Below are 230686 nucleotides of genomic sequence, written 5' to 3'. Positions count from 1 at the left end.
GTGAGCACTCACAATAGAGATTAGAATCTAAGAGCTTCGGCTCAATACGATATTTAAATCTCAATAGTTTTGTAGAGTGACTCAACAGTCAATATATACAGAATTCATTGAGCTGAAACTTCGGTTTCAACAAAACTTTTAATTGAAGAGTTTGATCATGGCTCAGATTGAACGCTGGCGGCAGGCCTAACACATGCAAGTCGAGCGGTAACATTTCTAGCTTGCTAGAAGATGACGAGCGGCGGACGGGTGAGTAATGCTTGGGTATATGCCTTAAGGTGGGGGACAACAGTTGGAAACGACTGCTAATACCGCATAATGTCTACGGACCAAAGTGGGGGACCTTCGGGCCTCACGCCTTAAGATTAGCCCAAGTGGGATTAGCTTGTTGGTGAGGTAATGGCTCACCAAGGCAACGATCCCTAGCTGGTCTGAGAGGATGATCAGCCACACTGGAACTGAGACACGGTCCAGACTCCTACGGGAGGCAGCAGTGGGGAATATTGGACAATGGGCGCAAGCCTGATCCAGCCATGCCGCGTGTGTGAAGAAGGCCTTCGGGTTGTAAAGCACTTTCAGCGAGGAGGAAAGGTTGTCAGTTAATAGCTGTCAGCTGTGACGTTACTCGCAGAAGAAGCACCGGCTAACTCCGTGCCAGCAGCCGCGGTAATACGGAGGGTGCGAGCGTTAATCGGAATTACTGGGCGTAAAGGGCACGCAGGCGGTTAATTAAGTCAGATGTGAAAGCCCCGGGCTCAACCCGGGAACTGCATTTGAAACTGGTTAACTAGAGTACGAGAGAGGAAAGTAGAATTTCAGGTGTAGCGGTGAAATGCGTAGAGATCTGAAGGAATACCGATGGCGAAGGCAGCTTTCTGGCTCGATACTGACGCTCATGTGCGAAAGCGTGGGGAGCAAACAGGATTAGATACCCTGGTAGTCCACGCCGTAAACGATGTCTACTAGCAGCTCGGTTCGTCAAGAACTGTTTTGCGCAGCTAACGCATTAAGTAGACCGCCTGGGGAGTACGGCCGCAAGGTTAAAACTCAAATGAATTGACGGGGGCCCGCACAAGCGGTGGAGCATGTGGTTTAATTCGATGCAACGCGAAGAACCTTACCATCCCTTGACATCCAGAGAACTTACTAGAGATAGTTTGGTGCCTTCGGGAACTCTGAGACAGGTGCTGCATGGCTGTCGTCAGCTCGTGTTGTGAGATGTTGGGTTAAGTCCCGCAACGAGCGCAACCCCTATCCTTAGTTGCTAGCAGGTAATGCTGAGAACTCTAAGGAGACTGCCGGTGATAAACCGGAGGAAGGTGGGGACGACGTCAAGTCATCATGGCCCTTACGGGATGGGCTACACACGTGCTACAATGGTAGATACAAAGGGCAGCAAGACCGCGAGGTGGAGCGAATCCCATAAAGTCTATCGTAGTCCGGATTGGAGTCTGCAACTCGACTCCATGAAGTCGGAATCGCTAGTAATCGTAGATCAGAATGCTACGGTGAATACGTTCCCGGGCCTTGTACACACCGCCCGTCACACCATGGGATGGGTTGCTCCAGAAGTGGTTAGCCTAACCTTCGGGAGGGCGATCACCACGGAGTGATTCATGACTGGGGTGAAGTCGTAACAAGGTAGCCCTAGGGGAACCTGGGGCTGGATCACCTCCTTACCAAAAGATTCGACGCTATTGTCGAGTGTTCACACAGATGATTAGATTACAAAGTCAGAGCAAAGAACAACACACCTAACGGTGCTTGTATATTGGGGCTATAGCTCAGCTGGGAGAGCGCCTGCCTTGCACGCAGGAGGTCAGCAGTTCGATCCTGCTTAGCTCCACCAATAACTCAAAACTAAATGTTCTTACCAAGAATCTTTACTTTTGAGCTTCTGCTCAAAACTGCTCTTTAACAATGTGGAAAAGCTGATAATTAAATCCAGCGTATGAATAACTGAGCAACAGGCAACTGTTGATTCATACGCTAATGACGTAAATGTCACTCTATTTGGTGGTGTCGCAATTGCGATTATCAATCAATTACTCATAGAGCGTCGTTATTAATCATAACGACATTGTCCATCTTTGGACAAAACTAGCGCATACTAACACAAAGTTGGTCAAACAATTTTGGGTTGTATGGTTAAGTGACTAAGCGTACACGGTGGATGCCTAGGCAATTGGAGGCGATGAAGGACGTGTTAATCTGCGATAAGCGTGGTTAAGGTGATAAAAACCGTTATAGACCACGATTTCCGAATGGGGAAACCCACCTGCTTGCAGGTATCTTATAGTGAATACATAGCTATAAGAGGCAAACCCGGAGAACTGAAACATCTAAGTACCCGGAGGAAAAGAAATCAACCGAGATTTCGCTAGTAGCGGCGAGCGAACGCGAATTAGCCCTTAAGCAGCTTACAAGTCAGTGGAATGTGCTGGAAAGCACAGCGATACAGGGTGATAGCCCCGTACACGAAGACGAATTTGTTGTGAAATCGAGTAGGTCGGGACACGTGATATCTTGACTGAATATGGGGGGACCATCCTCCAAGGCTAAATACTCCCAATTGACCGATAGTGAACCAGTACCGTGAGGGAAAGGCGAAAAGAACCCCTGTGAGGGGAGTGAAATAGAACCTGAAACCGTGTACGTACAAGCAGTGGGAGCCGACTTGTTCGGTGACTGCGTACCTTTTGTATAATGGGTCAGCGACTTATATTTTGTAGCAAGGTTAACCGATTAGGGGAGCCGTAGGGAAACCGAGTCTTAACTGGGCGTCGAGTTGCAAGGTATAGACCCGAAACCCGGTGATCTAGCCATGGGCAGGTTGAAGGTGCAGTAACATGCACTGGAGGACCGAACCCACTAACGTTGAAAAGTTAGGGGATGACCTGTGGCTAGGAGTGAAAGGCTAATCAAACCGGGAGATAGCTGGTTCTCCCCGAAAACTATTTAGGTAGTGCCTCGAGCGGACACTTACGGGGGTAGAGCACTGTTTGGGCTAGGGGGTCATCCCGACTTACCAACCCCATGCAAACTCCGAATACCGTAAAGTGATACTCGGGAGACACACGGCGGGTGCTAACGTCCGTCGTGAAGAGGGAAACAACCCAGACCGCCAGCTAAGGTCCCAAAGTGTATGTTAAGTGGGAAACGATGTGGAAAGGCTCAGACAGCCAGGAGGTTGGCTTAGAAGCAGCCATCCTTTAAAGAAAGCGTAATAGCTCACTGGTCGAGTCGGTCTGCGCGGAAGATGTAACGGGGCTAAACATGCCACCGAAGCTGCGGATTCACCTTTTAGGTGAGTGGTAGGGGAGCGTTCTGTAAGCGGTTGAAGGTGAGTCGTAAGGCTTGCTGGACGTATCAGAAGTGCGAATGCTGACATGAGTAACGATAATGGGGGTGAAAAACCCCCACGCCGGAAGACCAAGGGTTCCTATCCCATGTTAATCAGGGTAGGGTGAGTCGACCCCTAAGGCGAGGCCGAGAGGCGTAGTCGATGGGAAACAGGTTAATATTCCTGTACTTGTTATTATTGCGACGGAGGGACGGAGAAGTAGGTGAGCGTGGCGTTGGTTGTCCACGTGAAAGTGAGTAGGCTGTCGGTTTAGGTAAATCCGGACTGACACTAGGCTGAGACACGAGACGACACTCTACGGAGTGGAAGTCATTGATGCCCTGCTTCCAGGAAAAGCTTCTAAGCTTCAGATAATAACGAATCGTACCCCAAACCGACACAGGTGGTCAGGTAGAGAATACTCAGGCGCTTGAGAGAACTCGGGTGAAGGAACTAGGCAAAATGGTACCGTAACTTCGGGAGAAGGTACGCCGCTGTCGGTGATTGGACTTGCTCCATAAGCTGACGGCGGTCGCAGAAAATTGGTGGCTGCAACTGTTTATTAAAAACACAGCACTGTGCTAAATCGAAAGATGACGTATACGGTGTGACACCTGCCCGGTGCCGGAAGGTTAATTGATTGGGTTAGCGTAAGCGAAGCTCATGATCGAAGCCCCGGTAAACGGCGGCCGTAACTATAACGGTCCTAAGGTAGCGAAATTCCTTGTCGGGTAAGTTCCGACCTGCACGAATGGTGTAATGATGGCCACGCTGTCCACCCGAGACTCAGTGAAATTGAAATCGCTGTGAAGATGCAGTGTACCCGCGGCTAGACGGAAAGACCCCGTGAACCTTTACTACAGCTTGACACTGAACATTGAGCCTACATGTGTAGGATAGGTGGGAGGCTTTGAAACCATGTCGCCAGATATGGTGGAGCCAATCTTGAAATACCACCCTTGTATGTTTGATGTTCTAACATTGCTCCATTATCTGGAGTGTGGACAGTGTCTGGTGGGTAGTTTGACTGGGGCGGTCTCCTCCCAAAGAGTAACGGAGGAGCACGAAGGTTGGCTAAGTACGGTCGGACATCGTACGGTTAGTGTAATGGTAGAAGCCAGCTTAACTGCGAGACAGACACGTCGAGCAGGTACGAAAGTAGGTCATAGTGATCCGGTGGTTCTGAATGGAAGGGCCATCGCTCAACGGATAAAAGGTACTCCGGGGATAACAGGCTGATACCGCCCAAGAGTTCATATCGACGGCGGTGTTTGGCACCTCGATGTCGGCTCATCACATCCTGGGGCTGAAGTCGGTCCCAAGGGTATGGCTGTTCGCCATTTAAAGTGGTACGCGAGCTGGGTTTAGAACGTCGTGAGACAGTTCGGTCCCTATCTGCCGTGGGCGTTGGATGATTGAGAGGGGCTGCTCCTAGTACGAGAGGACCGGAGTGGACGAACCTCTGGTGTTCGGGTTGTCACGCCAGTGGCATTGCCCGGTAGCTATGTTCGGAATCGATAACCGCTGAAAGCATCTAAGCGGGAAGCGAGCCTCGAGATGAGTCATCCCTAGAACTTTAAGTTCTCTAAAGGGTTGTTGAAGACTACAACGTTGATAGGCAAGGTGTGGAAGCGCTGTGAGGCGTTAAGCTAACTTGTACTAATTGCCCGTGAGGCTTAACCATACAACACCAAAGTTGTGTGAAGCGCTAACGAGATTGATTGATAGACATCAATTGAGTGACACTGATTTAATTATCACTGGAATTGTTATAACAATTTCCAGTATGACCTCTATTCATTGAGGCCTTGCTTTTCCAGTATTGTGGGATGAATTTATCAACTACATCCATGTAGTTGACCCTAACGGGCCGCACTAAAGTGCGTTAAATTTTGTTCCAAACAAAATTTTGCCTGGTGACAATAGCGTTGTGGAACCACCTGACTCCATTTCGAACTCAGAAGTGAAACGCAACAGCGGCGATGGTAGTGTGGGAGATCCCATGTGAGAGTAGCACATCGCCAGGCTCCCTATTAAAGAAACCCGTTCACACTGTGAGCGGGTTTTTTGCTATGTGGGGTTTGTAATTTAGTATTTAGCATTCAGTAAGTGGCATGCCTCATTTAGCATTTAGCGTTAAAGACTCGCTATTTAGGCGCCAGTACTTAGCAAATATGTACTTATAAATGCGTATTGAGCGCTCAGTACTAAGCTGTATATATTTAGGAATAGGTATTTAGGAATAAATTGCTCAATGCGCTACAAGGTAGCTAGGATAGTGTGTATATCTAGGATAATTAACTATCGATAATATTAGCAGTTACTAAACAAGTGCTTACATTTGCATTGAATGATGGGGTTAATCGTTCAGATACAGTTAAGAGGCTGGGTGTAGTTCGGTACTGATCTAAGAATAGGCTAATGCTTACTAGTGCGCTTAGAGTGAAATTGGGCATCTGTATTAATAGGTAGGCATGCAATGACTTGCATCACTAAATAGCTCAAGAATACTTGCTAATATAAAGAGCCTAACTATCATCGATTAATTTTTTATTTCTCATCTTTTGAAGCCGCGGTACACTGCAAGTAATTATTTATACTATTTAAGAAGAATAACAATATGTTCAGTGAAATAATTCAACCTAGGTTCAGTGACACAGATGCACTAGGTCATATCAATAACACAATGTTACCTGTTTGGTTTGAAGGGGCTCGTGATGCAGTATTTAAACTGTTCACGCCTGATTTAGATCTTAACAAGTGGCAGTTAATTATCGCTAAGTATGATGTTACATTTCATGCTGAGCTGTTTTATGGGCAAGAAATTGAACTGAGAACATACATTTCACGTGTTGGCGGAGCTTCTTTTGATGTTTATCAAGAAGCTTGGCAGCATGGAGAAAAATGTGTTTCAGGTACAACCGTCATGGTGAATTTTAATTACTCTGATAAAAAGGCGATGCCTATTTCTGAGAGTATAAAAATTGAACTTAATAAACACATATATCAAGAGTAGTAGTAGATGTTTGATTGGTTAGAAATTGTAGGTTATGTAGGCTCAGTATTAATCGCTGTATCGTTAATGATGTCCAACATTAAGAAATTGCGTTGGATTAATTTATTTGGTGCTTCAATTTTTTCTGTATACGGCGGGTTAATTGAAGCGTATCCAGTGATGATTTTAAATGCTTGGATTGCCTTAACTAATGTTTATTTTTTACAGAAAATGTATCGCTTTAAAGATCAGTTCGACACTTTATATTACGCCTCAGGTAAAGGGCCACTTGTTGAAATTATGGTGGACTCACACTATGAAGATATAAAGTCTTTTTTTCCTAAGTTTGATAAGAGTTGGCTAGTTATGCCAACAATTGTCATCATGAGAAACTTAAAACCTGTAGGACTTTTTATGCTAACTGAAGCAAAAGATGGTCAAGCAGAGGTTTTAATTGATTATGCTACGCCTGATGTAAGAGATCGTAAAAATACTGAATTTTTATTTGAATCACGGTTAGATCTACTTAAAGGGTTAGGTATTACTAATTTGAAAGTTCAGTCGACTCATGGCGAACACAAGAAGTTTTTAAAGGCTGTAGGCTTTAGGCAGATTGATAACGAACATTTTGTTCGTGACTTGAATTAACATACTTTGATGAAAGGAGGCATTAAGCCTCCTTTTTACATTTTATATTAGGCCGTGAGTAACGGTTTTAAGTATTTTGCGGTGTGTGAACGTTGGTTTTTAACGATATCTTCTGGCTTACCTTCTACCAGTATTTCACCACCACCAGAACCGCCTTCTGGGCCAAGATCGACAATCCAATCCGCAGTTTTAATGACATCCAAGTTATGTTCGATAATGATAATAGTATTACCATGATCGCGTAGGCGATGAATAACATTAAGCAGCTGTTGAATATCGTAAAAATGAAGCCCTGTGGTTGGTTCATCTAAAATATAAAGTGTTTTACCTGTATCTCTTTTCGATAACTCTTTAGCGAGCTTTACACGCTGAGCCTCACCACCAGATAAGGTGGTAGCAGATTGTCCAAGTCGAATATAAGACAAGCCCACGTCCATTAATGTTTGAAGTTTTCTAGATATTGCAGGAATCGCTTCAAAGAACTCACGTGCATCTTCAACAGTCATGTCGAGTACTTGATGAATATTCTTTTGTTTATATTGTACTTCCAACGTTTCTCGATTATAGCGCTTTCCTTTACATACATCGCAAGGTACATACACGTCGGGTAAAAAGTGCATTTCAACCTTTATCATGCCATCACCTTGGCATGCTTCACATCGACCGCCTTTAACGTTAAAGCTGAATCGCCCTGGTTTGTAGCCACGTGAACGCGCTTCTTGTGTGCCTGCAAATAAGTCACGAATGGCAGTAAATATACCTGTGTAAGTTGCAGGGTTAGAGCGAGGCGTACGCCCAATTGGACTTTGGTCAATATCAATTACTTTATCTAGCTGATCCATGCCATCCACGCTTTCATATGGCGCTGGCTCTTCGCTCATAGCACCGTTTAGTTCTCTGTGGGCAACACGATATAAAGTGTCATTAATTAAGGTAGACTTGCCTGAACCTGATACACCCGTAATACAGGTAATTAGTCCTATAGGTAGTTTGATACTGACATTTTTGAGGTTATTTCCCGTTGCACCGTTTAGTGCTAACCACTTGTCATCTTGAGGTTCGTGGCGTATTTTTGGTACTGCAATTTCTTTGGTACCTGAAAGATACTGCCCCGTTAATGATTTTGGCTCTGCTTTTATGTCGTCAACCGTGCCTTGAGCAATAACATGGCCACCGTGTACGCCAGCACCTGGACCAATATCAATAACGTGGTCAGCCATTTTTATTGCATCTTCATCGTGCTCAACAACAATAACAGTATTCCCTAACTCTTTAAGGTGCGTTAATGTGCCAAGTAAGCGGTCATTGTCCCGTTGATGCAAGCCAATGGACGGTTCGTCTAGTACGTACATCACTCCTACAAGACCAGCACCAATTTGGCTAGCAAGTCGTATGCGTTGAGCTTCGCCACCTGATAAGGTATTTGCGTTGCGTGACAAGGTTAAGTAATTAAGCCCTACATTCACCAAAAAGGTAAGTCGATCTTGAATTTCTTTAAGAATTTTTTCAGCAATTTGAGCCTTTTGGCCTACTAAGTTTAATTGTTCAAAGAAACTTAACGAGTCGCCAATGGACATGTAGGTAATATCACTGATTTTACTGTTTTCTACAAATACATTTCTTGCTTCTTCACGCAGTCGACTACCGTCACAGCTTGGACATGATTGATGGCTAATATATTTTGATAACTCATCACGCACCGCGTTAGATTCTGTTTCTCGATAGCGACGCGACATATTAGGTAATATCCCTTCAAAAGGGTGTTTACGCTGTACCACGTCACCGCGATCATTCATATATTTGAATTCAATATCGGTTCGTCCACTTCCTTCTAGCACTACCTTTTGATGTTCTGCTGCTAATTCATTGAAAGGCGTATTTAGGTCGAAGCCATAATGTTCCGCTAATGCTGTGAGCATTTGAAAATAATAGAAATTGCGTTTATCCCATCCTCGAATGGCTCCGCCAGACAAACTTAATTCATGGTTACTAATAACTCTGTCAGGATCAAAAAACTGCTTTTCACCTAAGCCGTCACAACTTTGGCAGGCACCTGCTGGGTTGTTAAAGCTAAATAAACGCGGCTCTAGCTCTGTCATACTATAGCCACATAACGGACAAGCAAAATTAGCTGAAAATAGCATTTCAGACTTATCTTCTTCCATCCATGCAACTTTTGCCGTACCGCCTGACAACTCTAACGCGGTTTCAAATGATTCAGCCAAACGCTGCTGTATGTCATCTCTGACTTTTAAGCGATCCACAACAACTTCTATCGTGTGCTTTTTGTGTAGCTCAAGCTCAGGGGGATCAGACAAATCACATACATTGCCGTCAATCCTTGCGCGGATAAAACCTTGGGCAGCTAAGTTTTCTAGTGTTTTTAAATGCTCACCTTTACGTTCTTGCACAACCGGCGCTAGCACCATGATTTTGGCACCTTGTTCTTGCGCCAATACTTTATCTACCATTTGGCTAACGGTTTGTGCTGCCAGTGGTTCCTGATGAGTTGGACACCGAGGTTCGCCAACACGTGCAAAGAGGAGTCTTAAATAATCATAAATTTCGGTAATAGTGCCAACTGTTGAGCGTGGATTATGTGATGTTGATTTTTGCTCAATAGAGATTGCAGGGGATAAACCTTCAATATGATCAACGTCGGGTTTTTCCATTAATGATAAAAATTGACGAGCGTATGAAGAAAGCGATTCAACGTATCGGCGCTGGCCTTCAGCATATAAAGTATCGAACGCTAAAGAAGATTTGCCTGAACCGGAGAGTCCTGTAATAACAATGAGTTTGTCGCGAGGAATTTCTAAATTAATATTTTTGAGATTATGGGTTCTGGCGCCTCTAACTTCAATCTTATCCATTGTGCAACGATTACCTGAAAGTAAAAGAAGAATTATGGCACATAAGTCGCACAAAGGTCGACATAACTTAATGTTATACCTGTACTACTTTGATTATTCACTTAAACAAAGCTGTAAAACGTGCGAATAAAATAACAATTAGAAACAATACGCTGGTTACTTTATTTGCATAGCAACGTATATTTAAATATATCAGCGTAATTCAAACCATAATTGAAAAGGTGAATATGTGTTAAATGCACTTAAACAGTTATTAGTAGGCAAAGAAAACACCCAACCTGAACCTAAACATAGAAGAGAACTAGCAGCTGCGGCATTATTGTTTGAAGTTGCGAAAGCAGACGATGATAAGCAAGTAACAGAAGAGCGGGTACTTAAAGAGTTATTGCAAAAGCGATTCAACTTAAGTCACGAAGAGCTAAACATTATTTGTGAGCAGGCCGAAAATACCGCTGACACAGCGACAGATTATTATCAGTTTACACGTGAGATTAATGATCATTACAGTCATGCAGAAAAAGTCGAGCTCACAAAGCTTATGTGGCAAGTTGCTTACGCTGACGGGCATTTAGATCCACATGAAGAACATTTAATTCGTCGTGTAGCAGACTTATTACACGTTAGGCATAGTGAGTTTTTACAAACCAAACATCATGTTAGCGAGCAGTGTAATAAATAAGCTGAAATCATTTTTTCAGTTGTGGTACACTGCCGCAGTTTTTTATTGGTATTCACTTCTAACTATCTAATTATTTCATGTCTATATCTGGTTTAAACTCTTTAGAGAAAAGAACAGCGGTTTCGCTCGCATCTGTATTTACTATGCGGATGCTTGGGCTATTTATGTTAATGCCTGTAATTGCAATATATGGGCAAGAATTGGAAGGCTACTCGCCGTTGTGGATAGGGTTAGCAATAGGTGCTTATGGGCTAACTCAAGCCTTACTTCAAATTCCAATGGGCATGTTAAGTGATCGATTTGGCCGCCACCGCGTTATTATTGCTGGATTACTCATGTTTGCAGCAGGTAGTGTTATCGCGGCTTTGTCAGATTCAGTTTATGGCGTTACCGTTGGACGTATTATTCAAGGGATGGGAGCAATTGCAAGTGCCACACTAGCGTTAGCTGCTGATTTAACACGCGACGAGCAAAGACCAAAAGTCATGGCTGTAATAGGCATGAGTATCGGTATATCTTTTGCCATCGCCATGGTATTAGGGCCACTATTGGCTGATGCTTTTGGTTTGGCTGGATTATTTTGGCTTACTGCGGTATTTGCGTTATCGGGTATAGCTATCGTTACACTATTTGTACCAACTGCGGTTAATCGAGCCCCGAAAGGTGAAACCGTGGCTATCCCACACTTATTGTCTTCCTTAATAAAGCATCCGCAATTATTGCGGCTGGATCTCGGCGTGATGTTGTTACACCTCATGCTTACATGCATTTTTGTTGTACTGCCTACCATGCTCGTCAGTTTTGACTTTACGGTTACTAGCCATTGGAAAATGTACTTCCCCGTATTGTTAGGATCATTTTTGCTAATGGTGCCAATGATTATTTTTGCAGCAAAACGCAATAAAGAAAAACAAGTATTTAAACTCGCGATTATGATGATTATAGTCAGTTTATTAGGACTATACTTTGCGCATCAATCGCTTACAGTTGTTGTGCTGTGGGTACTGCTTTTCTTCGTCGGTTTTAATTATTTAGAGGCTTCCTTACCAGCTCTTATTTCACGTTTAGCGCCTGCGGGTCAGAAAGGCTCCGCAATGGGAATATTTTCATCAAGTCAGTTCTTCGGTGCATTTTTAGGTGGCTTATTAGGTGGTATGATAGCGCAAACAAATCAGCTAGAAATTGTCTTTGCGGTGGCAGCTGTAATTGGTTTATTATGGTTATTCATTACAAATGGAATGCAAATTCCGCAGCGTTCTAAATTAGTCTCTATCGCAACACAACTTAACGACAACCCAACCGCAGAAGTACTGGCGAGCCGTCTTACCGAATTAGCTGGCGTAATAGAAGCTACAGTGGTCGTTGAAGAAAATAGAACGTATTTAAAAGTAATTGATAAAGAATTTGATATTGAAGCGGCTAGAAGTTTAGTCGCGTCAGTAAGTTAAAGTTATTGGAGAAAGAAAATGGCACGTGGTGTAAATAAAGTAATCTTAATTGGTACGTTAGGCCAAGATCCTGAAGTAAGGTATATGCCTAATGGTAATGCCGTTGCAAATATCAGTTTAGCAACAAACGAAAGCTGGAAAGATAAAAACACAGGACAAATGCAAGAGAAAACAGAATGGCACCGCATTGTTATTTTTGGCAAGCTGGCTGAAATTGCAGGTGAATACCTAAAGAAAGGTTCTCAAGCATATTTTGAAGGCAAATTACAAACCCGTAAGTGGCAAGACCAACAAGGTCAAGATAAGTACACAACAGAAGTGGTTGTTGATATGGGCGGCCAAATGCAAATGTTAGGTGGTCGTGGCGATAATGCTGGTCAATCTGGTGGTTATACGCAACAGCCTCAACAAGGTGGTTTTAAACCACAGCAACAACAAGCAGCTGCGCCAATGAATCAGGGTTTTCAGCCTCAACAACAAAACCAAGGCTTCCAGCCACAACAGCAAAATCAAGGTGGCTTTCAGCAACAGCCTGCCCAGCAACACAATTCTGGTGGATTCCAGCCACAACAACAAAGTCAAGGTGGCTTTCAGCAACAGCCTGCACAACAACAGCAGCCAGCGGTGAAGCAAGCTGAGCCTAAGATTGACTTTGATGATGATATTCCGTTTTGACCTAAGACAAAAATAAAAATGTTGAAAAAAAATTTCGAAAGCCGCTGTTAAGCGGCTTTTTTAGTTTTATTAGAAAATGAATGTTGACTTGTTCTACGAGACTAAATCAGGACACTTTTCTTAAGGAACTTTGCTCACATTCTACTGGCTCCAGATTGCTCGGCTTCAACTTGGCTTTCCAGTTATAAAGTAACTTATCTGTGATACCCAAAGGTGTTGCTGCCTTGGTGCGCTGTAACCTTGTACAGTTACCGATACTACGGCTTCAAGTGTAAATTCAGGCGTATAAACTCAGTTTGTTCGTTTTGATGTTTAACACTTTAATAATTGGATTATATTCCATTATTAAAGTGTTCTACTTGATTAAAGCAGTTCAATTGAATGGCTTAACTGTCAATTCATTACAGAAAAGTGATAAAGGGCGTTGGTACTTGATGTGGAATCCAGCAAAAGGAGGAGATCCCGTCAAAAAATGGGTTCCTAAGCTTTTAGAAGATGTAGTTAAACAAGCTTTTGATCGACTTATTGATATTTCAGCACCAGCCAGAGCTGCTGCGAAATTTGCTCATGAAAACCCAGATATATTCTTAGCACATGACAAGTGCATTACACCTACTGACTTTCCACACGATAAGCCGTTGACATACGACCAGTTCGCAAGTGCTATTGGTTTAAAAATAGGAAAAGATGCAAAAGGGAAAGAGGTTAACTGGACGCATCAAAATTCTCTCTGGATAAGTGATTTAATTAATGATTTAAATGGTGTGACCGATTGGAAAAAGGAGTTGTTGAAAGGTAATATTCTAAGCACCAGAAATGAAGTTTTAGATAAATATACCAATGTGCCAATAGATACTACTATCCGGTTCCCCTCATATGGTGATCTCCGTAGTGTTGTTGATAATCAATATAAAACGAGTGACTTTCCAAGTTATGGTGACGTAAAGCTCTGGGATTGCATTACATTAGTTAGAGACAATGAATTTCATAAAGATTTTGCTGTTAAGCCCTTTTCATGGGTAATAGTAAGTCACGGAGCTGTGAGTGACGCTATAGGTTCAGAGCGTCCATCAGGTAAAGGGCATATTGAATCAGTTTTTGATGAGTTAACTGTTACTGATGAAGATGGTTCTCGATTGAAGTTGAATACTCACCAACCTCGACATTGGCTAAATACCAAGTTGAAATTAGCTGGTGAAGAAGATTGGTTGATTGCCAAGTGGTCAGGTAGAGCTGATGTAGAGCAAAACAAAGCTTACGATGGTAGAACCCAAGAACAGAAGTCACGGCTAACCAAGCGTATAGGCCATGTTGTAAATGGTGAAGGTGTCATGACGGTTGCTCAAGCCAATCAGTTTTTATCGCCATATACATCTGAGTCTCCACCTCCTGCAATCGTGTTACATGATTTGGGCTTACCAGTTTCTCTCAAGTCTCTGGGGTTAATCTCTCAGGTGTCGCTCAGTTCACTGGATTAGGTTACTGCGTTCACAACTATGCTGAAAGTCCTTGTGTGAAAAATGGCGACTGTGCTGTCTGTAGTGACCATGAGTGTCTTAAAGGTCTACCTCACACCATAGATGAGCTGAGAAACCTTGAGAAGCTTTATGAGGAGCAATTAGAGGGTGCAAAATTAAAAGCTGGTGATAATGTTTTCGGTGCAGACCGTTGGGTGACAGCTTTAGGCTTCAGGTTATCCAAGATTAAAACCATTATTGCCATGCTGGAAGATCCAAAAAGGCCAGATGGTACACCTGTCCGAGTTCCTGATGAATTAGATCCACCACCTGTTAAACGTTCATTAAATATTGATGAACAAAATGTTATTCCCACTTTTGATTTAACAGCCTTAGCACTATCAGATATGGAGGAATTCTAATGGCTTTTGTAACAGACAATAAGAAACGACTCTAGCGATCATTGATGGTTGGAGCGGTAAGCTTACATATGATCTTCTTTCTGAAAGGCTTCAATCAGAATTGGGCCTAAAGCGTCCCCCGTCGAGACACACTTATACAAAGCATGATGAAATCAAACATGCATTTGACTTAAAGAAAGAAGAGCTTAGATTTAAAAAATCTGCTGCAATCGAAGAAGCCAAGTCGCTATTTGATAGCTCTGATAAATTAAGCCAACTTTTGGAAAATTTGGACAATGATGATGCGACTATCGCTGAACTAATTAAACAAGTTGAAAAACTCGAAAACGAGAATGAAAGACTTTACACTGAAAACGCAAGATTGAATAATCAAAATAACCTTTTGCTGGAAAGGTTTGCCCGATGGCAGCATAATTTGCAAAAAATGGATGGGGTAAATTTGAATAAACTGTCTGACATTATTGATATTGGGCTACCAGCAAAGAACCGAAGCTAAATTGATGGGCTTAGATTTCACCTGACAGCAAGCGGAGAGTAAACAGAGGTCTCACTATTATTTCGTGACAAAAGGTCAAATATTTTATCTGACCTTCTACTGTTTGACTAGTTAAGTTTTGCATATGCTGATATAAAATATGTTTAAGTTGCAATATTGGTTACTGCTAGACCAACACCGAAAATCAAAAAAGTTATACCACTTAACCTATCAAATACTCTCCTCCCGATGTCACTGCTCGATATTTGCGCAACATTTTCGGCAAGAAGAGCATAACTAAAATAAATCATAAAATGAATCGAAGCACTAACAATGCATAGTATTGTAATTTGTGGTGTAAGTCTTTCTGAATCCGTTATAAATTGAGGCAATAATGCAATAATAAAGACAAGTGCTTTAGGGTTTAATGATGTGACTAGAAAAGCTTGTCTAAATATTTTCCAAGGAGAGGGCTTAAAAGACGATTTAACCTCTTTCGCACCAAGCTTGGCTACAGGAGATGAGAGTATTTTCAACCCCAAATAACAAAGATAGCCAGCTCCAATTAACTGAAGCACTATCAATATATCTTTGAATGTTATTAGGACAACTCCTATGCCGCTGGCACTAATTAAGGTTAATAACTGAAAAGCAAATACGTTCCCTAAAACGCCAATGGCAGCGATTTTCCTTCCATAGTTAACACCATTGTTAATTGATAAAAGTACTGATGGGCCGGGAGTGATCAGTAATATAGTAATGATCGCACAATAGCCAAGAACAAGTTCAATATTCATTTTTTATTTTCACCACTGTGTAGTTAATTTAGGTTCCATAATCCCTGAGGATGTTACCAACGCGAATTCTGTATTCATTGAACAGTTCTTGCTTACCTTTATTTTGTGCCAACTGGTGCTCGGTATTCATTTTCCATTGTGAAACTGCGGCTTCATCCTCCCAAAATGAAAGCGATAAATATTTATCCTTATTAGATAAACTTTGAAATCTCTCTACTGAAATAAACCCTTCAATCTTAGCAAGCGATGGTTTTAGTATCTCGGCAATCTCAAAGTAGCTATTTTTACCTTCTGAATTTGGTATGACTTCAAAAATGACTGCTATCATTTATTCTCCTTAGATTTCTTCATATATGTAGAGGGAATAGCTCGTAAGAATGTACGTTTTTCTTTTAAAATAAACTGTTCTTGTTGAGCATATTCAAAGTTAGTTTTGCCAAGGTCAGACTGGCGCAATCTCGCTCTATATTCCTCATATCGAGCTAAGGAATCGAAGCTAATTAATCCATAGGCTGTATCGTTAGTCCCTTCGTGGGGCAAAAAATAACCCAAGAGTTCACCGCCACATTCAGGGATGATCGTCCCCCAATTATCAGCGTACTCTTCAAACTTATCTGAGTTAAATGGGTCGATCTGGTATTCAATAAAACAAGTAATTTTCAATGTTATTCTCCAATGTTTTTGACAGCCTATATCTTCTTAGAAGACAATACTTCGATAGTTGTCGTACTGTGAAAGTAAAATGGAACCGAACATTGCTTATATAGGAAGTTTAATTGGAGATGCAGCCCGCTCTAAAATGTTAATTGCTTTAATGAGTGGGAAAGCCCTTACTGCAACTGAACTCTCAGTTGTGGCAGATATCACTCCCCAGACCGCTAGCAGTCACCTAACAAAATTACTTGAAGGTGAATTGCTACAGGTTAGAAAGCAAGGCAGACATAAATATTTTCAGTTGAAGAGTAAGCAAGTAGCAGAACTAATTGAGCAGTTACTGAACCTTAGTGTCCCTGTTTCTGATGGTAGCGTTTTTACAGGCCCGCCTAATGACAGATTGAGAAAATCTAGAATATGTTACGATCATCTGGCTGGTGAGCTTGGTGTAGAGCTATTTGACGCTCTAATTAACAATGGCTGGATGATAGAAATTAACGAATATGTTAAGTTAACGGAAAAAGGACAAGTCAAATTCAATAATTTAGGCGTGGATATTAGTATATTCGGCAAAGGTAAAAGACCTTTGTGTAAGTCTTGTTTAGATTGGAGCGAAAGAAGGAGTCACTTAGCTGGACATTTGGGGCAATGGGTTTTGAATAATGCGATAAAGCGAGAATGGGCTAAACAGGACTTAGATTCCAGAGCTATTCATTTTACGCCACAAGGACTAAAAAAGTTTAGAAAACAATATGAGTTTTGATTCTATGCATTTACGCGGCTTAAAACTCGGACCAAAGTCATTTTAAAAGAATACATAATCAAGCAATCTACCTCTGAAACAAGTTCAAAATTTTCCCTGTATAGCCAGAATGAAGAAAAGTATACTTGCTATATTTTAATTATAATTGCCTATCACTAAATTAGAATTATATGTTTAGTTCATGAACTAAAACTAGAGCGTGTTGATCTTTCGAGTACATTTTCTAATCAACCCACATCGGTAGCCACATGAGTGAAAAAGCAAGGGCTACCACGCTCATGTAATTTCTAGCCAATTTGTCATATCGAGTTGCTACTGCTCGATGTTTCTTTATCTTCAAAAACGCATTTTCAACTAAGTGACGATATCTGTACATAGACCAATCAATGTCGTCATTTCCTTGCTTACTATTACCTTTTCTCGGTATCACATGCTTAGCATTGCGACTTTTTATTAGCTCTCTAAGCGATTGACTATCATAATCTTTATCTGCAACTACCACTTCGGCATCTGGTGATGAAACCACTAAGCTTTTGCCATAACATACGTCATGAACCTGCCCGCCTGATAGTTCAAAGTGAACTGGCAAACCACAACTATCAACCGCCAAGTGTATTTTAGTTGATTTACCACCACGGCTTTTACCTATAGCTTGCTCTGCTTGTGAGCCAATATTCGTACAGTCTTGATGAGCTTTGACAATACTGCCATCAAGAAACAGCCATTGAGCGTCATTTTCCTGAGAAAGAAATTGAAATATCTCTGTTATCACACCTTTTTTAGACCACAAGTTAAACCGTCTAAATACAGCACTCCAGCCGCCGAATTCGCTTGGTAAATCTCGCCATGGAATACCAGTGCGCATACGGTATAAAATACCTTCGAGTGTCATTCTGTGTTCAGGTTTATTATAAATACGACCTGTTAAATACATGATTCTTGATAGCAATTTCCAACTATCATCTGTTAGCATTAGTCTCGGCATCTGGGAAAGTTAAACTGATTTTTGGCGAAACCATTATAACCAACCCATTTGCCGTTTACTTTTCATACCACAAAGATCAACACGCTCTAGTTAAAATTATTAAATGTGACTCCCAGCTATTAATAACAGATGGGAGTTCGACCTTAAAAAAGATCTCTCAAACATAGAAAGTCCACTTAGAAAAGAAGCTGAACGCTATTGATAACGTACGAAAATATTTTTAGCACACTTGGCTAGAAGGGGGTTACTTATATTAACCCCTTGGCAGCATGTCGGAAAGCAGCATAGCAATACCTAAAAATGACATAAAGCCTGCAATGTCTGTAATGGTGGTTAGCACTATTGAAGATGACTGTGCGGGGTCCATACCAAATTTTTTAAGGGCTATAGGTACAATTGCACCTGCGGTACATGCAATGGATAATGAACAGACCATGGCAATGGCCATGACTAATGCTAAGCCAAACGACTGGCTCCAAAAATAAATAGCGATAGAGCAGGTGGTTGCGACGGCGACGCCATTCATGGCGCCCACTAAAAACTCTTTACTCATTACTCGCATCCATTGACGTGTGGTAATTTCACGTAATGTTAACCCGCGCATGGTGACGGCTAGGGCTTGTGCCCCTGCGTTGCCAGATTGACCTGCGGCCACGGGCAGTAAAATTGCGAGGGCGGTTATTTCAGAAATTAAACCTTCAAACGCACCAACTACAGAGGCGGCTGCAAATGCGGTAAGTAAATTGATTTGTAGCCAAGGTAGCCGTTTTGTAACCGCAAACCAGCTTGATGATAATGCTTTTTCTTCTTTACTGGCACCTACCATGGTTTGCATGTCGCTGACTAAGTCTTCTTTGGTGGACTGATAAATATCAGAAAAACGAATAACACCAATAAGTTGCTGGTGGCTGTCCAGTACTGGCATGCAGCTACTGCGATACCCTTCAAATTTTTCTATAACTTCATCTTTACTATCTAGTGCACTAAAAGTTGCTTTAATTGGCTGAGCCAGTGTAAGTAATTTATCTTCAGCATTGGCAATGATTAATTTGGCTAAACTAATTTGTCCAACTAGCTGCTGCGACTTATTTAGTATGTAGATAACGTCTTCAGTAATATCTTTGCGTTGTTTAAGCTTACGTAATACATCGGACGCACTCATTTCGTCATAAAAAGCAGTTACTTTTGCGCTCATTAGGCGCGCAGCGGTATCTTCGGGGTAGCTTAACAGTTCGGTAAGTTCGCTCGCTAATGCACCATCACTGGTAGCTAACTCTTTCATTAATTGCTGCTGTAATTCTGGCTCTAGTCGGCTTAACAAAGTAACGGCAATATGGCTGTCTAGGCTTTGCAGTAACTTAATAGCAAAATGACTTGATAGCTTCGCAAAAATATTCTCAGCGGTGCCCGCAGGTAAAAATTTCCATAATGCGAGTACCGAGGTCATGGATTGCATTTCAAGCAGTTTTGCCGCTTCATGTGCTTCGATAGCTTCCATATGCCGGGCGCTTTTATACGGAAAGTGTTGCAAGAATTCTCGGTTTAATTGTTGTGATGCTTCACTTAAAATTTGTTGCTGAGATGGCATTATATTCTCCGCTGAAAGTTAAGTTCATATAATTATTAGCCTGTTATCGAATGATTATTCTCAACATGATTAACTTATATATTAATGCTTACTTTGATTGTTGGTACTTACTAACTCGATCATCGACATGATGGTGTCGCCGTACACTTCGATCAGCTCACCTGATAGGGTGTTTGGCGATGCATTGGCTCTTTCTAACCGAGTGATAGAGCGACGTAATTTATGGTAATGCACAATCCCAATAAACTCGTTTCTTCTATTAATTACAGGAGCCACATCCTGTTGCTGCCAAATATTTAATTCACTTGCTGTGGTTAAGTCGTGTGTTGCGCTAAGCGTTCTGGGACGTTTATGAATGAGCGAAGCAATTAACGCTTTAGGCGATGCATGTAATAAGTCGCCAAGAAAAATTTTCCCTTCGAGGTTGCGTTGTTTATTCACCACGAAAACATCCTGTAAGTAAGCAACTGTTTTTTTCTTAATGCGAATCAGTACATCATCAACGGTCATGCTGCTGCCAGCAATTAAAACATCGGTATCAACAACAGCACCTAAGGCATGCTCAGGGTAGCTGATGAGCATTTTGCATAATGCCTGTTTTCTTATAGGCAGCGCAGCTAAATGAGCTTTGCCTTCTTCTGTTGGCATATATCGCAAAATGGCGGCTACGTCGGCGAGGTTCATTTGTTCGAAAATCTTATAGCTTTTTTCTGCTGGAAATAACAACAGCAATTTAGCTGCAATACTCGGTTGCATTAATTTCAGTATGTTGGCCGCAGTTGAAGAAGGCGCCTCTTTTAATAAACTTAATACATGCTCGGTGGGCATTAATTCTAATTGGCTTGCAGCTGCTTCAGGCTCTGCGGTTAAAAAGTGGAGTGAAAGCTTAAGCTGAGAGGCGATCATGGTAACTCCGTTATTATTATTAGTAAGCGCAGACGATTAGCATGGGTTAATGACTAATTGGTGCATTGTCATCGCCACCGTCACGTTCAATCACTTTACTGATCTTTTCCATGCAGCTTCGGGCTGGGATCAGTGTTTTTCCTTTGTCAGTTTCGACTATGATCATACTGGATGATATTTCCATCAATTTACCTTCTATCTCGCCTATTTTGATGCGATCGCCAACTTGAAAATGCTTATTCGCTTGTTTAGCGCCGACAAGATTTTTGATTAACTCACTGCTGCCTAACCCGTAAGCTAACGCGAACCCTAAACTAAGCACACCAAGCTGAACAATAATTAAGGTAGTTACAAATTGAATATTAATACCAAGCTGCTCAATACCAATAACGATAGCGATAAATATCACAATCCACTTTACAAGCGCGCCAAGCCGGTGACTATGTTCAAATCCAGTAGTTTCAGCGGCTGCTACCGTCATGGTGTAGGCAATACTGCCAAGAAAGTAACCCGCTAGAATGATAATGGCGCCTGCTAATATTTGCGGTAAGTAGCTTAAAAACTCTTTCAACCATGTAGCAATAAATTCCATTCCTAAACTGGATGTGGCAGCCGCGAAGAAAAATAGCATTACTACCCAGAAAACAGTTTTACCCGCTATGCGAGCATGTTTGGGTTGTATGTCTACTGTTTTGTCGGGTAAAAACGAAGCGATAATTTTATTTAAAAAATTACTGACGAACTCAACTAAGCTGGTGGTCATTTTGGATAAGAGCCAAGCGATAATCCAGCCTATAAATATTAAGAGTATGGCGCCAAATAGCTGTGGCACATAAGCAACTAAGTAACTGATTAACTGCTCGTAACTGGAGCTTAATGAATGTTGCCAGCTATTATTCATAATAATTCCTGTGAAAACAGATATATCGTATAAGATTAGTAGACTATTGATGAAATACTATGTGTTCTTGCAAATAGTATTACTTTATTTTTTAAGTGACTTAACGTGACGATTGAGCCTTTATATTATGACGATTGATTTATTTATTTGGATGGGAATTGCCGTTTGTATCACCCAGTCGGCGATTTTTTCAGGGCTTAATTTAGCTTATTTTAGTATGAGCCGATTACAGCTTGAAGTTGAAATGATGCACAAAAATAAGAGTGCAGAAAAAATTCTAGTATTGCGAGAGGATTCTAATTTTTTACTGGCAACAATTTTATGGGGCAATGTGTCAATTAATGTATTACTAACGCTATTGTCTGACTCTGTATTAGTAGGAATATATTCGTTTTTATTTTCCGCAGTTGCGATCACATTTTTAGGCGAAATTTTTCCTCAAGCTTACTTCTCACGTAATGCCTTAAAAATGGCATCCCTGCTAACACCAGTGATAAAATTCTATCAATTTTTGCTGTATCCTGTGGCAAAACCTACAGCAATCATGCTAGATGGTTGGCTTGGGCGCGAAGGCATTACTTATTTTCGTGAAGAGGAATTAAAGTCCATTATTACTGCGCATGCTCAAGCGAATGAAGCGGATGTTGAGCATGTGGAAGGTGTTGGCGCTTTAAACTTTTTAGAAATTGATAAAGTGTCTGTGCAAGAAGAAGGTGAGCTGCTTGATCCTAGTAGCGTGCTCACATTACCGTGCACACTCGATTTACCCATTATTCCCGCATTATCAAGTGATGAATCTTCCGACTTCATTAAAAAGGTTAATCTGTCAGGGCATAAATGGGTGGTACTCGTAAACTCAGATAATCACCCATTATTGGTGCTTGACGCTGATGGCTACCTTAGAGCCACTTTAATGAGAACCGAAAAGTCAGAGCCTGATCCTTATCAGTTTTGTCACCGTCCTGTAGTGGTAACAAGTGAAGATTGTACGTTAGGCGCGGCCTTACAATTATTAAAAGATGGACCGATTGAAGAACAGCATTCAACAGATGTGTTGAATCATGATGTGATTTTGGTGTGGACAATGCAGGACCCAAGAGTGATTACTGGCGCTGATATTTTAGGCCGGCTATTAAAGGGAATTGGACAAACTGAAGGTTGAGTGAAATTTATACAAAAAAATTGATATTTAGTATTGCAATGAAAATTTAGCTCTGTACAATAGACAACCAGTAAGAAACGGCAAGGTGCTTGAAAAGGCACTCGCGCAAAACCACCGGTCTACGGGTTTATACCTACGACAGCGGGGCTACCTAACACTAATGTTAAAGTCCTTGTGGTTTAATTAATAAGTTAATAAACAAGGTGCCCTCATGAAAAATTTATTACTTCCTTTAATTTTACTATCTCCATTTGCTGTTGTACCAACTACTGCAAGCGCGTCTGACTTGGCTGTAAGTGTTTGTGAATACGTATCTGCTGATGATAAGAAACGTCTTCGTAAATTCTTAAAATCGAATAACCTGAAAATCAGAAACATCTTCGACGGCGTAAAATGTAACGGTTCTGACTTATTAAGCTTTGCCTCTGCGCAAAACGCAGTAAACACGGGCACACTAATCATCAAAAAATTACCAAAAAACACGGTAGCATCATTAATGGGTAACATTGCAAACGCTGACCTGTTATCTGCTGCACAAAAACGTGCAGGGTAATTAATCCCTGTATGTAGGCTCTCCTTAGCCTTACAATTAGTTCTACCGCTGCAAAACCTCGTGTAAACGGGGTTTTTGCATTTCTGGTGGCTGAAAAATCAAATGGAATATTCGAAATTACTTGTAAGCAATACGTTAAATTGATATAAACGCCGCCGATTATCTTTAATTCTGTTTATGGCTAATTAATAACAATTATGCGGTAAAGGGATAAAGCAAATGAATATGGTGGATGTAGGTTTCTCTGGACAACGCTAAGCACGTTCACCGCAGTTTTTCACTCAATATGCAAGGAACAAGCATGTCTTTAAAAACGATTATTGGTAGCTCACTGGGTTTAGTTGTTCTATCTGGTGGCCTTACTTACTACACAAATCATCAGTACAAAACAGAAGTTGGAGATAAAATAGCAGAGGCAAATGTGGCCTTGTCTCCAATGATGTCACTTTCATATAACGTTACTTCGTCCGGTGTGTTTAGCGTTGACGATGAAATTACCGTGACATTAAATGAAAAAGAAATGAATGGTAACGCAAGCGACAGCGAGCAAGCGGTGGTGAAGATTACCAATGCCTGCACAATTTTACCTTTAATTGTTAACTGTGATTCAAAGCTAGTACTACCTTCTGAAGCAACTGCAAAGCTTGCAGAACACGACGTGGCTGAAATTGATTATGATATGGGTTGGTCAATGAATTATTGGGCCGACACGATAGCGGGTCACTTTGTTATGCAGCCATTTGATATTAATGCCAATACCAATGCCGGGGAAGCCTTTGCATTGAACGTACGTGGCATTGACATCAAGTTTGAAGGTGAAGCTGGTGGTGAAGCATTAGCAAGTGTTGGCAAAATCAACGGGATGAAATTTACAGCGGAAAATCGCAATTTCGATATTGGACTAATTAGTTTTGACAGTGACGCGAAGCGCCTAGGTGATCAGTACTTATTAGGCACTAGTGACATGACGTTTCATAAATTGCGCATTAATACTCCTGAAGAAGTGGTGGCATTAGATAATTATACAATTAATACCAATACTACGCTTTCGGATGACGAGCAAAAGCTCAACGTTTCAGCGGTTATGGCATTGGAAGCGCTGAATATAGATGCTGAAACTAATCCTCTTAAAACTGAATTAAAAGATGCGAAGTTAGCAATTGAACTAAATAACTTAAATAAAGATATTTTTGCTCAACCAATGTATCACGACGAACCTCTGAAACAAATGGAGCATGTCGTTCAATTGTTAGGTGAAGACGGGCTAACGGTAAAACTGAATCAATTATCAGGTGTATTTAACGAAGTGAAGTTAGATTCTAATGCACAAATCGATGTTGCGCCTTTTACTTTTGCAGATACGCAAACACCATACGGGTTGCTTGAGCGCGTTACATTTAGTTTAGACGCACTAGCGTCACAAAACTTAGTCACAGTGTTCGCAAATATAAAGCCGATGATTGACCAATTTCAACAACAGCAAATGGTTATTCAAAATAAAGAAGGTAACTTTACTACCACAGTAAAATTTGCGGACGGTGCGTTAACGGCAAATGATAAGTTACTAAGACAGGTGTTTTAATCTTACACGCGTATTAGTGTGTAATTTGCAATATTAGTTATTTACGGCAGGTTTGTTTTCAACACTCCTGCCGTTTTTATTTGTCTCTATTATTCAAGTTCAGTGATTAACACAGGTACTTTAAATTTTTTGCCGTCTCGTGCGATTGTAAAATTTAGTGTGGTACCGGGCAGCGTGTCAGCAACAATATCAAGCGCCTCTTGAATATTAGTCAGTCTTGTCTCCTCGATAGCAAGTAACACATCACCGCGTTTTAACCCTGCATTCCAAGCTGGGCCTAATGGGTCAAGGCTACCCACTAAAATACCTGCAACAAGTTCTGCTGTGCTACTTACTTCTGCGCCAGCACTGTTTATTGAAACGCCTGTAATACCTAAGTAACCTCTGATCACTCTGCCATGTTCAATAATTTTATTCATCACTTTTATCGCCACATGATAAGGCACAGCAAAGAAAATGCCTTGAACGTCGATATTAAAGCGTGCTTGAAAATTATTGGTATTGGCTGCGTTAATGCCAACAAGTAACCCATTAGAATTAACTAACGCCCCACCTGAGCTACCGGGGTTAATTGCGGCATCCATTTGTAAAAAGTCGGCGTGGCTTGAACCTGTAATCCCTTTTTTGCCTGTTGCGCTAATAATCCCTTGGGTAATCGTTTGTCCTAAGTTTAATGGGGTGCCGATCGCTAGTACCACGTCACCAACTTGAGGGTTAATTTTAGGATCTTGTGGGATAACAGGCAGGTTGTCGGTGTCAATTTTTAACAGCGCCAGATCGGTTAACTTGTCACTACCCACTAATTCTGCTTCTAAGCGTCTACCATCTTGTAGCGCCACTGCAATTTGGTCTGCGTTGTCAATCACATGATAAGCGGTAAGAATATAACCGTCGCTATTCATTAATACGCCTGAGCCTAACTCAACAGAGCGCGATTGTTGACTTAAATATCTTGGATCTTTGGTAAATGACTCGGAATAAATATACACCACCGCAGGTGAGGCACTGCGTACCGCAGCAGAATACGATACCGCGGGCGGATGTTGAGTAGACGATTTGAAAATGACACTGTTTAAGTTCAGATCACCGCGCAACGAGGGAAAAAAGATAATCACCAAAAAGGCGATAGCCAACCCGTAGCTTATCGATTGCAATAAAAATAAAAGAGTTTTTCGCACAATTGTTAAATTCTATGAATAATAAAGTGTTAAGCATAACACTTGAATAATAAACTGAAAACAAACAAAAAAGCGGCTTTACGCCGCTTTTGAATAAATACACACTAAATGTATGAAAATATAATGTTAACGAATAAGTATGTAGCTACGAGAGTTACCACGTTGGATATTTAAGGCTATTACGCCAGATGCATTGTTTAGTGCTTTTCTAAGCTCAGCAAGGTTCTCAATTCTTCGACGGTTAATGCCTAAAATAACATCGCCTTCCTCTAAGCCAATTTGTGCAGCAGGTGAGTTTGCATCTATTGAGGTAACTTTTACTCCTTCAATGTTATTAACTGTTTCACCGTTAATTAGTGTTGCCCCTTCAAGGGCTTGGTGTAACGCTTTTGCCGCAAGGGTTGCGCCGTCGGTTTCTTTTAAGGTTACGGTTACGGTCAGTTCATCGTCGCCATCACGAATGATGCCTAGCTTCACTTTTTTACCAGCACCTTGTGTGGCTATTTTACTTCTTAATTCGCTGAAGTTTTTAATTTTAATTCCGTTTACAGAAGTAATCACGTCACCTGCTTTTAATCCTGCTTCTGATGCGCCAGAGTCAGGTGTTACTTCACTAATAAATGCACCTTGTGCAACAGACAAATTCATCGCATCTGCAAGCTCGGATGTTACAGGGCCACCTTTAATGCCTAGCACGCCGCGTTTTACTTCACCGTATTCAATTATTTGTTCAACAAGGTTGCTCATCATATTTGACGGAATAGCAAAGCCTATACCTACGTTGCCGCCATTAGGGCCATAAATGGCAGTGTTAATACCAATCAGTTCGCCATTTAAATTAACGAGTGCGCCACCCGAGTTCCCGCTATTAATAGCAGCGTCGGTTTGAATAAAATCTTCATAGCCTTCTATATTTAAGCCACTGCGGCCAAGTGCGCTAATAATGCCGGAAGTCACAGTTTGGGTTAATCCAAACGGATTGCCAATCGCAATGGCAAAGTCACCAACACGAATTTTGTCTGAGTTTGCTAGTTTTATTTCGGTCAGCTTTTCTGGTTTTATTTTTAATAAGGCAATATCACTGGCTTTGTCGCCGCCAATTTTTTTAGCGTCTAACTGTCGGCCATCTTTTAATGTGACAACGATATCGTCTGCGCCATCAATAACATGGTAGTTTGTGACGACGTAGCCTTCATCGGCATCAATAATGACGCCAGAACCTAATCCTTGAAATGGACGGTTTTCGGCATACTCACTTGGCGCTCTAGGGCCGAAAAAATAGCGGAATGCTTCAGGAATACGCTGTTTAACTTGTTTATTGCCTTCAACTGAAATACGAACAACCGAAGGGGTGGTTTGCTCTAACATTGGCGCCAAACTTGGCATTTCTTGTTGCCCGAATGAGAAAGGAATTTTCGCTGTCGCGTAGTTCGGGGCGAGTAATAGTGATGTACTAAGTACTAGTGAGGCAATAACTTTATTAGGTCTAGATAGGGATAGTGATTTGTAATACATGTAACTACTCCGTTTGGTCTTCTAAATTCATAAATGTTAGTTAATAACGATATATGAATGCTGTTTTTTAATTTCAATATGTTCAAATTAATACAATGAAACTAAAGACCAACGGAGCAGTGATAAAGTTCAAAAAACTCAATAAATAGTTTTAATTAGCCCACGCTTTTTTCTTTGTCAGCGTTTAGCAAGCCACTTGAACCTTGAGAGTAATCTTGTGGCTGACTATCGGGTGTATGTTTATTGCGTTTTTCTTCTTGTAATTGATCAAGTGACGCTTGAAGTTGCTCGGTGGTTTCTTTTGAAAAGAAAGGGAATAAGTCGCCTTTGGCTTCTGAACGCTGCAACATTTTAGATGTTTGATCAACATGAGTAACGATTTCTTCGTAGTTGTGCTTTAGCTGACTCATTAGTGCATTGGTTGTCGCAAAATGTGACGCAATGTCTTGTTTGTACTGTGTTAGCTCATTTTGCGTTTGCTCAACCTGTTGTTGTAGCTCGCTGGTTGAAATTTGTCGCTTGGTCCATACGCGGCCGATAATTAAACCGACTAAAAAAGTAACGATGGCAATTAATGTGGTAGAAAGAAATGACATCTACATGCTCCTAAAAAATACATTGCGTAATATTAACTCAAATCTATGCCTATACTGGTAAGGCATGTTAAGATTCACGTCGTTTTGTGCCTCTATAGATAACAGTATAACCTTAAAAATGAGTGATTTGACGCCTTTAAAAAAATATCAGCAAGATTTATTACGTGATGATTTTCAATATGACGCAGCTCAAGAAAATGCGGTTAAGCATTTAGAGCGGTTATATCAGGATTTTGTTGCGCGTCAAAGCACTGAACCTAAATCATCGGGTTTACTGGCTAAAGTATTGAATTATTTTTCAACTGAGCCATCAACAGGCACGCCATTAAAAGGTATTTATTTTTGGGGGGGAGTTGGTCGTGGTAAAACGTATTTGGTAGATACCTTTTATGATTGTTTACCAACCGAACGGAAATTAAGGATCCATTTTCACCGTTTTATGCATAAAGTGCATGACGAGCTAAAATTGCTACCCAATACGGCGAATCCGCTCAATATTATTGCGGATAACTTTAAAAAGCAGTTTGATATTATTTGTTTTGATGAGTTTTTTGTCTCGGATATTACGGATGCTATGTTGCTAGGTACATTAATAGAGGGACTTTTTCAGCGTGGCATTACCTTAGTGGCAACATCGAATATTGTCCCTGACGACTTATACCGTAATGGTTTACAGCGTAGCCGATTTTTACCTGCCATAGCGTCGATTAAACAGCATACTGAAACGGTGAATGTAGATAGTGGCATTGACTATCGTTTACGCACTTTAGAGCAGGCAGAAATTTATCATCATCCGCTTGATGAACAAGCTGACTTAAATTTGAACACGTATTTTGAACAATTAGCGCCTGAGCTTGGCTCGCGTGATGCGCAAATTGAAATTGAAGGGCGGATGCTTAAGACCCGCTATTTAGCCGATGGTGTCGTTATGTTCGAGTTTACAGAGCTATGCGAGACTGCCAGAAGCCAAGTTGACTACATGGAGCTAAGTAGGGAGTTTCATACGGTACTGCTAGCTAATGTTAAATCGATGAGCGCTAAAAATGATGATGCAGCGCGACGCTTTATCGCGTTGGTCGACGAGTTTTATGAGCGCAATGTGAAACTGATCATATCTGCTGAAGTTGCGTTAGAAGCGCTTTATACACAAGGTAATTTAGCATTTGAATTTAGACGTTGTGTTAGTCGTTTACAAGAAATGCAGTCATTAGAATATTTAGCAAGACCTCATATTCCTTAGTAGACCTTAATAGATAAATTCTCTGGGTGTTGAATCACCGACTCACTTTAATTCTAACGAAGTCATGAGCGTTATTTGTACAAAGTATATCTTGTGTTACACGGTTATATTCTGTATAATCCCGCGCCTGCCTACGTTACCCGCTGGTTAACCTTTTAGCCGGGGTTGGTCAGCCGCACTCGAAGGGGTGCAATAGTATGCGTCCTCATAATAATGTAGGTCGTATTGGTGTAACTTTTTATAAATTAGGTTTTTATTCAATGAAAACGTTTGTAGCAAAACCAGAATCTGTAACGCGTGACTGGTTCGTTATTGATGCTGAAGGTAAAACTTTAGGTCGTATGGCGACAGAAATCGCACGTCGTTTACGTGGTAAGCATAAAGCTGAGTATACTCCTCATGTTGATACTGGCGACTATATTGTTGTTATCAATGCAGAGAAAGTAACTGTAACTGGTGCTAAAGCACAAAACAAAATGTATTATTCACACTCTGGTTACCCAGGCGGCATTAAAGAGATCAACTTTGAAAAGCTTCAAGCTAAAAAGCCAGAGATGATCATCGAAAAAGCTGTTAAAGGTATGTTGCCACGTGGTCCGCTAGGTCGTGCAATGTTCCGTAAACTAAAAGTGTACGCAGGTGCTGAGCACAATCACGCTGCTCAACAACCTCAAGTGTTAGACATTTAATTCGGAGCAAAATAGACATGGCAGATAATCAATACTACGGTACTGGCCGTCGCAAGAGCTCAACAGCTCGCGTATTCCTTAAGTCAGGTACAGGTAACATCGTTGTTAACAATCGTCCTCTTGACGAATTTTTTGGTCGTGAAACTTCTCGCATGGTTGTTCGTCAGCCGTTAGAGCTAGTTGAAATGCTTGAAAAATTTGACGCGTACATCACTGTTGCTGGTGGTGGTACTACTGGTCAAGCTGGTGCGATCCGTCACGGTATCACACGCGCTCTTATGGAGTTTGACGAGTCAATGCGTCCTGCATTACGTAAAGCAGGTTTCGTTACTCGTGATGCTCGTAAAGTTGAGCGTAAGAAAGTGGGTCTACATAAAGCACGTAAGCGTCCACAATTCTCAAAACGTTAATCGTTTTTTGCTTTCAAAAACCCAGCTTATGCTGGGTTTTTTTATGCCTGAAATTCACGGTTGTGACATTATTCAGATATTTACAAATACCTTGTAACGGCTATAGTGTGAATCAGGTGGTGTATAGTTGTGCTTGTTTTCTGTCATCAATCGGTACTAATTTAAGATCTTAAGGTGTAGAAGCATATGAGCTTTTCTTTGCGTTCAATTGTTAGTGTGGTTTTAAAAATATTTATCGCATTGTGCGTTGGTTATATTATCAGCGACATGGAAATAAAGGCGTTTTCAAAGCAACAGCAATTACAAGTAGAAGAAACCGCTCAAGCAGTACAAAGTGAATTAGAAACGTATATTAAATCCTTAAGGCACAAGTCTGATGTTTTTCAGATTAATCAAGAGCCAATGCTAAGTGCGATGGTCCAAAAATCCTACCAAGTCAATAAAGACGAATATTTTGTCATTCTAAATCGTTTAAAAATGCAATTAGATAATAGTCGGTTGTATACAGTTGTAGACACAGAAGGCGAGGGCGTATTTAGTCACATTACAGGAGATTTTCTCGAGTCGTGTGAAGAAGAGGTGAAGCTATTTATTCGCAATCACGAGCAAAAATCTATGTTTTTACATCGTTCGGGAAAGCATCAGCATTTTGATGTAATTATTAAACGGCCGAGCACTGCAGATGGCGAATTATTTTTTGTCGCATTTAATACCGATAAATTAACTGAAATATTAAATAAGTACCAAATTAGTGCGGTTAAAAATTGGTTAGTAAGCTATCAAGATGATGTCCAAGTTGAACTGACACCAGATTACAAACAATTGGAAGATATTCCCAAAGAAGTCATCAACCAATTTAAGTCAGAGCATTTCTTATTACCTATCCATAATACACAGTGGTATGTTGCCAGTTTCCCAAGCGCTGAGAGTTTAGCCAAATATTCTAAATCTGTGTGGTTGCGTAATTTATTAATTTTGTTAGGTGCCACCATTTTGCTTTGGTTAGCCGAAATAATAACGAGGAAAAAATAGGCGGTATTCATAATTGTGCTGATTAATAACCTAAATGGCTTTAGTTTGCTGTTTTAATGTGAAAAAACTAGGTATTTTCTTGTTTTAGTCTAGGCTTTTATTTATCATCTGAGCATTTGAATATTACAATAATAAGCAGCTGATCATCAGCGGCATCTTTGTGTAAAAATCAAGCACTAAGACATCAATGTGGAGATAAGTGGATGAGCAACACGCCTGTAGATAGCAGTCGTCGTCGATTTCTAACCGTAGCAACCTCTGTGGTTGGCGGTGTAGGGGTTGTGGCGGCAGCTGTCCCGTTTATAGCGTCATGGAATCCGAGCGCCAGAGCTAAATCTGCGGGGGCACCTGTAGAGGTGGACATCGCAAAGATTGAGCCGGGGCAAATGATTCGTATCGAGTGGCAAGGTAAACCTGTTTGGGTTATTTCGCGCACACCTGAAATGATAAAAACGTTAGATAGCATTGGGGACCAGCTACGTGATCCATCGTCAGATGAAGATCAACAGCCTGAATTTGCTAAAAATGCGTACCGCTCAAAGCGACCAGAGATTTTTGTTGCTGTAGGTATTTGTACTCACCTAGGTTGTTCTCCAACATATTTACCGAATAGCTTTTCTGAGCAAGTTGAAGGTGTACCGTCAGGCTTTTTCTGCCCTTGTCACGGCTCAAAATTTGATATGGCTGGCCGAGTATTCCAAGGTGTTCCAGCGCCTCTTAACTTAGTTATTCCTCCATATTCATATTTAAACGACACTACAGTGCTTGTTGGTGTTGAAGAGGGAGCAGCGTAACATGTTCAAAAATATTGTAGATTGGATTGACGCGCGTATTCCAATGACCCGTGTATACGAAATGCACATGTCAAAATACCCAGCGCCAAAAAATATGAACTTTTGGTATGTATTCGGCTTTTTAGCGACCATCGTTCTGATTAACCAAATAGTTACAGGTATTTGGTTAACCATGAGCTATGAACCTAGTGGTGATGGCGCATTTGCATCTATCGAATATATTATGCGTGATGTTGAGTATGGTTGGCTGTTGCGTTATATGCACTCCACAGGCGCATCAGCATTCTTCGTTGTTATTTATCTTCATATGTTCCGTGGCATGATTTACGGCTCATATCAAAAGCCGCGTGAATTATTATGGCTATTTGGTATGTTCATTTACCTTGCGTTAATGGCTGAAGCATTCATGGGTTACTTATTACCTTGGGGGCAAATGTCATACTGGGGCGCACAGGTTATTATCTCGTTATTCGGTGCTATTCCAGTTATCGGTGACGACTTAACCTTATGGATCCGTGGTGACTACGTCATCTCAGGTGCAACGCTAAACCGCTTCTTTGCATTACATGTAATAGCATTGCCTCTTGTTATTGTTATTCTTGTATTCTTACACATTGTGGCGTTACATGAGGTAGGTTCTAACAACCCTGATGGTATAGAAGTTAAACGTAAGAAAGGCTCGCTTTCAGAAGAAGAAAAAACAAAATGGGACATTCACGAGTACTACACGTCTAAAAAAGACATTATTAATGATGTTGTACCATTTTTCCCGCATATGGTTTTAAAAGACTTAATGGCGTTTGCAGTGTTCTTGGCGCTGTGTTCGTATGTTATTTTCTTTAATCCAGCTATGGGTGGTTACTTCTTAGAAGCGCCAAACTTTGAGCCTGCGAACCCGTTAAAAACGCCTGAGCATATTTTCCCTGTATGGTACTTCACGCCTTTCTACGCCATCTTGAAAGCTGTACCGCATAAGTTGGGTGGTGTTATTGCGATGTTTGCAGCGATAATTATGTTAGCGTTATTACCGTGGATTGATCGTGGTAAGGTTCGTTCGATACGTTACCGTTGTGGTTTCCACAAGTTAAACTTAGCGATGTTTGCAGTAGTGTTTATTATTCTTGGTTATGCTGGTGGTACACCTGCTACATCACTAACAGAAATTTTAGCGCCAATTTGTACGCTACTTTATTTCGCATTTTTTGGGTTCTTATGGCTGTACAGTGGCAATGAGAAAACTAAACCACTACCAAATAGGGTAACAAAGTAATGAAAAAGATATTAATTGCCTTAACATTATTAGTACCATCTTTGGTAAGTGCAGCTGGTGGAAGTAATGTTCCATTAGAGTCTGCGAATATCGACTTAACTGATCAAGCGTCGTTGCAACGTGGCGCTAAATTGTTTATGAACTACTGTCTTGGTTGTCACCAAATGCAGTATCAGCGTTATGAAAGAACGTTTAACGACATCGGTATTCCAGTAGAGTTAGGTAAAGAAAACCTAATCTTTACTGGTGCGAAAGTGGGTGAGCATATTAAAAATGGTATGCCTGCTGAAGATGCTAAAAAGTGGTTTGGTGCTGCGCCACCAGACTTAACGCTTGAAAGCCGTTTACGTACACCAGATTGGATTTACACGTATCTTAAGTCTTTTTACGCTGATCCAAGTAGACCGTTTGGTGTAAATAACACTGTGTTTCCACAGGTAGGTATGCCACATGTACTACAAGAGCTACAAGGCGTTCGTTATAAAGCTAAAGAGTCACGCTTAGTTGACGGCGAAGTAGTAGAAGACGAAGTCTTTAAGGTAGACGGTAGTGGTGAATTAAGTGAAGAAGAATATGATCAAGTAGCACGCGACTTGACCAACTTCCTAGCCTACGTTGGTGAACCAATGCAGCTTGAAAGAAAGAGCATGGGCTGGAAGGTTTTGCTATACTGTCTCGTTTTCTTTATTTTAGCAGTCTTACTGAAGAAAGAATTTTGGAAAGACGTAGACTAACTACTAGATTTTAATACATAAAATTTACTATGGGGGCAATTGCCCCCATAGCTGTTTTATCAACATAACCGGAGGAATCCATGGCAGTTACTGCAAATAAGCGTCCAGTCATGACACTTTTTTCAAACAGTAATGATATATATAGCCACCAAGTTCGCATTGTACTAGCGGAAAAAGGCGTAAGCGTAGACATCCATAAAGTTGAAATGGATAACCTGCCTGAAGATCTATACGAAGTGAACCCTTATGGAACTGTACCAACCTTAGTTGACCGTGAGTTAGGCTTGTTCGTTGCAAAAATCATAATGGAATACCTTGATGAGCGTTTTCCTCACCCTCCATTAATGCCTGTATACCCTGTAGCTCGTGGTCGCAGCCGTTTAATGATGCACCGCATTGAATCGGACTGGTACACGTTAGCTGAAAACATTTTAAACGAAAAAGATGTTGAAGCTTCACGTCAACAACTTAAAGAAAGCTTGTTGAGCTTAGCGCCTATTTTTGGTGAAACACCGTTTTTCATGAGTGAAGAATTTAGTTTGATCGATTGTTACTTAGCACCGTTGTTATGGCGCTTACCATTACTTGGTATTGAGCTTGATGGCACAGGTTCTAAAGAGATCAAAGCTTATATGATTAAAGTATTTGAACGTGAATCATTTCAAGCATCATTGACAGATGAAGAGCGAGAAATTCGCAATAACCGTTTAGGTTAATCGTCGAATGATGACTTCAAATCGCCCTTATTTATTAAGGGCATTTTACGATTGGATCGTTGATAATCAGCTGACACCGTATATTGTGGTGAACGCGATGCATCCGGCTGCGAAAGTGCCCATGCAGTTTGTTAAAGACGGCCAAATTGTATTAAACGTCAACCCTGCTGCGGTAGGCAATCTGTTAATGAATAACGATTGTGTTGCTTTTGATGCCAGATTTGGTGGTAAGCCAATGAATGTAATGGTGCCAATTAATGCCGTGTTAGCTATCTACGCTAAAGAAAATGGTGCAGGTACAGTATTTCCTGAAGAAGAGGAAGTACAGCAAGAAGACGAGTTACACTTCGAGCCTAAATTACAAGCTACGCCAAAAGTGGAAGAGTCAGATACAAGCAGTGAAAGTGACAGTAAGGCTACAGAAAAAAAATCAAAGTCTCGCTCTCATTTGAAAGTAATTAAGTAATATTGTTGATGTTATTACGCTTTTACTTTTACGTTAAGTAAGCATTACGATAAAAGCCCACAAGTTGTGGGCTTTTTACTGATGAGTAGTTGAGTAATAAAATGGCTAAAGAAGCCGTTAACTAGGCCAGTTATAAATATTCAAATACTTTTACTACTTTGCCTACACCGCTAATATTACGCGCAATATCCACTGCTTTATCAGCTTCGTGCATGGTTGCTAGCCCCATCAAAAATACTTCTGCATTTTCTGTTACGACTTTAATGTTTAATCCTGCGACTTGTTCGTCACTTAATAGTTGGGTTTTTACTTTAGACGTAAGCCATGCGTCGTTAGTTTTAGTTGTGATAGACGTGCTACTACCAATACGGATCTGGTTATGGATTTTTTTCACACCAATAATATCGGCAACGGTTTTCGCTGCAAGATCTCTTAGCTGATCATTAGGTGCTTGACCTACCAATAAAACAACGCCATTGAACGACACAATGCTAATGTTGCTATGTTCTCGCAAGCTAGCGTGTTCAGAAAAAAGCAGTTCTGCTTTTACTTCAATATTGTTATCGTCAATTTGAGCGCCAATACTTCTGCGATCATTTGCAGCAGATGCTGCGCCCGCTGCACCTGCAACAACAGCCACCGCACAACCTTCAAGAATAAGAACAGAGGCTAATAAAAGGGGTAAGGAAAATTTTCTCATAATTATGCTTCCTGTTGCGGGAATAATGTTTCGTCAATAAGCTCAGCCAGTAAATGAATATGGAATAAATGTCCTTCCATAATGCGTGCAGGACGCTTAGAAGGCACCTTAACTTCAATATCATTATTACCAAGCAGTCCTGATATGTCATGCCCTTCTTCACCATTAAACGCAATAATAGCCAAATCTTTTGTCAGGGCCGACTCTATCGCGGCAACAACGGGCGCTTCATTACCTGTTAATGAGAAGGCTAAGAGTAAGTCTCCTGGGTTCGCTAATGCTCTAACTTGACGTGAAAAGTGCTCTGCATGGTTCACGTCTCTTGCTACCGTCGACATCGAATTTAAATCACTGTTTAGTGTGATGGCGGGCAAACAAGGGCGTTCAGTTTCAAAGTGGTTGATGAGAAGGTTGGCAAAGTGCGTGGATAAAGTGAAACAGCTTTGATAACCACAACAAATTACTTTGTTACCCGTTAGGAGTGTTTGTACGATCATCAATGCAGATTGTTCTAATACACCCGCAAGCGTGTCGCCTGCAGCAATTTGAGTTTGTATACTCTCTGTAAATAATTGTCTTACTTTATCTTGCATATATTTTTCTTAAATAATTAGAATGCATTTTGGTGCCATTGCAATGGTTGGCTATTGTCACCTGAAAACGCGATAACATCAAATCGACATGCAGTATCAGTGAGATTAAATTGAGTAAGAAAATGTTGTGCAGTTTTGATTATTTTCTTTTGTTTGCTTGGTGTGACCGATTCAGCTGCTGAGCCGTGGTGATCATTTTTACGATATCTCACTTCAACAAATACGAGGCTATCGTCGTTTTTTACAATAAGATCGATTTCTCCGAAGCGCGTATTGTAATTTGCTTCAATGAGTCGATAGCCATGCTTTTTTAGGTGATTAAGTGCAAGGCTTTCATAGTAATCACCTTTATGCTTAGTTGATGCGCTAAACAGTTTAGTAAGGGGTTTCAATCCGTGTCACCTTTCCTTTATTGAATCTTGCCCACATCAGTTTCCTTTCAACATTACCTGTGTGAGTAACAGAGAGTTGCCCTGTTAAGCCTGAAATGCTTTGCCCAGGTAGTACTCGCATTTGAGCAAGTTGATTGATAAGTTGGTAGCTGTCATATCCTAAAGCAAATAAACGAAGTTGCTGAATATTGCGCTCCGGCCAAAGTTGCTGGCTTTGCGAGCGTAATGATTTTATTTTGCTTTGAGAGCCAATAATCCATGGCATGTCGGTAAATTTGATATTAGTTAACTCTTTTTTGGCTGTTTTATAGTTGCCATAGCTTTTAGAAGAGGCAAAAACAGGTACTGCCGTGGCAAAAGGGCTGATGCTCACATCTATAAACGGTTTTAAAAGGTGGGTTTGAATTGGATTGGCGATGATGTAAAACGCGTCAATGTCTCTACGGTTGCGTGTATCACTCTTAATGCGTTTATTAGTAAAGCGCTTAATACGGCTAATGCGTTTTTTACTCTCATCCACGTCAAGGGTGCTGCTAATCGCTTTGCTCATATCATGAGTGCCATTAAAGTAAATGATATCAATTGCGGCATTTTTTTCTATTTTGGCCGCTTGTTCTTGCCAATTTCGCGCTAAAAATTCGGCTTCGCGCTGCCCACTGCTATTATTTTCCGCCACAATAACAGGATGCTTGAAGTTGAGTTTTATTAAGTCTGTTGCAGCTTGTTTTAATTCATCACTACGTGAGAGAGTCAGGTTGTACAGGTGTGGTGCTGCGTCATTAATAGGTTGGCTAGGACTATTTAATAACAAGGTAGGAACAGTTTGGTACAACTCGGTAGCTATGAATTTATCGACATTACTTTTTAATAATGGGCCGATAATAAAGTCGGGGTTTAGTTCTGTTATGGTTGCAACTATCGCTTCTTGGGGCTGGTTGCTGTCAACAATGTGTAACTGTGTGTCAGTATGTTCGATGGCAGTGAGTAGGCCATCTCTAACGGCTAACGCTTCTTGCTTAAAGCGGCCTGAGAATTGTAACAGAAGCACGATTGTGCCTTTGTTGTATGGTGAAACTTCAAGCACTTGCTGAAACGCGTCTGGTAACTGGTTAATTGATGGGTGATTTGAATAGCGTTGTTGCCACAATTGCAACGCTTGATGAAGCGCGGTTGGATTACCAAGGTGACGCCTAACTGTTAGTGATAAATCAACCCATCCTTGACTTGATTGGCTTAAATTAAACTGATTTTTACCAAACGTTGTCAGTGCATATTCAGGTAGCTGGCTTAATGAGTGCCAGATCCGCTGGTGCAATAACTGGGTTTCTTCATCGCTAATCGTATTTTGAAATGCGCTTTCAATGTGTAATTCAATTTCTAATGCGTTTACAAATTGCTGCTGCTCAAAGTAGGCTTGCTCTAAAGCTTGATAAAATTGGAGCTGCTCTTCACTTGATAGGGCACTAATTACACTTCGGTTAATTGACTTTAACATCATGCTAGCTTGGCTAGGCTGCTGCTCGGCAAGTAATTGCTGGCTTTGTAGTATGTGTAACTGTGCTGTTTGTGTCTCAGATAAATTGGCAAAGGTAAGTAGCTGCAATACGATGACTTTACTTTGCATGTACTGCTCGTTTGCCAGTGCAGTGCGTGCAGCATGAATGTAATGAGCCCATCGTTGTTGAGGGACGTTAGTTGCTTCAGCCAACGCTACCCACTCTTTTACTGTATTAGGTTGCTGAGTAACAGGTTCAACAATGGGTGTTGCGACAGGCTCTGTTTTTACTTTTTTAGGTGCGCTACCGCAACTTGCCAACACAAGTGCAAGGATAAAAGCAAAGGCGACTGTTATATATCTGTAAACTTCCACGTAAACTCATTAGAATAACCAAAGTTTTATTATATTACTGCTGCCGAACAATAAGCACAATGCAACTGGAGTTAAAATGTCGGGAATTCTATATATAGTCGCCACACCCATTGGAAATTTAGCCGATATTACGTTACGTGCCCTAGATGTACTTAAAGAGGTTAACGTGATAGCAGCAGAAGATACCCGTCATACCATGAAGTTGCTTAATCATTATCAAATTTCAACCAAAACGATGGCACTTCATGATCATAATGAAAAACAAATTGCAGCTAAAGTGGTTGAACGCTTACAGCAAGGCCAAACTATTGCGCTAGTATCAGATGCGGGAACACCACTTATTAGCGACCCTGGATATGCGTTGGTGAACGCGTGTCGCGAAGCGGGGGTGACTGTTATGCCGATACCAGGACCAAGTGCAACCATTGCGGCATTGTGCTGTGCAGGCCTGCCTACCAATGAATTTTCTTTTCGTGGCTTTACGCCACCTAAGTCTCACGCACGACAAGCGTTTTATCAAAAATTAGCTGGACTGTCTGAAACCATGGTGTGTTACGAAAGTCCGCGCCGATTGTTGGCCAGTATTGAAGACTTAATTGTGATCATGGGCGAACAACAACAAATTGTTATGGCAAAAGAGTTGACTAAAACGTATGAAACTTTTTTTTACGGCACAGCCATCCAGTTGAAGGAATGGTTAGTCGAGGATGAAAATCGCCAGAAAGGGGAAATTGTTTTAATTATTAAAGGCAAAGAAAAAGCTGCAACAGCCATCCCTGAAGAAGCCATGACATTAATGACCTTGCTACAAGAAGAGTTGCCACTTAAAAAAGCTGCGGCCATTACGGCAAAGCACTTTGATTTAAAGAAAAATGACTTATACAAGGCTGGCTTAGCCGAGCAAGCATAAATTGCACGAGTCATTTGTTGTTGTGTGTTGTTGCGTGACGGGTTTGTCTGTATAATCGCTCGCGCTGAGCAGACCAGACAATCGCTGCTTCACTGTTGTATTTTTCGTAAGAAAAGTAAACGGGTGGAGGGGAGGAAAGTCCGGGCTCCATAGAGCGGGGTGCCAGGTAACGCCTGGGCGGCGCAAGCCGACGACAAGTGCAGCAGAGAGTATACCGCCGATGGCTAAGCAATTAGCACAGGTAAGGGTGAAAGGGTGCGGTAAGAGCGCACCGCGCGATTGGTAACAATTCGTGGCACGGTAAACTCCACCCGGAGCAAGACCAAATAGGGTTCCATTGGCGTGGCTCGCGTTGGAACCGGGTAGGTTGCTTGAGGCTAACGGCGACGTTAGCCCTAGACGAATGATTGTCGCTTTATTTACTAGTTTACTGGTAATGCGAGAACAAAACCCGGCTTATGTGTCTGCTCAGCAAGCTTCTTTTATTAGTTATCTTTCCTTGGCGTAGAGTCCTCATAATTAACTACCTTTTCAATATACTGTTGAGTATAGTTCTTGATGTAATCACTCATCCAAAAATTTAAATGCATAATATACTCTGGATCGTTTAATACGTGCTCTTCTAGCGCCTGATTAATATTAGCAAGCGCATCGTTAGCAAAGTTATTCGGTGCCGTTGTAGAGCAACCTACCGCGCCTAGCGTGTACGTATTTTCTAGTTCTTTTATGGGTAAAACCTGCATTTTATAATTGAATTCTGCTTCGTGATATTTATGTGAAGTGGGGTAATCAATAACGTAATCAGCACGTCGCTTAGAAAGTAAATTTAACGTTGTTAATGTTGATTTTTCAAAACTATAGGTCACTACGCCATGATTGTATGCCCAGCTATCGTCAAGAATTGGCTGTAAGATTGGGCCATAGCGTCGTGCTGAAGAGCGTCCTAGAGTAAATCTTCGGTCATTAAGTAATTTAGCAATAGAAATGCTTGCGCCATACCGCTGTGTAAATGCTGCCAAGCGATCTTTAGCTACTATCACGCTAAAAGCTGGATATAACGTAGTAGGAATAGAGTAATCAGCTACCGCAGTCGCTTTTTTACGATGAATCATGCAGGGAAAGCACACAGGTTCGCCACTGGCTAATTTTTTGTGAATACGATTCTGAGGTAATACAACGCGTTTATGCTTAAGGTAGGGGCTGGCAGCAATCAACTTTTCAACTAAGAGATCGCAAATGCCATGGCTAAAAGGCGGCTTTGGCTGAGTAATATGAAAAGGCGGAGAGTCACTAATCATCCATGTGATCTTTAACGAGTTAGTGTTTGCTTGTTTGTTTGCTTGGGTATTTTCTTGAGGACTTGTCTGGGTGATTGCCTGTGCATAGGTTGGTTGGGTTAGTGCGATTAGCACTAGGTAGAAATGCACGCAGGCACCCATCACCGCTAATAGCCTGTTGAGTTTAGTGTTATTCTTTTTTACTACTAGCTGCATAGTCACTGCCTACATCTTACGTTCAGGACACGTATTTAAAAGGATCCTTACTGTGAGTATAGTTCAAAATCAGCTATGGCTTGTTTTTTAGTTAATCATGAAATAGAGCGCTACTTTGAGCGCCCTTTTTACAGTGAGTTGATGGTGGTGTTTAACCTCTAACGGTTACATGCTTCAGCAAGACTATTTTTTTATCTTTTCTTTGACGCGATTTATTTCTTTCTTCGTTTCATCATTGGGTTGTTTAATTTTCTCAAGCACTCGCTCTGCTTGATAAATATCATTATTTTCAATGAGTGCTTCCGCATAGTGCACCGCAATATCGTGATTTTTCGGCGAAAGCTTGTACGCTTTAGCGAGTAATTTACGTGCTCTTCTAAATTCTTCTTTGCGCAGTAAAATTAAGCCGTTGGTGTCAAGCACTGCACTATTTTCAGGTGCAACATCAAGTGCTTTACTGGCGTATTTTTCCGCTTGATCTAATTCACCTTTTTCATAATACAGCCATGCCGTGTTGTTTAAGGCAATTAAATTATTTGGTGAATACGCTAATGAGGCTAAATACAATTTATGAGCCTGTTCTTTATTCTCATGCAGATACTGATTCGCTAAAATCAACCGAAGAGGATTATCTTGCGGGAATTGCTCTAAGTGCTGCTCAATAAAAGCCTTGGCTTTTTCAGGTTTTTCTTGTTTTTGATATAAGGTATAGAGTAATCCCGCGGTTCTAGCAGAGGGAATTTTATTGTAGTGCGCTTCCACTTTTGGCAACGCTAAAACATGATCCCCTTTAAAGGCCAATAATCGCCCTTCTAAACCTTCAACAATGACTTGGTCAATATCTTGATTCTTTAATTTATCAAGAGCTTGCTGTGCTTTACTGTAAGACTTTTGCTCGATTAAAATATGCGCATTCATTAGGCGCAGCGCACTGTCTTCTGGAAAGCGCGCTAGGCCATCTTGCACTGTTTGATAGGCTTTTGCCAAGTTATTTTGTTTTTCATATAAGTTCGCTAGTCGCGTATAAGGTTCAGCCACTGAGGTGTGTCGTTCCCACATCATTAGTGCGTTTTCAAACTTATCTGTTTCTTTAGTCACGGCTAAGGCTCGTATAAGAAGCTGCCAATATTGAGGGGGCAATGTGCTGTCTTGCTTGTCTACTTTATTTAAAATGGTTAAGGCTTTTTCAGCTTCGTTATTGTTAAGCTCAAGTTCGGCATTAAATAATGCTAAACGTAAACTGACTCTATCTTGAATCAGTGGGTTTTGCTTCTTACTGTTTGCTTTGCGTTGATTATCGTCAAAAGAGAAGCCTTCACGGACTTTATCCAGTGCTAATTCTGGTTGCCCTAATTGTTGCTGAGCTTCACGGTAATATAGCAACGCGGTAAAGTGATCTGGTTGCTCGTTAAGCAAGTTAGTAAGGTAAGGCAGCGCTTCATTAGCTTGTTTACGCTTGAGTGCTTGTTTCGCGAAGTATAAATTAGCAGTCGCATTGCTTTTGTTTATTGCTAGTACTTGTTTAAGGTTGGATTCTGCTTTGTCAATATTGTTTTCTTTTAATAAAATAGCAGCATGCAAATTACGAGACTGTTCAAGTAGCTGCTCAGCTTCGATAAGTTCCTCTGTGAATACTTTTGCTTCCTTTATATTATTCGCGCGATATAACGCCGCCGCATAGGTTAATTTACTCGGCGCGTGATTAGGATCTTTTTTAAGCGCTTGTTTTAATAATTCGATACCCGACTCGTCGTCGATAGACAGCTTCAAAATACCTTGTTGATGCAGTTGCTGCGTATCAAGTTGTTGGCCTTGGGTGTGATCTAGCAATTGCGCAGCTTTTTCATTTTCGCCACTGTTGATTAAGGCGTAACTGGTTGCATTAATTAATGAAATATCCTCTTCTGACATTTCTTCTAAATTAACGAGATTATCAAACGCTTCATCATGTTTATTAAGGATCACTTGGGTTGCTAATAACACACGTTTGGCAACATGATTGGGCTTTAACATATTGCTTAATGGCTCAAGGTGGTAATACGCTTTTTCAAAATTTTTGTTCTTGTAGGCCGAAAGTCCGGCAAGCAAGTGGTTTTGAGGTGTATCAGCGCCATTTTGAATTGCTTTCTCAATAAACTGACTGGCTTTCTCGTAATTTTCTTTTTCAAACTCAATACCTGCTGCTAGCTCATTTGCTTGTGGGCTTTCAGGTACATTGGCGATAAGTTTATTAATATATACTTCAGCTTGCTCGGTTTCATTGGCATTCATGAGCGTTTTAGCTAATGCGAAATGTGTCGACAAATGCTGCGGGCGTTTAGCTTCGTAAAGCTTTAGGTGTTCTATTGCACTATCGTAATCGGCTTTTACGTAACTGAGTTGGCCGATTAATAAATGGGCGTCAGCAAATAATGAAGGGTTACTCAAGAGCTGCTTTTTTGCTTGGTCATAGGCTTCAGTATCATCTGATACGGCTGTGCGCAGTAATATTCCTGCATGTGCATACGGTGACACATGGTCGGGCGTGTGTGTTACTAATAAGGCTTTTGTGTGCTCTCTATCATTGAGGTGGTAATAGCTCCATGCTTCATAAAACGTAAAGAGTGGCGTACTGCGTTTAATTTTGTCTGGCAGCTCTTCCAAGTAGTCAATGGTACTTTGGTAGTCTTGACTTTGAAATAGTGCTTCTGTCATAAAGCGGGCAACTTTGGCGTGGGTTAAGCCATTCTTTTGCGCTTTGGTAAATTCTTTTATGGCGAATGCCGATGCGCCATTTTCTAAATGCGCTTGGCCCAATAACAAACGCGCTTCAGTATTTTGTGGCTGTTTTGCTACCACGTTTTTTAATTCAATAATAGCTGCATGGGTTTGCTGTTTCGCTAAGTGCTCTTTGGCAAGCTGAATATGCTCTTCGGGGGTTCTTTCGCTGCAACCTATTAGGGAAGAGGCGGCAAGGGTGGCAATAAAAATGGAACGAATAGCCAAACTAGGCATGTATTTTCTCCTTTGTTTTATGTCGCTTCTAATGGCTACAGTAAAACATTAATCGATAACTATGAAGTTACTTTGATTTATTACATTGACAACAACGCGTACAATTACGAAGGCTCGCGCAATGAAAACAAGCCGCATATATTGCGGCCTAGACGCACTTAAATCAAATTAAAGTGACTGGTACTTTTACTATTTAAATTATAGTGGTTATGGTTTCTTTATCCACTTCCCATCTAGAGATTTTATATAGTTGCCCGATTTTGTTTTCTCAATCGCTTTTTTACCTGCCAGCTTTGCAACCACATCAAGTGTTAGATTATTTTTTGCCGCTAATTCTTGGTACTTTTCACGGCGTTTAATATTAACTTTTTCTACTATTAATTTGGCGGCAGGGGTGTTCGTTACCGCTGCTAAATAACCGTTTGTTTGTTCGCCTACTAAGCCTTTCGCTTTGGCTTCACTCAGTGTTAAAGCGTATGCGTTAATACTTACCGATAACATGAAGATGCAAGAAAAGAAAAGAGTCGTCATTGTTTTCATAAAAAAGGTCCTTAAAAAGAAAAGTTAAAAAATTTCGCTGTCTTCGCTAAAAAGCTCATCAAGCTCTTTGTCCACTTTTACACGAATTTCATGATCAATTTTAACGTTAAGGTTAATGGTAATCGGTTCTTTAGCTGCCACTTCAACTCGGTGGCTGCATGCACAAAGCAATATTGTGCTGCATATGATGAATAGTAATGAATAATGTTTCACAATAATTACGCCTACTGGTTTAGTTTCTGCTCAATGGACTGACTGAGTGAGTCACCCAATTGTAATGCTTTTAGTAACATATATAAGTTTTCTTCGTGTCGATAATTAAAATCGACGGGTTGCTCTTGTTCAGGATTAATCCCTTGAATGTTTATTTTTATGTCCATATTGCCTTGTTCGTCCATATTAATATTGGCATTAAAGTCGTTATAATGCAGTTCCTGAAGCAACTCTAAAACTGGCTGTAAACTCGCTTGTTGTTGCTTAATGGCATTAAACGTTGGGTTGTCTTTAATAATAATTTGACCGTTAGATACATTATTGAGTGTAGCATGGCTGATGCTGGCTGAACCTTCCCTGAATAATACCGGCACACGGCCACTCATCAGTCCTGTTACCGTTACGCCTTCTTGTGGATGTAACGCGAGTAACTCTTCTAACGACAGCTGCTGTAAGTGAAGTACTATTGTTTGTGCTTCAGCTTCTGCAACTTCGGCTGGTGGATTTAAGTTAATTTGAGTTGGTGCTACTGAAAACTGGCCATGTAAAACGCTACCGTTTAACTGTGAAATTGTGAATGTTGGCGCAGCTAATGGGCCCTTAATATCTATTGCCCCTTGAATATCCTGCAAGTTAACCCCTAAATTTAACTGATCTATGGTGAAATGACTTGGCGTTACCAATAAAGTTGTGGGCATGAACTCTGCTGAAACATGCGTGTTAAAGCCGCTAATATCAATGTTTCCTATCTTCATTGCTAGATTTTGAATATCGCTGACTAGTTTTATTGTCCAAGTGTGTGGATGATAAGTTCCGGTTAACTTAGTTGAATGTGTGCCTGCTTTTAACGTAATGGCCTGTTTGGGTTTTAATAATGCCGTTACTAAATTTAATGTGGGGGTAATATGCTTTATATCTTGCTTGGGAAACGTCATGTCGAACTTAAAGCGAGATGGAGCATCGACAATGTTGCTGATATGTAAGGTGTGCGCAATGGGTAAATCGCCAAGTTGCGAGTTACCGGAGAGCTCATAAAGAGTCGGTTCGTTAGCTTTTACGTTAATATTCGCCCTGTTATTTCCCTTATTTTCTGTAGAAGCATTACGCAGTGTTGTATCACTGGCGAACGCACCTAAGTCAACGCCTAATACAGTAACAGAGTCGATGGTCGATTTAAGGTTTAAATCGAGGTCGGGTAACGTATTTTGCTGTTGATATGCGAAAGTGCCAGATGTTTGTACTTTTAGCTTTTGTAACTTAACAGAGAAAGGTTGCGCAGGACTAGGTGTAACACTTTTCGGTTTGCTGTTGAATGGCATTAAGTCGGCTTGTTGGTATGCAATACTATCCAGTGCCAACACTGCATTGTTAATATCCGCGCTTATACCTGAAGTTGAAGAGTAGCTCACCTTAGCGTTTAAAAATATTTGCGGCGTTACTTTACTAAGCAACTGGTTATTTAGATTGAACGTTGACAACGTCAACCACGTTGATGGTATTAAATTCACCATCAATGAGGCGTTAGCGTCATTTTGCGCATTCAGGGGTAAGTGTAAATCAGACACGCTAATACTAACAGAGGGGCTGCGCAGCGTAATGGTGTCACTAACGGTTAAGGTTTGTTGTTTCGTTTGATAGGTAATTTGTTCAGGTAGCGTTACGTTAATGCTGGTTAATTCATTCAAGTCTGTTTCAATGTGAACGTTTTTTTGGATTGAGTGAGCCAGTTTCTTATTGGCGAGTTGACTTAGGAGAGTGTTAAGCGTGTCATCGGCTATTTTTCCTTTCAGTACTTGAGTTAGTGCTGTCTGAAAAGTGGGGTTGCTTAAGGCTTTATTGATGCCATCAATCTTGAGCTCTTCACCATGCGTATTAAGCAACCATAGCGCTTGCTGCTTGTTTAATTGAGCCTGTATGTCTGTAGACAATTGCACCGACGGTAATGCACTAAAAACACTACTGTTATTGAGTTTAATGTGGTGCTTACTTGTGAGTGCAAGCTCATTATACAAATCTACATAGGTTGATTTATTAAGTGGCACTTGTACATTCGCATGGCCTTGCCACCTATCTGCTGGATTAAATTGACTACGTAACAGCGGTAAGCGTGAAGCTGAAGTAATATGACCAACAAAATTGATTAACCGTTGCAAATTATTCAGTGACACTTGCCAATTAAGACCGACCGAGAGTATTTCTTGCGATACAGGCACTTGTTCTTGGTGTAACGTTCGCGGCTGCCACTTATCCATCACTAGGTGAATGGACTCAGCACCGGAATGCTCACTTGGTTCAAATGCATCGTTTTCATCTTTGTTATTGTTACTTTGCAAAGGCTGTAACGAAGTATCGGAAAATCCAATATTGGTTATTGCTATGTCGAATTGTTCGCTACCTAACAACGTACTCTCGTTAACCCGACTTTTATTTTCACTAACAGATAAAGAAAAATGCAGTGGCGTATAAGGCGAAGGTAGGTTATCGGTTTTTATCGTAACCTGATTAAGTACTGTATTTGGAGAAATAGTCACGAGTTTTTGTAAATTAGTAATAATGTCAATTAATTGTGCAGGAGTGTTCGCGCTGCTTTGTAAATCATTATTGCTGTTGGCGTTATTACTGTCAGTATTTAAGGCTAAGCTTAAATGAACATCTTCTGCTGTTAATTGGCTAAGCGTATGGGTGTGCCAGTTATAATGCAGAGTCAAATGATGTACTTCAACGTTTACCGTGTCAGCATTAAAGCACAGGTGTGTGATATTAAGTTGCTGAATAGAGGGCGCGTGCCATTTCAAGCAGTCTACGTTGACGCCATATTGCTTAAGCGCCATGTTTAATAGCTGCGGATAATAATAGAGGCTAGTAATGCTAACGGTTACCAGTAACAGTATTACTGTGACTGTAAGTAATATCACTTTCAAAAGTAAAGACAAAAAACGCGGCAAGAAAATATCCTGTAACTGTTGCATTAGACTGGTCGGGTGTCACTCGCATTTTAATCTAGTTAGAATGCCGCCAGCTTTGTGTTGAAATATAGACTAGCAATAGTGTAGCAAAGCCAGCAAACGATTGTTATATTTAGGTAAATATGCGAAGGAGTGCGCAAGTATATCCCGCTTAGTTGAATATCAGTGTTCAATTAAGCAGGTATATATTTTTAAAGTTATTATATTAAACGCTGCTATAGCGTGCATTCTGGAGATGTTATATGTGTGAATTAGATCAACTTATTCAAAATAATGAAAAATGGATAGATAAATGCACACACGACGACCCCGACTTTTTTAAACGTTTAGCTGGACAGCAAAACCCAGATTACTTATGGATTGGGTGTTCAGATTCTCGTGTACCCGCTAACACCATTGTGGGTTTAGAGCCAGGCGAGCTTTTTGTTCACCGAAATATTGCCAACATGGTTCAACAAACAGATTTTAACTGCTTATCGGTTTTACAATACGCTGTTGAAGTGCTCAAAGTAGAGCACATTATTGTGTGCGGCCATTATGGCTGTGGTGGCGTGCAAGCCGCAATTGGCAATGATGAGCACGGGCTGGTGGATAATTGGTTACGCCAAATCAAAGATACTTATCATGCTAATCAAAGTGAAGTTGACGCCATGCCAACGCCGGAAGAAAAAGTAAACCGAATGTGTGAGCTTAACGTGATGGAGCAAGTGCAAAATTTGGCTAAAACGAAAGTGTTGCAACTGGCTTGGCAGCGTGGCCAAAAAGTGTCGATACACGGTTTAATATATTCAATTAGAAACGGAAAACTAAACGACTTAAATGTAACCATAAAAGGCATAGAGCAGGTTGACCCTGTTTATCGCGTTAAAGAAACCACTCGTTTAACTCGTCCTACCGTTACCCCATCGGAAAACAATTAATTCCTTTTTATTTATTCTTAAATCTCTTTCAGCATAAGCGTTAATTAGCCACGCTTATGCTGGCACTAAGGTATGCTTAACTCTTTTGCGCTTCGTTTAATTGGTAATGTATTCTGCCTTGAAGGTAAGCGTTAACTAACGCTGATAACCCTTGTCCAACGTCACTGTTACCTTGCTCTATGCCTGAAGGATGCTGCGCTGGAGCCCCTTCGCATAAATGTAAATAAGTGGCTTCTGGAAGACATGCTAGCGAGTACACATATTGCTCAGCGTGCGCAATAGTAACACCACAGTTTGAGTAAGCGCTTACGGGCATAAATGCAATGCTGTCGATGTCTACTTCAATCCCCAATGGCAGAATATCTTTTAAAAGATAGTCTGTTGCCTCGTCGATAGCTTGGGTAAAGGTTTTTTCTTGGCGCAGCCAAAGTGATTGGTAGCTGTCGTATTTAAACCCTTTATCTTTAAGTGCCGAAAAACATGCTTGAGAATTTTTTAATTCATGTAATCCTAATACATAGTAAGCACTGAGATAGCCTTGTTGCTGCGCATAGTGAAAGCCATTTCCGCTGTGGCGACCCTCTAAAGGCCTGAAGTCTGAATGCGGATCTAAATTGGCGGCGGCTAGTGGCGTATCTAATGCCTGTGATGCCCCTTTCAAAATTGGATAGGCATTATTGTGTCCGCCACCAATAACGATAGGCTCTAAGCCAGCCTTAACAATTTGCTCAATAATGGGGTGAACGTAACCATCAAGTGCAGCACATAAATTGCGTAATCCTTCAATATCATCAACATTATCATTTGATAATGCATTCGCTTTTGCTGTGAGTGCGTGGCAGTCAACTTCTCCCAGTAAAACGATGTCATCGCCTCTTAAAAACTCATTGCTTTGTAAATTTAGAAACCGCGATAGAAAAGCTGGCCATGCTTGGTGCGCACCGCCACGCCCCAAGTTTGCTTTAGGGCCAATATCTTCTGGAATACCTAATAACGCATACTTTGCACCTTGTTGCGCGCATTGTTGTAAACCGCTGAGTAACGTTGATGCGTCGAGTGCTTGAGATAACAGCTTGGCTTCGTTTAATGCATCTGGCAGTGAAAGGCTGTTAGCGCTGTGTAATTCGTTGGCTATGTTGTTAGGCGTTGTATCAAGTGGAAGGTGTTGCATAACTTCACCTAAGTGTACTTCATGCGGGCGTTGATTAACGTAACAATGGGTAACAGAAGGAGTGTAGCTAATAAGTTTAAGAGTCATGATATTGATGCCATATAATTGATTAGACGCGTTAAATATTATAATGACGCAAGTGTGAAAATTTAGGTAAAGTCAGGCGGCTATTTTTGTTGTTATTATAGGTGATTAAAATTTACAGTGGCGTCAGCAGGAAGCCTTAACTATATCGCCAGCTGTAAACTTTAATTTTTTATAAAAAATGATAAGTTGAAAAACGCACTATCTATTCAAAATCTAACGCTTCTGGTGATAAAATCACGCCGGTGCTGTCGGCATAAATGTGATCTTCTGGTAAGAAAGTAACGCCACCAAAATTAACAGGAATATCAGCTTCGCCTGTGCCCGCTTCATCAGCGCCTACCGGAATAGAAGCCATCGCTTGAATCCCTAATTCAATATCTTCAAGCGCATCTACATCGCGTACGCTGCCATAACAAATAATGCCTTCCCAGCCATTCTCTGCTGCCAGCTCAGCTGTTTCTGCATCAATTAATGCACGTCTGGTTGAGCCACCACCGTCAATAAGTAATACTTTACCAACACCAGAGTTGGCTAAGTGCTGCTTAATTAATCCACAATCTTCAAAGCATTTGATTGTATGAATGCTACCACCAAATGAATTACGTCCACCAAAGTTTAAAAACATAGGCTCGACGACGTCGACAGAATCGGCATATAAATCACAAAGTTCAGACGTGTTGTATTCCATCGTTTTCCCCAATTAAATAACGTTTTCAATATAAAGCTGCAACGAACAAGTATATGTGCTGCACATCGCTTTGTACACTTTAGTGCTAATAAACCTGCTTGAAATTCAAAATAGCGCAATTTGATGACTTTTTAATTACCACTAACGTAGTAAAGTATAATATTTCCCCATAAAATCAGAAGCTAACATTCTTAATGGCCTTTTCTTCAATGCATCAGCATAGGAAGAAATAAGTCTGCTACGCTTGTGATACTAATTGCACTTTGGTGCGTATCAAATGCTAATTTCCTTTCAACGATCTAGGAGCGCGTCATGTCGTTAAATTTGTCTGATAATTCTTTGTTAAACGATAAGTTGTATATCAATGGTGAGTGGCAAAATACGTCGTTAACGCCATTCAACGTACTGAATCCAGCAACAGGCGATGTTATTGCAACCGTTGCCAATGCCGGTGAAGAACACGCTAAACAGGCCATCGCCGCGGCAACTGACGCATTACCAGCATGGCAACATAAAACGGCAAAAGAGCGAAGCAGTATATTACGAAAATGGTTTGAATTAATTATGGAAAACCAAGAAGACTTAGCGCGTATTATGACCGCGGAGCAGGGCAAGCCCTTGGAAGAGGCACGAGGAGAAATTGCATATGGGGCAAGTTTTATAGAGTGGTTTGCCGAAGAGGGAAAGCGTGTTTATGGCGACATTACTCCCACCAATAGCCCATCCCATCGCCTAGTCACCATCAAGCAAGCTGTTGGGGTAGTGGCTGCCATAACGCCGTGGAATTTTCCTTCAGCCATGCTAACTAGAAAAGCAGGCCCTGCGTTAGCTGCCGGTTGTACCTTTGTTATGAAGCCAGCGTCAGAAACGCCACTGTCGGCCATTGCCCTTGCTGTACTGGCTGAACGCGCAGGCATACCTAAAGGCGTACTTAATTTAATTATTAGTGACGACTCAAAAACCATCGGTGACGTGTTTACTTCAGACACCCGAGTTAAAAAAATCACCTTTACGGGCTCAACTGCAATAGGTAAAACCCTACTAAAACAGTCGGCTGACACGGTCAAAAAAGCATCGATGGAGTTAGGCGGTAATGCACCACTGGTTGTATTTGCGGATGCTGATCTAGATAGTGCAGTAGAGGGCGCAGTTGCCTCACGCTATCGCAATGCAGGACAAACCTGCATTTGCGTAAACCGCATGCTGGTACAAGACGAAATTTATGATGAATTTACTAAAAAACTAACTGAAAAAGTCGCCAGCATGAAGGTAGATAATGGCTTTGCAGATAATGTTGATATCGGCCCGCTAATAAACATCGATGCCGTACTAAAAGTAGAAAAACTGGTTAATGAAGCTGTTGAAGAGGGGGCGCAAGTGTTAGCGGGAGGTGAGCGCTCAAATCAAGGAGAATGTTACTTTCAACCTACAGTGCTAGGAAACGTAACTAAAAACATGAACATTTTAAGTGAAGAAATATTTGGTCCTGTATCCCCCGTCGTAAAGTTTTCAACAGAAGAAGAAGCAATCGAAATGGCAAACGATACCAACTACGGCCTTGCCGCATATATTTACACCCAAAACTTAGGCAGAGCATGGCGCGTGAGCGAAGCCATTGAATACGGCATGGTCGGCGTTAATGAAGTTTCAATTACCAGCGAGTTGATTCCGTTTGGCGGCGTAAAAGAGTCAGGCCTAGGCCGCGAAGGCTCTAAATACGGTATTGATGAATATGTCGATATTAAATATATCTGTATGGGTGGGGTTTAAAGTTGGAACGCGGGTACTTGGTAATTAAAGCGTAGGACGGCGCTGCGCTTGTCCGGCCTACACCTAACTTTAAATCTGTTGTAGGTTGGAAAAGCCGTAGGCGCCTTTCGACGTTAAGATTACGGGCAGTTAACCAATTTGGTTTATGCGAACCAAGCTATGATTTTAAACGCTTCACTTAGGTGAGGCGTTTTTGTGTTTAACATTGAGGGATTGAAATCCAACTGTTGTATTCGGATTAATGTCGGGTAGTGCTTCGTTTAACTGACTTACAGTGCTAGGTTAAATAGCATATTAAAATAAAAGTCGATGGGTCAGTCAGCTTAGGTTGGGTTTTAGTTGCTTTTCATCGGATTGATTTGTCGGATGACGATGCTTTATTCGAGCCAGTTTTGCTGGCTGGAGAGAGTCCTTAAAGAAGTGAGTGATTATGGACGCATTCACTTTACCAGTGTGATATGAAAAAATTGACTCTAAAATTTCATTAGTAATAAACATAGGGGTAAGTATTTTTTTAAAATCCTCGTACGTTAAATTTGGATGTTAACAATATGAGATTAAAGGCAGTTTTTATTATTTTCTTAATAAGTTATCTAGTATTCAATATTATTGGAAATAGATTTTGGTTCATTACAAATAGTATCGGAGAAAATGTACATCAGGTTCACTCTGTTCACTTTGAAGCTATGCCAGATGTTTTGAGTATCAAGGAAATGGAAGAAATGAGTACTCGAACTAGTGCTCAACTGGATAGAAAAATACGTAAAATGATCGAGGAAAGAAGTAGTAAAGGGAGATTTTTGAATGGCGCTTTACTATTATCAATGTTTTTATATTTATACACAGCTATCTTACTTCCGAAAAGATTTAAATATATAGCTTTGTATTCCAGTATCAGTATGGCAATAGTGGCTTTTGAGCTATATGTTGAGTCTAATTATTTGGTTATATCCATATTGGTTATTACACCAGTTATTTTATTTTACAATTATCTAAGAAGACTGAGAATGCTTTAGGTAAAGTACAGTCACAGCCATACGTTAGGTTGACTTATCGGGTGACGCTGCGCTTAACCGAACTGCGCAAAAGTGGTTGTAGGTTGGAAAAGCAGCAGGCGCCTTCCGACGTTAAGGTTACGGGCAGTTAAGCAATTTGGGTTGAACAAATAAAACTCTGATTTTAAACGCTTCACTTCGGTGAGGCGTTTTTTATGTTTAACTTTGGGGAATTGAAGCTCAGCTGTTGGATTCGGATTAATGTCGGGTAATGCTTCGTTTAACTGACTTACAGCGCTAATACACCAACAGGTAATTAAAGAAATGAACAAAAAACACGTGCTCTTACTAATTAGTATCTCGCTTTTATTCTTAATTTTTGATTTAGGAAAGGGGCTCTTTTATGGCCATATTGGTGTAGGTAGTTCTAGAAGCTACCTCAACACTTTTCAATATTGGTCGAGCTATACAAAGGCTAATGAAGGAAATGTAGAATCTATCAAAAAGCTCAGAATGTACTATGAATTTTGGAAAAATGATATTCAAGAGAGAAATAAATGGCTTGCTTTATGTGCTGAATTAGGCGACCCCGATTGCCTATATTCATTGGGTGCGTATCATGTTAGATTTGAAGATAATTGGCAGAAAGGGGCTCCCCTAATTAGGGAGGCAGCAAATCTAAATTATCTACCAGCTCAAAAGTTTATTAAACATCACCCTGAGAAATTCAATAACTACGATCATAAGTCGGATTAATTTGTCGGGTGGCGCTTCGCTTAACCGACCTACGCCACTACAGAAAGTACAGAAAAATGAGCGATTAGTACGGGAATTTGTAAACGCCTGAAATATTAACAAAAAAATTTAACAAAATACGACTCTTTAGCTCTTCACTTCATCATGTTAAACCGCATAATAGTAGCTACCTTTTGTGTTTAACAAAAAATATTAAATTTATATTAGGTATAAACAAGGAGAGTTAAGTGCTTATCAGCGTTTTAAAATATTTATTTTTATTAGCTGTTACATCCATCTTGTTGATCATTTTCTACGTACTTGTTTCTCACGGCCGTACATCGGATTAATTTGCCGGGTGGCGCTTCACTTAACAGACTTACGCCACTACAGAAGGTACAGAAAAATGAGCGATTATTATGGGAATTTGTAAACGCCTGAAATATTATCAAAAAAATTTAACAAAATACTAATCTTTAGCTCTTCACTTCATCATGTTAAACCGCATAATAGTAGCTACCTTTTGTGTTCAACAAAAAAATATTAAATTTATATTAGGTATAAACAAGGAGAGTTAAGTGCTTATCAACGTTTTAAAATATTTATTTTTATTAGCTGTTACATCCATCTTGTTAATCATTTTCTACGTACTTGTTTCTCAGAAAATGTTTGATCCAGATATTGTGCCCGAGCATTACGGTAAAGTGCATGCTGAGCTTTTTACTGAAAAAGGTAAAAAGCAACCTTTATTGGTTTACTTTGGTGGGAGTGAGGGCGGTAACAGTATGACTAAAGAGCATAATATTGCCGAGCGGGAACAATACATTAACAGTGGATATGCAATGCTTGCAATCGGCTATTTTGGAATGAAAGGTATCCCTAAAGACTTAGATAGGATTTCGCTTAACGCAATTCATGACGAAATAAAACGTGCACAAAACGATGATAGTATTGATGCTAGTTGTGTGGCGGTAATTGGTGGCTCTAAAGGTGCCGAGCTAGCACTTGTGCTTGCATCTAAATATTCAGACATTAATGCAGTAGTATCTTTAGCTGGAAGTCATGTTTCATTTAATGCTATTTCGATTGCCTCTGACGGCAGAACGGCCTCTTTTCAATATAATGATTCACCCATTCCGTTTATCACCATTCCTTATAAGGCGCTGCCTCATTTCTTCACTGGTAATTTTAGAAAAGGATTTGAAATAGCAATGGAAGATAAGAAGGCGTTAAAAGCAGCTGAAATAGCGGTAGAAAATATTAATGGTCCGATATTACTCATTTCTGGCGAAAAAGATCATGTTTGGCCTTCTGCTGAAATGTCTAATGAAGTAACGCGTCGACTTAAAAATAAAGAGTTTCAACATCCTTATCAACACATAATAGTGCCAAATGGTAATCACTTTCAGCCTCAAAGCGACTATCACGCACAAGTTATTGAGTTTTTAGATAAAAACTTTAAGCCAACCTGTGAAAATGTTCCCTCGACATTTATTTAACACATCACTGTAAGGCTGTAGACCGATTGATTTGTTGAGTGGTGTGTCACTTCCCCTAACTGCATCGATATTTGTATGCGGTTTAGGGAGAAGCCGTGGGGCTTCCACTCATAATCTATCTTAATGTCGTAATAATCCCCTAGTTATGAAAATTAAAATGCTGTACCTAATATTAGGTAACTCTCTGAAATGTTTTGTATATTTCTTGCGCAAATAAACTTTATATACCACGCTTATTTTCGTGTCATAAGTTTGTCATAGTTTGAATTCATTTGTTGCTCAATTGGTGTGCATGTTGTACGTGACAACAGGCAGGGAAATTTATGTCACTAATTTCATACAAAAAACAAAACCAAAAAACATAACAATAAAATAAATGAAGCGAAGGAAGTTCGATGAAAATAATAAAAACACTCGCCCTGTTTGGGGTTGCAGTATCACTTCTATTATCTACAAGCGTGTTTGCTAAAGTTCATTCAGGTATTGAAGTTACGCTTAAACCACACCATCAAACATTAGGCAATGATCAAAATATCTATGTTGATGTGAAAGTTAAAAACCGTACAGGCGGCAGCGTAAAAGTACTTAAATGGTTTTTGCCGGATGACATGGGCGAAATTGAAGATGACTTATTCAAAGTGACTTTAAATGGCAAGCCTGTTGATTATCTTGGTCGTCATTATAAGCGCCCAGCGCCTACTGATGGTGATTATGTGATCTTCAAAAAGAATGAAATGCGCCATTACCGTGTGGAGCTTTCAGGCGTGTATGATTTTACTGAGCAAGGGCAGTACGAAGTGGTATTAAATGTACGCAGCTATAACTTGTTTTCGCCTTCTATGGCTATTCAAAAAGCTGATTCAAACACTGCATTTACACAGCTAAAATCAAATAGTGCGGTAACAATTTATGTTGATAAAATGCGCACTGCAAAACGTTGCAACCCTAGAAAAGAAGATTGTAGCGGTGGTGGCGGTACAGATGATGTATCGTTTACTGGTGCATGTAGTAACTCTGAGCAAAACTCAATTATGAGCGCACTTTCTAGCGCGAAAACGATGGCGAACGATTCGGTTAGTTATTTAAATGGTTCGGCAGGACCACGTTATGATACTTGGTTTGGCAGCTACTCATCATCACGCTGGAACACAGTAGCAAGTAATTTTGATGCGGTTAAAGACGCGTTAGACAATAAACCTAAAACATTTGATTGCAGCTGTAATCAAAGCTACTACGCATACGTTTATCCTAGCCAGCCGTACAAAGTGTACCTTTGTCGTGCATTTTGGAATGCGCCAACCACGGGCACAGACTCAAAGGCAGGCACTATTATTCACGAGCTCAGCCACTTTAACGTAGTTGCGGGTACGGATGATATTGTTTACGGTCAAACAGGAGCGCAAAATTTAGCGAACTCAAACCCTAACCAAGCAGTTCAAAACGCAGATAGCCACGAATATTTTGCTGAGAACACGCCTTATCAGAATTAATGTAGGTAACTTAGAATGATATATGAGCCATTAACTGAATGGCTCATATTTTTGAGAGTAGTAGTTTGGAGAATAATTACATCGTAACAAACTCTTCTGCTGACGTAGGATGGATCGCAACGGTGCTATCTAAGTCTGCTTTTGTCGCTCCCATTTTTAGTGCTACTGAAAATCCTTGAATAATCTCGTCCATGGTAAAACCGATGCCGTGAATACCCACAACTTTTTCTTCTTCTCCAATGCAAACTAACTTCATTCGGGTTGGTTGGCGGTGTTGAGTCATGGCTTGGTACATAGCAGTAAATTGCGACTTGTAGACTTTTACGTTTTCTTCGCCGTATTCCTGCTTGGCTTCTTCTTCAGTTAAACCCACTGTGCCAATAGGCGGGTGGCTGAATACCACGGTAGCAATGTTGTTATAGTCTAAATGCTCATCAGGTTTATTATTAAATAATCGTTCTGATAATCTGCGGCCAGCTGCTACAGCTACAGGAGTAAGTTGTGCACGGCCTGTGTTGTCGCCAACTGCGTAAACATTATCCACGCGGGTGTTTTGGTACTTATCGGTAGGAATGTAGCCATCGTCATCTAATTTAATGCCTACATTTTCTAGTTGAAGATTGTCGGTGGCTGGTTCGCGGCCTATTGCCCATACTACGCAGTCTACCGGGCCAATGCTTTTACCTTCTTCAAGGTGAATAGTAATTGAACCGTCTGGATGTTTTTCAAGTGATTGTGGTGTGCTGTGTGTATGAAGTGTAGGGCCGTCTTGCTCCATAACTTCAACTAAGGTGTCAGACAGCATGTCATCAAAGCCGCGTAATGGCTTGTGTTTGCGCACCGCGAGATGGGTTTCTGTGCCTAGGGCATGAAATACTCCCGCAAGTTCAACCGCAATATAGCCTGCGCCAATCACCGCTGTACGTTTCGGCTGCTCTTCTAATTCAAAAAAGCCGTCTGAATCGATACCATGTTCCGCGCCTGGAATGTTGGGGATAATAGGCCTGCCACCGGTTGCAATTAAAATGTGATCCGCTGTGTAGGTCTTACCATCAACATCAATGGTGTTTTTATCAATAAATTTGGCGAAACCGTTAATGACATCGACGCCGTTTTTATCTAATACATTGTCGTAGGATTTATGAATTCGATCAATGTATGCTTCACGGCTTTCTACTAAAGTCCGCCAGTTAAAGTTGTTTTGGGTTAAGTCAAAGCCATAATCAGGCGCATATTTCACCGCGTCGGCTATTTGCCCTGCAAACCACATGGCCTTTTTAGGCACGCAACCAACGTTTACGCAGGTGCCACCTAAATGGCGAGCTTCAACAATAGCGCATTTTTTGCCATAGCGGCTTGCGCGATTTGCAGAGGCAATTCCTCCGCTTCCTCCACCAATGGCGATGTAATCGTAATGTGTTGTCATTAAAAGCTCCTGCAACGAATAGTTGGTTTAATCATCGGCCATGTTTTAGCGGTAACTTCGCCAAACACTTAGATTCAATATATTGGTAAATAGGTAAGGGCAGTACGCCCTAAATTAAAGGTTAACATGGTACTTGCGTTAAAAAGATTAACGTCCTTCTATTGATTCTGCTAATAATGACCCTTATCTAACCTTTAAACTTGCAAAAATAATGAGTAAATAACGCAATGAATAATCCTTTATTGGCTTTGGCCGCTGATCCTCATGCACTTCCCGACTTTTCAAACATTCAACCCGCGCACGTAAAACCGGCGGTAGAAAGCGCAATTCAAGGATGTAAAGACACCATCAAGCACATACTGACGAGTAATACACAGTTTACGTGGCAAAATCTTGTGCTTGCATTAGAAGAAAAAGATGATGAGCTAGAGCGATTATGGGCACCGGTATCGCATTTAAACTCGGTTATGAACAGCCAAGAGTTACGTGATGCGTATGAGTCGTGCCTGCCGCTAATCTCTGAATATGGTACCTTTGTTGGTCAACATGAAGGGTTATGTAACGCATACCAGCAATTAAAAGACAGCGCGGAATATACAACGCTTGCAGACGAGCAAAAGAAAGTAATTGATGATGCATTGCGTGATTTTCGTTTATCGGGTATTGATTTACCTGATGACAAAAAACAGCGCTATGGCGAAATTGTAATGAAGTTGTCTGAGCTTGGCTCAACCTTCAGTAACAATGTGCTAGATGCAACCTTAGGTTGGACAAAGCATATTACTGACGAAGCTGCGTTATCTGGTTTACCTGATTCCGCTATTGCCGCAGCAAAGCACGCAGCAGAAGCAAAAGAATTAGATGGCTGGTTATTTACGCTGGAGTTTCCAAGCTATTTGCCAGTGATGAGCTACAGTGACAACCGTGAACTACGTGAAGAAATGTACCGCGCGTTTTGTACGCGTGCTTCTGATCAAGGGCCTAACGCGGGTAAGTGGGACAACAGCGCGATTATGCAAGAAACCATGGCGCTGCGTCACGAGCTTGCTAATTTATTGGGCTTCAGTGACTACAGCGAACAGTCGCTGGCAACGAAAATGGCTGAATCACCAGAACAAGTACTTCAGTTTTTGAATGACTTAGCAACAAAATCTAAAGCACAAGGTGAAGCGGAATTAAAAGAAATTCACGATTTTGCTAAACAAAATCATGATATGAGCGACTTAAAAGCGTGGGATTTAGGTTATTACGCTGAAAAACTAAAGCAAGATAAATACGCTATTTCAGATGAAGAGTTACGCCCTTATTTTCCAGAGCAACGAGTAATAAGTGGCTTATTTGAAACGGTACAACGCTTATTTGGTATTACCATTAAGCAAAGAAGCGGCGTAGATGTTTGGCATGAGTCAGTGCGTTTTTACGATATTTTTGACGAGTCAAACGAATTGCGCGGTAGCTTTTATTTTGACTTATATGCGCGTGAAAACAAACGCGGTGGTGCATGGATGGACGACTGTGTGAGCCGTCGTCGTAACTTACATGGCGATTTACAAAAGCCCGTCGCATTTTTAACCTGTAACTTTAATAAGCCAATTGGTGGCAAACCTGCGTTATTCACCCACGATGAAGTGATCACGCTATTTCACGAGTTTGGTCATGGTATTCATCACATGCTAACTAAAGTTGAAGCGGGGGCTGTATCTGGGATTAATGGTGTACCGTGGGACGCGGTAGAGTTACCAAGTCAATTCTTAGAAAATTGGTGCTGGGAACCTGAAGCACTTGCTTTTATTTCAGGCCATTATGAAACCAACGAACCACTACCAGAAGAAATGCTCAATAAAATGTTGGCGGCGAAAAACTTTCAAGCAGCAATGGGCATGTTGAGACAGTTAGAATTCTCTATTTTTGATTTTAGAATTCATCGTGAATACAACGCAGAAAAAGGCATAGACATTCAAGCCACGCTTGATGATGTTAGGGCTGACGTAGCAGTGATAAAAGTGCCTGACTTTAATCGTTTTCAGCATAGCTTTGGCCATATTTTTGCTGGTGGTTATAGCGCAGGTTATTACAGCTACAAGTGGGCGGAAGTGTTATCAGCAGACGCATACTCTAAGTTTGAAGAAGACGGTATCTTTAATAAAGAAACGGGCAGAGCTTTTTTACACAACATTTTAGAAAAAGGCGGTGCCTACGAGCCAATGGAACTATTCACTGCATTTAGGGGTCGTGAACCGCAAATTGATGCGCTGTTACGCCATAGTGGGATTGAAGCCGCGTAACGTTAAAGTTAATAGGCATTAATGAAAGTCGCTATTAATTAGCGACTTTCAGTTTTACATCTTAAATAGGGTAGATGGGTAAGTGTGCTTACTTTGATATATGCCATTAAAGATGAAAAACAGGCTTAAGTAACTGAATCTGCATTTACACTTGCTTCGTATATAAGCTCAAGTTTAATAAACTAAAACTCAATAAAGTTTACGGCTAAACCAGAATGAAAACAGAATCCTTTGACGCAATTTATCATCGTGCTTTAGAGCGAAAGGGCTCTGATAAAATGTTGATGACGCTTATCGGCCCAACTAAAGATCAAAAAAGCTATTTAAATAAAACTGATAGTCAGTTTTTAGAAGAGTTTACTAAAAAAGTATTTCAATCAGGCTTTGTGTGGCGAGTGGTGGAACAAAAATGGGACGGCTTCCGAGAAGTATTTTTTGACTTTGATATTGAAAAAGTATTGCTCATGCCACCCGATATGGTTGAGCGTAAAGCGCAAGACGAACGTATTATTCGTAACTATAAAAAAGTACAAACCATTCAAGAAAACGCATTAATGATCAATAGCGCAAAACAAACTCATGGTGGTTTTGCGCAATTAGTTGAAGCGCTCGCCAATGAAAATGTAATAACGCTATGGCAATATTTAAAAAAGCATGGCGCAAGGTTAGGTGGAAACACAGGCCCATACGCACTTCGCGCATTAGGTGTAGATACCTTTTTGCTTACCAGAGATATTGAAGGTTACATGCGCGCACAACAAGTGATTGATGGTGGGTTAACTTCGAAAAAAAGTCTTCAAGCCATCCAAGCCTATTACGACCGACTTCAGGCAGAAAGCGGCTGGAGTTACCAAGCATTAAACAGACTCATTGCCTATAGCTTTGGTGATAATGTGGTTGGGATACAGTAAGCTTTTGACCACACTTTTTTCAACTCACTCAGTTTTTAACAATAGGCTTTAATAATGCCCCTTAAAATTCGTACTGCATTTCCTGAATTGCAAACTCAAGCTGCACTGATTATAAAAAAGTGGGGGCTGGATGAGTTAGAAGTGGGGCCATTTGAGTTGTATTTAGGGGAACAAGGCTTACAGTTATTAAAGACAGATGAGCCCAAACTTGGTCCTGTATATGTTGACTTTGTTACTGGTGCAGCGGCGCATCGCCGCAAATATGGTGGCGGTAAAGGCCAAGCCATTGCAAAAGCAGTAGGATTAAATAAAGGGGTTACCCCAAGTATTTTAGATGGCACCGCAGGCTTAGGAAGAGACGCATTTGTATTTGCCAGTTTAGGTTGCAAAGTTACCATGATTGAACGAAATCCGATAGTTGCAGCGCTACTAGATGATGGTTTAAATAGAGCCTATATGGATGCAGAAATTGGTGAGTGGATGCAGCAGAATATGACGCTAATATCCGCATCTAGCATTGAGTTATTACAGGAAATACATGAGCAGCCTGATGTAGTGTACCTCGACCCTATGTATCCGCATCCTGAAAAAGCCAACAAAAAAAGTGCAGTTAAATCGGCGTTAATCAAAAAAGAAATGCGCGTATTTCAATCACTGGTTGGTTCGGATTTAGACGCTGACGCATTGTTAGCGCCAGCGTTAAAATTAGCGAAAAAGCGTGTAGTAGTAAAACGGCCAGACTATGCAGACTGGCTAGATAATCAAAAGCCAACAATGGCGATTGAAACCAAGAAAAACCGTTTTGACGTATATGTTAATGCGGCAATGACAGACTAATATGTAATAAACACTCTAACCAAGGGAACATCATGATATATAAAGGCGACAAACTTCCAAGCGTAACCTTTCAGCATAAAAACGGCAGCGACATGAATAACCTAACCACTGAGGATGTATTTGCAGGTAAAAAAGTAGTGTTATTTGCTGTTCCGGGCGCATTCACACCAACGTGCTCTGAGTCTCACTTACCTGGCTTTGTAGCAAGCGCAGATAAAATTAAAGAAAAAGGCATTGATGAAATTATATGTACATCAGTTAACGACGCGTTTGTGTTAGACGCGTGGGGAAAAGCGTTAAACGCAGAGCATATAATGATGATAGCTGATGGTGCTGCAGACTTTGCAAAAGCATTAGGGTTAGACGCAGACACCGGCAGTTTTGGTGGCATTCGCTCTCGCCGCTACTCTATGCTAGTTGATGATGGCATTGTTAAAGAGTTAAATATTGAAGAGCCTAAGCAATTTGAAGTAAGCGATGCTGAGACTATGCTCAAGCAAATAGGTTAATTAACTAATCCCTATCTTCCAACCTAGTATAAAGATGAGTCGCGTAAAAGCGGCTCATTTTTTAAATGATTGATTCATAGACTTAAAATCAGCCTAGCCATTTTTAGCTGCTTCTCGCCTTATCCAACTAATCACTAATACATGGTAACGCTTTTCACTCGACCTATAAAAGCGTGTACAATGCCGCCAGTTTAGCCTGAGCACAGGCTGATTATTTGATTAAATAAATGCATAGATTTAGGTAATAAGCGCATGGCAAACAAAAAAGTGGATGTATTAGTAATTGGCGCTGGCGCAGCAGGGTTAATGTGTGGTGCTGTAGCAGCTGCAAGAGGCCGCCAAGTTGAAGTTATCGACCATGCCAAAAAAGTAGGGCGTAAAATACTGATGTCTGGTGGCGGTCGTTGTAACTTCACCAATATGTACGCAGGCCCAGAAAACTTCTTATCAAATAATCCGCATTTTTGTAAATCTGCCCTAAGCCGCTATACACAGTGGGACTTTATTGCACTGGTCGACAAATATCAAATTCCTTACCACGAAAAAACACTTGGCCAGTTATTTTGCGACGATTCCGCTAAAGACATTGTTAACTTATTAGTCAGTGAATGCGAACAAGCAGGCGCCACCATCACGTTGCGCACAGAGGTTATTTCAATAGAACAAACTGAGCAAGACGGGGCGCGTTACCTAGTAAAAACAGATAACCACGATTACGAATGCGAAAGTTTAGTGATCGCAACCGGTGGCCTTTCAATGCCAAAAATTGGCGCGTCACCATTTGGTTATAAAGTCGCACAACAGTTTGGTCTTGAAGTACTGCCAACACGCGCCGCACTGGTGCCATTAACGTTGCACGATAAAGACAAAGAGCAATTAGCCGCATTATCTGGCATCGCTGTAGACATCACCGCAGAAGCAAACGACACCAGCTTTAAAGAAGCCATGTTATTTACCCACCGCGGCATCAGCGGCCCTGCAATCCTCCAGATTTCTAGCTATTGGCAACCCGGCGACGACTTAACCATCAACTTAAGTCCAGAGCAAGACGTATTAGCCTTATTGACCCAAGTAAGAGAGAAGCACCCCGAACAAGAACTAAAAACTTGCTTGGCAAAGCGTTTTCCAAAACGATTTGTAGAAACATTTCTTGCATATCAACAAATACCAAACGCGCCGCTAAAAGTGTTAAACGAAAAGCAATTATCAACCATCGCTGAACAGCTGCATCAGTGGCAATTAAAGCCAAACGGAACGGAAGGGTACCGAACGGCGGAAGTAACCATTGGCGGCGTTAATACCGATCAACTCTCGTCAAAAACCATGGAAGCCAAACAAGCTAAAGGCTTGTACTTTATTGGTGAAGTAGTAGATGTAACCGGTTGGCTAGGAGGCTTCAATTTTCAATGGGCCTGGAGCAGCGGCTGGGCAGCAGGGCAGGTGGTTTGATTATTGAATAATAGCCAGCCTGCCCAATTTTATACCAACGGAATGAACAGCCTCAAGGTGTAAGCCTTTTTACATCAACAATCCATGGCTCTAAACGCTTGCCCCAGTGAACATCGGCGGTATAGCGGGGAGCCGTGCTATTGGTGCTATGTTTACTTTTAAGGCGATCAAAGTGGCTAGCAAATTTTGATGGCACCATAATTTTTCTTACTGATAAGTGTTTGAGTTGTAACTGATAGTGTTTATCTCTTTCATCAAAGTGAGGTTGAGCTAAGCCTTTTACGATGACTATATTGTTTTTATTAGCGTACTTGGAAGATAGCGCCTCATAATGTGCCGCGGCTTCAATAAAAAATAGCCGACTATTCATTGTTTTTTCATTATTTAATGCTTTGCGTGAACGTTGCTTTTGGTTGTTATTTTCTTTATTTGGTAGTTTTTCGTAGTTGCTCAAAGCACGTTGATAGCTTGCTTCAGCTTTTTTTATTTCAGCTTGATGTAACGCACCATCAAACTCAAAAGCCCAATATAGTTCCTTTGATTCAATCCAGTTATTGTTGAGCACGTCTTCAGGGGTGAACCCCAGCGCTAGTAGTACATCTTTCGATATCTTTATATCTCTTGAGTTGTAAGTGTAATAAGGGTTATGACCGTCATACTGACTCGTTTTACTAGGCGCTCGCCAATGAATAGAGAGAGACAAACCTGAATTCTCTTTTTGGCTGCCAATGTTATAAGGTAAAGCTAGCTCTCGTTCAGTTAGTGTTAATTGTGCTGTTGGTTCATCCATTCGATTATAGGCAACACCGCTTAGCACCGCTAAATTGGTGCCAATAAGAATGGTTAAACCAATGAATAAATACTTTTTCATTGTGCGACTCCCTCGCTGACATTGCTTTGGCGAATGCGTTTAAAGATGGTTAAGGCTAACAGTGCAGATAAGCCTAAGAGGAAAAAGAAAATGTATTTAGGCATCCATTCCCACCACCAGTCAAAGAGTTTTGTGTAAAGAAACAGAACGAAAAAAACATTGCCAGTGTTAACCACCTCGTTCCAGTGGCGCTTTATTCCTAGCCAAATGGCAGAGGCAGAAAGAGCAAAACCAATAACTTGGTAAGCGCCCTCAATCATGTGCGTAGGCCAACTTAAGTAACTTATTTTGCCCCAATTAGCGAGTATCAAGATCGGTAGGAATAGCATTATCATTGCTGTTACTCGATAAATAACGTCAAAACCAGTAAAACGCTTATGATTAATAAATTGAGGTAATAAGAAGATGATAAGACCTGGTATAAAAAAGTGTTCAGGCTTTTCACCAAAGCTTATCCAATAAATACCGCTCCATGTGCCAATTTTCATTGCAATAAAGCTACTTATGCAGGCAATGGCAAAAAAGAGTAATAACCGTGCATTACACGCATAAGCAAGTAAGAATCCAAAAGCAGCCCACACTGCAAAAGCATTGGGTGATGGAGTTATGTTGAATACTTGCCCTAACATGGAAAGGTTTAACACAAAGCAAGACAAGCTTACCAATGCGGCTATTTTTGAGAAGTAGGCGCTATGCTGTTTTTGTGCAAGATAAAAAGATAAAACAAATAATAAGACAGGTGCAAGCACCAAAATAGTAACTTGAACAGGAGTATTTAGGTAACCCCAAAATTGGTAAAACAAGAAAAAGATGCTGGCGGCCATTGCCAATGCGCCAAATAAAGAGGCAATCTTCATCCCTAAGGTTAGTTGTTTGGACTTAGCATTCGTATCAACGTCGTAGTTAGCTGATAGCGTTTGTAATAACCGAGCGTGATAACCTTGAACCTTGTTTGTTTGCTCGGTGGAAATGGTTAGCACCCCTTCATTTTCAAGTGTTGTCATTTCTTGCTGAAAGGCATGAATTTGATCAACGCGGCGTTGCGCATCTGCTTGAGATAACGATCTTTCTTCCATGTGAATGTTCTTCTTGGTGAGCTTCATTGGCTTGTATATTAATAAAAACACGTAAAATTTAATATCAACTATTTGCTTTATCTCATTAAACTGATTATCATGCGCCCGCTTAATTAACCATCAACTAACTGTAAAGGAGTAAAAATCATGACATATACATCAAAATCCTTTGCAGGTCTTGTCCGCTAAGTAGCAGAAAGCTATCAATAATCTTTAGCTTTCTAGTAAAGCTACGCCCTGGTCACCACGCGTGTAAAAAGACCTGCCAATACGTATTACGTTTTAAATCCTCATTTTCTAACAAGAAAAAGGAATTGGTATTATGGGCAAATCCGTCCAAAAAATTACTGAAAACGTTAGCCTAATTGCATCTGCAAATACGTGGATTGAAGGGCTAGCAATTCAACAATTGATAAAAACATCAACATTAACTGGTATGCACCGTGTTGCCGGCATGCCAGATCTGCATCCAGGAAGAGGCTATCCAATTGGAGCGGCATTTTTCACAACGAATAAGATCTATCCTGCTTTGGTAGGTAATGATATTGGCTGTGGTATGGCGTTATGGCAAACCTCAAAGGCTGTGTCCAAGGTAAATATAGATAAATTAGCTAAAAAGTTTGAGCATATAGAACACCCTTTAGATGAAAGCTGGTCACCGATTATTAATACGCGCAAAGCTGAGAAAGGCATAACCATCAATGCCTTTGATCATGCTTTAGGCACTATTGGTGGAGGGAATCATTTTGCCGAGTTTCAGGCCATTGAACATGTTTATGATCAAACCGCTCTAACGGAGCTCGGCTTAAATGAAAAACATTTACAGTTGCTAGTACACTCTGGCTCTAGAGGCTTGGGGCAATCAATTTTGGTTAATCATATTACGGCGCATAATCATGACGGTTTAACCGAGATGGACGAAGACTTTCTTGATTACATGAATAAGCATAATGAAGCTGTTCGTTGGGCAGAGCTTAATCGCGAATTAATTGCCAAACGTTTTTTAGAAGCGATAAGAACTAATGGTTACTGCACTCTAGATGTAAATCACAATTTGGTTTCACCTAAAGTAATTGATGAACAAGCCGGCTGGTTACATAGAAAAGGTGCAACACCAAGTGACAACGGCTATGTAGTGATTCCTGGTTCGCGCGGTGACTATAGCTATTTGGTAAAGCCATTGATCAATAAGCATGAAAACATGTCGACAAGTTTATTTTCTTTAGCACACGGTGCAGGAAGGAAATGGAAGCGTGGTGAGTGCCATAGTCGGTTAGGTCATAAGTACAAGCGTGAAGACTTATATCGAACGGCGTTGGGTAGCCGGGTGGTATGTGGTAATAAAGCGCTTTTATACGATGAAGCACCACAAGCCTATAAAAAATGTGAAACAGTGATTAGCGATATGGTTGATGCTGGTCTTATTGACGTGGTGGCAAAATTGCGCCCGGTTTTAACCTTTAAAACAAATGGAAATTGTTCATCATGATATTACTTCAATTATCCGCAGGCCAAGGGCCTGTTGAATGTGGAAACGCAGTAGGGTTAGCGCTAAAAGCAATTGAAAAACAATGTAAAGCACAAGGTATAAAACTAGAAACTATTGAAGCCATTGAAATGAGCACGCCGGCTTGTTTTAAATCTGTATTAATGCAGCTTGATTCTGGCAAAACACCAGATGCCAAGCGGTTAGCTGCATCTTGGCAGGGAACCATGTTATGGGTATGCCAAAGTCAGTTTAGATCAAAGCATAAGCGTAAAAACTGGTTTTTTAGCGGACACATGTACGAAATAAATGATATTCAGTTTGATCGAAGCATTACTTTTCAAACGTGTAGGGCGTCGGGAGCTGGCGGACAACACGTTAATAAAACGGACTCTGCGGTTAGGGCTGTACACACCGAGACGGGAGTGGCAGTAAGAGTTGAAAGTGAAAGAAGTCAGCATGCTAATAAGCGTTTAGCTAGGGCATTATTATTTCAAAAACTAGAAGCGACCAAGCATGCACAATTGTCGTTGCAAGAAAAAGCACGCTGGCAACAACATTGGGAGTTGGAGCGCGGCAACCCAGTAAAAACATTTAAAGACGAAAAATTCGCTCTAGTTGACTAGGGCGAGATAGGTACCCAAGGGTATTTAAACTCTTCGTATTATCGCGGCTGCAAAATCCGATAATTAATAGAGTATTTAATATGTTCAGTACTAGAAACAAGCTTTGGAGACGGTCAAAGCAAAAGAAAAATAAAGCAGCACTACTCACAGAGAAAAGACATACTCCAGAGAAAAACTGGAAGTTAACGTATCGTCGTTCAGAGAAGTTGCATAGAGCCAAACAGCTGGGTATCGAGTACCCAAGAAAGACACTTAGGCAAACATTAGATGATGAAATGCCTATTAAGGATGAATAAGTGAAAAACCTTTTATTTATATGTAGTAGAAACCAGTGGCGTAGCCCAACGGGCGAGCAAGTCTGGAAAAATCATCCAGAGGTTGCAGCAAGATCGGCTGGAACAAGCCCAAAAGCCAAACGCACGGTAAATGTAAAAGACATTGAGTGGGCAGATGTGATTTTCGTTATGGAAGAAAAACACAAAAGTAGGCTAAAAGCACAGTTTACTCGGCTTCTAGATTATAAAGATTTACAAGTACTTGATATTCCAGATGAGTATCAATACATGGATGAAGAGTTAGTCTCAATTATCAAACAAACTGTGAGTAGCTATTTAAGGTTAACGTAGCGAGTACACAATACATCAAATAAAGTACATCAAATAAAGCACAAAAAACAAAGTAACAAGTACAGAGGACAGAACCATGTAATTCCATCTCAGCACAGCAATGCAGACATCTCGTAATACTATTTCACGGGAACGTTTTGCTGTGCTTTTTTATTTAAAAGTCGAGCGATTGCTCGACACTTAACGAAGTAAAAATGGAGTTATATGATGAGATTTAAATATCCGCGCACCCCGCATTTACCTTGGTCACCGGGTGCTACAAGCGACGATATCCACCAAGGTAATTTAAGTTATTTTACTGGCAAGCAAGTTGTTGTAACTGAGAAAATGGATGGTGAAAACACCACCATATATCCTAACTATGTGCATGCCCGCTCGCTAGATAGTCGCTTTCATCCATCACGAGCTTGGGTTAAGGCGCTACAAGCGAAAATTGGTTATAAAATCCCTCAAGGCTGGCGAATTTGTGGTGAAAACCTGTACGCCAAACATTCTATTGAATACCGCGCTTTGAGCAGTTATTTCATGGCTTTTTCAGTATGGAATGAGCGCAATGAATGTTTAAGCTGGGATTACAGTAAAGCGTTTTTTAATCAGCTTGGTTTAGTTACACCAAAAGAGCTATATATCGGTTTATGGTGTGAAAAAACAATTAAAAATATGGTGTTAGATACCAAGCATCAGGAAGGTTACGTTGTGCGAGTGGCTGAAGGTTTTCACTTTAAAAACTTTGCTCAAAACGTTTCAAAATGGGTAAGAACCAATCACGTGGTTACCGATAAGCACTGGATGCATGCTGAAGTTGTACCGAATCGCTTAGCGAGCAATATACCGTTAAAAAATAAGGGAGAAGAAGATGAATAAGCTAACATCATGGTTAGACAGCTTAGCTTTAGATCACACCCCCGATTTTGATGAATGTGTCTCTTTTTTAGGGAGTTACTTCCCACTATTACACGAATTTGAAGGCACTGAGCAAGATAAGGTATGGCATGCTGAAGGAAATGTAGCTATTCATACCAACATGGTTTTAGGTGAGCTGTATAAGTTATTAAGCTCGGAAGCTAGTCATATCCAAGGTGTGCAACGGCAAATATTAATTTTGGCTGCCTTACTGCATGATATTGCAAAGCCGATAACCACCCGACGGAAAGACATTTCAGGTATCGAGCGAGTAGTGGCACCAAAGCATGAAGAAGTGGGGGCTGGCTATTTAGCAACACGATTAATTGCACTGCCATTGGCGCATAAATCAATAATAACTATCATAGGGCTGGTTGGCTTTCATCAAGTACCTAAGCTTTTAGTGGTAAGAAATAAGGATTATAACGACTACTTTAATTTGTCTTTAAATGCGGATCTAGCGCTGTTGTATTGGCTAGAAATGGCTGATATGAAAGGACGATATTGCGATGACTTGGATGCCCAGCTTGATTTACTCGCGCAGTTTAAGCTGTTTGCTGAAGATTATGATCTTTGGCAAGTTAACGATCCAACTGAAAGCCAATTGAAGAGAATTCAAGTTAAGCCCTCTCATTATGAGCAAACATTCTTAAATGGTTATGCCATTAAGCAACTGGCAAGTGGCCAAATCAGTACCATTGAAGAGGCGACAGCTAAAAACTATGAACTCAGTCAGCATTACTGCCATCTGTTCATTATGTGCGGTATTAGCGGTAGCGGGAAATCGACTTGGATTGAGAATAACCTCGACGGTTTTGAAGTTATTTCGTTAGATGAAATTCGTAAGGCGTTAAATGGTAAACGTGAGTGCCAAAAAAATCGCGGACAAGTATTACAACTCGCTAAATCTCGGTTAAAAAGTGCATTAGCAAATAAACGGAATGTAGTTTGGGATGCGACGAATATCCGTAAAGATTTTAGAAGTGTTATTTGCCAATTAGGCGAAAACTATGGTGCATTAATCACTATAGTTGCTTTTCAGCTAACCGAGAAATACCTTAGAGCCAATAATCAACATCGCAAATTTGCGGTAAGTGACTCAGTTATTTCTGATCAGATTAACAAGTTAGAATGGCCTTGGGTTACTGAAGCACATCGAATGCTGATTATTGGAGAAAAGGGCAAGGAGCTTTATAAATACGGTGATTTTGACTAGTAGCTGAACTTTTACAGCTTTATTCACGCCGTTGAAAATAAAAGTTACCTAGCAGGGTTTAGGTAACTTTTATTTAAAATGTTGTATCGCCGGCTAATTTTTTTAAAGCAAACTTTCCTCGTTCAGCAACAGCTGAGGAGCTATCTTGAGCAAACTTTTCAGCTAGAACCAGTGATTCACTTCCAAGGTTGTTTAGCTCCTTGATTAGAATTTCTGCTGCTACCCTTCGAGCTTGAGAGGAGCGATCATTCGCTGCTAAATGCAGTGTGGGCAAAAGCGGTACTTTTGTTGCCAAAGGGCGCTCAGCGACCAGTGTTTTCATTCTGCCTTCGTTGTATCGCTTATCTGTCCATTCCCATTCTCGTCCAGCAAACCAACTTACTTTACCTTCAAGTAGGCTTCTATATGCCTTAGCGCGCAAAGCTGGCTGAACTGCATTGGCTGCAATTTCCTCTAAGCTATTATCCAAAACATCAATTTGACCTATCTCTGACAAGATTGATGCTAAAGGTCCAGCTGATGAGTGTATTAATTTCAACTTTATATGTTTAGCTATTTCTTTATTCGATAATGTATTAAGTAAGGCCATCCTATTTAAGGGGGCGATTCTTTTCCATGAAGACCAGTGGCTCAGTGTAAAGCAAATAACGTCGGCTACATAAGGTGGCTCTGAGTTAATGAGTACATTAGCAAGTATGTCTTGTGCTGCTTTTCTTACCTGTGGAACCCAATCGTTAAGTCTTCTAACTACAAGCGCGAGGAATAGCCTGTTAGGAAGTTTGTCGTTGATGGTTCTTAGTGCTTTTTCTCTTCGGTAGCCATCCCAACTACATAAATCAAGCAGTGTGATCCGGGGAGAGTTGTCTTCCCAAAACTTCCACTTATTAGTGCTCTCTGAAGATAAGGCTTGATCATATTGATCTCGAATAAATGTTTCCCAGTATTCTAAATTGGACAAAGGTAATTCAGATGTTGCCTCAATGACTGGAGATAAGTCAGCCACTATTTTACTCGTTGGCTTTTTTGAGGCGACAAATTCACTTATTGCAGCAGATATCTGGTATTCAAACTTATTTTGTTCAACCATAGCTATGTTCCTGTTATCTATTAGTAAGTTAGCCAAGTTCCCTTGGCTAACAATTACCCCTTTCCAAAACCGACTTAAATAGCTGATTAAGCGAGGCAAAGTCACTATCTTTCTTTGTTGCCTTGGCGGTGTAGTTTTCAAGGCGAGTTAATTCATCTTCAATAAATTGATTTATTATCGGCACAGCTACGCCGTATTCTTTTTCTTGGCTTGCACGCTTTCGCACTAGTAGCTCTGATATTGCATCATTAAGTGGCAGATTATCTGCTATTAATGTTCGCAAAACTTCAAACGCTATTGGTGCTGGTTCGTCATACTTTTCTAACCATCGAATTGCTAACAGCGGCCTTAGTACATAAAAGTATTTTTTTAGTGGCACACGGTCTTTTTTAAGGTATTCGCGAAAGTTGCCTTTTGCCATGTGCAAATAGTGGTAAATCCCCCTATGCGATGAAGCGATAGTCGGCAATAGGTCACGTGCTTTTGTCGCAAAGTGATTATCATCTACATATACGATGGGGGACTGTAACCATTCGATGAACGCAGGATTTGATTTTTTGAACAGCTTAAGTGCTTTTCTAACGTCCCAGCCGTTTATGTCGATTTCATCAACAATAGGGTATTCGATAACGTCACGCTTATCTTCAAGATCGACGGCTAAATACCAGTCTTTTGGGTGTGCGTAAATAAAACGTACGTCGTAATCACTGTTTGCACTCGCAAAGCCCCAAGCGCGACTGCCAGATTCTATTGCGTAAATCACTTTAACATTGTGCTCTTGTTCAGCAGCGTTGATCCTGTGTAGTATTTCTTTTTTTACTTCAGGAGCGATAACCTCCTTATTAAATGTATTACTCATATTTTCCTCTTACTGCTTCTAGTTCATCTAAACGTTTAGATTGAACAAGGTTCGGTATTGAATGGCCTACTCGTCCTAATATCTATTTGCCAAAGTTGATCAGACTCTTGTTGAGTAGTGATTTCTAGGTTTAGAAAGCACTGAATTACGTTAATATTAGTGGTTGTATGCAAACTTGGTTTGGTGGTGGTGAAGCTACCATGCCCAGCCAATGCAAATGGCAATAACAGTTGATCTGCTAAGTACTCTTCAACAGCAGCATTCGCACTGATGAACTTTTTAACTCGATTAGCGCAGCGTTTCGCTACGTTTTCAGCCGATACGCCATGCTCGCCAATTGTTTCAAACACGTGAGTATGTGTATTGCTGTTAATATGCAATTGAAAGCTATTGCCTGTTCCTGCGGTTGTTACTTTTGAAACGGTTGCAGCTGCATCCTTCCATTCAAGAAGTTGTTTAGCAGTTGCGATCTCGCGCTGACCAATGCTTTTGGGAAGTAGGCTGACAAATGCATTTAGTTTACAGTTCTGAATATTTGAGGCTGCTTCACTACCTGCATTTAACAAATTTATAGGCGTTAGGCTTTCTGTTGGCTTAATGTTAAGTTGCCACTTGCCGCCACCAGCCGGATAAAAGCCAAGCCGTTCGGTATTAATCTCACAGTGTATCCCCATACTTTGCAAAATAGGCAAGTATGACTGCTTTAGAAAGCAAAGAGAGGGCGACATACCATTATGAGTGCCACCTTCAAATGTTATGTTTGACGCGGTTTGTGCTAACCCTAATACGGGTAAAATTGTTTGGCATACTAATACTGTGCTACCCGCTGTGCCAATTGAAAAGTGGTAATCTCCAGCTTTTACTTTGTTGGGTGCAAAACGAATACGGCTTGCACCAAGTTCAACACCAGCTACACTGGCATCACATATTTGTTGTGCTGCCAGTACGCAAGTTAAATGCTGGCGTAATAAACCGGGCTTATTTCTATTCGCTCGAATATTTATTAGTTCTATTGGCTGTTTGGTTAGCATAGATAGAGTTAGCGCTGTGCGTAACACCTGTCCACCACCTTCTCCTTGTGCACCGTCAATAACTAAATAAGACATACTGCTCCTTTAACCTTTTACACACACTATTTGTTTTAGGGTATAAACCACTTCAACAAGATCTTTTTGCGCTTCCATGACTTTTTCAATGTCTTTATATGCGTGTGGAATTTCATCAATGACAGATGCATCTTTACGGCACTCAACCCCTTGTGTTGCATCAATTTGATCTTGCACGCTGTAAATCTTTTTCGCCTTTGTTCGAGACATGACACGCCCTGCACCATGGCTACAGCTGTTAAAGCTTTCAGGGTTACCAAGCCCTCTTACAATGAACGAACGTGCGCCCATGCTGCCAGGAATGATCCCCATTTCGCCTTTTTCAGCGCGAACCGCCCCTTTACGGGTTACAAAGCAGTATTTACCAAAATGTCGCTCTCTTGAGATGTAGTTATGATGACAATTAACGGCTAACTCAGCAGTTGAAAAGTCAACGGGTAACTGCTTTTTTAGGGCTGCGATAGCATTGAACATCATTATCTCGCGATTTTTTGCCGCAAAGTCTTGTGCCCATTCAACGGCTTCAACGTAGTCATTAAAGTATTTGCTTCCTTCTTCTAGGTAAGCCAAATCCATATCGGGTAAATTAACTTGATGTTGCTGCATTTCTTTTTTAGCTAATTCAATAAAGTAATTGCCAATTCTATTCCCTACGCCTCGGCTGCCAGAGTGCAACATTATCCAAACCGTATTATTTTCGTCTAAACACAGCTCTAAAAAGTGATTGCCTGTTCCCATTGTTCCCAAGTGATTTACGTGATTACTTTTACTAATCGCTGGGTGCTTATGGCAAATTGCATCAAATCGCGCTTCAAGCTTTTTCCACTCTGTGGCTACTACATCAGGAATGTTATGCCAAGCACCTCTATCTCTTCGCCCTCGTTTACCACCCGTTCTACCATGCGGCACAGCCGCTTCGAACGCGTGCCTTATTGCAGAAAGGTTATCTGGTAATTGGCTAGCAGTTAATGTTGTTTTTGTGGCTACCATGCCGCAGCCAATGTCTACTCCAACAGCCGCAGGGATTACCGCGTCAACCGACGGGATCACGCTGCCAATGGTTGCGCCTTTTCCTAAATGTACGTCGGGCATGACGGCAATATGCGAATGAACCAATGGCATTTGAGCAATGTTTTTTAGCTGTTGTTGCGCTTCTTCTTCAAAAGGCACGCCTTTGGTCCACGCTTTAATGGTTGCTCGTCCTTCATTTTCTATAACGTTATAATTTTTACACATGTTGTTTTACTTATTTCTCTGTTCGTTTGTAAGCAAGATGACATTGCACCTTGTTTTCATATTCATATTTATACCCGTTCCACTTGAGCTTGCAGTGTTGTTGGCTGCGTGTTTTCACCTCGCCTAGCTGCACCTCCAATTGCTTTGGGTGTATACTTTTTGGTGGCTAAGTTATTTTCACTACGCCATTCATTAAGCCTTCCAAACCACCGTAAACGGTTAAACTGTCAATTTTATCTGCCACTTTTTCTAGGGCTTCAAGCTCTTTAAGCCGCATTAGTGTAGGATTGTTTTCCATGACTTTTGCGGTATTGTGCAAGCTTCTAGTTGCAGATGTTTCTTCTCTTCTTTTGATAACATTCGCTTCCGCTGCTTTTTGTGCCTCTACTACTTGGTTAAGTATGGCTTTCATCTCTCCTGGCAAGATAATATCTTTTACACCCACACTTAACAGTGTGATCCCCATGTCAGACAGCTGTGCGGTTACTAGGCCTTTTACGGTCTCATTGACATATAGCTTATCTAGTAAAATATCGTCTAATGTTTTGGTACCAACCGCTTCGCGCAACGCTAATTGCAATGCTTTGTAAACGTAATCGTTCACGTTATCCACGCTACTGGCCGCTAGTTCCGCATTGTGCACTTTGATACTGGCACTTAGGTTGATGCGAAGGCTTACTCGGTCTTTACTTAAAATCTCTTGTCCTGAGACCTCTAACATTTGTGCTCTGCAATCATAAGACTTTAGCTCAATTGTGTGATTAAACTGCCAAAAGCCATGCTGCCCAGCGGCTAACTTTTTGAATAATTGACCATTTAGATACAGCAAACCCACATGATCTTTTTCAACATTTACATTCGCGATTGGCTTCACTGCTATTGTGCGTTCACTTTTTATTAAGCGTGTTGCTGAGTTGGCTCCTGCGCGATTTATTAAGGATAATGTTTTACTATCGACTTCAATATGTTCTTCTATGGATATTCTTTCGAGTCGAATGTCGCCAGCATCTTTCCACAGATACAAGTGCTCGCTAGGTGCTACGATACCTGTTAGTAAATCATTCACATTCAATAAGCCTACTTCGTTATTTGCTAGCTTCCAGTGTGCAATATGCTCACTCAGCGTTGGATTATTCTTGTATAGCCGCTTTGCATTTTTTTCTGAAAAATACAGGTTGTTGATATCGTAAGAAACAAACGTCAGTTCGCCTTTAAAGTCCCAAATTTTGTGTTTACCCGGAATTAGCACACGCGCCAATTGTTCGTTTTTAAATACTAAAACTCTTTGATTTTCTGCTACTGTGATTACTTTTCTAAATACTAATTTTTTAAACATCTTTAATTTCCTTTTTACTCCGCAAATATTTTTTTGGGAGAGTAGGTTAGTAAGGAGCAGGCACATACTTAAAAAAGGCGGAAAGGTGTATTGCAGTGGGGAGCGTCCTGCTTGCCACTACAAAGCTTGCTTTCGCGTATATTAAGCATTGGTACTTACTGCTTACCAACAGCATGCCTATTTCACTAAATCAAGGTGCCGCGTTGTTGACTGCGCGCTTCCCCCAGCTACTTAGTTTATCTAAGTGCATGGAAGTCAGTTGCTTGTCGCTTAGCGGACTTTCACTAGTGTTGGGCATATATTGTTCATTTATTAAGGTGGGACTTGAACCCACAACAATCGAATGAAAGTTCGATGCTCTGCCAATTGAGCTACTTAAATGGTTACTTGATTAGGCATACACATTCGCATTGCTTAGTGCACCAGCGTGATATTTTAATCACAGCTAAATAATCAAGTACCTATGTAATTACAAGTCACGTGCCAAAGGTGTTTAAGTAGTTAAAAATAATTCATAACTAATTGTTTTATTGATTTATATTTTTATTTGTGCTGTTTTTAGTGCAGGCCGTGTTGTAATGTGTAACTAACGTATATATTATTTTGGATATTAAATGTATCTATTTGGATATTGAATTTGAAAAAGAAAACGGTTGCTGTCAGTTTAATTGGAACACAATTAGATTATGTTGGGAAAAGAGTGGATAGATGGGCGAGGTGGCGGCCCAATGTCAGTTTATGTAGTCAGGAAGATTTAATTATCGATCAACTTCACATGCTGCATGACAATCACAGCAACCGCCTTGCGAACAATGTTGCCGTAGATATTGAATCGGTATCTCCTGAAACTAACGTAGTACTTCATTTGGTTAACTTTAATGATCCATGGGATTTTGAGGAAGTATACGCCAAGCTATTTGATTGGTGTCAGCAGCAAACGTTTGATACAGATAAATATGATTATTTGTTTCATATCACCACAGGTACTCATGTTGTTCAAATATGTAGTTATCTACTCACTGAAAGCCGCCATTTTCCGGGGCGACTCATTCAAACGTCGCCCGACAAAGATAGTAAAAATAAGTCAATTGGCCGTATTCAAATTATTGATTTGGATTTGTCTAAATATGATCAGCTCGCCACCCGGTTTGATCGGGAGCATCTTGAAGGCAAAGCGTTTTTAAAAGGTGGGATTAAAACCAAGAATGTAGCGTTTAATCGTTTAATTACTCAAATAGAAAAAGTGGCTATTCGCTCTCATGATCCTATGTTACTAACAGGGCCTACAGGAGCTGGAAAAAGCCAACTTGCTACGCGTATTTTTCAACTTAAGAAAAAGCGTGCAATGCTTAAAGGCGATTTGGTGTCGGTAAACTGCGCCACGTTAAAGGGCGAAAATGCGATGGCGGCATTATTTGGTCACACTAAAGGTGCCTTTACTGGCGCTCAAAGTGCGCGAGAAGGCTTTTTACTCACCGCGAATAATGGCGTGTTATTTCTAGATGAAATTGGTGAGCTAGGTTTGGAAGAGCAAGCGATGCTTCTGCATGCTATTGAAAATAAAACATTTCATCCCGTTGGCAGTGATACACCAGTAAAGAGCAATTTTCAGTTAATTGCAGGTACGAATCGTAATTTAAAACAAGAAGTTAAGAAGGGCGCCTTTCGGGAAGACTTACTCGCCAGAATAAATTTATGGGCGTATGACTTACCAGCACTAAAAGACAGAAAAGAAGATATTCCTGCCAACATTGATTATGAGCTGGATCGTTATGCCCAAATCACAGGGCAGCGAGTGCAATTTAACAAAGAAGCAAAGCTAGCCTTTGTAGATTTTGCAACGTCTAATAAGGCGTTATGGACCAGTAATTTTCGTGATTTAAGTTCAGCCATTACGCGCCTTTGCACCCTGGCTGACTCTTCTAGAATTACAGCGGTTGATGTAACAGATGAAATTGAGCGGCTGAATGTAGCTTGGTTTGACACAGAGCAGCCATCAACAGCAACGAGCTTAGCTAACTACCTATCGCCAGAAGCGATTGCTCAGTTAGATCACTTTGACGCGAACCAGCTTAGTTTTGTACTCGGGGTATGTGAACACCATAACAGTATGGCATCGGCGGGCAGGGAGCTATTCAATGTGAGTAGAACGATGAAGTCGCAACCTAATGACTCAAGCAGACTACAGAAATACTTAGGTAAATTTGGGCTTAAATGGCGTGATTTATCTTCCTAATACTCGTCTTTCATGTCTAACACGCCGGTTTAGCTGCAAACATTGCAAGCAGGATGCTTTGTAATGGCAAATTGATTAAATTGCATTGTTGCGGCATCGATCACAAGTATTTTACCGCTGAGTGTATCGCCGATCTGTGTAATGAACTTAATCGCTTCAGTCGCTTGTATGCAGCCAACCAAGCCAACAACCGGAGACAGTATGCCAGCTTCTGAACAAGTAAGCGTTTGTTCGCCAAACAGATGGCTTAAGCAGTGGTAGCAGGGGTGATTATGTTGCATGGTAAAGGTGGCTACTTGCCCTTCCATACGAATGGCGGCACCTGAAACTAACGGCACGTTTGTTTGATGGCAAAGGCGGTTGATTTGGTTACGAGAGGTGAGATTATCGGTGCAGTCTAACACCAGTGTGTGTGCTTTAATGGCTTTTTCAAGCTCTGTATCGTTTAAGCGTTTGTTGATGCAGTGAATAGAAACCTCGCTGTTAATTGTAGCCAGCGTTAATTTTGCCGACTCGGTTTTACTTAAGCCGACACTCTGCTCAACGTGTAAAACTTGTCGTTGTAAATTGCTATGCTCAACTTCATCGTCATCAACTAACGTTAGTTTGCCGACACCTGAAGCGGCAAGATATTGTGCAGCTGCACAGCCTAGGCCACCCATACCAATAATTAATATATTGCTATTCCATAACGCCTCTTGGCCATCAATATCGATACTTGGCATCATAATGTGGCGGCTATAGCGCATTAATTGGGCATCGGTTAGTGCTTTTTTTTCTGCTTTTGCTGTTGTCATTTGGGTTAACCAGTTACTCACATAAGAATGCGATTCGTAAAGTTATCTTAATACGCCATCATCCGCTAACAGTAATTATTTTCGAATCTTTTTTCTAACTAAGTGTTTGTTTGCTTAAAAACGCTAATTAAGTACGAAAGACTAGCAGGTTAGCGCTAAGCACTTTATTATCTTGAATAATAAAAATAAATTGATTTGAAAATACGATATTAACTAAACAGTAGGTAGGTATTATGGCGCACACCCACACGCAATCGTTTACCTCGTTACACGTAGCGGTTTTAACAGTGTCAGACACGCGGGATGAAGCAACTGACACATCGGGGGCATTTTTAGTGAAAGCGGTTGAGCAGGCAGGCCACGTCTTGGCTGAAAAGCTGATTATAAAAGATGATCTTTATCAAATGCGCGCGGTGGTATCTAATTGGATTGCCTCTAAAAATATACATGCTGTTTTGATCACAGGCGGAACGGGGTTTACTCAGCGCGATATTACGCCTGAAGCCATCACTCCGTTGTTAGATAGAAAAGTAGACGGCTTTGGCGAATTATTTAGGCATATTTCTTACACTGAAATTGGTGCGTCTACCGTTCAGTCAAGAGCGCTTGCAGGATTAGCCAATGGCACGATTATTTTTTGTATGCCTGGTTCTACAGGTGCCTGTAAAACGGCATGGTCCATTATTGAATCGCAAATTGACTCGTCTCATCGTCCTTGTAACTTTGTTCCCCACTTAAAAATAGACACCAGTAACGAGGCATAAAAGGTTAATTTAATGACAACATTAACGCACGTTGATCAATCTGGCGCAGCCAATATGGTCGATGTAACAGACAAAGCAGTGACAATTAGAACCGCAATCGCAGAAGGTTATATTTCAATGTCGCCCGCAACCATTGAAGAAGTGATTAACCATAAAAATAAGAAAGGTGATGTGATCACCACTGCGAAAATTGCTGGTATTCAAGCGGCAAAAAAATGTGCCGACTTAATACCGTTGTGCCATCCCTTAGCATTGTCTAAAGTGGATGTGGACTTTGATGTTCAGCCAAATGCTCAGCAAATAAGAGTACAAGCACTATGTAAGTTAGCAGGCAAAACTGGGGTAGAAATGGAAGCCCTTACCGCAGTAAGCGTTGCACTACTTACCTTATTTGACATGTGTAAAGCTTCTGATCCAGAAATGTGCATTCATGGCATCCGCGTAATTGAAAAAACCGGTGGAAAAACAGGCCACTGGCGTCATTCTGTGTAATTTAAAGAGTTGGTATTTAGCAGCAAGCGCTGAGAAGGAATAGGTAAATATGATTTCAGTACAGCAGCAAGACTTTAATTTTTCTGACGAATATCACAAGCTAATGCAAAACAATACAACTGACGGCGCGGTAGTGTGTTTTGTTGGCTTGGTAAGAGATTTTAATCAAGGAAATAGAGTAGAAAGCTTGCTGATAGAGCATTACCCCGCAATGACAGAAAAAGCGTTATCTGAAATTGTATTAACCGCTAAAAAAAAGTGGTCGTTGGGTAAAGTAAAGGTAATTCATCGTTTTGGCGAATTAGCACTAGGTGAACAAATAGTATTTGTGGGTGTGACGAGCCAGCATCGTGAGTCAGCGTTTGAAGCAAATCAATTTATTATGGACTACCTTAAAAATAGGGCGCCATTTTGGAAAAAAGAATTAACCAGCCATGGCGAGCGCTGGGTAGACGCAGAAGCTAAAGACAAACAAGCTGAATTAAAGTGGGAATAATTCCGCTTGTTTCCGACCCTGCAATGTTTAACCGATAATATGATCAAATAATTGAACCTGTACTACATCGCCTTTTTCATGTCCTGCATTTTCTTGTGCTAACACAATGTAACAGTTGGCGTATGACAGTGATGATAATATTCCCGAACCTTGTCCTGCGAGCGGCGTAACTTGTAGCTGACCTTGGCTATTTACCGACGCAATACCGCGCTGAAAGTCCATCCTGCCTGGTCTTTTTTTAATTTTATCTAACGTAATGGCGCTGATCGTTATTTTTACTGGTTGAGCAGTGCCCGACATGGCGTGAATGGCTGGAATAGCAAGTTGATGCAAGGTAACCGCCGCAGACACAGGATTGCCCGGTAAACCAAAAAATACACTATTTGGTAGTTCGCCAAATGCAAAGGGGTTGCCCGGTTTCATGGCGACTTTCCAAAAGTTAATATTGCCTAACTCGCTTAACACGTCTTTAATGTAATCAGCATCGCCAACTGACACACCACCCGAACTGATTACTACGTCGGCTTGTTCATTTGCGGTTAAAAAGGCGTTTTTAATCGCTGTTTTATCGTCGGCAATTATTCCCATAGGGATTACGTCAGCTCCCATACGGGTTAGCATTGCCATAATCACTTGGCTATTACTTTCGTAAATATCACCTTGTTGTAGTGGTTCGCCAGCTAGCCTTAACTCGTCACCAGTAGAAAATACAGCAACTTTCACTTTTCGATAAACCGTTACGTGGGCTAAACCCAATGAAGCCAATAAACCAATATCAACCGCTTTTAATTGGTGGCCTTGTTCAAACACCACCTGATTACGTTTAATATTTTCCCCTGCAAAGCGAATGTTATTATTTAGCTTAGCGGCGTGAGTAAGCGTAATGGTTGAGCCAATCGTATTACTTATGTTGGCTACGTTTTCTTGCATTACTACGGTATTTGCCGTTTCTGGTACTACGGCGCCAGTCATAATACGAATACACTCTCCGTGCTTTAATTCGCCTGTAAATGGTTGACCCGCTAAAGCCACGCCTGCTAGCTTAAAATCAGTCAATTGCCGTTCGTTAGAATGTAAGTGGTCATCGCGAAGTGCGTACCCGTCCATACTTGCATTATTAAAAGCAGGTACATTAATGGGCGAGTAAATTGCATCTGATAATACCCGCTTATCTGCTTCTTCAACGGTAATTAATTCGGTATCCGTTATTCTAGGAACAGCATTTAATAACTTTGTTAATGCTTGATTGAACGGCATTAAATCAGAACCTGTAAAGCAATCTGCCATGTTTATTCCTTCTAAATAAGCTTGCCATAAATAAAGTCTTTTAAAGTAAATTAGAGTAAAGTGTTCAGCAGCTTAGCATCGTACTTTTAGGAAAAACATGACAATCAGCTTTTATAATAATCATTTTTATAATAGCAATGCCAGTACATTAGCAGAGCAATACCTTGCCCTGTCTTTTGAAGAAGTACACCAAGACTGGTTTCAATTCTTAGCCGTCATCCTAGAAAAGCCTGATGCCCACATTCTTGATATTGGCGCAGGCGCAGGTCGAGATTCAAAATTTTTGGCCAAGCTAGCAGCTAAAACACACAGTGTTAATAATAATGTTCAAATATTAGCTGTAGAACCAGCGCAAAAATTATTAGACATAGGCCAAAAAAAGACAAAAAATTTAAGCGTTACATGGCTAAACGACGCTTTGCCAACACTTAATAAAATATCTGAGTTGGATACAAAGTTTGACTTGATTTTGCTTAGCGCAGTATGGATGCACCTTCCGCCCGAAGAGCGTTTACATGCAATTAATACACTTTCTCACCTTCTTAACGATGGTGGCATATTAGTAATTTCACTACGTCACGGCCAAACAGAAGAAGACTTAACTAAACGCGGCATGCATACCGTATGCGCTAACGAGCTTAAAAAGTTAGCAAATAGTATGGGCCTAAATTGCATACATGAGACGCCGTTTAAGCCAGATAAATTGGGAAGAGAGCACTTGTCGTGGCAAACACTGGTATTGCAAGCAAGGCGGATATAATGACGCGAGCATTGCAGGATAATTTTACCGATGCGCATGAAGCCTGTCGTTAAATTTGTAGGCGTTCCATTTTCAGGTTGAAAGCCTGTTACATTCATATTGAGCTTATCGAATAACCTTAATTTCAAGAGCTCGTGGAAATCTTGACCTATTACAACGGCGACTATTCATCGTGTTCGTAGCGCTCATGAAAAGGTATATGCTTTAACGCGGAAATGGTTGTATTGACGGTTCCCTGCAAGTCAACGCCGACTTCTTTTAATAAATCAATGAACGCTTTTTCCGCACCCTCACAATATTTATCGAGCTTTAATGCTTGCTCTAGTCCTTTTTGTGAAAGACGGTATAGTATTTTTCGTTTATCCTGATTCGAAGGTTGCTTTTCAATTAGCTTAAGCTTCAACAAACTCTTTAGGCGCTGAGCAATGAGCTGGTGGGATAACCCCAACGCTTTGGCGATGTCAGTTACTGTACTATTTTCCTTTACTGACAGAGATAACACGGTCGGCGAACATGAAACCGGAAAATCAATCCCCAGCTTCTTATAAATTACGTCTGCTTGCTCATTGATAAGCAGAAATAAATCAAAAAGACGTTTGTCGGTAAAAGCTACATTACTGTTAATGTAATTTTCAAAGTCTGTCAAAAGTTCACTCTTTCGTAGAGTGAAAGTAGCTAAATTCTTAAACCAGCTAATATTGTGTAAACTATGACCTATAGACAATCAATATCTTATCTATATTCAATATTTATTTGTCTTTATACTTTATCAAGAAGTAATTTCATTCCATTAAATCGCCAAGAACAGATTCCACAGTGTGGACTGAGTAAACCGTAAAAACCGATTTAATTAGGGTGTGTTGACCTTTCGAGTTCACTTTTGCAGCAGTTTGTTTGTCATTAAGACAAGGCAGAGCATGTAAAGTGTGGTTATTCCACACGCACATGCGATAACGCAGTATAAATGACAAACAAGCGCTGCCTTTGGGTTCATCTAAACGTTTCTTGCTCTTTGTTGTGACGCGCTCACTTGGAATAACCAAGCTACACTTGTCACGCCGCGATCAAAAAACGTTTAGATTGAACAAAATTCGACCTCGAAAGGTCAACACGCCCTAAGTGAAATGATTAATTAATTTTGTATCTATATTTCTATATAAGGTAATTCAACTGCTTGAGCTTTTAAGTGCTCAGTTCTTGTTAATATGTTGTCATTCAGTTGCTTAAAATGACCAACATCGGCATCAGAAAAGCGAGATTGAGTTTTCAAACTTTCAATCAAGGCTCCTGTTGAAAGTTGTTTTATCACTATATTTGCCATGTCAGTTAACAACCTAGATAATAGTTTTTTATCTATGCCACAGGTTTCTGCGAAATCAGCTAGTTGATAAGCGTGAATATCATTGGGTTCAAACTCATCTCCCATAGCCATCGCTAGTACATGCTTAAATTGAGGGAACATGGCGATGTTTACTAAATCATAGGCGGGAGTGAATCGTGCGTTAATTCTATCAAAGAATAGTGAAACGTTTTTGCCGTGGCTGTCATAATTGCTGATCATTAAATTAAAGAGTTGCCAGTTTATAAGCCATTGCTTACTTTCAATTGGCGAAGACATATGTTCAGTGAATTCAAATAGCTTTACTAAGCTAGCTCCATCTCTAATATGTTGAACATCTCTTCCGTCACCTAAGTTTCTCTCGTATTTATAGTCCCTTGGTAAATTCAACGCTTGGCAGCCATCGATAACATGGCGTCTCATTACTTTGTTGGAGTCGGCAACATATTTGCGATCAAATCGTTTTACGATGAGCGATGGATGTGGTCCAAATTGTCTATACTCAACATCAGCAGTTGGCAATCCAATCGCACTAGAGAGCTTCATACAAAAGAATTCGTTCAAGACGAGGTTAGGGCAGTTTTTCTTTTCAAATTTTAAAATATGGGTAGAGCAGAGAGAGCCATCACCAAAGCCGATATTTCCTTGTTCATTAATAAAGACATTTAATTTATCTTGAACTCCGGCCACGCTGAGACGTGGCTTATCGTCCCATGTGAGTAGGCCAAACTGTTCTTTATTGTCGAGCCTTGTAATTAACTCTTCTTCTTCAAGTATTCTAAAAGATGGCTGGTTTTGATCTTCTTCTGATGACGGTAAAAATGTCATAGCCCCGGCTAAGTCATTTCCAATGGCACGGACTTGTGAATAAACATTTTTCTCCGAGACTCCCAGATTTTCAGCTAATAACTTTCTCGCTTCACCCTCAGGTAAGGCATTATCCAGAAAGTTATATGCGACTTCTGGCGAGTGTTGATTATCCAGTGATAAATGGGGTGAGATAGCAAAACCTTCGTTTTGCCACTGCGGTGAATAACTAAGTTTTAATAAGTTGGTCGTACTATCTAAAGATAAATTTCCGATCACTTGATCAGCGTATTTTATGTCTAGCCTGTATGCGTCAGCTTTTATCATATCTAAACCCACTCATCGTGAGGTGATGATACCTTTTCTAAAGGGGTTAATTCTTTAGAGGTTAGCTTAATACCTAATCCGTTTAAAACAGAAAATACCGCTGATAAAGTGCAGTTTGAATTTCCGTTTTCTATACGTGACAAAGTATTGATGCCGATCCCGCATAGCGCGGCACAATCTGCTAATTTTATGCCGAGTTCCGTTCTCTTTGCCTTGATAAGTTGGCCTAAAACTTCTGCACTCTCTATATGTGCGGAGCTAGGCATTTTTGAAGCAGTTACTTTCTTAGCCATTAATCGCACCTTATTAAAATTAATCACCAATTTTAGTGATTATAGATGGATTTGAGTAACATTCAAATATATTCACCGATAAAGGTGATTATACTTCTCTCGTAAAAAGTGCTCTAAATAAATAACCGATAATGATGATTATTTGTCTGGTCAACATACAGTCACCACTGTGGCAATATGTTTCAATATAGATTTTTGTTGGGCTGCTTTTATATGTCTCTCATCTCAATAATACGCTGTGGCGTGGAGGCTCCCTTTCTCATCACAGCAAATTTAGCAAGTGTTAATTCGAAAAACTCTGGATTATGCTCAATAACGTAACAACTGCCACTATGCGTAATTACCTCACATTGCTCGCTTTTAAGTTTTTTATTAACTATTTTGGAGGTGACAATTTGCTGAAATGCTCGAAAGCGAAATATTTCATCTTATAATACGCTTCTGCTTAACACATCAGCTAAGTGTCTTTTTTCAAAATCTTTGTAATCAAACACTGAGACGATACTTACGTTTTTAAGTAAATCTTATGCATTGATTAGCCAAAATTAAGCAAAGAAAAGCTGTCGAATGTCATAGTTTGCTTATTTAGTTCATCTATTGAACATTCATCGCTATGGCTGCATCTTTATGTTTATAGCCGTGAACAATGACTAACTCTGCACACTCACGTTTAAATTCTACTGTTAATGTTTTCTTTGGCATTTTAACCTCGTTAGTTTGTTAAATTTTACCTCTAACAAAGTCTCTAGTTAAATCATACCGTTACAATATTAAATAGCCCTTTATCTTCAAAGGGCTTAGTTGAAATTGAATAGCATTGAAATTCTATTCAATATTCTGGATCTGCTCCCTCATTTGCTCTATTAACACTTTTAGCTCTACTGCTGCTTTGGTGATGTCGGCGTTGATGGATTTAGAGGCTAGGGTGTTGGACTCGCGGTTGAATTCTTGCATCATAAAATCTAAACGTCGGCCGCAGGCGCCGCCTTTTTTCATGATTTTTTGTGTTTCGTTTACGTGTGAGGTTAGGCGGTCTAGCTCTTCGGCTACGTCGGTTTTTTGTGCTAGGTAGATCATCTCTTGTTCTAAGCGGCCTTCATCTAGCTCAAGGTTTATTTCTTCAAAGCGGTTGACGATGCGCTCTTTTTGCCATGCCATAATTTCTGGTAGGTGTTGTTCAATAATGGCTTTTTGCTCTAGTACGCCAGTAAGGCGTTGCTCAATCATTTCTTTTAAGTTTTCGCCTTCGCTTCCGCGTGCGTCTTTAAAGTCGCTTAGTACTTTGTCAAAACCATTTAAAATGTCGGTTTGAATGGTATCGATGTCGGCTTCTTCTACTTCCATTACGCCCGGCCAGCGCATAATCTCAATAGGATTAATGTTGCTTTCTGCGCCGTGAGTTCTTATCCAGTTTGCTTTTTCAATTAATTGTTTTGCTAAAGTTTCGTTGATTTGTAGCTGACCAACAGCGGCGGGGTTGGCGTTATATTTTAAGAATACTTCTACTTTACCGCGTTGCAGTTGTTTACGAAGGCGTTCACGGATAACGGTTTCAATGGCGCGAAATTGTTCAGGTAGGCGAATAAAGGTTTCTAAATAACGTTGGTTAACGCTGCGAATTTCCCAAATTGCGTTGCCCCAATCATTTTTAACTTCGTGGCGTGCGTAGGCGGTCATGCTGTGGATCATGAGTATGTCCTTGAATATAAATGATGAGAGCCTGTTTCTTACTCGTTATTCAAACAGGCGGCTTGATGTAGATTATAAAAGCTATTAAGTATAGAAGGCTAGAACATTATGACCCATTACACGTGAAGATATGGCGCTGCTGAGTGCGTGCCTTTAACGTTATGAGTGAGTTTATCGATACGAGTAGGGAAGTTATTGTATACCATGAAGCGATATCGTCAATTACGGCTAGAAATTGAGAAAAGAATTAGTGCGCGATTAATCATGGTCTGATGTGTTGTTATTTATTTAGTAACAAGCTGACTTTACTCATGTTTTGATTCACAATGTGAGTAACAACGCAAAGGTGTTTTAATGACTCTAATATCCCTCATCATTATTCTAACTATTGAGCGGCTTGCGCTGCGCGGCCGAGCGTGGCAGGCGCATCGATACTTTACCCGATATGTAAATTTAACGAAGCGCTATAGCGGACACCAATTTAGTTTGTGGGGTGTTTTACTGTGGCTGTTTACCCCCGTTATTTTGCTGGCATGCGCCATGATGTTATTCGACAGCCAGTTACTAGAAGCATTGATTGCATTTTTTGTGTTGGCAATTTGTGTGGGCTGTCGCAATTTAAGAAAAGTGTATAAAGAATATTTAAATGCGGCGAACAGAAACGATATGCAAGCCTGCTTACGTTACGCGGCAGCATTGGGGCAGCGCACAAATGCAGAAGGCGAAGCCACTGAAACCCTAGGCCAAACATTAGTTTGGCTAAACTTTAAATACTATTGCGGTGTTATGTTTTGGTTTGTAGTGCTGGGCGCGCCAGGGGCGGTATTATATGTGATGGTGCGCGAAGCACATGATATGAGCAAAGCCAACTCTGAAGAGGTGATTGCCTGCGCATCGCTAAGCGATAAACATAAGCTAGACCGGCAGGCTGCATTGGATGATATTGACGATGAGGCGTTAGAGCACATTGAAAAGTCGCCCAAGGCCTATTTATGTTACAACTTTCTTTCCCCTTACACTGCTAAATTAGGGATGTTTATTCATATTCTTGATTGGCTTCCTGCCCGCTTATTTAGCTTTGGATACCTGATTATTGGCAACTTTAGTCGTGGTACGGGGCGTTGGCTTGATATTGCATTAGACATGAAGGTATCGGCAAGAACCGTAGTGGCAGATATTGCAATAGAAGCTGAAAAAGTAGAAGCAGAGCAAATACACTGTACCTTAGAGCCTGTATGTATGGTGAAGTTAGTAAAACGCAATTTATTGTTCTTTTTAGCGGTAGTGGCATTAGCCACGCTATTCGGTGAATTAAGTTAGGCACTACATTAGTCAGTCATCTTTTAATATAGTTGGAAGGCTGTGTTAAGACAGTTTTAGCACAGCCCAAGACAAGCCTAAATGTATTGAAGCTTTGCTCACAAGCTTATGTCGTTGCAATTAACGATATGCTTTAGGTGTTTCATTCGAATTATCTTTGCATATTCAGCTCAACTTTAACTCTCTTCAGTGCAACTCTCTTCAGCTCAACTTTCTCAATACTTTAGTTTGGAAATTAGAGTTGCCTCGTTAATTGGTATGACCACTAACTTACCTGTGTGATGTTTTTGGTTTACTTACGAATAAATAGAGTAATTATTCTATTTATTTTTGGCGGATTATTCATCTATTACTTAATATTGGTTTACTGTAAACAGGGATTTTGATAGTTTATCGGGCGAATTTTAAAAATGGTATTACCAATTTACCTTTTTGGTCTAAAGTTTATACTTTAAATCATTTTCCACACTGTTAACGTGTATAACGAGACTAGCTGATTAAATGACGTCATTAAAAATTAAAACGCCAAAATTGTCTGACATTATATTGCAGCAGTTAGAAAATATGATCCTTGAAGGTACGTTTTCGCCGGGGCAAAAGCTGCCCGCTGAGCGTGAATTGGCAAAGCAGTTTGAAGTGTCGCGCCCCTCATTACGTGAAGCAATACAAAAGCTAGAAGCAAAAGGTTTAGTCACGCGCAAACAAGGCGGTGGCACATATGTCAGCGAGCAGTTAGAAGGTGGCCTTACCGATCCCTTGTTTGAGCTTATTAGCAAGCATCCCGAGTCTCAATTTGATTTATTAGAGTTTCGTCATGCGCTTGAAGGTATTTCTGCTTATTATGCAGCCTTAAGAGGCACCGAATCAGACTTTAATGTTATTCAGCAGCGTTACCAAGCCATTGAGCAGTTGCCCGCTAATGCGGATGTAGCAACTGAATCGCAGCGTGTTTTTTCATTTTATTTAGCCATTGCTGAGGCTTCTCATAACGTGGTTCTTTTGCACTTAGTACGCGGTATGACAGGATTGTTAGAGAAAAACATCGAACAAAATTTAGCGGCCTTGCGTCAAAAGCAGGGGATCAGCGCACAAGTAAATCAACACAGAAAAACACTATTAGATGCCATTGTGGCAGGTGAGCCTGAGCTTGCCCGACATGCCTGCAATGAGCACTTAGCATTTATTGAAGAAACATTACTAAATATAGGTCGTGAAAATAGCCGTATTGAACGCTCGTTAAGAAGAGTAAGAAAAGGATAACTTACTTTAATCCTGCGTTACGGCAAATAATACTTATTAACCTAGTGAATTATTAGAAGTTTATACACTTGTTGACTATGGTTTAACACGGCAGAGCAAGAATACTAAAACATAGAAAAGGTAGATCACATGTCAGATAATTTTTCAAACGACATCGATCCGCAAGAAACGCAAGACTGGCTCGATGCGTTAGAAGCGATTATTGAAGAAGATGGAAAAGAGCGCGGTCATTATGTATTGGAAGCGTTAATTGATAAAGCGCGCCGCAGTGGTGCGCATTTGCCATATAAAGCCACCACCGCTTACTTGAACACTATTCCTGCTGGGCAAGAACCACCAATGCCGGGCGATCAGTCAATCGAAGCAAAAATTCGTGCGGCTATTCGTTGGAATGCATTAGCCATGGTTATTCGTGGCTCTAAAAAAGACTTAGAGTTAGGTGGTCATATTTCATCGTTCGCATCGTCTGCCATGCTGTACGATGTAGGTTTCAACCACTTCTTCAAAGCGGCTAACGGCGACTTTGATGGCGACTACTTGTATATTCAAGGGCATGTTTCTCCGGGGATTTACTCTCGTGCCTTCTTAGAAGGACGTTTATCGGAAGAGCAGTTAGACAGCTTCCGTCAAGAAGCGAACGGAGATGGACTATCATCTTATCCGCACCCTAAACTGATGCCTGATTTCTGGCAGTTTCCTACCGTTTCAATGGGCTTAGGTCCAATTAAAGCCATTTACCAAGCACGTTTTTTAAAGTACTTAACAGACCGTGGTATTAAAGACTGTTCAGAGCAACGTGTTTATTGCTTCATGGGCGATGGTGAATGTGATGAACCAGAATCATTAGGTGCAATTGGCTTAGCGGCACGTGAAGGCCTAGATAATTTAACCTTTGTGATTAACTGTAATTTACAACGTTTAGACGGTCCTGTGCGTGGTAACGGCAAAATCATTCAGGAGTTAGAAGGCACATTCCGTGGTGCTGGTTGGGAAGTTATTAAAGTTATTTGGGGTTCATACTGGGATCCGTTAATTGCTCGTGATACTTCAGGCAAGTTGCTACAAGTAATGGAAGAAACCGTAGACGGTGAATACCAAAATTATAAAGCCAAAGGCGGTAAGTTTACGCGTGATAACTTCTTTGCGAAGTATCCAGAAACTAAAGCCATGGTTGCAAACATGTCTGATGAAGACATTTGGCGCTTAAATCGTGGTGGTCACGACCCTGTAAAAGTATACGCAGCATACGATAAAGCCTGTAAAACAAAAGGCCGCCCACAAGTTATTTTAGCTAAAACGGTAAAAGGCTATGGCATGGGCGCAGCAGGTGAAGGTAAGAACATTGCGCACCAAGTTAAGAAAATGGACATTGATGCCATTAAACACTTCCGCGACCGCTTTAATATTCCAATTAAAGATGAAGATTTGGCGGATATGCCTTATTACCAGTTCCCTGAAGACAGCGAAGAAGCAAAATACATGCATGCGCGCCGTAACGAATTAGGTGGTTATTTACCTAAGCGACGCCGCAACACAGATATTGAGCTAGACATTCCAAGCTTAAAAGCATTGGAAGCCGTAACGAAAGGGTCGGGCGAGCGTGAAATATCAACCACCATGGCATTTGGTCGTGTATTAACCGCTTTGATTAAAGACAAGCAAATTGGCAAACGCATTGTGCCAATTATTCCTGATGAAGCGCGTACTTTTGGTTTAGAAGGCTTATTCCGTCAAGTTGGTATTTATGCACATGAAGGGCAAAAATACACACCACAAGATGCCGACCAAGTAGCTTACTACCGTGAAGATAAAACGGGGCAAGTATTACAAGAAGGTATCAATGAGTTAGGCGCAATGGCTGATTGGGTAGCAGCGGCAACGTCATACTCAAATACTAACCAGCCGATGATCCCATTCTACATTTATTACTCAATGTTTGGCTTCCAACGTGTGGGTGATTTGGTATGGGCTGCTGGTGATAGCCAAGCAAGAGGTTTCTTAATTGGTGGTACTGCTGGTAGAACGACACTAAATGGTGAAGGATTGCAGCATCAGGATGGCCACAGCCATTCTCATTTTGGCACAGTACCAAATTGCTTAACTTACGATCCTACTTACGGCTATGAAGTGGCAGTGATTGTGCAAGATGGTTTGCGCCGTATGTATGGCGATCAAGAGAATATCTTCTACTACCTAACTATTATGAACGAAAACTACGTACAGCCTGCTATGCCAGAAGGTGTTGAAGAAGGTATTTTACGTGGTATGTACTTGTTAGATACTGTGAAAGCGAAAAAAGCGAAAGCAGAAGTGCAGTTAATGGGCTCTGGCACTATCTTATTACAAGTTAGAGAAGCGGCTCGAATACTAGCAGAAGACTATAACGTTTCATCTAATGTATACAGCGTAACCTCGTTTAATGAATTAATGCGCGATGGTTATGATGTAGACCGCCACAATATGCTTAATCCAGAGCAAGATCGCAAAGAAGCGTACGTGACTGAAGTACTGAATGGTACTAAAGGCCCTGCGATTGCAGCGACAGACTACATTAAGTCATATGCTGATCAAATTCGTGCTTGGGTACCTACCGATTATAAAGTGTTAGGTACTGACGGTTTCGGCCGCTCTGACAGCCGCAGTAATTTACGTCACCATTTTGAAGTTGATCACAAGTACATTGTGGTTGCAGCCCTTAGCGAATTAGCAAAACGTGGTGAAGTAGACGCTAAAGTAGTAACGCAAGCAATAGACGCGTTTTCGATTGACCCTGACAAGCTAAACCCACTGTACGCGTAATAGGAGCAAAAATGGCAAATTTAAATGAAATTTTAGTTCCTGACGTAGGCGGCGATGAAGTTGAAGTCATTGAGCTTTGTGTGAATGTTGGGGATAAAGTCGCAGCGGAAGACTCGTTAATTACGGTTGAAAGCGATAAAGCGTCAATGGACATTCCTGCTCCACAGGCGGGAACAGTAAAAGAAATTAAAGTCGCGGTTGGCGATAAAGTGTCTGAAGGATCGCTAATTGTGATGCTTGAGGCGTCTGCTGATGACTCTGCTAGTGAAAAGTCGGCAACCGAGAGTGACAGTGCGAAAGAGGCTCAGGCTAGCAATCAAGCAGCTGCTGAATCGGCAAACACTTCATCGACTCAATCTTCGTCGAACACAAGCACCACAATTGAAGTAACAGTGCCAGACATAGGCACCGACGGTGAAGTTGATGTGATTGACGTACTGGTAAGCGAAGGCGATAGCGTTAATAAAGAAGACGGCCTAATCACATTAGAAACCGACAAAGCAACAATGGATGTGCCTTGCCCTGAAAGTGGCGTGGTTAAATCATTAAAAGTGGCAGCAGGTGATAAAGTAAGCCAAGGCTCATTAGTACTTATTTTGGCGACTGAAGGTGGTGTAGGCGAACAATCTGCTGAATCTTCTCAGTCTGCGGCTGCAACAAATGGTCAACAAGAATCGTCAACAAGCGGTCAAGAGCAAGTTGACCAAGAACCCAGTGGTGAAGCGCAAGTACAAGCGGTAGAAGTACCAGACATTGGTACAGAAGGCGAAGTTGATATTATTGACGTTTTAGTCGCTGTGGGTGATACGGTTGAAGCTGAGCAAGGGTTAATTACCCTTGAAACCGATAAAGCGACTATGGACGTGCCGTCTCCGTTTGCTGGAAAAGTAACGGAGGTTAAGGTTTCTACAGGCGGTAAAGTTGCCATGGGCGATGTTATCGTAATGATTGAATCTGCAAGCCAAAGTGGTGGAGCTAAAGCAAGTCAGCAAAATGCTGAGCAAAGCACAGGAAAAAGCACCGAGCAAGCTAGCAGCCAGCCGCAAGCATCAAAAGCGCAACCGTCAGCACAAAAAGCGCCACCTGTTCCGCATCACCCTTCAGCGGGCGAGCGTCAAGCGGGTGGCTTAGTGAATGCTACACCATCAGTACGCAGAATTGCCCGCGAATTCGGGGTAGATCTTACTAAAGTTAAAGGCACAGGCCGCAAAGGACGTATTCTTAAGGAAGACGTGCAAGCTTATGTTAAGTACGAATTATCAAGACCTAAAGCAACGGCTGCGTCAAATGTCAGCGCAAGTGGCGGTGGCCTTCAGGTTATTGCTCAGCCAAAAGTCGATTTTGCAAAGTTTGGTGAAGTTGAAAAGGTTGCATTAACGCGCATTCAGAAAATATCTGGTCCTAACTTACATCGCAACTGGGTTACTATCCCACATGTAACGCAATTTGATGAAGCAGATATCACAGATGTTGAAGCATTCCGTAAAGAGCAAAATGCGTTACTGGCCAAACAAAAAGCCGACTTAAAAATTACGCCACTTGTTTTCATTATGAAAGCCTGTGCAAATGCGCTACTGACTTATCCTGTGTTTAACTCTTCACTGGATGAAGATGGTGAACACTTAATTATGAAAAAATACGTTCACATTGGTATTGCAGTAGACACTCCAAATGGCTTGGTTGTGCCAGTGGTGCGTGATGTAGACAAGAAAGGCGTTAATGAAATTTCAAAAGAACTCATGGAAATTTCGAAAAAAGCACGTGATGGAAAACTAAAAGCAGCCGATATGCAAGGTAGCTGTTTTACCATTTCAAGCTTAGGTGGTATTGGTGGAACTGCATTTACACCTATTGTGAATGCGCCAGATGTCGCGATTTTAGGTGTTTCTAAATCAGAAATGAAACCTAAATGGGATGGTGCTGAATTTGTGCCAAGACTGATGTTGCCACTTTCCTTGTCTTACGACCATCGGGTTATTGATGGTGCTGTAGCGGCAAGGTTTGCAGTGCACGTGAGCAGTGTTTTGTCAGATATTCGTAAGTTAGTCCTTTAATTTAAATTCGATAACGGTAAACCAAATGTTTACCGTTATTAATTGGTTAGATTGGGCGACATACCAACAACACAATGATAAACTTGCCATCGCTTTGTCGCATAAGACATGATGGTTAATAAAATAATTCAAAGAGATGTTAGAAATTTGCTATGGGCATCTCGCATTAAGAACAACAGAGGTTAGCAATGAGCAACGATATCAAAACGCAAGTAGTCGTTATTGGTGCAGGTCCTGGCGGTTATTCAGCAGCATTTCGTGCAGCCGATTTAGGTTTAGATGTAACATTAGTTGAAGCGCGCGACACCTTAGGTGGCGTATGTTTGAATGTTGGCTGTATTCCTTCAAAAGCGTTATTACACGTGGCTAAAGTGATTGATGATGCAAAAGATATGGCATCTCATGGTGTTACATTTGGTGAGCCACAAATTGATCTTGATAAAATTCGCGACTGGAAAGACAGCGTAGTAAGCCAACTTACTAAAGGCTTAGACGGCATGTCTAAAATGCGTAAAGTGAAAGTAGTAAACGGCTACGGTAAATTCACCGGCTCAAATACGCTTAAGGTTGAAGGTAAAGACGGTAGCACTACTATCACATTCGACAATGCAATCATTGCTGCGGGCTCAGAGCCAGTAGCGTTGCCGTTCATTCCTGAAGATGATCGTGTTATTGATTCAACCGGTGCACTTGAGCTTAAAAATATTCCTGAAGAAATGCTGGTACTGGGTGGCGGTATTATCGGTCTTGAAATGGGTACGGTATACAGCGCGCTAGGTTCAAAAGTCAGTGTTGTTGAATTTGCTGACCAACTAGTTCCTGCGGCGGATAAAGACGTAGTAAAAACGTATACCAAATATAATAAAGACCGTTTCAACGTTATGTTGTCAACTAAGGTTGTAGCAGTAGACGCGAAAGATGACGGTTTATATGTAACATTTGAAGGCAAAAAAGCGCCTGCAGAGCCAGTGCGTTATGATTCGATTTTAGTTGCTGTGGGCCGTCGTCCAAATGGTAACTTAATGGATGCTGCTAAAGCAGGTGTTAATGTTGATGAGCGTGGCTTTATTAATGTTGATAACCAATTACGCACGAATGTGAACCATATTTTTGCAATTGGTGATGTTGTTGGTCAACCAATGTTAGCGCATAAAGCTGTTCATGAAGCACACGTAGCGGCTGAAGTAATTGCGGGTCAAAAGCACTTCTTTGAACCAAAATGTATTCCTTCAATTGCTTACACTGATCCAGAAATGGCTTGGGTAGGGGTTACGGAAAAAGAAGCAAAAGAACAAGGTATGAATGTTGAATCAGCAACGTTCCCTTGGGCAGCGTCAGGCCGTGCAATTGCATCGGCAAGAACAGAAGGTTTCACTAAGCTAATCTTCGACAAAGATACCCATCGCGTAGTGGGTGGTGCAATTGTAGGTATTAACGCCGGTGAAATGTTAGGTGAAATTGGCTTAGCCATTGAAATGGGCGCAGATGCGGAAGATATCGCATTAACCATTCATGCTCACCCTACACTAAATGAGTCTATTGGCTTAGCGGCGGAAATTTACGAAGGTACAATTACCGACTTACCAAACGCAAAAGCGAAAAAGAAAAAATAGGTTTTATTAGGCTAATACGTCCTAATGGCCTAAATAAGAGTAATACTAAAGCCGCTATCTATTATTAGAAAGCGGCTTTTTGTTTAGCAGAACAAGAGTGCTCATCCATTGGCCTCCCATCAATTTTTAAAGTTAAGCTCATGCCAATAAATGCTGTCAGTCAATTAAGACAAGTGCTTAAAGCAAATTCAACAAAACCATTTAATGCGCGAGGCTCTAAAACCGTACGTTGTGAAGAATGCTTATTGCAACATACGATGTGTATATGTGCAGATGTTAAACAGGTGAAGCTAGATGCTGCGTTTTGCTTAATTATGTATAAAACTGAGCCATTAAAGCCGTCTAATACAGGTAAGTTAATTGCGGATGTTGTTGCAGATACCTTTGCGTTTCTGTGGTCTAGAACCGAACCAAGCGAAGAAATGCTGGCACTATTAAATGATCCGCAGTGGCAACCATATGTGATTTTTCCTGAAGAAGGTGTCGCACCAGAGCGTGTGACTCAGCAGGTAAGCTTAACCGATACAACGAAGCGCCCTTTATTTATTCTTTTAGATGGGACATGGCGTGAAGCCAAAAAAATGTTTCGCAAAAGCCCATGGCTTAATCAGTTTCCTGTATTAAGTTTTGCGCCTGAAACAGTATCAAATTATCAAATGCGTAGCAGCTACCATGATCACCATATCTGTACGGCAGAGGTGGCGGTAATGACGCTAGAGTTAATAAAAGCGCAATCAGCGGCTGATGCATTAGAAGCACATTTTATTGCCTTTAGAAAACGCTACATGGCAAATAAAACCAATCATTTTGGCGATTTTGAAAAGTTGTAGTTAAACAGGTAATATCGGTCGTCGAATAACATAATAATAACTACATTGTGCAAGGAAAAAATTTCACACTTGCGCTACTGATAATAATTACGGGAACTTTCATGAAAAAAGTAACAGCAATTGCTGCTGGTGTTGCGCTAGCGTTAGGCTTAGCTGCATGCTCACCGCAAAACTCAGAAACTGCGAGTAGCACAAAAAGCGAAGTGGCAGAGTCAAAACAACAACTTATCTCAGGTGTTGAATTAGAAAATTTTGATAAGTCAGTTAATCCAGCTGACGACTTTTATACTTACGTAAATGGTAAGTGGCTTGAAAGAACAGAAATTCCTGCTGATCGTTCAAACTATGGCTCTTTTAGTAAGCTATACGATGATTCGCAAAATGCGATGAAAAAGCTGATTGAAGAAGCTGCAGCAAATAAAAATGCAACGCCAGGCTCTAACGAGCAGAAGTTAGGCGACTTTTATAAGGCTTACATGGACACAGAGCTTGCTGAAGAATTAAAGCTTGCACCAATTAAGCCTGATCTTACACTGATTAAGTCAATTAATACGCGTGACGATTACGTTGCGGCAATGGCATATTTACAGAAAAAAGGCGTTACCACTCCGTTTGGCTGGTACGTAAACAATGATGCTAAGAATTCTAAAGAATACGCGGTATACACTTATCAAAGTGGTACAGCCTTACCAGACCGCGATTACTACTTAGAAAACGCAGAAAAATTTGAAAAAATTCGCAAAGAATACATCATATACGTGACAGATATGCTAAAAGCAGCGGGTCACGAACATGCCGAAAAAGCGGCTCAGAGTGTGTTTGAATTTGAAAAGAAACTGGCTGAAAATCACTGGACGCGTGTGCAGTCGCGTGATGCAACTAAGCGTTACAACAAATACAGTGCGGCTGATTTGAACAAAGCCATGGGCGAGTTTCCTTGGGACAAATACGCTGAACAAGTTGGTTTAGCATCAGCTGAGTCTATTATTGTTAGCCAGCCTTCTTACTTTGAAGCATTTGGTGAGCTATTCGCGAACACAGATATTCAAACACTTAAAGACTATATGATGTTCCATACTATTGATGGTGCAGCTAGCCTATTACATAAAGAACTAGTAGACCGTCATTTTGCATTCCATAGCACAGTGTTAAGTGGTGTGGCAGAGCAAAAGCCGCGCTGGAAAAAAGCGGTAGATAGTGCCAATGGCGTGATTGGTGAAATCTTAGGTCAGTTGTATGTGAAAGAGTACTTCAAGCCTGAAGCAAAAGAACGTATGGAAGAGATGGTGGATAACCTGATTAAAGCATACGGTATTGCGATTGATGAGTTGGAGTGGATGTCTGAAGAAACGAAGAAAGCCGCTAAAGTTAAGTTAAGTAAGTTCACACCTAAAATTGGTTATCCTGATAAGTGGAAAGACTATTCAGATCTTGACATTAAAGCAGACGATTTAGTAGGCAATTTTACCCGCTTTAGCGAGTGGACATATCAAGACATGGCAAGCAAAATTGGCAAGCCAGTTGACCGTTCAGAGTGGCATATGACACCGCAAACGGTGAATGCATACTTCAACCCAGTTAATAACGAAATCGTATTCCCTGCGGCAATTTTACAACCACCTTTCTTTAACCTAGAAGCGGATGACGCGGTAAACTATGGTGGTATTGGTGCCGTTATCGGTCACGAATTAGGCCATGGCTTTGACGACCAAGGCGCAAAATATAATGGTGACGGGAACCTAGTTAACTGGTGGACCGAGCAAGATTTAAAAGAGTTTCAAACTCGTGGCGCTAAATTAGCTAGCCAATATGCTGCTTATGCACCATTTGAAGATGCATCAGTAAATGGTGAGCTAACACTAGGTGAGAACATTGGTGATCTTGGTGGCTTAACGGTTGCACTTAAAGCTTATGAATTATCACTAGATGGCAAAAAAGCACCAGTAATGGATGGCTTCACAGGTACACAACGCTTCTTCATTGGTTGGTCGCAAGTATGGCGTCGTAAATATCGTGATGAAGAGTTACGTCGTCGTCTAATGACAGATCCGCACTCACCAAGCCAATACCGTGTAATTGGTATTGTGGCAAGCATGCCTGAGTTTTATCAAGCATTTGACGTGAAGGAAGGTGATGCAATGTATATTGCGCCTGAAGATCGCGTAAAAATTTGGTAATTAATTCCTGTTATGAACAAGCCAGCAATTTTTTGCTGGCTTGATATAAATCACTATTATGCTAACTATATTTTTTATTTATAGTTATCCAATTTTAATTTCCCCTTATTCCTATTATACTTTACGTCCACGTAAACCATATCAATCAAAGATTTAAAGTGGGTAGTGACAGATGTACTACACTTTCTAAACCCGTTATAGGATGTGGTTATTGTCGAATGACAAAAACTCAACGTTCGTGAGTGTAAACTAAGCAGTCAACTAACCACGCACATTTAAGATAAAGAGGACACAGTCGTGCTTCAAGAATATCGTAAACACGTAGAAGAGCGTGCAGCAGAAGGCATTGTACCTAAGCCGTTAAATGCCAAGCAAACAGCAGAACTTGTAGAACTAATTAAAAATCCACCTGCTGGTGAAGAAACCTTTTTACTAGAACTATTATCTGATCGCGTACCTCCTGGGGTAGATGATGCAGCGTATGTTAAAGCTGGCTTTTTAGCTGCTATCGCAAAAGGCGAAGCAACATCACCAATTTTGGACGCTGAACAAGCAACGAAATTATTGGGCACTATGTTAGGTGGTTATAACATTCAGCCAATGATTGAGTTACTTGATAACGACCAGCTTGCGCCAATTGCCGTTGAAGGCTTAAGTAAAACATTATTGATGTTTGATGCTTTCTTTGATGTTAAAGAAAAAGCAGACGCTGGCAATAAATATGCTAAGCAAGTAATGGAATCATGGGCAAATGCAGAGTGGTTCTTAAACAAGCCGGCAGTACCTGAAAAAATTACTGTTAAAGTATTTAAAGTCACTGGTGAAACCAACACTGATGACTTGTCACCTGCACCAGATGCATGGTCTCGTCCAGATATTCCATTACACGCGTTAGCGATGCTAAAAATGGAACGTGATGGTATTAACCCTGACGAGCCGGGCTCAATTGGCCCAATTAAGCAAATTAAAGCACTTCAAGAAGATAATATTCCATTAGCGTATGTTGGTGATGTAGTTGGTACGGGCTCGTCTCGTAAATCAGCAACTAACTCGGTACTGTGGTTTATGGGTCATGATATCCCTCATGTTCCAAACAAGCGCAGCGGCGGTGTATGTTTAGGCGGTAAAATCGCTCCTATCTTCTTCAACACAATGGAAGATTCAGGCGCATTACCAATAGAGCTTGATGTACAAAAAATGAATATGGGCGATGTTATTGATATTTTCCCATACGAAGGCGTTGTTAAGCGTTCAGGTACTGATGAAGTAATTTCTGAGTTTGAGCTAAGCTCAAACGTATTACTTGACGAAGTACGTGCTGGTGGTCGTATTCCACTTATCATTGGTCGTGGTCTAACAGACCGTGCTCGTGAAGCACTAGGTTTAGGCTCTACTGATATCTTCAAAAAGCCTGTTGATCCAATAGATTCTGGCAAAGGCTTCACGCTAGCACAGAAAATGGTTGGTAAAGCGTGTGGTGTTGCTGGTATTCGTCCTGGTCAATACTGTGAACCGAAAATGACAACGGTTGGTTCGCAAGACACTACAGGTCCTATGACGCGTGACGAACTAAAAGATTTAGCATGTTTAGGCTTCACAGCTGACTTAACAATGCAATCATTCTGTCACACTTCAGCGTATCCGAAGCCAGTTGATGTTGAAACGCATCACACATTACCAGACTTCATTATGAATCGTGGCGGTGTTTCTCTACGTCCTGGTGACGGTATTATCCACTCGTGGTTAAACCGCATGTTGTTACCAGATACAGTTGGTACTGGTGGTGACTCGCATACACGTTTCCCAATGGGTATTTCATTCCCAGCTGGTTCTGGTCTTGTTGCATTCGCAGCAGCGACAGGTGTAATGCCGCTTGATATGCCAGAGTCTGTATTAGTTCGCTTTAAAGGCGAAATGCAACCGGGTATTACATTACGTGATTTAGTGCACGCAATTCCGTTATATGGCATTAAAAATGGCCTATTAACTGTAGAGAAAGCAGGTAAAATCAACGAATTCTCAGGTCGTGTACTAGAGATTGAAGGGCTTGAAAACTTAACTGTTGAGCAAGCATTCGAACTTTCAGATGCATCAGCAGAGCGTAGTGCAGCAGGTTGTACGATTAAGCTTTCTGAAGAGTCAGTTAAAGAGTACTTAGAATCTAACATTGTAATGCTTAAGTGGATGATCGCTGAAGGTTACGGTGATGTTCGTACTATTGAGCGTCGTATTCAAGCGATGGAAAGCTGGTTAGCTAATCCTGAGTTAATGGAAGCAGATAAAGATGCTGAATATAAGCATGTAATCGAAATTGATCTTGCTGACATTAAAGAGCCAATTGTATGTTGTCCAAACGACCCTGATGATGCAAAAGTATTATCAGAAGTAGCGGGCGAGAAGCTTGATGAAGTATTTATCGGCTCATGTATGACGAACATCGGTCACTTCCGTGCTGCTGGTAAATTACTAGATAAGCACAAAGGCGAATTACCGACACGTTTATGGATTGCACCGCCAACTAAAATGGATCGTGATCAATTAACGGAAGAAGGGTATTACGGCATATACGGCCGCGCAGGTGTGCGTATTGAAACACCGGGCTGTTCACTATGTATGGGTAACCAAGCACGTGTTGCAGACAAAGCAACGGTATTGTCTACCTCTACGCGTAACTTCCCTAACCGTTTAGGTAATGGTGCGAATGTATATCTAACGTCAGCTGAATTAGCGGCGGTAGGTGCAATTGTTGGTCGTTTACCAACGGTTGAAGAATACATGGAATATGCGAAGCAAATCGATGCGACAGCAGCGGATACATTCCGTTACTTAAATTTCCATAAGATGCCGCATTACACTAAAAAAGCGGAAACAGTGATTATTCAACAAGCGGTTTAATGCTGAGGAATAAATTGTTTTAACACACCGTTTTAACAATACACTTTAATAAAAACGCACCTTATTGTAAGGTGCGTTTTTTTATGTCTGGCAACATGCGCCCAGTGTGGCGATAAGAAACAAGTAGTGAATAATATGACCATGAACGTATTGATAATTGGCTATGTGTGGCCAGAGCCGAAGTCATCAGCTGCGGGCAGTAATATGCTTTCTTTGATAAAGTTATTTCGTCAACAAGATTGGCAAGTAACCTTCGCCAGCCCTGCTGAGTTAAGTATGCACATGGCAGACTTGGCTATGTTGAATGTGCCAACGCAAAGTATTGCACTGAACGACAGTAGCTTTGATCAATATATTTCTGAATTAGCACCAGATATTGTGGTGTTTGACCGCTACATGATGGAAGAGCAGTTTGCATGGCGGGTTGAGAAAAACTGTCCTTCGGCACTTAGGATCTTACAAAGCGAAGATTTACACTTCTTACGCCAAGCTCGACACAAAGCATTAAAACAGCATCGAGATATTCAACAAGAAGATTGGCATTCAGATTATGCGAAAAGAGAGATTGCAGCAATTTTGCGTTGTGATCTTACTTTCATTATTTCGAGTGCTGAAATGAAGTTGTTACAAGAGCAATTTAACATTGATCCTGCATTGTTACAGCATGCGCCATTCATGGTTGAAAATATTTCATCAAATGAAATTGACACGCTGCCGACGTTTGAGCAACGTACGGATTTCATTTCAATTGGCAGTTTTCGTCATGAGCCGAATTGGGATGCCGTATTGTGGCTTTATAAAGAAATTTGGCCAAAAATTAGAAAGCGTTTACCGCAAGCAAGTATTCGGGTTTGCGGTTCATACCCTCCTAAAAAAGCAACGCAGTTACATAATCCGAAAATTGGGTTTTATGTGAAAGGGTGGGTTGAAGATGCACAACATGAAATGCAACAAGCAAGGGTGTGTTTAGCACCACTGCGTTTTGGGGCAGGCCTTAAAGGTAAGTTAATTGATGCGATGCAGGCTGGTACGCCTAATGTCACATCAACTATTGGCGTTGAGGCAATGAGTTGTATACCAAGGCTTGAATATTCCTCTGAATCACGTGTTAGTGTTGATGGGGGCGAAGCAACTCTTACAGATGAAGCTAAGAACACTTTACCATGGTCTGGTTATATTGAAGATGATGTTGATTCATTTGTAGAGCAGGCGGTTGCGCTGTATTCAGACTCAACTGCTTGGCAACAGGCGCAGCAAAATGGTTTTCAGATAATTAATCAAATTTATGATGCTGAAGTGATCGGTAAGGCGCTTATTGACAGAATCAATAATGTGTTACAACACCTTGGTCAGCATAGATTAAATAATTTTACAGGTGCTATGCTTCGCCACCACTCATTGAAAAGTACTCAATACATGTCTCAATGGATTGAAGAAAAAAATAAGCATAAAGTTGAGCCTGAATCATAACAAACGCCCGTAATCGGGCGCTACTGGGCTGTGTTTAGTAGGGCGTATTTAGAAGGCACTGTTTATAAGTTAATGCTTACAACCAGTGCTTAAAAATCCGTACTTAAAAATCCGTACTTAAAAATTAGTGACACTATTTTTTATTGGCCGCAACTTATGCGGCGTCTTCTTTTTCAATAATAAAGTCGTTATTTTTCTCAAGCTCGGTGTCGGCATTTGCAGTATCTGTATCTGGTAAGGTTGTTATATCGGCTTGCAGAACGTTTTTTGTGTCAGCGTCTTCATCACTGCTAGTTGCCTCGGTAGATTTATTAGACTTAGTGTCTGCTTTTTTTGACGACTTTTCAGCTGCTTTTTTCTTAGCTTGCAGGGCGATAAGCACGTCTTCTCTGTTCTTTGCTAAAAATACGCTTAATTCTTCTTTCATTGCTTCATCAAGGGCGAGTGGTGCCTCATCTAACAATACTGTTAAATGCTCTGCCATGTCTAACATACGATCGTATTCATCAGCAGATTTTTTATCAGTAAAGGTCATCACTTCTTTTCCTTTATTGTTTACAGTTCTAATTATTACGTAACGAGTTTCAACAGCCATAACTTGCCCCTAATCATTTATCTTTTACTTTGATACAACGATGTATAGTTTACTGTTTAAATATACAGTAGTATTTTATTATGTAAAGAAAGAATGCAAATATTTCTCAAATAGTAATAATTATCATTTGCAAATGGGTTTTGTTCATGCATAATAGATTTCGAAAGTTGCTTACACTTAGTTAAAAATTATTTTTTAACTTATTGTTTAACGGTCGATAAGTTGCTGCTGTATTTGTCTTTTAATATAGGTGTGGTTTAACTTTCAGAGTCCCTCCACGGGTCTTAAATGTGCTGGTTTGCCAGAGAGGCTATTTACTTCTCTGGCTTTTTTTTTATATGATTGCAGTTGTAAAAAAATGAGCAAATAATAGAGACGAAAATGAAAGGTCAACAGACCCTTACAATGCACAAGCGCAGCAGTAAATTTAACCATTGGTTATCTTGCACTTTAATGCTTGCGATCATTGCTTTCGTTAACCATGATCTCACGCATTATTCGCTTACTTCCTTTAACCACTCGGTAATACAAACCCAGCATGGCCTTCACTCAACTGGTAATAGCATAGTAGCTAGTGCCATTACAGATGTAGAAGGCACTGAAAAGGTAAAGCAAGCCGTTCACGCAACTGACATTGGTAATGAAGAGTCAACGCCAATATCCTATGCAGACTGCTTACTGTGTTTGTATTCTCATCTTTTGGACACTGGAATTAACAGTGTCGGTTTATTCAATTTTGAAATAAGCCAAATGAGTGACGTGCTGAATAATCGGCTCGATACTGACTTTCCATCGCTATTAATCACGCTTTACTACCTTCGCGGCCCACCTCGTTCATTCTTATAAGCCGTAAGGCTTTATAACGCTATTCACTATTTTTGATGTTTATGAAGGGCATATGTTCGTCATATTTATTCATGTGATCTTTGCCAACTATGCTTCAAATGCAGTTGATATAGCGTGTTACCTATATTTGTCATAGTGAAACGATAACATCGCACTTTTATTTTTCCATACTAATACTGGCTACACTTGCTGGTGTTTTTTGATGCGATGTTAACCAGTAGCTATAGTTAATAAAATTTGATGCTGTATGGCTAGCTAATACTTATTTTCTATAGGTGTATTGTTGGCGGTGCAGTGCTTTACAAGTGAATGAACAAAATGAAAACACAATTAAATACAATACTTTTGGGTTTAGCCGCGGCTTCTGTGTCTGCTTATGCTGATAACGCTGCAACAGGGCACTTAATCAAGGGCACAATAATTGACCCTACGGGTAAACCGATTTCGTCCGCACAAGTTGATCTTCATGGCACAAGACTGACGACTCAAACGGATGAAAACGGACAGTTTGAATTAACACTTCCTCCGTTGAAAAAAACCAACAAGGCTGCACTTAATCAACATGCTGATGAATTGCATGTGAAAGCAGATGGCTTTGGTTTTAAAACGGTTAAGATCATGCACCAAGATGGGGTGCATCAAATAACGCTGTCTCCATCGGTTATGGAGCATTACGATGTGTACGCAACCCCATTTCATGCCTCTACTTTAGAATCGTCTGCGCCAGTTAGCGTGTTGGCAGGTGACTCCTTAAAAAACAAACATGCTTCAACGTTAGGCGACACATTAAAAACAGAACTTGGTGTGCATTCTTCTTATTTTGGGCCAGTCAGTAGTAGCCCTATCATTCGTGGGTTAGATGGCCCGCGCGTAATGATCGCGCAAAATGGTTTAGACGTGAGTGACGTTTCACGTGGCAGCCCAGATCACGTTGTTGCCACTGAAACCGCAACAGTGACACAAGTTGAAGTATTAAGAGGGCCTGCAACATTATTCTATGGCAGCGGAGCCATTGGTGGTGTTGTGAACATTGTTGATAACCGAGTACCAACAAATACTGACACTATTGCTGAATGGCAAGCTAGCCATAATACGGTTGCGAATGAAAATGAAGCTGCGTTTATGTTTGGTACTGGCAAGGACGACGTTGCGGTACATCTTGATGGTTTTTGGCGCAAAGGTGATGACTATAACATTCCCATCCAGTCAGAAATGCATGATGATCACGACGAAGAAGCGCATGAACATGATGAAGAGCACCATGATACAGCAACGGATAAGCTTGAAAATAGCAATGCCAAAGCGTTAGGCGGTACTGTCGGCGTAAGTTATTTAATGGATGATGGCTTTGTAGGATTTTCATTTGGTCGGCTTGAACGTAATTACGGTATTCCTTTTCATGCTCACGAAGAACACGAAGAACATGAAGAACATGAAGAACATGAAGCGCATGAAGCGCATGAAGCGCATGAAGAGTCTGTTGAAGGTCAAATGCAGCAGAATAGGTGGCAACTGTTAAGCGAAAAAGCATTGGATAGTAATGTACTAACAGCTATAAACACTAAAGTCGGTTACACAGATTACCAACATGCAGAAGTAGAAAACGGTATTGTTGGCACAGTGTTTAATACTGAAGCATGGCAACTACGCAGTGATTTAATATTAAAAGAACATGCGGGCTGGCACGGCGCAGTCACGTTTGACTACAAAAACAACGACTTTAACGTAGTCGGCGCAGAAGCATTTTCACCACCTTCAACAACTCGCTCTTACGCGCTTGCATGGCTGGAAGAAAAGCACTTTGGTGATGTACTGGTTCAGTTGGGCGCTAGAATTGAGCGGGTTAAGCTAACTACAGATGTCGCTGAACACCATGATGATGAAGAGCATGAAGAAGACGAGCATCATGATGAACTAGAGTTAAATACATCAAGCTTTCCTGCACAAACGTTTACACCAAAGAGTATTTCAGCAGGAATTGTTTGGGACTTCACCCCAGGCTACAACATCGCGTTATCCTACACACACGCAGAACGTGCTCCATCTGCATCTGAATTATTTTCATTTGGGCCACACATAGGCACCAATACATTTGAAGTAGGCGCACTTTATCAGTTAGATGCAGAGGCCGACCATGCCGATGAATTTATTGCCACTAATAACACCGCTAAGCTAGAAAAGTCTAATAACATAGAGTTAAGTTTTAGAAAATTTGAAGGTGATGTAGGGTTTGTCGCAAACGTTTTTTATAACCAAATAGATGACTATTACTTCCAAGCTGATACTGGGCTCACTTTTAGTGCTGAGCATCATGACCACGAAGAAACAGAAGAAGAGCATGCTGCGCATGAGGATGAGGCAGGCTTACCTATCTTTAACTACCAAGTACGAGACGCTGAGTTTTATGGACTGGAAGCACAACTGATGTGGCAATACACACCAGCCTTAAAGTTTACACTGCAAGCAGACACAATTCGTGGCAAATTAGCGTCTGGCGAATACTTACCACGTATTCCACCAGCAAGGTTAGGCTTAATGGCTAACTATGAAATCGGTAATTGGAGCTTACAGTTAGACGCAATGCATCACTTTGAACAAAGCCGTATTGCAGCTAATGAAACAGAAACAGATAACTACACCATGACTAATGCAATCCTAAGCTATCATTTTGATTATGCTAAACAATACTTTAGCACTTATATTAAAGTGAATAACTTATTTGACCAAGTGGGCCGTGTGCATAGCTCATTTTTAAAAGATGAAGTCGTGCTGCCTAGCAGAGGGATTGTACTGGGTATTCGTAGTCAGTTTTAATTAATGTGTTTTAATCATTATCATTGAGGGGAGCAGAAGCTCCCCTTAAGTGCATTAAATTAGCTACTTATGTTTTTGTTAGATGGTTAATGGCTGCTTGTCCGTTTTGGTGCTTGTTGTTAATAAAGTGAGCCATTTTGTCAGCAACCTTATGATTAGTGAGCTGATCTGCGATTTTTAATAATGTCGTTTGATTAGCCTCTTCACCACTTTCTACAGCCTTTTGAAAACGATTCCATAAACTAAATAGACTTTGCGGCTTTTGGCTTAATAACTCGATGGCGTGATAAATCGTTATTCCGCAGGTGTAGTAATATCGAAATTTTCCATTATCAGCAGCTTTAGATAGAGGAAACTGCTCAATACCTTCAGCACAGTGATTTTTCATATTCTCAATTTTTTTGGTTACATAGTTTGTGGTGTCAGGGAATAAGTGGGTGAGGGCATGTGCTGCCAACATATCTGCATGGCCTTCGTGGATCCATGATTGACTGTCATCAGCGGGATGAACGTGCTGAAATAAGTGTGCTGCTTCATGTGCAAAAAACCATAATGTTTTATGCAGAAAGTGGTCGTCGGAAACCTTTTTCTCGAGGTTACTCATATTCCAGTGCATAAAAATCTGATTAGGCAATGTACCGCCTTCAGATGAGCCGCCTTTAGCATTGGCGTAAGAAGCAAAAAGGGTTGGCTTACTGTTAGATTGCAGCTTCCCTAAATGCTTTTCAAAGTAATTCATGAATGTGGGGATGTCTGAATTAAGTGATGTCGTTATTTTTTCAGGTAAACCACTATCAATTAAAGCAATAAAACTATCAGTCACTATAGGCTGCTGCTTACCAACATAAATATTCATACCGTTGTTACTATCAGTCCAGCTTACTGCTTTGGTAACGAGTTCACCGTTCACAATAGCATGTTCATTATCAGGAATGGTTAAGGTTAAATGCCATTGATTTACCGAGTCATCACAGCTATTAATGCACGCAAACAAGCGGCCACTATGAAATAACATTCCGCCGTCAGAAAAAGGTGAAAAAGGTGCGTAATCTTTGGGTAAGTGCTTGTACGTTGGGGTTAATGTAAACGCTGCGTGTGTAAAAGCCGAGCCATCCTTTGTAACAACATACTCTTTGTTATTCTGATAAATAATTTTGAAGTTATCAGAAACAGGTGTCCATCGTTTAACCCTTGAATTATCTGGATTTCTAATAAACTCTAACTGCTTAGCAGGCTGATGTAGTTTGTAATCAAGTGTCCAAATGTTGTCACTTGATCTTAAAATCAGAATATCTACATTTGAAGTTGAAGTTGAAGTTGAAGTCGCGTGAGCATTAAGAGAAACGGCTAGAGAAATGGATAAAGTCATAAAAAGTAGAATGTATCGCATATAATTCCTTATAAACCAGATGAATCGATTAAAAAAGAATTATCACTTTTATCAACATGTTTCGCAATTGCTGCCAGAGGAAGACATGAATAATTATAATCATCTTAAAGCGTACTTTTTATCTAAGCCAGAATCGACATTAGACTTTCCGTTCGGAGACGATGTATCGGTGTTTAAAGTTAAGAATAAAATGTTTGGTTTAATTGGCTTTGGCGAAAATGAAATGAGCATGAACTTAAAGTGCGATCCCGATGAAGCTAATGCTTTACGCGATATTTATTCTTCTATTACGCCTGGCTACCATATGAATAAAAAGCATTGGATCACCATCACATTTACTGAAACTCATGAAGATGATAATAAGAACGTGAATTATCAGTGTAATGTCCCAAGCGGCGAAATCTTTCGTTTAATAGATGCGTCATTTATGCTGGTGGTGAACAAAATGCCAAAGAAAGATCAAACTTCTATTCTTACTCATATGTAATAGCCAAATATGTCGGAGATGCCTGCATATTGATAAGGAACCTCGTTATTATACATTGGCAAAATAACGAGGCGTTAATAGAGGTGACAGTGAGCCCTAATCAGGTATTTATGGCGTGGTCTTTGTTACTCAGCTGCGGCAGAGGTGTAAATGCACCAAATTCAGTAACGCCTTTTCGCCAAAAATAGATGGCCACACAACCAGCTACAATTGATAACGCTGCACCAAATTCATCCAGATACCAAACTGATTGCTCATTTCGTATGGTAATTGGCGTAAATACTTTTTGAATAAAAATATTCGCGCTTGCGTGGTAAATAACAGCGGTCCACAAACTGCCCGTTTTTAAGCGAAGATAGGTCATAATAACGCTGTTCGCGAGAATGAAGAGGGTAAAAAAGCATAACTGATAATACAGTGGTGTAACATTGTTACCGTACAGCCCTTTAATAATCAACGGCCAGTGCCAAATAGACCAGATAATGCCACTGATAAGAGCAATACCAGCAAATGACATCAGTTTTGATAGTTCTGAAACTAAAAGACCACGCCATCCGATTTCTTCTCCTAAGATTGAAGGCAAGGACACAACAAAGCTAACACTAGCTACTAAAGCAATATGAAATAGAAAGGTGCTGAAATTGCTCCAATCGTTTAAACGGTATTTTTCTTTTTGATCCAGTAAGAACTCTGTATTGTAAAAATCGCCAAATCCTAGTAGCCAAATGAACAAATACGCTATTAAGGCGATGAAGCAAGGGATTAAGTAGCTCATCCACTGATACTTCCACTCTCCCCAGTGCCAGCCAAGGCTTGCCAAGCTGCGCTTTCGAACGATACAGGTGGCAATGGTTGCGGCCCCCACAGACAACATTAATGGGGTAGCTTGGCCCATGCGATAGATCAGCCAATATCCAAGTAAGTAAAATACGGTTACGAAAAAGAAGAAAGTAGACAGAGTTAATACGGTATCTTTAGACGTTTTCAATACAACCTCCATGGTGCTTAAAGATAATAGATCGACCTTGTCTGGGGCAGCAATGCGCTACCCCAGCTTAAATAGATGAAAGGCTAGTTAATGTAAGCTCTCAGTTGTCCATTTATTATTTGAAAAGTGCATGATTTCATCAGATGAGGTTACGCAAAACCTTGGTACATGAAGTTGATCATTTATTAAGTACTGACACTTGTCAGGCGCTTGCGTTAGATTTTGCCAGCTATTTTTGGCTGTATTGTATGTTTGTATAACATGATTGACTGAGAAGGTATTTTGTTCCAGTCGATATGCATATGCGTTTGACTCATCTTCAAAGTTCACGTCAACAATAGTGTAAGAAGGCGCTTTAACTTCTTTCCACGTTTTGCCTGCATTTTTTGAAATAAACACATCTGAAAATGCTCCCTGCGCATTAATTAAGGTAACTACTCCGTTTTCGGATACATTGAAACTGGAAAAGTCTTGAGGCAATTTCGCATCAAGCCATGTCATATTTTTGATATCTAATACACTAAAAATATTAGGCATCAAGCCAACGTAATAATGCTGGTTAGCTATTGCGGCTTTTGGGAGCGTTTGCGCGTCACCTTTGTGCTGAAAGCTTTTTATAAGCTTCAAACTAGTGCTGTTATTTAGCTTAGAAAGATAAACGGATAAATGAAAATCATGACCAACGAACCACATTTTTTTAGGTGGTGTTTTTTTAGCTGACAGTATCAAAAGCTCATTATTTACACCATCCATGTCGTATATTAATTCGTTTTTAGGCAATTGAAGATATGCTTTCCAGTTAGCTCCAGAATCATTACTTATTAAAATATTATTATCAGCGGTAGCTGCGTATAAATAGCCTTTAAACCAAAGTACCTTAGTTATTTTGCTAACAGTGCCTGTATCAAGCGTTGTCCAAGTTCCGTTTGCAGTTCTTTTTTTAACTTGTCCTAAATCAGCAGAAAAATATAAATTTCCTTTATCGTCTGAACTAGGCGTTTGCGTTTTACTGGGTGGGATTGTTTCGATGATTGAGCTATAAAAAGCGTTAATATCTGACACTTCTGATAACTGCTTTTTTAGTGATCCTTGCTTTAGGCTATCGGTATAGTGCATGCCTAAATCTGCAATAGCTCCAAGGCCAGAGCCAGCTCGTTTAACCTGATTAATATTAGGGATACTTTTTGGCTCCCAGCGATTGACGTTAGTTGTCTTTAAATAAGTTGCGTATTGACTTTGTTTTTCTATTAATAGGTTGGATGACGTTTCAGTGTGCTTTGGTAGCCATACTTCTTTACCGTCTCCAATAGTAAAGTTAATTAACGATCCTAAATTGGTTAACTCGCCAGCTTGAACCTTTAATGTAGGGTATCCAGATAGTTTAATACTTTTGGCACTGACAGGATCTACGTAATAACTCGCACTTTTTAATTCATATTCTCCAGCAGGTAACCATAATCCAGACGTATTGTTTTGACTGTTTTTCTTTAATAAGAAATGTTGTTCACTATTTTCTAATTGCAGTGTTAGGTTGGGGTGGAGTCTCGGAAAGTGAACAAAGATATAGCCATGAGTTGCGGACAAAGTTTGGGGGTTTTGTGGTTTATTTGTTGCCTGGCATCCTGCAAGCAGTAGCAATATGGCAAAAAAGTGTAAATATTTAACCTTCATATTAAACCTAATTTCTTATTTTTGTTAACTTCAAAGAGAATAATGTCAAAAGGTTCATTAAATAACAATCATAAGATGAATGAGAAAAAACCCCTGTTTAATACTCGGTGTCTATACTTGATGAACAAATTACCTAGTGTATGAATAGTTGAGTGCATAACAATAAGGCAAACATAATGAGTAAACCTTACCCTCGAACCTTTTCCCACATTGGTATTTCGGTGCCTAATGTGGAAGCCGCAGTAAAGTTTTATACCGAAGTATTAGGTTGGTATGAAATCATGAAACCGACAGAGATTTTGGAAGATGACAGTCCCATAGGAAAAATGTGTTCAGATGTGTTTGGAGCAAATTGGGAAAAGTTTAAGATTGCCCATTTATCAACGGGTGATCGAATTGGCGTGGAGATTTTTCAATTTAAGAATCAAACGAACCCAGAAGATAATTTTGAATATTGGAAAACAGGCATTTTTCATTTTTGTGTTCAAGATCCAAACCTTGAAGAATTGGTGGAAAAGGTTGTGGCGGCGGGCGGCAAAAAAAGGATGGAGCAGCCGCGTTACTATTATCCGGGTGAAAAGCCGTACCGAATGATTTATATGGAAGACCCTTTCGGAAATATTTTAGAGATATATAGTCATAGCTATGAGTTAACTTATGCGGCGGGTGCTTATTAGTAATCGAATTATCGTGTGCTTTTGGTAAGGGCGCTGGCTTATAACAAGGGGCTTGTAATGAATTTCAAGATGCAGCTATATTCACTAACTGCATCTTTACATGCTTAAAATATTACGTTAGCGTTTAATTAAGCGCTTTTTTTGCCAAGTAACTGGTCAATAATATTGCCCATTTCTACTGGCATTTGGCCTAAAATAGCTTGGTGGTCGTTTGCTAAAATCATGTCTTGTTCAATATAAGAAACAATTTCTGATGTTTCTACATCAATGATGCCACCAAACGCAGTCACACTTCTAACGCCTGGAACTTGAATACCGCCTGACGAGTCAACGTGTAATACGATCACATGCTTAAAGTTGAACGATTTATCTTTTACGACACCTGCACTTTTCAGCGCGTTAGTTAGCTTACCCATTGATTCTGCTAACTCTTCAGCCGAACCGCTTAACTTAAATTCGCCTTTATTTGCTTGACGACGCATGTTTTCACCTAGCGTCCAAGACATATTACCAACCATGCTATACATCTGTTGTGCAGAAATAACAGAAGCGCCATTTTGCGCTACTGCGCCAGCGGTAATTGATAAACCTACTTCTGCCGAGTTACCTGGCACGCCATGTAAAGACACAGGGAAGATAAGTGCAGGGTTGGCTGCTGATACTTGAATAGGGAATTCGTATGCGTCATTTTTCTTAAGTGCAGTAGAGTTACAAGCTGTTAATGTAGTGGCCGCCATAGCTGTTACTAAAAGTGCTTTTAACATGTTTTTCATTTTTTATTCCTTATAGTTTATATAACGCAATCCATGCTTATTGCTCATGCTTAACGCACTGTCTTGCGCGGGAGGCAGGATTATACAAAATTTTAAGCGTATGTAAATCTAATGGTTTGAAAAGTTAAAATTTAGTTTTTTGTTTGAGGGGGATAGTGCTCAGTATATTATGCAGGGTATAGCCTTTGAGTTTAGTGAATATCAGAATTAATGCTGCTTAGCGTATTTAACATGGCACTTGTCACGACATATTGTCATCAAAGTCAGTGATATACGACAGAGCATAGACGGTGATTACCCTCAAGACTCCCTTCTTTTATGGAGACTATTCTGAAATAATATTCATTCAAACAGATACCATTTGTAAAATAGCAAGGAACAATATGCCTAAGCGCAATCGAGCATGGATTCAGTCTTTATATGAGCGAAGCTGGGAAATGGAGTTACTTATTTCTGGTTTCGTACTTGTTTTTCTTCTTCAATCTTTTAACAGCTTTAATTACTTAAGTTCATGGACCAGATATCACATTGCTGATAACGGCAGCATTGCCACTTTTTTAAGTATGTTTGTTGTTGCACTTTTCGTGATGAGTTGTTTTATTTTAACGGCTTTTTTAGTAATGAATTTAGCATTTAGGGCCTATTGGGTAGCGTTGATTGGCTTAATGTCGAGCATAGATAAAAGTCATGGAAGCGTTTCATTTAGCCGTTATCGCAAACAAAATATTCAGCAAGTAGTGCATTTTAGGCAAGCCAGCCAACACATTAATACTGTAGACCACATAGGTAGCCAACTATTTTCAATTGCCTTGGTATTTGTGTTTTATATTTTCAGCGCTACCGCATTATTTTTATGGGTGTCTCTATTTAATGCGGCTTTGGCAAGTTTGACTGAAAATAGTATTGTAAACATGATAACTAGCTGGCTGGAGTGGCTATATTTTGTCGCGATGATTTGGTTTTTGTTCGATATATACAGTGGAGGGGCGATTAGTCGAGGTTGTCACTCCCGACTACAGCCGATTAATTATTATATTTACCGCGTGTTTAGAATGTTATCAGGTTATTTTTTATATGAAAAAGTTGCTTTAAGTGGTCGTCAAGCTGGGTTAACTAAAGCAATTAATATTACTTTGTTGGTGTGCTTGGTCGGCAGTGTTTTTCGTGGAGCACAGGATGAGCGAGGTGAGTACTTTGCATTTACAAATTGGGCATCTAGTAAGGCTGGTGTTCACGGTTTGAAAATAAATTACCTATCTGACTATGTAAAGAAAGGCTACTTGAATGACATTATGTTAGACAAGCGTGTGTACCGTAAATTGCCTGTAAAAGTATTCGTGCCTTTAACTGCAACGTTATTACATCACTTAGACCAAGCGTGTGATATGACAGACAGTAATGAAAAAAACATTGCGTGTTTTAGCCAGTTTATTCAGGTGAGTGTTGATGGTGAGCTTCAATCTTTAACTTGGCACCCTGAAACTAATACCAAATATGCCACTAAAGGGTTGAGTGCTTATATTGATTTGCCTTCGTTAGCGCGGGGTGAGCATCAGTTAATGTTTCGTGTGCCTTATCTTGACCAGCCTCTTACCGCGCCATTTTGGTTCTATCCTTAAGCGAGTATTTACTCGCTTTTTACTGCTCTTTGCATTTATCTCAGAAAATATGTCTACACTATTTCTACCGTTTAGAATTTATCAAGTTAGGCATTAAATGCAGTCTTTACATGTTCATGTTATTCAGCCAGTAAAAAAGAGTGGGTTAGGTCACATAGAAAGCTGGTTAGCACAACAACAAGCAACAGTCAGTGTTACTCGACTTTATAACGGTGAAGCTCCACCTAAACACGCCAACTTTGATTGGTTAATTCTGTTAGGTGGACCTATGAATGTGTATCAAGAAGAGGAATATCCTTGGTTAATATCGGTTAAGCAATTAATTAAACACTCAATCGAGCAGGATAAAATAATTTTTGGTATTTGCTTAGGGGCGCAACTTGCTGCTGTTGTACTTGGGGCTAACGTTACCGAAAACCCTCATGAAGAAGTGGGTTGGTTTGATATAAACTTTAATGAGAGTGCGCAACAACATCCGTTATTCTCACATTTTGGCAAAAAGATAAATGTGCTGCAGTGGCACGGTGATACATTTGCCACTCCAGAAAATGCCATGCACGTTGCTTCATCTGCCGCGTGTTTGAATCAGGGGTTTGTATTCCCTCAACAAGGCAAGCCACAAATTGTAGGGCTGCAATGCCACATGGAATGGACGCCTGATATTATTGACAGTTTGCTGGAAAATTTACCGAGAAATCCCAACTTACCGTTTGTACAAACTGAACAGCAAATGAAACATGGCGATTTTATTACGGCAAAACAAGCACTGTGCAAGTTGCTTGAAAAGCTCTACCAATCTACTTTAAAAGTGTAAGTCCATGCAGCCACAACTTTATATTGCCTATTTCAATCGGTCTTAATAGCTTTTACCTGTTTTTCTATATAAATCCCTAACCTTTTAGCCAGCCTTGTAAGGTTTGCACGGTCGGTGGATAGGCGTTTAGCGGTGACGCTCCAGTTACCTTTTTCGTCATTGAGAATATGGCTGATGAGTTCGCGTTGGTAGTTATCGACTTCCGTTCTTAAGTTTATTTGCTTCGTTCGAGTGGAAAGCAGTGTAGTTTGTAACGGGGTAGTTTGTTGCGTTGTTAACGAATCTTCAGGTAGCTTGGTTGAAGCCGCTGTAGGTGTTAGCTTATCGCAATCAGCAAGGGTAATGCGCACGGGATTAATGCTATGTGGGCGTTGCACTTTAGTGGGTTGCATCGTGCTGTTTGCACCTGCTTTTAACGCCGCTCGATTAATAAAATGCTCTAATTCACGCACATTACCCGGCCAGTCATATTGGGTTAAGTAAGGTAATACATCAGGTGCTAGGGTAAGTTGCGAAAAGCCAAGCTTGCGTTTGATTTTTTCTACAAAAAAACCACAAAGTAGCTCTATATCTCCATGTCGCTCTCGTAATGGTGGAACAGTTATCGGGTAAACATGTAATCGATGAAATAAATCTGCTCTAAAACGGCCAGCTTCTACTTCCTGTTCAAGTTGTCGGTTAGTTGCTGCAATAATGCGCACGTCAACATGGGTTGTTTTATCTTGTCCAACTGCTTGAATTTCATTGCTTTGAATCGCACGCAGCAATTTACTTTGTGCTGTTAACGGTAATTCGCCTACTTCATCTAAAAATAAAGTACTGCCATCGGCAATGACAAACTTACCTAAGCGGGTTGAATCGGCACCAGTAAAGGCACCTTTAACGTGTCCAAATAACTCACTTTCAATTAAGTTATCGGGTAATGCGGCGCAGTTTACGTAAACCATGGGAGTTAGACGTCTTGCTGAATGCTGGTGAATAGCATGAGCAATAAGCTCTTTGCCAGCGCCACTTTCACCTTCAATGAGTACGTTAAAATGTGAGGCCCCCACCAGTGCAATTTCTTGCTTTAATTTTTGCATTGCACTGCTATGGCCAATTAACTCATTCTGCTCAACAACCGCATTGGGCTGACTAAGGGCAGACACCACTTGCTGCGAATGTTGTATATTATTTTCTAATAACTCAAGGGTCATTGCGGTGTGTAAGCTAACCGACGCCATTGCAGCAATCACTTCCAGTGTTCGCTCGGGGATCTCGTCAAATGTGCCGGGCGATAAACTATCTAACGTTAATATGCCTAGCAATTGATGATCAAAGTACAGCGGTAGTCCCATACATGCGTGTACGGGTAAGGCTTCTTCGCTATTAATTAACATGCCATCATAGGGATCCGGTAATGTGCTATCGCTAGTAAAGCGAACGGCGTTGGACGACTGACAAATTTCGGTAAAACGAGGGTGTTCTGCAATAGCAAATCGCCGCCCCAATGTATCTTTGCTCAATCCTTGGCACGCTAGTGGAATAAGGTGATCATCTTTAAATGATAATAATGCAACTGCGTCACAGTTAATGGTTTGGCGTATGGTAGATAATAGACGATCAAAGCGATCGTTTTTGGTTAGGCTTTGAGCCAGCTTTAAAGACAGTTCAATGAGGGTAGTCGCAGTGATCGCATTCATAGTTAAAGTGGTGTTGTGTAAAAGTATCATTGTAGTCAATATGACTTGATTTTGCTATGTGTCGAAATGACTCCTTAATTATGAAAGTGGATTTGGTTTAAGTGTAACTGATTGATAATTATAAGTTTAAATTAATTTTCATTGTTGGTCATAGTTTTGCAATGCAGTAGACAACTTAATCGCGAACAACTATCTACTGGAGTCAATATGTTAACTACTCACGACATAAAAATTGTAAAAAGCACTGTGCCATTACTGGAAGCGGGCGGTGTAGCAATTACGCGTCACTTTTATCAACGCTTGTTTAAACATCACCCAGAATTAAAAAACATTTTTAATATGAGTAATCAGCATACTGATAGCCAGCGAATTGCGCTATTTGAAGCCATATTAGCGTATGCAAAAAATATCGATAACTTGGCCGTGTTAAAACATGCCGTTGAACGAATCGCACAAAAACACACAAGCTTTCATATTCAACCGTTTCATTATCAGTATGTAGGTGATCATTTAATTGAAACATTACGCGAGTTATTGCCTGAGCAATTCACGCCTGAAGTTGAAGCCGCATGGACAAAAGCCTATAGCGCGTTAGCACAAATTTTGATTGGCAGAGAAGAAGAGCTATATACAACTAAGGAAGAGAGTGAGGGAGGCTGGCGTGGCAAACGAGCCTTTAGCTTGGTTGAAAAGAGAGTGGAATCTGAGTTAGTCACCAGTTTTATATTTGAGCCGCTAGATAGACAGCCCGTCATGGATTATCACGTAGGTCAATACATTGGTATTGAGCTAACAACGGAGCAGTTTGAAAATACTGAAATTCGTCAATACTCGTTATCTCAAAAGCCAAATGGTACTAGTTATCGCATTTCAGTCAAACGAGAGCCAAGTACTATTGATGGTAACGCAGCAGGAATGGTATCGAACTATTTGCACGATTACTTAGCCGTGGGCGATATGGTCGACTTGCATGCTCCTGCAGGTGATTTTTATTTTGTTGATCGACAAGCCCCCGTTGTATTGATCTCAGCTGGCGTAGGTATAACGCCAATGCAAGCAATGTTGGAAGCCCTAGCCGAGAAGCAGTATAACCAAGCTGTGCATTTTGTTCATGCTTGTGAAAGGGCTAACCAACATTCATTTGCTGATCGTACACAGTCATTATGCGAGGCGCACAAGTGGCAACACCATGTATGGTATCGGACTGAAAAATTGGCTACACCATTATCATCAACTCACCATGGCTTGATTAACTTTAGTCAGATTGAATTACCGATTGATAACGGAGACTTTTATGTTTGCGGCCCGGTGGCATTTATGCAATATACTAAAAATGCATTGCTTGCATTAGGCGTGGCAAACGAGCGTATTCATTATGAAGTATTTGGCCCGCATGCAACGCTTTGATGTGTTTACTATCAGGGCTTGGTGCGAGTAATTATCAGGCCTAATAATCCAAATATTATCAATGCCCACGTTGCTGGCTCAGGAATCGGGTTACCAGCTTTTATGCTTGCACCGACGGTATCTTGATAGGCACCTTTGATAAATGAAAGTGTGCCTACATCATTTTGATCTTTATAGCTCCAGCTTACTTCTATGTAACCATATTTTCCAGAACGCGTTAAAAATCCAAGGTATTTTGAACTGAATGACTGCCTGAAATGCGGCGTTGTTTTATTAAATATCATTGCGTAGTTGTAAGCATTACGTCCGCCAGAGAAAAAGTGAGTGGCGTCAATGGTGTCGTTATAATTAAGTACGTTAAGTGAGTTGTCAGATCCTGGGATGATCCAAAACTCTCCTTGTGTAAGTTGCACATCGAGTGCAATTTTGCTGCATCCTGGGTCGAGTATTAAACTTTCACCATCAATCACAGCGCCAATATGGCCTGGATGGCAATTAGCGCCAATATGAGTTGTATTACCTTCTTCGCCAAGGGTAATACTACGGTTAATATCAAAATGAATTAGCCCAGCATATGCTAAATTTACATTGCCTGTTAGTAGGATAATTAAGCTGACTATAAGTTTGGGTATACTGCTTAGTTGGGATGTTATTTTCTTATTCATAAGTTCACCTTCCTTCTTATTATCGGTATTGTTAATGTGTCCATAAAATAGGGATTTAATAATGGCGATAAGCATAATTAGTACCATTAATTTAACATGATGATTTTTATTGTTATTTTTTTAATATTAAATATATGATTAACATTATGTAAAAAATGTAGACGGTTTTAATAAATTTAACGGAGAAGCTTAATGAAGTTATTGATGTTGTTTGGCTCTATTTTGGTTTCAGCGTGCGCATCAACTACAAGTTCAACGGTAGCGCAGTCTGAATATATTCCACCTGCTAAAAGGCAGTTAGTCGATCCTGACTTTAAAAATGGTAAATTGTATATGAAGCGTGAAGATTGGTTTCATAATTTTAAGGTTGGTGCAATTCCTGACTTTTGTTCAAACCCAAATGCGGGGTTTTTAGCGAGTTATCAGGGAATCCCGAGTGATTGCGAAAAAACAGTTGAGCAATATATGGATTATTGCGTAGACAAGGTAATTAATAAAAAGCTACCGCAAGTATTTACCAGTGTGCCGCAAGCTACCATTGCTGGTGAAAATGTTGGTTTATGCACTTTTTCTGCTTATCGCGCATCGTTAAAAAAAGCGAACAGCTAGCAACTCAAACAAGTAAGAGCTACTTTCACTCATGCGGTAAAGTAGCGCCTTCTAACACCGAATATTTATTTAGTGTAAAATTTTTGTATCGATTGTCAGTTTTTTTTACTTACCCCAATGTTACTTCAAATATATTCTTTTATATCAAATGTATAGGTGATGGCTTATTACTTGCTTTATATCAAGTTGAAAAGATTAGAAATATAAAGCTCGCGCTTATTTTTAACTAAATGGTAGCGAGCATTTGCTAGTGGCGTTGTAGGGCGCTGATGTGCAGAGCGCTAGCAGTAAGTGAAATGTAACTAGCACAAATACTAACTGTTGTACTTGATTGATGAGAAGGACGTCGATTATGAAAATACTAATACGTGTATTGGGTGTTGCTGTTGCGCTGTTAGGCACACTCCAAACTTTTGCCACAGAAATATATTTTACTGGAACACAATCTCCCGCGATTTGGAAGGGGGACGCCGATGGGGCGATGCCTATGAGCATGCTGTATTTAGGCAGCGACGCTTCAAGTGGACCAAGCGGACCAATTGGTATTGCCGAAGCAAATGGTGAGTTATTTTGGGGAACAGGTAATAACGAGGAAGTACGGAAAGGCAAAGCTGATGGCTCTGGTACGCCTGTAGTGTTGGCAAATAGTGGACCTACGCCGCCAAATTCACCATTTGATGTAGATGAACGTCATGATGTGGCAATTGATATTGCCAATAACCGTTATTTTTTTACCGATGCCGAAGATGGCATATACATGGCCGCGATGGATGGTTCTGGCGTGCCAATGTTGGTTACTAATGATGTGTTTTCTAAAATTACCTCTATCACTTACGACAGCGCCAGCGACTTTATTTATTACAGTGATATTGGCGGCGAAGTAAATAGAGTTAAGCCTGATGGTTCTGCAAAAGAAACGCTACACTCTGGCTTAAACGGCATTCGTGATATCACTATCGACTTTAGCAATGGTGCCATTTATTTTGTAAACAACGATATTGTTGGCCGATTAAATTTAGATGGCACTGGCGTGAGCACGACTCTTTATGACCCTTTTAACTTTGTAAGAAGCATTGATATCGATGTAACGACCAACGAGTTATTTTGGATTACATTTGACGGTCCGGGTTCGACAACAAACGATAGCGTGCAAAAAGCCAGCGCAGATGGGTTAGGTACAATTAATACGCTTTATAGCGGAAGTTTTGGCGGCTTAAGAGGTATTGCGGTACAGCGACCAGCTGTTGTCGTTTCAGAGCCGAGCATCATCATGTTGATGATATTAAGCATACTAGGATTACTTAATAGACGCAGTTATAAACAGAGAATCTTGTAGCTGGAAAGTTTAAGCAAGGTCTGAGTGTATTTTGCATAGAGCACGACATTTATGTTGATGCTCTTGTTTCATTTTGTTGGGGCTAACTTTTGTACAATTGTGGTGCGACCAGCAACGAAATTTATCGCAAAATTGCAGATAGCACTTGAGAATTAATCCTATTTATCGTCAAATACTCCAATTAACAAGAAAGAGAAATCACAGTGTTAATACCTCAAGAAATTATTCGTACAATTAGAGACAAAAAACCGCTATTAGAGGCGGATATTCAAGCTTTTGTTGGTGGTATTACCGACAACTCCGTAAGCGATGCGCAAATCGCAGCATTCACAATGGCGACCTTTTTAAACGGTATGAGCGATGATGAAATCGTATACCTAACTAATGCCATGAAAAATTCAGGTAAAGTATTAAGTTGGCCAGAGTTAGACGGCTACGTGGTAGATAAGCATTCTACTGGTGGCGTTGGTGACTTAGTAAGCTTAGTGCTTGGTCCATTGGTCGCTGCGGCAGACGTTTATGTGCCTATGATTGCAGGAAAAGGGTTAGGTCACACAGGTGGCACTATCGACAAACTGCATTCAATTCCAGGATACAATACATACCCTGACGAAGCTGAATTTAGAAAAGTAGTTAAAGATTTAGGTATTGCGATCATCGGTCAAACTAGCGAGTTCGCTCCTGCTGACCGTCGTGTTTACAGCGTTCGTGATATTAGTGCAACGGTAGAATCCATTCCTTTGGTTACTGCTTCAATTCTTTCTAAGAAGTTAGCAGAAGGATTAGACGGCTTAGTCATGGATGTAAAAGTGGGCAGTGGTGCAATCATGCCGACTTTTGATCAATCTAAGGCGTTAGCGCAATCAATTGCTAGAGTGGCGAACTTAGCGGGCGTTAATACGCGCGTATTACTTACTGATATGAGTCAGCCATTGTCTAACAGTGCGGGTAACGCGCTAGAAATGATTGAAACGATTAAAATATTAACGGGTAAATCGACAGATACTCGTTTAATTGAGCTTATTTTACAACAAGCCGCTAGTATGATTTCAATTGCTAAAGATATGTCTTTAGATGATGCTTATACCTTATCTACAGAGTTATTAAGTTCAGGCAAAGCTGCCGAGAAGTTCGCAAAAATGGTAGCGAGCATGGGTGGCCCAGCTGACTTATTAGAGCATTACACTAGCATCTTTGCACCGGCACCTATTATTAAGCCAGTACTGGCAACGCACACAGGTATTGTACAAGCAATTGATGCGCGTGAAGTAGGCATGTCTGTGGTTGCATTAGGTGGTGGTCGTCGTCACCCTGAAGATGCACTAGATTACCGTGTTGGTATTACTGAAATGTTACCAGTTGGCACAAAAGTAGAAGCAGGCCAACCAATCGCGATGGTGCACGCTAACAGTGAAGAAAGCTTAATTGTTGCGTCGCAGCGCTTAGTTGGCTCTTACCAAGTGGGTGATAGTGCACTGGCGGAGATCCCGTTAATTCTAGAAAGCTTCTAAGCAAACCGTTACTTTTTGCATATATTAATGCATGCCTAATAGCCGCTTTTATTCAAAGCGGCTATTAATTTCTTAAGTACATTCAATTCATTTATTCTTATAAAATTAGGGATCTAAGATCCAAGAAAAATACCGAATTTTTGAGATTTCACCCTTATTCCACTAGATTAATAGATTAGGGTTTGTTGATCTTTTGAGATTGAACAACATTTAACATCAAAAAATCAACACGCCTTATTACATAAATAAAAATTCAGTGCTTAATTAGGTGCTCATGCACACGTTAAAGTACATGAAAAAACTGCAGGTAGGACACTAAAATAATGACATCGAACAAATCACGTAGCCCGTTATACATTCCATACGCTGGCCCATCGCTACTAGAAACGCCATTATTAAATAAAGGGTGTGCATTTACCGCTGAAGAACGTGCAGCATTTAACCTTACCGGCTTATTACCACCGCGCTATGAAACTATTGAAGAGCAAGTTGAGCGCGCCTATATGCAGTACTCAAGCTTTCAGCATCCAATCAATAAGCACATTTACTTGCGCTCAATTCAAGATACCAATGAAACACTGTATTACCGATTGGTTAAGCAGCACATTGAAGAAATGATGCCTATTATATACACGCCAACCGTTGGTGATGCCTGCGAACAGTTCTCAGATATTTACCGCAGTTCTCGCGGGCTATTTATTTCTTATGAAGACCGTCACAATATTGATGATTTACTGCGTAATGCAACCAAACAAAAAGTAAAAATTATTGTGGTGACAGACGGAGAGCGCATTTTAGGTTTAGGTGACCAAGGTATAGGCGGAATGGGTATTCCAATTGGTAAGCTAGCGTTATATACCGTGTGTGGTGGTATTAGCCCAGCTTACACCATGCCTATTATGCTTGATGTAGGAACTAACAATGAGAAGTTATTAAACGACCCTATGTATATGGGATCTCGCCATAAGCGAATTGGACAAGCGGAGTATGACGAGTTTGTAGACTTATTTATGCATGCAGTGAAACGTCGCTGGCCTGATGCAATGGTGCAATTTGAAGATTTCGCACAGCCCAATGCAATGCCGATTCTAGAGCGTTACCGTGAGAAAGTCTGTTGTTTTAATGATGACATTCAAGGTACTGCTGCGGTCACCGTCGGTACGCTATTAGCTGCATGTAAAACAAAACAAGAAGTGTTATCACAACAGCGAGTTGTTTTTGTAGGTGCGGGTTCAGCAGGCTGTGGTATTGCCGAACAAGTCATTAGTCAAATGGTGGCAGAGGGCATTTCTGAAGAGCAAGCGCGTAGCCAAATTTATATGGTTGACCGTTATGGTTTGGTGACTGAAGGCATGGAAGGGTTAATGGACTTCCAGCAAAAGCTAGCTCAGCCTCAATCTGCGCTTAGTGAATGGACTTATAGTGGTGAATACGCCAGTTTATTAGATGTTATCCATTCAATTAACCCTACGGTATTAATAGGGGTGTCTGGTCAAGCAGGCTTATTTACAGAGCAGGTGATTACCAGCATGTATAAAGGGTGCGCGCGCCCAATAGTGTTCCCACTGAGTAACCCAATTAGACAAGTTGAAGCGCTACCTGAAAACGTTATTAAATGGACCGAAGGACAAGCCATTGTTGCAACTGGTAGTCCATTTAGCCCTGTTGAATATAATGGCTCTGTATTTCCAATCACACAATGTAATAACAGCTATATATTCCCTGGTATTGGTTTAGGGGTACTTGCCGTGAAAGCGAGTTTAATTTCAGATGCAATGCTATTAGCAACCAGTGACGCACTTGCTGAAGAGTCGCCACTTGCCGCAACTGGGCAAGGTGAGTTACTGCCTCCACTGACTGATATTGCGAAATTAAGTAAGAAAATTGCATTTAGAGTTGCCAAGGTTGCGCAGCAGCAAGGGCTAGCCTTAGAGATTTCTGATGAAGTGTTACATCAGCGTATTGAAAAAATATTCTGGCAACCAGAATATCGCGAATACCGTAGAGTAAGTATTTAAAGCTCAATGAAGTATATTGAAGTACTGCTGCGTAAATCTGATGTTGCTGAGTTAATTACTACTGCTCAGCAGCATGATTTAACAGATATCCGTTTACTCATAGTGTCAGATAGTGAGTTAGAGCAGCAATTGCAAATGGCTCGGTTATTAGTTGCTGATGATAAGCTTCAACCTGTTATAGATACGCTTCAGCCTATTATTAAGCAAGAATATGGCACACGATTAACGGTATTGCCTGTTGAGGTCGCATTACCCACTGCGTCAGCTAAGGACAGAGCGGTTGAAGACTCTGCGATGTCTGCACGCGAAGCGCTGTTTGATAGTGTAGAAAAAAGTACAAGATTAGATATTAACTTCTTAACCTTAGTGATTCTGTCAACCATAGTGGCAGCAATAGGTTTAATAGAAAGCAATGTTGCAGTTGTGATTGGTGCCATGGTAATAGCGCCATTTTTAGGGCCTAATTTGGCGTTCGGACTGGGTACGGCATTAGCCGATTTAGTGTTGATGAGAAAAGCTATCATCACCTTATTTGTTGGAATGTTACTTGTTGTAATTATGTCGATTGGGGTCGGGGTGTTTGCAAACATCGACCTGTCTAGTCCTGAACTAATTGCTCGTACTCAAGTTGGTATGGACTCTGTGGTGCTTGCGCTTGCTTCTGGTGCTGCGGCGGCGCTGTCTTTAACCACAGGCTTATCAAGTGTTTTGGTTGGAGTGATGGTGGCTGTAGCGTTATTACCACCGGCAGCAACAATTGGCATCATGCTTGGTCAGTCTCAGTTCGATTTAGCACTTGGTGCAGCACTCTTATTAGCAATTAATATTGTGTGCGTAAACTTATCCTGCAAACTGGTGTTTTTTGCTAAGGGCATCAGGCCTGTTGGTTGGCGCAAAAAGGCGGAATCAAATAAAGGCATGTTCAAGTACATTGTCATTTGGTTGATGACTTTAATGATTTTAGTGATATTTATCACGAAGCCTTTTTAAATATTCTAACTGTTATCTTTGTGGGAGGCATTTATCCATTTAGTTTTGCATTTTGTGGTGCCGTTGCTAGTTGCACTTATTATCTTTAGAAAGCAATGGCGTTATGCGTTTATCATTATGATCTTAACCATGGTGGTAGATGTAGATCATTTACTTGCAACACCTATTTATGATCCGCTGCGTTGTAGTATTGGCTTTCATCCATTGCATCAATGGCCATTTATTCTACTTTACGCAGTCATGAGCATAGCGCCGCGCTTTATTCCAAAATTTAATCTTATTCGTTTGATGGGGACGGGTTTAATCATTCACATGATCTTAGACTCGATTGATTGCCAAATGACAAACGGAATTTGGTACATGACGTAACCCTTAAGCTATGTCGCTACCTTGAGGGTTACCACAATGCTCACCAGAAAGATCACCACCGTTGACGTTCACTGTACTGAAGATCGGGCTTTTTAGTTTGCTTTGAAACGGCTTGGCGTTGATTTTTGCCCATCAATACTTTGATTTGATAAAGCGTTTCTTTTGATAAAAAGTGCTTATCAGGCTTTGACCACGTTGAATGATAAAGCTTTTTAATTGCCGCGATGGCATCGGGTGAGCGGCTGCTAATTTGTGCGATTAACTGCTCGGCATCTTGGAGTGGATTATCACTTACCTGACTGATTAACTGCATTTCAAGCGCTTGTGCTGCGGTGACCTCTTGGCCGGTCATAGCCAACTTCATTGCCTGATCTTTAGTTAATAATTCCCGTAATACTAAGTTTCCACCCATATCAGGAATAAGTCCCCAGCGCGTTTCTAAAATGGCAAGTTGTGCGTTTGGTGTCGCTATTCTGAAATCTGCACCTAACGCAATTTGCAAAGCGCCTCCCCAACATCGTCCTTGTATTAATGCGATGACTGGTACAGGAATGTCACGCCAACCTACACATACACGTTGCGCTAAATTGGCTTGCCAAGGTAACCATTTATAAAGCAGTTTAATGGCATTTTTTGCACTGCCCATAATAGACTTAACATCTATTCCTGTTGAGAAATCCTCTCCTTCAGCGCATAAAATAACCGCTCGTAAGCTGCGGTCTGTTTTTAATTGCTTAATGGTGCGGTCAATTTCAGTAAACATTGCCATGTCTAACGCATTTTTTGCTTCTGGCCTTGTTAAGGTTACCGTCGCAACGCCTTGGTTGATGTTAAGTTTGACTCTCGTATTCATGCTTTTAACCGTTTGTTTTTATTGAACCAAGCTTCTAACGATGCTGAAGTTTTGTCAATTATCTTATTGTACCTAGCGAAAAGATGGCTCGTACAGTGAGCGTTAAAAGGCTAATGCTGTGGAAGTTGGCAGGATTATTTTTTTCAATAAGAGTTGCGCGGCAAGCTAAGTATCTATAGTATTCTTCGTCCATAGAACTATAAAAAATATAGTATGAAAAACAGTACAACGCAGTTACTTGATGCTGCACAAAAAATCCAACAAAACGCCTACGCACCCTATTCAAAATTTAAAGTAGGGGCTGCCATTTTAGCCAATGACAACCAAGTCTATACAGGCTGTAATATTGAAAATGCATCTTATCCCTTAGGTCAATGCGCTGAAGCTGGTGCAATTGCTGCCATGATTGCCGCAGGTACTACACATATTGATGAAGTGTTGGTTATTAGCCCGAACGATGATATTTGTCCGCCTTGTGGTGGTTGTCGCCAGAAGCTTCGCGAATTTGGTGACAGTAATACCATTATTCATATGGCAACGGCAAAAGGCGAAATTCAATCCATTAATTTGGCTGAATTACTGCCTTTGGCATTTGAAAAAAGTAACTTGTTAGACGAATAAGCAGACGATAACAGCGCTTAATTATGTTGTCTGGGTAATATTATTTTGGCTGGATAATATAACGGTATCGCCTATTCGAATGCGGTTATTTTGTCGCTTGCTTGTGTCATTTAAATGGGTAGTTAAAATGGCGTTTTGACCAAAAAAAGCGCCTTTTTTGTCAATATGATCCATCGCCAATAGTGTTTTTAATGGCTGTTGCGGTGCAGGTGAGATACCTGTTAGTTGATCTATTGAAGTTACTTTACAGCGTTCGCAAGGTTTGCATAAATCAAAGTGTAATAGCTCTGTGTTATCGCTAACGCGGTTAATACGCATATTGGTATGGCTATGCTCACAAAAGGCGAATTGGCTGTCTAAGACAATGTTGCTGCGAAAGCGTGACATCGGCACCGGGCTTTCATTGCGACTAATTAACTGTTGATTAAGTGAGATTAGCGATGCAGTATTTGTTATTAAAAATGGATAGCCATCAGCAAAGTAGGTTGTTGCCTGTTTTCCTTTTAAATGCTTTTCACTAACCGCACGATTAAAGTTAGGCGCCATTCTTACAAGGCTAAGTGATTGATTGCGCCACTTACCAATGACGTTTGTTAGCCATTCAGAACTATGTCGTTCTTCAATAGCTTCGCAATCACTTTTCCACACCTTAACGGAGCGTTTGGTTACGCTATTGCTTTTAAGCTTGAGCGGAATTGCTAAAGGCGCGATCCCTTCGGCGCTGAGTATTAAGTGCTCTTCAGTAATGTCGGTGCTAATTCTTGCCAAATTAGGTAAATGGCGCTGAGTAGCAAACATGCCATCTTCATTTACAATCATCCAGTGACGATCCCAGCGTAACCCTTGTGGTGTTACTTCTACGCTTGGCAACGAAATACCCTGTAGTGATTTAACAGGATAGATATTCAGTTGGCTGACAGTCGCGCGCAGTTCAGAAGGCACGGTGTTATGAATTACTGTGGTAGGCGTTGGGCTAGCTTGCATATTCTGTCCTTATCTCTGCTAGCCTGAATAGCTAGTCTTTTTTAATTTGCGAATAAACGTTGTGCGTTATTAAATATTCCGCAACGCTGGGTGTTAGGTACTGTTGTAACTTGACCAACAGCGCTTCCCTATCATTATCTAGGCTATTTTCTAGTGCTTCGCGTGCGTAAGTGGAGCGTATATCTTGTTGTTGTGGTACTGCGACAAGTTGCCAACGCTGCTTGATTTCTTGCGCTTTATAAAATTTATCCCAATTAGCTAAATTGTCTGGGCCAATAATAAAGTGCATCTCGTATTGTTGATGATCATTCAATGCTTGATAGCGCTGCTCTAAAAAAGTGAGCACGTCATAAGTATAGATCGCTGCACCTTGCTCTTTTTCAATAAGGTGTTCAACAAAGCAAGGGGTTACTTTTGTAGGTGTTAATGCCGAAGGGGCTTGAGTAATATCTTCAATAAATAACTGTAATAACTCGCAGCGCGTTTGATAGTCAGCCATTTTTTTACCAAAAGCATGTTGATAACTTGGTATCAACAAAATTTCATCAAAGCGTATTGCATGTTGCTGTAATTGTGTAATGACGTCGGCATGTCCACGTGTTGGCGGATTAAATGCCGAGCCAAATACGGCAATTTTTTTGATAGCGGACTTGGTCATTATGCTAATGCCTTTAACTTGTATATTAACGCTAAGGCATCCCGTGGCGTTAAGCTGTCGGGATCAATACGCTCTAGTTCATCAGCCAGTGGGTTTTCAGGCTCAATTAAATTAAGCTGCTGTGTAGCAAAAGCAGTGGTACTGGCTGGATGCTCTGTGTTTTGAGGCTCTGTTGTAGCCGCTTGCCCTTGTTGTTCCAGTAGCGATAATTTATTTTTTGCTTTTTTGATCACGTTTTTAGGAACGCCAGCCAATTGCGCTACTTGCAAGCCAAAGCTTTTGCTAGCCGCGCCTTCTTGAACCGCATGCATAAAGGCAATGGTGTCGTCGTGTTCTATCGCATCTAAGTGAACATTAGCCACGCTCGGTAATTGCTCAGCTAATTGAGTAAGCTCAAAGTAGTGGGTTGCAAAAAGCGTATAGGCATTTAATTTTAACGCTAAATATTCGGCGCACGCCCACGCTAAACTCATACCGTCGTAGGTGCTGGTGCCTCGGCCTATTTCATCCATCAGCACTAAGCTGTGCTCTGTTGCGTTATTTAAAATATTTGCTGTTTCAGTCATTTCAACCATAAAGGTTGAGCGGCCAGACGCTAAATCATCAGATGCGCCAATTCGGGTAAAAATACGATCTACAATGCCTATCGTGGCCGATTCAGCTGGCACAAAGCAGCCAATATGCGCCATTAAGGTAATTAGCGCGGTTTGACGCATATAGGTAGATTTACCGCCCATATTTGGCCCAGTGATAATGAGCATTTTTCTTGAGCTATTTAGTTGTATTGGGTTCGCGATAAATGGTTCTTTCATTACCTGCTCGACGACAGGATGACGCCCTGCATCAATATGAATGCCAGAGCGTGCGGCTAGAGTTGGTTTACAGTAATTAAGGGTGTCTGCGCGCTCTGCGAAATTAGTTAATACGTCTAACTCGGATAATGCCACAGAAGCCGATTGTAATTGCGATAAGTAAGGCAGAATAGCATCGAATAACTCTTCGTATAAACGCTTTTCTAGCGCGAGCGCCTTGCTTTGGCTGCCTAATACTTTGTCTTCATGTTCTTTTAGTTCTGGAATAATAAAGCGCTCGTTATTTTTAAGCGTTTGACGCCTAACATATTCAACAGGCACTTTGTCAGAGTAGGCACGGCTAACTTCAATATAGTAACCATGCACTTTGTTATACCCAATTTTTAAAGTTGGAATATTAGTGCGTTCGCGTTCACGCAATTCAAGAGCTTCAAGCGTGTTAGTTGCACCTGTACTAAGTTCTCGCCATTCATCTAACTCTGCATTATATCCTGGTGCAATGACGCCGCCGTCGCGAATAAGTACAGGTGGATTATCAATAATTGCTTGCGTTAATAGCGATTGTAGTTCTGGAAAAGTAGGGGCGTGTTCTTTAATTTGATTAAGTTTACGGGTTTTAAAGTCGCTTAAAATATTATGCAATTCAGGTAACTGAGCAAATGCATTGCGTAATCGCGCTAAATCGCGTGGTCTTGCAGTGCGCAATGCTAGTCGCGCAATAATGCGTTCTATATCGCCAATTTGCTTTAATGTGTCTTGGATATCAAGACCATAAGCTAATTGTTGTATTTCAGTAACGGCATCTAAACGTTGATTAAGTACGGTTTGATCTGTCAGCGGGGAATGTATCCAGCGTTTTAATAAACGACTACCCATTGCGGTAGCGGTTTGATCAAGTACTGCGGCTAAGGTATTTTCAAAACCGCCAGCTAGATTCTGCGTTAGCTCTAAGTTTTTGCGCGTTGCTGCGTCCATAATTACCGACGCATCGTTTTGCTCTAAGGCAATGCTTTTAATATGCGGTAATGCTGTGCGCTGTGTGTCTTTAACGTATTGCATTAAACAACCCGCAGCCACAATGCCGTTATTAGCTTGATGCACACCAAAGCCGATTAAATCTTTTACTTCAAACTGCTGCGTTAGCAAGCGCTGTGCAGTATCTAATTCAAACTCCCATTCGGGACGGCGGCGTAAGCCTTTTCTGTCTTCAATAATATCGAGCAGAGCCATCCCTTCTGAATAGAGTAACTCAGCAGGGTTAGTGCGTTGTAATACCGCTTGTAAGTCTTCAGCGTTTTCAGGCTCGCAAATAAAAAATCGCCCTGAATTTATATCTAAATAAGCATAGCCAAAAGATTGTTTGGCTGTCATATAGACAGCAGCCAGCAGGTTGTCTTGCCGTTCATTAAGCAGTGCTTCATCGCTGACCGTGCCAGGCGTAACAATACGTACTACTTTGCGCTCTACAGGTCCTTTACTGGTTGCAGGATCGCCTACTTGTTCGCATATCGCCACCGATTCGCCTAAATTAACTAGCTTAGAAAGGTAATTTTCCAGTGCGTGATATGGCACACCCGCCATAGGGATAGGGGAACCCGCAGAACTGCCTCGTTTAGTTAATGAAATATCAAGCAAGGCGGCTGCACGTTTCGCGTCATCATAAAATAACTCATAAAAATCGCCCATACGATAAAAAAGCAAAATGTCGGGATGTTGCGACTTTAATCGTAGATACTGCTGCATCATAGGGGTATGATTTTGAAATTGTTGCTCTGATGAAACGTCTGAAGGCATAATTTTTAATCTAGTGTTATTTATTGGGTATACATTTTATGAGCGCTATAAACGCCATGGATTTAAGCGAAAACATTGTAAAAATGTCAGCTGATTTAGGCCAGCTATTATCAACTAAAAAGTTAAAAATCACCACTGCTGAATCATGTACAGGTGGTGGGATTGCCTATGCGCTTACAGAAATTGCAGGTAGCTCTGCTTATTTAGATCAGAGTTTTGTTACTTATAGCAATCACGCTAAACAAACATTGGTTAATGTGCAAGAAAGTACATTAATCAAATATGGGGCAGTAAGTGAACTGACGGTAAGTGAAATGGCGCAAGGCGCGCTAACTGCTGCTAATGCAAATATTGCCATTGCTGTTAGTGGTGTTGCGGGGCCAGATGGTGGTAGTGACGAAAAACCCGTTGGAACAGTATGGTTTGCTTGGGCGCATACGTTAGCAGGTCGACTCGTAGTTAAGACAGAAAGGCATGTGTTTGACGGCGATCGCAGTACTGTAAGACAGCAAACTATTTATAAAGCATTAGCCTGTGCTTATGAACTAGCAGATAGTTTTTAAAACAATAAGATAGCATCGCTATTAAGAAAAAATTTTAAAATTTTATTATACAGGGGTTGATACTGTACGAGTATACAGTATACTTCTTGGCATTAAATTGAATACAAATAATACGATCATTAGATCAGTTGGGGTATAAAATGGACAACAATAAAGAAAAAGCGTTAGGCGCAGCACTTTCACAAATTGAACGCCAATTCGGTAAAGGTTCAATTATGCGTTTAGGTGACTCACAAGCGTTAGATATTGAGTCTGTATCTACTGGCTCACTTGGACTAGACATTGCCTTAGGTATAGGCGGTTTACCAACGGGTCGTATTATTGAAATTTATGGTCCAGAGTCATCAGGTAAAACAACCCTTACGTTACAAACCATCGCTGAAGCACAGAAGAAAGGCAAAACTTGTGCGTTTATTGATGCTGAGCATGCATTAGATCCTGTTTATGCAGAAAACCTAGGCGTAAACGTGGCTGAGTTACTGGTATCTCAACCTGATACAGGTGAGCAAGCGTTAGAGATTGCCGACATGCTAGTACGTTCAAACGCGGTTGACATGATTGTTGTTGACTCAGTAGCTGCACTAACACCAAAAGCCGAAATTGAAGGCGATATGGGTGACACTCATGTTGGCTTGCAAGCGCGTTTAATGTCGCAAGCATTACGTAAATTAACAGGTAACATTAAGCGTTCAAATACGCTATGTATTTTCATTAACCAAATTCGTATGAAAATTGGTGTAATGTTCGGTAACCCTGAAACAACGACAGGTGGTAACGCACTTAAATTTTACGCATCGGTACGTTTAGATATTCGTCGTACAGGTTCAGTAAAAGAGGGTGATGAAGTCATTGGTAACGAGACTCGCGTTAAAGTGGTGAAGAACAAAGTAGCACCGCCATTTAAACAAGCAGAGTTTATTATTATGTACGGTAAAGGTATCTCGAAAGAAGGCGAGTTACTAGATTTAGGTGTTAAGCACGATGTTGTTGATAAGTCGGGTGCTTGGTACGCGTACAATGGTGAGAAAGTAGGCCAAGGTAAAGCGAACAGCATTAAGTTTTTACAAGAAAATACGCATATTGCGAATGAAATTGAAACGAAATTACGCGACATGCTGCTACTTAAAGCAACGATTAAGCCTGAAGAAGGCGAGGAAGTTGTATTAGGAGAGTAAACCTTATTCGATAGTTTATTCCATTAAGCATTAAAAAAGATGGTCGCATTAGCGGCCATTTTTTTTGTGCAATATTGCCGTTAACTCTCTACATAATGCCCAACTATCTTTTCTAAGCACAAATAAATCATTAGTCGGTATATTAGCTAAACCGTTATTTTTTACTTTTAGCCATCCAGATGTTGACATGTCTAAAAAATAATTCAACACTGTTTATATCAACTCAAAGAGACATGTTGAGTGATCAGCCTGCTTTTATAAAAACGCACTTGATTAAAGATATAGAGTGAGATGTGAATTATGCCGATACGAGTACAAGATGACTTGCCCGCTATTAATGCATTACAGCGCGAAAATGTATTTGTTATGCCTAATAGCCGTGCATCCCAGCAAGACATTCGGCCTATAAAGTTAGCGATATTAAATTTGATGCCTAATAAAGAAGTAACAGAAATACAGTTATTAAGGTTGCTTGCAAACTCGGCGTTACAAGTAGAAGTAGACTTTATTCGTTTAGATCAGCATAAAAGTAAACATACCAGTCATCAGCATTTAGATAGCTTCTATCAATATTTTTCTGCGATAAAGTCGACTTGTTATGACGGCTTAATCATTACAGGTGCTCCGCTAGGTTTAGTATCGTATACAGAGGTCACCTATTGGGATCAGTTACAGGAAGTGTTTCGTTGGGCTGAAAAGAATGTAACCAGCAGTTTATTTTTATGCTGGGCTGCGCATGCGGCGCTGTATTATTTTTATGGTATAGAGCGCTGTTTACGAGAAAAAAAGCTCAGCGGGATATATTTACATCAACAATATTGTCAGCATGAACCAATTATGCAGGGTTTTGATGACGAATTCTGGGTGCCACACTCACGCTATGTACAAGCGCCAGTCGAGCAGATAATGCAGTGTCATGCACTAGACATTTTAGCGGGTTCAGAAGAGGTGGGAGCGTATTTAATAAAAAGTATTAAACAGCCGTTTGTTTTTGTAACGGGTCATCCAGAATATGATGCATTAACGCTTCACCAAGAATATGTACGCGATCTTGCTAATAATGAAAAAAATCGTGAAAAAAATGATGAATTAACAGCACCTGAAAATTATTATCCTGAACACGTTAATGTAACTGAAGCGAGCTTACTTGATTGTGAGTGTAGTGAGTTAAGTGAGTGCAGTGAGTTAAGTGAGTTTTCAACACAGGCCAGCGGGCTAGCACATAGTAAGTCGTTAAATAAGCCGCGTAATAAATGGCAAAGTCATGGTCATTTATTATTTAATAATTGGCTAAATTATTGTGTCTATCAAACAACGCCGTACGATTTAACTAAAGTTAGAACACACAGCATTGAATCCATTCAACCTATTCAACCTATTCAATCTATTCAACATTCTACTCAGCAAAACGGAGCTGCATTGTGAGTAATCAAATAACACCATTAGATATCAGCTCAATTGAACTAGACGTTACACCTTTATATCACCGTATCACAGCACTTAAAGCGCGTTTAGCAACAGATATTTTAATTCTTGATGGAGCCATGGGAACAATGATCCAAGCAAGAAAGCTGGATGAGAATGGTTTTCGTGGCAAGCGTTTTGCAAAATGGCCCTGCTTATTAAAAGGCAATAATGACCTATTGTCACTTACTCAGCCCAGCATCATTACTGATATTCACTTAGCGTATTTAGATGCCGGCGCAGATATTATTGAAACAAATACCTTTAATTCTACGGCGGTTGCCATGGCTGATTATGAAATGGCAGAGCTTTCTGCCGAGATTAATTACGCGTCAGCACGGTTGGCGCGCGATGCTGCAGACAGAATGACAGCAAGTAACCCAAGCAAGCCACGGTTTGTTGCTGGGGTGTTGGGGCCGACAAATCGCACTTGTTCAATTTCGCCGGATGTGAATGATCCCGGCTTTAGAAATATTGGCTTTGATGAGTTAGTTAATGCCTATGTTGAATCGACTGAAGCGTTAATAAAAGGCGGCGCAGATATCATTATGATTGAAACGGTCTTTGATACATTAAACGCAAAAGCGGCAGTATTTGCAGTGTTTGAAGTCTTTGAAAAGTGGCAAATAGAGTTGCCGATTATGATTTCAGGCACGATAACCGATGCCTCTGGTAGAACGCTTACAGGACAAACAACGGAAGCATTTTATAATTCGCTCAGCCATGCGTCGCCGTTAGCAGTGGGGTTAAACTGCGCGTTAGGGCCAGACATGCTCCGCCAGTATGTACAAGAATTGTCTCGTATCAGTGAAAGTTATATATCGGTTCATCCCAATGCGGGGCTGCCGAATGAGTTTGGTGAATATGACCTGTCTCCGCAACAAATGGCCGAACAATTAAAAGAGTGGGCTGAGTCTGGTTTTGTAAATATTCTTGGCGGCTGTTGCGGTACTCGTCCTGATCATATTTCTGCTATTGCGCATGCAGTCAAAGACATTAAGCCTAGAACATTACCTGAATCAAACCATGCTTTTCGACTCTCTGGACTTGAAGCATTTACAGTTCAAGCTGATGCTAATAAAGCAGGAGCGGAGCATGCATAATCAGTTACGCACTAAACAGGCAGTGTTTATTAACGTTGGTGAAAGAACCAATGTAACGGGATCAGCAAAATTTAAGCGTCTTATTTTAGCTGGAGAATATGAACCTGCGTTAGAGGTTGCCCGGCAACAAGTTGAGAATGGTGCACAAATTATAGATATCAACATGGATGAAGCCATGTTGGACTCTAAAGCTGCTATGGTTAAGTTTTTAAATTTAGTTGCCGCTGAACCCGATATTTCGCGCGTGCCTATTATGATTGACTCGTCCAAATGGGAAGTTATTGAAGCAGGCTTAAAATGCATTCAAGGTAAGCCCATTGTTAATTCTATTTCTCTAAAAGAAGGTGAAGCGGCTTTTATAGAACATGCGACTAAGGTTAAACGTTATGGTGCAGCCGTCGTCGTGATGGCATTTGATGAAGAAGGGCAAGCCGATACGCAGCAAAGAAAGTTTGAAATATGCCAGCGTTCATATCAAATTTTAGTTGAAAAAGTGAAGCTGCCACCGCAAGACATTATTTTTGATCCAAATATTTTTGCGATTGGCACAGGTATAGAAGAACACAATAATTATGCGGTCGATTTTATAGAAGCGACTCGGCAAATTAAGCAACAGCTGCCTTACGCTAAAGTGTCGGGCGGTGTATCTAACGTATCATTCTCGTTTCGCGGTAATAATCCAGTACGTGAAGCTATTCACTCTGTATTTCTTTATCATGCGGTAGACGCCGGCATGGATATGGGAATTGTGAATGCGGGACAGTTAACTGTTTATGACGATATTCCCGAAGAATTAAAAGAAGCGGTTGAGGATGTAGTGCTAAATCGCCACCCCAATGCTACTGATAAACTGTTAGCGATTGCACCAAAATATAATAAAGGTGGCACGTCAGATGTGACCGAAGATTTGGAGTGGCGCACTTGGCCTGTAGCCAAACGATTAGAGCATGCATTAGTAAAAGGCATTACCGAGTATATTGAGCAAGATACAGAGGAAGTAAGGCAGCAAGTAGCGCGGCCGCTGCATGTTATTGAAGGTCCGTTGATGGACGGCATGAACGTGGTTGGAGATCTATTTGGCGATGGCAAAATGTTTCTACCGCAAGTCGTTAAATCAGCAAGGGTAATGAAAAAAGCAGTTGCTTATTTACAACCCTATTTAGAAGCAGACAAAGCACAAGGTGAAACCAACGGCAAAATATTAATGGCCACTGTAAAAGGCGATGTGCACGACATAGGCAAGAATATTGTGGGCGTGGTACTGCAATGTAACAATTACGAAGTTATTGATTTAGGCGTAATGGTTCCGTGTGAAACCATTCTACAGGAAGCCAAGCAACATAATGTAGACATGATAGGTCTGTCAGGCTTAATTACTCCGTCATTGGATGAAATGGTATACATTGCGCAAGAAATGGAACGCCAGCAATTCTCTATTCCGTTGTTAATTGGTGGTGCAACCACTTCAAAGGCGCATACAGCAGTGAAAATTAATGAGCACTATCAACAGCCTGTGGTGTATGTCGCAAATGCATCTCGTAGTGTTTCAGTCGCGAGCCAATTACTTAGTGAGCAACATAAACAAGATTTTGTTGCGCAGCTGGATAAAGATTATGAGCGTGTAATCACTCAACATGAACGCAAATACAGCCAGCAGCAATTGATTGATCTTGCTACTGCGCGGGAAAATAAACTGGCGATTGAGTGGCACTCATACACACCACCTATACCTAAAAAATTGGGAGTACAAGTTTTACGAAACGTTGATTTAACTACGGTTAGGCAATATATCGACTGGACACCTTTCTTTTTAACGTGGCAATTATCGGGTAAATATCCAGCAATTTTACAGCATGAATTAATTGGGGAAGAGGCGAAGAAACTGTTTGCTGATGCAAACGCTTTAATTGACAAAATTATTGCAGAAAACTTGATCCAAGCGCATGCAGTGTTTGGTTTATTTGCAGCTAATACCACCAACCATGACGATATTGAAGTTTATCAAGACGAGGCCAGACACACTCCTATTGCTACTTTACATCATCTAAGACAGCAAGCTAAGAAAAAAGACGGGCAGTTTAATCGCTGCTTAGCAGACTATATTGCGCCTGTGGATACGCACATATCCGACTATATAGGCGCGTTTGCCGTATGCGCAGGGTTTGGTGCTGAAGAGCTAGCTCAGCAGTATGCAGATGAGCATGACGACTATCAAAATATTTTAGTAAAAGCAGTTGCTGATAGGTTAGCCGAAGCACTTGCAGAATATCTTCATGCTCAAATTCGCAAAGAATACTGGGGCTATGCTGAAAATGAAATGCTGGATAACGAAGCATTAATTAAAGAGCAATATCAAGGTATTCGTCCCGCTCCTGGTTATCCAGCATGCCCAGAGCACACGGAAAAAGCGACATTGTGGCAGCTACTTGAGGTAGAAAAAAATATTGGGCTTGCACTCACGGAAAGCTACGCCATGTGGCCAGGTGCGGCCGTGTCTGGTTGGTACTTTTCACACCCAGATGCAAAATATTTTGCAGTGGCAAAAATAAAGCATGACCAAATGCTCGATTATGCAAAACGTAAACATTGGTCACAGCAAGACGCTGAGAAATGGTTAGCACCCAATCTAAATATGTAACATTTTTAATAAGTTAAATCGTAATTTGATTATATTCCTTTATACTGTATCTACCTAGCTACATCTTCAATAGCTTTGAGTATAAATTAATAAATAAAAAGGGGATGACATGAAGCAACGAAAAATAATAACGGGGTTAATGCTAGCCACTTTATCTTCTGCAACGCTACACGCTGCACCAGTAGATTTATCAAAACAAATAGCTAATCAATGGAATGTAGGGTTAGGCTTTGGTCTATTTAATCCTGATGATGACCGCACTTTTGCACAACCAGATGTTGGATTTGAAAGCGGAAATCTATGGCAGCTTTCAACGGGGTATCGTTACTCTCAGCCTTGGGAAGTGCGCTTTTCAATTCAAGACATGGAGTTAGATGTTAAAGGCACTGACAACGCTCAAGATGCCGGAATGTATGGCATTGATGCATTACGATTTTTAAATAACGGCCCTCTCTATTTAGTTGGTGGCCTACATCATATAGATGTTGATTACGCAACAAGAAATGTAAGCGACACGGCGGCAAAACTTGGTGCGGGAATGCGCGCAAAATTAAATGATCATTTTTCATATCAATTAGAAGCGGGTCTACTAAAAGAAATTGGTGGCGGCAGTAGTGATGTGCAGCTAGTTGCCAGCGTACTTTATCACTTTGGTGGTAACGCTAAAAAACCAATCATAAGGCCAACTAAGCCTGATCACCGTAACGAAATAGTAAAGAAAGCGGATTCGGATCGCGATGGTGTGTTAGACGAAAACGATAAGTGTCCAGACACTCCGTGGGGCGAAACAGTAAACTCATTTGGTTGTAAATTAAGAGGCGCTGCTAATCAGCCGTTAGATACAGATAGAGACGGCGTGGCAGATCAGGACGATCAATGTCCAGACACACCGAAAACTGAGTTAGTAGATGGTAAAGGCTGTACGGTTTATCAAGATGTACCAGTACGTTTTAAAGTAAAAGTATTATTTGAAACTGAAAGTGATGTAGTACGTCCGCAATTTCGAGATGAAGTTGCAGAAGTTGCAGCATTTATGAAGAAATTTCCTGAAGAAAAAGTGGAAATTGAAGGGCATGCATCAGCCCCTGGAAAAGAAGACTATAACCAAAATCTATCTGAACGCCGTGCCAAGAACGTAGCACAAATTTTGATTGAAGATTATCAAATTGATGCTTCGCGAGTAACATGGAAAGGGTATGGCGAAACGCAACTGCTTAAAGAGGGTAATACAGAAGCAGCGCACCGTGCTAATCGCCGGATTGAAGCACGCATGACGGCAACCAAGCGCGAAAAAGTACTTAGACCTAATAAATAATTTAGGTTATTAAACGCACCTGCTACAACCTTACCTTAAAGAGCTAAATACGAGTATTTAGCTCTTTTTATAACGTCATTTTATTAATAGTTAATTGTTAAAAAATCATAAAAGTGACAGTGCTGTATTGATTGCACAGGATTAACCACACTCCTAATAAATTTTAGGTTATCGCACTAGAGCATCTATCTACTACTCGCTTTATTTAGTATGTTTTATCTGCTATATCATTTTAAAAAGTGGGTACTATCTAATAACTTCTCAGTAAATGTAGTAAATACACTTTTTATAACCTTTCACTGTCAAACGTTTTATGTACGCCAAATATGCTTGGCTAGCGTGGTAAAGCCCGAGCTGTGCTATTAATGCGCTTTACCGTGACGACCTTTAAGGAAATATTTAATTGAATATTAGTATCCGTAGAGAACAGCAAAATGATGTTCAACACATCCATGAGCTTATTATTGCTGCGTTTCTTGAAGCGCCACACACCTAACATACGGAGCAGTTCATTGTAAAGGCGCTTCGTGAATCAGGTGCGTTATCCATTTCTCTAGTGGCCGAAGACGAGGGCAATATCCTTGGTCATGTGGCGCTTTCGCCCGTTACTATTTCAGATGGCGCTGATAGCTGGTATGGCTTGGGGCCAATCTCAGTTCTTCCTTGTGATCAGAATAAAGGTATTGGCTCAAAGCTGATGAATGCAGCTATTCAAGAGTTAAATAACATTAACGCCAGCGGTTGTGTATTGCTTGGCGATTCTCACTACTACCGTCGTTTTGGTTTCAATCCTAGAGAGAGTTTGGTGCTTCCCGATGTGCCACCAGAATACTTTCAAGCTTTGTTAATTCAAGGGAGCTGGCCTCGAGGTATAGTTACTTACCATGAATCTTTTTCTGCAAAAGGTTAGCAAGTGAACATGCGGGCTTGGTAAAGTTTGAGGTGTTAACCGTAAAGGAATGCCCAGGCGCTATTTTTGTTTCTAATTAATGGGATTTAGTTGTATTTCTTATGTAGCCATGCCCGCTATAACAATTCAGTTCAATCAAGGCAGTTTATTCAAGGTAGTTTATTCAAGAAGGGACACTCAAGCAGAAAAACTTACCGTTGGTTTTGCTCCCGCATTGCGATTAATTATATGACCTAGCTGCATAGTGTTTCTCTTAAGAATGAAAGCCAGCGTAGGCTTTCACTCCAATGTTACACTTGCAATGCTCAGCAACACCATGAATACTAAAAATAAGTTTGGCTAAATTGATACCGCTAACGGAGATAGGCCATTTCAGTTGTTATACCATTAAATACAGACAGGAGAGCTAAGTTTTGAAAAACATAAGAATAGGAATTTTAATACTATGTTTTCTAGCATCTTCGGAGTTGTTTGCAAAAGAGGCAATATCGAACTCAGTTAAACCAGCTAAGACAGACACTCAAATAGTAGAACAGATTGTAGATAACTATGTATCTAATGGCGCTTTTGAAGGGGTAATATTAGTGTCTAAGTCTGGTCGGAAAATATTTGAAAAAGCCTACGGCTTTGCAAACCGAGCAGAGCGTAAACCAATTACCAATAGTAGCGCTTTTCAACTTGCTTCGCTAAGTAAACCAATTACCGCCACAATGATTCTTATGCTTAAAGAGCAGGAAAAGTTATCGTTGAGTCATACCTTGGCAGATTATTTTCCAGAATTTAACAACACGACAGGCAAGCAAATAACCATACATCACTTACTTAGTCATACCTCTGGGATACCGAACCATTTTACCATTGACGGATGGTTTAATAGCGATTTTCACAGCTCAACGACAGAGCAACAGTTTATTGAAATCATTGCTAAGTTACCTATCACGTTTGAACCGGGAGCTGACTACCTTTACTCCAATCCAGGGTATTTTTTACTGGGGAAAATCATTGAAAAAGTGACGGGGGTTCCTTTTTCAGAAAATGTTCGCAAGAGTATTTTTGAACCTTTGAATATGACACATTCTGGCGTGGCAGTAGGCAGCCAGCAAAGTGCTGACGTAGTGAAGGCGTATCAATGGAGTGGTGATGGTGGCTATGAGGTACTTGCAGATAAAAATATGACATTGTTCGGTGCAGGTGCTGCGATTTTTAGTAATGCTGAAGATCTTTATCGTTTTGACATGGCGTTATATGGCAACAAACTAATAAACAAAGAAAGTAAAAAGCAGTTATTCAATCCCGAATCGCCTTATAGTTGGCGAGTGGGTGTTGTGCCAATTAATCAATCTATTCAGGCTAACGTCCACATGTATGACGGTAAAATAGATGGCTACAGTTCCATGATGATGCGATTTATTGACGCAAAGCACAGCATTATCTTATTGAGCAATACTGGCATGAGCTATTCACTTAAACAACAGTTAATGTTGGATGTTGCCTCTGCTTTATTTAATCGGACTGTTCCAAACCGAAAACGAGATGTGTCACTGGCACTAACGAACAGCATCAACTCGGGAAATTTCGAAAAAGTATTGAGGGAGTTAAAAACAGACAACTATGATTTAGATGAGCAGAAAATGACGGCAATAGCTTATGAGTTACTATGGTCTGGTCTTGCTGATAAATCACTACACTTGTTTGCCTTTATTAGTGATAGGTTTAACGAATCAACTACAGCAAAGAGCAATCTTACGCGTGCATGTGATCATAGATTAACAAAAAGTGTTAAAGACAAAGCTACAATTTGTAGTGCGGTGCAATAACATTGCATACAACGGAAATGGATAAGCCATTAAATGTAGTAGTACTTTGCATGCTTTGTTATGGCTTTTCATGTAACAACTAAATCATTAAATTCGGTGGTGTTGGTATTCAGTAATATAATCCAACATTCGTTATTAACCTTCAGTGGCGTGCTGCTTTGTAGAGTCGTGCCCTAGATGCGTTTTTCTAAAGCATAAGTGGGATGTTAGGTGAATGCCTAGTTTGAGTGGTATCAATGAAAAAATTATTATTAATTGCAGGCTGTTTTATTCAAAGTATTTGTTTTGCAAATACCTTATACATCAATGAAATACCTGACTTTACGCAAACCAATATAATTGGAGGGCATAGTGGCAATGGCCAGCAATACTGTGCACCTGTATCTGTTTCAAATTCGCTCGTATGGTTAAAGGGTGCTAAAGATAAACAGGAAGCTTTAATTCATAAGCTAGCATCTAAAGCTTATATGAATACAAGTTTGAAAAATGGAACTGGCACATCAGGTGTTTTGAAGGGAGTAGCCAAAATATCAAATGAGTTGTTTGGTGGATATAAAAAACTGGAATATGAGGGTTGGCGTAAACACCCTAAAAAATATTCTCTTGGGATAAAGCAACCCAACATAGATAAAATCCAATCATTTATTACAAATAAGTCAGCTGCTTGGATAAATGTAGGTTGGTATAAATATAACGGAAAAAGAAATGAGTATATGCGAATTGGCGGTCATTGGGTGAGTTTAGTAGGCTCAACAAGTGAACAGCTAATTTTACATGATCCAGCGCCGAGAGCAGGTAGTACATTTTCAAATGAGTATGTAAGTTATTCAAAAATAAGTAATGGGCTATTAACAGGCAAAAAACATGGATTACCTGTATCTGCCAAAGGTTTTATCAAGCTAAATAATGGTATGCACAAAAAACAAAGTGCCGATGCTGCTATAATTGACGGTGTTATATATTTTTCTATATAACTAATTTAACTATGCACTATAGTGTGAGCATAAAACAGCTAGTTTGTATTTGTACGTAGCAAATATTTTAAATAATTCTTAAACGCTAAATTTTACAATTGAACTATGAATAATTGGGTTTTAAGTGCAGGTAAAACATCTGAATTAAAAGCGTTGATTGAAAGTCTAAATGATGATCAACGAAAGCTAGTGCTTTTTAAGTTCATTAGTGGCTGTCAAGAAAAGTATCAGTACGAAATTTTAGAGGAAGTGTTTTCTTATTTAGAAATATTACTTGTTGAAGGTGATGATAGCCTCGTTGATGACGAACCTCGGATAAAAGAATTGATTCATATTGGTATGTATGAGTATTTTCTGAGTTTAAACTATATCTCCGAAGCGTTAAATATTGTTATGAATGAACAGTCGCTCAAAACAGAAGTATTTTTACAGGCAACCAACTGTGTTTTGGAGGCCTATTCCTGTGCTGAAAGTTCGGAAGCTTTTCTTGAGCGTGAAATTAGCTTTTTGATTGAGCTACTTAGTGCAGATAAAACCTAAATATACCTTCCCTAATCAAATAACCATAACAATGCTTTTAGCTACTTTTAAGTGGTTAAGCTGTTTGAGTAACCAACAAGGTGGTGTATTTTTCATATATCTATACGGTCGCTTTGTTTTGATTAAGGAATTTCTCTTTCTTACCGCAACTATGAGTGCACCGCATATTAATGATGGTTAGCTTAACTAAGTTATTGTTTATTTTTTATAAAGGTGATAAAAACAACGCTGTTTTACTTTCTGTTTTGAGTCGTAGTATCACTACTAAATGGAAGCATATTAATTCTCTCATTAAAAGGAATAGAGAAAATGAAACTAACAGGGGCTTTGTTAATACTGGCTAGCGCGATACTTCCTTATCAAGGAAATGCAGCAAATGATGTGTATGGTACGGTTAGTCAGATAATCACTAGATCGGGTGATAACGGTGATACGTCTATTTACTTCAGAATGGATGTAATGAAAGATAATTCAAGTTTTGAAAACTGTGTGATTGATGAAGACAGTTTAATTTGGCATTTGGATTTAGACTCTCCAGTTGTTAAATATCAATACGAGCTGATTGAGAAGTCTTACTCAAATAAGCTGCCATTACGCATTGTTGGCCATGATAACGTGTGTAATAAAGGGCGAGTGTATTCAGATAAGGTATTTGAATTAAGTCCTTGGTCTTGGGATTCATATTCTAAACAAGATGCGCAGTAAGTTGAAAACGTAACGATACAAGCTTTAATTCAATAAGCTTTAATCTCTTAGTAGCAGAGCTTTAGTGTTTTGCTACTAACATGTTCCATTAAGCAGCTTAGGATTGTGCGCTAAAGAATGCGATGCAGTCGGCTAGTCCTTTTTTCTGAGCTTCCGTTAAATCTAAAAACATAAATCCAGCTAGGGTTTTATTGTCATCTGTTTCATTTTGCCATGCAGCACGGGCTTTGATTTGTAGTGCTTGTTGTTTTCGGTATTCTTGCAAATTATTGCTAGGCGGTTTAATACCAATGATTACTTCAGCATTTTCTGGCACATGTCCTTGCACTAGAATACGAATGCCAGAGTCGCTTAAGTCTTGGCTTAGCCCTTCGTACTTATTCCCATTAACCTCCACGGTAACAAGCTTATGGCTTTTTACGCGTTTGGCGCGGCGCTGATTGGTATCTTCAAAGTCTTTATCTTCGTCTTCTTCTTGATTAATAAACTTTAAACCCGCCATTTGATTTTTAAGATTTTCAGTCAGCTCGAATAAGGAATCGCTGATGCTTGCTGTATTGGCAACTTTAGCGCTATTTTCTTTTAGCGTGTTGAATAGTGAGGTATGCGATTGTTGCAAAGTGGCAAATGTGCTCATTTGGTCGTCGCACGCACCTGTTATTTGTTCATTAAGTGATGCGGTTTGGCTTACATCATGTTGCATGGTATTGATGATATCTTCTGTGTGATAAATTTGCGTGCGACTATTTGAAACTTGTTCAACTAGCGCGTTCATCGACTTTTCTGCGCCATCCACTTTGGTTGTGAGGCTAGATACGATGTCAGATACTTGCTCGGCTGACTGATGTGTGCGTATAGAAAGCTGCCTTACTTCGTCTGCCACTACAGCAAAACCTCTGCCTTGATCGCCGGCTCTTGCAGCCTCAATAGCGGCGTTTAGCGCGAGTAAGTTAGTTTGTTCGGCAATTTGTTTAATGGCACTTAATATTTCGTTAATGGTTGCGGTAGATTCAACAAGCTCATTGATTTGTCCTGATGTTAGCTGAATATTGCTGGAGATTTGATCCATTTGCGCAATACTTTGCGACAAACTTTCTTTGCCCTGTTGTGACTTATCCACGGTTTCTTTTGCTTTTTCTGCGGTTTGTTCGGCATAGCTTAATACGCTTTGTGCGCTTTCATGCAGTTGCGAGGTAGCGCTAATCACCTCATTAGATTTTGCTTGTTCCGATTGGCTAATATTTTCTATTTCGTGGGAGACTTCTGCAATTTGAAAGGCTGACTGACTCATGTGAATAGAGCTTTTTTCAACACTGGATAATATACGACTAAGCTGATTAAGCATTACATTGAAATGGCTTTCAAGCTCGCCAAACTCGTCTTTGGAATGCACTTTTACCCCTTGGGTGAGGTCGCCTGCTTCAACAGCTTTTAAGGACTCTATTAACTCGATAATTGGTTCGACAAATAACCGTGCGATAACGGCAATCACGATAAATTGGAGGGTAAATTGAATTAAGGCGTCGAACACAGCATATTGTACAAAGTGAGTGTATTGCTGTTCGAGCGTTTGGATGAATGCAGTTGGGAGGTTGGATTGTTTCGCTGTTGCAATCATTTGTTGCAACTCATTAGAGGCAATCCACCGATTGTATATTGTGGTGATCATGGCAATGGCCATAAACCCAATTTGCAGCTTCCATTTTAGACTTAGTGCACTAAAAAAATGCTTCATAAACTCAGAGAGTCCTATCAAAAAAATTCGACGGCTTACTTTAAGTTATATGAATATGTCTAGATTGCAAACTTACATCAATATATTTTTCAATCAATTAGATTGCGTAAACACACTTAAAAAGTTCAACGGGCGTTATACTCATCCCGATGAACTTTAAAAGCTATCCAGCGTTAGTGGTGGTGTCCACAACCGCCTTCACCGTGTACATGACCGTGCTGTAGTTCTTCAGCCGTTGCATCGCGTACATCGATAATTTCTACGTCAAATACTAAGTCAACGCCAGCTAGTGGGTGATTGCCATCAACCGTAATTTTATCGTCTTGCACGTCAACAACGATAACGGTTTGTTCGCCGTCGTCAGTAGTAGCTCTAAATTGCATGCCTACTTCGATTTCGTTTTCACCAAACATGTTTTTATCAACTGTTTGTACAAACCCGTCGTGGCGTTCGCCATACGCTTCTTTTGCATCAACATTAACGCTAAATGTGTCACCTGCTTTATGACCTTCTAACGCATTCTCTAAGCCTGGAATTAAAAACTGTTGCCCTTGGATGAAGGCTAGTGGCTCATGATCATGAGAACTGTCGATAACGTTTTCTTCTTTGTCCATTACCGAGTAGTGCATTGTGACGACTTTATCTTTACTAATGTTCATTCTTTTTCCTGTTAGTTAACCACGTCGTTATTCAGCAAGAGAATAAGGAAGAGGGATAAGTGAAAGTTGTGTTTCTGGTTGTTCTTTTAATCTAAATACGGTGCTTACTTCCACATCGTTGGGAAGCACAGCCAATAAATAAAGGTTATCAAGAAAACTGACTGCGTTTACAATGACGCCTGCGCGACGCCAGTTTTCACCCAATTGATACTCTATAGAGTCACCTGATACTGGCAAAATATCAGAACTTCCTTTAAGTATATAGGTTGCGCGTTTGTTTTTACCCAAAAACTTCATACGGGCTACCATTTCTTGCCCAATGTAGCACCCTTTGGTAAAGCTAATGGCGTTTAACGCTTGCTGGTTTAACGCTTGCGGAACGTATTCATTAATAAGTGGGGCAGTTAAGTGCGGTTCACCGTCCATAATACTTAAATACTGCCAATATTCCGGCGAGTATAAAAAAGATTGGTGCTCAGTCATGAACTCTTCAGCTTCTGCTTGCGCTAGTAGCAATATGAATCGCTCTTCAGATAGTTTAATCGCAGTTATATTGCTTTCGTTATTAGTCGCGCTATTTTGTGCCGATAGATCGATTTGCGTCGTCTGTTTTAGCCAATTACCTGCGTCTGTGCCTGAAATCCCAAAAATAGCAAAATGTGCCGTTGCATTTTCGATGGTTGATTTTGAAAAGACACCGAATTTTTTTAATTCTGGCAGGGTACTGGCGTGTTCGTCCTGATGCGAAAGTAGCAATACTTCCTCATTGCGCTGAAATAAATGAAAGGTAGACCACATTTTTCCTTTTGCGTCGCAATGCGCACCGCGAATGGCATTCTGTTCCGTTAACTCTGTTAAGTCGCAGGTAACTTGTCCTTGCAGGTATGATTTATTGTCTTCGCCAATTAAGCTTATTATGCCGTAGTCATTTAATGGCATTATCGCAAGCTGTTGTGCTTGGGTAAGATTGTCTTGAGTAATCGATTGAGTGGTTAAGCAATGAGTTGTTGGCTGTGAAGTAGACATAAACTTTATCGGTTTTTTAGTGAATTTAATTCAAGTGGGGACGATTTCAGAAACCTCAAGGTTCATGCTAGTATAGCTGCCATAAAACTTCTATCCAACCTTATGCTGCATACTAAATTTATTATTAGTGTGATAGCGGTACTTTTAGGTAGCAAAATTAATGAGCGAGTTAACGAATAAGTCACGATTAAAATGGGCATGCAGACGAGGTATGTTAGAGTTAGATGTACTGTTTATGCCATTTGTTGATGAAGCCTATGATGATTTATCTGAGCAAGATAAAGTAAAATTTCAAAACTTATTAGAGTGTGATGATCCTGACTTATTTGCATGGTTTATGGGCCATGGTAAAAGCGATAATGCGGAACACCAATATATGGTTTCGTTAATTCTTAAACGAGTGAAAGTGTAGAGTGTGCAGAAAGTGAAAGCGTGTTTAGTCGGAACATGCTTTCTTTTTCAATAACGCAATATAAAACATGGAACGTTTTACATTAATTCTTAAGCCTTCTAATTATCAGCGTTGGTTTACACGTATTTATTGTTATTTATGTGTACTAAGTTTGCTTACTTTAGGTGTTGTCTACAATATTTCGCTCATGCTGTGTATTACCCTTTGTATATTGATACTCGCTTTTTTAGAGTGCAAGGTGATTAATCAGACGAGTACAGTCAATAAAATTGCTCTATCACAAGATGGACAAATTAAGCTGATACGTGGTGATGATATAGAGATAGGGCAGTTAAACCGAAACTGTGTGGTGAGTGATGTATTTTGTTTATTGAGATATCAAAACGCAGATGCATTACATGAGCATTCAATAGCGCATGCAACAGGAAGCCGTTTTTCAACTATATATCATCACTTTTTAAGTTACTGGAAAAGACGTTTTGGGGTGATTATTTACACCCGCCACTGGTTGGTTTTCCAAGACTCGATAGACGAGCAGCACTACCGTAAACTGTGTCGACTAATTCTTTCTCGGCGCCATCAGCACAGTAAGTGACAATGCATGGGACTGATTATCTGCACTAGATTATCTGTACTGTGCTGATGAGGCTAAGATATTGATGGTTAATTAGTACTTAGCTTATTATTACTTAATTCATTAGCGGGGATCAGTACGGTAGGCTGACTGTTAGGCAATGTATTAGGGTAATCTAAGTTGTAATGTAAACCACGACTTTCTTTTCTTGCCATCGCGCAGCGAACAATCAACTCAGCCACTTGCACTAGGTTTCTGAGTTCCAGCAAGTTATTACTGACATGGAAGTGGCTATAATATTCTTCAATTTCTTGAGTTAGTAGCTCGATACGGCGATAAGCGCGTTCTAACCGTTTTGTTGTTCTTACAATGCCAACATAGTCCCACATAAACATTCTTAGTTCGTGCCAGTTATGGGTGATAACAACTTCTTCATCTGAATTGGTCACTTGGCTTTCATCCCATGCAGGAATAGATACATTGGCGGTATGAGACGTTAGGTGCTGTGTAATATGTTCAGCTGCTGAGCGTGCATATACCACACATTCAAGCAATGAGTTACTGGCCATACGGTTAGCACCGTGTAGTCCAGTGTAAGCAACTTCGCCAATGGCATATAAGTTATCGATGTCGGTTTTACCGTGGTTGTCGGTCATCACACCGCCACAGGTATAATGAGCAGCGGGTACAACGGGAATTGCTTCTTTTGTGATATCTATTCCTACACTCAAGCATTTAGCATAAATAGTTGGAAAGTGCTCAATTATAAAGTCTTTTGGTTTGTGACTAATGTCTAAATACACGCACTGCACGCCTAACCGTTTCATCTCATAATCGATTGCTCGAGCAACAATGTCTCGCGGTGCTAATTCAGCGCGTTCGTCAAACTCACTCATAAAGCGCGTGCCATCAGGGCGCTTTAAAAAAGCGCCTTCACCTCGCATTGCCTCGGTGATCAAAAAGTTGGGGGCATCGGGATGATAAAGTGATGTTGGGTGAAATTGGTTAAATTCCATATTTGCTACACGGCAACCTGCACGCCACGCCATAGCAATGCCGTCACCGCTGGCCACGTCTGGATTGCTGGTGTATAAGTACACTTTACTTGCGCCACCTGTCGCTAAAGCCACACTTTTGGCTCGTATTACTTCAACCATTTCTCGGTTGCGGTTCCATACATAGGCGCCATGTACTTTATTTCCGTTAGGAATAGCGGCATTTGCATCTATCGTTTTGAGTTTTTTAGAGGTGATTAGATCAATAGCATTATAACGTTCGAACAACGTGATATTAGGGTGTTTTTTAACTTGTTCTACTAGTGATGTTTGTACTGCTTTACCTGTTGCATCGGCAGCATGCAAAATACGACGATGGCTATGGCCACCTTCGCGAGTAAGGTGGTACTTTTTATTGCCTTTTTTATCTTCAAATTGGTCGAATGGTACACCTTGTTCAATAAGCCATTCCATCGACGACTTCGCTTGTTTGGCAGTAAACGTGACCGCTGCGTTATCACATAATCCTGCACCTGCCTGCAATGTGTCTTTAACATGTGACTCGATGCTATCGTTTTCATCAAAAACCGCAGCAATACCACCTTGGGCGTACAATGTTGACCCTTCTTTTAACGGGCCTTTACTTAAAACCGCAACTTTTGCTTGCTCGGCAATCTGTAATGCAAGGGTTAAGCCTGCTGCACCGCTGCCTATTATTAATACATCACAAAAGTGTTCAATATGCTCATTCATCGATATAATCATTCGCAATTCAGGAAGATAAGTCTAAATAATAGCATTTTTTACTTTCTGATTTAGACTGTTAAAACACACTATTTTAATTAATTTGTATTTATTTTGTAATTTGTAAGAACTTTTTACAAATTTGCTAGTCTGAGATTGTACGCTTGCCCAATCCAGATTGAGCAAAAGAGAACACGGTTACTATCAGGTTTTTATTTTTCAGTATGTAGTAACGCATTTTTGTTAGGGTACTTTTCTTTTTTAATCTGGAAACAGAGTCACTATTCGAGAAGTATAACGGATATTTGGGAGTTCAGGCTCGAATGAGCGAGCAAGAAATTGATTTTGAAATTATAAAACGCGTCCAGCAGGGTGATAAAAACGCGTTTAATTTATTGGTTAGAAAATACCAACATAAAGTGGCGAGTTTAGTGTCACGTTATGTTTCTAGCCATGGAGATGTTGCAGATGTAGTGCAAGAAGCGTTTATTAAGGCATATAGAGCCTTACCCAACTTTCGTGGAGAAAGCGCTTTTTACACGTGGTTATATCGCATAGCGGTTAACAGCGCAAAAAATTATCTTGTTGCTCAAGGGCGGAAGCCGCCTTCAAGTGATATAGATGCAGACGAGGCTGAAGTTTATGATGGTGCAAGCGCGTTACGCGAAAACGCTTCACCAGAAAGTTTGGTTTTGACGGATGAAATTAAACGAGTGGTATTTTCCACCATTGAGTCTTTGCCTGATGATTTGCGCTCTGCGATTACGTTAAGGGAGATAGATGGATTAAGTTACGATGAAATTGCTGAAGTAGTAGGTTGCCCCGTAGGCACGGTTCGCTCTCGTATTTTTAGAGCGCGTGAAGCAATTGATAACAACATTAAGCCTCTAATAAGTAATTAGGTATTTAGTAAATAAAAGCAAACATAATGCAGATTAACTAAAAGCTTAATTAAGTAATTAGCAACAGTTTTACAAACATATATCAAGTATATGTAAATACGGTAGGAATTGAGTATGGTTATGAAACAACATGAATTAACTTCTGTTGTGATGGATAATGAAGCGACTGAACAGGAAATTAGCACTTTTCTTGATAGTCATTCTCCAGATAATTCGCATGCAGCTAATGAATTCAGTGAAGAAAAGCGCGCCACATGGGCTCGTTATCATTTAGCAAGTGATGTGTTACGCAAGGAAGTGGCTAGCAACATTGATCTGGGGCTGGCAGAACGCATTGAAGCTGCTTTAGAGTTTGAAGCTCCTCATCAGCCTGTAGCTACAGAAGTTGAAACGTCGCCTTCAAGAGTTACTCAGTGGGTTAACAAGATTAAGCAAAAAGCAGGTGGAGCAAGCCTAAGTGGTTTACTAAGCATTCCTGCTTTTCGTTATAGTTCACAGCTAGCGATTGCTGCAACAGTAGCAATGGTTTCTGTTATTGGTGTTCAACAATATTCTGATAATGGCGTTGATGATACAAGCCCGTTACCGGTGTTTGTGACAAAGCCGTTAGATGGTTTTGCTTCTCCTGTTAGTTTATCGACTACGTCGAACCAACAGCGCAACACAATATCGGCTGATCAACAGCGTATCAATGCATTAATATTAGATCACCAACGTCAAATTCGATTAAAGCCAGTGTCAACTTCGGTTGAAGACGCATCGAGCAATCAAAGCCAAGACGATGACAGTCTTCGTAACGGGGATAACCAAGTAAATAACTAATGAGAAGTTTAGTAGTATTGTTCATCTTGTTGCTATCTTGTCCAAGCATCGGGCAGGATAGCATTGACGCCACTCACCAGCCTCCTTCTTCCTCTAGTGTGATCACTATTAACGATGCCAGCCAATCTGCATCGGAGCCTGTTACCGCGGAACAACTTTTGCAAAAATTGAATTATGCTTTGCACAATTTAAATTTTGATGCCTCATTTATTGTTATTTTTAACAAAAAAGGTGAGCCTTATCGTTGGTTGCATGGTATTCATCAAGGGGTAGAGCTAGAGCACTTAAGTTTATTAAATGGTGCGGGGCAAGATATTGTTAGGCGTGATAAGGTGGTTACTTACTTTGATCCTCAACAGCCTCCTTACTCAATCAATTCTGGTGTTATTCGCGGTCCTATTCCAGAAATTTTATTTACGGATATTAGCAATTTAAAACAACACTATAGTTTTGTTTTAGCAGGCAAAAAACGTATTGCTGGAAGAGAAGCGCAATTAATCCGAATTATTGCTAACGATAAACATCTATATAACTTTAAATTGTGGTTAGACGTACGTTCAGGCATGTTACTCAAAGCCGCTTATGTGAATGATAGTGGTGAAGAATTAGAGCAAATTCAGCTTACCCATATTACAGTAACTGAGCAACCACACCCTGAACTTATCAAGTTAAGTGCCGCAACTTTGCCTGAGGTGATCACTCCACCTGTTTCAGCTACAAGCCAACAGGCGTCAACATCGCTAGATGTTGATGTGGTGAAAAATAGCGAGATTAAGATTAACAATTGGCGTTTTGGTTGGCTACCTTCAGGGTTTAAAGTGATTAAGTCAGATAAGCACCAGCTTTCACTCACCCGGGAAGCATCAGATTATTATATGTTTAGCGATGGACTGATAGATTTTTCAGTGTTTATACAGCGCCCCTTGTCAGGATCGTCAAATTCAGTATTAACTAAAGGTGCAATCACGCTATATAATCATCGAAACCAAGTATATGATGTGTCTGTAGTTGGTCGTATTCCTGCCAAAACTGCTCAGTTGATTGCCCAGTCAGTTTCACACAAATAAACGATACTCATTTAACTGGAAAATTATGATTGAAGAGCAAGGTGTTATTGTTGCTGTAGAGCCTTTAGCCGATAAAGGTTCTGACGCGAACTATATTTTTTGGGTTGAAACCCAAATTAAAACGACTTGCAGCGCCTGCCATGTAGAAGAAAATTGTGGTACTAGCACGGTGGCTAAAGCGTTTAGTAAGCGAAAAAATGTGGTAAGTGTAGCTTCTGTCAAACAGGCTAACGTTGGTCAACAAGTGAAAATAGGTATTCCTGAAAATACGATCGTTACTGGCTCGTTAATGGTCTATATGTTGCCGTTAGTATTAGCTATTTTAGCAGCGGTTGTAGTTGATTTTACTGCTCAGCGTTTGCTTATTGATGCTGAATGGCTAACCATTTTAGGGTTATTCGCTGGAGGGACAATGGGGTTTGCGTTTGCTCGCTGGTGGATAAAAAACGGTACAAATGCGAGTGACTATCAAGTCACGTTGTTGCAAATCTTACCTGAACATATTCCTATTAAAGAAGTGTGATAGAAACACTGATATTAAGCGCCCACACACTCTATCTTTCCCCAGCAAAACGGGAACAATGTTAAGTTAATTTCAATTGATTGCGGATTCAGTTTGGTATTGATCGCAAAGTCTAGTAAAATTGCGCGATTAAATGCCCTTTACACGTTTAGCTTATCGCTTGTACGTTTAAAGCAACTTTCGTTTAGAACAGTAGTTAAGAATCATTTCCTATGAAAAACATACGCAACTTTTCAATAATTGCACACATTGATCACGGTAAATCCACCTTATCTGATCGTCTTATCCAAGAATGCGGTGGCCTTTCAGAGCGAGAAATGCAATCTCAGGTGCTTGATTCTATGGATATTGAGCGTGAGCGTGGGATCACCATTAAATCGCAAAGTGTAACCCTAAATTATACCGCTCAAGACGGCGAAACCTATCAGCTCAACTTTATCGATACGCCGGGACACGTAGACTTTACTTATGAAGTATCGCGCTCACTGTCCGCGTGTGAAGGTGCATTACTAGTAGTAGATGCAGGGCAAGGTGTTGAAGCGCAAACCGTAGCGAATTGTTACACCGCCATTGAAATGGACATGGAAGTAATTCCTATCCTAAATAAAATAGACTTACCACAGGCTGATCCTGATCGTGTATCTGAAGAAATTGAAGATATTGTTGGGATTGATGCAACCGATGCGGTGCAATGTAGCGCTAAAACAGGTATCGGTATCCATGACGTACTAGAAACAATCGTTAAACAAGTACCGCCACCGGTTGGTGAACCCGAACAGCCACTGCAAGCGTTAATCATCGATTCATGGTTTGACCCATACCAAGGGGTTGTATCATTAGTTCGTATTAAACATGGCCAGCTTAAAGTGGGCGAAAAAATTAAGGTGATGTCGACTGGGCAATCACACTTAGTTGATAAAGTAGGTATTTTTACACCAAAACAAACTGACACTGGCATATTAAGTACGGGCGAAGTAGGTTTTGTTATTGCGGGCATTAAAGAAATTAAAGGGGCACCAGTAGGTGACACTTTAACATTACAGCGCGCACCCGCTGAAGCACCACTACCAGGCTTCCAACGTATTAAGCCACAAGTTTATGCTGGTTTATTCCCTGTTAGCTCTGACGATTATGAAAACTTCCGTGACGCCTTAGCAAAACTAAGTCTGAACGATGCGTCATTGTTTTATGAGCCAGAAAGCTCAACAGCTCTAGGTCTTGGTTTCCGCTGTGGCTTCTTGGGTATGCTTCACATGGAGATCATCCAAGAGCGTTTAGAGCGTGAATATGATCTAGACTTAATCACCACTGCACCAACGGTAAATTATCAAATAGCATTAACCAGTGGTGAAGAGGTTACGATTGATAACCCATCAGATTTACCACCGCTTAATAATATTGAGCAAATTCGTGAGCCAATTGTTGAAGCACATATCCTTGTGCCACAAGAATACCTAGGTAACGTTATTACTTTATGTGTTGAAAAACGCGGCGTGCAAACGAATATGTCATATCACGGTAATCAGGTTGCATTGACGTACGAGTTGCCGATGGTAGAAGTGGTAATGGATTTCTTCGACCGACTGAAGTCAACCAGCCGTGGCTTTGCATCATTAGACTATAACTTTAAGCGTTATGATGCGGCAGACATGGTACGTGTTGATATTCTAATTAATGGCGACCGAGTAGATGCACTAGCCATGATTGTGCACCGTGACTTTTCACAAGGGCGTGGTCGTGAGTTAGCAGATAAGCTACGCGAGTTAATTCCTCGTCAAATGTTTGATATCGCCATTCAAGCGGTTATTGGTAACCATGTTATTGCTCGTACCACGGTAAAACAGTTACGTAAAAACGTAATTGCAAAATGTTATGGCGGTGACGTGAGTCGTAAGAAAAAGCTCCTTCAGAAACAGAAGGAAGGTAAAAAGCGTATGAAACAGATTGGTAACGTAGAGCTACCGCAAGATGCGTTTTTAGCGATTCTTAAAATCGGAAAATAAAGGCTCAACAATAAGAGCTAACTATAAGGGTTTCATTAGATATGGCGGTTTATTTCTCAATTTTTTTAGTCTTATTAACGCTAGGAAGCGGACTAATATGGTTAATTGATGCCACAGTATTTGCACCAAAACGCAAAGAAAAAGTGCTTCAGGCGCAAACAACAGCAGGTATTCAGTTTGATGCTGATACGGCTGAAAAAGTAGCGCCAAAACCTTGGTTGGCAGATACCGCTCAATCTATATTCCCTTGGATCCTCGGCATTACCATTTTACGTTCATTTTTATATGAACCATTCCAAATACCATCAGGTTCTATGATGCCAACGTTATTGGTTGGCGACTTTATCTTGGTGGAAAAATATAGCTACGGTGTTAAAGACCCTGTTTGGCGTACCAAGCTGGTTGATACAGGCTCACCAGAACGTGGTGATATCGCTGTTTTTAAATATCCCTTAGAGCCTAGGATTGATTACATTAAGCGTATTATTGGTTTGCCGGGTGATCGTATTGTGTATCGCAATAAGAATCTGTATATCAAGCCTGCCTGTGAAAATGACAAAAAACATTGTGATAAATATCACAAAATTGACATGAATAAACTCAATGAAGGTGAGTTTAAACTGGATAATGTGCCTTTAATTGAACTGGAAGAAGATTTATTGGGTTTAAAGCACAACGTATTAATTAACCCTGTTTACCCTGAATTTAAAAGCCGTTACTTCAAACAAAGTGGTACCCGTGAAGATGAATGGGTAGTACCAGAAGGGCATTATTTTGCCATGGGTGACAATCGCGATAACAGTATGGACAGCCGCTACTGGGGCTTTGTATCTGATGAGTTATTAGTAGGCAAAGCTGTATTTATTTGGAACAGCTTCGAGTTTGATAGTAGTGGCGAAAGCGCTTTGCCGAGCTTTATCCCTGTGGGTTATCGCGCTGAGCGTTTAGGCCCGATTAAATAGCATATATTTTAATGAAATGGCGGTTTTATCAGGGATGCGTTTTTCCGCCACATAGTAGAGTTAACTGAATGAATAAGGCCGTTAAGCCACTGTTTAAAAAAATTGGGTATGAATTTAAAGATGTTAGTTTATTAGAACTAGCTATGACCCATAGAAGCTGTAAAGGCGAGCATAATGAGCGTTTAGAGTATCTAGGCGATTCAATCTTGAGTTTTGCCATTGCTCATGAACTTTACAAGCGTTTTCCAAAACACGATGAAGGCGACTTAAGCCGCATGCGCGCTACTTTAGTGCGTGGAACCACACTATCAGAAATTGCATTGTCATTTGGCTTAGGCGAATATTTACGCTTAGGCCCCGGCGAGTTGAAAAGCGGTGGATTCCGCAGAGCGTCAATTTTAGCCGATGCAGTAGAAGCGATAATTGGTGCTGTATTTTTGGATTCGGACATTGAAACTTGTAAGAACTTAGTGCTCAGCTGGTATGGCCAAAGGCTTGACACCATCCAGCCGGGTTCCAGCCAAAAAGATCATAAAACTCAACTACAAGAATATCTTCAAGGGCGTAAGCTTCCTTTACCCGTCTATACTGTGATTAAAACCACAGGACAAGCGCATAACCAAGAATTTACTGTTGAATGTGAAATTGATGGGATGCGACCTATTTCTGCCAAAGGAACCAGCAGAAAAAAAGCTGAACAAGCTGCCGCTGAAAGCGCCATGGAGAAATTAAAGAAATGACAAAGCAAAATAGCCCACTAGAAGAGATGATAGCTCAGAACCTTACCCAAGGGGATGATAGCGATAGTAATGCGCCGGATGTAACTTATTGTGGTATGGTTGCAATTGTAGGTCGTCCAAATGTAGGTAAGTCGACCTTATTAAATAAGATACTGGGACAAAAAGTTAGCATTACCTCACGTAAGCCGCAAACTACGCGTCACCGCATCATGGGTATTCACACAGAAGCGCCTTATCAAACAGTCTACGTTGATACTCCAGGCTTACACCAAGAAGAAAAGCGAGCCATCAACCGTTTAATGAACCGTGCTGCGGCAAGCTCGATTGGCGATGTTGAGCTGAGCATTTTTGTGGTGGAAGGCACGAAGTGGACCCCTGATGATGAAATGGTATTAAACAAACTTATTCAGGCGCGCCGTCCAATTGTGTTAGCAATTAATAAAATTGATAACGTAAAAGAAAAAGACGACGTGATGCCACATCTACAGTGGTTATCAGAAAAGCACGACTTTAAAGACATCGTGCCCATTTCTGCTGAAAAGGGAAACAATGTCGACAAAATCGTAGACATCGTTAAAGCGAACCTGCCTGAATCAGAGTACTATTTTCCGGAAGATTATATAACAGACCGTTCTATGCGCTTTATGGCGTCTGAGATTGTGCGTGAAAAATTAATGCGTTTTATGGGGGAAGAATTACCTTACTCTGTAACGGTTGAAATAGAGCGTTTCAAATGGGATGAGCGCGGTGTATGTAATATTAACGCCTTGATTTTAGTTGAACGAGAAAGCCAAAAACGCATGGTTATTGGTAACAAAGGCGAAAAGCTAAAAGTGATTGGCAGTGAAGCCCGTAAAGATCTTGAAGAAATGCTTGATAACAAAGTGTATTTAGAGCTTTGGGTGAAAGTGAAAAGTGGTTGGGCAGATGACGACCGTGCACTTCGCTCGTTAGGTTATGGTGAAGACTAAATACAATATTTTACTCGCTATCGTTATTGGCTTAGTTAGGAGTAATCGATAATTGAATAGTGCACGACGGGAAGAACAGTCAAGCCTTGAGCCTGCTTTTGTTCTTCATCGTAGACCCTTTAGTGATAGTCGTGCATTAGTTGATATTATTACTAATCGAGTAGGGCGAGTTACTGTAATTGCTCGTGTAGGAAATAAAAAGTCTACGTTTTCCGCCTTATTACAACCCTTCAGACCGATTCTGGTTCAATATCAAGGTAATGCTGAATTAAAGCTATTAACACGCTGTGAGGAGCTTGCTTTACCCGTTGCATTAAAAGGCAACGCATTATTTAGTGGCTTTTACCTAAATGAGCTCACTCAACGGTTGTGGCCGCAAAATTTAGAATCTACCGAGTTATTTTCTGTATATAAAACCATCCTAAACAACTTAGTAACGACCGACGTAATTGAGCCTCACCTGCGTATTTTTGAAATTAAATTGCTCAATTATCTCGGATACTCTATCGATTTTGATTGTTGTTTTGATAGTGAACAAGCGATCAAAGCTGATGAATATTACAGTTATGTTCCGCAATACGGCTTTAGTTTACGAGAAACGGATAACCAACTCGCTCGTTTTCATGGTGCTAGCTTAATTAAAATAGATGCTTTTCAATTTGATTCGTCAACAGTGTTAAGTGATGCCAAACGATTAATGCGACAAGCACTTTCGCCATATCTAGGCGCAAAGCCGTTAAAGAGCCGAGATTTATTTTTAAAATAAGTACTAAGGAAATGCCATGCCAATAATGGGAATAGGCACAGATATTATTGAGATTCAGCGGGTGGAAACACAGCTTGAGCGTGGTAGTCGTTTAGCAAAAAGAGTACTGACTGAGCGTGAACTTGTGGATTTTGAGGCGCATAACCAGCCTGCCCGATTTCTAGCTAAGCGATTTGCAGCAAAAGAAGCGGCCGCAAAAGCCATGGGAACAGGAATAGGCCGAGGGATCTCGTTTCAGCATTTTGAAATTAGCCATGATGAGTCGGGCAGGCCACTGCTTGTGTTATCTGGTAATGCTGAACAACGCGCTAAAGAATGTGGAATAACCGCGACTCATATCTCAATTAGCGATGAACAGCATTACGCCACCGCAGTGGTCATACTCGAGTCGTAGCTTTGCAGGTGCAGGAGCTTCTTGATTGTAAGTAATCTAGAAGCGGGTTAACTGTTTTGCTTACTATTTTTAGTGTAGGTTTATCAATTTTTGCCGGTTTACTTGCAGAGCTAAACTATAAAACACTGCAAGTATAAACAAGGGTTACTCACAAATAGCTACGTAGCGCTCAATGACCTGTTGCCATCCAAACTGTAATGCCTCAACGATGACGGCATGACCAATCGATACTTCACTAACACTAGGCACATGGCTTAGGAATACGGCTAAGTTATCAAGGTTTAAGTCATGGCCTGCATTGACAGCGATGCCTGTGTCTAGAGCCGCTTGCGAAGCAGCAGCATATTGCGTCAACATGGCATGTTGTTTATCTGTGCCGAAAGCCTGAGCATAACCTTCTGTATACAGTTCAACTCTATCTGTTCCTGTTAGGTGTGCGAGCGCGCATTGCTGTGCGTCAGGATCAATAAATATACTGGTGCGGATATTTGCCGCCTTTAGTTTTGCAATAACGGGCAGCAGAAGTTCCACTTGGCTATGCATATCCCAACCATGATCAGACGTTAACTGATCGGGTGCGTCTGGTACTAAAGTGCATTGATGAGCGCCTGAGTTTATAACTAAATCAATAAAATCGTCTGTTGGGTAACCTTCAAGGTTAAGCTCAGCATCAGGATACTTCTCTAATAACTTAGCTAAATTGTAACAGTCTTGAGGTCGAGCATGGCGTTGATCAGGCCTAGGATGCAGCGTTAACCCTTTACAGCCATATTGTAGAGCACGTTCTGCAAAGTTGACGACGCTAGGATAGTCGCGTCCGCGTGAATTTCTTAGCAATGCAATTTTATTTAGGTTTACACTAAAAATAGTGCTCATGATTGAGTCCTTCTGTCAGCTGTTAGCGATGGTACTTGTAGCAATACTTATTAAAAGTATGTTTAGCGGGCTAAGTGTATAGTAATTGATGACTTTTTTCACGATTAAGCAGCGTACTTAACGGCGTGCTATCGATTGTAGAAAGATGAAAATATGCTAACTTGTAGCAATACACATCAAGAAAGCTAATCTACTCAATGACTTCATATAATATTAAGAGAGGGATAATGTTGCGCTTACTGACTGATCATATAAAAAAATACGATGTTGATACTGTTGTCTTGCTAGGATTCAGTATATTAATCATGCTGTTAGCTGGTTGTTCAGCTAATACCACTTCATCAGGTACCACGTCATCAGGAACTGAGGTTGTTTATCAACAAGAAACGGTACTTATTCCTGATGAACCGCAACATAACAAACACGATAAACATGCCGCGCTAAAAAATAGGAAAAGCCGAATGGATGAAAATATTACCAGTGCAAAACAACAATTAAGCGAGCAGTTAAATATATCAGAACAAGATATTGAGCTGGTTAGTGTAAAGTCGGTGGTGTGGCGTGACCGCAGCTTGGGTTGTCCACTGCCTGACCGTATGTATGCACAAGTACTGGTGGATGGCTATTTAATTGAATTAAAAGCGAAGCAACTCTCATTCTTCTTTCATGGTGCTGACAAAGGCAAGCCTTTTTTATGTCAGTCACCTAAGAAGAATGGCTATATAGACGCAGAAAAAAATAACATTTAATACAGCGGGTTTACTTAGTATAAAATTTAGTGCGAACGAAAAAATTAGTACAACTACAAGGAAAAATTCATGGCAGCAACCAGTTTACTTGCATTAATTGATGATATTGCGACGGTGCTTGATGATGTGGCGATACTGTCAAAAGTAGCTGCAAAAAAGACGGCAGGGGTGCTTGGCGACGATTTAGCACTAAATGCACAACAAGTGTCGGGTGTAAAAGCAGAGCGTGAATTGCCCGTCGTGTGGGCGGTTGCAAAGGGTTCTTTTTTAAATAAGCTTATTTTAGTGCCAGCGGCTTTACTGATTAGTTATTTTGCCAATTGGCTAACCATGCCATTGCTGATGTTAGGTGGCGCATATTTATGTTACGAAGGTGTAGAGAAGCTCCATCATAGTTTTTTTGCTGATAAAGAGGAAGCTGAAAAAGAACATGAAGAAATGCTAAATGCCCTTGCCGATGACAGCGTTGATTTAGTAGAGCTGGAAAAAGAAAAAATTAAAGGCGCAATACGTACTGACTTTATTTTATCTGCTGAGATTATTGTGATTGCTTTAAGTACGGTTGCTAATACGTCTCTTGCTATGCAGGCCTCGGTAATATCAACTATTGCCATTCTGATGACCATTGGGGTTTATAGTTTAGTGGCAGGCATCGTAAAGCTCGATGATGCGGGACTATATTTAGTCAAAAGTGCTGAACAAACAAGCCGCTTTAGCCAATTCAAAAAGATAGTGGGTAGAGGGTTGCTTGGCTTTGCTCCAATCTTAATGAAAACACTTTCAGTAGTAGGCACTGCGGCCATGTTTTTAGTTGGCGGCGGTATTCTCACGCATGGTTTAGCCTTTGCACATCATTGGTCGGAAGCATTAATAGAGCTTGTTGCAACGTTCCCTGGTGGGGACTTTTATGCGAGCTGGCTAACGCCACTTCTATTTAATTTAGTGGGAGGCATTCTGGTTGGTACGCTTATACTGTTAATGGTATTGGGGGTGAAGCAACTTAAACCCGCTAAAGCCGAAACCAGTAAATAAGCAGGTTGATGCGAGCGGCTTTATATGAAGCTCGCATCTTGCCACCAATACAAATGTTTAGCGTGTTAAGCTTCGCTCATGGCAAACTCATCAGCTACATACTCTTCAATATTAAGCACTTCACTGGTTAGTAACTCTAATGTTCGGTGCAAGTTATCTAACACTGCGGTATGGGCATCTTTTTCTAATTTTACTGCAAAGTCTACACAGCTTAATGCACCTACACTTTTTGCCATCGATTTTAATTGATGCGCAAGTGATTTAATCCGATCTCTGTCTTGTGCTGCAAAATTATGTGTCAGTTGCTCAACTAAGTCTTTAGCTTGATTGACAAAGTACTCTAAATACTCTTTGTGCTTTAATTTGTTATCGCCTAAAAAGCGTGTGATGGTATCTAAATCTATTGGGACGCTTGATGAGTCTTTCAAAATTTTACTCTTTTTGGTTTTAGGGGCATTGGGTAACGTAATCCACTTTTCTAATTCTGCTTGCAATGCTTCTAATTCAAGTGGTTTGGTTGTGTAGCCGTCCATACCAATACTTAAGCACTTTTGCTTTTCACCTTTTAGTGCATTCGCCGTGATGGCAAGAATACGAGTAAACTGGGTATCTTCTGGCATGTGCATGCTTTCGGTACGAATGGCTTTAGCTAAATCGTACCCGCTCATGTGAGGCATGTGAATGTCGGTTAAAATGAGCGGATATTGGTATTCGCGCCATTTTTTTAATGCCTCGCGCCCGTCATTAGCCACTTCAACGGCATACCCAAGCATGTGAAGTTGTTCAACAATCACTTTTTGGTTCATGACATTATCTTCAGCCAGTAATATTAAGCTGTTTGACGCTTTAGCTTGTTCAACAGTTTGAAAGTTAGATGCTAATTTCACTTGACTGTTTTTGCCTAAGCTACTTGCCGATTGCTCTAATAACCCTGCACAAATTTGGATGCTTTCAATAAATGAGGTACGGCAAATTGGAGTGGAATGTAAGTAATGCACTCGGTTGTCTGCCACTTCGATAACGTCAACAATATTTGTGAGTACTAAAAACTTATGTTGGGAAAGTTTGTCGATAGTCAGTAAACGTCTAACTAAATGTTCGCTTTCTCTTTGATAATAAGTGCCATCTATTACCCATACATGCTTAGTTGTACTATGAGTGACCACGTTATCACTGATGAAGTTATCTAATTTTTCTACATTACCAAATGAAATATGATGGCTACCGCAATGATTTAGATAAGACTCAATATTAATGCGATTTTGCTCATCTTTTGTATAAATATATGTGGTAGTACCGTTTAATAGCTCTTTGCTGATAGTCGTGGTATTCAGTGTTCGAGTGAGCGGTAAAGATACGGTAAATGTAGTGCCAACATCCACCGTGCTGCTCACTTTAATGCTGCCGTACATTAATTCACACAGTCGGTTACAAATGGAAAGGCCAAGGCCAGTACCGCCATATTTGCGAGTAATTGATCCTTCAGCTTGATTAAACGGGTTAAAGATATGATTCATTTGGCGCTCGGTCATGCCTTTGCCGTTATCACGCACTTTAAACTCGATGGTATAAAACTCTAACGTTTGCTCTTTCATATGCGCTGAAATAAGTACTGAGCCCGTTTTATCTCTGGTTGTTTCAGTAAACTTAAGCGCGTTGCCTGCTAAGTTAAAGAGTATTTGTCGAATACGCACAGGATCGGCCATTACTTCGAATGGAATGCGCGGATCAACATAGACTTTTAAGTCTATTTGGCGTTGGTGCGCAACAGGCATCAGGGTTCTGCCAACGGCTTCAACGATTTCATGCACCGATGTAGGAATAGACTCAATATCTAGCTTTCCAGCTTCTATCTTAGAGAAATCCAAAATGTCATCAAGAATATGCAGCAGTGAGAAAGAAGATTCCCGTATCGTGTCAGTCATATTGAATTGTGAGTCAGACAGTTTGGTTTTACGCAAGATGTCGATAGTACCAATGATGCCATTCATAGGTGTGCGTATTTCATGGCTCATGGTAGCAAGGAAGGTTGACTTGGCGTCGTTCGCTTTTTCTGCTGCTAATTTGGCCGTTTCTAATGCCTCAGTACGCTCCAGTACTTTTCTTTCAGCATCCTGTTGTAGGTTATCTACTTGAGACTGTAATTCATCAAGTTGCTCGCGATATTGGGCTGATTCCTTAAAGGTTTGGTTAATGTAACTAACCAGCTCACCAGTGGCACTTTCTTCTTTATAATTAATTAGCTGGTTGTATTTTTTTCCGCGGAAGATACGACGTGTGTCCGCTAAAATAGGTTCAATCTTATTATCTGCAAATCGTGATAACGTTTTATAGATAGAGCGCGCCAAAATTAAGCATAAAATACAAATCACGCCCAGTTGAATAACAATAGGTAATAGCGCTAGTTTGGGCCTGGCTTGTGCGTAAACAACTACGCCGATAACGTCTTTAGCGTTATTTAGAATGGTTTTATTAATGACAAACCACTCATCCGTACTTTTTGTGGTATCACGCTTTAGTGGGCTAGGAAAGTAGCCATCAAGATTTGACGTGTTCACCCACAGCTTTAATTTGCCATCGTCAGTGGTTTGGTACACATAAGCAGCAGTTGGATGTTCGGTATCCTTACTTAATTGCAGTAAAGACTGAACTTTTTTTTCATCTTTTTTTAGCAGTAACTCAGGCAGCAATTTTTGTAGCTGAGAGGCTTTTTGTTGCGGAACCTGAGTTTCTTTAACCGTAAGCAAAACAATGCGTTCTACATTGGATACAGCAAATATGGCTAGCGCAAAAAATGACACGATAAGGAGATATTTAATAAAGACACTACGTCGAGAATAAGTATTAGGCATATATAAGTAACATTAATTGTTTTTTTGTTAATGCTTGTTGCGTTATTATCTACCGCTGTTAGCACTGATGATAGAATTTGGTTAGATTCTAAAGCAATTAAAACAATCTACAACCAAAAATAGATAAGAGTACAATTAAGAGCAGAAATGGCTGTATAAATATTGTGAAACACCTATATACAAATCTTAAAAATATAATAGTCGTAGACGATGATCCTTTCTTTATGAAGTTTATTAACGATAAACTGCAAGCGTTAGGCATTGTGCACGTACAGACATTTTTAGACCCCACTATCGCATTGCCTAAGCTTACCCACTCATCTAACAAAAATGATTTATTGTTTATTGATCTTCAAATGCCACAAATAGATGGTATTCAGTTGTTAAAGTTGCTGGGCGAGCGACAATTTCAAGGCCAAATTATTATTATGAGTGGCTTTGAAAAGAAAATATTAAACATGGCTGAACAAATAGCCAAGCAATATCATTTAAGTGTAGTGGGGCAATTGCATAAGCCATTTACTTCAGCGCAGTTACAATCGTTATTACTTGAAGTTGATAAAAATATTCACAATGAAGATGTGGCCATTCATGAACGGTCTGTTGTACCGTTCGATATAAGTCAATTTACACTTACTGAAGCCAACTTAATTACAATGGTGCAGCCTCAGGTGTCTATTCAAGATGAAGCGATTGTAGGGTATGAAGTATTGTCTCGGCTGTCCTTAGAGGACGAAACAATTATTATGCCAGACCAATTCATTCCTGCTTTTGAGCAAAGCAACAGAATGGCTGAGTTTAATGAGGTGTTATTTCAAAGGGTATTTAAGCGCTTTACTAACTATAGAGACAAGCGCATTTCGATAAACTTGTCTGTAAATAGTTTAGCCGAACAAGATATTGTGGGCTTACTTTCTAGTTATATTCAACAGTACGATATAGATCCAAACCAAGTTGTAGTAGAAATTATTGAAAGCTGTATTGCGGATGACATACTAAATACGCAAGAGAGCTTAATGCGCTTACGTTTGCTTGGCGTTCACTTATCTATTGACGACTATGGTGCGGGTTATTCCACCATGAAGCAATTAAGTGATTTTCCTTTTCAGGAATTAAAGATTGATCGCGCCTATATTTCACGTTGTGAGACTAGCCCGCACAACCAAGCGTTGATTAAAAATACGATTGATATGGCGAAAAGCTTAAATATGACAACAGTGGCTGAAGGCGTAGAAACGGTTGCTGAATTAAATACCTTAAAACAATTAGGCGTAAATACGGTTCAAGGCTTTTATTATTCTCGCCCTTACTTGTGGAATTGATGTTTGATGTAAATATTGATTGAAATTAGAACAAAAAGCGCAATAAAACAGCATTAAGCACAAAAATATATAAAAAGTTAAAAAAAGAGTTGACTTAAAACCTCAAAATCCGTTTAATACGTGCCCGCAGCAACGAGAGAAGCTGCTAAGTAAACAATGCCCAGATAGCTCAGTCGGTAGAGCAGAGGATTGAAAATCCTCGTGTCGGCAGTTCGATTCTGTCTCTGGGCACCATTTATTTAAAACCGATTTATTAGTTAAGAGTGCTCGCACTTTTAATAAAACAGAATAGTGTGCCGGCTTAGCTCAGTTGGTAGAGCAACTGACTTGTAATCAGTAGGTCGCCAGTTCGACTCCGGCAGCCGGCACCATTTTTTCTGTTAACTAATTTGCCCAGATAGCTCAGTCGGTAGAGCAGAGGATTGAAAATCCTCGTGTCGGCAGTTCGATTCTGTCTCTGGGCACCATCATTAAATATTTTGTTGTGCTTCTTGTAACTGAACAAAATATTGCACACTAAGTAAAGTGTGAACTGCTTAGTGTGCCGGCTTAGCTCAGTTGGTAGAGCAACTGACTTGTAATCAGTAGGTCGCCAGTTCGACTCCGGCAGCCGGCACCATTTCTTAATTGAAATAAAAAAACCTCAACATTTGTTGAGGTTTTTTTATGTCTTGAATTTAGTGTTTTAAAACGGTTATTGTTAACGGGTTTGCAAAGTGTCTGGATGACACCTTCTTTGGTACTTACCATGGAAATTAATTTTGGGAATTTAATAAGAGCTATCGTAACGTGCCTAAAAGAACTAACGAATACCAGAAGCTTGTATTGGCTATCAATCAGCTTCTAGCATCTTCTAACGTCAAAATTACAGAGTCAGCGATGTTATACGACCCGGTATCTGATCAAGATAGGGAAATTGATATATTGATCGAAGATACCTCTGGCCCTTATAGCTTTAAAGTAGGTATTGAATGCACAGCTAAATCAAGGTCAATAGGTGTTCCAGTAATGGAGCAGCTAATTAATAAGCATAAAAATGTTGGAATACATAAGACTGTCATTGTGTCGAAGTCAGGGTTTGCTGTATCCGCACAAAAATTTGCAAAGAAGAATCAAATCGATGCAATATCTTTTGGCCAAGCACTAAGCCAATCATGGCCCTCCTTTCTAAATAAAGTTAAAAATGTTCAATTAATACTCCACTCAACAACAATTGACGATATAGGCTTCAATGTAACCTTTTTAGAAAGTGCTGATAAGGTAGAGTACTCACTGGAAAGTACAGTTTTGGCAGACACAAACGACAACGTATTAATTTCAAATTTCGTTTATGATTTAATTTCTTCCGGTTCAACTAAAAATATCAAAGAAAGTAGATTAATTGATGGTGAAAAAACTGAAAATGGTTCAAAGCATCACCAAGAATGGAGCTTTGAAAATGAAATCATAATTGCTGATAAGCATGGAGTAAAAGCGAAGTGTTCAAAATTATCTGCCAACTATACTATTGTTCGTTTAGCATCCCCACAGCAACTCAATTACGAAGAGTTTAACAAAAAACCTGCTATATACGGCACAAGCAACAATCTGGGCGAAAATAAAGATACAAGCATTACTGTCACTGCGACAGGTAATGATGATGGTGTATCGATGGCCTTTAATATTAACTCACGATCAGGTTTAAACTTTAGGTAACTATTTTAACTAATCATGGATGAGAGCAAATTTTTAATTTTAGTATTCCAATCGGGCAGTTGGTTAGATAAAACCAAAGAAATTTCTTCCATTGTAGAAAATGGAAGTAGATACGAAGTTTATTTCGGTAGAAGCGATAAAATGTACGCTTATGGTAAGGGTAAAGTACAGTATTTTGATCAACCCATCGCAATAGAACTCAATAAAAACCTCGTCCGTTTTAAGAATAAAGGAACCTCTAAGTGGAATTTTGCGCTTTCTTTTAAAAATTATGTGTGTCTATTTAATGATAAAGAGAAAAGAATAGAACTAACTGAAAACATTGAATTAGTTCCTAATATTGCAGAATATGAAGATACAAAAAGATTAATTGAATATTACTACTTTTTAGCTAAGTCACTAGAAAATAAAACGCCGCATTTAAATATATATTACGAAAAAAAATTAGGTACTATCCAACCTGAGTGCGCTATTAATAACTTTGTTACGCTAGCGGCACCAAAACATGAAAAACTTACAACTTATCCTATATTTCCTTTTGGCATAAACCTTTCGCAACAAAAAGCAGTTATTAATGCTTTAGAAAGTCAAATTAGCCTAATACAAGGTCCTCCTGGCACAGGTAAAACGCAAACTATTCTCAATATAATTACTAACATAGTAATGCAAGGAAAAAATGTCGCAGTGGTAGCAGGTAATAATTCCGCCATTGACAATGTTTTTGAAAAATTAGAGAAAGAACAAATAAGCTTTATCGCTGCAAGATTAGGTAATAAGGACTCACAACAGCAATTCTTTACCACTCGCTGGGAGTTACCTGAGCTTAAAGCTTGGTCAATGGAAAGTAGCACTGTTTATCACCTAAAAGAGCAATTAAACCAAATTAGCAGTAAAATAACTGAGTTGCTTGAGGCTAATAACATGCTCGCAACTCTCAAAGAAAACCTTGTTCGACTTAATATAGAAAAACAATATTTTGATAAACATTTTGATATTCGACCTTTAAATATCAAACGTTTTTCATTCTTTACTAAGTGGAACACCCCTAATCTTTTAAATTTTTTGGCTGATTTTAAGTATCACTCTCAATTTGAAAAATTAAACTGGTTAACAAAATTTAAGTGGCTTTATCGATATAAAATCTACAGGTTTGGCGATTTAAAATTACTAAACGAAAATATCTTTAAAAGCATTATTAGCGAATACTATCATCGCAAAACAACAGAGCTATCTGAAGAAATAAATATCTTAGAACAGCTTCTTGCCAATGAGAGTTTTGAAAGCCTTCTAAAAAGGCAATCTGAATTATCTAATAGCTTATTTAAATCGTTTATCGCACAAAAATATCAATCTATCGAAGATACTAGTTTTAATGAAAATTCTTATAAAAGAAACCGAGATGCATATGAATGTTTTTTAAATCAATATCCTGTAGTGCTTAGTACGACAGATTCCATTATTAACAACAAAAGTGAAAATGAACTATTTGATTATTTAATTGTTGACGAGGCATCGCAGGTAGACTTATTAACGGGTTTTTTATCACTGTCGTGTGCTAAAAATATTGTTGTTGTTGGTGATTTGCAACAACTTCCACATATTCCTGATGATTCATTACATGATGATATAGACCGACAATTCAGTGTAATAAATGGTTATAGTTACTTTCATGAAAGTCTATTGTCTTCGCTAGATAAATTGTTTCCTTCAGTACCAAAGACACTTTTAAAAGAGCACTATCGTTGCCACCCGAGAATCATCGATTTTTGTAATCAAAAGTATTACGACGGTAAGTTGATTGCAATGACATCTTCTTCAACCGACCCTTTTAGAGTTATCAAAACAGAAAAAGGCAACCACGCTAGAAAGCCTCCTTCTGGTAGCGGCTTCATTAATATTAGAGAATTAGATGTAATTAATAATGAAGTTTTAAGTGACGAGTTAGAATTGTCAGAAGTTAATGAAATAGGTTTTATTTCTCCTTATAGAGCACAGGCAGACCAAGCTGCGTCACGTCTTGCAGTAAACAATATCGCAGCAGATACGGTACATAAATTTCAAGGTAGAGAGAAAGAAAGCATAATATTTAGCGCCACAGCAAACACATTAACCAAGTATATGGATAAACCAAATCTTCTAAATGTAGCTGTTTCTAGAGCTAAAAAACGATTTACCTTAGTTACTTCTCAAAACGTACTAAAAAAACAAGGTTCTAACATCGGTGACTTACTGCGGCACATCGAGTATCAATCCTTATCACCTTGCATCTTTCAGAGTAAAACTGTTTCCATTTTTGACTGCTTATATAAAGAATATTCAGATGCTTTAACTTCATTTATGAAAAGAGTAAAAAGAACCTCTGATTATCTATCTGAAGATCTAATGTCTACCTTATTAGATGATATTTTAAGTAAAGATCCATTTAGCTCTTTTTCATATCAGAAAAACTATGCATTAGCCTTATTAATTGGCGATTTATCAATGCTTGATATAGAAGAGAGAAGGTTTGCGAGTCACCCTAATAGCCATATAGATTTTTTATTATTTAATAAGTTAGATATGCAGCCAATATTAGCAATAGAAGTCGACGGTTACAGCTTTCACGAGCTAAACAAACAGCAAAAAATTAGAGATAATTACAAAAACAATATTTTAGCCAAAATATCTCTCCCATTACTGCGATTATCTACTACAGAAAGTGGTGAACAGGATAAAATTGAATCCGCGTTGAAAAATATACTTGAAATTTCCTGATTGATAATGAAACTGAATATTGATTTGAGATGTGCTGTTTGGTAATAGGAATATTTGAATCACTACCAAACGCTATCGAATGGCTTATTGAATGGTTATTGAGCTTTTATCGGCTGTTAAATTAATATCATTATTGAAATGATTCAAGCACAGCATAAGCTTATAACTTGCTTCTTTTCTAGTGTCTGCGTGCTATCTGTTTAGGGATAGCACGTGATATGAAAGGGGTTAAAAACGGTAATGGATATTAGCAGAGAAGGTTCTGCCTGCTTCAGTCAAATTATTTAAGGTTTCTGCTTTTGTGTGTCCTGCACCGTTAATAGCGCGTACGTATTCTTTATCGGTTAGATTAGTAATAGCTAGGTTAAGCTTAAATTGGTCATTAATATCGTAGCTGGTAAGAAGATCTATTGTGCCGTAGCCTGCAATTTCAATATTGTCATCGTTTACTTTATGCATACGTTTAGCCCAGTTTACTATTAATTCCGCAGACAGGGCGTCCTGCTCAAAACTAAGGCCTGTAGCACCTGATAGTGGTGCAATACTGCTTAAGTATTCGTCAGTATTGTCGTTCTTACCATCTTGATAAGACGCATTGGTAAAGACCGACAGCTCGTCATTAATGTCATAGCGGACAGCAGCTTCAATACCTTTAATGGTTACAGAGTCAATATTTTGGTATTGAAAGATTGATACTTGCGATGCTTGCTGAGTATACGGGTTGGTAATGGTGTCGAAACCTGTTAATTCAGTTGCTAGAAACTCATCATACTGAGAATAGTAAACTGCACTTGAGAAATAAACGTTGTTGATATGGCCACGTATACCAAGCTCGTATGTATCACTTTCTTCCGGTGATAAGTCGTCACTAGATATAACCTTATAGCCATATAGTGAGTTGTCGTGATTGATATAAGCTAAGTCGTACGCAGGCACTTTGAAGCCTTGACCGTACTGAGCAAATACTGCAACGGTGTCGGTAAGATGGTAAAGCGAACCTATGTTTAAAGAAGTGTGATTTTCATCATATTCGCGGTAAGTATTTACGTTTGATGTGGTGTTAGCTTCCATTTTATAAGTGTCAAAGCGTGCACCCAATGTGGTAATTAAAGCACCATCGAGTAACGTTATTTCGTCATTGAAAAATGCGCCTGCACGAAATACTTCAGTGTTAGGAAACTTATCACTGACTTGTGGGTAGCCATTTTTTGCAACGCCAGCCACACTATACAATTTTGACTCTGTGCGTTCTGCTTCAGATTGCTCTATGTCTAAACCATAACCGAGTGTGTGCATGTCGTTTAACGTTAAAGTCGCATTTGATAAAAAGCCTTGCGTACTTTGTTTAAAAACAGCCGTTTTTTGCATGTCTCTAATTTCAATAATGGGGAAACCAAAGTTAGCATTAATGTCTAGTTGGCCATATTCTATGTCTTTTTGTTCAGTGTCGTTTGAATAAATAGACACATTTAATAGGTCGTAAACAGCGGTATTAGCTTCTGTATGGTAGCGTAGTTGAAAGGCGTGGTTCGTTTTCTCGCTGTTGCTGTTTTCAGTTAAGATTGTATACCCATTAAGATCTCTAAAGTGTTGCAATAAACCATGTGCAATATTACCTGTTACCTCTTGCTCCCAAATATCAGCGGTAAAAGCGACAAAGTCTTGTTCATTTAGGTTGTATTTGGCTTTGTAAAGTAAGCTCGTTGATTCGATATCTAATTCAGGCTTGGTTTCATCAAAGTTTTGTGTTTCATGGCCATCTCGAACCCCTGCATTTAATAGGTGTTCGAATTGTCCTGTTTTTAAAGCAAGTGTCGTGCTTATATTCTGTTGTTCACCCGATGACAGATAACCGGCTTTCACTTTGCCCGAGAAGGTTTCGCCATTAGCCAGATAATCAGATGCGTCTTTGGTGGTAAACACCGCGATACCGCCCAATGCGTCTGAACCATATAGCGATGAGGCGGCTCCTTTAGCAACTTCTACTTGTTTTAATGTATCAGTATCAATAAAGCCCCGGCCAACAATGTCGTTAAGACCATTTGCACCGTAACCTTCATTCATGCGCATGCCATCTTTTATCATTAACACTCTATCACCGCCCATACCACGAACAATGATGTTTTGTGCGTTACCTGTACTGCCACTGACTTGAATGCTTGGATCATATTTGAACAATTGGCTCATGTCAGTAATGGCTTGCTTCTCTAAATCTTCCTGCGTCATTACAGAAATGCTGCCAGAAACATCTTTTAGTTGCTTCTCAGTTTTCGTACCACTGATCACAACCACTTCAAAGTCAGTACTGTCAGAATCGTCGGCGATAAGGTTGGCAAAGGTAACTGGCGAAGTCATAAGGGCAATGGAAATGGCGCTGGCTAACATACTGCGCTTTTGCTTAAACATGATTGAATCCTATTTGAGAGTTTATTTTCTGATGATCAGAGGTATTTGTTTAACACGCCTAATTATTAATGAAATCGGGCTGACATCATTAGCTGTTCACGTTTCATTTTTATAGCGTAATAAATAATAAAAAATAATGCAAATGGTAATTATTATCATTTGCATTAAGTTTGGTTGCGACATAGAATATGGCCGTTTAAATTAATTAAGGTAGTAATAAAAGTGAATATTCAGCTGTTAGAACTCACAATGGCTAAAGCGTCTGAACTATTAATGGCGCCCGTTATTGTTTTAATTTGCGCACTCGTTGTGTATGCCATTTATGAATTAGGGCGTTTTACGTCTCAATGGTTGGTGCGAAAGAAAAATAAACTTGTGTATATACAGCAAATAACAGGCTCTGGTACACAAACCATATCAACACATGCTGGTTATCCAATTCATAACTACTTTATTGACAATCCCTACGCTAGCGATGATGAGCTTGAGGTGGTTGCTCTTAAACAATTAGAAAACTTACGTATTGTTACACGTATCGCGCCCATGCTAGGCCTTATAGCCACCATGATCCCAATGGGACCTGCGTTGCAAGCGCTTGCTGATGGAAATATTCAGGGGATTAGTGAAAATCTTATTATTGCGTTTGCGGCGGTTATATGGGGATTAGTCATTTCGTCTTTAACCTTCTGGCCTGCATCAGTAAAAAAGCGTTGGTGCGCTGATGAGCTGATTAATATTCGCAAAATTAAAGGAACAGCGTAATGCGGTTCCTTGATGATGACGAAGAGCTAAACCCCATTGTGAGTGCGGTAAATTTAGTGGACGTGTTTTTAGTTATTATCGCCGCTTTATTAATTGCCTTGGCGCAAAATCCATTAACTGTTTTTAATAGTGATGATGTCACTGTCGTAAAAAACGCAGGTAAACCAAACATGGAAGTCATCGTAAAAAAAGGAAAAGAAATTAAACAATATAAGTCTACAGGAGACATTGGCTCAGGTGAGGGCGCTCGTGCTGGAGTCGCCTATAAAATGGCGGATGGTAGCTTTGTTTATGTGCCTGAAAATGAAGCAGCTTCTTCTACACCTTCTTCTGTTAACGCTAACTGAGCGAGCAATCATGTTTAAAAAATACCTCTTATTGATACTATTATCCCTCTTTATATTGCCAAGTGCAGCTGCCAGTGAAAAACCGCAAATATTGTTGATGATGTCGTCTCATGCTTCAAAACCTAAAGGTGAATTACTAAAAGGTTTAGCGAAAAATCAGCCATTCGAACTTGTGATTTTTTCAACAAAAGGAAAGTCTGACGAACAGATTAATAGTGCTTGGTCTGGTGCTAGATTGATCATGCTAGATGGAATTAATCCTGCGTTATCTAAATTTATGTTTGCTAAGTTTCAAAGTAAATTATCTCAGTTTCCATCTGTGCCGGTTATCTCTTTGGGTGACTTAGCGAACAAGAAGATGAACCAAGGGTTATCAACCGAGCAGAACAAACGTATTGGTGCATATTACCAAGGCGCAGGCCGCGAAAATTATCAGAACATGATGTATTACTTGGCCAATGATTTATTAGGCTTATCAGCCCACGTCGCTAAAGCCCCTATTGTTAAGCCTAGCACTGGGTTATATCACTACCACTTTAACGGGCAGATCACTGCGGACGAAACCGCATTTTTTAATTTCCTGAATGTAAAGAATAAGCAGCCAGTCATCGCGATTGGTATGCACAGAAGTGTGATTGATTATGAGCAACAACAAATTGTAGATTCTCTGATTAAAGGATTAGAAGCGAAAGGTGCTAAAGCATTTGGTTATTTTTTTGAAGGTGAAGATAAAGATCTAAACTATACCGACTTACTGACAGAAGAGACCGCCGAGGGAAATCATTCACGAGTCGATTTAATCATAAACTATCGTTCGCTGCATTACGTTGCCAAGCGCAGAACTGAATTTGAGAAGCTAGGCGTACCAGTGTTACACGCGTTAAATTATACCGAAGGCAGCCAAGCCGAGTTTGAACAAGATCATGCAGGTGTGTCAGCTTCTTTAACACCGTTCTTTTTAGTGATGCCAGAAGATACTGGCAGTGCCGACCCAACCATTATTGCAGCTAACGAAGCGGGTGAGAAAAAAGCTATTCCTTATCAGTTAAATGCGCTGGTAGAACGGGCTTTTAATCATGCTAATCTTGCGCATATTGAAAATAGTGAAAAGCGTATTGCTACCTTTATTTGGAATTATCCTCCGGGCGAAAAAAATATAGGCGCTGCCTTTTTAGATGTGCCTAGCTCTATTCAACACATTTCACTGGCCATGAAAGCGAAAGGCTATCAAATTAATACAACCTCTACAGAAGCACTAATTGAGTCGGCAGGTAAATTGTTACGACCATATTATCGTGGAGAAGATGCCGAAAAATTGATTGAGCAGGACTTAGCGGAATACATGCCACTTTCCACATATTTAACTTGGTTTAATCAATTACCAGAGAGTGTAACTCAACCGATTATCGAGCGATGGGGTACACCACAAGAAAGTAATATGTTACGAAATGCCACCATTGACGGCCAACAGCTAAGTGCATTTGTTATTCCTCGCATGAACTTAGGTAATTTGATTGTGTTGCCGCAAGGTGTAAGAGGCAATGATGCCAAAGAACATTCAAGCTTATATCACAGCACCAAGACGCCGATAAACCATAATTATTTAGCTATTTATTTATTCGCGCGTGAAACATTTGGGGCAGATGCTTACATACACCTAGGTACGCACGGTTCACAAGAGTGGTTAACGGGCAAAGAGCGCGGGTTGTCAGTATATGATGCGCCAAGTTTAGCGCTAGGTAATTTACCCGTATTTTATCCTTATATTATTGATAACGTGGGCGAAGCCATGCAAGCCAAGCGTCGCGGTCGTGCCACCATGATAAGTCATTTGACGCCTGGTTTTGCTAAAGCTGGTTTGTATGCAGAAGTGTCGGAGTTAAACGACAAAATAACAAATTACATGTTGTTATCGGACGGTCAAACTCAAGCAAATACGCAAGCAGAAATTGTCGCGATGGCGGAAAAGCTGAACATACTGAACGACTTATCTATAGATAAAGCTGACATGATGGCTGATTTTGAGCGGTTTATAGCTAACATTCAAGATCACCTAAATGCACTCGCACAAATGAGCCAACCATTAGGTATTCATCAATTTGGTCAACTACCTAAAGAGGCGCACTTATTCAGCACTATGCTAGAAATGTTGGGCGATGACTTTGTCGCGCGAGCTGCAAAATATGAGCAACAGCATCAGCTTAGTATTAACAAAAGCGAACAGCTTGATAGCCGTAATGTAAAGCATTTAGCTGCCCTTGATGGCTATCAGTTATTAAGCAAATTTATTGCAGCGCCACAGTCGCTTAACAATCTTGGTGATAAATTACAGTCAGATTTATTAATAGCGAAAAGCTACTGGGACAATTTTCAAAACATAGCTGAAATTTCTAATCTGTTGGCTGCAATGGAAGCTGATTATATTCCTGTAAGTTATGGCGGCGATCCGATTCGTAATCCGCAAGCAGTGCCCACTGGGCGAAATTTAATTGGGTTCAACCCAGCCAAAGTACCTTCTAAAGAAGCGTATCAAGCTGGGGTTACATTAATGAATCAAACCATTGATGCCTATGTTAAAAAGCACGGAAAATATCCTGAAAAATTAGCGTTTTCATTATGGTCATTAGAAACAATGCGACACCATGGCGCGTTAGAAGCACAAATACTGCATGCCTTAGGCTTAAAACCGAAATGGAATCACCAAGGCAATGTGATTGGCACTGACGTTATCCCATACGGTGAGTTAGAACGGCCGCGTATTGATGTGGTTATTTCCGCAACAGGATTATATCGTGACGCATTTCCTAATGTGATGCTTTGGCTTGCAAAGGCCATTGATAAAGTCGCCAAAATGAAAGAAGACAATAACTTTGTATATCGCCATGCCAATGCACTTAAAACTGAATTATTGGCAACGGGCAAGTCTGAAGAAGACGCTGATTACCTATCATCAATTCGTATTTTTTCAAACGAAACCGGAAACTATGGGACAGGATTAGCCGCAAGTTCATTAGCGTCTGATACGTGGGAGAAGGACAGTAAACTTGCAGACTTGTATCTTGATCGTATGGGATATGCATTTGGATACGACGAAACGCGTTGGAGTGAAAATGTAGGAGACACATTTGGCGATGGAACCGGACTTTACAACAAGGTGCTGTCAGGCACCGATGGCGTGATTTTTTCTCGTTCCACTAACCTTTATGCACTAATGACCAATGATGATCCATTTCAATACTTTGGTGGTATAGGGCTGGCCGTACGTCATTTAGACGGCAAAACACCCGAAATGTATGTGTCTAATTTACGCAAAAAAGATCAGCTAAAAACGCAAACACTCGCTGAATTTGTAAACCAAGAAATGCGTAGTCGTTATTTTCACCCCCGATGGATTAAAGCCATGCAAGATGCTGGCTATGCAGGCGCCACCGCAATGTTAGACCGCATGAACAATATGTGGGGCTGGGAAGTGATGACGCCTGAGGCTATTCGCGATGATCAATGGCAAGAATTTTTTGATGTCTATGTTAACGATAAATACCAAATGGATATGCGAGCATTTTTTGAAGAGCACAACGCGGAAAGTTTAGCGCAAATTATCGAACGTATGTTAGAGGCCGTTCGTAAAGGGTACTGGCAAGCTGATGATGCAACTATACAGAAAATGGTTGAAACCTATACCGACCTTGCTGCTGAATTTGATGTGGCCACTGATAACGAGAAGTTTGTTGAATACGTTGACAATGCTGCACTTGGATTTGGCCTAACGCCATTGACGCAAGCGTTAGCAAATGCACAAGTTAAAGCCAACGCTAGTGCTAGCCAACCTAACATGGAGCAAGTAACGGGGCAAAAGTTAGAAGAGCAAGTTAAAGCAGAGGTTACTGAGGAAGAGATAAGTGCTTACTGGTATTGGATAATGGCTATTTTTCTACTCGGCTTTATGCACAATTTGATACAACCGACTAAAGGTAGAACATTCAACAAGCGAAATACGAGTAAAGAAAATATGAACACAGAAAGTACCTCTGGTGAGAGCGAGCGAACGGAAAAGGCGGCGTAATATGGTTAGTTCATAGCAGGGATGCTGGGGGGGGAATGTGTCAGTTAATTTTACAAAAATAATAACTTTGTACTAGTTGTATGGAAATAAATCTTTAATATTAATCACATACAATAAAGGCATTAAATGTGCATGTATCGGCGATTTTTATAGAATAGTAACTCTAAAAAGTATTCTTTAAAAACTAGTCGATTTAAACTTTATTTTAATAAACATAAATAGGAAATAAGATGTCTACCCTGCGCCGCTTAAGTTCTGTTGTATTAGCAACGCTTACTTTATTCACCGCTTCAGTTAACGCAACCATACTAATTTGGGATTTTACTGTAGAAATTGACGATATTTATGATGATGCAAACGTGATTGATGACTCAGTTGTGGTTGGCTCATTACTGAAAGGTAGTTTTTCATATGACGATGGCTTGACAGATACTAGCCCAATGAGAAGCTACTCTGATACATATGAAGCTGCTAATGGCTTGTTCACTATTGAAGGTTTAACATTAAACCCATTGGAGATTGAGTTATCGGTAGTTCATCAGGGTACTAGAGACATTGTTGATATTTATGGCGAATTTTCTCAAGGTCTTATCTGGGAGTATATTGGATTTGGTTTCTTAGACTATAGCCAAAGTTATGATAATGGTGCGTTGCCAACCAATTGGGCAAATGCACCAGTTGCATTAAGTGATATTGATTTTGAGTACACATATTTTGACGATAACTTATTTGCAGGCTCAAGCTTAGAAGGTGTTTTAGTTTCAGTGGAACAACGTGCGGCGGCAGTACCAGAGCCATCAGTATTAGTAATATTTATGCTGGGCCTTATTGCATTTTTTGGTGTTAGTCGCGTTAAAGGCTAATGATCAATTCAATATAACGCTATTATATTGAACCACTAGAGTGGCGCGCAGTGTATTGCGCTGCCGCTTAGTCTTAAGGCTTAGTATTACGGCTTAGTATTAGCACACCGCACCATCTTAATTTCAAGTTCAAACCTTCTTCTCTTCTTCCTTCTTGCGCTCTCATTTCTTACTTCTCATTTCTTATTTTGTAACTGCTACAAAATGCCTAACGGTTTTCTATTTTTAAGTAAAATTCTTCAAATAGCATGTTTTTGAGGAATTTATTAGATAGTAGATGAATTGGTGATTCACTATTATATTCTTCAATTGAGGAATAAAAGTGAATGCCATGAGTACAGCAAAAGTAGGACGCCCCAAAAGCAAAGGGCAACATAGAGAAACGTTAATTTGTGCAGCCCGACAGCTCTTTATCGAGCAAGATTATGAGCTGGTTTCAATTAGAGCAATAGCGAAAGTGGCAGGTAAAGATCCGGCTTTAATTCGGTATTATTTCGGCTCTAAACTTAACCTCTTCATAGCAGTAATCCAAGAAACCATAGCGCCTGTTGTACAAAAGGTGAAAGAGCTAAACAAATCGGCCGATGTACGCAACCCCGCCGTATTAATGAATACTTACTATCAGGTAATGGCGCAATACCCTAGCTTTCCTCGGCTGATCTATCGCCTAGCAAATATGAAATTAACACCTAAAAATAGCGATATTTTTAATATTGTTGACGAGTTAATCAGACCGGAAGATATGCAATTTTTTGATCAACTCAAAAATAATGGATTATTAAAAGAAGGCGTAGATGTAAAGTGCGCAAAACTTAGTTTTATGAGCCTAGTTATTTTCCCATTTATTATTCCTGAACTGATGAAATCGAAGCTCGACTTAGAAATTACCCCAGAATTTTTAACAATACTCGCACAGCAAAACATGCAACTGCTTAGTCAGGGGTTGATGAAATCACAGGAAGAGTCCAATGATTAAAAATACTAAAGCATTATTATTTGTTGGATTAATTGCAGGCGTGCTTTTTGTTATTGTTTCTGTGCTCTTGAAACAACAACCTGAGGTGAAAGATAATATTCAACGCGCTAAATTAGTAACGGTAAGTAAGCTAAAACAGCAAGTGATAGCACCTCAGGTAACCGGGTTTGGACGTGTTATGCCAAAGCATGTGTGGCGCGGCGTTGCAGAAGTAAGTGGGCGTGTTATTTACCGTAATCCGGTACTTGAGTCAGGGCGTATGGTGCCAGCAAACACCCTGCTATTGGAAATAGATCCGGTTGAATATCAATTAATGGTTGCACAAGCGCAAGCCAACAAAAATGCCTCACAAGTCAAACTGGCAAGAATGTTACAGGAAGAGAAAAACCTTAAAGTGAGTTTGGCAATAGAACAACAAAGACTCACCCTTGCTAAGCAAGAGCTTGACAGAAAAACGAATATCAACAAGCAAGGGCTTATTTCTGCGTCCAATTTAGAACAACAAGAACAAAGCTACTACGCACAATTAAAGGTGGTAGAGGACATTCAAAGTAGAGTAAAGCTGTTACCCGATGATACAAAAGTAACAGAGGCGCAGTTAAAGGTGGACGAGTATAAGTTACTTGATGCACAGCGAAAACTCGCTAAAACCAAATTAACATTGCCGTTTAATGCCAGAATCGCTGAAGTCAATATTGAGCAAGACCAAGTGGTGGCGCTAGGGGAAACCATGCTGGTAGCGCATAAATTAGGAAGTGTTCAAGTTAAAGCTGAACTTGCGGTTCACGATTTAAGAACAGTCGTGGCGAGTTTAGATATTATTCCAACCGAGCAATTGTTTCCGTCAATTGAAAAAGCCAATTTTACAGGGGATATTACGCTTACGCTCAATAACCAAAGCTTTCATTGGCCTGCAAGGGTTACCCGAATTGCACAAGAAATCGATGCGAATAGCGCTACCATAGGCGTGTTTTTGGAAGTTGAGCAAGACTTTAAGGCACTTGATTTACCCAACAAACCGCCATTAGGTAAAGGCATGTTTGTTAGCGCTACTATTACGGGCGCTGCAAAACCACACTTAATCGTGAAAGAAAAAGCCCTTCATGGCGATAAAGTGTATGTGATGACTGAAGAAGACACACTGCGCATGCTGCCTGTATCCATACTTTTTAGAAATAATGGGCTTGTTGCAATCAGCGGCGATGTACAAGCAGGAGATCGCATTGTACAAAACGATTTAATTCCTGCCATTGAAGGTATGAAACTGCGTATTGCAGAGAATGAAAACAAGCGTGGTGAGAAGTCAATAACGGGTGCGGAGCGTTTAAGCAATGATTAAATTTTTTGCGAGGCATCCAACCATTGCCAATTTATTGATGTTGGCATTAATTGTATTAGGCATCAGCAGCGTTAGTGATCTTAAGCGCGAGACGTTTCCCGAGTTTCAGCTATCGGTGATCACCGTGAGCATTGTTTATCCCGGCGCATCGCCCATTGAAGTAGAAGAAAGTGTATGTTTACGAATGGAAGATGCTGTAGACGGCCTTGCTAATATTGAAGAGGTAAAGTGTGACGCGCAAGAAAGCTTGGCGAAATTAACCTTAAAGCTAGATGATAAGGCAGATCTTGGGCGCATGTTAGTGGATGTGCAAACGCAAATAAATGCAATTGATGACTTTCCGCAAGAAATAGAATCGCCAATAGTTCAAGAAATTAATTGGGCTGATCCTGTGGTTGATATTGCCATATATGCAGATACAGACATGGCACATTTGAAAGACTACGCTGAAGACGTGAAACGCCGATTAAAAATTGATGCAGGTATTAGTCTTGTACGCATTGCTGGTTTTTCTGATCATCAACTTCGAATTGAGCTGAACCAAGCTGATATGCGCCGATTAGGGCTTACTGCGGCAGAGGTTGCGGATAAAGTGGGTCGACAAAATATAAGAATGCCCGCAGGAACAATTGACTTGCCCGATAAAAGCATATTAGTACGTGTTGATGAGCGTAGAGTTACCGCACAGCAACTATCATCGTTAGTGGTGGCCTCAAACTCGAATGGAGGCAACGTTACGTTGGGCGATATTGCTACTATCACTAATCGGTTCGAATTAGACGAAGAGTATATCGAATTTAACGGTAAGCCAGCCGCCATATTAAAAGTAGAAAAGAATAAAGCCGATGATGTGCTAAGAATAAAGCAACGCGTTGATGAATTTATTGAAGCAGAAAAGAAAATTGCGCCTGACGGGGTTTCAATTAGTTTAACCAACGACATGTCTACATTAGTAGGCGACCGTATTGCCATGATGGTAAGCAATGCATGGCAAGGGATCATTTTAGTTTTTCTATCAATGTGGCTGTTTTTTTCACTGCGTTATTCATTCTGGGTGTCAGCAGGTTTACCCGTTGCCTTTATGGGCGGTCTTTACCTAATGAGCTTGTTTGGTCTGTCCATCAATATGATGTCGTTAGTGGCACTATTAATGGCCATTGGCATAATGATGGACGACGCTATCGTGATTGCAGAATCTATCGCTTCCCATCGCGAACGTGGTTACAACGTAGATAAAGCAGTCATCGAGGGAGTTAAAAAAGTAGCGCCAGGTGTCTTTTCATCCTTCTTCACTACCGTGTGTATTTTTGGCAGTTTACTCGGTCTTGAAGGACAAATTGGATCGGTGCTAGCCGTTGTACCCATGGTATTAATTCTTGTGTTGATTATTAGCTTAATCGAAGCATTTTTAATTCTACCAAACCACCTACACCACTCTTTAACAAAGCACCAAAAAGAAAAAGCAGCAACGGGTTTCAAAGCCGCATTTCTTAAAAAGTTCGAAGACGTTAAAAATACGCAGCTAGTAAACACAGTCACATTACTAGTGAAGTGGCGTTATGCAACGATTGGCGGCACTTTTGCATTATTTTTATTGGCGATTTCGATGATAGCGGGCGGAGTATTAAAGATGGTGCCATTTCCTGAGCTTGACGGTGATATTGCTGAAGCGCGCATTATTATGCCTCCGGGCACTGCGCTGGCAGATACACAGGCAATCGTTGAACTGGTTGTTAAACAGGCAAAACAAGTGGGTGAGGCATTAACCGCTGAAAATGACGAGCCTGAACCGCTAATCAAAGACATTACCGCCCAATTTAATTTTAATGCGGATGCGGGGGAAAAAGGTGCACATGTTGCAACGGTTCGTTTAGATTTATTCTCTGCAGAGCAAAGAAATACATCCATTGAACACTTTATTCAACAGTGGCGTCACAGTGTTGAAGAAAAAGCGGATCCTATTTCAATGGTATTTAAACAACCCGCATTAGGGCCAGCTGGACGAGACCTAGAGATACAGCTACAACATCGTGATTTAGATACACTAAAAAGCGCATCAGTTGAGTTGCAGCGTTATTTAACACAGTTTAACGGTGTTACTGGTGTAATAGATGATATGCGACCGGGCAAGCAAGAAATTAAAATTAGTTTAGCCGATAGCGCCCAGTCTTACGGGATTGATGGATCAATGATTGCTCAACAACTGCGTAGTGCATTATTAGGGCAAACAGCGGATCAAATCCAAGTGGGCGCAGAAAGCATAGAGATTGAAGTAAGGCTTAATAAAAACGAGGCTGACAATTTAACCAAATTAATTAACTTTCCTATTATGTTACCTAGTGGCCAGCAAATACCTTTGAGTGCGATTGCCAATTTAGACTATCAGCGCTCTTTTGTTCGAGTGCAGCGTGTCGACGGGATTAGAACCGTAACCGTAATTGGCGATGTTGACAATAACGTCACTAATAGCGGCGAAATTCTTGCCAAATTTTCCAGTGAATTACAGTCTAAATTACAAAAAGATTATCCTTCACTACGCATTGTACTAGCAGGTTCTGCTGAAGAGTCGAGTAAAACAGGCAGCTCATTTGTCGCCGGATTTCTTATCGGTTTATTTGGCTTGTTTGCCATTTTAAGTTTTCAGTTTCGCAGTTACATAGAGCCCTTCGTTGTGATGTTAGCAATTCCTATGGCGTTAATCGGCGTTATTTTTGGGCATCTTCTTTTAGGTTTTAATTTATCTATGCCAAGTATCATGGGCTTTATTTCTTTAGCCGGTATTGTGGTTAACGATTCTATTTTACTCGTGCAGTATATTCGCCATCACGTAGATGAAGGAGACGAAGTGCAAGAAGCGGTGATTAGCGCAAGCCGTGAACGGTTTAGGGCGGTTTTCTTAACCTCGCTCACCACGGCAGCGGGATTACTTCCCCTGTTGCTAGAAACCAGCTTACAAGCACAGGTGGTACAGCCTTTAGTCATCTCTATTGTGTTTGGTATATTTACCTCTACGTTATTGGTTTTATTCGTGATCCCATGCGCATACGCGGTATTGGCTGACTATAACTTGGTACATAATCACAAAGCATTGACCTATGATGCTTAGCCAAACAGCTAAGCTAAATATCTAAACTAAACATTTAAGCTAAGCATCCCGCAGTTACTAACCATTAAGTTGGAGAGCGTATTTGCTCTCCAATTACTTACAATGTACGTAAAATAAATGATGATTGATGCAAAATTGCTCGTTGAGTAAAAAATCACTCTTTGCTATACTATTTTCCCGTCTTGTTTCTTATTCCAATTTAAATTTTTTAACGCATTTCTATACATTATTTATAATGTGTAATAGGCCGTTATTTTTGTTTAATTTCGAATAAGTTCCATTAATTTCCTGACATCTTAGGGCTCACATGACTACTAGATATATTTTCGTTACAGGCGGTGTTGTTTCTTCTTTGGGTAAAGGTATTGCAGCAGCCTCTTTGGCAGCAATACTGGAAGCGCGCGGCCTGAAAGTAACTATGTTAAAACTTGATCCATACATTAATGTGGATCCCGGTACGATGAGTCCGATTCAACATGGTGAAGTGTTTGTGACTGAAGACGGTGCCGAAACTGACTTAGACTTAGGTCACTATGAGCGCTTTATTCGCACCAAAATGACCAAAAAGAATAACTTTACTCAAGGCCGAGTATTTGAAGATGTGCTTCGTCGCGAACGCCGTGGTGATTACTTAGGCGCTACCATTCAGGTTATCCCACACATTACAAATGATATTAAACGTCGTGTACTGGAAGGTGCTGAAGGGTGCGATATTGCTCTTGTGGAAATTGGCGGCACAGTAGGTGATATAGAGTCGCAACCATTTTTAGAAGCAATCAGACAATTAGGCACTGAGTTAGGCCGCGAACGCGCGATGTATATGCACTTAACATTAGTGCCTTTCTTAGGCACGTCTGGTGAGGTTAAAACGAAACCTACTCAACATTCAGTAAAAGAACTGCGCTCAATTGGTATTCAGCCAGATATTTTAGTGTGTCGTTCTGATCGCGCTATCCCATCTAATGAGCGCTCAAAAATTGCTTTATTTACGAATGTAGAAGAAAAAGCTGTTGTGTCATTAAAAGATGTACCAAGCATTTATCAGATCCCTGCATTATTAAAAAGCCAAGGCTTAGATAATTTAATTTGTCGCCGTTTTCATATTGACGCACCAGAAGCGGATTTGGCTGAGTGGGAACAAGTACTGTACCAAGAATCTAACCCTAACGGCGAAGTAACCATTGGTATGGTGGGTAAATATGTTGAACTTGCTGACGCTTATAAATCAGTAAACGAGGCCCTTAAACATGCGGGATTAAAAAATCGTTTAACAGTGAACATTCGTTATGTTGATTCGCAAGACTTAGAAAGCAAAGGAGTTGAACGCTTAAAAGATTTAGACGCTATTCTTGTGCCAGGTGGATTTGGTGAGCGCGGTGTTGAGGGCAAAATTTTAGCGGCGAAATACGCTCGTGAAAACAATGTACCATATTTAGGTATTTGTTTGGGAATGCAAGTTGCGCTTATCGAGTTCGCGCGTAATGTAGCAAATATGGAAGGTGCAAATTCAACTGAATTTGATAAAGCTTCGCCTTTCCCTGTTGTTGGCTTAATTACTGAGTGGCTAGGCAAAGACGGCCAAGTAGAAGTGCGTGATGAACAGTCTGATTTAGGTGGCACCATGCGCTTAGGTTCGCAAAAGTGTCATCTTATTAAAGGCAGCAAAGCACATGAACATTATGGATCTGAAGAGATTTTTGAGCGCCATCGTCATCGCTTTGAAGTGAATAACAACTACGTAGAACAATTAGAAAAGGCGGGGTTAAAATTCACAGGTTTGTCTGAAGATAAAAACCTAGTTGAAATAATTGAAAACCCAAATCATCCTTGGTTTGTGGCTGCGCAATTCCATCCAGAGTTCACCTCTACGCCACGAGACGGACACCCATTATTTGAAGGGTTTGTTGCCGCCGCCGGGCAAGCGCAAAAAGAACTTTTTAACTCATAGCAATAATTAAATTAAAAGCCGTGTACTTCTCGACACGGCTTTTTTAATATACCCCAAGCAATGAAGAGGCAGGTAGGCGACAAGCAACTGAATTATCATGAACTTAGATAAACTAAGTGATGGGTATTAAGGCGTACAGCCAATAACGCAGCACCTTCAAGTGGCACGGGTATAGATAAAAATACCTACCCTACAAGATACAGAGGAATATAAGATGTCGAAGATTGTAAAAGTGCTAGGCCGTGAAATTATGGATTCACGCGGCAACCCAACTGTGGAAGCAGAAGTATATTTAGAAGGCGGAGCTTGGGGCAGAGCATGTGCACCTTCAGGTGCTTCTACAGGTTCACGTGAAGCACTAGAACTACGTGATGGCGATAAAGCACGCTATTTAGGTAAGGGTGTATTAAAAGCAGTCGACAATGTTAACAATCTAATTGCTAATACACTAATTGGCATGAATGCGTATGATCAAAAAGCGATAGACGCGGCGATGATTGAAGTAGACGGCACTGAAAATAAAGACAAATTAGGCGCAAATGCAATTTTAGCGGTATCTCTTGCTACAGCAAAAGCCGCTGCACAAGATAAAGGTGTGCAACTGTTCGAACATATTGCCGAGCTAAACGGTACAGCTGGTGAATATTCAATGCCTGTGCCAATGATGAATATTTTAAACGGTGGCGAGCACGCTGATAACAACGTAGATATTCAAGAGTTTATGGTTCAGCCAGTTGGCGCTAAAAACTTCCGCGAAGCGCTACGTATGGGGGCAGAAATTTTTCATCAGCTGAAAAAAGTACTTACTGAAAAAGGCTTAAGTACCGCGGTAGGTGACGAAGGTGGTTTTGCACCAAACCTAGCCTCTAATGAAGAAGCGTTAGCTGTGATCACGGATGCCGTTGCACGTGCTGGCTATAAAATGAATGAAGACATTACACTAGCGTTAGACTGTGCGGCATCTGAATTTTATGTAGATGGTAAATACGACCTAAAAGGCGAAGGCAAAGTATTCGACTCAGAAGGTTTTGGTGACTACCTAGCAGCACTTACTCAAAAGTACCCAATTGTATCGATTGAAGATGGTTTAGATGAATCTGATTGGGATGGCTGGGCAAGCTTAACCAATAAAATTGGTGATAAAGTGCAGTTAGTGGGAGATGATTTATTCGTAACCAACACGAAAATTCTTAAACGTGGTATTGATAATGGTATTGGTAACTCGATTTTAATTAAATTTAACCAAATCGGTTCATTAACAGAAACGTTAGAAGCGATTCGTATGGCGAAAGATGCAGGTTTCACTGTTGTTATCTCTCATCGATCGGGCGAAACAGAAGATGCCACTATTGCTGACTTAGCAGTCGCCACTGCAGCAGGACAAATTAAAACAGGTTCACTTTGTCGCTCTGACCGTGTTGCTAAATATAATCAATTATTAAGAATTGAAGAAATGTTAGCAGACAAAGCGGTATACCGTGGCCGCACTGAAATTAAAGGTCAGTAATACTTAGTTCACCCAGAGTTTTTTGGGTAAGCCTTAATGAATAAAGCCGCTTTTGCGGCTTTATTGCTATTTTTTATACTCTTTTTGCTTAAAATATATTACTTTAGAGATAGCTGATAATTTAAACACTCGTTGGATAAGTTTTGGTACAACACGATCTCTACGGACAACAACAGCACTTATGGCACGATAAATACGAGCAACTCAGATATGCTCAGCTGTGCAATGCGCTGTACCAAAGAGAACTTTTCTCATTAATCAATGACCCAAACTTAAACCACCTTTCTTTAAAAAAACGCTGTGCTAGCTTACCGCATTACGTAAAGCGTGCGGCAGAAACATTACTAAATATTGAAACACCGTTACAGCTAGATTCTGAAAACGCGTCATGGTTTGCCAAACAATCCAAGCATTGCCCTTCAACAAAACAAACATCGGATGTCGTCAGCCAGTTTTATCAACATCATGCCGTACTGGCCATGATAGTGCCACTGAGTGTGGTTGATCATGGTACAGAAACTATTGCGCTAGACTCTGTAGATCAAATCGCCAAAGACGGTACACGTATTCATTTAAATCAGTATGGCTGGTTCAAGACGGATAATTGCTTAGCAAAGCCGTTAATCGATGAAACAAGCGATGCTCAAATAAACAGTACGCAAGTAAGATTATTAAAACCCGTAAAAGCCATTTTAACCGCTGCGTGTTGTGGTCATAGATGGAACAATCAATTAAAAACGTCACCTCGCGCATTAACGTTGCGCGAGCTGCTTCTTACTACACGCATAAACTGGAAAACCCCTTCAAAGCCGCTAAAACTGGTTAATTAGGCTTGAGAGGGTAGATATAAATGTGACTAGTTAAACTTATAAGGAAAATCATGAAGCGTATTTCTATTGTTTTTTTATTTTCATTAGTGGTATTAGGGTGTGGGGTTTATAGCCAAAGAGTATCGTCCGTACCTGAAGGTCCTTACTTAGGGCAAAAGCCACCTGGTTCAACTCCTGAATTATTTGCTCCAGATATTATTCAAACAGAATATAGAGAAGGTGCTTACGCTATTCCTCCTCAATTAGATGAGTTTTATATACGCAGAAGAGGCGGAGAACATAAAAGTAATACGTTAGTTGTTGTTCAATATAAGAGTAATCAATGGATTGAGTCTGTTATATCTCCTAAATCGGGAGAACCATTTATTTCTCCTGACGGTAAGGTTATGCATTTAGGTAAAAAGTATAGAGAGCGAACTGATACAGGTTGGTCTGATGTGAAAAGTTTAGGGGCGCCATTTGAAGATTATAGAATTATGCGGCTTACTGCTTCGTCTTCTGGCACTTACTATTTTGATGAAGCGAGTAAGTCGGGACCAATTCGTTACTCGCGGTTTATAGATGGCAAGCGTGAAGCTCCCAAGGCAATAGATATTAAAATGGGAGATTGGAATGCTCATCCTTTTATTGCGCCTGATGAGTCGTACTTGATATGGGATGACCAAGGCGAGGGAGGGTATGGAAGTAGTGACTTATATATTTCATTTCGTAAAGATGATGGCTCATGGGGAGCAGCCATCAATTTGGGTGATAAAATCAACTCAGAATTTGAAGATGCCTATGGCAGTGTCTCGCCCGATGGGAAGTATTTTTTCTTTCTTCGCTCATATGGCGGAAATAAAGCTGATATTTATTGGGTCGACGCACAAGTAATTAAGGCGCTTAAGCCAATTTAATGAGTGATATTTAACTTATCTAAATTCAGGGCGATTAAGTTGTTTATCGCCTAGCAGCCTCTTTAATTGTTTTAGATATAAAAGGCAGAGATGTTTTATGGATAGTGATTATGAAGAGAAGGGATATGTAGTTTTCAAGCAAGTTTTTACCTCACAAGAGCTCCATAATCTTCGTGAAGTGATTATGCAGTTCCATCGATCATGGAAGCAGGAAAATGCCAAATTCTATAAGGAAAAAGCAGTAAACTCGGCTTATTTAACAGCTAAAAAACATCTTGAGAAGCCTGCAAGAGAGCGGTTATTCAAGTTTATTGGCTCCAATAAGCTGATGGACAGGGTTACTGAGATTATGGGGACTTGTCCTGCTTTTATGAATACGCAGCTATTTTTTGATCCTGTAAATCTTGATCAAAGGAATTACTGGCATAGGGATCCGCAATATCACCTGTCTGTAGAGGAGCAAAAATCAGCGCTTTCAGGCGCTAATGTGCTTCATTTTAGGATCCCCCTAATGGATGAGCCAGGCATAGAACTAATACCCGAAACCCACAAGCGTTGGGACACTCGTGAAGAGTTGAATGTTCGCTTAGAGCAATGTGGACGTAAAAATTACGAAAGTTTACCTGCTGGAGTGAAAGTTAGCTTACAGGCAGGCGACTTATTGGTATTTAGCGCAAATATGATCCACCGAGGAATATATGGCATGAACCGATTATCATTAGATATATTATTTTGTGATCCCATTTTAGAATTTGTGAAATTCTTAGATAATGAATGCTTGCCTGATAGTGAAATACTAAACAAGCTTGAAAACGCCACTGCATTGAACAACACCATAGCGCTTAAGTCTAATTATATGGCAATGGACGCAGTAAGTGAGACAGCAAGGTAGGTGAAGAGATAATAGAGTTCAAATGTTATAGAAAAATCGCCCGCGATTCAGGCTTAATGTAATGCGGTTAAATATCATTACATTAACTAATGAGCAATGACAGAGCTGAAGTATGACACTTCTTATATAAAAGTTGGATTATCTATGGATAACAAAGGACTCAAAAACTTATTTGAGGAATACCAGTTACACGGGCTATATACAGACTCTTTAAAACGACTTTCCGTTTCGATACATAGACACATTGAATATGCAAATAATGTTTTTTTAATAGAAAGTAATGGCGATGTGGCAGACGATATTTTGCTGGCATATTCCATTTTTGAGGAAATGCCACGATGCTTTTTTTGCGAAAAACTAGGGGTAGAAGAATTTATCCGAAATTTTACTCTTTATGAATTTCCGGTGGCGAAGTTCATTAATCTATATTCTACTCATTTTCGAAAGACTCCGATATTTAATCTGATCAATACTGCAGAAATTGAAAGTGTTCTTGCACTACAACATCCCGCATATGATGATTGGTGTGGTGAATTCCTTCTACGCACTAAATCAAAGAAATATGTACTTATGTGGGACTATAGTGACTAATATAATTCAGAAGTACTCTTTCACAACAAATATGAATTTGTTTTACAGCTAGCTACTCAATAAGTGGAAACTCTAATAAGGAAGAAATTAACCATGCGCTTTTCAATTCTGTTAACGAGCATGTTAGCCATCGCATCGTTCAACTTACATGCTAAAAGTTTGGTTACGCAGAAAGCTGATATTACAGCATGTATTCAAGAGATTAAGCAAAATCTTAGACCACAAAGTTGCCGGTTTGAAATCCTGCAAAACCATAATGCTAAAGATGTATCTCGTACAAGACAAGATGCCTCTAAGATTGCACGTAAATTCAGACAGCTTTTGAGCTCATTAAGCACTGAAAATGAGCGTATTAACTTAGCCTTTGAAGCATTAACGTACTTAAACAATAGGCAAATAATCAAGCCGTTTATTGTAGTAGTTTCCAAAGGAAATGAGCAGGTTATCACCGTTGTGGTTAAATATAGTGAAAATGATAAAAGTGGCTACGGTATTAACTTAACGATGAACACGAATGAAAGCATAGTGTTTCTTAACTTGTTAGCGAGTGATCGTTATATTGCTAACAATACATACATCAATGATATTCGCAAAGTGCTTTTATTTTAAAACTTGAATAAATCGTCATGAAACGCGGCAGTGGAAATCGCCTTTAAGTACTGCCGCTAGTGTTTTTCCGCTTTGTATATTTTTCTATCCACGTTACTATTTACCTATCTAATAATAATTGCTTATGGGGATGGCCTAACCAATGCGCTTGTTCAATATTGTGTTGCTGGTTATTTTATTGTTCTCGGCCTATCGGTTATGGTTTGGTCATAACGGCGTTAAGGACTATCAAAAGTACCAAGGCGATGTAAATAAGCTAGTTGAAAGCAATCAAGAATTACAAAAACGCAATGAGTTGCTTGCGGCAGATGTCGCCGATTTAACAATTGGCACGGAAGGAATAGAAGAGCGTGCCCGTAATGAACTTGGGCTAATTAAAGAAGGTGAAACTTTTTTTAGAATTATTCCGCCAGAGGGGCGTTATTAACGATTAGTCACTTATACGACCCACCCATTTACTTTTTCACTTTCAATTTATAACGATCATAATGAAAAAAACACAGATTATTGCCGTTATTCCAGCTGCTGGCGTTGGGGCAAGAATGCAGGCTGATATACCTAAACAGTATTTGATGCTGCAAAACAAAACAATTTTAGAGCATACGGTAGAAAAGTTACTTAATCAGCCTGAAGTTGATCATATTGTAATTGCTATTTCTGACGGTGATGCCTACTACGCAGATCTCGCTATTGCCAATCACCCACGCGTTCATGTTGCGTCTGGCGGTAAAGAGCGAGCAGACTCGGTATTATCGGCACTTAACACTATTCTTAACTCTCCTAACTATTCAAAAACCGAGCAAAATACTTGGGCATTGGTGCATGATGCCGCAAGGCCATTGGTGAATAATCAAGATATCTCGCTGTTAATTCAAACATGCTTACATAATCAATATGGTGGTATTTTAGCGGCTCCTGTAAAAGATACGATGAAACAGGCAACAACGGTGAATGGTAGCGTTACCATTAATAAAACGATTGATCGTTCAGAGTTATGGCATGCCCTTACACCCCAGCTTTTTCCCTGCGAACTATTATGTAATGCAATTGAGCAAGCAATGAAACATAACATTGCCGTTACCGACGAAGCATCAGCCATTGAATATATTGGGGAGAAAGTGGCACTTGTTGAAGGTAGCGCTGAAAATATTAAAATTACCCGACCAGTCGACTTAAAGCTGGCTGCATTTTTAATGCAAGATGAATAAAGGAACAATATCCAATGATTAGAATTGGCCATGGTTACGACGTGCATAAATTTGGTGGTAGTGGTCCCATCACGATTGGTGGTGTAAAAATACCGCATCATGAAGGGTTGCTTGCCCATTCAGACGGTGATGTGGCACTGCACGCTTTATGCGATGCACTGCTAGGTTCAGTCGCATTAGGTGATATTGGTAAGCATTTTCCTGACACCGATGCAGAGTTTGAAAATATAGACAGCCGCATTTTGTTGCAAAAGGTGGTCGAGTCGGTCAAAGAGAAAGGCTACCAAGTAGGTAATGTAGATTTAACGATTGTTGCCCAAACACCTAAAATGGCACCGCATATTGTGGCGATGCGTGAACAAATCGCAACGTGTTTAAATGTTGCGATTGATCAAGTCAATGTGAAAGCAACAACAACCGAAAAGCTCGGTTTTGCAGGTCGTAAAGAAGGTATTGCAGCGCATGCTGTTGTGCTAGTTACAACACTATAATTTTGAAATATATTTAAGGCAATTTCCATGGCTAACTCGCAGCAACCTCATAACAGCGACGACAGTGACTTCGATTTTAAAAAACAATTTAATCAATTAGCTTACTTACATGGTACACCTGAAGCTACAGGTGTTATTCGACGTCATCCTGACGATTTTCGGGTTGAAGAACAGCTCGACTTTGAGCTAACTGGCGAAGGCGAACATGTTTGCTTATATATTGAAAAAATCGGTGAAAACACGCAATTTGTCGCTAAAAAGTTAGCAAAATTTGCTGGCGTGAAAATTCGTGATGTGAGCTACGCAGGATTAAAAGACAGGAATGCAATAACGCGTCAGTGGTTTAGTGTGCCAGTACCGATTAAGAAAGAATTAGATTGGGACGCTTTTTCTACTGATACGATTAAAGTGATTGAGCACACAAGGCATCAAAAGAAGCTTCGCACTGGGTGTTTGTCGGGTAATAAGTTCACATTAGTCATACGCGACATTGAAAATTATACAGCCTTGGTTCGCCGCCTAGGGCTGATAGAGTCACTCGGAGTGCCTAATTATTTTGGTGAGCAACGCTTTGGTATTGAAGGTAATAATTTACAACTAGCAGAGCGGATGTTCGCAGGTGAAGCAATTCGTGATAAAAAGCTGCGCGGATTAGTGATTTCAGCGGCACGTTCTTGGTTATTTAATTTAATTGTAAGTAAGCGCGCCGAGCAAAATGTGCTGACTTCGCCGTTAGAAGGCGATTTGTTTATGTTCCCCGATGTTAATTCATATTTTGCTGCACCGCTTGATGAACCAACGTTACAACGCCTCGCTAAACAAGAGATTTGTTTGTCAGCTCCGTTAGTAGGTAACGAGTTAGCCTTTGCTAAAGATGATGCTGGCGCCATAGAGCAATCAGCCGTTACTGATTATCAAGCGTGGATCGCTGGGCTAGATGCGTTACGAGCGGGTAATGACAGAAGACGTGTCATATTGAAGCCGTTGACATTTACCTATGAAAAAATAGACGATAGCAGCATTGTTTTATCATTTACCTTACCGTCTGGCTGTTTTGCAACCAGCTTATTAAGAGAAGCGATAAATTACAGCGATTACAGTGATGTATTAAGATCTCAATATAATAAGAGCTAACCTTATGCGAATTTTATTAAGTAATGATGATGGGGCGCATGCTCCGGGAATAAAAAAGTTATACGATGCGCTTGTTACCATTGCCGATGTAAAAGTGGTTGCCCCAGATAGAAACTGTAGCGGTGCCAGTAATTCTTTAACATTATTAAACCCATTGCGCGTGCATATGCTTGAAAATGGTTTTGCATCGATTAATGGTACCCCCACAGATTGTGTACATTTGGCCATTAACCAGTTATATGACGGTCAGCCAGATTTAGTCGTGGCGGGTATTAATCACGGTGCTAATTTAGGCGATGATGTACTGTATTCAGGCACGGTAGCCGCCGCGACAGAAGGGCGTCATATGGGGTTACCAGCTATTGCTGTGTCGCTAGTTGGTAAAGAAGAAAAGCATTATGAAACCGCCGCGGCAGTCACCGTTAAAGTGATTCAACGTTTACGAACACATCCGTTACCTGCTGATCAAATTTTAAATATAAATGTGCCCGATGTGCCGCTAAATGAGATTAAAGGTGTTAAAGTCACGCGATTAGGACAGCGACATAAAGCAGAAACAATGACTGCACAGGTTGACCCTTGGGGTCGTGCAATTTATTGGTATGGTTCGCTAGGTTCGGAGCTAGACGCAGGAGAAGGCACTGATTTTGAAGCAGTTAGCCAAGGTTATGCTTCTATCACACCATTAACCGTTGATATGACGGCTTACAATAGCATTGAAAGTTTAGCAAACTGGATGAGCGAAGTAGATTTCAGTAATACACAGTAAGGGGGCTCGGTTAGCTAACCTTGCGATTGAATAAAAATGGAATTCGCCCATGAATAATAACTCCCCTAGGAGTCCTGAGCAGCTTGCCCAACTGCTGGAACGAGAAGGTATAAAAAACCGTCACGTATTACGCGCTATCGCTAATACGCCTAGGCACATATTTTTACCGCAAACGCTCACGCATAAAGCGTATGAGAATACGGCATTGCCAATAGGACAAGGGCAAACACTGTCACAACCCTACATTGTAGCAAGAATGACTGAACTGTTACTTGAAGATGGGCCGAAAAAGAACGTGCTTGAAGTGGGCACGGGATCAGGCTATCAAACCGCTATATTAGCGCAACTAGTTGAACACGTTTGCAGTATCGAGCGCATTCAAACATTGCAGTTTCAGGCAAAGCGTAGATTAAAGCAGCTCGATTTATATAACATTTCAACTAAATATGGCGATGGCTGGCAGGGGTGGGAGTCAAAAGCGCCATTTGATGCCATCATTGTTACCGCCGCTCCACCTACCGTGCCTGAGGCATTATTACAACAATTGGCGGAAGGTGGCAGGTTAGTGATCCCCGTTGGGGCTGATGTTCAGGTGCTTGAAGTGATTACACGCGAAGGCAATAAATTTAAAAGTACACAGGTAGAATCAGTTAGGTTTGTGCCGTTAGTACCAGGAGAATTAAAGTGAAGTTGTTCACCTATTTGTATGATTTAGCGTTACGTTGGGCAAAGCATAGACATGCCCCTGCTTACTTATCAGGCCTAACATTTGCGGAGTCTGTTTTCTTTCCCATTCCACCCGATGTGATGCTGGCTCCTATGTCGCTCGCTAAGCCGCATCGCGCTTGGCACTATGCACTATTAACCACCGTTGCTTCTGTGCTGGGTGGCGCAGTAGGCTATTTGTTGGGATATGCCTTATTCGAGCCAGTTGTCGCACCGATGATAGAAAGCTTTGGTTACACTGATAAGTTCGACACCATTCTTGCTTGGTTTACCGAGTGGGGAATTTGGGTGGTGTTTTTAGCAGGTTTTACACCTATTCCGTATAAATTATTTACAGTAAGCGCAGGCTTGCTGAATATGTTGTTTATTCCGTTTATTGTTGCATCGTTTGTGAGCCGCGGTTTACGCTTCTTTTTAGTGGCAGGTTTAATGCGTTGGGGCGGAGCTGAAATGGAACATAAGTTAAGACGTTACGTTGATGTGATTGGTTGGAGTGTAATTATATTGGCGGTAGTCGCCTTTTTGATTTACCGATAGCCTAACTTTAAGTTGGTGAAATATCGTAAAGAAAAAACGATAGAACCTGATGAGTAGAAGTCATTGTTTGGGAGTTTGCATAGCGTGATAAAACACTACAGCATACTTATTGTGTTAGTCATACTGTTAGCGTCATGCTCGCAACGCCATACTCCTGCGCCAGTGGTTGCTGTTTCGTCAGGTTCTGAAGCGAATATTACTCGAAAGAAAAATTCGATTCGCAGCGATAAATATGTAGTAAAAAAAGGTGAAACACTCTTTTCAATTGCGTGGCGGGCAGGTGTTGACTTTCGACACTTAGCGGCGATTAATCGCATCAATAAACCTTACCGAATTTATCCCGGGCAAGTACTGAACTTAACCACCAAAAGTGCAGCACAATACGCCCAGAAAAAAAATCAAAAAAAACAAATCCATACTCAAAGACCAAGCGTAAATAAAAAAGCTACTGCCCCAAGTGGGAGTACAAATGTTAGCTCAAAAAATAATCAAAAAAAACTTGCGGATACAAAAAGAGGGGAGTATGGTCATAGTAAGCCTGTAAATTCAGTACCAGATAAAAAGCCAACTAAATCAAAGTCAAACAAGATTAGAAGTTGGATTTGGCCAACTAAAGGCAAGGTGATATCGCCATTTTCTAATAGTGAAAGTGGTAATAAAGGAATCGATATTTCAGGAAGAAAAGGTCAACAAATTTTGGCCGCTGCCGATGGAAAAGTAGTATACGCAGGAAGCGCATTAAGAGGTTATGGTAACTTAATCATTATTAAACATAATGATGATTATTTAAGCGCCTACGCACATAACGCTAAATTATTGGTTGGTGAAAAAGCGCAAATTAAAGCAGGACAACATATCGCAGATATGGGAAGTACCGATGCAGCCAGTACAAGGTTGCATTTTGAAATTAGATACCGAGGCAAATCCGTCAATCCTTTGAAGTATTTGCCGAAACGTTAGTTATTTAGATCAATAGGATGTAGTTACTCAGGAAAGTATTAATTAAAGACAAATTGTTGTCGTTTTGGTTATTGGGAGAAAAACTATGGTACAGGTACAAAATCCAGAGAACATGGTAGAGTATTCGACTGATGATAAGATTGAGCCACTCATTGACTTAGATGAGAATGACCCTCCTACCATCAACAAAACGGCAGAAAGTAGCGCCGACACTGAGGATGACGTATTCAAAAAAGAAGACGTACAGAAGACCCTCGACGCCACCCAGCTTTATCTAGGCGAAATAGGCTTTTCTCCCTTACTTTCTGCTGAAGAAGAAGTATTTTATGCTCGCAAAGCCTTAAAAGGCGATGAAGCTTCCCGCAAACGTATGATTGAAAGCAACCTAAGATTGGTTGTTAAAATTGCCCGCCGTTATAACAACCGTGGTTTAGCATTGCTAGATTTAATTGAAGAAGGCAATTTAGGCTTAATTCGCGCGGTTGAAAAATTTGATCCAGAACGCGGTTTCCGCTTCTCCACATATGCAACATGGTGGATTAGGCAAACTATTGAGCGTGCGATCATGAATCAAACACGCACCATTCGCTTGCCGATTCATGTGGTAAAAGAGCTAAATGTATACTTACGCACAGCCCGCGAACTTGCACAGCAACTTGATCACGAGCCCACTGCTGAAGAAATCGCTGAAAAATTAGATCGCCCCGTAGAAGAAGTTAGCAAAATGCTTCGTCTTAATGAAAAAATTTCATCGGTGGATATGCCGATTGGGGGGGATTCAGACAAAGCGCTACTTGATGTGATTGCAGACGAAAAAGGCATGGGACCAGAGCTTAAGCTACAAGATGACGATATTAAACATAGTATTGTGCATTGGCTAGAAGAGCTAAACCCTAAGCAACGAGAAGTGCTAGCTAGACGCTTTGGCTTATTAGGCTACGAACAATCTACCCTTGAAGATGTTGGTAAAGAAATTGGTTTAACACGCGAACGTGTACGACAAATTCAGGTAGAAGCATTGCGCCGCCTTAAAGATATTGTGACGCATGAAGGGCTAAATATAGAGTCGTTGTTTCAGCAATAAAGGGTGATGCGCCCGCCTTAATTGCTATAGCATATAAACACTTGAATAACTTTAAGTGTAACGTTTTCACAGAAACCTGAACAATGTAAGATATTGTTCAGGTTTTTTTTCGATTATAAGACAGTTACCTGAGTTAATGGGTACCAATAAATGATTAAAATAAGAGGTGTTATGTTTAGGTTCCGTCCGTCCAAATTAGCGACAGCAGGCTTGGCGATGATAGCGGCTAGTTCGTTAATCGCATGTACTGCAAATAACAGTGCTCAACAAGCCAATAAAATCGAGCTAGTACAGGTAAATCCTGATCCCTTCCCAAGTCAATATAAGTCGTTACCTAGCCAACCTACGTTAATTACGAATGTGACTATTTTAGATGGTATAGGCGGCAAAATAGAGCGCGGTCAATTATTAATGCGCGACGGAAAAGTGGTCGCGATTGCTGATATGAACGACGAAATTACGCAATTAAAGGCGGGTGAAAAAGTACAAACAATCAATGGTGCAGGTAAGTGGGTAACACCCGGTATTATTGATGTGCACAGTCATTTAGGCGTTTATGCCACGCCAGATGCGCATTCTCATGCTGACGGCAACGAGATGACAAAACCCGTAACGGCGGCAGTGTGGGCAGAGCATTCTATTTGGCCACAAGATCCCGGTTTTAGACGTGCAGTTGCTGGTGGCGTAACCGCAATGCAAATCTTACCGGGCTCAGCTAACTTAGTTGGTGGGCGTTCAGTTACGGTAAAAAATGTACCCGGCAGAGTGGTACAAGACATGAAGTTTCCAGGCGCACCTTACGGTTTAAAAATGGCGTGCGGTGAAAACCCAAAACGCGTTTATGGTAAAAAATCAGGCCCATCAACACGAATGGGTAATGTTGCTGGTTATCGACAAGCATGGGCAGACGCACAAGACTATCAACGTAGTTGGGATAAGTATTATAACGACGCGAAAAAAGACAAAAATGCAAAACCACCCAAGCGTAACCTAGAGCTTGAAACATTAGCAGGTGTGTTGGCTGGTGACATTATTGTGCATATGCATTGTTACCGTGCCGATGATATGGGCACCATGTTAGATGTGATGAAAGAGTTTAACTACCAAATTGGTAGCTTTCACCATGCAGTAGAGTCATACAAAATTGCTGACAAATTAGCACAAGAAGGCGTGTGCTCGTCAATGTGGGCAGATTGGTGGGGCTTTAAAATGGAAGCGTATGACGGCGTAAGAGAAAATATTCCAATGGTGCATCAAGCTGGCGCGTGTGCCATTGTGCATTCTGACAGTGACATTGGCATTCAACGCTTAAACCAAGAAGCCGCAAAAGCACTTTCTGATGGCCGCCGTGCAGGTATCGATATTAGCAAAGCAGATGCGTGGCAATGGCTTTCTGCTAATCCGGCAAAATCGCTGGGCATATTCGACCAAACGGGTTCATTAGAAGTCGGCAAAAATGCCGATGTAGTACTGTGGAATAACGATCCATTTTCTAGCTACACCCAAGCTGAAAAAGTATATGTTGATGGCGCATTAGTGTTCGATCGTAATAATAAAGATACTTGGCCTGTTAGCGATTTTGAAGTAGGGCAAACTGGTGAAGGAGACATAAAATGAGAAACATATTATTAGCCAGTATCGTTACGGCATTAGCGTCAGCATCTTATCAAGCAGGGGCCGAGAAAATAGCGATTGTGGGCGGCACGGTTTATACCATGACAAGCCAAACGGCAATGAAAAATACCACGGTCTTAATTAATAACGACAAAATTACCGCGGTAGGCCAGCAACTAGACATTCCTGATAGCTACCGCGTTATAAATGCTAACGGTAAAGTTGTTACGCCTGGCTTTATGGGGGCGTACACAGCATTAGGATTAGTAGAAGTAGACCTATCTGCGGGCACAGTAGATGCTTCAGTAAAAGACGCAAACTACAGCGCAGCGTTAGATGTATCGTATGCAGTAAACCCTGATTCTAGCTTAATTGATATTACGCGCATTGAAGGTTTTACCCATGCAGCTACCGCAATGCAGTACGGCGCTAAACTATTTTACGGACAAGGTGCGGTTATTTCGTTAGGTGATGAAGCCAACTTAGTGACCAAAGCTAAAGCATTTATGGCACTGGATGTAACAAATAACGGAGCAGATGCGAATGGCGGAAGCCGTGCAGCGCTATGGGTGAAGTTAGTTAGTGCACTAACCGAAGCTAGCTATGTTACCGATAATATGAAAAACCAAATGCTAGCACCCAGTGCAGAATGGCACGGAGAGTGGAGCAAAGCAGACTTAAACGCATTAGCACCAGTAGTAACAGGTAAAATGCCACTGCTCGTTAAAGCTGATCGCGCCAGTGATATACGTCAAATACTAGCGCTAAAAAAACAGTTTAAGAATTTAAACATCACACTAGTAGGTGCTGATGAAGCATGGCGTGTAGCAGAAGAATTAGCGGCAGCTAGCATATCAGTGATTTTAAGCCCTGAATCTAACCTACCGTATAGCTTTGAGTCACTAGGTGCGACTCAGGCCACCGCTGGCAGGTTAGAAAAAGCGGGCGTTGCGGTTGCAATCGGCATCGACACTCATAACATTCGCTTAGCACCACAAAGTGCAGCCAATGCCGTTGCTAACGGCTTATCGTGGCATGGTGCACTAGCATCACTAACAACAGTGCCTGCAAAAATTTATGGTATTGATAACGAGGTTGGCACAATTGAAAGTGGCAAACGCGCTAATTTGGTAGTGTGGTCAGGTGACCCGCTAGAAGTCATGGAAGCTGCTGAGCACGTAATTATTAACGGCAAAGCCATTGAAATGAGCTCTCGTCAAACCAAGTTACGAGACCGCTATTTAAAATTGAACGTGGATAAAACGCATCAATATATAAAACCTAATTAACAACTTTATGGCCACTACTTAAGTGGCCTTTTTTATACCTTCTTAAAAAGAAAAGTTATGAACTACCAACCAATCAATTTTGAAGAAAAGTTTACTAAATTTAATGAAACGTGGTCACCAAAAGTGATAGCAGCCATGAACGACTACCAATTTAAATTGGTAAAAGTTGAAGGGGAATTTGTATGGCATCAACATGAAGATACCGACGAAGTGTTTATGGTACTTGAAGGTACATTAGATATTCATTTTAGAGATGGCAAAGTAACATTAGTAGCAGGTGAAATGTACGTTATACCTAAGGGTGTTGAGCATAAGCCTATTGCCGAACAAGCATGCAAAATAATGATTATTGAACCCAAAGGGGTTATTAATACAGGAGATGCAAGTAGCGAGTTAACGGCTGAAACAGATATATGGATTTGACCGCCTTAACAGTGATATGGAAATATCTCGATATAAAAAACTTAAGGCATTTAGTGCTAGGGCTTGAGTTTGGGCGGCAACACCCTTCTTATGGATTAAGTAGCTTAAATATGCTTAAACTTCATTGTCTCCCATAGCTGAAGGATGCTGCATATTATGGAAACGAATGTAAGAGGCAATGACTCTTGTGTAACTTTCAATTGTTCGTTTAGCGTATTTTCTTCCGTACATATATTCTGAAATATATTGCAAAAATGGTGATTTCATTAATAACATTCCCTGTTGATTTGACACTGGCTTTATATACAGTTGTAGTGATAATGTCAAATAACAGCAGATATACGACAAAATGTCCTTTTGCAACATCTAAAAAACATACAGCTCTAGAGAGCTTATTGCATATAGGTTGTAGCCGTGGTAAAAACACACATGAATATTATTTCCCATTTTGGGGTGTTTAATCACCCCAAAATGGGATCCAATAAATTGTTATGTTCTATAGTTAGAGATCACTATAAATGGAAATATTTCTAAAAATCTTGTCTGGTGTGGCTATTGCCGGATTAAGCTCATGGATTACGGTGCATTTATCTCTGAAGAGATTTCGAACTGAAAAGTGGTGGGAAAAGAAAGCGCAGGCATATTCGAATCTACTTGGTGTAATTCATGATGCCAAAGCTTTCGCGGAGGAGAATTTGGAGGCAACGTGCCGCGGTCGAGAACTATCTGATGAAGAGGATAAAGAGCTAAGAGCAAAATCGCGTGCGGCTGAAGCGGAAATTTATAGAGCGATGGATGTGGGCGCTTTTTATCTGTCACCGGAGGCTATTGACTGCCTTAAACTTTATAAAAAAGAATCCTCTGAGGCCGGCCAAGACAACTCTTGGGTGCTTTATCTACAAGAAGATCTTGATGCCACAAGTAAATGCCTTACATCCATGATAGAGCTAGCTAGGAAGGATTTGCAGGTCAAATGAACATAACAAACGCGTCAATCAGGACGCTCGCAAGCTCGCGCCTATTACGCGGGCGTTAAGTGCCAATGGAAACATCTGACCACAACCATGACATAGATTGCTGGCCATTTCAGTGCAGTCAAAATCAGTTAGCTATAACGACCAAGTTTGTAATGGAGCAGTCTAAACCTATATTAGCAATCCTTCATGATGATGAAGGTGATTGGCAAGTGTTGTGCGACACCACTAATGATCCAGATGATGGTATGGTTGTTTGCTTAGGTTGTTTATACAAAAAGTTTCCATTTATTGGTCAATTCTCAACTCTTCCGCGTGGCTGGGAAGCATACAGAAAAGCTGAAAAAGCGGAGTGGAAGAAAGGTGAAATTGAGTGGGAGTAATGGCACTTAACAACAACTTAAACACGCCCGCAGGTGCGGGCTGGGACAATAACATGGGGCCGCTTCGCGATTATAGCCCCATGTTATTGCCCGTTAAGTAAAAGTTAGCTGCTAGAAGGTATTTGAAATGTTTTTATCAATAATTTACCTTGGAATAAGTTTGTTTTTTACATATGGCACCTATGTAAGTTTACCGCGAAATGGATGCTATCCTATTAGCAAGGGTGGTCCAGAAGTTTGTGTAGATTTCCAAGGCTTTGAGCTTATTACCATTTTCTACTTTGTATTCGCTTTATTGTTTGCAGTACTAGCGCTCTTAAGAGTACTCAAAAAGGTAAATTTGACTAACCTTAATACATACAATTCTGAAGACTTGTCAAATAATGACTTTTAAAATCACAGCTAACAAACAAATCATGGCCGACGCGCAAACAGCGCGCGCCGCATATTCGAAGCGTTAGGCAAAAAGAAGTGAAAACACATGAGTTGGAAACCGCTGTCTGAGCTAGAGCTATGGGATCTCATAAATTATGCATGGGATCGTATGACATTAAAGCAGAGAAAATACTGGGAAATCATCAAAGTTGATCCTGCAAAGTGGCAAGAGCCAAGTTATGGTGAATTAGGTGGTGGTTTTTGGGTAGTCGCTATATTTGGAAATCAGGTACTTTGGTATAACGACATAGAGGATGGTTTCAATTTATCTGTCTATCAATCATACGGTACAATCACTGAATATTGGTGTAATCAGGATCGACTTGACGAAGCAGTACAAAATGTCATTGGCATATTTGAGAGTGGTTTTGATTCAAGTGGCAAAGTTGGTGGACCAGAAAGTGTTGCCTAACAAGCGCCTCCAGCGGACACGCAAGCTTCCGCGGCTTTGTGTCCATTCCGCTGCGCTGCATTCTACACAAATCCGCTCCAACTTGCGTGCGCGCTGAGGCGGGCGTTAGGCATACTAAATTGAAGCATCCAGTTTCGTTGAAAATATTAACTTTAATCGTACTTATTTGGTGTGTTGCTATACCGTACCTTTGGGTGTTTAACTTTGCAGCAGCAATTAATATTGATCTCATCGGTTCTTTTCAATACTTTGCACCAGAGTTAATTACTTCATTGTTGGCTCTTATGTGCTTAATTGGTCTTTACACTAAACAGAGTTGGGTTGTAACTATTGGGCTTTTTAGCGCAGTTCTACTTCCTATTTTAAAAACAATACTTGGTAGTCCAACAATTGGTGCATGGCTAATAACTTCGTTACTAATGGTCGTACTTTCGTGGCAGGTTGCAAAACTCAAAAAGTTGAAACCGTATGCCTAACAAAAACATCATGGTGGGAATTTTACTCGCTGGCCTTCGGCCAAAAGCGCTCCTAAAATCCCCATATGTTAAGCGTTATGTGCCAGCAGCAAAGTATTTCATAGGAAGAATAAATTAAATGTCAGTTGATCAAGAATTTTATACTGCAATCGTAAACAACGATTTAAAAACTGCTAAGTTACTCATTAAAGAGAATTCGGTAAATATTAATCATACTGAGCCAAATTTTAATAAAACAGCTCTATCAAGTTCAGCATATCTTGGGCTTACAAAGTGCGTTGATTATTTACTCAGTATCGGCGTTGACATCGATAAGACAGATGGCTTGGATATGACGCCCCTAATGACAGCATGCAGTAGTGGTAAAGTTAAAGGTTCTAGAGTTGCTTTAAAGCTTATAGAGCATGGAGCTAATGTTAATTATGTTCGAGAGGATGATGAAATGACAGCGTTAAAGTTTGCTGTTGGTGACTGCAAACCAGAAGTAATCGAAGCTCTCATTCAAGCTGGTGCCGATATCGATGGACCACAAAATTCTGAGCAAACTGCTTTGATGCTTGCTGCCAGAAACAACCATATTTCAGCATTAAAAATTCTAGTCGAAGCCGGAGCAGATATTAAGGCTAAATGTAAACTTCCTTGGGCTAAAGGACTTACGGCACTAGATTTAGCAAAACTACAGAACCATAAAAAAGCATCTCAGTATTTATCAAGCATCGATGGCACATAACAAGGCGCTTAACACGTTCACTTCGTTCACTGGGACAGTAACGCAGCGGCGCTTCGCGATTATGCCGCCACGTCACTGCCCGTTAGCTTAGCGTTGGTATGACTCTCCACGTCAAGTAAAAAACACCGTTCCCTCTTATTTTTTTATAAGCCTAATTAGTCGGTTTGCTCTCAATTTAAGTTGAGTTAACACATTAGATGAAGCAAGTAATTTCGTCGGTTATCATGCTGGTATCCGTGGATTACTCATCTTTCAATAAGCAGCGCCTACCTTACTTATTCCGTCGTGACACCTATCTTCAGTCTATGTTCGTGGTTCAGAGATTATTGCTAATCAATGCCATCCTAACGCCCTCGGTGGTTGTGTCACACCCGATGCTTGACCTAAATGCGTTAACTCAAAAACAGTGTTCATTTTATGCTGGAACCCTTGCAATGCGTAGTTTGGGGTTTACAGGGCTTAATACAACTTCGCGTGATATTGCCCAAATGTACGCAATCATTTCTCTGGCGATAGCGGTCACCGCGACATTGTAATGTTTACCTTTGTGTAATAATTGTTGGTATCGACGACAGAGCCTTAATTGCGCTTGCCAAGCTATATCGACAATGTCTTTGGGTAACCCTTCTTGGCGTTTTTGCAATGCCGTTGTGATGACCGCTTGGTATCGGTATGAATGAGCGCCTTCGACTAATAGTCTTCGGGCTCGGCCATTCCCGCATTTGGTGATAGCGCCAATATTTCGCTTTCCACCGCTGGAGTGCTCTGACGGAACCAAGCCTAAGTAGCTCATTAATTTTCTAGGGTGGTCAAAGCGTGTTAAATCACCTAGCTCTGCTATCACTCCTGCAGCAACAAGTAGCCTCACACCTCTCATGGCTTGGATCGCTTTTACAACAGGATAGTAGCGCCAAGATTTAACATGGTGTTCGAGTTCATTGTCTAACCTTTTAAGTCGAGCCAGTCGTTCGTTTATGGTTTGAAGATATTCCTGTAGTACGATTTGCTGCGCTGGATGGGGCAAGACTATCTCCGTCAACCAGCGTAAATGTTTAAATGACCAATTAGCAGTACCTGTATAATTAATATTATTGCGAAGCAACAGTGCTTTTAGTTGGTACTTAGCATCTTTTAAGTCTTTCATCGCGACTTCCCGAGCACGTGATAAATCACGAATGGCTTCGTCTTCAGGCTCAGGTACATAAATAGGGGTTAAATCCTCAGACTTGAGCAATTTAGCTAGTTTAAGTGCATCTCGTTTATCAGTTTTAATACGTTCACCTGGCTTTTTCGGGATTAAAGAGGGCGCTACAACGTAACAGCAATGTCCAAGCGAGGTTATGAGTCGGTAAATCCAGTAGCCACAAGGCCCCGTTTCATAGACAAAATGAAGCGTTGCATGAGGATATTTAGATTCAAATTTCCTGATGAGCTTTTTTATGGCTATCTTGGCAGAAGAGATGCGACCAAAGTGGATGGGTTGCGCACCACAATTATCTTCAATGTAAGCCACTTCAACAAACGCTTTATGAGTATCTAATCCAATGAAAAGTATGTTATGTTTAGTCATATTAGCCTCTGCTGTTTAGTTATTTGATAAACTAATTATGGCTCTGGCTTTAAGCTAATCCACGACGATGCGGAGGCTAGCACCGTGTGGGAGTCATTATGTTTAGTTTCCCATGGAGGTTTGGTGATTATTCGAAATTTTGATGAAAAAGATTTCTCCACAGTTCAACATATTTATCAACAAGGGATTGATACAGGTAACGCCACTTTTCAAGAGCAAGCAAAAACGTGGGAGGAGTGGAATAGTTCAATGTTGGATATTTGTCGCCTTGTTGCAGTCGAAAACACACAAGTTGTGGGTTGGGCTGGTCTTTCTCCTATTTCAAGTCGCCAAGTATACTCGGGTGTAGCTGAGGTTAGTGTATATGTTGCAGAACAGGCTCAAGGTAAAGGCCTTGGTCAAAAGCTATTGGCACAATTAATTTCAGAGTCAGAAGCTCAAAATATTTGGATGTTACAAGCTGGAATTTTCCCTGAAAATCATAGCAGTATTGCTCTACATGAAAAAAATGGATTTCGCCAACTGGGTACTCGCGACAAACTTGGAAAAATGAAAGGTATTTGGCGAGACGTTGTGCTTATGGAAAGACGAAGTGAAGTTGTTGGTGTGTAAGAGTAATTAACACATATGAACCTTCTCGGGTCAAGTAAGCATAACGATTCTTTTTAGCTGCTTTTAAGCAGCTAATTTGTTTTAGCAATGTTTTAAATCTATTCAACTTCGCTATGTCGGGTAGCCGTTAAAATCGTTTACGGCAAACACATATTGAGGCTCTCTTATTGCGAGCTCATCGCTGCCTAAATCAGTCGATACAGCTGTCGTTTAGGGGCACTAGACATTTATCGGTTAACCTTAGTCTGGCACTACTCAAGGGGATGGCTCTTTCGTCCAGTTAGTTAAAGGCTCAGCTAAGGTGTAAACGATTTAATGCATTGCTTAAATTAATGCGCACCAATGGGGTGTCTAATCAAGGCCAAATAGCTTATTACTTCGACAATACTTACCTGTAACGTTCAGCTTTTGCTGACTTAAACACAAATAGTACATGGTTGTTCATGGCTATCTAGTTAGGTATAGAGCTCATCCCATTGTGCGACTTAACTTTTTAAAAATCGTTCACCATCAAATACCGTTTTGTTTTTCAACATAAAATAAACACAACGACCAAGCTTATGAGCAAGCACAGATAATGCTTTGGCTTTACTCATACGTTTTTGTAGCTTGTTTAAATAACGCCTTGCTTTGTCGTTTCCACGTAAATAAAGCACTGCGGCTTCACTGAACGCCCATTTTAAGTGACCATTGCCAATCTTGTTGCCGCTAGTGCCATAAGTTTTGCCAGCAGATTCCGCTTTACACTTTACAAGCCGACAATAAGACGAAAACTTTTGTACAGACTCAAATCGATTAATGTCACCAATTTCATACAAGATAGTCATCGCTAGAATGAGACCAATGCCGGGTATAGTACGTAGCTGTGCGTAATAGTTTGGTTGATGTTTTTTAGCTTTACTCTCTAAATAGTATTCAAGCTTTTTAAGTTCCTCGGCGTAGGCATCGAGGATGGCTAAATCAAAATTGACATTGCGTTGAACAGCTTGGTCGTCAAAACGCGTTTGAAACTCTTGGCGAACACATTTGTTTTTCATATGCAGTTCAAGAGGCGGATAGTTGCCTCCACGCAATAGGCTAGCAATTTTATAAGAATCAATCTTATCGTTTTTGGCTTTACCACCGTGAATGGCTTTCATGTACAGCGCATGACCAAGTACAAAATCGATATTATGCTCGGCACATAAATCACTGACCCAATACCAGCAATGCATGCATTCAACACCAACAACAATATCTTCAAGATAAGGTAAAATCAGTTTAAGTAATTCATGTTTATCGGCTTTTATTTTCTGATGAACAAGCTTACTGCCACGCTCATCAAGAATGCAAACGTATAAAATGCGTGCATGAAGGTCAATTCCACAATAATATTTGTTGAAAGTAGTATAGAATTTCATTGAGCTTTCTCCTTTTGGTTTGGTCGCCTTGAAGTTTAGCTGTTCGCTAAACTTCGGGGAGAAGGTTCAATAAGTATCAATCCAATCAACCGGACACAAACTTGCTGGCTAAGGCTCGTGCCTCGCAATTATAGCCAACAAGTTTGTACCGTTTATTGAGGACGTTATGCGTCAAATCAATCTTCAAATATCAAGGATGTGAAAATGTTTAAACTAGAAATATCAAAAGCTGTTGGTGATAAGCCAGCAACAAAACTTCAAGCTAGAGTTATAGGTAAAAATAACGAATCAATTGATACGTATTTTATTGAACAGCCTTTCGGTCAAAAATGGAAAGCTATAAGTTTTCCAGATTTTGCATCGTTGTTAAAAATAGAACAGTTCCAAGCTAAAGATATTGAAGTAAGCCTTCAGCGTTTAGTTGATATATATGTTTTTGGTGATGACAAAAATTGGCATAGTTTTTTGTCGACAAGTGACTCGTGCAAATTGACTAATGAGATTAGCTGGACTGCCGCATAACAGTCGTTTAAAAGGACAAAAAACAGTTGGCTTTTGCTTCTTCGTCGCTAATTTTAGCCAACAATTTTTTGCCTCTTAACGAGGCGTTAGCTTTCTTGGAGAATTAGGGAAATATGAGAAGAAGTAGAGTATTCGGGGAAAGAGAGCTAAGGGGTTTTCTTGAGGAAAGTAAAGTTAATGTATCTCACTCTATCGAATCCGAAAAGGATGATTACATTCTAAACGTCAATGAAGACGATTATGTCGCTCATAAGGTATCAGAAGCGACCGTCGAAAATCTAGAAATTCACGTTGACGATATTTACGCTTCTTCAAGCGAGAAAATGATACCAGCCGAGCATTTCCATCGGGATTTCCATGTTTATTCAGGAAAGTCCTATAAAAAGGATGTAATTAAGTTTCATGTTCCAATAAGTGGCAATATTCAGTTACTTCATTGTATTCCTAGTTCCAGAATAATGTGGTCTATGGAGATAGAGATTGATCGAAATGAATTTTGTTTTGAAATAATCAACTTCAGAGACAATGCGGATGAAATTGTTCGCAGAAAGGACGACAACATAAGAAGTATCCTGCAACAATATGAAAATGTGAGAATTGAAGTAGAACGTGCTAATTCTAGCTTAGAGCAGCATGTTCGCAATGCATTTAACTCACGAAAGCAGAGAATTCAAAAAAGCTCTGGAGTGCTAGCGTCATTAGGCGTTCCAATAAAGAAATCGGCTGCACCACCGGAAACATTTTCTGTTCCTACTCCTCAGAAACGAAAAAAACCAATTTTAAATAAGCCAAGTGTAAAGGAAGCTGGCTTTACGCCAGAGCCAAGCCTTGATCAGTCTACATATGTCGATATATTGAAATTAATCCACGACGTCGGTAAAGAATTTGAGCGGCTGCCTAGTTTATACGCTGGCAAAGAAGAAGAGCATCTTCGAGATCACTTTTTAATGATATTGGAGCCAAATTTTGAAGGCTCTGCTACTGGGGAAACATTCAACAAAACTGGTAAAACCGATATTTTACTGAGGCATGAAGGCTCCAATGTGTTTATTGGTGAGTGCAAGTTTTGGAAAGGTGAGAAAAGCTTCTTGTCCACAATAGATCAGCTTTTAGGTTATCTGACGTGGAGAGATTCAAAGGCAGCTGTGATTATGTTTGTACCAAACAAAGATTTCAGCAGCGTGGTCGATACAGCTAAAGAGGCTTCTCCAAAGCACTCTAATTTCCTCAAGTACGTTGATGAAAAAGATGAAACTTGGTTTAACTACGAGTTCCATCTTGATGGTGATAGAAATAGAGTGGTGAAGCTGGCGGTTATGCTCTACCACACACCGAGGTGAAGTTAACAAGGCGCTGCTGTCGAACAAGTTTTCCGCTGCGCTTCAAACTTACCGCAGAGCGTGGCGTTGGTATGACTCTCCACGTCAAGTAAAAAACACCGTTCCCTCTTATTTTTTTATAAGCCTAATTAGTCGATTTGCTCTCAATTTAAGTTGAGTTAACACATTAGATGAAGCAAGAAATTTCGTCGGTTATCATGCTGGTATCCGTGGATTACTCATCTTTCAATAAGCAGCGCCTACCTTACTTATTCCGTCGTGACACCTATCTTCAGTCTATGTTCGTGGTTCAGAGATTATTTCTAATCAATGCCATCCTAACGCCCTCGGTGGTTGTGTCACACCCGATGCTTGACCTAAATGCGTTAACTCAAAAACAGTGTTCATCTTATACTGGAAACCTTGCAATACGTAGTTTGAGGTTTACAGGGCTTAATACAATTTCTCTCGATATTGCCCAAATGTACGCAATCATTTCTCTGGCGATAGCGGTCACCGCGACATTGTAATGTTTACCTTTCTGCATGAATCTTTGGTATCTGCGACAAAGCCTTAATTACGCTTGCCAAGCAATATCCACTATCTCTTTGGGTAACTCTTCTTGGCGTTTTGGGGATAAGTGGCGGTGCAACGACATAACAGCAATGCCCTAAACTCGTTAGTAAACAATAAACCCAATAAACCCAATAGCCGCAAGGGCCCGCTTCATAAACGAAATGTAAAGTAGTGCTCGGGTATTTAGATTCAAACTGACGAGCTAACTTTTTAATTGCTGATTTTGCTGAAGATATTCGCCCAAAATGAACAGGTTTAGCGCCTCGTTGGTCTTCTATGTACGTAACTTCTACAATTCTTTATGCGTATCCAAACCAATAAAAAGTATGTTATGTTTATTTATGTTGATCTCCTTTTTTAGTCTTTAACAAACTAATTATGGCTCTGGCTTTCAGCTAATCCACGATGAATTGGAGAGCAGCACTCTCGTGGGGAGTCACTATGTCTATACTTTACTTGGATCAAGAAATATTTTTTATGGCTACGAACTATAAATTTAAAAGGTTGAATGCTGGCAGGGATTATATTGCTGATAATTATCAAGCACCGCTCAGCCTATCCGATATAGCAAAGTACTCCAATATGTCTCCTTATCACTTTTTGCGTGTTTTCAAGGATATTTATGGAGAAACGCCGAACGAATTCTTGATTAGGCTTAGAGTTGAACAAGCTAAGAAAATGCTTATTACGGAAAATTTTAGTGTCTCAGAAATTTGCGAGAAAGTGGGTTACACAAGCCTTGGTAGCTTTTCTTCATTGTTTTTAAAACAAGTTGGTGTGGCACCTACTTTATATCGTCGTAGGCTTTGGGCTTTGTCTACTGAAGCGTACCGTTTTCCCTCGCAGGCTATACCGGCATGTTATGCCTACCATTTTTTGGGAAAATTGGCCAATTGAGCAATATTGGAGAAATATCACTTTGATTATTCCTATAAAATAAAGATGGAATTAACAACTGGGAATATATAGATGATCACATCCATAGCGCATTCAACAATATACGTACTTGATCAGGACGAAGCTCTTGACTTTTATAAAAACAAGCTCGGTTTCGAGGTCGGTGATGACATGAAAGTGGAAGGAGGTTTTCGATGGCTAACTGTATATCCGAAATCTAAATCACAGCTTCAGCTGGTATTGGCAGAGCCAAAAGAGGGACCGATGTTCACCAAAGACTCTGCCGAAAAAATACGAAGTTTAATCGAAGAAGGCGCATTTGGAGCGGGCGTTTTCGAAACTGAAAATTGCCAAAAAACGTACGAAGAGCTTGTGGCTAAAGGAGTGGAATTTATCCAGCCACCTACGAACCAGCTTTATGGCGTCGAAGCTATGGGCATAGACAACTCTGGCAACTGGTTTAGCTTAGTTCAACGAAAAAAATAAAATATAACACATATGAACCTTCTCGGGTCAAGTAAGCATAACGATTCTTTTTAGCTGCTTTTAAGCAGCTAATTTGTTTTAGCAATCTTTTAAATCTATTCAACTTCGCTATGTCGGGTAGCTGTTAAAATCGTTTACGGCAAACACATATTGAGGCTCTCTTATTGCGAGCTCATCGCTGCCTAAATCGGTTAATACAGCAATTGTTTAGGGCCACTAGACATTCATCGGTTACCCTTAATCTGGTGCTAGTCAAGGTGATGGCTCATGAACCCAGTTAGTTAAAGGCTCATTTAAGGTGTAAACGATTCAATTCATTGCTTAAATTATTGCGCACCTATGGGGTGTCTAATCAAGTCGAAATAGCTTATTCATTATGGATCTGGCTTTCAGCTAATTCACGATGAATTGGAGAACAGCACTTTCGTGGGGAGTCATTATGTCTATATTTCAAGGGCCAGTAATGAAAAGGACTTTTAGAACTCAACTAGACTTTGTATCAATTTTAAAAATTTCAGCTACGCTTGGATTTGGCGGTGGCATTTTTATGTCTATTTTTATGCTTTTTTCTGGGGTTCAATTTGGTCAGTTAATCCAAGGGGTTCTTGGGCTGTTGTTGGCTCCAATTTTTTCTGCTGTAGGTGGGCTTATTAGTGGGACCTTAGGTTTTCCATTTTACTACTGGTATGCTAACAAATTACAGGGGCAAACAATTTCTGGTAAGTTCGCTGAGAATCGCTCGTCAAATGAAACATAACAACAGTTTTAAACGTCTCGCTACTCTCGTTGCGGACACAAGCCGAGGGACGCTTCGCTATTATCGCCTAAGTGTTTGTATCGTTTAAGCCATAGTTAATCACCTAAAAATACGCAATTAATAAAATATAACTGTATAAATATACAGTTTATGTGTTATTGTGTTTTAAAATTAAGACAATAAACAAGGTAGTAATATGTTACTGGATTTAGAACCGAATGCGCCGCAAGATTTTGACTTCATAATAGGTGATTGGAATGTAAAGCATCGCCGCTTAAAAGATATACTAAACGGCGGTGAAGAGTGGATTGAGTTTAATGGGCTATCTTCAACAGTTAATACTCTTGGTGGTTATGGAAACATCGAAGATGTCCAACTTAATTTCCCAGATTCGTCAGTAAGAGCAAAAGCGATTCGTTCATATAACTCTGAAACAGGTGAGTGGTCTATCTGGTGGCTAGATGGTCGAAACCCTAATGCACTAGATACGCCAGTTGTTGGGAAATTCTCCAAAGGGATTGGACAATTCTACGCGGATGAAGTCTACAATGGCACTCCAATTAAAGTAAGATTTCTTTGGAATTCAACTAACCCTACAAAACCCACATGGGAACAGGCGTTTTCCAAGGATAACGGAGAGACTTGGGAAACTAATTGGTTAATGGAATTCACTCCTAAAAATTAGTATGCTGTAAGCAGCTAAAATTTTTCTAATTATCAAGGTGTTAGGTGGTTTTTGGTTGCTGGGCACTATACGACTTTTTGCCCAAGATATATTTTTTGTACACATACCCCCATGGCATCGCCAGAATCGGTAACACAACCAAAAGAAATGCAAATACTGTTTCTTCGCTACCAGATCCTTCCAAAGTGCCCTTTTGCATTAGAGGAAATGCAAAAATAGTAAGCCATATCACTTTGTAGAGAATTTCTAAAAGTAATATTGGAATCATCTCAACTGTTCTAAACAAACCTACAAAAGCTAATAATGAAAATGCTCCCCAAACGCTCCATGCAACCGCTTCTTCTTCGCCCCACGGATTAGCGTTGGATAACAAATGCCCCCAGACATCCATTCCAAGCACAAAGAACATCAATACGTATATCAATCTCATGAAATAAATATTGATTGGTCTTATTCCATCAAACTTCTCACTCTTAACAAATAAGCTGACAAACATCTGGCATTCCTTTTACTCTTCTGTCATGACAGCATATGCAGGTAGAAAATGATAAGCCACAAAGAAAGTGTTTCATATTAGGTTATTATGTAACAAAGAGTGGAGATTTATTATGCCGATGATTCGGATATCTATTTTGAGTGCGATGACTGGAAAGAAAACTGTGTTATAAGAAAGTTCAGAATTACGTGTGCAAGTGTAAATAAAAGCGATGTACAAGCGTCTTCAACGGAAATTCTGGCTGAGCCATGCGTTAAACAAAAATGAGTAAACATGATAAGAACTATAGAATTAACAGATGCTCTTGGCCTCTCCCAATACCTTACAGCCAATAAAACACATTTTGAGCCGTGGGAACCAATAAGGGAACCTGCCTTTTATTCGGAAAAGTGCTGTTTTGAGCGCATCTATAAAATTTTAAATACAACATCATCAACTTTATTTGTTTTTGTATCAGACCACAAAATCATAGGCCATTGTGAATTAAGCAAAATTGTATATGGCTTGTTACATGGGCTATGGCGTATCAAAAGAGTTTGAAGGTAAAGGTGTCGCTCGCGAGCTTTGTTCATATGCCATAGAGTATGCTTTTTCCAAACTAAAGCTACATCGAATAATGGCTAATTACATGCCATCAAACCATCGTTCAGATATGCTGCTACAGTGCTTAGGCTTCAGAAAGGAAGGTCTTGCGCTAAAGTACCTAAAAATAGCGGGTGCGTGGGAAGATCACATTTTAACGTCTCTCATTAATCCAAATTGTGTATAGCAAGCAAATAATGGCGTGCGCACAGGGACAAAACACAATGCTGCTTCGTGATTATTGTATTGTGTTTTTGCCCATACTTGGAAGTTAGTAGCCAAAGGAAGTATTGTGAGTCTGCGAAAAATTGAAGTTATAAATTACGATCCTCGATGGGCAGCTAAATTTATTGAAGAAAAAGTGCTATTAAATGCAGCTATTGGTAATGCAGCTCTAAAGATTGAGCATATTGGCAGTACTGCTATTATCGGTCTAAGTGCAAAACCTATAATCGATATCTTAATCGAAGTTTCCTGCCTTAAAGCTTTAGATGAAAGAAATAAAAGCCTTAAAACCATTGGATACGAAGCAAAAGGCGAGAATGGTATAGAAGGAAGGCGATACTTTCAGAAAGGTGGGAATATGCGAACTCATCATGTTCATGCATTTCTATCTGAGGATGAAAATTTAGTCCGTCACAGAGCCTTTAAAGAATATCTAATTGCTCATCCGGAAGCTTTAATTGAATATGACAGTATTAAAAGGCACGCAGCCCAAGAATGTAATAATGATAGCTTTCTATATATGTCATTGAAGAATAACTTTATTCAAGAGCATGAAAAAATTAGCGATAAGTTGGTTTGGCAACTGTTAAGTTACTCGAAAGGACGCAAAACGCTTGGCTTGTGCTCTTTCGTCGCTAATTTTAGTCAAACATTTTCGCGCCAAATAGTAAGGCGTTAAATTAATACGCGGATTTCAATCTGGCAGTTAAATAATTCGCTTATTTCACAATAAGGATAAATTATGAAACATATTTGCACTTCAACTATTTTGACACTTTCTATGCTTGCGATAAGTAGCACCGCACATAGTAAAGACGGATTATCTGCTATTAAAGCCCCCTATCTTGGACAAGCTTTGCCAGGCTCAACGCCAGAAGTATTTGCCCCTGGGATTGTTAACACAAAAGAGAATCGTGAAGTTGAAGGCATGTTCGCGCCGGATATGAACGCCTTTTATTTCATCCGCAGGCCGCTGGGTGAGCAATCCAAGGCTAATGCTCTGACTGTTACTGAATATATCAATGGCCAATGGCAAGAGTCGGTTGTTAAGCGTGGCGTAAGTGAACCATCGATTTCTCCGGATGGGATGACTTTCTACTTTCAAAAGGAATATATGGAGCGCACTAATGATGGTTGGTCTAACTTAACAAGCCTAGGTGCGCCTTTTGATAATATCGCCATTATGCGACTTTCAGTGTCTTCTAACGGCACATATTATTTTGATACTTTTACCAAAAATTTGGATAGTCCTTTGCGTTATTCACGCTTGATTGACGGTAAATATGAACAGCCGAAGTCGTTAGGCCAACAATTTGCGAAAGGCAGTTATAATGCACACCCATTTATCGCGCCCGATGAATCTTACATTATCTGGGATAGCAGAAGAGAAAGTGGTTATGGATCATCTGATCTTTACATCAGCTTTAGACAGAAGGATGGCTTATGGGGCCCAGCCATCAACATGGGGGACAAGATAAATACCGCCAGTGCCGAAAATTATCCGAGCGTATCATCTGATGGAAAAGCTCTATTCTTTGATCGACGGGAAAAATCTGCAAATGGTGAACCTACCGTAGATATTTTTTGGGTAAGTGCCGACATTATTGAAGCTCTTAGAGCTAAGCAAAAAACCATATAGCGATTTGTTCCAGCGTGACCCAAACGGATCGCTTGTCAGTGTATTACTGTGCTGAGTATTACTGTACTGAGTATTACACTGCTAAGCGTCACCTTTTGGGCTGCTTAACAAGTCGTTAGCTATCAGGGTTAAACATGAAGGATTTTGCTATATTTCCAAAAGAAGGGCGGATGTTGAGTTAATGTAATGTTGGGATTGCACAATACAAAACGCCACCTTATACAATTAGATCATCAATTAATAAATGTATTCGAAATACGTTACTCATCAAATTATTAGCTTGAAGCAAATCATAAAGTTAGTTAGTGTTTGGCAGTTAAAAACGATTAAAAAGTGAATTAAACGAGTGTTCTACAGGCTCGTTATAAATACTACTTGCAGTAGTGCATGTATAAATTAAGGGATTAATATGTTTTCTACATATCAACGCATCTCCTCCAACAAGCTAGCCTTCACAGTTCTATTAATACTATGCAGTTATTTAATACTGCGTGTCATTGCGTTTTTTCAACATCAGCCAGTTGCGCTTTCTGGCAGCTATTTTACTTTTAATGAAAAGCAAGTGAGATATGTGTGTAAGGGGCAGGGTGAACCTTATGTGTTTTTTGAAACTGGTTTTGGCTCAGATTCAGAGAGAACTTGGTCTTCAATTGTTGAACAGCTACCTGAAAGTTTTACGGCGTGCTATTACGACAGGTTAGGCCATGGAGGAAGTGACGATGTATCACGAACTTTCACAACTGACGAAAAATCTCAGCTTCAAGAATCTCTTGTAAAACATATCGCAGGTGAAAGTCCAGTAATTCTGGTTGCGCACTCTTACGGTGGGATCATTGCTAGACGAACTGCGGCAAGAGCTCAAATTAACCTAGCGGCACTAATACTTTTAGATTCAGCGCACGAAAATCAGCATACCGTATTGCGTGGTAAATTCGATCCAATTCCTGAGCATGTGAAAGTTTGGCATTATGTAGATCCGGTGTTAGGCATCTCTGATATTAAAAATATCTTTAAGCAGTATGACTCTGAAATAGCCAAACGCTTAGACCAGTATTATTCTAGCTTTAGATACGCACATGTACTATCAACATACCGAAACGAGAAAGGCTTTTACACGCCCTTGGAAGATTTTAACTACGATTTCGGTAAATTAAGAATGCTAGTGTTGAGCCATGACAAAGAAGCTTATGCTAAAAGCCCTCGTTTTTACAGCGTGGTTGACGACTGGGCTGAAATGCAAAAAAGCATCGTAGCGCTGTCAGATAACGCTGAGCATATTATTGTAAAGGGAGCCACTCATAACATACCGGGCGATTCACCTGAGGTGGTTATTGCTAAGATAACTGAAACGGTAGGGAGTGTTTCTAACCACGCTAATAATCGTATATCTAGCCAAACCCTACAGAGTGACTCGTAAAAGCTGGCTTGGTACTGCTATGCATGCTAGCTAACTGTTATTCGCACTGCTCATAAAATGCCTACTTGGCTGCAGGCATTTTCAAGTGATAATAGGGTGGTATGGGATACCAATTGGAAAATGGAACTTACACCCAAAAATTTGCAGGTTAACAATAGCGAATACAGTAAGTTAAGTGAACACTAAGTTGAGAGGCAGCTTTTTGCGGCCTTTTTATTATTTATGCATTGTCTAACTTATTAAGCCACACAAATCTTAGTTTAAGGTAGGTATTATACGTGGGAGTTTAACTCTTTGGACTGGCACAGAAGCTTACTTTGCTCAAGTTTAGTAAGCTCTAGTTCTAATGGGGGAGGCATCAAGAGTGATAACAATTTACGGAGTTAAAAATGGAAGAAATAGAAGTTAAATGGATTCACGCAATGCAAGTTTGGTGGAGTTGGTTTTGGAGGACCATGGTTTGGGTATTACCGGTCTCATTTATCATAGGTGTGATTGTAGGAGTTATGTTTAATGTGTTAGATCTCAGCATGTACGATAATATTTATCTTATTCAAATGTTTGGCGGTGCTATAGGTATTTATTTTTCAATAAAGGTGATGAAGAAAGTATTAAATAAAACATTTAAAGGATACCGTATTGCACTCATTAAGGTTGATAGTTCAACAGAGATAGACGCGTAACGACATTAAACAAGAGCCAGCTGTTAGCTTTTGTTTTTTGATAACTAATTTTAACTAGCTGTGAACCGGGCTTAATGCGGCGTTTTATTTTCAAGAAAAAGGAGTGATTTATGAATAGTTTGATGGGAATGGATTTGGAGACGTGGAGAATACTTACTGTTATTGGTATGACTGGTGCCGTATTTCTGTATATATATAGAATAACTGTTTTGGTTAATCTCATGCGAACTAAGTCTGAACAACTCGACGGTAACAATCGATTAATTTATGCTGGTTTAATCATATTTATCCCATTAAGTATTGGTGCGTGGTTATATGATTATGTGATAAATAAAAAGACCGTGGCCCCGATGTTTTTGTTTCCATTTAGTATGGTTATTGTCTCATTTTTGTATGCTATGTTTACGATATTGCCAAACGCGACACAATTTGATTTTGATTATATGGGGTGGTGAATATCATAAGGCGATTCTTTAGATGCAGTTATTGCTGAGCCTCAGTAATAAAAGCCGATGCCTTTACTGTACAATTCATGCTGGATAAATCTGCATCATTTCCGCTCGGAGAAGGGTGGGATTACTTAAATGGTGGTTATATTTTAGCTGGACTGATTTTAGATGAAGTCTTGGGTGAACATCATTCTAAATATGCCCGAGAGCTTATTTTTTAATCCTTTGGCATGGTGAATAGCACCTTCGGTGGAGTTGAAAAGGCAATGAGTGATATTACATCGGGCTACCTGCAATTAGATGAACCAACGCTTATCAACACTCAGTCATTTTGCAGAATATTGGCGTTGCAGATGCACCGCTTGTGACCGATGCCCATGATATGGTGTTGCTACTAAAAGAGATTGTGAATGGTATGCACGTTTCTGAAAAGATAAGAGCGCTAATGCTTGAAAAGCCTAGTATGTACAATGTAAATGCACAATTAAGTTATGGCTTAGGCGTTTTTAAACAAAACATAGACGGCACAATGGTTTATCATCATGGTGGAGAAGAGCCGGGGTACAGCTCAGCTAACATATACATTCCACAAAGCGATACCAGCTTAACCCTGCTGTTTAATTATGGTGGATTTGAGGCATGTGAGACTAGAGTTGATGGTGTGATTCAAACTGTATTAAAAACGTTTTTGCAAAACAAGTAATTATAGTATGTGTAAGGGCTTATTTTAAGTTCTTACACCTCATTGATCACAAGTGAGACAGAGACCGCAATAAATGAAAGCAACAACGTGAGCAGCCGTAAATTAAGTTTCTGATAAAAATTGAATTAACCTTTTGATTTAGATTAAATAGAACCGTTATCGGTGTTGATTTGGATAGTTGGATGATTTTTTAACACCTATTTAAGCGTTAATCTTTTTTCGATACACAGACGTTAAGGCTAAAGTTAATGTATAGAAATGATCTTGTTATCAACAATGCCTAACCTTGTGAAGAGCTGGTTTGGCAATCAGTTCACGTTATTGCATCCATTATTACAGCAACTACATTTAATCGGTGGGTGTTTATCTGGGCGGGTTAATATTGAATATGGCAGTGGCTTAGCGGGTGTTATTGGCCGTCGCATTGCCAAAAAGATGAATTTACCCTCTTCAGGGCAGCACAATTTATCTGTTTATATTTCACATCAAGAAGATGGATTGCACTGGGGAAGGTGCTTTAATTCGCAGCAGGTTGTGGAGTCTGTTTTTAAACCTGTAGGCACAGTAAATACTGGTTACTGGATTGAAGAAACTGGACCACTACGCATGCGATTAACGGTAGATATTATTAACGGTGGCTGGCATTGGCGTTGTACGCGTATTCAATTGATGGGAATTTTTGTTCCTCGCTGGCTATTGCCAGTGACCTCGGCTTATAAAAATGTTGAATATGTTCAAGATAAGCCTTTTTATCGTTTTCATGTTTCGTTTTCGTTACCTTATATTGGCATGTTGGTGAAGTATAGTGGGTTGTTGGATGTCAATTCTCGCTAAGCTTTACGTTCCAAGTTAATACTCCCCCGTAAACCCAAACTTACATCTGTTTTGTCGACAATATTGCACCTTTTGTTTGACGCATCCACTGATGATGGCTATATTGTCGACATATTATATATGGCTTATTGTTAAGGCTGCATGGCAATTCCCTCTGAAAAACCCGTTACGTCAGCTGATAAAACCTTTTTTCAACTCCGCAAAGAGATTGTAGAAGGTGATATTAAGGCTGGCTCGAAGCTAAGTGAAACCGAAATGTCGACAAAATATGCGGTCAGTCGTGCTGTTATTCGTGAAGCGATTAATCGATTAGAGTCTTGCCATTTAGTTGAGCGCAAAGCCAATGTCGGCGCGCGCGTAGTTGCGCTTAGTCCAGAAGGGCTGGTGGAACTTTATCAGGTGCGTGAATCGCTAGAAGGTATGGCAGCAAGGCTCGCTGCACAAAACATGACGGACGAAGAGATTAACAACCTTAATACACTGTTGCACTCCCACTCGCAAAAAGTGAAGCAGGGCGACTCTTACTACCAAGAAGCTGGAGACGTTGACTTTCATTACCGTATTATTCTGGGAAGTAAAAATAATCATCTTATTACGGTATTAACTGAAGGGCTTTATCATTTGGTGCGAATGTACCGTGTGCAATTAGGCATGGCGGGGCCTAGAGTCACCACTGCATTTGATGAACATAAGCATATTGTACAAGCGATTTCTAATCGAGATGCTGAATTAGCAGAGCTGCTAATGCGTCGTCACATTTTATACTCCAAAAATAATATTGAATCTAAATTATCTAATCCAAATTAAGCGAAAGAGAGAATCAGCATGAGTGCAGGTAAAAAATTTCGTCAAGCGTTAGCTGACAACAAACCGTTACAAATTGTAGGTACTATTAATGCGTACACAGCCATTATGGCAAAGCAAATTGGTCATCAAGCGATATATTTGTCGGGCGGTGGGGTTGCGAATGCATCTTATGGTTTACCAGATTTAGGCATGACATCACTAAACGATGTAATTGCTGATGTGCAGCGTATTACAGCGGCAAGCGACTTGCCGTTAATGGTTGATATTGATACTGGCTGGGGTGGTGCGTTTAATATTGCCAAAACGATTCGTGATATGGAAAAGGCAGGCGCAGCAGCAGTGCACATGGAAGATCAGGTAGCACAAAAGCGTTGTGGCCATCGCCCAAACAAAGAGATTGTGTCGACTGAAGAAATGGTTGATCGTATTAAAGCTGCAGTCGATGCGAGAACTGATCCTGATTTCTTTATTATGGCGCGCACCGACGCCTTTGCGCAAGAAGGGCTAGATGCTGCGATTGAGCGCGCGAAAGCTTATGTTGCTGCCGGTGCTGATGGTATTTTTGCCGAAGCAGTACAAACAGAAGCGCACTATCGTGCTTTTGCTGAAGCGCTAGATGTTCCAATTTTAGCGAATATTACTGAATTTGGTAAAACGGAATTATGGAACAAAAAAGAGCTTGGTGAGTGGGGCGTAGATATGGTGTTATATCCATTAAGTGCGTTCAGAGCAATGAATAAAGCGGCAGAAAATGTTTATCAATCTATTCTAGATAACGGCGATCAAAAAGCAGTAATTGATACGATGCAAACGCGTATGGATTTATATGATTATCTTGGCTATCACGAATACGAAGAAAAGCTTGATGCATTATTTGCAGATGGTAAAAATAAATAATTGAATAAAAATAACTAAAATAAATATCAGGGAACATTATTATGGCTAAAGTACTAAGTGGCGCTGGCTTACGTGGTCAAGTTGCAGGAAAAACAGCATTATCAACAGTAGGTAAATCAGGTTCTGGTTTAACTTACCGTGGTTACGACGTTAAAGATTTAGCAGAAAGCTGCGAGTTTGAAGAAGTCGCTTACCTTATTCTTAAAGGAAAGTTGCCAACGCAAACCGAGCTTAACGACTACAAAGCACAATTAAAGTCAATGCGTGGTTTACCTACTGCGTTGAAAGAAGTGTTAGAACGCATCCCTGCCAATGCTCATCCTATGGATGTATTGCGCACGGGTTGTTCAATGCTAGGTAACTTAGAGATGGAAGGCGACTTTGAGCAACAAGATCAAGTAACAGATCGCATGTTGGCGTGTTTCCCAAGCATTATTTGTTATTGGTATCGCTTTTCTCATGACGGGGTGCGTGTAGACGTAGAAACAGATGATGATTCAATCGGCGCGCATTTCTTACATATGCTACATGGTGCTAAGCCAAGTGAGCTTCATGAAAAAGTAATGCATGTATCATTAATTTTATATGCTGAGCATGAGTTTAATGCATCTACCTTTACTGCTCGTGTTTGTGCATCAACGTTATCAGACATGCATTCATGTATTACTGGTGCGATTGGCTCACTTCGTGGTCCACTTCATGGCGGCGCGAACGAAGCAGCAATGGAAATGATTGAAGGCTTTACATCTGCTGAGCATGCCGAAGAAGAAATGATGGGTAAATTGGCTCGTAAAGAAAAGATCATGGGCTTCGGTCATGCGATTTACTCTGAGTCAGATCCGCGTAACGAAATTATTAAGCAATGGTCAGAAAAGCTAGCGGCGGATGTAGGTGACACAGTGCTTTACCCTGTTTCAGTACGCTGTGAAGAAGTAATGAAACGTGAGAAAGGATTGTTCTGCAATGCGGATTTCTTCCATGCATCAGCGTATAACTTCATGAATATACCTACTAAATTATTTACGCCGATTTTTGTAATGTCGCGTTTAACAGGTTGGGCGGCACATGTAATGGAGCAGCGTGCAGATAACCGAATTATTCGTCCGTCAGCTGAATATACGGGTGAAGAATTCCGTCCTGTGCCACCAATTTCTGAGCGTTAATTTTACGCTTATTTCAGCAAATCAGTACTTAAAGGGAAAATAAATATTTTCCCTTCATAGTTTTAGAGCAGTGATGTAGTAAGCCGCACTGCTTTTTCAAAGATTCATTGGATACATTATGAATACCTTATACCGCAAACCGTTACCTCATTCTCACTTAGATTTTTATGATACGCGCGAGGCTGTTGACGCAATTAAGCCCGGCGCTTATGCAACATTGCCCTATACCTCCAGAGTACTGGCTGAAAACCTAGTACGCCGCTGCGATCCTGCGGTATTAGAAGACTCTTTAAAACAAATTATCGAGCGCAAGCGCGATTTAGACTTTCCGTGGTTTCCTGCACGTGTGGTATGCCATGATATTTTAGGGCAAACCGCGCTTGTGGACTTGGCTGGTTTGCGCGATGCAATTGCAGAAAAAGGCGGCGATCCTGCGAAAGTAAACCCAGTGGTGCCTACACAATTAATTGTGGATCATTCTTTGGCGGTAGAACATGCTGGCTTTGAAGAAAATGCCTTTGAAAAAAATCGCGCAGTCGAAGAGCGTCGTAATGAAGATCGTTTTCATTTTATTAATTGGACCAAAACTGCATTTAAAAATGTTGATGTAATTCCACCAGGTAACGGCATTCTGCATCAAATTAACTTAGAGCGTATGTCGCCTGTTATTCAAGCGCGTGACGGCGTGGCCTTTCCTGACACACTAGTAGGAACAGACAGCCACACGCCAATGGTTGATGCATTAGGGGTTATCGCAGTGGGCGTAGGTGGTTTAGAAGCTGAAAGCGTGATGCTGGGCAGAGCGTCTTATATGCGTTTGCCAGACATTATAGGCGTTGAATTAGTAGGTAAGCCGCAACCTGGCATTACCGCAACAGATACCGTACTTGCACTGACTGAGTTCTTACGTGCCGAGAAAGTTGTTTCAAGCTATTTAGAGTTTTATGGTGAAGGCACTAAGCACCTTACGTTAGGCGACCGTGCAACAATTTCGAATATGACGCCGGAGTACGGCGCAACGGCTGCAATGTTTTACATTGATGAGCAAACAATTGATTACCTTAAACTAACTGGCCGAGAAGACGAGCAAGTTAAGCTGGTAGAAACATATGCGAAAGAAACGGGCTTATGGGCTGATAGTCTAACTTCGGCTGAGTATGAGCGCGTTTTACGTTTTGACTTATCAACCGTGGTTCGTAATATTGCAGGCCCTTCTAATCCGCATAATCGCGTACCCACATCAGAATTAGCGCAGCGCGGTATTAGTGGTGTTGTTGAAAATAACCCAGATCAAATGCCAGACGGTGCCGTGATTATTGCAGCAATTACCAGCTGTACCAATACCAGTAACCCGCGCAACATGATTGCAGCAGGCTTATTGGCGCGTAATGCTAATGCTAAAGGTTTAATGCGTAAGCCTTGGGTTAAAACGTCCCTTGCGCCTGGCTCTAAAGCGGTACAGTTGTATTTAGAAGAAGCGAATTTATTACCTGAGCTAGAAGATTTAGGCTTTGGGGTGGTGGCATTTGCTTGTACATCATGTAACGGCATGAGTGGCGCGCTTGATCCGAAAATTGAACAAGAAGTTAAAGCACGAGATCTTTACACCACTGCAGTGTTATCGGGGAACCGTAACTTTGATGGACGTATTCATCCACATGCAAATCAAGCATTTTTAGCCTCGCCACCATTGGTTGTTGCTTATGCGATTGCAGGAACCATTCGTTTTGATATTGAGCGCGACGTACTTGGGCTTGATGAAAACGGTAAGCCAATTACCTTAATGGATATTTGGCCTAGTGATGAAGAAATTGATGCCGTCATCGCTAAAAGCGTTAAGCCAGAACAGTTCCGTAAAGTATATAACCCCATGTTTGATATTTCGGTGGACTATGGCGAACATAATAACCCGTTGTACGACTGGCGTCCGCAAAGTACCTATATTCGTCGTCCTCCTTACTGGGAAGGCGCATTGGCGGGTGAGCGCACAATGAAAGGGCTGCGTCCATTAGCTGTACTCGGTGACAACATTACGACTGATCACTTATCGCCATCAAATGCCATTATGATGGACAGTGCAGCAGGCGAATACTTGCATAAAATGGGATTACCAGAAGAAGACTTTAACTCTTACGCGACCCATCGTGGCGATCACTTAACCGCACAACGCGCAACCTTTGCTAACCCTAAACTGTTTAATGAAATGGTTAAAGAAAACGGCAAAGTTAAACAAGGTTCACTGGCACGAATTGAGCCAGAAGGCAAAGTGACACGCATGTGGGAAGCAATAGAAACTTACATGGAACGTAAACAGCCGCTCATTATTATTGCTGGTGCAGATTACGGCCAAGGCTCGTCACGCGACTGGGCTGCAAAAGGGGTTCGACTTGCAGGCGTTGAAGTGATTGTTGCTGAAGGTTTCGAACGCATTCACCGTACCAACTTAATTGGAATGGGCGTGTTGCCGCTAGAATTTGAAGCGGGTGTGACGCGTCATACATTAAACATTGATGGCACGGAAACTTATGATGTTATTGGCGAGCGCACGCCGGGAGCAATGCTTACTTTAATTATTAACCGCAAAAATGGCGAGCGTGATGAAGTTTCTGTTAAATGCCGCTTAGATACACAAGAAGAAGTATCTATTTACGACGCAGGTGGTGTATTACAACGCTTTGCACAAGACTTTCTAGAATCAAATGCAACAAGTTAATAGGTTGCCACAGAAATGACATATAAACCTCAAATAAAAATCCCCGCGACGTATATGCGGGGTGGGACGAGTAAAGGTGTATTTTTTCGTTTGCAAGACTTACTTGAAGCTGCGCAGCAAGCCGGAAAGGTTCGCGACGACTTATTGCTAAGGGTTATTGGGAGTCCTGATCCTTACGGTAAACATACCGATGGCATGGGCGGCGCTACTTCTAGCACAAGTAAAACAGTGATCTTATCAAAAAGCACAAAGCCTGATCACGACGTAGATTACTTATTTGGTCAAGTGGCCATCGATAAGCCGTTTATTGATTGGAGCGGTAATTGCGGCAATTTAACTGCTGCGGTTGGCTCGTTTGCTATTTCTAACGGTTTAGTTGATGCGGAACGTCTACCAGACAATGGTGTTGCTAAGATTCGTATTTGGCAGGCTAATATTGGTAAAACCATTATTGCCAACGTGCCAATGATTAATGGTGAAGTACAAGAACTTGGCGATTTTGAGTTAGATGGTGTTACATTTCCTGCTGCTGAAGTACAAGTTGAGTTTTTAGCACCCGCCGACGGTGAAGGCGCTATGTTTCCAACAGG

204 protein-coding genes, 6 tRNA genes, 3 rRNA genes, 1 other RNA gene, 2 pseudogenes and 1 riboswitch (1 of these 217 running past the window's edge) are annotated in these 230686 nt (G+C 40.5%); of the genes and pseudogenes, 156 read left to right on the top strand and 60 right to left on the bottom strand.

Annotation, left to right across the window (positions count from 1 at the left end):
- Positions 1-139 precede the first annotated feature (139 nt).
- The 6 genes from HUU81_RS14855 to HUU81_RS14830 all read left to right on the top strand — a co-directional run bounded on the left by HUU81_RS14855 (position 140) and on the right by HUU81_RS14830 (position 6986).
- Positions 140-1679: ribosomal RNA gene (locus HUU81_RS14855) — 16S ribosomal RNA — on the top strand.
- 94 nt (positions 1680-1773) lie between these two features.
- Positions 1774-1849, top strand: a tRNA-Ala gene (locus HUU81_RS14850).
- A 297-nt stretch (positions 1850-2146) separates the two neighbouring features.
- Positions 2147-5027: ribosomal RNA gene (locus tag HUU81_RS14845) — 23S ribosomal RNA — on the top strand.
- Positions 5028-5255: 228 nt separating this feature from the next.
- Positions 5256-5370 (top strand): 5S ribosomal RNA (gene rrf / locus HUU81_RS14840).
- Together the 16S, 23S and 5S rRNA genes with 1 tRNA gene alongside form the textbook arrangement of a ribosomal RNA operon.
- Positions 5371-5963: 593 nt before the next feature.
- Positions 5964-6359: an acyl-CoA thioesterase gene (locus tag HUU81_RS14835; RefSeq protein ID WP_199609698.1), complete on the top strand. Its 396-nt coding sequence runs from the start codon at positions 5964-5966 to the stop codon at positions 6357-6359.
- A 6-nt stretch (positions 6360-6365) separates the two neighbouring features.
- A complete protein-coding gene (locus tag HUU81_RS14830; RefSeq protein WP_199609697.1) occupies positions 6366-6986 on the top strand; it encodes a hypothetical protein in 621 nt (206 codons plus the stop codon).
- A 47-nt stretch (positions 6987-7033) separates the two neighbouring features.
- On the opposite strand, the gene uvrA is transcribed toward HUU81_RS14830, so the two are convergent.
- Entirely contained in the window at positions 7034-9859 is a 2826-nt protein-coding gene (gene uvrA / locus HUU81_RS14825; RefSeq protein WP_199609696.1) for an excinuclease ABC subunit UvrA, read from the bottom strand.
- A gap of 229 nt (positions 9860-10088) precedes the next feature.
- On the opposite strand from uvrA, the gene HUU81_RS14820 reads away from it, so the two are divergent.
- The 6 genes from HUU81_RS14820 to HUU81_RS14795 all read left to right on the top strand — a co-directional run bounded on the left by HUU81_RS14820 (position 10089) and on the right by HUU81_RS14795 (position 15036).
- Complete coding sequence (locus HUU81_RS14820) at positions 10089-10538, top strand: tellurite resistance TerB family protein (protein ID WP_199609695.1); 450 nt, start codon at positions 10089-10091, stop codon at positions 10536-10538.
- A gap of 77 nt (positions 10539-10615) precedes the next feature.
- Positions 10616-11986: an MFS transporter gene (locus HUU81_RS14815; RefSeq protein WP_199609694.1), complete on the top strand. Its 1371-nt coding sequence runs from the start codon at positions 10616-10618 to the stop codon at positions 11984-11986.
- Between the two features lie 18 nt (positions 11987-12004).
- Positions 12005-12661, top strand: coding sequence for a single-stranded DNA-binding protein (ssb, locus tag HUU81_RS14810; RefSeq protein WP_199609693.1), 657 nt, complete (start codon positions 12005-12007; stop codon positions 12659-12661).
- A 359-nt stretch (positions 12662-13020) separates the two neighbouring features.
- Positions 13021-14139: a hypothetical protein gene (locus HUU81_RS14805; RefSeq protein ID WP_199609692.1), complete on the top strand. Its 1119-nt coding sequence runs from the start codon at positions 13021-13023 to the stop codon at positions 14137-14139.
- Positions 14140-14174: 35 nt separating this feature from the next.
- Entirely contained in the window at positions 14175-14540 is a 366-nt protein-coding gene (locus HUU81_RS14800) for a hypothetical protein (RefSeq protein WP_199609691.1), read from the top strand.
- 100 nt (positions 14541-14640) lie between these two features.
- Complete coding sequence (locus HUU81_RS14795) at positions 14641-15036, top strand: hypothetical protein (RefSeq protein ID WP_199609690.1); 396 nt, start codon at positions 14641-14643, stop codon at positions 15034-15036.
- A gap of 143 nt (positions 15037-15179) precedes the next feature.
- On the opposite strand, the gene HUU81_RS14790 is transcribed toward HUU81_RS14795, so the two are convergent.
- The 3 genes from HUU81_RS14790 to HUU81_RS14780 are packed head-to-tail and all read right to left on the bottom strand — an operon-like array spanning position 15180 to position 16475.
- Positions 15180-15812: a LysE family translocator gene (locus HUU81_RS14790; protein ID WP_199609689.1), complete on the bottom strand. Its 633-nt coding sequence runs from the start codon at positions 15810-15812 to the stop codon at positions 15180-15182.
- Positions 15813-15840: 28 nt separating this feature from the next.
- Positions 15841-16140 (bottom strand): antibiotic biosynthesis monooxygenase family protein, encoded by a 300-nt coding sequence (locus tag HUU81_RS14785; RefSeq protein ID WP_199609688.1) that lies wholly within the window; start codon positions 16138-16140, stop codon positions 15841-15843.
- Positions 16137-16475, bottom strand: a complete 339-nt coding sequence (locus tag HUU81_RS14780) for an NIPSNAP family protein (protein WP_199609687.1) — start codon at positions 16473-16475, stop codon at positions 16137-16139. Before HUU81_RS14780 ends, HUU81_RS14785 begins: the two co-directional genes overlap by 4 nt.
- Before the next feature lie 79 nt (positions 16476-16554).
- Here HUU81_RS14780 and HUU81_RS14775 point away from each other — a divergent pair, with 79 nt between their 5' ends.
- Positions 16555-17229, top strand: a complete 675-nt coding sequence (locus HUU81_RS14775; RefSeq protein WP_199609686.1) for an ArsR/SmtB family transcription factor — start codon at positions 16555-16557, stop codon at positions 17227-17229.
- A 223-nt stretch (positions 17230-17452) separates the two neighbouring features.
- Here HUU81_RS14775 and HUU81_RS14770 read toward each other — a convergent pair whose 3' ends face one another.
- The 4 genes from HUU81_RS14770 to HUU81_RS14755 form a co-directional block, all read right to left on the bottom strand.
- Complete coding sequence (locus HUU81_RS14770; RefSeq protein ID WP_199609685.1) at positions 17453-18214, bottom strand: IS5 family transposase; 762 nt, start codon at positions 18212-18214, stop codon at positions 17453-17455.
- A 253-nt stretch (positions 18215-18467) separates the two neighbouring features.
- Positions 18468-19802: a magnesium transporter gene (gene mgtE / locus HUU81_RS14765; RefSeq protein WP_199609684.1), complete on the bottom strand. Its 1335-nt coding sequence runs from the start codon at positions 19800-19802 to the stop codon at positions 18468-18470.
- An 81-nt stretch (positions 19803-19883) separates the two neighbouring features.
- The gene (locus tag HUU81_RS14760; protein WP_199609683.1) at positions 19884-20708 is read right to left on the bottom strand and encodes a magnesium transporter; all 825 of its coding nucleotides are present in this window, start codon (positions 20706-20708) and stop codon (positions 19884-19886) included.
- A 46-nt stretch (positions 20709-20754) separates the two neighbouring features.
- Complete coding sequence (locus HUU81_RS14755; protein WP_199609682.1) at positions 20755-21609, bottom strand: mechanosensitive ion channel family protein; 855 nt, start codon at positions 21607-21609, stop codon at positions 20755-20757.
- A gap of 127 nt (positions 21610-21736) precedes the next feature.
- On the opposite strand from HUU81_RS14755, the gene HUU81_RS14750 reads away from it, so the two are divergent.
- From HUU81_RS14750 to HUU81_RS14740, 3 genes are all read left to right on the top strand, one after another.
- On the top strand, positions 21737-22771 hold the full coding sequence (locus HUU81_RS14750; RefSeq protein ID WP_199612090.1) for a DUF21 domain-containing protein: 1035 nt from the start codon (positions 21737-21739) through the stop codon (positions 22769-22771).
- Between the two features lie 69 nt (positions 22772-22840).
- A riboswitch (cyclic di-GMP riboswitch) is annotated at positions 22841-22926 on the top strand.
- A 56-nt stretch (positions 22927-22982) separates the two neighbouring features.
- Positions 22983-23324, top strand: coding sequence for a DUF3718 domain-containing protein (locus tag HUU81_RS14745; protein ID WP_199609681.1), 342 nt, complete (start codon positions 22983-22985; stop codon positions 23322-23324).
- Positions 23325-23625: 301 nt separating this feature from the next.
- On the top strand, positions 23626-24906 hold the full coding sequence (locus tag HUU81_RS14740) for a DUF945 family protein (protein WP_199609680.1): 1281 nt from the start codon (positions 23626-23628) through the stop codon (positions 24904-24906).
- Positions 24907-24995: 89 nt separating this feature from the next.
- Here the strand turns inward: HUU81_RS14740 and HUU81_RS14735 are convergent, their stop codons facing one another.
- The 3 genes from HUU81_RS14735 to HUU81_RS14725 all read right to left on the bottom strand — a co-directional run bounded on the left by HUU81_RS14735 (position 24996) and on the right by HUU81_RS14725 (position 28195).
- Positions 24996-26084: a trypsin-like peptidase domain-containing protein gene (locus tag HUU81_RS14735; protein ID WP_199609679.1), complete on the bottom strand. Its 1089-nt coding sequence runs from the start codon at positions 26082-26084 to the stop codon at positions 24996-24998.
- Between the two features lie 126 nt (positions 26085-26210).
- A complete protein-coding gene (locus HUU81_RS14730; RefSeq protein ID WP_199609678.1) occupies positions 26211-27599 on the bottom strand; it encodes a DegQ family serine endoprotease in 1389 nt (462 codons plus the stop codon).
- 155 nt (positions 27600-27754) lie between these two features.
- The gene (locus tag HUU81_RS14725) at positions 27755-28195 is read right to left on the bottom strand and encodes a YhcB family protein (protein ID WP_199609677.1); all 441 of its coding nucleotides are present in this window, start codon (positions 28193-28195) and stop codon (positions 27755-27757) included.
- Positions 28196-28322: 127 nt separating this feature from the next.
- Here HUU81_RS14725 and zapE point away from each other — a divergent pair, with 127 nt between their 5' ends.
- The 9 genes from zapE (at position 28323) to HUU81_RS14680 (ending at position 35546) form a co-directional block, all read left to right on the top strand.
- Positions 28323-29435 (top strand): cell division protein ZapE, encoded by a 1113-nt coding sequence (gene zapE / locus HUU81_RS14720; protein ID WP_325071802.1) that lies wholly within the window; start codon positions 28323-28325, stop codon positions 29433-29435.
- Between the two features lie 260 nt (positions 29436-29695).
- The gene (gene rplM / locus HUU81_RS14715) at positions 29696-30124 is read left to right on the top strand and encodes a 50S ribosomal protein L13 (protein WP_199612089.1); all 429 of its coding nucleotides are present in this window, start codon (positions 29696-29698) and stop codon (positions 30122-30124) included.
- A gap of 17 nt (positions 30125-30141) precedes the next feature.
- The gene (rpsI, locus tag HUU81_RS14710) at positions 30142-30534 is read left to right on the top strand and encodes a 30S ribosomal protein S9 (protein WP_199609675.1); all 393 of its coding nucleotides are present in this window, start codon (positions 30142-30144) and stop codon (positions 30532-30534) included.
- Between the two features lie 186 nt (positions 30535-30720).
- Positions 30721-31566, top strand: a complete 846-nt coding sequence (locus HUU81_RS14705) for a hypothetical protein (protein ID WP_199609674.1) — start codon at positions 30721-30723, stop codon at positions 31564-31566.
- A 203-nt stretch (positions 31567-31769) separates the two neighbouring features.
- Positions 31770-32360: a ubiquinol-cytochrome c reductase iron-sulfur subunit gene (gene petA / locus HUU81_RS14700; RefSeq protein ID WP_199609673.1), complete on the top strand. Its 591-nt coding sequence runs from the start codon at positions 31770-31772 to the stop codon at positions 32358-32360.
- A gap of 1 nt (position 32361) precedes the next feature.
- Positions 32362-33630, top strand: a complete 1269-nt coding sequence (locus HUU81_RS14695) for a cytochrome b (protein ID WP_199609672.1) — start codon at positions 32362-32364, stop codon at positions 33628-33630.
- Positions 33630-34364 (top strand): cytochrome c1, encoded by a 735-nt coding sequence (locus HUU81_RS14690; RefSeq protein WP_199609671.1) that lies wholly within the window; start codon positions 33630-33632, stop codon positions 34362-34364. Before HUU81_RS14695 ends, HUU81_RS14690 begins: the two co-directional genes overlap by 1 nt.
- Before the next feature lie 80 nt (positions 34365-34444).
- Positions 34445-35080 carry a stringent starvation protein SspA gene (gene sspA, locus HUU81_RS14685; protein WP_199609670.1) on the top strand — a complete coding sequence of 212 codons (636 nt, stop codon included), beginning with the start codon at positions 34445-34447 and terminating at the stop codon, positions 35078-35080.
- 10 nt (positions 35081-35090) lie between these two features.
- Positions 35091-35546 (top strand): ClpXP protease specificity-enhancing factor, encoded by a 456-nt coding sequence (locus HUU81_RS14680; RefSeq protein WP_199612088.1) that lies wholly within the window; start codon positions 35091-35093, stop codon positions 35544-35546.
- Between the two features lie 130 nt (positions 35547-35676).
- Here HUU81_RS14680 and dolP read toward each other — a convergent pair whose 3' ends face one another.
- The 4 genes from dolP to HUU81_RS14660 are packed head-to-tail and all read right to left on the bottom strand — an operon-like array spanning position 35677 to position 39101.
- Positions 35677-36246, bottom strand: a complete 570-nt coding sequence (gene dolP, locus HUU81_RS14675) for a division/outer membrane stress-associated lipid-binding lipoprotein (protein WP_199609669.1) — start codon at positions 36244-36246, stop codon at positions 35677-35679.
- 2 nt (positions 36247-36248) lie between these two features.
- Positions 36249-36839 carry an SIS domain-containing protein gene (locus HUU81_RS14670; RefSeq protein ID WP_199609668.1) on the bottom strand — a complete coding sequence of 197 codons (591 nt, stop codon included), beginning with the start codon at positions 36837-36839 and terminating at the stop codon, positions 36249-36251.
- Between the two features lie 17 nt (positions 36840-36856).
- On the bottom strand, positions 36857-37231 hold the full coding sequence (locus tag HUU81_RS14665) for a YraN family protein (RefSeq protein ID WP_233520519.1): 375 nt from the start codon (positions 37229-37231) through the stop codon (positions 36857-36859).
- Positions 37215-39101, bottom strand: a complete 1887-nt coding sequence (locus HUU81_RS14660; protein WP_199609667.1) for a penicillin-binding protein activator — start codon at positions 39099-39101, stop codon at positions 37215-37217. The genes HUU81_RS14665 and HUU81_RS14660 overlap by 17 nt, the downstream gene beginning before the upstream one ends.
- A gap of 76 nt (positions 39102-39177) precedes the next feature.
- On the opposite strand from HUU81_RS14660, the gene rsmI reads away from it, so the two are divergent.
- Complete coding sequence (gene rsmI, locus HUU81_RS14655) at positions 39178-40011, top strand: 16S rRNA (cytidine(1402)-2'-O)-methyltransferase (protein ID WP_199609666.1); 834 nt, start codon at positions 39178-39180, stop codon at positions 40009-40011.
- Between the two features lie 65 nt (positions 40012-40076).
- An RNA gene (gene rnpB / locus HUU81_RS14650) (RNase P RNA component class A) lies at positions 40077-40486 on the top strand.
- Between the two features lie 10 nt (positions 40487-40496).
- Here the strand turns inward: rnpB and HUU81_RS14645 are convergent.
- The 5 genes from HUU81_RS14645 to HUU81_RS14625 all read right to left on the bottom strand — a co-directional run bounded on the left by HUU81_RS14645 (position 40497) and on the right by HUU81_RS14625 (position 48220).
- Positions 40497-41504, bottom strand: a complete 1008-nt coding sequence (locus HUU81_RS14645; RefSeq protein WP_199609665.1) for a hypothetical protein — start codon at positions 41502-41504, stop codon at positions 40497-40499.
- A 183-nt stretch (positions 41505-41687) separates the two neighbouring features.
- Positions 41688-44498: an XrtA/PEP-CTERM system TPR-repeat protein PrsT gene (gene prsT / locus HUU81_RS14640; RefSeq protein ID WP_199609664.1), complete on the bottom strand. Its 2811-nt coding sequence runs from the start codon at positions 44496-44498 to the stop codon at positions 41688-41690.
- A gap of 207 nt (positions 44499-44705) precedes the next feature.
- The gene (locus HUU81_RS14635) at positions 44706-45038 is read right to left on the bottom strand and encodes a YdbL family protein (protein WP_199609663.1); all 333 of its coding nucleotides are present in this window, start codon (positions 45036-45038) and stop codon (positions 44706-44708) included.
- 24 nt (positions 45039-45062) lie between these two features.
- Complete coding sequence (locus HUU81_RS14630; RefSeq protein WP_233520518.1) at positions 45063-45251, bottom strand: YnbE family lipoprotein; 189 nt, start codon at positions 45249-45251, stop codon at positions 45063-45065.
- Positions 45252-45262: 11 nt separating this feature from the next.
- On the bottom strand, positions 45263-48220 hold the full coding sequence (locus HUU81_RS14625; RefSeq protein ID WP_199609662.1) for an intermembrane phospholipid transport protein YdbH family protein: 2958 nt from the start codon (positions 48218-48220) through the stop codon (positions 45263-45265).
- A 239-nt stretch (positions 48221-48459) separates the two neighbouring features.
- On the opposite strand from HUU81_RS14625, the gene can reads away from it, so the two are divergent.
- The gene (gene can, locus HUU81_RS14620) at positions 48460-49137 is read left to right on the top strand and encodes a carbonate dehydratase (RefSeq protein ID WP_199609661.1); all 678 of its coding nucleotides are present in this window, start codon (positions 48460-48462) and stop codon (positions 49135-49137) included.
- Between the two features lie 76 nt (positions 49138-49213).
- Here the strand turns inward: can and HUU81_RS14615 are convergent, their stop codons facing one another.
- Both HUU81_RS14615 and rraA read right to left on the bottom strand, forming a co-directional pair.
- Positions 49214-50395 carry a formimidoylglutamase gene (locus tag HUU81_RS14615; protein WP_199609660.1) on the bottom strand — a complete coding sequence of 394 codons (1182 nt, stop codon included), beginning with the start codon at positions 50393-50395 and terminating at the stop codon, positions 49214-49216.
- Between the two features lie 202 nt (positions 50396-50597).
- Positions 50598-51083 carry a ribonuclease E activity regulator RraA gene (gene rraA, locus HUU81_RS14610; RefSeq protein ID WP_199609659.1) on the bottom strand — a complete coding sequence of 162 codons (486 nt, stop codon included), beginning with the start codon at positions 51081-51083 and terminating at the stop codon, positions 50598-50600.
- 312 nt (positions 51084-51395) lie between these two features.
- Between rraA and HUU81_RS14605 the strand changes: the two genes are divergently transcribed.
- From HUU81_RS14605 to HUU81_RS14585, 5 genes are all read left to right on the top strand, one after another.
- On the top strand, positions 51396-52853 hold the full coding sequence (locus tag HUU81_RS14605; RefSeq protein WP_199609658.1) for an NAD-dependent succinate-semialdehyde dehydrogenase: 1458 nt from the start codon (positions 51396-51398) through the stop codon (positions 52851-52853).
- 551 nt (positions 52854-53404) lie between these two features.
- Positions 53405-53869 (top strand): hypothetical protein, encoded by a 465-nt coding sequence (locus HUU81_RS14600; protein WP_199609657.1) that lies wholly within the window; start codon positions 53405-53407, stop codon positions 53867-53869.
- A gap of 303 nt (positions 53870-54172) precedes the next feature.
- Complete coding sequence (locus HUU81_RS14595) at positions 54173-54604, top strand: SEL1-like repeat protein (RefSeq protein ID WP_199609656.1); 432 nt, start codon at positions 54173-54175, stop codon at positions 54602-54604.
- A gap of 557 nt (positions 54605-55161) precedes the next feature.
- Positions 55162-56082: an acyl-CoA thioester hydrolase/BAAT C-terminal domain-containing protein gene (locus HUU81_RS14590; protein WP_199609655.1), complete on the top strand. Its 921-nt coding sequence runs from the start codon at positions 55162-55164 to the stop codon at positions 56080-56082.
- A gap of 395 nt (positions 56083-56477) precedes the next feature.
- Complete coding sequence (locus HUU81_RS14585; protein WP_199609654.1) at positions 56478-57572, top strand: M35 family metallo-endopeptidase; 1095 nt, start codon at positions 56478-56480, stop codon at positions 57570-57572.
- Positions 57573-57648: 76 nt separating this feature from the next.
- On the opposite strand, the gene gorA is transcribed toward HUU81_RS14585, so the two are convergent.
- On the bottom strand, positions 57649-58998 hold the full coding sequence (gorA, locus tag HUU81_RS14580; RefSeq protein WP_199609653.1) for a glutathione-disulfide reductase: 1350 nt from the start codon (positions 58996-58998) through the stop codon (positions 57649-57651).
- A 227-nt stretch (positions 58999-59225) separates the two neighbouring features.
- Here gorA and prlC point away from each other — a divergent pair, with 227 nt between their 5' ends.
- From prlC to HUU81_RS14555, 5 genes are all read left to right on the top strand, one after another.
- A complete protein-coding gene (gene prlC, locus HUU81_RS14575) occupies positions 59226-61283 on the top strand; it encodes an oligopeptidase A (RefSeq protein WP_199609652.1) in 2058 nt (685 codons plus the stop codon).
- 215 nt (positions 61284-61498) lie between these two features.
- Positions 61499-62194, top strand: a complete 696-nt coding sequence (locus HUU81_RS14570; RefSeq protein ID WP_199609651.1) for a DNA-3-methyladenine glycosylase I — start codon at positions 61499-61501, stop codon at positions 62192-62194.
- 54 nt (positions 62195-62248) lie between these two features.
- Positions 62249-63031 carry a class I SAM-dependent methyltransferase gene (locus HUU81_RS14565; RefSeq protein ID WP_199609650.1) on the top strand — a complete coding sequence of 261 codons (783 nt, stop codon included), beginning with the start codon at positions 62249-62251 and terminating at the stop codon, positions 63029-63031.
- Between the two features lie 32 nt (positions 63032-63063).
- Positions 63064-63540, top strand: a complete 477-nt coding sequence (locus HUU81_RS14560; RefSeq protein ID WP_199609649.1) for a peroxiredoxin — start codon at positions 63064-63066, stop codon at positions 63538-63540.
- A 252-nt stretch (positions 63541-63792) separates the two neighbouring features.
- Positions 63793-64989 carry a BaiN/RdsA family NAD(P)/FAD-dependent oxidoreductase gene (locus HUU81_RS14555; protein WP_199609648.1) on the top strand — a complete coding sequence of 399 codons (1197 nt, stop codon included), beginning with the start codon at positions 63793-63795 and terminating at the stop codon, positions 64987-64989.
- Between the two features lie 52 nt (positions 64990-65041).
- Here the strand turns inward: HUU81_RS14555 and HUU81_RS14550 are convergent, their stop codons facing one another.
- Together HUU81_RS14550 and HUU81_RS14545 are read right to left on the bottom strand one after the other, a co-directional pair.
- The gene (locus HUU81_RS14550) at positions 65042-65860 is read right to left on the bottom strand and encodes a DUF4824 family protein (protein WP_199609647.1); all 819 of its coding nucleotides are present in this window, start codon (positions 65858-65860) and stop codon (positions 65042-65044) included.
- Positions 65857-66936: a DUF2157 domain-containing protein gene (locus HUU81_RS14545; RefSeq protein ID WP_199609646.1), complete on the bottom strand. Its 1080-nt coding sequence runs from the start codon at positions 66934-66936 to the stop codon at positions 65857-65859. Before HUU81_RS14545 ends, HUU81_RS14550 begins: the two co-directional genes overlap by 4 nt.
- 322 nt (positions 66937-67258) lie before the next feature.
- On the opposite strand from HUU81_RS14545, the gene HUU81_RS14540 reads away from it, so the two are divergent.
- From HUU81_RS14540 to HUU81_RS14515, 6 genes are all read left to right on the top strand, one after another.
- Positions 67259-68425 carry an RNA ligase RtcB family protein gene (locus HUU81_RS14540; RefSeq protein ID WP_199609645.1) on the top strand — a complete coding sequence of 389 codons (1167 nt, stop codon included), beginning with the start codon at positions 67259-67261 and terminating at the stop codon, positions 68423-68425.
- Positions 68422-69048, top strand: a complete 627-nt coding sequence (prfH, locus tag HUU81_RS14535) for a peptide chain release factor H (RefSeq protein ID WP_199609644.1) — start codon at positions 68422-68424, stop codon at positions 69046-69048. The genes HUU81_RS14540 and prfH overlap by 4 nt, the downstream gene beginning before the upstream one ends.
- 80 nt (positions 69049-69128) lie before the next feature.
- Complete coding sequence (locus HUU81_RS14530) at positions 69129-69344, top strand: hypothetical protein (protein WP_199609643.1); 216 nt, start codon at positions 69129-69131, stop codon at positions 69342-69344.
- Positions 69345-69674, top strand: coding sequence for a low molecular weight protein tyrosine phosphatase family protein (locus HUU81_RS14525; protein WP_199609642.1), 330 nt, complete (start codon positions 69345-69347; stop codon positions 69672-69674).
- Positions 69675-69878: 204 nt separating this feature from the next.
- Entirely contained in the window at positions 69879-70538 is a 660-nt protein-coding gene (locus tag HUU81_RS14520) for an RNA ligase family protein (RefSeq protein WP_233520517.1), read from the top strand.
- A complete protein-coding gene (locus HUU81_RS14515; RefSeq protein ID WP_199609641.1) occupies positions 70531-71793 on the top strand; it encodes an AAA family ATPase in 1263 nt (420 codons plus the stop codon). The genes HUU81_RS14520 and HUU81_RS14515 overlap by 8 nt, the downstream gene beginning before the upstream one ends.
- A gap of 73 nt (positions 71794-71866) precedes the next feature.
- Here the strand turns inward: HUU81_RS14515 and HUU81_RS14510 are convergent, their stop codons facing one another.
- From HUU81_RS14510 to HUU81_RS14485, 6 genes are all read right to left on the bottom strand, one after another.
- Positions 71867-72880 (bottom strand): hypothetical protein, encoded by a 1014-nt coding sequence (locus HUU81_RS14510; RefSeq protein WP_199609640.1) that lies wholly within the window; start codon positions 72878-72880, stop codon positions 71867-71869.
- A gap of 46 nt (positions 72881-72926) precedes the next feature.
- Positions 72927-73739 carry a nucleotidyltransferase domain-containing protein gene (locus HUU81_RS14505; RefSeq protein ID WP_199609639.1) on the bottom strand — a complete coding sequence of 271 codons (813 nt, stop codon included), beginning with the start codon at positions 73737-73739 and terminating at the stop codon, positions 72927-72929.
- Between the two features lie 35 nt (positions 73740-73774).
- Positions 73775-74845 carry an RNA 3'-terminal phosphate cyclase gene (rtcA, locus tag HUU81_RS14500; RefSeq protein ID WP_199609638.1) on the bottom strand — a complete coding sequence of 357 codons (1071 nt, stop codon included), beginning with the start codon at positions 74843-74845 and terminating at the stop codon, positions 73775-73777.
- Between the two features lie 9 nt (positions 74846-74854).
- Positions 74855-76081 carry an RtcB family protein gene (locus tag HUU81_RS14495; protein WP_199609637.1) on the bottom strand — a complete coding sequence of 409 codons (1227 nt, stop codon included), beginning with the start codon at positions 76079-76081 and terminating at the stop codon, positions 74855-74857.
- Positions 76082-76247: 166 nt separating this feature from the next.
- Entirely contained in the window at positions 76248-77417 is a 1170-nt protein-coding gene (locus HUU81_RS14490; protein WP_199609636.1) for a slipin family protein, read from the bottom strand.
- Between the two features lie 309 nt (positions 77418-77726).
- Positions 77727-77799: transfer RNA gene (locus tag HUU81_RS14485), tRNA-Glu, on the bottom strand.
- Between the two features lie 255 nt (positions 77800-78054).
- Here HUU81_RS14485 and rtcR point away from each other — a divergent pair.
- The gene (rtcR, locus tag HUU81_RS14480) at positions 78055-79653 is read left to right on the top strand and encodes an RNA repair transcriptional activator RtcR (RefSeq protein WP_199609635.1); all 1599 of its coding nucleotides are present in this window, start codon (positions 78055-78057) and stop codon (positions 79651-79653) included.
- A gap of 29 nt (positions 79654-79682) precedes the next feature.
- Here the strand turns inward: rtcR and HUU81_RS14475 are convergent, their stop codons facing one another.
- Entirely contained in the window at positions 79683-80450 is a 768-nt protein-coding gene (locus HUU81_RS14475) for a molybdopterin-synthase adenylyltransferase MoeB (protein WP_199609634.1), read from the bottom strand.
- A gap of 233 nt (positions 80451-80683) precedes the next feature.
- Here HUU81_RS14475 and moaB point away from each other — a divergent pair, with 233 nt between their 5' ends.
- The 3 genes from moaB to moaE are packed head-to-tail and all read left to right on the top strand — an operon-like array spanning position 80684 to position 82202.
- Positions 80684-81214 carry a molybdenum cofactor biosynthesis protein B gene (gene moaB, locus HUU81_RS14470; protein WP_199609633.1) on the top strand — a complete coding sequence of 177 codons (531 nt, stop codon included), beginning with the start codon at positions 80684-80686 and terminating at the stop codon, positions 81212-81214.
- Positions 81215-81226: 12 nt separating this feature from the next.
- A complete protein-coding gene (gene moaC / locus HUU81_RS14465; RefSeq protein ID WP_199609632.1) occupies positions 81227-81706 on the top strand; it encodes a cyclic pyranopterin monophosphate synthase MoaC in 480 nt (159 codons plus the stop codon).
- A 49-nt stretch (positions 81707-81755) separates the two neighbouring features.
- Positions 81756-82202 (top strand): molybdopterin synthase catalytic subunit MoaE, encoded by a 447-nt coding sequence (gene moaE / locus HUU81_RS14460; protein ID WP_199609631.1) that lies wholly within the window; start codon positions 81756-81758, stop codon positions 82200-82202.
- Between the two features lie 27 nt (positions 82203-82229).
- On the opposite strand, the gene moeA is transcribed toward moaE, so the two are convergent.
- Positions 82230-83489 carry a molybdopterin molybdotransferase MoeA gene (gene moeA / locus HUU81_RS14455; protein WP_199609630.1) on the bottom strand — a complete coding sequence of 420 codons (1260 nt, stop codon included), beginning with the start codon at positions 83487-83489 and terminating at the stop codon, positions 82230-82232.
- Between the two features lie 97 nt (positions 83490-83586).
- Between moeA and HUU81_RS14450 the strand changes: the two genes are divergently transcribed.
- Positions 83587-84249 (top strand): class I SAM-dependent methyltransferase, encoded by a 663-nt coding sequence (locus HUU81_RS14450; RefSeq protein ID WP_199609629.1) that lies wholly within the window; start codon positions 83587-83589, stop codon positions 84247-84249.
- A gap of 163 nt (positions 84250-84412) precedes the next feature.
- On the opposite strand, the gene HUU81_RS14445 is transcribed toward HUU81_RS14450, so the two are convergent.
- The 4 genes from HUU81_RS14445 to HUU81_RS14430 form a co-directional block, all read right to left on the bottom strand.
- The gene (locus tag HUU81_RS14445) at positions 84413-84895 is read right to left on the bottom strand and encodes a MarR family winged helix-turn-helix transcriptional regulator (RefSeq protein ID WP_199609628.1); all 483 of its coding nucleotides are present in this window, start codon (positions 84893-84895) and stop codon (positions 84413-84415) included.
- Positions 84896-85393: 498 nt separating this feature from the next.
- A complete protein-coding gene (locus HUU81_RS14440) occupies positions 85394-86722 on the bottom strand; it encodes a HipA domain-containing protein (protein WP_199609627.1) in 1329 nt (442 codons plus the stop codon).
- Between the two features lie 2 nt (positions 86723-86724).
- On the bottom strand, positions 86725-87015 hold the full coding sequence (locus tag HUU81_RS14435) for a helix-turn-helix domain-containing protein (protein WP_199609626.1): 291 nt from the start codon (positions 87013-87015) through the stop codon (positions 86725-86727).
- Between the two features lie 825 nt (positions 87016-87840).
- Entirely contained in the window at positions 87841-88704 is an 864-nt protein-coding gene (locus tag HUU81_RS14430; protein WP_199609625.1) for a YicC/YloC family endoribonuclease, read from the bottom strand.
- A 354-nt stretch (positions 88705-89058) separates the two neighbouring features.
- On the opposite strand from HUU81_RS14430, the gene ampE reads away from it, so the two are divergent.
- From ampE to HUU81_RS14385, 9 genes are all read left to right on the top strand, one after another.
- Positions 89059-90024, top strand: a complete 966-nt coding sequence (ampE, locus tag HUU81_RS14425) for a beta-lactamase regulator AmpE (protein WP_199609624.1) — start codon at positions 89059-89061, stop codon at positions 90022-90024.
- A gap of 501 nt (positions 90025-90525) precedes the next feature.
- A complete protein-coding gene (gene pdhR, locus HUU81_RS14420) occupies positions 90526-91284 on the top strand; it encodes a pyruvate dehydrogenase complex transcriptional repressor PdhR (protein ID WP_199609623.1) in 759 nt (252 codons plus the stop codon).
- A gap of 129 nt (positions 91285-91413) precedes the next feature.
- On the top strand, positions 91414-94083 hold the full coding sequence (gene aceE / locus HUU81_RS14415; protein WP_199609622.1) for a pyruvate dehydrogenase (acetyl-transferring), homodimeric type: 2670 nt from the start codon (positions 91414-91416) through the stop codon (positions 94081-94083).
- Positions 94084-94094: 11 nt separating this feature from the next.
- A complete protein-coding gene (aceF, locus tag HUU81_RS14410) occupies positions 94095-96137 on the top strand; it encodes a pyruvate dehydrogenase complex dihydrolipoyllysine-residue acetyltransferase (RefSeq protein WP_199609621.1) in 2043 nt (680 codons plus the stop codon).
- A gap of 188 nt (positions 96138-96325) precedes the next feature.
- Positions 96326-97750, top strand: coding sequence for a dihydrolipoyl dehydrogenase (gene lpdA, locus HUU81_RS14405; protein ID WP_199609620.1), 1425 nt, complete (start codon positions 96326-96328; stop codon positions 97748-97750).
- A gap of 140 nt (positions 97751-97890) precedes the next feature.
- Positions 97891-98580, top strand: a complete 690-nt coding sequence (locus HUU81_RS14400) for a tRNA-uridine aminocarboxypropyltransferase (protein WP_199609619.1) — start codon at positions 97891-97893, stop codon at positions 98578-98580.
- Positions 98581-98681: 101 nt separating this feature from the next.
- Complete coding sequence (locus tag HUU81_RS14395; RefSeq protein WP_199609618.1) at positions 98682-100757, top strand: M13 family metallopeptidase; 2076 nt, start codon at positions 98682-98684, stop codon at positions 100755-100757.
- A gap of 297 nt (positions 100758-101054) precedes the next feature.
- Entirely contained in the window at positions 101055-103652 is a 2598-nt protein-coding gene (acnB, locus tag HUU81_RS14390) for a bifunctional aconitate hydratase 2/2-methylisocitrate dehydratase (protein ID WP_199609617.1), read from the top strand.
- Between the two features lie 135 nt (positions 103653-103787).
- Positions 103788-105122, top strand: coding sequence for a glycosyltransferase (locus tag HUU81_RS14385; RefSeq protein ID WP_199612084.1), 1335 nt, complete (start codon positions 103788-103790; stop codon positions 105120-105122).
- Positions 105123-105276: 154 nt separating this feature from the next.
- Here HUU81_RS14385 and HUU81_RS14380 read toward each other — a convergent pair whose 3' ends face one another.
- Positions 105277-105717, bottom strand: coding sequence for a YebG family protein (locus HUU81_RS14380; protein ID WP_199609616.1), 441 nt, complete (start codon positions 105715-105717; stop codon positions 105277-105279).
- Positions 105718-106098: 381 nt separating this feature from the next.
- Here HUU81_RS14380 and HUU81_RS14375 point away from each other — a divergent pair, with 381 nt between their 5' ends.
- Both HUU81_RS14375 and HUU81_RS17540 read left to right on the top strand, forming a co-directional pair.
- Complete coding sequence (locus HUU81_RS14375; RefSeq protein ID WP_199609615.1) at positions 106099-106563, top strand: hypothetical protein; 465 nt, start codon at positions 106099-106101, stop codon at positions 106561-106563.
- Between the two features lie 318 nt (positions 106564-106881).
- Entirely contained in the window at positions 106882-109377 is a 2496-nt protein-coding gene (locus HUU81_RS17540) for a TonB-dependent receptor (RefSeq protein ID WP_199609614.1), read from the top strand.
- A 67-nt stretch (positions 109378-109444) separates the two neighbouring features.
- On the opposite strand, the gene HUU81_RS14365 is transcribed toward HUU81_RS17540, so the two are convergent.
- Positions 109445-110767, bottom strand: coding sequence for a gluzincin family metallopeptidase (locus HUU81_RS14365; RefSeq protein ID WP_199609613.1), 1323 nt, complete (start codon positions 110765-110767; stop codon positions 109445-109447).
- An 85-nt stretch (positions 110768-110852) separates the two neighbouring features.
- Between HUU81_RS14365 and HUU81_RS14360 the strand changes: the two genes are divergently transcribed.
- The gene (locus HUU81_RS14360; protein ID WP_199609612.1) at positions 110853-111254 is read left to right on the top strand and encodes an MmcQ/YjbR family DNA-binding protein; all 402 of its coding nucleotides are present in this window, start codon (positions 110853-110855) and stop codon (positions 111252-111254) included.
- A gap of 100 nt (positions 111255-111354) precedes the next feature.
- On the opposite strand, the gene HUU81_RS14355 is transcribed toward HUU81_RS14360, so the two are convergent.
- Together HUU81_RS14355 and HUU81_RS14350 are read right to left on the bottom strand one after the other, a co-directional pair.
- Complete coding sequence (locus HUU81_RS14355) at positions 111355-112242, bottom strand: CPBP family intramembrane glutamic endopeptidase (RefSeq protein ID WP_199609611.1); 888 nt, start codon at positions 112240-112242, stop codon at positions 111355-111357.
- A gap of 87 nt (positions 112243-112329) precedes the next feature.
- Positions 112330-113913 carry a beta propeller repeat protein gene (locus HUU81_RS14350; protein ID WP_199609610.1) on the bottom strand — a complete coding sequence of 528 codons (1584 nt, stop codon included), beginning with the start codon at positions 113911-113913 and terminating at the stop codon, positions 112330-112332.
- A 176-nt stretch (positions 113914-114089) separates the two neighbouring features.
- Between HUU81_RS14350 and HUU81_RS14345 the strand changes: the two genes are divergently transcribed.
- Positions 114090-114590, top strand: a complete 501-nt coding sequence (locus HUU81_RS14345; protein WP_199609609.1) for a lactoylglutathione lyase family protein — start codon at positions 114090-114092, stop codon at positions 114588-114590.
- Positions 114591-114718: 128 nt separating this feature from the next.
- On the opposite strand, the gene HUU81_RS14340 is transcribed toward HUU81_RS14345, so the two are convergent.
- Complete coding sequence (locus HUU81_RS14340) at positions 114719-115363, bottom strand: hypothetical protein (RefSeq protein ID WP_199609608.1); 645 nt, start codon at positions 115361-115363, stop codon at positions 114719-114721.
- Between the two features lie 383 nt (positions 115364-115746).
- Between HUU81_RS14340 and HUU81_RS14335 the strand changes: the two genes are divergently transcribed.
- Both HUU81_RS14335 and HUU81_RS14330 read left to right on the top strand, forming a co-directional pair.
- Positions 115747-116982, top strand: coding sequence for a hypothetical protein (locus HUU81_RS14335; RefSeq protein ID WP_199609607.1), 1236 nt, complete (start codon positions 115747-115749; stop codon positions 116980-116982).
- Between the two features lie 97 nt (positions 116983-117079).
- Positions 117080-117796, top strand: coding sequence for a type 1 glutamine amidotransferase (locus HUU81_RS14330; RefSeq protein ID WP_199609606.1), 717 nt, complete (start codon positions 117080-117082; stop codon positions 117794-117796).
- Between the two features lie 32 nt (positions 117797-117828).
- On the opposite strand, the gene norR is transcribed toward HUU81_RS14330, so the two are convergent.
- Positions 117829-119508, bottom strand: coding sequence for a nitric oxide reductase transcriptional regulator NorR (gene norR, locus HUU81_RS14325; protein WP_233520516.1), 1680 nt, complete (start codon positions 119506-119508; stop codon positions 117829-117831).
- Positions 119509-119685: 177 nt separating this feature from the next.
- Here norR and hmpA point away from each other — a divergent pair, with 177 nt between their 5' ends.
- Positions 119686-120885 carry an NO-inducible flavohemoprotein gene (hmpA, locus tag HUU81_RS14320; RefSeq protein WP_199609605.1) on the top strand — a complete coding sequence of 400 codons (1200 nt, stop codon included), beginning with the start codon at positions 119686-119688 and terminating at the stop codon, positions 120883-120885.
- Between the two features lie 11 nt (positions 120886-120896).
- Here hmpA and HUU81_RS14315 read toward each other — a convergent pair whose 3' ends face one another.
- Positions 120897-121550 carry a PEP-CTERM sorting domain-containing protein gene (locus HUU81_RS14315; protein WP_199609604.1) on the bottom strand — a complete coding sequence of 218 codons (654 nt, stop codon included), beginning with the start codon at positions 121548-121550 and terminating at the stop codon, positions 120897-120899.
- 192 nt (positions 121551-121742) lie between these two features.
- Here HUU81_RS14315 and HUU81_RS14310 point away from each other — a divergent pair, with 192 nt between their 5' ends.
- The 6 genes from HUU81_RS14310 (at position 121743) to HUU81_RS14285 (ending at position 128383) form a co-directional block, all read left to right on the top strand.
- Positions 121743-122159, top strand: a complete 417-nt coding sequence (locus HUU81_RS14310; protein WP_199609603.1) for a hypothetical protein — start codon at positions 121743-121745, stop codon at positions 122157-122159.
- Between the two features lie 352 nt (positions 122160-122511).
- Positions 122512-123495 carry a hypothetical protein gene (locus HUU81_RS14305; protein WP_199609602.1) on the top strand — a complete coding sequence of 328 codons (984 nt, stop codon included), beginning with the start codon at positions 122512-122514 and terminating at the stop codon, positions 123493-123495.
- A 203-nt stretch (positions 123496-123698) separates the two neighbouring features.
- A complete protein-coding gene (gene deoA, locus HUU81_RS14300; protein ID WP_199609601.1) occupies positions 123699-125006 on the top strand; it encodes a thymidine phosphorylase in 1308 nt (435 codons plus the stop codon).
- 323 nt (positions 125007-125329) lie between these two features.
- A complete protein-coding gene (locus HUU81_RS14295) occupies positions 125330-127024 on the top strand; it encodes an NAD-dependent malic enzyme (RefSeq protein ID WP_199609600.1) in 1695 nt (564 codons plus the stop codon).
- A 6-nt stretch (positions 127025-127030) separates the two neighbouring features.
- Positions 127031-128014, top strand: coding sequence for a TIGR00341 family protein (locus HUU81_RS14290; RefSeq protein ID WP_199609599.1), 984 nt, complete (start codon positions 127031-127033; stop codon positions 128012-128014).
- 18 nt (positions 128015-128032) lie between these two features.
- On the top strand, positions 128033-128383 hold the full coding sequence (locus tag HUU81_RS14285; RefSeq protein WP_199609598.1) for a DUF6122 family protein: 351 nt from the start codon (positions 128033-128035) through the stop codon (positions 128381-128383).
- A 52-nt stretch (positions 128384-128435) separates the two neighbouring features.
- Here HUU81_RS14285 and HUU81_RS14280 read toward each other — a convergent pair whose 3' ends face one another.
- A complete protein-coding gene (locus tag HUU81_RS14280) occupies positions 128436-129236 on the bottom strand; it encodes a crotonase/enoyl-CoA hydratase family protein (protein ID WP_199609597.1) in 801 nt (266 codons plus the stop codon).
- A gap of 213 nt (positions 129237-129449) precedes the next feature.
- Between HUU81_RS14280 and HUU81_RS14275 the strand changes: the two genes are divergently transcribed.
- A complete protein-coding gene (locus HUU81_RS14275; protein ID WP_199609596.1) occupies positions 129450-129857 on the top strand; it encodes a cytidine deaminase in 408 nt (135 codons plus the stop codon).
- A 21-nt stretch (positions 129858-129878) separates the two neighbouring features.
- Here HUU81_RS14275 and HUU81_RS14270 read toward each other — a convergent pair whose 3' ends face one another.
- From HUU81_RS14270 to mutS, 3 genes are read right to left on the bottom strand one after another with little or no spacing between them, the layout of a single operon-like run.
- A complete protein-coding gene (locus tag HUU81_RS14270; protein ID WP_199609595.1) occupies positions 129879-130841 on the bottom strand; it encodes an MOSC domain-containing protein in 963 nt (320 codons plus the stop codon).
- Between the two features lie 31 nt (positions 130842-130872).
- Positions 130873-131499 (bottom strand): nicotinate-nicotinamide nucleotide adenylyltransferase, encoded by a 627-nt coding sequence (locus tag HUU81_RS14265; protein WP_199609594.1) that lies wholly within the window; start codon positions 131497-131499, stop codon positions 130873-130875.
- Entirely contained in the window at positions 131499-134105 is a 2607-nt protein-coding gene (gene mutS / locus HUU81_RS14260; protein WP_233520515.1) for a DNA mismatch repair protein MutS, read from the bottom strand. Before mutS ends, HUU81_RS14265 begins: the two co-directional genes overlap by 1 nt.
- 56 nt (positions 134106-134161) lie before the next feature.
- Here mutS and HUU81_RS14255 point away from each other — a divergent pair, with 56 nt between their 5' ends.
- The 11 genes from HUU81_RS14255 to HUU81_RS14205 all read left to right on the top strand — a co-directional run bounded on the left by HUU81_RS14255 (position 134162) and on the right by HUU81_RS14205 (position 147309).
- Positions 134162-134668, top strand: coding sequence for a CinA family protein (locus HUU81_RS14255; RefSeq protein WP_199612081.1), 507 nt, complete (start codon positions 134162-134164; stop codon positions 134666-134668).
- A gap of 140 nt (positions 134669-134808) precedes the next feature.
- Positions 134809-135843, top strand: a complete 1035-nt coding sequence (gene recA / locus HUU81_RS14250) for a recombinase RecA (protein ID WP_199609593.1) — start codon at positions 134809-134811, stop codon at positions 135841-135843.
- A gap of 300 nt (positions 135844-136143) precedes the next feature.
- Entirely contained in the window at positions 136144-137268 is a 1125-nt protein-coding gene (locus HUU81_RS14245; RefSeq protein ID WP_199609592.1) for a homoserine O-succinyltransferase, read from the top strand.
- Complete coding sequence (locus HUU81_RS14240) at positions 137265-138410, top strand: homocysteine S-methyltransferase family protein (RefSeq protein ID WP_233520514.1); 1146 nt, start codon at positions 137265-137267, stop codon at positions 138408-138410. The genes HUU81_RS14245 and HUU81_RS14240 overlap by 4 nt, the downstream gene beginning before the upstream one ends.
- Positions 138403-141048, top strand: a complete 2646-nt coding sequence (gene metH / locus HUU81_RS14235) for a methionine synthase (RefSeq protein WP_199609591.1) — start codon at positions 138403-138405, stop codon at positions 141046-141048. Before HUU81_RS14240 ends, metH begins: the two co-directional genes overlap by 8 nt.
- Positions 141049-141157: 109 nt before the next feature.
- The gene (locus tag HUU81_RS14230) at positions 141158-142363 is read left to right on the top strand and encodes an OmpA family protein (protein WP_199609590.1); all 1206 of its coding nucleotides are present in this window, start codon (positions 141158-141160) and stop codon (positions 142361-142363) included.
- A gap of 511 nt (positions 142364-142874) precedes the next feature.
- Positions 142875-143273, top strand: a complete 399-nt coding sequence (locus HUU81_RS14225) for an N-acetyltransferase (RefSeq protein WP_325071801.1) — start codon at positions 142875-142877, stop codon at positions 143271-143273.
- A 413-nt stretch (positions 143274-143686) separates the two neighbouring features.
- On the top strand, positions 143687-145090 hold the full coding sequence (locus HUU81_RS14220) for a serine hydrolase domain-containing protein (RefSeq protein ID WP_199609589.1): 1404 nt from the start codon (positions 143687-143689) through the stop codon (positions 145088-145090).
- A gap of 236 nt (positions 145091-145326) precedes the next feature.
- Positions 145327-146064 carry a hypothetical protein gene (locus HUU81_RS14215; protein ID WP_199609588.1) on the top strand — a complete coding sequence of 246 codons (738 nt, stop codon included), beginning with the start codon at positions 145327-145329 and terminating at the stop codon, positions 146062-146064.
- A gap of 105 nt (positions 146065-146169) precedes the next feature.
- Positions 146170-146604, top strand: a complete 435-nt coding sequence (locus HUU81_RS14210; protein WP_199609587.1) for a hypothetical protein — start codon at positions 146170-146172, stop codon at positions 146602-146604.
- Between the two features lie 309 nt (positions 146605-146913).
- Positions 146914-147309, top strand: a complete 396-nt coding sequence (locus tag HUU81_RS14205) for a hypothetical protein (RefSeq protein ID WP_199609586.1) — start codon at positions 146914-146916, stop codon at positions 147307-147309.
- A 97-nt stretch (positions 147310-147406) separates the two neighbouring features.
- Here HUU81_RS14205 and HUU81_RS14200 read toward each other — a convergent pair whose 3' ends face one another.
- From HUU81_RS14200 to ygfZ, 3 genes are all read right to left on the bottom strand, one after another.
- A complete protein-coding gene (locus tag HUU81_RS14200) occupies positions 147407-149044 on the bottom strand; it encodes a methyl-accepting chemotaxis protein (RefSeq protein WP_199609585.1) in 1638 nt (545 codons plus the stop codon).
- A gap of 173 nt (positions 149045-149217) precedes the next feature.
- Positions 149218-149703: an FKBP-type peptidyl-prolyl cis-trans isomerase gene (locus HUU81_RS14195; protein WP_199609584.1), complete on the bottom strand. Its 486-nt coding sequence runs from the start codon at positions 149701-149703 to the stop codon at positions 149218-149220.
- A gap of 27 nt (positions 149704-149730) precedes the next feature.
- A complete protein-coding gene (gene ygfZ, locus HUU81_RS14190; protein WP_199609583.1) occupies positions 149731-150729 on the bottom strand; it encodes a tRNA-modifying protein YgfZ in 999 nt (332 codons plus the stop codon).
- A gap of 160 nt (positions 150730-150889) precedes the next feature.
- Here ygfZ and HUU81_RS14185 point away from each other — a divergent pair, with 160 nt between their 5' ends.
- Together HUU81_RS14185 and HUU81_RS14180 are read left to right on the top strand one after the other, a co-directional pair.
- Complete coding sequence (locus HUU81_RS14185) at positions 150890-151141, top strand: FAD assembly factor SdhE (RefSeq protein ID WP_199609582.1); 252 nt, start codon at positions 150890-150892, stop codon at positions 151139-151141.
- Between the two features lie 67 nt (positions 151142-151208).
- Positions 151209-151736 (top strand): protein YgfX, encoded by a 528-nt coding sequence (locus HUU81_RS14180; RefSeq protein WP_325071743.1) that lies wholly within the window; start codon positions 151209-151211, stop codon positions 151734-151736.
- 68 nt (positions 151737-151804) lie between these two features.
- Here HUU81_RS14180 and nadB read toward each other — a convergent pair whose 3' ends face one another.
- Positions 151805-153463 (bottom strand): L-aspartate oxidase, encoded by a 1659-nt coding sequence (gene nadB / locus HUU81_RS14175; protein WP_199609580.1) that lies wholly within the window; start codon positions 153461-153463, stop codon positions 151805-151807.
- A 314-nt stretch (positions 153464-153777) separates the two neighbouring features.
- Between nadB and rpoE the strand changes: the two genes are divergently transcribed.
- The 10 genes from rpoE to acpS all read left to right on the top strand — a co-directional run bounded on the left by rpoE (position 153778) and on the right by acpS (position 162604).
- Complete coding sequence (rpoE, locus tag HUU81_RS14170; RefSeq protein ID WP_199609579.1) at positions 153778-154356, top strand: RNA polymerase sigma factor RpoE; 579 nt, start codon at positions 153778-153780, stop codon at positions 154354-154356.
- A 114-nt stretch (positions 154357-154470) separates the two neighbouring features.
- Positions 154471-155178, top strand: a complete 708-nt coding sequence (locus tag HUU81_RS14165) for a sigma-E factor negative regulatory protein (protein ID WP_199609578.1) — start codon at positions 154471-154473, stop codon at positions 155176-155178.
- Complete coding sequence (locus tag HUU81_RS14160) at positions 155178-156245, top strand: MucB/RseB C-terminal domain-containing protein (protein WP_199609577.1); 1068 nt, start codon at positions 155178-155180, stop codon at positions 156243-156245. The genes HUU81_RS14165 and HUU81_RS14160 overlap by 1 nt, the downstream gene beginning before the upstream one ends.
- Before the next feature lie 25 nt (positions 156246-156270).
- Positions 156271-156768, top strand: coding sequence for a SoxR reducing system RseC family protein (locus HUU81_RS14155; protein WP_199609576.1), 498 nt, complete (start codon positions 156271-156273; stop codon positions 156766-156768).
- A gap of 212 nt (positions 156769-156980) precedes the next feature.
- Positions 156981-158771 carry a translation elongation factor 4 gene (gene lepA / locus HUU81_RS14150; protein WP_199609575.1) on the top strand — a complete coding sequence of 597 codons (1791 nt, stop codon included), beginning with the start codon at positions 156981-156983 and terminating at the stop codon, positions 158769-158771.
- A 41-nt stretch (positions 158772-158812) separates the two neighbouring features.
- Positions 158813-159733, top strand: a complete 921-nt coding sequence (gene lepB, locus HUU81_RS14145; protein ID WP_199609574.1) for a signal peptidase I — start codon at positions 158813-158815, stop codon at positions 159731-159733.
- Between the two features lie 68 nt (positions 159734-159801).
- Entirely contained in the window at positions 159802-160473 is a 672-nt protein-coding gene (gene rnc / locus HUU81_RS14140) for a ribonuclease III (RefSeq protein WP_199609573.1), read from the top strand.
- A gap of 26 nt (positions 160474-160499) precedes the next feature.
- Positions 160500-161444, top strand: coding sequence for a GTPase Era (gene era / locus HUU81_RS14135; protein WP_233520629.1), 945 nt, complete (start codon positions 160500-160502; stop codon positions 161442-161444).
- Positions 161445-161496: 52 nt separating this feature from the next.
- Positions 161497-162210 (top strand): DNA repair protein RecO, encoded by a 714-nt coding sequence (gene recO / locus HUU81_RS14130; protein WP_199609571.1) that lies wholly within the window; start codon positions 161497-161499, stop codon positions 162208-162210.
- Between the two features lie 16 nt (positions 162211-162226).
- On the top strand, positions 162227-162604 hold the full coding sequence (gene acpS / locus HUU81_RS14125; protein ID WP_199609570.1) for a holo-ACP synthase: 378 nt from the start codon (positions 162227-162229) through the stop codon (positions 162602-162604).
- Positions 162605-162748: 144 nt separating this feature from the next.
- Here acpS and HUU81_RS14120 read toward each other — a convergent pair whose 3' ends face one another.
- Entirely contained in the window at positions 162749-163480 is a 732-nt protein-coding gene (locus HUU81_RS14120; protein ID WP_199609569.1) for a pyridoxine 5'-phosphate synthase, read from the bottom strand.
- A gap of 227 nt (positions 163481-163707) precedes the next feature.
- On the opposite strand from HUU81_RS14120, the gene HUU81_RS14115 reads away from it, so the two are divergent.
- Together HUU81_RS14115 and HUU81_RS14110 are read left to right on the top strand one after the other, a co-directional pair.
- Positions 163708-164229 (top strand): hypothetical protein, encoded by a 522-nt coding sequence (locus HUU81_RS14115; protein WP_199609568.1) that lies wholly within the window; start codon positions 163708-163710, stop codon positions 164227-164229.
- Positions 164230-164298: 69 nt separating this feature from the next.
- Positions 164299-165261, top strand: a complete 963-nt coding sequence (locus HUU81_RS14110) for a DUF808 domain-containing protein (protein ID WP_199609567.1) — start codon at positions 164299-164301, stop codon at positions 165259-165261.
- Between the two features lie 65 nt (positions 165262-165326).
- Here the strand turns inward: HUU81_RS14110 and HUU81_RS14105 are convergent, their stop codons facing one another.
- Entirely contained in the window at positions 165327-168113 is a 2787-nt protein-coding gene (locus HUU81_RS14105; protein WP_199609566.1) for a hybrid sensor histidine kinase/response regulator, read from the bottom strand.
- Between the two features lie 164 nt (positions 168114-168277).
- On the opposite strand from HUU81_RS14105, the gene HUU81_RS14100 reads away from it, so the two are divergent.
- From HUU81_RS14100 to HUU81_RS14070, 7 genes are all read left to right on the top strand, one after another.
- Positions 168278-169435, top strand: a complete 1158-nt coding sequence (locus HUU81_RS14100) for an EAL domain-containing response regulator (RefSeq protein WP_267983421.1) — start codon at positions 168278-168280, stop codon at positions 169433-169435.
- A 158-nt stretch (positions 169436-169593) separates the two neighbouring features.
- A tRNA-Phe gene (locus HUU81_RS14095) sits at positions 169594-169669 on the top strand.
- Between the two features lie 61 nt (positions 169670-169730).
- Positions 169731-169806, top strand: a tRNA-Thr gene (locus tag HUU81_RS14090).
- A 20-nt stretch (positions 169807-169826) separates the two neighbouring features.
- Positions 169827-169902, top strand: a tRNA-Phe gene (locus HUU81_RS14085).
- Between the two features lie 76 nt (positions 169903-169978).
- A tRNA-Thr gene (locus HUU81_RS14080) sits at positions 169979-170054 on the top strand.
- 170 nt (positions 170055-170224) lie between these two features.
- Positions 170225-171130 (top strand): restriction endonuclease, encoded by a 906-nt coding sequence (locus HUU81_RS14075; protein ID WP_199609564.1) that lies wholly within the window; start codon positions 170225-170227, stop codon positions 171128-171130.
- Positions 171131-171145: 15 nt separating this feature from the next.
- Positions 171146-173884 (top strand): AAA domain-containing protein, encoded by a 2739-nt coding sequence (locus HUU81_RS14070; protein ID WP_199609563.1) that lies wholly within the window; start codon positions 171146-171148, stop codon positions 173882-173884.
- 228 nt (positions 173885-174112) lie between these two features.
- Here the strand turns inward: HUU81_RS14070 and HUU81_RS14065 are convergent, their stop codons facing one another.
- Positions 174113-176290: a TonB-dependent hemoglobin/transferrin/lactoferrin family receptor gene (locus tag HUU81_RS14065; protein ID WP_199609562.1), complete on the bottom strand. Its 2178-nt coding sequence runs from the start codon at positions 176288-176290 to the stop codon at positions 174113-174115.
- 222 nt (positions 176291-176512) lie between these two features.
- Between HUU81_RS14065 and HUU81_RS14060 the strand changes: the two genes are divergently transcribed.
- The 26 genes from HUU81_RS14060 to HUU81_RS13935 all read left to right on the top strand — a co-directional run bounded on the left by HUU81_RS14060 (position 176513) and on the right by HUU81_RS13935 (position 205254).
- The gene (locus tag HUU81_RS14060) at positions 176513-177052 is read left to right on the top strand and encodes a MotA/TolQ/ExbB proton channel family protein (protein WP_199609561.1); all 540 of its coding nucleotides are present in this window, start codon (positions 176513-176515) and stop codon (positions 177050-177052) included.
- Positions 177052-177399, top strand: a complete 348-nt coding sequence (locus HUU81_RS14055; protein ID WP_199609560.1) for a DUF2149 domain-containing protein — start codon at positions 177052-177054, stop codon at positions 177397-177399. Before HUU81_RS14060 ends, HUU81_RS14055 begins: the two co-directional genes overlap by 1 nt.
- Complete coding sequence (gene cobN, locus HUU81_RS14050; protein WP_233520512.1) at positions 177356-181462, top strand: cobaltochelatase subunit CobN; 4107 nt, start codon at positions 177356-177358, stop codon at positions 181460-181462. The genes HUU81_RS14055 and cobN overlap by 44 nt, the downstream gene beginning before the upstream one ends.
- Before the next feature lie 230 nt (positions 181463-181692).
- Complete coding sequence (locus HUU81_RS14045; RefSeq protein ID WP_199609559.1) at positions 181693-182325, top strand: PEP-CTERM sorting domain-containing protein; 633 nt, start codon at positions 181693-181695, stop codon at positions 182323-182325.
- 331 nt (positions 182326-182656) lie between these two features.
- Positions 182657-183301, top strand: a complete 645-nt coding sequence (locus tag HUU81_RS14040) for a TetR/AcrR family transcriptional regulator (protein WP_199609558.1) — start codon at positions 182657-182659, stop codon at positions 183299-183301.
- Positions 183294-184640 carry an efflux RND transporter periplasmic adaptor subunit gene (locus tag HUU81_RS14035; protein WP_199609557.1) on the top strand — a complete coding sequence of 449 codons (1347 nt, stop codon included), beginning with the start codon at positions 183294-183296 and terminating at the stop codon, positions 184638-184640. Before HUU81_RS14040 ends, HUU81_RS14035 begins: the two co-directional genes overlap by 8 nt.
- Complete coding sequence (locus HUU81_RS14030) at positions 184633-187746, top strand: efflux RND transporter permease subunit (RefSeq protein ID WP_199609556.1); 3114 nt, start codon at positions 184633-184635, stop codon at positions 187744-187746. The genes HUU81_RS14035 and HUU81_RS14030 overlap by 8 nt, the downstream gene beginning before the upstream one ends.
- Positions 187747-188053: 307 nt before the next feature.
- Positions 188054-189694: a CTP synthase gene (locus tag HUU81_RS14025; protein WP_199609555.1), complete on the top strand. Its 1641-nt coding sequence runs from the start codon at positions 188054-188056 to the stop codon at positions 189692-189694.
- A 214-nt stretch (positions 189695-189908) separates the two neighbouring features.
- Entirely contained in the window at positions 189909-191201 is a 1293-nt protein-coding gene (eno, locus tag HUU81_RS14020) for a phosphopyruvate hydratase (RefSeq protein ID WP_199609554.1), read from the top strand.
- Positions 191202-191344: 143 nt separating this feature from the next.
- The gene (locus tag HUU81_RS14015; RefSeq protein ID WP_199609553.1) at positions 191345-192031 is read left to right on the top strand and encodes a hypothetical protein; all 687 of its coding nucleotides are present in this window, start codon (positions 191345-191347) and stop codon (positions 192029-192031) included.
- Between the two features lie 50 nt (positions 192032-192081).
- Positions 192082-192927: a TolB-like translocation protein gene (locus tag HUU81_RS14010; protein ID WP_199609552.1), complete on the top strand. Its 846-nt coding sequence runs from the start codon at positions 192082-192084 to the stop codon at positions 192925-192927.
- A gap of 97 nt (positions 192928-193024) precedes the next feature.
- Positions 193025-193819 (top strand): phytanoyl-CoA dioxygenase family protein, encoded by a 795-nt coding sequence (locus HUU81_RS14005; protein ID WP_199609551.1) that lies wholly within the window; start codon positions 193025-193027, stop codon positions 193817-193819.
- A gap of 144 nt (positions 193820-193963) precedes the next feature.
- Complete coding sequence (locus HUU81_RS14000; protein WP_199609550.1) at positions 193964-194410, top strand: hypothetical protein; 447 nt, start codon at positions 193964-193966, stop codon at positions 194408-194410.
- 93 nt (positions 194411-194503) lie between these two features.
- A complete protein-coding gene (locus HUU81_RS13995; protein WP_199609549.1) occupies positions 194504-195019 on the top strand; it encodes a hypothetical protein in 516 nt (171 codons plus the stop codon).
- Between the two features lie 142 nt (positions 195020-195161).
- On the top strand, positions 195162-195446 hold the full coding sequence (gene ftsB / locus HUU81_RS13990) for a cell division protein FtsB (RefSeq protein WP_199609548.1): 285 nt from the start codon (positions 195162-195164) through the stop codon (positions 195444-195446).
- A gap of 61 nt (positions 195447-195507) precedes the next feature.
- Positions 195508-196227 carry a 2-C-methyl-D-erythritol 4-phosphate cytidylyltransferase gene (ispD, locus tag HUU81_RS13985; RefSeq protein ID WP_199609547.1) on the top strand — a complete coding sequence of 240 codons (720 nt, stop codon included), beginning with the start codon at positions 195508-195510 and terminating at the stop codon, positions 196225-196227.
- Positions 196228-196241: 14 nt separating this feature from the next.
- Entirely contained in the window at positions 196242-196718 is a 477-nt protein-coding gene (gene ispF, locus HUU81_RS13980; protein ID WP_199609546.1) for a 2-C-methyl-D-erythritol 2,4-cyclodiphosphate synthase, read from the top strand.
- Between the two features lie 27 nt (positions 196719-196745).
- Positions 196746-197852, top strand: coding sequence for a tRNA pseudouridine(13) synthase TruD (truD, locus tag HUU81_RS13975; protein WP_199609545.1), 1107 nt, complete (start codon positions 196746-196748; stop codon positions 197850-197852).
- A 4-nt stretch (positions 197853-197856) separates the two neighbouring features.
- Positions 197857-198621 (top strand): 5'/3'-nucleotidase SurE, encoded by a 765-nt coding sequence (gene surE / locus HUU81_RS13970; protein ID WP_199609544.1) that lies wholly within the window; start codon positions 197857-197859, stop codon positions 198619-198621.
- A gap of 49 nt (positions 198622-198670) precedes the next feature.
- Entirely contained in the window at positions 198671-199309 is a 639-nt protein-coding gene (locus HUU81_RS13965) for a protein-L-isoaspartate(D-aspartate) O-methyltransferase (RefSeq protein ID WP_199609543.1), read from the top strand.
- Positions 199306-199884, top strand: a complete 579-nt coding sequence (locus tag HUU81_RS13960) for a YqaA family protein (RefSeq protein WP_199609542.1) — start codon at positions 199306-199308, stop codon at positions 199882-199884. The genes HUU81_RS13965 and HUU81_RS13960 overlap by 4 nt, the downstream gene beginning before the upstream one ends.
- An 84-nt stretch (positions 199885-199968) precedes the next feature.
- The gene (locus tag HUU81_RS13955; protein WP_199609541.1) at positions 199969-200844 is read left to right on the top strand and encodes a peptidoglycan DD-metalloendopeptidase family protein; all 876 of its coding nucleotides are present in this window, start codon (positions 199969-199971) and stop codon (positions 200842-200844) included.
- An 85-nt stretch (positions 200845-200929) separates the two neighbouring features.
- Positions 200930-201928 (top strand): RNA polymerase sigma factor RpoS, encoded by a 999-nt coding sequence (gene rpoS / locus HUU81_RS13950; protein WP_233520511.1) that lies wholly within the window; start codon positions 200930-200932, stop codon positions 201926-201928.
- Positions 201929-202078: 150 nt separating this feature from the next.
- Positions 202079-203545, top strand: a complete 1467-nt coding sequence (locus tag HUU81_RS13945) for an amidohydrolase (protein ID WP_407644826.1) — start codon at positions 202079-202081, stop codon at positions 203543-203545.
- Positions 203542-204831 carry an amidohydrolase family protein gene (locus HUU81_RS13940; RefSeq protein WP_199609540.1) on the top strand — a complete coding sequence of 430 codons (1290 nt, stop codon included), beginning with the start codon at positions 203542-203544 and terminating at the stop codon, positions 204829-204831. Before HUU81_RS13945 ends, HUU81_RS13940 begins: the two co-directional genes overlap by 4 nt.
- A 57-nt stretch (positions 204832-204888) precedes the next feature.
- Entirely contained in the window at positions 204889-205254 is a 366-nt protein-coding gene (locus tag HUU81_RS13935) for a cupin domain-containing protein (RefSeq protein WP_199609539.1), read from the top strand.
- Here the strand turns inward: HUU81_RS13935 and HUU81_RS17585 are convergent.
- A pseudogene (locus HUU81_RS17585) lies at positions 205225-205521 on the bottom strand (site-specific integrase). The gene HUU81_RS13935 and the pseudogene HUU81_RS17585 sit on opposite strands and share 30 nt — an antisense overlap.
- A gap of 251 nt (positions 205522-205772) precedes the next feature.
- On the opposite strand from HUU81_RS17585, the gene HUU81_RS13925 reads away from it, so the two are divergent.
- The 5 genes from HUU81_RS13925 to HUU81_RS13905 all read left to right on the top strand — a co-directional run bounded on the left by HUU81_RS13925 (position 205773) and on the right by HUU81_RS13905 (position 208664).
- On the top strand, positions 205773-206231 hold the full coding sequence (locus HUU81_RS13925) for a hypothetical protein (protein ID WP_199609538.1): 459 nt from the start codon (positions 205773-205775) through the stop codon (positions 206229-206231).
- Positions 206232-206296: 65 nt separating this feature from the next.
- Positions 206297-206611 carry a hypothetical protein gene (locus HUU81_RS13920; RefSeq protein ID WP_199612135.1) on the top strand — a complete coding sequence of 105 codons (315 nt, stop codon included), beginning with the start codon at positions 206297-206299 and terminating at the stop codon, positions 206609-206611.
- Between the two features lie 481 nt (positions 206612-207092).
- Positions 207093-207458, top strand: a complete 366-nt coding sequence (locus HUU81_RS13915) for a hypothetical protein (RefSeq protein WP_199609537.1) — start codon at positions 207093-207095, stop codon at positions 207456-207458.
- A 119-nt stretch (positions 207459-207577) separates the two neighbouring features.
- The gene (locus HUU81_RS13910; RefSeq protein ID WP_199609536.1) at positions 207578-207934 is read left to right on the top strand and encodes a hypothetical protein; all 357 of its coding nucleotides are present in this window, start codon (positions 207578-207580) and stop codon (positions 207932-207934) included.
- Positions 207935-208052: 118 nt separating this feature from the next.
- Positions 208053-208664, top strand: a complete 612-nt coding sequence (locus HUU81_RS13905) for an ankyrin repeat domain-containing protein (protein ID WP_199609535.1) — start codon at positions 208053-208055, stop codon at positions 208662-208664.
- A 415-nt stretch (positions 208665-209079) separates the two neighbouring features.
- Here the strand turns inward: HUU81_RS13905 and HUU81_RS13900 are convergent, their stop codons facing one another.
- Positions 209080-210234, bottom strand: coding sequence for an IS110 family RNA-guided transposase (locus HUU81_RS13900; protein WP_199609534.1), 1155 nt, complete (start codon positions 210232-210234; stop codon positions 209080-209082).
- 123 nt (positions 210235-210357) lie between these two features.
- Between HUU81_RS13900 and HUU81_RS13895 the strand changes: the two genes are divergently transcribed.
- Positions 210358-210846, top strand: a complete 489-nt coding sequence (locus HUU81_RS13895; protein WP_199609533.1) for a GNAT family N-acetyltransferase — start codon at positions 210358-210360, stop codon at positions 210844-210846.
- A 485-nt stretch (positions 210847-211331) separates the two neighbouring features.
- Here the strand turns inward: HUU81_RS13895 and HUU81_RS13890 are convergent, their stop codons facing one another.
- On the bottom strand, positions 211332-212246 hold the full coding sequence (locus HUU81_RS13890) for a transposase (protein WP_199609532.1): 915 nt from the start codon (positions 212244-212246) through the stop codon (positions 211332-211334).
- Between the two features lie 204 nt (positions 212247-212450).
- Here HUU81_RS13890 and HUU81_RS13885 point away from each other — a divergent pair, with 204 nt between their 5' ends.
- Both HUU81_RS13885 and HUU81_RS13880 read left to right on the top strand, forming a co-directional pair.
- Positions 212451-212768: a hypothetical protein gene (locus HUU81_RS13885; protein ID WP_199609531.1), complete on the top strand. Its 318-nt coding sequence runs from the start codon at positions 212451-212453 to the stop codon at positions 212766-212768.
- A 113-nt stretch (positions 212769-212881) separates the two neighbouring features.
- The gene (locus HUU81_RS13880) at positions 212882-214108 is read left to right on the top strand and encodes a hypothetical protein (RefSeq protein ID WP_199609530.1); all 1227 of its coding nucleotides are present in this window, start codon (positions 212882-212884) and stop codon (positions 214106-214108) included.
- A gap of 388 nt (positions 214109-214496) precedes the next feature.
- On the opposite strand, the pseudogene HUU81_RS13875 reads toward HUU81_RS13880, so the two are convergent.
- Positions 214497-215006, bottom strand: a pseudogene (locus HUU81_RS13875) (hypothetical protein).
- A 98-nt stretch (positions 215007-215104) separates the two neighbouring features.
- Here HUU81_RS13875 and HUU81_RS13870 point away from each other — a divergent pair.
- From HUU81_RS13870 to HUU81_RS13855, 4 genes are all read left to right on the top strand, one after another.
- Entirely contained in the window at positions 215105-215560 is a 456-nt protein-coding gene (locus tag HUU81_RS13870) for a helix-turn-helix domain-containing protein (protein ID WP_233520510.1), read from the top strand.
- A 72-nt stretch (positions 215561-215632) separates the two neighbouring features.
- A complete protein-coding gene (locus HUU81_RS13865) occupies positions 215633-216046 on the top strand; it encodes a VOC family protein (RefSeq protein WP_199609529.1) in 414 nt (137 codons plus the stop codon).
- Between the two features lie 439 nt (positions 216047-216485).
- Positions 216486-216803 carry a hypothetical protein gene (locus tag HUU81_RS13860; RefSeq protein ID WP_199609528.1) on the top strand — a complete coding sequence of 106 codons (318 nt, stop codon included), beginning with the start codon at positions 216486-216488 and terminating at the stop codon, positions 216801-216803.
- A gap of 196 nt (positions 216804-216999) precedes the next feature.
- A complete protein-coding gene (locus HUU81_RS13855; RefSeq protein ID WP_199609527.1) occupies positions 217000-217488 on the top strand; it encodes a DUF1579 domain-containing protein in 489 nt (162 codons plus the stop codon).
- A 40-nt stretch (positions 217489-217528) separates the two neighbouring features.
- Here HUU81_RS13855 and HUU81_RS13850 read toward each other — a convergent pair whose 3' ends face one another.
- The gene (locus HUU81_RS13850) at positions 217529-217984 is read right to left on the bottom strand and encodes a hypothetical protein (RefSeq protein WP_199609526.1); all 456 of its coding nucleotides are present in this window, start codon (positions 217982-217984) and stop codon (positions 217529-217531) included.
- Positions 217985-218483: 499 nt separating this feature from the next.
- On the opposite strand from HUU81_RS13850, the gene HUU81_RS13845 reads away from it, so the two are divergent.
- The 14 genes from HUU81_RS13845 to prpF form a co-directional block, all read left to right on the top strand.
- Positions 218484-218753, top strand: a complete 270-nt coding sequence (locus tag HUU81_RS13845) for a GNAT family N-acetyltransferase (RefSeq protein WP_199609525.1) — start codon at positions 218484-218486, stop codon at positions 218751-218753.
- 105 nt (positions 218754-218858) lie between these two features.
- Positions 218859-219470, top strand: coding sequence for a GrpB family protein (locus HUU81_RS13840; RefSeq protein ID WP_233520509.1), 612 nt, complete (start codon positions 218859-218861; stop codon positions 219468-219470).
- A gap of 102 nt (positions 219471-219572) precedes the next feature.
- The gene (locus HUU81_RS13835; protein WP_233520508.1) at positions 219573-220430 is read left to right on the top strand and encodes a TolB-like translocation protein; all 858 of its coding nucleotides are present in this window, start codon (positions 219573-219575) and stop codon (positions 220428-220430) included.
- A 409-nt stretch (positions 220431-220839) separates the two neighbouring features.
- A complete protein-coding gene (locus tag HUU81_RS13830; protein ID WP_233520507.1) occupies positions 220840-221847 on the top strand; it encodes an alpha/beta hydrolase in 1008 nt (335 codons plus the stop codon).
- Positions 221848-222236: 389 nt separating this feature from the next.
- Positions 222237-222530, top strand: a complete 294-nt coding sequence (locus HUU81_RS13825; RefSeq protein WP_199609523.1) for a hypothetical protein — start codon at positions 222237-222239, stop codon at positions 222528-222530.
- Positions 222531-222640: 110 nt separating this feature from the next.
- On the top strand, positions 222641-222985 hold the full coding sequence (locus tag HUU81_RS13820; RefSeq protein ID WP_199609522.1) for a hypothetical protein: 345 nt from the start codon (positions 222641-222643) through the stop codon (positions 222983-222985).
- A 77-nt stretch (positions 222986-223062) separates the two neighbouring features.
- Positions 223063-223200, top strand: coding sequence for a hypothetical protein (locus HUU81_RS13815; protein ID WP_199609521.1), 138 nt, complete (start codon positions 223063-223065; stop codon positions 223198-223200).
- A 110-nt stretch (positions 223201-223310) separates the two neighbouring features.
- On the top strand, positions 223311-223682 hold the full coding sequence (locus tag HUU81_RS13810) for a serine hydrolase domain-containing protein (protein WP_199609520.1): 372 nt from the start codon (positions 223311-223313) through the stop codon (positions 223680-223682).
- A 258-nt stretch (positions 223683-223940) separates the two neighbouring features.
- Positions 223941-224516 carry a DUF4166 domain-containing protein gene (locus HUU81_RS13805; protein ID WP_199609519.1) on the top strand — a complete coding sequence of 192 codons (576 nt, stop codon included), beginning with the start codon at positions 223941-223943 and terminating at the stop codon, positions 224514-224516.
- A 141-nt stretch (positions 224517-224657) separates the two neighbouring features.
- The gene (locus tag HUU81_RS13800; RefSeq protein WP_199609518.1) at positions 224658-225323 is read left to right on the top strand and encodes a GntR family transcriptional regulator; all 666 of its coding nucleotides are present in this window, start codon (positions 224658-224660) and stop codon (positions 225321-225323) included.
- Between the two features lie 18 nt (positions 225324-225341).
- Positions 225342-226220 (top strand): methylisocitrate lyase, encoded by an 879-nt coding sequence (prpB, locus tag HUU81_RS13795; protein ID WP_199609517.1) that lies wholly within the window; start codon positions 225342-225344, stop codon positions 226218-226220.
- A gap of 41 nt (positions 226221-226261) precedes the next feature.
- Positions 226262-227383, top strand: coding sequence for a bifunctional 2-methylcitrate synthase/citrate synthase (prpC, locus tag HUU81_RS13790; RefSeq protein ID WP_199609516.1), 1122 nt, complete (start codon positions 226262-226264; stop codon positions 227381-227383).
- 118 nt (positions 227384-227501) lie between these two features.
- On the top strand, positions 227502-230096 hold the full coding sequence (gene acnD / locus HUU81_RS13785; protein ID WP_199609515.1) for a Fe/S-dependent 2-methylisocitrate dehydratase AcnD: 2595 nt from the start codon (positions 227502-227504) through the stop codon (positions 230094-230096).
- Positions 230097-230111: 15 nt separating this feature from the next.
- On the top strand, positions 230112-230686 hold the start of the coding sequence (prpF, locus tag HUU81_RS13780) for a 2-methylaconitate cis-trans isomerase PrpF (RefSeq protein WP_199609514.1). 613 nt of this gene lie beyond the right edge of the window; 575 of the gene's 1188 nt are visible here — the first part of the coding sequence; it begins with the start codon at positions 230112-230114; its stop codon lies beyond the right edge, outside the window.

The sequence above is a fragment of the Flocculibacter collagenilyticus genome (genome assembly GCF_016469335.1).
In the GTDB taxonomy this organism is placed as follows: Bacteria; Pseudomonadota; Gammaproteobacteria; order Enterobacterales; family Alteromonadaceae; genus Flocculibacter; species Flocculibacter collagenilyticus.
Note: the sequence above shows the minus strand (reverse complement) of the source record. Positions and strands in the feature narration are given on the sequence as shown.

Excerpts from the sequence above, each read along its gene's own strand:
- HUU81_RS14835 (WP_199609698.1), top strand. The coding sequence starts at position 5,964 with ATGTTCAGTGAAATAATTCAACCTAGGTTCAGTGACACAGATGCACTA.
- HUU81_RS14830 (WP_199609697.1), top strand. The coding sequence starts at position 6,366 with ATGTTTGATTGGTTAGAAATTGTAGGTTATGTAGGCTCAGTATTAATC.
- uvrA (WP_199609696.1), bottom strand. The coding sequence starts at position 9,859 with ATGGATAAGATTGAAGTTAGAGGCGCCAGAACCCATAATCTCAAAAAT.
- HUU81_RS14815 (WP_199609694.1), top strand. The coding sequence starts at position 10,616 with ATGTCTATATCTGGTTTAAACTCTTTAGAGAAAAGAACAGCGGTTTCG.
- ssb (WP_199609693.1), top strand. The coding sequence starts at position 12,005 with ATGGCACGTGGTGTAAATAAAGTAATCTTAATTGGTACGTTAGGCCAA.
- HUU81_RS14790 (WP_199609689.1), bottom strand. The coding sequence starts at position 15,812 with ATGAATATTGAACTTGTTCTTGGCTATTGTGCGATCATTACTATATTA.
- HUU81_RS14785 (WP_199609688.1), bottom strand. The coding sequence starts at position 16,140 with ATGATAGCAGTCATTTTTGAAGTCATACCAAATTCAGAAGGTAAAAAT.
- HUU81_RS14775 (WP_199609686.1), top strand. The coding sequence starts at position 16,555 with ATGGAACCGAACATTGCTTATATAGGAAGTTTAATTGGAGATGCAGCC.
- HUU81_RS14770 (WP_199609685.1), bottom strand. The coding sequence starts at position 18,214 with ATGCCGAGACTAATGCTAACAGATGATAGTTGGAAATTGCTATCAAGA.
- mgtE (WP_199609684.1), bottom strand. The coding sequence starts at position 19,802 with ATGCCATCTCAGCAACAAATTTTAAGTGAAGCATCACAACAATTAAAC.
- HUU81_RS14760 (WP_199609683.1), bottom strand. The coding sequence starts at position 20,708 with ATGATCGCCTCTCAGCTTAAGCTTTCACTCCACTTTTTAACCGCAGAG.
- HUU81_RS14755 (WP_199609682.1), bottom strand. The coding sequence starts at position 21,609 with ATGAATAATAGCTGGCAACATTCATTAAGCTCCAGTTACGAGCAGTTA.
- HUU81_RS14750 (WP_199612090.1), top strand. The coding sequence starts at position 21,737 with ATGACGATTGATTTATTTATTTGGATGGGAATTGCCGTTTGTATCACC.
- HUU81_RS14745 (WP_199609681.1), top strand. The coding sequence starts at position 22,983 with ATGAAAAATTTATTACTTCCTTTAATTTTACTATCTCCATTTGCTGTT.
- HUU81_RS14740 (WP_199609680.1), top strand. The coding sequence starts at position 23,626 with ATGTCTTTAAAAACGATTATTGGTAGCTCACTGGGTTTAGTTGTTCTA.
- HUU81_RS14730 (WP_199609678.1), bottom strand. The coding sequence starts at position 27,599 with ATGTATTACAAATCACTATCCCTATCTAGACCTAATAAAGTTATTGCC.
- HUU81_RS14725 (WP_199609677.1), bottom strand. The coding sequence starts at position 28,195 with ATGTCATTTCTTTCTACCACATTAATTGCCATCGTTACTTTTTTAGTC.
- rplM (WP_199612089.1), top strand. The coding sequence starts at position 29,696 with ATGAAAACGTTTGTAGCAAAACCAGAATCTGTAACGCGTGACTGGTTC.
- rpsI (WP_199609675.1), top strand. The coding sequence starts at position 30,142 with ATGGCAGATAATCAATACTACGGTACTGGCCGTCGCAAGAGCTCAACA.
- HUU81_RS14705 (WP_199609674.1), top strand. The coding sequence starts at position 30,721 with ATGAGCTTTTCTTTGCGTTCAATTGTTAGTGTGGTTTTAAAAATATTT.
- petA (WP_199609673.1), top strand. The coding sequence starts at position 31,770 with ATGAGCAACACGCCTGTAGATAGCAGTCGTCGTCGATTTCTAACCGTA.
- HUU81_RS14695 (WP_199609672.1), top strand. The coding sequence starts at position 32,362 with ATGTTCAAAAATATTGTAGATTGGATTGACGCGCGTATTCCAATGACC.
- HUU81_RS14690 (WP_199609671.1), top strand. The coding sequence starts at position 33,630 with ATGAAAAAGATATTAATTGCCTTAACATTATTAGTACCATCTTTGGTA.
- sspA (WP_199609670.1), top strand. The coding sequence starts at position 34,445 with ATGGCAGTTACTGCAAATAAGCGTCCAGTCATGACACTTTTTTCAAAC.
- HUU81_RS14680 (WP_199612088.1), top strand. The coding sequence starts at position 35,091 with ATGACTTCAAATCGCCCTTATTTATTAAGGGCATTTTACGATTGGATC.
- dolP (WP_199609669.1), bottom strand. The coding sequence starts at position 36,246 with ATGAGAAAATTTTCCTTACCCCTTTTATTAGCCTCTGTTCTTATTCTT.
- HUU81_RS14670 (WP_199609668.1), bottom strand. The coding sequence starts at position 36,839 with ATGCAAGATAAAGTAAGACAATTATTTACAGAGAGTATACAAACTCAA.
- rsmI (WP_199609666.1), top strand. The coding sequence starts at position 39,178 with ATGTCGGGAATTCTATATATAGTCGCCACACCCATTGGAAATTTAGCC.
- HUU81_RS14645 (WP_199609665.1), bottom strand. The coding sequence starts at position 41,504 with ATGCAGCTAGTAGTAAAAAAGAATAACACTAAACTCAACAGGCTATTA.
- prsT (WP_199609664.1), bottom strand. The coding sequence starts at position 44,498 with ATGCCTAGTTTGGCTATTCGTTCCATTTTTATTGCCACCCTTGCCGCC.
- HUU81_RS14635 (WP_199609663.1), bottom strand. The coding sequence starts at position 45,038 with ATGAAAACAATGACGACTCTTTTCTTTTCTTGCATCTTCATGTTATCG.
- HUU81_RS14625 (WP_199609662.1), bottom strand. The coding sequence starts at position 48,220 with ATGCAACAGTTACAGGATATTTTCTTGCCGCGTTTTTTGTCTTTACTT.
- can (WP_199609661.1), top strand. The coding sequence starts at position 48,460 with ATGTGTGAATTAGATCAACTTATTCAAAATAATGAAAAATGGATAGAT.
- HUU81_RS14615 (WP_199609660.1), bottom strand. The coding sequence starts at position 50,395 with ATGACTCTTAAACTTATTAGCTACACTCCTTCTGTTACCCATTGTTAC.
- rraA (WP_199609659.1), bottom strand. The coding sequence starts at position 51,083 with ATGGAATACAACACGTCTGAACTTTGTGATTTATATGCCGATTCTGTC.
- HUU81_RS14605 (WP_199609658.1), top strand. The coding sequence starts at position 51,396 with ATGTCGTTAAATTTGTCTGATAATTCTTTGTTAAACGATAAGTTGTAT.
- HUU81_RS14600 (WP_199609657.1), top strand. The coding sequence starts at position 53,405 with ATGAGATTAAAGGCAGTTTTTATTATTTTCTTAATAAGTTATCTAGTA.
- HUU81_RS14595 (WP_199609656.1), top strand. The coding sequence starts at position 54,173 with ATGAACAAAAAACACGTGCTCTTACTAATTAGTATCTCGCTTTTATTC.
- HUU81_RS14585 (WP_199609654.1), top strand. The coding sequence starts at position 56,478 with ATGAAAATAATAAAAACACTCGCCCTGTTTGGGGTTGCAGTATCACTT.
- gorA (WP_199609653.1), bottom strand. The coding sequence starts at position 58,998 with ATGACAACACATTACGATTACATCGCCATTGGTGGAGGAAGCGGAGGA.
- prlC (WP_199609652.1), top strand. The coding sequence starts at position 59,226 with ATGAATAATCCTTTATTGGCTTTGGCCGCTGATCCTCATGCACTTCCC.
- HUU81_RS14570 (WP_199609651.1), top strand. The coding sequence starts at position 61,499 with ATGAAAACAGAATCCTTTGACGCAATTTATCATCGTGCTTTAGAGCGA.
- HUU81_RS14565 (WP_199609650.1), top strand. The coding sequence starts at position 62,249 with ATGCCCCTTAAAATTCGTACTGCATTTCCTGAATTGCAAACTCAAGCT.
- HUU81_RS14560 (WP_199609649.1), top strand. The coding sequence starts at position 63,064 with ATGATATATAAAGGCGACAAACTTCCAAGCGTAACCTTTCAGCATAAA.
- HUU81_RS14555 (WP_199609648.1), top strand. The coding sequence starts at position 63,793 with ATGGCAAACAAAAAAGTGGATGTATTAGTAATTGGCGCTGGCGCAGCA.
- HUU81_RS14550 (WP_199609647.1), bottom strand. The coding sequence starts at position 65,860 with ATGAAAAAGTATTTATTCATTGGTTTAACCATTCTTATTGGCACCAAT.
- HUU81_RS14545 (WP_199609646.1), bottom strand. The coding sequence starts at position 66,936 with ATGGAAGAAAGATCGTTATCTCAAGCAGATGCGCAACGCCGCGTTGAT.
- HUU81_RS14540 (WP_199609645.1), top strand. The coding sequence starts at position 67,259 with ATGGGCAAATCCGTCCAAAAAATTACTGAAAACGTTAGCCTAATTGCA.
- prfH (WP_199609644.1), top strand. The coding sequence starts at position 68,422 with ATGATATTACTTCAATTATCCGCAGGCCAAGGGCCTGTTGAATGTGGA.
- HUU81_RS14530 (WP_199609643.1), top strand. The coding sequence starts at position 69,129 with ATGTTCAGTACTAGAAACAAGCTTTGGAGACGGTCAAAGCAAAAGAAA.
- HUU81_RS14520 (WP_233520517.1), top strand. The coding sequence starts at position 69,879 with ATGATGAGATTTAAATATCCGCGCACCCCGCATTTACCTTGGTCACCG.
- HUU81_RS14515 (WP_199609641.1), top strand. The coding sequence starts at position 70,531 with ATGAATAAGCTAACATCATGGTTAGACAGCTTAGCTTTAGATCACACC.
- HUU81_RS14510 (WP_199609640.1), bottom strand. The coding sequence starts at position 72,880 with ATGGTTGAACAAAATAAGTTTGAATACCAGATATCTGCTGCAATAAGT.
- HUU81_RS14505 (WP_199609639.1), bottom strand. The coding sequence starts at position 73,739 with ATGAGTAATACATTTAATAAGGAGGTTATCGCTCCTGAAGTAAAAAAA.
- rtcA (WP_199609638.1), bottom strand. The coding sequence starts at position 74,845 with ATGTCTTATTTAGTTATTGACGGTGCACAAGGAGAAGGTGGTGGACAG.
- HUU81_RS14495 (WP_199609637.1), bottom strand. The coding sequence starts at position 76,081 with ATGTGTAAAAATTATAACGTTATAGAAAATGAAGGACGAGCAACCATT.
- HUU81_RS14490 (WP_199609636.1), bottom strand. The coding sequence starts at position 77,417 with ATGTTTAAAAAATTAGTATTTAGAAAAGTAATCACAGTAGCAGAAAAT.
- HUU81_RS14475 (WP_199609634.1), bottom strand. The coding sequence starts at position 80,450 with ATGACAACAGCAAAAGCAGAAAAAAAAGCACTAACCGATGCCCAATTA.
- moaB (WP_199609633.1), top strand. The coding sequence starts at position 80,684 with ATGGCGCACACCCACACGCAATCGTTTACCTCGTTACACGTAGCGGTT.
- moaC (WP_199609632.1), top strand. The coding sequence starts at position 81,227 with ATGACAACATTAACGCACGTTGATCAATCTGGCGCAGCCAATATGGTC.
- moaE (WP_199609631.1), top strand. The coding sequence starts at position 81,756 with ATGATTTCAGTACAGCAGCAAGACTTTAATTTTTCTGACGAATATCAC.
- moeA (WP_199609630.1), bottom strand. The coding sequence starts at position 83,489 with ATGGCAGATTGCTTTACAGGTTCTGATTTAATGCCGTTCAATCAAGCA.
- HUU81_RS14450 (WP_199609629.1), top strand. The coding sequence starts at position 83,587 with ATGACAATCAGCTTTTATAATAATCATTTTTATAATAGCAATGCCAGT.
- HUU81_RS14440 (WP_199609627.1), bottom strand. The coding sequence starts at position 86,722 with ATGATAAAAGCTGACGCATACAGGCTAGACATAAAATACGCTGATCAA.
- HUU81_RS14435 (WP_199609626.1), bottom strand. The coding sequence starts at position 87,015 with ATGGCTAAGAAAGTAACTGCTTCAAAAATGCCTAGCTCCGCACATATA.
- HUU81_RS14430 (WP_199609625.1), bottom strand. The coding sequence starts at position 88,704 with ATGATCCACAGCATGACCGCCTACGCACGCCACGAAGTTAAAAATGAT.
- ampE (WP_199609624.1), top strand. The coding sequence starts at position 89,059 with ATGACTCTAATATCCCTCATCATTATTCTAACTATTGAGCGGCTTGCG.
- pdhR (WP_199609623.1), top strand. The coding sequence starts at position 90,526 with ATGACGTCATTAAAAATTAAAACGCCAAAATTGTCTGACATTATATTG.
- aceE (WP_199609622.1), top strand. The coding sequence starts at position 91,414 with ATGTCAGATAATTTTTCAAACGACATCGATCCGCAAGAAACGCAAGAC.
- aceF (WP_199609621.1), top strand. The coding sequence starts at position 94,095 with ATGGCAAATTTAAATGAAATTTTAGTTCCTGACGTAGGCGGCGATGAA.
- lpdA (WP_199609620.1), top strand. The coding sequence starts at position 96,326 with ATGAGCAACGATATCAAAACGCAAGTAGTCGTTATTGGTGCAGGTCCT.
- HUU81_RS14400 (WP_199609619.1), top strand. The coding sequence starts at position 97,891 with ATGCCAATAAATGCTGTCAGTCAATTAAGACAAGTGCTTAAAGCAAAT.
- HUU81_RS14395 (WP_199609618.1), top strand. The coding sequence starts at position 98,682 with ATGAAAAAAGTAACAGCAATTGCTGCTGGTGTTGCGCTAGCGTTAGGC.
- HUU81_RS14385 (WP_199612084.1), top strand. The coding sequence starts at position 103,788 with ATGACCATGAACGTATTGATAATTGGCTATGTGTGGCCAGAGCCGAAG.
- HUU81_RS14380 (WP_199609616.1), bottom strand. The coding sequence starts at position 105,717 with ATGGCTGTTGAAACTCGTTACGTAATAATTAGAACTGTAAACAATAAA.
- HUU81_RS14375 (WP_199609615.1), top strand. The coding sequence starts at position 106,099 with ATGAAAGGTCAACAGACCCTTACAATGCACAAGCGCAGCAGTAAATTT.
- HUU81_RS17540 (WP_199609614.1), top strand. The coding sequence starts at position 106,882 with ATGAAAACACAATTAAATACAATACTTTTGGGTTTAGCCGCGGCTTCT.
- HUU81_RS14365 (WP_199609613.1), bottom strand. The coding sequence starts at position 110,767 with ATGCGATACATTCTACTTTTTATGACTTTATCCATTTCTCTAGCCGTT.
- HUU81_RS14360 (WP_199609612.1), top strand. The coding sequence starts at position 110,853 with ATGAATAATTATAATCATCTTAAAGCGTACTTTTTATCTAAGCCAGAA.
- HUU81_RS14350 (WP_199609610.1), bottom strand. The coding sequence starts at position 113,913 with ATGAAGGTTAAATATTTACACTTTTTTGCCATATTGCTACTGCTTGCA.
- HUU81_RS14345 (WP_199609609.1), top strand. The coding sequence starts at position 114,090 with ATGAGTAAACCTTACCCTCGAACCTTTTCCCACATTGGTATTTCGGTG.
- HUU81_RS14340 (WP_199609608.1), bottom strand. The coding sequence starts at position 115,363 with ATGAAAAACATGTTAAAAGCACTTTTAGTAACAGCTATGGCGGCCACT.
- HUU81_RS14335 (WP_199609607.1), top strand. The coding sequence starts at position 115,747 with ATGCCTAAGCGCAATCGAGCATGGATTCAGTCTTTATATGAGCGAAGC.
- HUU81_RS14330 (WP_199609606.1), top strand. The coding sequence starts at position 117,080 with ATGCAGTCTTTACATGTTCATGTTATTCAGCCAGTAAAAAAGAGTGGG.
- norR (WP_233520516.1), bottom strand. The coding sequence starts at position 119,508 with ATGATACTTTTACACAACACCACTTTAACTATGAATGCGATCACTGCG.
- hmpA (WP_199609605.1), top strand. The coding sequence starts at position 119,686 with ATGTTAACTACTCACGACATAAAAATTGTAAAAAGCACTGTGCCATTA.
- HUU81_RS14315 (WP_199609604.1), bottom strand. The coding sequence starts at position 121,550 with ATGAATAAGAAAATAACATCCCAACTAAGCAGTATACCCAAACTTATA.
- HUU81_RS14310 (WP_199609603.1), top strand. The coding sequence starts at position 121,743 with ATGAAGTTATTGATGTTGTTTGGCTCTATTTTGGTTTCAGCGTGCGCA.
- HUU81_RS14305 (WP_199609602.1), top strand. The coding sequence starts at position 122,512 with ATGAAAATACTAATACGTGTATTGGGTGTTGCTGTTGCGCTGTTAGGC.
- HUU81_RS14295 (WP_199609600.1), top strand. The coding sequence starts at position 125,330 with ATGACATCGAACAAATCACGTAGCCCGTTATACATTCCATACGCTGGC.
- HUU81_RS14290 (WP_199609599.1), top strand. The coding sequence starts at position 127,031 with ATGAAGTATATTGAAGTACTGCTGCGTAAATCTGATGTTGCTGAGTTA.
- HUU81_RS14280 (WP_199609597.1), bottom strand. The coding sequence starts at position 129,236 with ATGAATACGAGAGTCAAACTTAACATCAACCAAGGCGTTGCGACGGTA.
- HUU81_RS14275 (WP_199609596.1), top strand. The coding sequence starts at position 129,450 with ATGAAAAACAGTACAACGCAGTTACTTGATGCTGCACAAAAAATCCAA.
- HUU81_RS14270 (WP_199609595.1), bottom strand. The coding sequence starts at position 130,841 with ATGCAAGCTAGCCCAACGCCTACCACAGTAATTCATAACACCGTGCCT.
- HUU81_RS14265 (WP_199609594.1), bottom strand. The coding sequence starts at position 131,499 with ATGACCAAGTCCGCTATCAAAAAAATTGCCGTATTTGGCTCGGCATTT.
- mutS (WP_233520515.1), bottom strand. The coding sequence starts at position 134,105 with ATGCCTTCAGACGTTTCATCAGAGCAACAATTTCAAAATCATACCCCT.
- HUU81_RS14255 (WP_199612081.1), top strand. The coding sequence starts at position 134,162 with ATGGATTTAAGCGAAAACATTGTAAAAATGTCAGCTGATTTAGGCCAG.
- recA (WP_199609593.1), top strand. The coding sequence starts at position 134,809 with ATGGACAACAATAAAGAAAAAGCGTTAGGCGCAGCACTTTCACAAATT.
- HUU81_RS14245 (WP_199609592.1), top strand. The coding sequence starts at position 136,144 with ATGCCGATACGAGTACAAGATGACTTGCCCGCTATTAATGCATTACAG.
- metH (WP_199609591.1), top strand. The coding sequence starts at position 138,403 with ATGCATAATCAGTTACGCACTAAACAGGCAGTGTTTATTAACGTTGGT.
- HUU81_RS14230 (WP_199609590.1), top strand. The coding sequence starts at position 141,158 with ATGAAGCAACGAAAAATAATAACGGGGTTAATGCTAGCCACTTTATCT.
- HUU81_RS14215 (WP_199609588.1), top strand. The coding sequence starts at position 145,327 with ATGAAAAAATTATTATTAATTGCAGGCTGTTTTATTCAAAGTATTTGT.
- HUU81_RS14210 (WP_199609587.1), top strand. The coding sequence starts at position 146,170 with ATGAATAATTGGGTTTTAAGTGCAGGTAAAACATCTGAATTAAAAGCG.
- HUU81_RS14205 (WP_199609586.1), top strand. The coding sequence starts at position 146,914 with ATGAAACTAACAGGGGCTTTGTTAATACTGGCTAGCGCGATACTTCCT.
- HUU81_RS14200 (WP_199609585.1), bottom strand. The coding sequence starts at position 149,044 with ATGAAGCATTTTTTTAGTGCACTAAGTCTAAAATGGAAGCTGCAAATT.
- HUU81_RS14195 (WP_199609584.1), bottom strand. The coding sequence starts at position 149,703 with ATGAACATTAGTAAAGATAAAGTCGTCACAATGCACTACTCGGTAATG.
- ygfZ (WP_199609583.1), bottom strand. The coding sequence starts at position 150,729 with ATGTCTACTTCACAGCCAACAACTCATTGCTTAACCACTCAATCGATT.
- HUU81_RS14185 (WP_199609582.1), top strand. The coding sequence starts at position 150,890 with ATGAGCGAGTTAACGAATAAGTCACGATTAAAATGGGCATGCAGACGA.
- HUU81_RS14180 (WP_325071743.1), top strand. The coding sequence starts at position 151,209 with ATGGAACGTTTTACATTAATTCTTAAGCCTTCTAATTATCAGCGTTGG.
- nadB (WP_199609580.1), bottom strand. The coding sequence starts at position 153,463 with ATGAATGAGCATATTGAACACTTTTGTGATGTATTAATAATAGGCAGC.
- rpoE (WP_199609579.1), top strand. The coding sequence starts at position 153,778 with ATGAGCGAGCAAGAAATTGATTTTGAAATTATAAAACGCGTCCAGCAG.
- HUU81_RS14165 (WP_199609578.1), top strand. The coding sequence starts at position 154,471 with ATGGTTATGAAACAACATGAATTAACTTCTGTTGTGATGGATAATGAA.
- HUU81_RS14160 (WP_199609577.1), top strand. The coding sequence starts at position 155,178 with ATGAGAAGTTTAGTAGTATTGTTCATCTTGTTGCTATCTTGTCCAAGC.
- HUU81_RS14155 (WP_199609576.1), top strand. The coding sequence starts at position 156,271 with ATGATTGAAGAGCAAGGTGTTATTGTTGCTGTAGAGCCTTTAGCCGAT.
- lepA (WP_199609575.1), top strand. The coding sequence starts at position 156,981 with ATGAAAAACATACGCAACTTTTCAATAATTGCACACATTGATCACGGT.
- lepB (WP_199609574.1), top strand. The coding sequence starts at position 158,813 with ATGGCGGTTTATTTCTCAATTTTTTTAGTCTTATTAACGCTAGGAAGC.
- rnc (WP_199609573.1), top strand. The coding sequence starts at position 159,802 with ATGAATAAGGCCGTTAAGCCACTGTTTAAAAAAATTGGGTATGAATTT.
- era (WP_233520629.1), top strand. The coding sequence starts at position 160,500 with ATGATAGCTCAGAACCTTACCCAAGGGGATGATAGCGATAGTAATGCG.
- acpS (WP_199609570.1), top strand. The coding sequence starts at position 162,227 with ATGCCAATAATGGGAATAGGCACAGATATTATTGAGATTCAGCGGGTG.
- HUU81_RS14120 (WP_199609569.1), bottom strand. The coding sequence starts at position 163,480 with ATGAGCACTATTTTTAGTGTAAACCTAAATAAAATTGCATTGCTAAGA.
- HUU81_RS14115 (WP_199609568.1), top strand. The coding sequence starts at position 163,708 with ATGTTGCGCTTACTGACTGATCATATAAAAAAATACGATGTTGATACT.
- HUU81_RS14110 (WP_199609567.1), top strand. The coding sequence starts at position 164,299 with ATGGCAGCAACCAGTTTACTTGCATTAATTGATGATATTGCGACGGTG.
- HUU81_RS14105 (WP_199609566.1), bottom strand. The coding sequence starts at position 168,113 with ATGCCTAATACTTATTCTCGACGTAGTGTCTTTATTAAATATCTCCTT.
- HUU81_RS14070 (WP_199609563.1), top strand. The coding sequence starts at position 171,146 with ATGGATGAGAGCAAATTTTTAATTTTAGTATTCCAATCGGGCAGTTGG.
- HUU81_RS14065 (WP_199609562.1), bottom strand. The coding sequence starts at position 176,290 with ATGTTTAAGCAAAAGCGCAGTATGTTAGCCAGCGCCATTTCCATTGCC.
- HUU81_RS14055 (WP_199609560.1), top strand. The coding sequence starts at position 177,052 with ATGCGGTTCCTTGATGATGACGAAGAGCTAAACCCCATTGTGAGTGCG.
- cobN (WP_233520512.1), top strand. The coding sequence starts at position 177,356 with ATGAAGCAGCTTCTTCTACACCTTCTTCTGTTAACGCTAACTGAGCGA.
- HUU81_RS14045 (WP_199609559.1), top strand. The coding sequence starts at position 181,693 with ATGTCTACCCTGCGCCGCTTAAGTTCTGTTGTATTAGCAACGCTTACT.
- HUU81_RS14040 (WP_199609558.1), top strand. The coding sequence starts at position 182,657 with ATGAGTACAGCAAAAGTAGGACGCCCCAAAAGCAAAGGGCAACATAGA.
- HUU81_RS14035 (WP_199609557.1), top strand. The coding sequence starts at position 183,294 with ATGATTAAAAATACTAAAGCATTATTATTTGTTGGATTAATTGCAGGC.
- HUU81_RS14030 (WP_199609556.1), top strand. The coding sequence starts at position 184,633 with ATGATTAAATTTTTTGCGAGGCATCCAACCATTGCCAATTTATTGATG.
- HUU81_RS14025 (WP_199609555.1), top strand. The coding sequence starts at position 188,054 with ATGACTACTAGATATATTTTCGTTACAGGCGGTGTTGTTTCTTCTTTG.
- eno (WP_199609554.1), top strand. The coding sequence starts at position 189,909 with ATGTCGAAGATTGTAAAAGTGCTAGGCCGTGAAATTATGGATTCACGC.
- HUU81_RS14010 (WP_199609552.1), top strand. The coding sequence starts at position 192,082 with ATGAAGCGTATTTCTATTGTTTTTTTATTTTCATTAGTGGTATTAGGG.
- HUU81_RS14005 (WP_199609551.1), top strand. The coding sequence starts at position 193,025 with ATGGATAGTGATTATGAAGAGAAGGGATATGTAGTTTTCAAGCAAGTT.
- HUU81_RS14000 (WP_199609550.1), top strand. The coding sequence starts at position 193,964 with ATGGATAACAAAGGACTCAAAAACTTATTTGAGGAATACCAGTTACAC.
- HUU81_RS13995 (WP_199609549.1), top strand. The coding sequence starts at position 194,504 with ATGCGCTTTTCAATTCTGTTAACGAGCATGTTAGCCATCGCATCGTTC.
- ftsB (WP_199609548.1), top strand. The coding sequence starts at position 195,162 with ATGCGCTTGTTCAATATTGTGTTGCTGGTTATTTTATTGTTCTCGGCC.
- ispD (WP_199609547.1), top strand. The coding sequence starts at position 195,508 with ATGAAAAAAACACAGATTATTGCCGTTATTCCAGCTGCTGGCGTTGGG.
- ispF (WP_199609546.1), top strand. The coding sequence starts at position 196,242 with ATGATTAGAATTGGCCATGGTTACGACGTGCATAAATTTGGTGGTAGT.
- truD (WP_199609545.1), top strand. The coding sequence starts at position 196,746 with ATGGCTAACTCGCAGCAACCTCATAACAGCGACGACAGTGACTTCGAT.
- surE (WP_199609544.1), top strand. The coding sequence starts at position 197,857 with ATGCGAATTTTATTAAGTAATGATGATGGGGCGCATGCTCCGGGAATA.
- HUU81_RS13965 (WP_199609543.1), top strand. The coding sequence starts at position 198,671 with ATGAATAATAACTCCCCTAGGAGTCCTGAGCAGCTTGCCCAACTGCTG.
- rpoS (WP_233520511.1), top strand. The coding sequence starts at position 200,930 with ATGGTACAGGTACAAAATCCAGAGAACATGGTAGAGTATTCGACTGAT.
- HUU81_RS13945 (WP_407644826.1), top strand. The coding sequence starts at position 202,079 with ATGATTAAAATAAGAGGTGTTATGTTTAGGTTCCGTCCGTCCAAATTA.
- HUU81_RS13940 (WP_199609540.1), top strand. The coding sequence starts at position 203,542 with ATGAGAAACATATTATTAGCCAGTATCGTTACGGCATTAGCGTCAGCA.
- HUU81_RS13935 (WP_199609539.1), top strand. The coding sequence starts at position 204,889 with ATGAACTACCAACCAATCAATTTTGAAGAAAAGTTTACTAAATTTAAT.
- HUU81_RS13925 (WP_199609538.1), top strand. The coding sequence starts at position 205,773 with ATGGAAATATTTCTAAAAATCTTGTCTGGTGTGGCTATTGCCGGATTA.
- HUU81_RS13920 (WP_199612135.1), top strand. The coding sequence starts at position 206,297 with ATGGAAACATCTGACCACAACCATGACATAGATTGCTGGCCATTTCAG.
- HUU81_RS13915 (WP_199609537.1), top strand. The coding sequence starts at position 207,093 with ATGAGTTGGAAACCGCTGTCTGAGCTAGAGCTATGGGATCTCATAAAT.
- HUU81_RS13905 (WP_199609535.1), top strand. The coding sequence starts at position 208,053 with ATGTCAGTTGATCAAGAATTTTATACTGCAATCGTAAACAACGATTTA.
- HUU81_RS13900 (WP_199609534.1), bottom strand. The coding sequence starts at position 210,234 with ATGACTAAACATAACATACTTTTCATTGGATTAGATACTCATAAAGCG.
- HUU81_RS13890 (WP_199609532.1), bottom strand. The coding sequence starts at position 212,246 with ATGAAATTCTATACTACTTTCAACAAATATTATTGTGGAATTGACCTT.
- HUU81_RS13885 (WP_199609531.1), top strand. The coding sequence starts at position 212,451 with ATGTTTAAACTAGAAATATCAAAAGCTGTTGGTGATAAGCCAGCAACA.
- HUU81_RS13880 (WP_199609530.1), top strand. The coding sequence starts at position 212,882 with ATGAGAAGAAGTAGAGTATTCGGGGAAAGAGAGCTAAGGGGTTTTCTT.
- HUU81_RS13870 (WP_233520510.1), top strand. The coding sequence starts at position 215,105 with ATGTCTATACTTTACTTGGATCAAGAAATATTTTTTATGGCTACGAAC.
- HUU81_RS13865 (WP_199609529.1), top strand. The coding sequence starts at position 215,633 with ATGATCACATCCATAGCGCATTCAACAATATACGTACTTGATCAGGAC.
- HUU81_RS13860 (WP_199609528.1), top strand. The coding sequence starts at position 216,486 with ATGTCTATATTTCAAGGGCCAGTAATGAAAAGGACTTTTAGAACTCAA.
- HUU81_RS13855 (WP_199609527.1), top strand. The coding sequence starts at position 217,000 with ATGTTACTGGATTTAGAACCGAATGCGCCGCAAGATTTTGACTTCATA.
- HUU81_RS13850 (WP_199609526.1), bottom strand. The coding sequence starts at position 217,984 with ATGTTTGTCAGCTTATTTGTTAAGAGTGAGAAGTTTGATGGAATAAGA.
- HUU81_RS13845 (WP_199609525.1), top strand. The coding sequence starts at position 218,484 with ATGGCTTGTTACATGGGCTATGGCGTATCAAAAGAGTTTGAAGGTAAA.
- HUU81_RS13835 (WP_233520508.1), top strand. The coding sequence starts at position 219,573 with ATGCTTGCGATAAGTAGCACCGCACATAGTAAAGACGGATTATCTGCT.
- HUU81_RS13830 (WP_233520507.1), top strand. The coding sequence starts at position 220,840 with ATGTTTTCTACATATCAACGCATCTCCTCCAACAAGCTAGCCTTCACA.
- HUU81_RS13825 (WP_199609523.1), top strand. The coding sequence starts at position 222,237 with ATGGAAGAAATAGAAGTTAAATGGATTCACGCAATGCAAGTTTGGTGG.
- HUU81_RS13820 (WP_199609522.1), top strand. The coding sequence starts at position 222,641 with ATGAATAGTTTGATGGGAATGGATTTGGAGACGTGGAGAATACTTACT.
- HUU81_RS13815 (WP_199609521.1), top strand. The coding sequence starts at position 223,063 with ATGCTGGATAAATCTGCATCATTTCCGCTCGGAGAAGGGTGGGATTAC.
- HUU81_RS13805 (WP_199609519.1), top strand. The coding sequence starts at position 223,941 with ATGATCTTGTTATCAACAATGCCTAACCTTGTGAAGAGCTGGTTTGGC.
- HUU81_RS13800 (WP_199609518.1), top strand. The coding sequence starts at position 224,658 with ATGGCAATTCCCTCTGAAAAACCCGTTACGTCAGCTGATAAAACCTTT.
- prpB (WP_199609517.1), top strand. The coding sequence starts at position 225,342 with ATGAGTGCAGGTAAAAAATTTCGTCAAGCGTTAGCTGACAACAAACCG.
- prpC (WP_199609516.1), top strand. The coding sequence starts at position 226,262 with ATGGCTAAAGTACTAAGTGGCGCTGGCTTACGTGGTCAAGTTGCAGGA.
- acnD (WP_199609515.1), top strand. The coding sequence starts at position 227,502 with ATGAATACCTTATACCGCAAACCGTTACCTCATTCTCACTTAGATTTT.